Genomic DNA, 230686 nt, shown 5'->3' on the forward strand with positions numbered 1-230686 from the left:
TAAAAATTGGGGTGCAGTTCATTGGTTAACCCAAAGTCGGCTTTTTTGCGCTTTTCCTTATGCTCGTGATACGACCCTCATCTGAACTCCATTCTTAGGCCGAAGGGTAATTAATGGCATGGGAATCAAAGGTTCCTTATTCAGCATTTCCAGACGGTAACGCTGGCCGATGGTGGCCATCACCAGGGTTACTTCCATCATGCCCATATGATTCCCTATGCAGGAACGCGCTCCTCCTCCGAAAGGAAAGTAGGCAAATTGCGGGAGCTGCTGAATAAATTCCTCGGTCCAGCGCTCCGGAATAAAGTCCTCTACCAGATCAAAATATTTGGGATTCCGATGCATCAGATACTGACTCATAAAAAAGCCATCGCCTGGATCGAATTCCCATTTCCCGATTTGCACCTTATTTACGGCATCGTACCCAATGGTCCAAGCGGCAGGGAACTTGCGCATGGACTCCATAATAATTTGCCGCAAATAAGTCAAAGACGCCATATCGGACAGTTCCGGATCACGCCCCTGAAGCACCCTGTCCAATTCTTCATGAAACTTCGCTTCTACCTCAGGATGGGTAGCCAGCAAATACCAGGTCCATCCTAAGGTGCTTGCCGTTGTTCCCTGGCCTGACACAAAAATATTCATGACTTGGTTGCGCAGTTGTTCCTCCGTTACTCTCTTGCCGGTTGTATTCTGGCTTGCCTTCATCAGGATCGAGAGCAGGTCTCCATGCTGATCCTCTTCGCCTTCTGCACGCCGAGCGTCGATAATCCTGCTGTGCGAGTTGAACAGCGTGGAATGTAGGCAAAAGAAACCGTCCCCTCCGATAGTTTTCTGGTGTTATTCCATACACGCGTTTGAAAGCTCTTCCGAATACATCATGGGATTCGAAGCCGTAGTCATATGCTATCTCTGCTATTTTATCATTGCTATTCCTTAATCGTTCGGCAGCAAGATCTAGTTTGCGACCGCGTACATATGACATGACGGTGAAGCCGGTGTACGCCTCAAACACGCGCAAAAAATGTGACTTAGAGAAGCCGGCCAACGCTACAAGCGACTCACACCGAATGTCTTCCTGCACATGCGTTTCAATATAATTAAGTACGGATTGAATTCTTTGCTCATAGTCCATGGATGTGCACCTCCATGGCGTTCATTGTAGCATGGAGAAAAATAGGTTTCTCGATGTTTTTTCTCTTATCGGAGAGAATCGTTATGCGGTTGGCCTTCCCAAACCCTCCCTCTGAGCTAAGAACTAGCATCGTTAAATCAAAAAAAATCCGCGGAACCCGCGGATTTTAATGCATGATAGATTATTTATTGAAAGTGACCTTCTCTGAACTGCCCTCAAGAACGATCGACGTGTCTCGTGGCTTCGTTTCCGCGATTTTGCGGCCGCCTCTGAACGAATAAAGCACTGCGGCCTGTTTGCGTATAGCCTCATATTCGTTCTCCGCTTCAAGAACGATAAAGTTGGCAGGCTTGCCTTCTTCAATACCGTACACATCCTCGATATGCAGCGTTCTTGCGCTATTTTTCGTAATGAGATCGATCGAGTTCACGATTTGATCGTAACCTAGCAACTGCGATGCATGGATGCCCATGTGCAGCACCTGAAGCATGTTGCCCGTACCTAGCGGATACCATGGATCAAAGATGTCATCGTGACCGAAGCATACATTAAGACCGGCTTCCTGCAGCTCTTTGACTCGAGTCAGCCCTCTTCTTTTCGGATACGTGTCGAAGCGTCCCTGAAGGTGGATGTTGACCAGAGGATTGGAGACGAAATTTAAGTCAGCCATCTTCAGCAATCTAAACAATTTATACGTATATGCATCATTGTATGACCCCATCGCCGTCGTGTGGCTTGCCGTCGTGCGGGAGCCCAGTCCGCGTTCGTAGGCTTCTTTGGCCACGACTTCCACGAAACGGGATTGCTCGTCATCAATTTCGTCACAATGGATGTCGATGAGACGGTCGTATTTTTCGGCGAGGTCAAACGCAACCTTCATCGAATCAACGCCATATTCCCTCGTGAATTCGAAGTGCGGAATGCCGCCGACCACGTCAACGCCCATTTTCAGCGACTCTTCCAGCAATTCCGCTCCGTTCGGGTAGGAGTGAATGCCTTCCTGCGGGAAAGCGACAAGCTGGATGTCAATGTAGGGTGCCATTTCTTCTTTAACTTCCAGCATTGCTTTAACTGCGGTCAAGCTTGGATCGGTGACGTCTACATGCGTCCGTACATGTTGGATGCCCTGCGCCATCTGCCACTTTAATGCCGTTTTGGAGCGCGTTTTGACGTCTTCATGCGTCAAGAACGCCTTGCGTTCTGACCATCGCTGGATGCCTTCGAACAACGTTCCGCTCAAATTCCACTCCGGCTCGCCCGCCGTTAATGTTGTGTCCAGATGAATGTGAGGTTCAATGAACGGCGGCAGCACAAGCGAGCCGCCCACGTCAATGACTTCCTCATTTGTAGTTGTTTCCAATGACTGCGTGATTTGTTCAAACTTCCCGTCTTTCACGACGATATTCCATAAACCTTCTTTACCCCGCAATTTTGCGTTCTGTATAATCATTTGTTTTCCCCTTTTCTTTGGATTCTTTGGCTGGAACGACCAGCATTAACACGATGTAGGCCACTGCCGTACCGATCAGTGCGTTCAATGGCGTGATTCCCGGAGCCAGCTGGGCGAAGGCAACGCCGATGGCCCAAGCTACCATCGCTATCCAGTTTACCTTCTTGAAAGTCATGTCGGCAAACGGTTTATAGTTTCTGCGCTTCACGAAGAAGTAGTCCGCAATGATGATGGCCCCGATGGACGGGATCGCCGCGCCCAGCACATTCAGGAAACCGACGAAATTGTTGTACATCCACATGGCCAATAGGGTACCTACAATGCCGTTTACAATAACGAAAAACTTTTTCGAAATTTTCGTGATGTTGGCAAATCCCAGTCCGGAAGCGTAAAGGGCATTATCGTTGGTCGTCCAGATATTCAGCCCCAGTACGATGATCGCGGGAATGATCAAGCCTTGCAGGAACATGACCTCCGAGATATCTGCCTGCTTATATGCCATTGCGCCGACTGCGCCGAACAGGAACATAAGTGAGTTCCCCAGGAAGAACGCAATGACCGTTGCGGTAACCGCCTGCCGGGACGTACGGGAAAACCGGGCGAAATCGGGTGTCAGCGTACCGCCGCTTATGAATGACCCGATACAAATGGTCAAAGCCGCTGCCGCGGTGATTGTCTGGGTCGGAGTGTAATCGAGCAATCCTTGCAGCCCGCCCAAGGAGCCTGCCCCTTCGAACATGGAGTAACCGCCGAGAATGGTAATAGCCGGAACCGCAATATAGCCCAGAATGACGAGCGTCTTCATGCCGAAAATGGCTGATGCCGTCATGGCAAGACCAAACAGGAAGATCAACAGGTACACGTTCCAACCCATCACTTTGGCGACCGGTATGGCGAACATGGCGACGCCGACGCCGAACCAACCAACTTGCGTGAAGCCGAGCAGGAACGAAGGCAGGTACGACCCTTTCTCACCGAACGCATATTTTGCCAGCAAATGCGTGGAAAGGCCCGTTTTGGCAGCGATATGTGCCAGCGCTCCCGTATAGATGCCGAGTGCCAAATTGCCCGCAAGCACGATTCCTATGAACTCCATGAACGTCAAGCCGACTCCGAGCGTCCCCCCTGCCAGCATGCTTGCCGAAAAGAAAGTGAACCCTAACATGACGGATAACGTCTTCCAAAAATGATTTCTCTGCGTTTTCGGTACCGCTTCCCACGAAAACTCTTGATCTTGTTTGCTCATCAGAATACCTCCAGGTTAAAGTGTTCTGATACCAAAGAAGCAGAAAAAAAAGGCTACTCGTCAAGTTCTCAAACTGACAAGTAGCCTCTTTTACACATCATAACCCGCGCGAAGACGCAGAGCATCCCCTGAAGGAATACGCACTGTTCCTCGCGTGATTATAAAAATCCGCTGCCCTTGCCAGCCTCTCTGGACTGAATTAAAGGTACCAGTATTCAATTACATTCTATTATTTTGGAAAAACCTTCAGTTGTCAATGTTATAATTATCCAATGGTTCAAATCCTCTTAATCAGTTTTCCTTATGTATAGCTCCAAATAGTTTTAAAAATAATTGCTCGCCTCAACATTCGTATCTCCAATACTCTGTTATAAGAATATTTGCGGATTTGTCATAGTGATTCAGGGGCACAACCCGGAAATTCAATACGTTATTCTATCTAAAGTTATCCCTTCCTCGTCACAACCGATTTGAAGAAGCTGCTTCTCCAAAATCCATGCATCCGTATGCTCTATGAAGAAATGAATCCCTTCTATGGATTGAATCCATACAGGATCGATCGGTGTTGTATTGGCATTTAGCCCCACCGTGAAAGCATCTGAACCTCCACCTGCGTATTTAGCATAAATTCTTACGTGTTGTCCCTCTTCCAAGCCCCAGTCATGCTTAAAAGAATAGATTGCTCTATCAGATACTACCAGTGACTTCATTCATATTTCTCCTTCTCTAATCGCATTTTTTAACTTCGCCACGATAATTCGCCATTCTGAAACTAGCTCCGCATCCACAAGAAGCTTTTGCATTGGGATTATTCATGGTGAAGCCGCCTAACATCCCGCTTTCTTCATAGTCAATGACAAGACCTTCAATGAACTCAACGCTATTAGCATGCACCAGGATGCGGAACTCTCCTTGGTTCAGTATGATATCTCTATCTCCTTGCAATTCATCCACGGTAAGCGTGTAAGATAGTCCACTGCAGCCCCCTTCTTCAATGCCTACCCTGAGAAACGAATTAGGAATGTTTTCGTTTGCAATTATTTCGGCTACTTTTCTTGAAGCTGTTTCAGTGATCTGAATCAATGCATGTCCCTCCAAATGATTGTGTATATATTGAACTCGGATACTTAGTAAACATTTCCCTTTACAAAGTATACGGTACATTTCGTTTTTGACTTTGTCAACATTTTTGTTTAAAATGTGCTGGTTCGCGTAAGAACGAATTGCAATTGTTTCAACATGTTCTTGGATATGATGTTACTGTCGAACGGATTGAGTACATTCTATCAGGTGGAAGAAGCTGCATTTACAGGGTTCATAAAAGAAGAATCCCCTCCAAGTGAACTTAATGTGCTTTTACACACAGTCTACTTGAAGGGGATCTTATCCATTTGAAGATCGTTGTTCTGCGACTCTAAAAGTTCATATGGGCCTTGTACTTTTCTTCATCACCCCATTTCCAATTGTGCTTTTTAGTTATAGACTTCTGTAACTATATTTATAGCATCCTTAGCTATAATGAGCGTGTCACAATTAAGAATATCATATACATTTAGCGAGTTGGCTTCAGTGGTCTGCACATCTGGAATGTTATTTGCACTTTTATACACGATGTGATCCACCTCAGGTGTTACAATTAGCACTTTCTTATTGGCATGAAGAGCTTTAAGCATCGCGACAATACCTTTTGTCCTGTAGCTTTCAAGCTTAATATGGTCAACTACAATGAGTTCATCATTTTGTACTTTGGCGGATAAAGCTGATTTGATCGCAAGACGTTTAACCTTTTTATTGAGACGATATCCATAGTCACGAGGTTTGGGACCGAACGCGATACCTCCGTGACGCCAGTGCGGCATACGAATGGAACCCGCTCGAGATCTATTAATTTTATTTTGTTTATAGGGTTTTCTGCCTCCCCCTCTAACTTCGCCACGAGTTAAAGTCGAGTGTGTCCCGCTACGCTTGTTCGCAAGATGGTTAACAACAGCTTCATGCAGAACCGATTCGTTGGGGATAATACCGAAGATGGATTCTTCAAGTTCCATTTCACCCGTAATTTTACCTTCCATATTATAAATAGAAAAGTTTAACAAACTTAGCTACCTCCTGATTATCATCGTAAAAAAGTGGATTTCATTATAGGAACGAACAGCTCAAAAGTGAGCAGAAATCATGATAATCAGTAGTTTATTGGATTTTGAATATCAACATTTTCTTTCTACTCACTTATATTACAATCGAAGTATCCACGATAACATCCATCACTTCGACCCCCTCTTGGTGCAAATTTAAATGGTTAATACCCAATGTGCCCCTTACATTTACACGATAACAGATAGAAAATTCATGATCTATATACAAAACGATGCTGTAGTATTTTATATTTGTTAACTCAGAACTAATGCTAATTAACATGTAGTGTGTACTCAGAGTGCAGATTTCTTCTTTTCATTATAAAAATCCCTTCAAGAGTAACAGTGCTCGTGTTTAGCACTCTTGAAGGGAAAAGTAGGCATCTATTTCTGATATATTATTTTTCTGATGGCATAGGTTGATAAAAAGAATGATTCTGCGAGTTCCTCGACTGAAGCGCCAGCTAAATATGCATTCAGAATATCATTATTTCTTTTGTTAATCTCTTTTCGTGCGCCGGACAGCTCTCCCCAGACTTTATGTTCATTTTTTTTAGCGGGTATATAGAGGTATTCTCCTTGTATATAATCCTGCAGTTTTTCAACTAGTTCCTCCGGCAAGACGACAGTAGCATTAATATATCTCACGAACGACTCACTCCTTGAAATTATAGTTCAAGTAGCAAAGCCAGTTTAAATTTTGTTGGCTACTCCATGCAAATGCTGAAAACCGGCTCTGCATGGAGAATCACATGTGTTATCGATGTATTTTTATGGGACATTGTATTCCCCCTGGTCAGTTGATCGAGTTATTAAATTTTCCCGTTTGATCCATATAGTTGGCCGCATGCTGCGTTAATGTCTGATCCAAATTGGGTCCTGACGGTAACGTTAATCCCCTTTGACTTCAAGATTTTAAGGAACATATTGATGCTGTTCTGATCCGACTCTACAAAACTTTGTGATGTGGCATCAGTAGAATTGTAAGGGATTAGATTGACATGATATAAATGTTCCCATGACCCTCTGCCACGCAACAAATCTGCAACAGCTTCAGCATGTTTAGTTGAATCGTTGATACCCCTCAGCAGGATATAAGCAATGTAGACCTTTCGCTTCGTTTGTTGAATATGCTCATCCAACACGGTCATAACTTCTTCCAATGGAAAATGGTTGTTAATTGGCATTAACTCACTTCGCTGATCATTAAACGGTGAATGTAGGGAGAAGGTTAAATTAATCTGTGGAAATTCCTTCGTCAACTTTTTTACTCCAGGTAATATACCTATTGTGGAAACCGTAATTCTTCGATGTCCTAAACCGAAATGTTTAGGATCCGTCAGCATATGCAATGCATCAAATACATATGGGTTTGCGAGTGCCTCTCCCATCCCCATAAAGGACACACTGTCCAAGGGATAGTTATTCAAAGTAAAGTAAAGAAGTTGATCCGTTATTTCATCCGTTGTGAGATTCCTTTTCAAACCAAGTGTTCCCGTAGCACAAAATGTACAACCAAATCCGCAACCACACTGCGAAGAGATACAATAGGATTCCCATCCCGTTTTATAACTTAGCCTTACGGACTCAATGTATTCATCGCCAGGGATGGCAAACAGCATTTTACTAACTTGATTCGATTTCTGCTCCATTTTTGGTGTAATGCTTAACACATTGTTCCCAAGCTCTTTGATTAATTCATTTCTTAATGGTTTAGGCAAGTTGTTCATTGCTTCAAAAGTTCCAATCCTGTTCCTGAAGATTGCCTCTGTTATTTGCGAATATCTATAATTCGGTTGCTTTAGAGCCGATAAGATCTTACGAATTTTCTCATACTTCGATAAATGCTTCATATCTATCTCCCTTTAAACGGAGAAAACGCAAAAAAGCACCAGCTTACCGGTGCTTTTTTGCGTACATTAACCTAACTATACCTATACAGAAATAAGAGACTACCTATAAATAAGTCACGAACTGTATATATGCATAGAAGGATAAAGTTCCGGTATCTGATTTGTTATTTTGTGAACCTGATCAAACATCGCCTTAAATGACAGGTTCACATTTACATCTACAATTTCAGAAGCAGTCATCACTTTATCCCTCCCATTCAAATTCATCATTGTAATCACATGAAAAACTTAACACAATTTATAACTTACGGTCAAGAAGTGTTGTCATTTACGTTATATCTCTGCCTTCTTTGGTTCTGGCAATATGTAGAGACGCGATAAATGAAAGCTTCGCCTACAATTTAATCAACACTTCCGTGCCGTCCTGAGTCTGGACATCGACCAGAACCGTCCCTTTGCAACCTTGCAACTCCTTGATGAGCTGCCTGATCGCTTGCTTCGTGCTTTCGTTTTCGAGAATCGACAGCACCAGCTCAATCCCGAACCGGCTGCTGTCCGAATCGAAATCATCCTTCCGGCTCAAGTGCTCACCCGCGTGTCCATCGTGCCTGCTCAGCCAATCCTTCATTTTACGCTGGACTAAATTGGAAGTAATGATACCGCTCCCCATACGCAATACGGCATATGGGACTGGAATCGTAAAAGCGTGCTCCTTGCTCTTAACCTTCACAATCATCATGATCCATCACTCAATCACTACGGTGACGGTATCCTTTTCACCGGAGCGGATGTCAACGATTTGCCCGTCAAGCTCGTTCTCGATTGCATCGATCAGCAGGTCGATGTCGATATCTTTCACATATTTCGCGGCCTGCGGAATATTAGACGCAATGCTGTGCCCCGCTCCGAGAACAGCCTTTACCAGTTTAATCGGCAAATTGATGGTGACATTATCGTTCTCTTGGGAGGTTACCCGTATTTTCAACGTTTTGTCTAAATAACCGCCGGATGAAGGTGAGAATTTCTTCGAATAGTCGGGTTTCCCCAGCACCTGCACGGCATGTGATGGATGAGCCGTTTGCTTCTCCTTTAGCGCGTCGATCAATTCCGAAGCCTTGTCAGAATCAATTTTGCCTTCCTGCATCATGGACAGCACTTTACTGATTTCTTCTTTCATCGTTTCTTCCTCCTAAAAGTTTTTGTGAACGATGCTTCCTGAATCGGCTTCGTAAAAACTCGCTTCGGAAGCATAGGCTCATTCATCCTTCAACATTTTGACCGCTTCATCCGCGGTGATATCGCCATTCTCCAGCATGGAAATGACTTTCTTCTCATCAACTTCCGGCTTCTTCCGCGTATCATATCCGAGGGCTGCAATGATATCATTGAGCTTGCCCCGCACCGTCGGGTAAGATATACCCAGCTCTTTCTCCACTTCCTTTATATTGCCTCTGTTTACTAGAAAGGTGATCACAAAATGGAGCTGTTCGGGCGAGAGTAGAGCCAGCTTCGATAATTCAAATGTGTTCTCAATTGTCGTCCGGCAATGTCCGCATTCCAGCTTGACGGCGTGCAGCGGATGGTCGCATACAGGACACTGTGTGATGATGGGATATTTCATACTCTACTCCTTTCTTTTTTTGAATTATAAATCAATACATTTAATTTGTAAACGCATATTAAATTAATTTATTTAATTTTATTATTAATTTTATTTATTTTGTGAGTTATTATCCCAAAAAATTTAAACTGCTTTATTCAAAAAAGAAAGCCTCGACGGATCCATCAGGATGGAGCCCAGTTTCAACCGGGTTCATCCTATTGACTCGATGTGACTCTTTTCCAAAACCTCGATCACTTAAGTGGGACTCTTCCTATAACAAAAAAGCTGCGAGTTGGTGACTCCTTAAGCTACATTTTCTTATCCTCCGGTAAAAAACGGATTGGTCTGTCAGACCATCTTTGCTATGCTGTTATCAAACATTGGAAACGGGAGATGAAGCATGAATGCATAAAATACTGATCGTGGACGATGAAGCGGATCTTCGAAAGCTGCTGACCGATTACTTTGAAATCAACGGGTATTTCGTTATGACGGCCAAGGACAGCCGGCAGGCGCTGGAAAAAATAGAACAAGGACCCGATCTCGTTTTGCTCGATATCAACATGCCTGGGCAGAACGGCCTTGAAGTATGCGAAATCATCAGAGATTTCGTCTCGTGCCCAATCTTATTTTTAACCGCTCGAGTCGAAGATGCCGATAAAGTAGCCGGCTTTCGGGCAGGAGGCGATGACTATATCCTGAAACCTTTTAGTATTCGTGAGCTCGGCGCCAGGGTCGAAGCGCATTTGCGCAGGGAACAGCGAATTCAAACGAAAACCTCGGTGCGGTTTAACAATGATTTGATTCTAAACTATACGTCCCGAGAGTTCTATTTCCAGGATACACGCATTCCTATGGCTAAAAAAGAGTTTGATATTATCGAATTGCTGTCCTTGAATCCCGGCATGGTGTTTGAGAAGGAGCGCATTTACGAAAAAATTTGGGGTCTTGACGAAGAAGGCGATAGCAGCGTTATCGCGGAGCATATTCGACGAATTCGCGCCAAATTAAAGGAATACAGCTGCGATAACCGAATCGAGACGGTTTGGGGAGTAGGATACAAATGGTCGAGATCATGAATAGGCTGCTGCTAAAACGACTTTCCTTGCTGCAATCGTTTATCCTGTTATGCGTTCTCACGCTCTTTGCCGTACTGGCCATCATCACGATAGAGTTCGCCTGGGCAGAGAACCTCCGGCTGCGTTTTGGTGAGACCGCTTGGATTCTGCCCTGCCTCGTCGCGGCGGTACTGCTGACCGTGGCCTTCGGAATTGTCACCATGGCCATTCTATTTTACAGATGGAAACTAAAACGTCCGCTGGAGATATTGAAGCAAGCATCCGAGAATATTTCGGCCAACGATCTAGACTTCCGCATCTCCTATGACAGCCGAGACGAGATGGGCGAGCTGATCACCATTTTTGAAAACATGCGCTCACAATTGGAAAAAAATATAAGGGCAATCTGGCGTTCGGTTGAGGAGCGCAAGCAGCTCAATGCGATTTTCGCCCATGATCTGAGGACGCCCCTATCTGTGCTGAAAGGGTACGCGGAGTTTCTCGCCACCTATTACCCCGAGAAGAAGTTGTCAGAAGAAAAGGTGCTGGACCTGATCCATACCATGAACCTTCACATCGTGCGTCTGGAAAACTATGCGGAGGCCATGAACTCGATTCAGAAGCTGGAGGACGTCCCGCTGCATCGCCAACCGATGGATATGATCTCGTTGACGGTTTTGCTGAACGACAGTGCCGAACAAATTGCTGCACAACTCGGCAAAAGCTTCGTCTCTTCCATCGAAAACGCAAATACCGAAATAAACGTAGATGCCCATGTCATCATGCAGGTTTTCGAGAATCTGCTAGCCAATGCGGCGCGATACGCAACCAGTCAGGTGAACGCTTGTTATGTCATCCAGGATGACTCAATAAATATTACCGTCACGGACGACGGACCCGGTTTCTCGGACGAAGCCTTGGACAAGGCTGCGCTTCCTTTTTACCGCGGGGAGGTGTGGGATGCGACCGAACATCGTGGACTAGGACTTTATGTTTGCAAGGTGCTTTGCGAAATACATGATGGGAGCCTGCAGGTCGAAAATAGAACTCACGGTGGTGGGTGCGTGACGGCGAGTTTTGGAATGGAGTTGATAAATAGTTGAAAATTATCCGTTAGCATTTCCTTATCACGAATGAAGGAGTGCTATGATGCCGAAAACAAAACAAAGAATGCTGATCGCAATTACCTGCTTGCTTCTGTTATGGAACGTGTTGGCGAAGCCCGTATCCGCGTTGGAAGTCCGAGACCGTACCGAAACTTTGGGGGACATTGACGAATACATGATTCGGAGCATGAAGGCCAATCACATCGGAGGTGCGTCTGTAGCGATATCCCATAACGACGAGGTCTTCTATACAAAAGGCTACGGTACATTTGCTGATGGCCAAAGCATTACGAATGATACACCTTTTCCCATTGCTTCGCTAAGCAAGTCCATTACCGCTTTAGCCGTGCTGCAGCTGGTAGGTAAAGGTCGGATTGATCTGGATAAGGTTTATGTTTCCTATTTTCCCGAACTTTCGCCTCGGGATTCCCGTGTCCGTGACATTACGGTCCGACATTTATTGAATCAGACCAGCGGCCTTAACGACAGAACAAATCCCGATATGACGAGGACTCCGCAATTCCAATCACTGCTTGTGGCAAACCGGTTATTAAACGATGTTGAGCTCGCCCATAAACCTGGAACAACCTACAGCTACCATAATCCCAACTACGTGCTGTTGGCGAACCTCGTAGAAAGAATAAGCGGAGAACGTTTTTGGGATTACCTGGATCGTCATATTTTTAAACCTCTGGGTATGAACCATACCTTCAGTGTCAGCACTACGCAGCAAATCAATGGGAATGAAGCTATCCCACCGGGTCATTACTCGATTCTAGGTCGTTCCTTGAGTTACTCGGAGCCGCTGTGGTTTATTGACGGTCCCGCAGGTATCGTTTCAACCGCGGGAGACATGTCCAAGTGGATGATTGCCCAGTATAGCGGCAACTTTCTTCCCCCGGCGCTGATGAATCAATTTCATTCAGCCGGAGACATTGCACCGTATGGCATGGGTTGGCTCGTAGATCAAGATGAATCAGGCGGTCGAACGATCTCCCACAGCGGGATTTTCTGGACGTACAAGTCGGAAGAAACGGTTTATTTGGACGAGCAGATCGGGATCGCGGTGATGTTTAATTCAGGATTGAACGCTTTTGTGAATTACTCGGCGTTTATCGATGGGATCTCGGATATTATGAGGGGAAAGCAGCCCGAAATCTCTTTTTTTAACGACCGAAACATGGAAACCATCATGATTGTGCTGATCCTCACGACGCTTGTATGGGGAGCGTATGGCTATGTTCGTATCCGCCGGAGGAAGAAACGGCTAGGAACCATTAATTTGATTCTGATCATGGTCGGAAGGCTGATTCCTATCCTAATTCTGTTGTCCCTCTCCCCACTAGTAACGTTTATCGGCGGAGGACGCGTGCTGCCTTGGTTCGGCCTCTGGACTACCCTGTCGTCACCCATCATATGGCTTGTTGTATGGTCACTTGTCAATCTTGTGCATTTGGCTGCTTATATAACATCTATGTTCAACCACACAAAGAATGGCCAATTGAAGGCTGACAAGCGATAAAGCGACATCCAAGCCAACAACAGGTTCCCTCTCTTCACTCCACATCTTGGGTTTCACCGGCCCTTTCCACGATGGTTCCAAATCCATAGCTTCGCTTGATACGGACTCTACCGCTCTAAGTTAGGCATTGTGTTAAAATGCATCGTCAAACATACGTTCCATTTGATCTGCCTCTGTAGAAACTGCGAAAAAGACAAATGACCCCTTCGTCTTTAATACATGATGATCGACCAGAAAGTATTCATCTGGTCGATAATCCTTGAATTTTATTTTTTGTGCTTCGATTCGTTGCTCCATATTCTCTTTGACGCTTTCTGCCTGACGCTCATCCTTTAGCTTGATGACGGCCAATTCATCAGCTTTTACATTCGATGTTGACGTATAAAGGATAAAATCATCCACGCTGTCTGCATCAATCTTATACAATTTCTGCAGCTTATTCAGATCCTGCTTTTTCATTTCTTTTAGGCTCACTGCCTGTTCGATACTTTTGCCGATTTCGGTGGCCGACAGATGTTCTTGTGTCTTGTCATCCTTGCCTGAGCAACCGGACAAAACACCAATTACGACGACGAATGCAAGCATAACCGGGTAAAAACTTCCTTTCCCTGTCCATTGTTTTTTCATTTTGATCACTCCGTTAAATTTGTTATGGATGGGTCCTCAAAAAACGTATTCGCATTATAAAGCAATAGCATCTCCTGGATCCCCTGTTCGTTCACGAACGATGTCAAATCTTCCTCATAGTACCGAAGGTCTATCACATGTATTTCGCTATAATGTTTTAATAAGAAAGGAATGAGGCTGTTAGCATACGAATCTTTGACCACCAGCAGCTTTCTCCCGTTCGTATTAGACGTTTTAATTTGGATAAGCGCATGGTTACCGTTTAGAAACATCGCGTATTTATCCTTCTTTTGCAGCTGTTCCAGCGCATACAATGAATCCGTGGTCTTCCCTTCGTCTACATACGTTACGGTATATTTCTCTGGATCCTTTGGCAGATACAGCTCCATACGATCGGGTTGTACATGCCTGAAACCGCTTTTTGAATACAGCGAGCCGTAAAATTCACGGGTTACTTGCCAAATATTAAACTCTTCCTTATTCAGCTGTGTCAGTCCCATTTGCTTGCAAAGCTCCAGGTAGGCGGCATAAGCGCCTTGAGTCGTCCAATGATGATCGGTTTTATAAAAAATGGGTTGCTCCCGTTCAGCAAATAAAGCGGGAAACACATCGACAAAACGAATATTGGAATGCAGCAAGCGCCGGACCTTTTCCAGGTACGCTTCTTCATCGCCGACCATAGCATATTTCGGGAGCTTATCTTTATACAGAGCCGCTGCCGTTGGCACCAGCATCACATATTTGTGTAACGCGGGCGTGGCGTGGTCAAACGCATGAATGGCATCAACCTTCTCCTCTAAATCCTCTTCTGCCGGGGGAATAAAATTCTGAATCAGATACCCGTCTTTGCCGATATAAATTCCGTTGCTCTCCTTTTTCCCCATCATGCGGTCCGTATCGGTTTTTGCCCCGATCCAAAAGTCTCTGAAAACAAATTGGTCGGACACATATTTTTCGAAATCAAGAGTGAAAGCTCCAGACACCAATGCTTTCAGCGAGAAATGCGGCAACTGCTCCAGCATCCGGTTCTCAGATTCCGAAAATGTACGCTCCGGCGCCACAAGATTGTGAGCGGTGATGACTCCTATAAATATCAGCAGCAATAAGGCCAGCAACTTCCGGTTGATTTTGTCATATTTGTCCATAGCTGTCCCCTTTTAAAATCGAAAGTATAAAAACGGATTGTAGGTTGCATTGACCAAATACGCTGTCGACAGAACCATGAATAGAAAATAGATAACCGGAACGGTGATTATACCCGCCATTCTCCATTTTTCCTTTATGAAGGATAACATCTTTCCCGGAAGCGGAGTCGCACAGAATGCCAATACGACTAGTAATACAACATTCGCAGACAAATCGTAGAGCGCCTGCTGATCCGCAAAACCATGCCCAGCGAAGCCGAACATCACGCCGATGAAACGCCCAGCAGAAGCCAAATGGTCCATTTCGAACAAAACCCAGCCGATGATGACGACAAGAAGCGTATAGACATGGCCGACAATAGCGAATCTGCGTTCCAGCCATCGCAGAAGCAATAGTTTCTCGATCATCACAAAGAAACCGAAATACAAGCCCCATACGATAAAATTCCAGCTGGCGCCATGCCATAAACCGGTTAAAAACCATACGATCAATAGATTCCGGAGCTGCTTCATATGCCCTGACCTATTTCCGCCTAGCGGTATATAAACGTACTCCCGAAACCAGCTGCCGAGCGAAATATGCCATCTCCTCCAAAATTCGGTTACACTTTTGGAAATATAGGGATAACGAAAGTTTTCCATGAAATCAAATCCGAACATTTTGCCTAGTCCGCGGGCCATATCAGAATATCCGCTGAAATCAAAATAGATTTGCAGTGTGAATGCGGTAATGCCAAGCCAGGCGGATAGTACACTCAATTCCTCGATCGGCGTCGTTTTAACACTTGTCCACAATAATCCAATATTGTTGGCCAGCAGCACTTTTTTGGCAAGTCCTCTGATGAACAGCTCTGCACCTTCGCCAAAACGGTCCAGCGACACCTTACGGGAAACGAGCTGCCCCGCAATGTCGCCGTATTTAACAATGGGACCGGCTACAAGCTGCGGGAACATGGTCACATACGCCCCAAAAGAGATGAAATTCTTTTGCACGGGCACTTTGTCCAAGTAGACGTCAACGATATAAGACATCGTCTGAAACGTATAAAATGATATGCCTACAGGTAGTGGCAAATCGGCCACTTGGATATTTAGATGAAATAACGGGTTGATATTTTCCACCACAAAATTAGCATATTTGAAAAACCCGAGAATACCCAGACTGCCGGCCATCGAACCGATAAAAATCGATCTGGCAATCAGCTTGCGATGTCTATACTTATCGATCAGCAGCCCGTTGATATAATCGAAGACCGTGGAGAAGATCATGATGAAAATGTATAACGGCTCTCCCCATGCATAAAAAATCAGGCTGACGACAAGTAGGACTGCATTTCGAAATTTCATCGGAGATACGTAATAAATCAGAAGGGTGATCGGCAGAAAGAGGAACAGAAATATTAGGCTGCTAAAGACCAATATGTACACCCCCAAATTGGCTGATCCATTGCATGCTATTCCACTTGATCTTTGAGCAAGTCCAACATTCTTGTGTAAAACTCCGGTTTAAAATGAATGCCGTCCGAGTCATACAAATCATCTGAGTCGTTTGAGAATACGGGGGATAAATCAACAAATCCAATGTTCTCTTTCTCTGCCAGCTCTCTTATGCCTTGGTTATAATCGTTGATATTTTTGTATCTCGGTTCCAGCTCTTCCGCTTTCCGCGTTACCGGAGTTACCGATAAAAGGGTTATTTGGGCTTGTGGAAGTTTTTCCTTGATCGTACCGATCAGTTTCGCATAGTTTTTCATAGAATAGGCTTTAGGGTTATCCGTTGGCCATAAAATGTCATCCGAACCTAAGTGGATAAAGATATGTTCCGGGGCCCGCTTGGTCAATTCATCCATATCTTCAAGTGCGAATTCCGCCGTTTTTCCTGCGCCTGCCAGAACATTCTCCTCTTTCAGCACATCATGGAAAGATAAACCCTCCGTAATGGAATCCCCAAAAAATACGCTGTTCTGGAAGAGTGCTTGATACGCGGTTTCTGAGCCTTTTGATTCCGTTGCCTGTCCTTGGCTTTGAGTGGTCGGTTGCTGCGGACTCGAGCTTGTGGATTCGTTTCCGCATGCTGCTAAAGCAAGTGTAATACTCCCAAGGAGTAGTGTTGCAACTATTTTTTTCATGTAATATGTTCCTCTCTTTAATTTAAATTTAGATTCTAAAATTCCGTCCAGTATGGAGCTTGCCATCACCAGCGGAGACTAAAGGATGATGATCAGCGAGCTGCCATTCTACATACGTTCTCTCCTCCTCCTGAAAAAAGTGTAATCGCCGGAGATAAAGATAAGGTGCAGATGATATCAAACTTTCGTAGAGTATTAGGCTTAGGCTGCGGCAAACAAAAAGGAGCTGTCCCTGACAGGTCCTTAAAAGACCTTCAAGTACAGCTCCCTGTTTTAAAGGATGCTATTTCTGCATCTACAAGCGATGATCCTTTTGAAAATTCAAGTGAACATGCTCGTTATCGTCGTAAACACCAAATTGGTAGCCTTCTTCTTCGTAGAATTCGATGATCTCCGGAAGAACCTGCAGCGTTTGCGGCTTTTCGTGCATCAATACGACTTCCCAATCGACTTTTGTTGCTTGTTTGATGTTCTCGAGAATTTGATCCGGGTGATCCTTCAGTTGCCAATCATTCGATTCAATGGTCCAATCCCAAATCTTGATTCCTTCTTGGGCAATTTGGTCCCGCAGCATCTTATCGTCCAGTCCAGGCACTGAACCGTATGGCGGTCGCACCAAATTCGGCCGTTTACCTGTAATTTCATGGATGAACGCCAAGTTGTCTTTCATCTCAGATACGAATTGCCTGTCTTCATACAGTCTATTGTATTGGTGAGTCATGCTGTGCCCGCCAATATAGTGTCCCTCGTCTGCTGCACGCTTCACGACACTTTGCAGATCCTTGCGCTGCAGGTTGCTTCCTTGCATGAAAAAAGTCGCCTTTACGCCATATTGCTGCAACACGTCAAGAAACTCCCCCGTCCATTCGCTCGGACCGTCGTCAAACGTTAAATAAACCATCTTCCCTTCCGGTTTAGGCTTGTTAACATTCCCTGTAACCAGTTGGTTCACAGACTGTTCTCCATGCTGACCCGAAACGGGAGCCTGATCCCATAGCATCCATCTCATCAGACAAAAACAAAGCAAACCAATGGCTGCAATCGAAACGATTCGCCGTCTTCGTTTTTTTGTTTTAAGCTTTCTTTTCCTCAGACTCTGATCAAGGTCTGTCCCTGCTGTCATTTTCGATCCATCCCCTCTCTCAAAAAGAAATGATAATGGGGGAAGGTGCAGAAAAGGTGCAGATGAAATAAATATAAGAAAAACGTCTATCAACGAAAAGTCAATTATTTATTACCGAGTTGTTCCGCCAAACCGATTAGAAGTCCTTCAATTCCACGAATGTAGCAGAGCCGATAGGAGTCCTCGTACTGAACCACTTCGCCAACGAGCTGAGCACCATACTTTGTGAGTCTGGATACCATTTCGTCAATGTCTTCAACGGTGAACATGACGCGTAAATAACCGAGGGCATTTACAGGAGCAGTTCGGTGATCTGATATAGTAGGTGGGGTGAGAAATCGCGAAAGTTCAAGTCGGCTGTGGCCATCTGGGGTAACCATCATAGCAATCTCTACACACTGTGAACCCAGCCCGGTTACGCGACCAGCCCATTCACCTTCGACAGTAGCTCGCCCTTCGAGCTTCAAGCCAATCTCCTCGAAGAAAGAGATTGCGTCATCAAGGGATTCTACAACGATGCCAACATTGTCCATTCTTAGTAAATTGTTTTTTGCCATAATTTTATCTCCTTATGTGTACAAATGTATTACCTGATCATCTTCATATTTATTCTATCAAGAATTACTAATTCCTTCCAAACGATTAACATCTTGTCACAGTTCATGATAACAAAGATAGGTCACAGTATAGTAAAATGTGAAATTTGGTTTTCGGACATTAAATTAACTTTTATTTAACATAGCCTAAATTAAAAAAGCGTAGAACCGCGGTTCTACGCTTTTTTATTCAAATGAAAATAGAATAAGACTCCATTGGGAGTATTGGTTACACCATATGGGACACCATGCATTTCCAGAATCTTTTTGGAGATGGAAAGGCCAAGCCCGGTCCCTCCAGTCGATCGTTTTCGGGAAGGCTCGCCGCGATAAAACCGGTCCCAGATCTTCTCAAGCTGTTCGCCTTGAATGTGGGCTCCTTTATTTTCAATGCATACTTTAACGGTGTCGCCATCTTCCAAGATGCTGACGTGAATGGACTCATGCTCCGGCGTATAGCGAATCGCGTTGCTGAGGAAATTGACAACGACTTGCTCAATTCGCCGCTCATTTGCCAGCACTTCGACAGGTTTCAGTGACAGATCAAGATGTAATTGCTTTGCCTCGATGTCGGTTGCCAATTTTGCGCATACCCGCTCGATAACGGCGTCGATATAAAAAGAATCCATATCCATGGTATACGTTCCGGATTCATATTTGGCCAATTCCAGCATATCCACGATCAGCAGATCCATTCTCTTGACTTCGTCCTCCATCGCCTTGAAGTAATAATCCCTTTTATGGCTTGCCACCCCGTCCTTCATAATGGCCAGGCAGCTCTGAATGACACTTAGAGGAGTTTTCAGCTCATGGGATACGCCGGATATAAATTCTTTTCTCGTGTTCTCCAGCTGCTTTTCTTTCTCGATGTCCTGCTCAAGCCGAAGAATATGAGAGTGTAGGCGCTCGGAGAGCTCGTTAATGTTGCGTGACAAGTCCCCTATTTCATCCTTCGTTATAATTGGAATTTTTTCCGAAAAATCAAGGTCCGCCATTTGCCGTGTGGTACGGTTGATGCGCAGCAGCGGCCGAGTGATCTGACGAGAATAATAGAACGATGCCAGCACCACGAGAAGCAGAGTGGCAATAATGATGTAGACATAGTATTCCTTGATCATCCCTGCGGCTTCATTAACCGGCTGAAGTGACGTCATCGCGAACAGATATGCGGGATTCCCGTCGCGATCTTGAATGCGGTCTACAAAGATTTTGTAATTCACGTGATTTTCTTCATAATCTACGATCTGATAATCGTTCTTGCTATCCTGCCAATCGCCGTACAAAAGATCTGCTTGGAAAGCTTTAATACGTTCCAGTAACAAGTGATTGGTATAACGCGAGACTCCAGCACCTTCCGGTATCCGAACTTTCGTAATGATACCTTTGACCAAAAACGTGGGATATTGCTCATGATATTCGATCGGATTTGCATATCGAGTGACGACCTCGTACTCTTTGCTCACCATCTGCCGATTTTCCAGCCGACTTTCATCTCTTAGACTGGAATCGCCCCTCCCCATCCGCTGGATAACTGGCTGGCCATTCATAATCAAGCCTTCCATTGCGATCTCTTCCCCTTCTTGAATCCACGGAGTGAGGAACGAATTATCGCCGCTGAATTCCTCTACGTTGATCACACTATATAGAGGGATGGTCATCGTTTTATTGGAAAACATAGCGTCATCCGAATGTCTCAGCTTGATTTCCATGAAGAAATCATCGGTGTACTTTAAATTACCTCGGGTGTCCACAGTCGTGATCCAGGTGTTATGCTTTTGATAAAAGTTTTGCTCCAGCTTTGCCGTCCCCTGCGTGTCTACTGCATAATCCAGGTAGTCTTGTTCATAAGCCTGAAGCGCCGCGTTCACGTCCTTCACTTTCTGATGAACATAAAACTGTTTGAAAAATACGGTTTGCCCTATAAAAATTACGGCAAGAATGAACAAGCATAATCCCGTCGTGAATAGGAACAGCTTAAGAACAATGCCTTTTTTCATAAGTTCTCCTCGAATTTATAACCTGATCGAACGATCGTGGCAATATGCTTGGCATGCTCCCCCAACTTGGAACGCAAATTACGGATATGGCTGTTGACAGTCCGATCGTCGCCGACAAAATCATACCCCCAGATTTTTGTAATCAGCTGTTCTCTGGTTATAATAATTCCTTTGTTTTTCATCAGATAAGCCAAAATTTCAAATTCCGTATGGGTCAAACTGCAGTTTTCCCCATCCACCGTAACCGTTCGGGATGGAAAGTGGATGGAAATACCGTTGCTGGACAATGTATCGTCTTCTTGTTCCCGGGTCTGTCTGCTCTCCAAAAGCCGCTTTGCCCGTGCCAGCAAGATTGGAGGGCTGTACGGCTTGGTTACGTAATCGTCGGCTCCCAGTTCGAAACCCATCAAGGTATCATCCTCATCCGAACGGGCTGTCAGCATGATAATCGGAACGTTTGATACTTTTCGGATGCGTTTGCATACGGACCACCCGTCCAATTCAGGGAGCATGATATCCAGAATGATCAGATCCAGCTCATGTTCCTGGAATAGCGCCAGAGCTTTTTTGCCATCGTCCGCTTCAAGCACTTCATAACCTTCTTCAAGCAAATAATCTTTTATGATTTCTCGTAAAATAAACTCATCTTCTACAATCATTATTGTTTTAGACATGTGACAACCTCTCAAGTTTTAATGAGCTTAACATTAGCCCCTCAGACTCACCAGTATGTGCTTCATTTGGATAGTAACACGTTTTCAAATACTAGACAAACGTTGTTCTCGAGACACAACTCTTATCTATTTTGGGACTAAAATCGCAAAATTTCTGCTCACCTAAACCTGCGACATCCCTACTTTACGAATTCCATCAGGTAATCCAGAAGCAGCGGATAGAAATCCGGCTTGAAATGAACGCCATTGTACGCGTAGCTGATTTTGTTGGCCGCGAAGTGAGGTGACAAGTCTACGTAATCGACTTTCATTTCATCGGCCAACTGATCAAGTGCCTGGTTGAAGTCCGTAATGTTCGTGTACCGAGCCTCTTGCTTCCGGGCGTTCTCGTCGACTGGCGGGATCGACAGGATGTGAATATCAGTCTTGGGCAGCTTGATCCGAATGCTGCTGATCAGCTGGCGATAGTTCTCGATGAATGTCTGCCTGTCCGACATCCGAATGTCATTGCTGCCCAGCAGAATGAATATATGCTCCGGCGCATGGTTGGCGAGTTTCTCGACATTCATGAGGGTGAGATCGAGCGTCGCACCGCTTGGGGCGATAACATTCGTCGAATCCAGTTTGTTAAGGTAGGACAACGCGCCCAGGATGGAATCCCCCAGGAAAACGCTATTGCTGAACGCTTTTTTATAGGTTTCGTTCGGATCGATGACCAACGGACCACGCGGCTGCTGGGCCAGATCCGTCTGCTCCTTCAAATAGCCCAAGAGGATTGGGTAAAATGTGTTCTTGAAATGAGAGCCGTCTTCATCGTATTGAATCTTGTGCTGCCTGAAAATGGGGGCAAGGTCAATGAAGTCTACTCCCTTCTCCTTAGCCATCTTCTGCAGGGCCGCATTGAATGTTTCAATCTGCGGGTTCATGGTCGCACTGAACGGCGTTGCGGTATCTACCGGCGTAATCGACAGTACGTACACGCGCGCAGTCGGCAATGGTTCCCTTATATGATCAACTAGTTGGGTGTAACGCTGTATGAACGTCTTCTTCGCTTCCTCCGTTGGTTCCCCCAGATCGTTCTGCCCCATTGACAGGAACACATGCGTCGGCTTGCGGCTCGTGATTTCTTCGACGTTGTCCAACGTAGATTGGACTGTTGCGCCCAGTCCCCCCATAACGTTTGCTCCAGGCAGCAGGTCCTCATTCGTCAGTCCTCCGATAATAGAGTCGCCTACGAACAAACTGCTGCCGAACATTTCCTGGACGCCGTTCACAGGCTCCTGCGTCGTAGCGAGCTGAGACTGACCCGTGTCGTCAGCCGCACTGCAGGCGACGAGAGTCGATAGTATCGCTGTTGACAGAAAAATGCTTACCCATCGTTGTATCATTTTCATACACCATAACTCCTTTCTTGCAAGTATCCATATCATAGGATAGAGATATCAATTTCAGGTGCAGAAAAGATCAATTCGTCTTATTTTTTTGATTTTATACTGTCGAACACAATAGAGCTCCAATGACAAAATAGATAAGGCACCCAACCTTAGTTCGGTTCTCAACCGGACTAGGATTGTGTGCCTTCAACCCAGAAATATCAATAATCTAATAGACGACCATTATCGTTCCATTGACCGTACATTTTATTTTCTCTCGTGTTGGTTATGAATTTGTCTAATCTGCTCTTAAATAATTCTGGCTGATTCTTATTGCTTTGTATCGTGTCGATCCGAACTCTTTTATAAAGATCTGGAAATGCCATGAAATTCTCATAAACTAGCTTTTCCTCTTTTAGCCTTTGTTCTATGACCACATCTATTCTGAAAGAACCGTGATCCATGTCAGGAAGAACCCTCCTGCCTTCGTCACTCATGAACCCCAACTTTTCGAGACGGCGGACACGTTCTTTATTTAATTCAGTCCATGAGCTTTTTTTACTTCTAGGAGAAAGTCTCTGAGCCAGCTCGGTTTCGGACATTTTCTTTTTGACTCCATCAATCCATCCAAAGCATAAGGCTTCCTCAACGACGTCCAAATATAACAACTTATTAGGGGTTGGCGTCATACTAACCAGGACCCAGCAAGACTTCTCAGTCTTGCCATGGTTCTGCAGCCAAATCCTTAAATCCTCTCTCGATTTTGCTGGAATTACATGCTCAATTTCCATAGATAAAATACAATACCTTTCTAAAAGGAATCGTAAAAATGGCCTTTAAATGCAAGGCCATTTTTAAATATGTTACTGTTTGTTTGAAATGACTTTATCAAGAAATTTATCTGCGTCGCTATTAAATTTCCAGGCAACTCCGAACTGATCAACCAGCATTCCAAAGCACGAAGACCAAGGTGTATTGGATAACGGCATCACAACATGGCCGCCAACAGACAAATGATTAAAGTATTCTTCCAATGTTTGTTTATCATCCATGACTATACTAATAATTACGTTGTTTCCTTTCACTAACTCACCGGTTACCGCCTTCATGGAAGGCAAAATATCCGACATCATCATTTTCCCGCCTGCAAATTCTACCGAAGACTCCATGATCATATCGAGTTCATTTTCTGGCAACGGATAGTTTGGATCCTGCGGAAAATCCCTAAATTTCACTTTTTTTACCTCGTTCGCATTTAGAGCCTCCGAATAAAATTCAATTGCTCTTTCTGCGATTCCATCAAAGTTTAAATATACAATAGCTGACATAAAGTTGTACCTCCTTCTTTTGATAAATGAAGTATAATTTATTAGTGGTGACAGACGCATGTCACCATTTTAAAATTTGTACCAAAAGAGGGGCAGCTATGGAGAAGGTTGAGAGATTAATATCTATTATCATGATATTGCTGAAAAAAGATATCGTTTCAACAAAAGAATTTGCACAATTATTTAACGTTTCCAAAAGAACGATTCTTCGCGATATGGAAACACTGAGCTTATCCAACATTCCCATCTATTCAGTTCATGGAGTTCATGGCGGGTACGGTATTATGGATGAATACAAGGTGGATAAACGTCTTTTAAGCAGCTCCGACTTAGAAAATATATTGACTGCGCTCGGCGGATTGGAACAAATTCTAATTAGCGAGGAAGTTGAAATCACGATTAGAAAAATGGAAGCCATGGTTCACCCCATGTCACTGAAAAGTTCAGTCCGACTATCATTTTATGATTGGGTGGGTCGGTCTGAGATTCTTCAAACCTTGAAGACGTGCCAGGAATCGATATCAGGGAAAAAGTTAATTTCATTTGATTATATAGATAAAAATGGCATGATAACGAATCGAATTGTTGAGCCGTATCAGCTTCATTTTAGCGAAACGAGTTGGTATTTGAAGGGATTCTGCTTACATCGTCAGAGATATAGAACATTTAAATTATCCAGGATCGACAATCTCAATATGGATGAACAAACATTTATTCCTAGAGATTATAAATTAGAACAAGATGAAGCAGGTTATCAACCCCAACTTGTTGCTATCAAGGCGTTGATTGCGCCTAGTATCAAAGATCAATTCATTGAAAGATACGGTCGCAAGAGTATTGAAAACTATAATTCCGAATATTTCTTAGCCACTATCCATGTTCCTCAGAACAGTATTGGATTTCAATTTTTAGCAAGTTTCGGTACGAATCTAAAAATCGTAGAACCTCAATCCTATGTTGAAGAATTCCGTAATTATTTGCTTGAAATGGTCAATATATATTCCTGAAAGCTTTAAAAATGCCACAGATCTGCACAAATCCGATGTGGATATTCTGGTAGGGACAGATGTATCCCCCGTGTCTGTTCCAATCTTGGTGATCCAACAACGAAGATCTCGGATTCCTTGGATGGTAATCAAATCCGCGTGGTTCAATGGTGTGCTTCAGTTAGGTTAATATGGTTAATGCAAATGTTGGGTGAACCATCGTCCCTATTGAAGCTTACGTCCCCCCCGATGTTTGAGGACTGTAGTTCCGCTATTTGTTTATTTTCTGCTCATTAGCGAATGTATGAGGACATGAGATCCGCTATTGTAGGTTATTGCGGGCTAAATTTGTGGTTATGGTTAGATTAACGGAACGTGTGTCCGGATAGACTCCCAAATGAACCGATTTTCGGAAAATAGCGGATCGTGTGTCCGCATGGGCCGAATAACAGCGCGTTTTTTGCAGTAAACAGTGAATCCTAGATCCGCATGGGACCCAAAATCATTCGCTAAAGTAGCTAACTAATATAGCTAAACGGTTTTATTCTCTTCCTCTTTACCGATAACTTCCCTTGCTGCTTCTATGAAAGATAATATGATGGGTGAGAGCCACTTGTCTTTATGCCATAACATCTGTGTATATACGTGCAAGTCCGGAATTTGCCATGGAAGAGCAACAAGTTCGCCCCGTTTCATTTCGGCTTCCGCTACGATTTCAGGAAGAAAGGCAATACCGATTCCCGAAATTGCACATTGTTTAATGGCTTCGGCACTTTGAAACTCTAAATAAGTAATGGTATCAATGCCCTCTTTCTCAAATTGCCGGTCAAACATGGTTCGATAGGGGCATCCCTTTTCATTTGTAAGAAACACTTGTCCATGAAAGTCTTCCAGCTGCAGTACCGTTTGTTTCACAAGTGGATGGTCAGGAGCAGCGAATAAGCGGAAAGTTTCTTCCACCATCGGCTCCACGGCAAGTCCGCTCGAGCGAATGGGTTCGTCCAACATAAAGACGACATCCGCGGTCCCCTCAAAGAGTGTTTGCTTGAGCTCTTGATTTGGAACGGAGCGAAAGATCAGACGAATTCCCGGATACTGCGAACGAAACCGTTGAAAGACAGCTGGAAGCCGATAGGCGCAAATAACCTCATTGGCACTTATCGTTAGGGTGCCTCTTAAATTTTCATTGTCATGAACGACGCTGCGAGCTTCGTCCAATTTGTTTAGAACGTCTTGGATATGAGTTAAAAAGCGTTTACCCTCCGTTGTGAGAACGAGCTGCTTGCCCAAACGATCAAAGAGACGAACACCAAGCTCATCCTCCAATGCTTTCATTTGCATCGTGACGTTGGAGGGGACGTAGTTCAGCACTTCCGCAGCCCGACTGAAATTTAATGTTGATGCAACCGTGCGGAACGTGTTCAGTTGGCGCAATTCCATATACGATGCTCCCTTTCACTTTCAATTTTATTGAATACTACTTTGAATTCTATTCACTTTTATTGAGAGTACCATGACCCTATACTGAGTACAAGAAATACATTCTAAATGTATGGTTTCATTTTGAAAGGAGCAAACAATACGATGGATTATGAGATTTTTGATTTGGGTGACGTAACCTTGCAATCAGGAGTGACGTTACCGAAAGCTTTTCTTGCTTATAAGACTTATGGAAGATTGAATGAGAAAAAAGATAATGTCATCGTCTATCCAACGGCTTTTGGCGACCAGCATGCTCAGAATGAATGGTTGATTGGAAACGGCATGGCACTGGATCCGCAAAAATATTTCATTATCGTTCCAAATCTACTGGGCAACGGATTATCTTCGTCTCCCACGAATACGCCTCCCCCATTTGACCGGGCCAATTTTCCCCAGGTAACCATCTATGACAACGTTAAATTCCAGCATCGGCTGGTGACCGAAAAATTCGGCATTCAAAAGATCGCTCTTGTCGTTGGATGGTCCATGGGAGGCATTCAAGCATACCAATGGGGTGCAAGTTATCCAGAGATGGTGGAACGAATTGCACCTTTCGCGGGAATTGCCAAGCCTTGGCCCCATACATTTGTGGTCCTGGACAGTATGAGAGCAGCGCTGCTGGCTGCAGTTGGCTTCGATTCAACTAAACTAAACCAGTTGACTTCTGCAGACATGCGCGCCGTTGGCCGGGTCTATGCCGGATGGGGATTATCGCATGCGTTTTATAGAGAGGAGCTTTATCGCGAGCTGGGATTTGACTCCTTGGAAGATTTTGTGGCTGGCGTCTGGGAAGATAGCTTTATGAATATGGATCCGCATAATGTCCTGGCCATGCTATGGACAGGCCAACATGCAGATATTAGTGCAAACCCATCCTATAACGGAGATTTCGATAAGGCGCTTAAGAGCATTAAAGCACTTGCCTGCATCATGCCGGGGAGCACGGACCTCTTCTGCTCGGCGGATGATAACGAATACGAGGCTAAGCTTATGCCTAATGCTGTTTTTAATCCGATCAAGTCAATCTGGGGCCATTTTGCCGGTCGCGGAATCAACAGTGCCGATAATAAATTTATTGATGATAACCTAAAACGCTTGTTGGCGCTTAGTACAGATGGATAGACCATCAATAGCATTAGAGTGTCTTGTCAGGCATAGCAAGTAAAGTCATTGTCTTGATGTAAATACACCGTTACTGCCCGATCGTATTATGAGGTCACCAGAGCTTACTGGTCGACCTTCTTTTTGTGCGGTTGTGCTTGCTGAGCGATTCTGCCCGTTAGCATAATTCCATCGCCAGTCTAATGTAGTGTAGTGCTTAGAAAATGTAAATGAGCCCATCACCGTAATCTTGGATGCTTCTTATTTCCAATTTTACATGGCAATGGGCTATTTATGTTCAGTCTAAGACAGTGTAAGATGCTGGCGTTTATAAGACATCGTCATCTGCTAACACATCCGCTTGGCGTTCGTAATCTTCTAAATTAGCTGGGATCTTTAATCTTACTTTATCACCGGATAAACTGTGTAATCCCTTGGCTATCCGAGTTAAACTTCATTGTTTTACTGCGTTTCCATTCCTTCTCACTGCGGAACTTTTCAAATGGAATGCAAGCAGCAACATGGAAATCCGAGCCAATATCTACTCCAACATAGAAGGGATAAAAAGCTCTTGAGTTGTCTCGGTCTTCAATAATGCTCGTATCCGTAAGCATAAAATTATTCAACTTATGATCACCTGTTCGATTCATTTGCACCAGATTAACCAAGTTTTCTTAAGAGCTCCACAATGGGCCCAATGTAGCATGTCAGGTTTTAGATTCGGTGCATTACCCATAATAAACTGAGAGGTCGAGAATCCGCCTCAATAACTTTAAAGGGCTTCTGTTAAGTTCTTTGTCTATCTATGCAAAAAAACCTGTCATTTCGACAGGTTGAATAATCATCAAATGTGCAGTGCCAAAAACTTGGAACGCCTCATTTCTGTTAATGTAGTCCAGGAGGATGTCCTGCCGGCTCCAAACCTATTCTGGGCGGTTGTTCCCTGAGAGGTCACTGCACAATAATATATACTCCATAATAGGGGCTAATTCCTTCTAAATACCGTACCAGTTACCACAAATACTTTATAGAAGTCTTTCTAAGCTCCACATTAGACTCAGAGGTTAACTGGCACTAATGTATTTTAGCATGTTGCTCAAAAGTGGTAAAAGCTTATTTATTGAACTAACGTTCGCCGTTAGCTCAATAGTCTTATGTTTTAATTAGAGTCGCTGCTTATAGTTGTGAGGCTTGCCGAACACCTAATGCAGTGACGTCCCGACGGGCTTAGGGGGCTGGATGTGGACTCGCTTCTCAGAGTGACCCGATGCGTCAATATGGTGTTAGTCGAAGGAAGTTCTGGAAGCAGCCATTGCATTTAACGCGTTCTCAAAATAGCTATATACTTCATCTGCAATTCCCAGAAACTCTTCAACAAGTACATTATCACTATCCAAGTAACAAGCATACAGATAATCAACTAAAGCGGAGTCAATCTCACAATAGTTTAATATGGCATTCTTCATCATAATAATGTCATCTTGCCATACACCTGTATCTTCTAAAACCAAAGAGTATAATGCACGAATTAATCTCTTAGAGTAACCTTTAATATATCTATTCTTCATTGTGTTATCACTAGCATTAGAAAGTAAACTATGTCTACGATCTACTTCCTTCTTGGTCTCTGTATTTAAGTCTAAAATGAACTCTGGAGAAATAATTATCGGTGGTACTTCTTCACCAACGTCATGACCATATATGCAAACACAAATGATCTTTACCCAAAAACCCCAATCATTTGGTTTACTTAATACATCGTCAATCGAGCAAATTGTCGTATCAATCTTAGTTAATACTGGATATTCTCCCAAAAGCCTGTCTTTAATATTTGACAATCTTTCGTAATCAATATCTTTGGGATTTACACATACAATAGTAAAGTCTGCATCTGACTTAAAAGGTTTTGCAGTTCCTTTTGGAATCGAGCCACACATATAAATGCTATGAATCTTACCTTTAAATTCGGTAAGTATATTATCTATATACTTATCAACAAAATCCTTATATTCACTTTGTATTACAATTCTTTTTATAACTTTTTCTAATATCATATAGACTCCTCCCAAAATAAAAAACGCCCCAAAGCAAATGCTCTGGGACGATATTAATCGCGGTACCACCCAGGTTGCTGTATTTTCACACAGCCACCTTAATTGACTATAACGGGTCAAACCGATGGGTATTAGCCATACTCTGGAACTGGCATTTTCAATCAGTACTCTAGGGTTTTCTCAGTCATGAAACCCTTTCCTGTGAAGAGTTTAATGATTTACTTTTGTTCCATCATTGATTTACGGATATTGGTTAAATATTACTCTTTCCCGTCACCTTAGTCAAGAACTTGCTCAAGATAACTGCCCGTTAGTTCAATAAAAAGAACGCTCCCGCGCCTTCGCTTGGGCTACGTCCTCCTCATTATATTCCATTTCCAATCACCTATTAAAGAACTTACTCGGGTAGCATGTAATGCTTAAACAGGGGACTTATCTTAACTTAAGCACTAAGAAAATACTTTATTTTCCTTGGCTAATACTAGGATTTCTTTTGACAACAGTGATTTCCGTCTCTTCTGGAATAATCGGTGCAAAAACCTCATTCATTTTGAATCGCTTTGAACCGTAGATAATGAAACGAGCACCGGACCGGCAAAATCCGAAGCTTCCTCGCCTTTTGGATTATGAAGGCGGAACAAGAAACTGTCGCCTGTTTCAGACTGCCACACGATATAGTCGTTAATCCCTTCACCACTCGAGGTTTGTAGGTAGAGCTCGGCGGAACCCAGCGGATGCTCGATAAGCTCTCCACTAAAATCGGATACTTCGCCGAACTCTTCCAATTCCTTTTTCCCTGCAGCTTTAAGCTGCATTAGATCATAATTTGCAGGCAGTGACTCAATATCAACATAGTATTCTGGATTGCTGCTGAGAAACAGACGTCCTTCGGCAGCGTCGAAAGCAAACTTTTCGAATACGTATAAGGAAAAGCCTTCGCCTTGATGCAAGGTGGCTGTATATGACTGGTTACCCTCACCCGTCATCAAATCAAAGTTTTCGCTCTGAGGACGCGTCACTTCGGAAGCTTGCTCGTTCTCGGTTTCAGGAGTCGTGACCTCTTCATTGGCAGGTGTTGATACATCAGGACTGGCGGGAGGCTCAGCTGCTCCAGAGCATGCCGTAAGCGTTAGAACCATGATGAAAATTGAAATTCTCATAAATGCAGAGCGTCTTGGATACACGTTGGATCACGCCTTTCTGTATTTAGTTCATCCACGCTTCATAACTGCACTGGATGATCAGACAGCCACTGATTTTACGATATTGCAATCGGGTAGAGTTTTTGAGTACTGTTGAGGCAACATCGTTTTGTGTTTCATCACATTTATATGATCAATTATGAGTTATTACCCAAGTAAGGGTTTAGAAACGCAAAAAGTTATGTCCTGCTAAGCGCTCCTCCTAGAAACCTACACGACCACTCCATTCTTCTGTACGAGCAATCAAGGCTATCTTCTCTCTCACTAACTCCTCGTCTGCCTTATGCCCTGCTGGGACCACCAGCCTGGAAATAGGCTTCCTAACAAGAATCCAACAAGGCTCAAGCTCAAACGGAACAAGTTGTAACCTGCGGACGAATACGCCTTCAATACCGAACACCTCAAAGCTTGTTGCCAATCGCTTCGCAACGATTCGTGCCCTAAAAATTCATTTCAGTCCAGATTTGCAGGTGTTTTCAAGCATCACACTGCCGAACGAACTTATCGTCGATTAAATCCATTGAAGTGCCTGAGCATTTGGATAAAAACATTAAGCTCCGCATCTTTCCAGTCAGAGAGTCGTTCATAATAAACAGACTCTTTTTCCTTAAGTGCTTCTATTGTTTTTGCTTGTCCAAACTCGGTAAGAGACAACACAATTCCTCGTCCATCATTAGGAGACACTTCCCTGTTCACATATCCCAAAGACTGGAGTTGTTTGACAAGGCGACTGACCGAACTTCGGTCCATCGCAGTTGATTCAGCTAATGTGGCGGCATTAGTGGGGCCATAGGAATACAGCCAACGAACAATATGGAAGGCGGCAGGCTGCAAGGAGGAATCGAATTTCGCTGCAGCTCTGACATTCAGGGCATGTGCAGCACTGATGAGAGCGTTAAGCTGCTCGCCCAATTCAATCTCCAGTTTCCCCCTCGATTCATTTTTGATTTCACTATCCTTCATCCTCAATCACCTCTCTCTAGATCAAAAAATAACTAATTGACATATATCAATCAAATCATTATAATTTGCATATGTCAACTAAATAAATATTCTACATTACCTGTTGTTTGCAATGATAACTTCAAAAAAATGTATCACATGAAGGAGAAATGACGATGTCTAAAAAAGAAACAATTGTCATTACAGGTGCTACCAGTGGTCTTGGACAGCTTGTGGCGTTCGAATTAGGAAGACGCGGATTTGATCTTATCTTGACTGCCAGGAGTAAAGAACGCGCTGAGGCGACGAGAAAAAAGATTCAGGAGATTGCACCATCAACTAAAGTTGATTTTTTTTATGGAGATTTTTCGCTATTGAAGGACGTTAAACGGGTTGGCAGCGAAATAACTGTCGCTTATCCTAAAATTGATGTGTTGTTAAACAATGTGGGGATCCATGCTTTTGTGCCCCGTATCACTTCTGAGGGGCTTCCTGAAATGATTGCTGTCAATTATTTAGCGCCGTGGCTTTTGACACATATGTTAAAACCGTCCCTGCAAAATGCTCGGGAAGCAAGAGTTGTCAATGTTGCCTCTGAAGCTTCACAACGTCATGGTTTTTTGAAGCTGCCCGATGATTTGACTGATACAACTCCCTTTACCTCTCGCGGATCATCCCCCATCTATGGGAAGACCAAATTGTTAAATATCATGTTCACCGCTGAAGTAGCACGACGGTGGTCAGGTACGGGAATCAGCGTAAATGCACTAAATCCGGGATTTAATGTTACTGGCCTCGGACGAGAACTTTGGTTCGCTTCCGTATTAGAACGATTGCTAAAAGCACTTCGGATTGGAGATCCGCGAAAAGGAGCAGATATTATCACCCGATTAATAGTTGAGCCCGAATGTCAAAAAATGACAGGCGGATATTTTAATGTTGGAACCGGAAAATCAATTGAACCTGTTTCGCCTGGGAGGGATGTGATAATGCAGAACAAGCTGTGGGAGGCCACCGAAAATTTGCTGGTGGAAAAGGGGTTTATATCCAAGAGCGATGCCACATATCAGTAAATATGAATGTAGCGGTATGTAGATAAGAAAAGCAAAAAAAGGTCTACCCAATTATGGGCGGCCTTTCTTTACTTGTAGACGTTAATTATTTGCTGATAGGTTGACCTGCAAAAGCTTGAACATGTAACGGGGCTGTCAAGTATTTTGGAGCTTTAGCTACAAACGCCTGAAAATGGGTGCTCGCATTGTGAGCTTCTACTGCTTCTTGGTCTTTCCACTGTTCGACCATGAGATATGTGTCATCCTTATCTGTATCCTTCAGGAGGTTATACGACACATTCCCTGCTTCCACACGGGATGCCTCAATAAGTTCTTTTACGGCTTCCAAAAATTCTGCCTCTAATTCACTGTTTACTTTCATTTCTGCATGGATAATAATCATCGCTGTTACCTCACTTCCATTCCGCAATACGATCTATAGGGAGACGAGTCGTCAAGCGTGCTTCTTTGGCAGCTTTACCTACAGAGATGAGCATTACCGGTACATAACGGTCTTTCTCCATACCAAATGCTTCAGCAATTCGGGATTTATCGTATCCGCCGATTGGGTTTGTGTCATATCCACGGGCACGAGCAGAAAGCATAAGCTGCATGGAAACCAATCCGCTATCGATAAGGATCATTTCACGGAAAGTCTGTGCCGGAATACGTCCGAACAGATCGGTATAATTTGCCATCATCTGATCCTTAACCTCTTGTGGCATATATCCGCGTTCCACAGCATTACCCATAATTTCATCTGCATAGTCGAATGCGTTCATATCTCCAAATACGGCAATTACTGCGGAAGAAGTAGAAACTTGTGTTTTGTTGCCTGGTGCCAGCTCTTCAAGCGTTGCTTTTCCCTCTGGGCTATCAACGACGAGAAACCTCCAAGGCTGAAGATTAACGGATGATGGAGCCAAAGTCGCTTCTTCCAAAATTTCAGTCATTTCTTCATGGCTGATTTTGACCAATGGGTCATATACCCGCACAGAGCGACGGGAAGTAATAATTTCTTTATAATTATTGTTTAGGGAAGTTACAGACATGATATTCTCTCCTTTTATCTCTATAAGTTAATTGGTCTTACTAGATTCTTTCATCTGTTGAATCTGGCTGTTCATCTTCTGTAGCACTTGAACAAACGCAAGTCGCTCTGATTCTGTAAGGTCTGCCTGAAGTTCCTCCATAAATCGATCTTTCTCCGCTCTAAACTTTGCTACTTTACTTTTGCCCACTTCGGTTAGCTGAACCAACGTAATCCGATTGTCATTCTCACATCTGGTTCGCAGAAGCATTCCTTCCGCTTCCAACTGCTGAACATGACGGGTCACCGCAGCTGGATCAATAGATACTGCTTTCTGCAGATCCGACTGGCTAATTTCGCCTCCCGTCAGTTTGTAGAGAAGTTCCAACCGATTGGGACTTACTCCAGCGCATCGCTCAAACCGAGTCGCAATATGCTTATTCAGATGCATTAGCAAGTACAGCAGGTCTTCTGTATGACATGTAGAGATGATATAGCCCCCCCTTCAATTCATTGACCCATCAATAATTGATGGGTCAATCATATACCTTTGTTTTCTGGAAATCAAGTCTTTTGAATAAAATATAAAGCCCTTCATCCTGTATAAGGACGAAAGGCTGGGTTCCGTGTTACGGGATTTCCCCGAGAATGCCCTATTTTGCTCATAATGAGCTAATAAATCCCCTTGATTTTTGTCAGGTCCCCGCTGCATAGTGTTTCAAGATTATCAAATATCTTACGAACAGGCCAATCCCACCATTTAATGAGAAGGAGATAATCGATGAGTTCATCGTCAAATCTTTTCTTAATAACTTTGCAAGGATTCCCGCCTGCAATATGGTAAGGAGGAATATCTTTTACAACTACAGAATTGGCTGCAATAATTGCTCCATCGCCAATATGTACACCGGGCATTACGGTCACATTTTGACCGATCCATACATCGTTTCCAATTACAGTATCACCTTTTAGGGGTAAGTCTGCCAGTGTTGGAGTCGCTTTCTCCCAACCATGGCCCATAATATTAAACGGATAGGTAGTGACACTGGACATTCTATGGTTTGCACCATTCATTACAAATTCAATACCCTTTGCAATTGCGCAAAATTTTCCGATAATCAGCTTATCTCCAATAAATTCATAGTGATGTGTGACACGCTCTTCAAACTTTTCAGCACCGTTGATGTCGTCATAATATGAGTAGTCACCGACAATAATATTTGAGCGTGTTACAACGTTTTTAATAAAGCATATACTTTTAATTGCCTCATTTGGGTAGATTGCATTAGGATCAGGTCCATATTGCATATAAAAATCCCTCCTTCGTGTTTTATAAATAAAGAGACTACAGCGCTCTACTAGATTATCTATTATACCTCGAATCTGCATCAAAATATCTCGATGAGGGCCGATACCAGAGACAAACTTTTTTCGCCAAGATCTATTTATATTGCCGAATGGTTCATCAAACAAGTCATCATGTTTGTTGGGTCATTTATTCTATAATCATCGTAATGACCACGATGATAAGTAACCATAAATAAACTCTAAAAAACAAAGTATCTGGAATTTTCTGAGCCCACCTTCTCCCGATTGGTACTCCTATCAGCCCCCCAAGCGAAAATCCAATCAATGCAGGTATATGAATAAATCCAATGGTCGAATCTGGCATGCCAGCTACCCGTAATCCTGAAGCAAGATAAGTGGATGCACCGACAATAGCGACAGGCAGACCTAGTGGTGTAGCTAGAGCGACCGCATGCAGCATCCGCATCCCATATTTTCTAAGGTATGGGATCGTCATAACGCTACCGCCAATCCCTAGCAACGTTGAAATAATGCCAATGAACGATCCAATAACGAAACGGGACATGCGTCCTGGCAGAGGAGAGATCGAGAATTCATCGTTACTATTCGCTGTTTTCTTGTACGAATTAGATATAATGACATAACAAAGTAGCATAATAAATGCACATTTGAGCAATCCACCATCGATATAGGGGGCCAACAGACCACCGATCAGAGCGCCTAATGCGATAAAACCAGCTAATTGTTTAAATACCATCCAATTGATATTACCTTGCTTCGAATGATTATAGGTGGAATTCGTTGAATTTATAATCATGACAGCCAGTGATGTCCCCACAGCTGTATGCATAACATAATCTGCAGGAACAACGTGGGGAAGGAAAACATATAGAATTGGGACAACAACGAAGCCGCCACCTAGACCAAAAAGGCTGGATAATACGCCGATAAACACCCCGATGAAAGTAAACACAATCCATGCTATGATACTACTTCCTCCTTTAAGTCAGCCCGCACTCATCGCTGAATGACAACTTACAGTTATGACTCCTATTTGGATTAGCTTACAAACTTAATGATAATGAAATAAGGCATATTATAATAATTGATATTTGTTATACTCGATATAAATAAAGATAATGGTGCAATTAGCCCTCACACCGGGTGAAACGGATTGGGTTAGAACCTGTTAATGATGAAACATATAACTCGCTATAAAAAGAATGCATCGAACCCATTGGTTCGATGCATTCTTCTTTTACATCATTTGGCTCTTGAACGATGGTTTTCGGGAAATCTTGATAAGAATGATAAACCCACCTCTTCGACGTGTTACTCTTTAGGAAATATTAGTTATTTTATTTTCTCAGCCAATTCCAAAATAGTACCTTCTGGCCCACGAACGGTTGACCAGTTCTATATTCGCTTCTCCGTCTGGTGTTCACAGCATTACGACTTCCTCTTTAACGTCTTGAAGCCCTATGATCCGCTCCACCCACTCGCCTTCCACCGAGTTTACAACCGGACCAACAAAGCAACCTTGGTAATACTCACAAGCTATAGATAAGAGCAATTCAACTTCTAAAGATTAGGCCGTCGAGAAGACCTCGACAGCCTTGTTATATAGTATTAATAAAAGACCCTCAAAGAGAGCCGCCCCCAATAAAAGTTGGTTCCGCTAATACCCCTATTCTACAATCATTGTAGCGTCTCACTTTATTATTCTTCAAACAATTTCTCGCCGCGATGGAGCCGCCATGCAATTTTAGCTGTATGCGGTGTCTCACGGGAAGTCGGAGCATGCGACGCCAAATAACGGGTAACCGCAAGGATCAAAGTTTCGCGGGCCTTCTCGGCGAACGGACCAGACTCGGAAGCCCAGCGGTCATATTCCGCCACGGCCGCTTCGTACATCTGGAAGGTGTGGAATTCCGCATCCTCTCGAAGCAGCGCATGACCCAATACGTTGAATAAAGGCTCCGGCTTTCCGCCGCTGCGGAGATAGCGAATCACCCACGTCGCAGCCGGCGCCACTTGCTGTTGCTTGTCGAGAATCTCAAGCAACTCAGCGGGCTGCGGTACTTCCTCAGTCGCTCCTATTGCATCCGGTCTCGGGGCAGCGGGGATGTTCAAAAACCGATCGAGGTAAATCGCAGCTGCAGTATGGAAAATACCGCGAACCAGCCATGAATCGGCGGAACGGATCAAACCTTCGTGAACGGCGTGAGCATGCGTAAACGTGTGTAGCACTGAAATCCAGTCTCCGAAATCGTTATGCGTGTGGAAGCGGACGATCCGTTCTGCCGCAGCCAATGCGGCAATTTTCGAGATGCGCACTGGAGAGGCGCCCCCGAGTAAAGCATCCTTCAACATGTGCACTGTCCGAAGCGGATCGTCGCCAAGCAGCGCTTGGAGCAGCGCCTCGTCATCGATGCCAGATCCCCCGCTTCCTGATGAAACGCCATTTTTGGTCAGCTCCTCAAACGCTTCCTTTATCGGCTGAACCAAATTGACCGGGGACTGCCAGCTATGAAGCTCTTCACTGCGCGATGCGTTCCCGAACATCGGAATGAGCGAAGCGAGGACATATTTGTGCTGCTCGTGCCCGACGTACTTCAAGCTCTCGAACGCCTTATTATGGAAATCTAGCGTATGACCTCCATTCATATAAAAATGGTCCGTCGCCGTCATGCTCATCATAGAGAATAATCGCTTCTTATCCGCCCCCGCCTGCACGGCGGTCAGCAGCACCCGTTCCGCACCGCGCGTATCCCGAACTTCGATGCAATCACGGTACCATTCCGTCAAACGTTCTTCGGAGACGCCTGTATTCGGAAGTGGATCTAGCAAGAATCGCGTTCCGCTACCGGCTGATTCGCGCGCCGTGTGCAGTAATCCTTGAAACAACGCAAGGATCCGGCCTTGTTTATCAAGCTTTGGCAGGACGTTGGCCATCGCGGTCAGAATTGTTAACCCGGAGCCCCACCCTTGCCTGCGCTGTTTGACCCCAAATTCGATCCCAATCGCCGCGATTTCCGTCTCTGGAACACCTGCCTCCATTAATCCAACTATGGCCTTGGCTATGACAAGACCGATATTTTGCTCAAGGCCGCTCAGAAGCCGATCTTTATACAGCTGTACTTGATTGCTGTTCCGGGATTTGGGGTTGACCCAAATCAACCCGTCATGAACGGTTATATCATGTACCGGTACATCGTCCGCCCAAGGGTCGAGCGTTCCGCCACTGCATACGTCAAACCTTGCATGATGCCAATGGCATGTCAAAATTCCGTTGCATAAACTTCCCATGTGCAGCGGAAAACCGAGGTGCGGGCACCGGTTATCAAGCGCGTGCACGTCATCCTCGTGATAAAATACTACGATGCCCCCCTTGATCAGCTTCGGTCCTTGCTCCCGAAGCTCTTCTACCGTACCTGCCTGAATCCAACCATCCATGTAAACGCCTCCATTTTACAGTATTATACGAATACCTTGCTTATAGAATATCTTATTCCGAATACTTTTTAAACAGTTATGTTTATAAAGTCGGTTTTTTCTGCGCTTCCCAGGCTTCATCAATCTGGTCGGCTGAGATGGCCTCGATCTCCGGACCGATGTGATGTTCGGCGCAAAAGTCAAGCATTTCCTGCGTTTCGCGAATTCCGCCAATCATGGATCCGGCGAACGACCGACGATGACCGATCAGTGAGAATACGTTAACTGATAGGGGCTCCGCCGCATTGGATATTACTACAAAATATAAACGGTGGAAGGGAAACTGGCGCTTGGATTTCATTATTATATGTATTATAAATATTGAAATCTAATTGCTGGGTAGTTGGATGTTAGCCCAACTGCTTACATCGCATTGGCCATATTCATTATCACCTACAGCAATCACCGTGCCGTCCGATTTAAGGCCGATGGTATGAGCGCAACCCGCCGCAACTGCTACAATATCGCACCAGTCTCTTACATTGCATTGACCATACTCATTCCAGCCCACAGCTGCCACCGTACCGTCCGATTTAAGCCCGATGGTATGATGACTACCCACCGCTATCGCCACAATACCACTCCAGTCGCTCACATCGCATTGGCCTACCTTATTTTGACCCACAGCAATCGCCGTGCCATCCGATTTAAGACCAACGGTATGAAGATAACCCGCCCCAACCGCCACGATGCCGCACCAGTCGCTTACATTGCATTGGCGATACCTATTATTGCCCACAGCCGTCACCGTGCCGTCCAATTTAAGACCGATGGTATGCCAGTCACCCGCCGCGACCGCCACCATATCACGCCAGCCACTTACATTGCATTGGCCTTCATTATTTCGACCCACAGCCACCACTGCGCCATCCGTTTTAAGCCCAACGGTATGACGCCAACCCGCCGTAACCGCCACCATATCACGCCAGCTGCTAACATCGCATTGGTCATACTTATTCCAACCCACAGCCGCCACCGTGCCATCCGATTTAAGCCCGATGGTATGAGCATTACCCGTGTTCGTCGCCATATGAACATTACCAGCCGCAACCGCAGCTATATCGCACCAGCCACTCACATCACATTGGCCATATTTATTATCACCCACAGCCGTGACCGTGCCGTCTGATTTAAGACCAACCGTATGACGACGACCTGCCGCTATGGTGTCTTTGGGAGTTGCCCGTATCTTGCTGAATCCAAGATTCCCTTTTTCCATGAAGTTCTCCCCCTTGTTTTTTCATTCCAACTTCGATCATACAACATTCATGCAAGTGCTAAGTTTAAGCCTGCACACCTTTGATTTTTCGCAATCTCAAAACTAGAAAGCTTAGCTTGCGCATAGAGTAGACTGAAATCTTTGGCAAAACGTAATCTCCCCACCTTGGCCCCATCGATCACGTCCAGATTTTATCGTTACCATCCCATTTCCTTTTAAAAGGCTATGTACCTTTTCAGCACCCTCATCACGATTAGCCGCATAAAGCACTCCATCTTCGCCATATTGTGTGGTTGCCTTAATGTAAATAGAAGGAGTGTTGATTTTGGACAAGGTTTCCTTCTGATTAAAACCTTTAAACCAAGTACCTGTATAAAAAGTCTCTGCAAAATCGAGCTCAAAATCATCTAAATAAAGGGTACTATGTGCTCTCCAGGATGTGTTTCCATGCGGGTCCTCCCTGTACTCTACATTTTCTTTTAGTTTTTGTCCTGCTCCTCTTATTTCACTATGTATCACTCTCTCCACCTAGTTCACACCCTCTGAGATAATAAACATACGCATTATAATATTCTCACTCGGATAATCTACCAATCACCATTAACATGAGTTGTTAGTTCGAGTTACCATACCTGGATAAATAACAAAAAAAGAACCCTTTTCGGGTTTATTAAAACGAACAATCACTGACAACTACGTCAGTGATGTTTCCAGGGTGTATAAAAACCGACTATGATCCTTCAATCTATACTCTCATCATTGAGAAATCGAGTCTTTTAAAAAATCCGTAAAATTCACTGGGGATCTGCCAATCAGGTTTTCCAAAGCGGGATTGGTTTGCGAGAAATCTCCCTGTCGACTTGCCTGAAACATACCCGTAAGCATGCCGGCCATCGCTTCCGGCAGTCCTCGGGACGTCAAGTGGTTCCGATATTCATCATCCGACACGACAATTCGCCGAATCGGTCGATCCAAGAGCTTGGAAGCAATTGATGCGATGCGATCCATGTCAATCGCTTCGGAAGCCGTAAGGTGAGGAGTTATACCGTCATATCTCTGCTCTGTCAGGATGACCGCTGTGGCTTCAGCAAGGTCGGAATGGCTGGTCCAGGCAACAGGACCATCTTCCGGAGCAATCAATTCCCCTGTATTCAAGGCATCACCCATCCACATGATCGCTGATGCTGCATAAAAGCCGTTTCGCAGCGACGTGAAAGCCATTCCTGAAGATTTTAGCATCTCTTCTGTAGCAGCATGAACGTTCATGGGAGGAAAATGCGACGTTGCTGTTGAAAACATTTGGCTAGTGTACAGCAGTCGACGAACACCAGCTTTCTTTGCCGAGTCGATTGCGGTTTGATGCTGACGAACAGCAACTTCTCCCAAGGAGTGGGACGAGATCATGAGAACTTGAGACGCTTCCTCAAAGGCGTGAAGAAGACTTTCGGAATCATCGAAATTTCCTTGCCGAACACGAACTCCGCGTTCTTTTAGATCCTGCGCCGTGTTCACATCACGGACACTCACACCAATATCCCCAGCAGGAACACGCTTGAGAAGTTCCTCTACGACCTTCCGACCTAATTTCCCATTCGCGCCTGTAACAACAATCATTTCTACACTCATCCTTTCGTTTGCAAATCAGATAAAGAGTTTGCCATACGATTTTGTTTGTGCAATCATAATCGTATAAGTACGTGTTACCAAAGTCACTGAATCAGACACAAACAGATCAATGGATTTTCAGTGACTTTTTGAACAACCTCTTAAGTAAACGATAAAAGGATTGAGTTATGCGAACAACCTGCAAAAGGCTGTTTTTGTTGTGTTCCCAACATTCTTGCCCTTTTGTCTGTTATTTGAGTTCAAGAGAAAGAGGGTGGGGAAATGTCGGTAAATCCCGAGGATCCGCGTGTTAAAAGAACCCGTCAATTGTTCGTGCAGGCTTTTAACGATTTGGTTGGGAAAAAGAGAAACCTCTATTCCATTTCGGTGCACGATATCACGAATCAAGCAACCGTAAATCGAACAACATTTTATGCGCATTTTCAGGATAAATATGACTTTCTTGAATATTGGATGACGGAAAAGTTCCAAAGCACTATAAGAAATAGACTGCCGGAACAAACAAGATGCAATGCGGACAATTTGCGCATCCTAATTCAAACCATATTCGATTTTCTTTTACGGTTTCAACAATGTATTACGCCGGGAGACAAGCAGTTTGAAGCGATGTTTGAAAATGCCATGCGTCAGGATCTTCATCGACTTCTGCTTAAACGGGTAAATGAAGTGGACATACAGGGCTTTTCGCAAGAAAAATTGGAAGCTGCGGCACTCGTTATCAGTTGGGGCATATTCGGATCGGCTTTGCAGTGGAGCCGGAACCCTCAAGATCGCTCAGTGGAAACGATGTTTGAAGAAGTCATTGAGGTTATATCGGTCAATTTAGCCCCTTTTTGGGAGCAAACAACCAGCTAAAGACACGCTATCGTTCAATAAAAAAGGCCGCGATTTACGCGGCATCATTACCATATCTCCGGAGCGGTCTATCCTGACCTTAAAACCGTAACCTTAGATAAGCTCGTCCTTATTGACGGTACGAAAAAACGCAACTTTCCGGCTGCGTTTCATCTTTATTATGCTAGGGCCTTACAGTATGACGATTAAATAGAAGAGCGCGGCTAAGACAAAACGATACAGAGCAAACCATTCCAATCGAAGTCGCTTAATCAGTTTGATGAATGTCACTACTGCAATCATGGCCACAATAAAGGATGTCGTAAAGCCAATTAACATTAGAAAGAGATCGTCAGCATTCAGCAAATCGCGACTATCGTATAAATCTAACAAGCTTGCGCCAAACATGACAGGCACGGAAATAAGGAATGTGAAATCTGCGGCGGCTTTTTGACTTGTACCAAGCAAAAGGCCACCGGAAATCGTGGACCCCGATCTTGAAAATCCCGGCCACAAAGCCAAACATTGAAACAGGCCAATCCCGAAAGCTTGTTTGTAATTAATCCCATCCATCGTATCAGCGGTTTCAGTTCTCCTGCTCCTTGCTGCGACGATCATCAATAAACCACCGGCAACTAAACCGATCAAGACAGGGGTTGGTCCGAATAATTGACTTTTTATTGTATCTTTGAAGAGAAGATACAGGATTAATGCTGGTAACATAGCCAAAATCATATGAATAACATTTAATCCTTTACTTTGGGAAAAATCCATTCTAATCAGATTAGCCCCAATCTGCAAATACCTTTTCCAATAAAGAATTAGAACGGCTATGACTGCACCCAACTGGATCACAATTTTAAAAGTTATTGCAGCGTCTCCCTCAAAGCTAAGTAGATGGCCTGCTAAAATCAGATGTCCAGTAGACGATACCGGTAAAAATTCAGTTAAGCCCTCTATTATCCCAAGTATTATTGCTTTAATTACATCTGTCATCAATGGATGTCCTCCTTCGGAAAAAACTCGTTCAAGCCTTTTCCAGTATAAGGTAGACGTCTATATATTCCCATCGATTAACCTAACAATATTCCATTCCGTATGACATTCTTGTCACATTGCTCAAAAGGACAGAAGAACGAACAGAAAGAAGCCGATATACCACTGCTTACGGCTCCTTGTCCAAGTCTAACTATGAACAATTACATTATCCAGTCACACGATTCACAATTTTTAGAACCGTATCCCGCGTTAATTTGCTTCCGCCCGCAGAAATGAGTTTGACGGTAGCATGAGCTAACGCTAATGGAATTTTGCAAAATTTTAACGCTGGACCATCCTTCAGGTCTGCGACATAAGAATCGGCGATTTGTAAATTACGGCATGTGTACTGGTGCATCTCATTAAATCCCCAACCATCAGGAAAGAAGTCAACACCACGTTTAAGATCCTCATCTCTATTTCGGAGTATATTTACTGCTTGTAGTCCTCTTCCGAAGGCAATCGCCTTCGTTAGATCAGATTGCGTCCCATCATGCCATAACCAAAGTTCTGATAACATTTCTCCAACCATACCAGCCACGCTATAGGTATATCTGTCCAGATCCTCTTCTGTATGAATGTTCCACCCGTTCTGAACCCATTCAGACATATGTAACGACATCTTTGCGATGTAATGATTTACAATGGCGACTCCGGAAGACGGACAAAGAAGCACCCATTTATCTAGCTGCATCGTAACTTCCGGTAATACCGCCCGATAAGGTGATAGTAATCTTCGTGTTGCTTCCATAACTTCCTTAACATCCTGGGACTTAAATATTTCAGAAATCCCAAAAAGTAATTCAACTTTCAATTCGTCAGTGAGCTCATGATGATCTTCGATTTCATCTATTGCTCGCATACATAGATAGGCAGATGCAACAGCTTCCCTTATTCCTAATTCCAAATAACTTATGGGTATATAAAATGTACGGCTCGTCTTCTTTAACATGGACATTGCTTCATTCAGGTCGACGTTATTAATGAGTACTACCTCCAAGTATTTGTTCAGTTTTAAAATTACTCATTGCTTTACTATGATAACATACGTTGATATAGTCAATCCAAATACAAAAAGTAATAACTTCAAATATAAGAAAAAAGCCGCATTTTATGTGACTTTCAAAGTCTATTTAAAATCTACATACTCTACTTTAACTCCTCTTTTTTCTAACTCATCTCCAATACATTTAAATGCATGTTCTGTAAAATTGGCGTGCAGGCAATCGCCGATTCGATGGGAAGAATGATTCAATCTGTTATTCCTCAAGATCCGTTTATCTCAAATATTAAACACAATGGGGATGTAGGTCTCATCATAATTGACTTTGAACACCAAATTCGGATTCGAGTTAACGGGAATGCCAAGTTTGCAGATGGAAATGTTCTAAGAGTAGTTGTCGAACAAGTCTATGGGAACTGTCCGAAGCATATTCAAATGAGAAGCCTGACACCGATTGATCGTGGACGCGGACCAATACAAACATCCGGAAAACTATGCAAACTGACCTCGGAACAAATCCGATGGATTAGAGATGCGGATACGTTTTTTATTGCAAGCAGCGGTCCCGAAGGGAAAACGGATGCTTCGTATCGCGGGGGTAATCCCGGCTTTATACAAATGTTGGGTGATGACACGTTGGTTTTTCCCGACTACAGAGGGAACATGTTGTTCAATACGCTTGGCAATATTCAGATCAATCCCAATACAGGAATCTTGTTTCTCGATTCTATCCCTATTATTTCACCGCTTGCACAAGTCCACCGGAATATATATCGTTAGAAACAAAAAGCCGCAGTGATGCGGCTTTTAAGCGTATATGTTCTTGTCGTCTTAAGTCCTAAAAAAGTAAATAAGCTGCGTGACGTCGCGTCCCCCTACGGAATCGCAAAGTGAGCGTCGGCGGTATGGATCAGAATTGCACGGGTCTGTCATTCTTCTCCTCGAGGGAGCCGTTGAGGATGTCGATGAGCCCTAATGGTGCACGGTCGTCGAAGCAGAAGAGTTCGTGGTTTTGGTGCGCCTCTGCGGCGGCTGCCTCGCTGCGAGGGAACAACGCCATTTCGTAGGCGCTGAGCGCCGCTTCGATGTTGTCGGGACGCGCAGCGATCGCCTTTCCGAGCTCGGCCCCGTCAAACATTGCAAGGTTCGCGCCCTCGCCAGCGAATGGCGACATCAGGTGCGCGGCATCACCAAGGAGCGTCACCCCGGGCACGCGGTCCCATAGGTGTCCGATCGGGAGTGCGTAGATCGGACGCAAGACCGGTGCGGTATCGCAGTCTGTGATCAGCGCCGTAAGCTCCGGTGCCCACCCGTCGAACTCGGCCGCGATTCGAGCCGTCGTGGCAGTGGCGTCGGTGGAGTCGATACTGGCGATCCACTCGGCAGTGCGGTTCAGCGCGATATACGTGTGAATGATATCCCCCGCCTCGCGGTGCGCGAGGATCCCCTTCCCCTGGACGAACGCATAACACGAGCCGCCGCCGACCGTTTTGGCCGCCGTGGGATGACGCTCTTCGGTGTCGTACAGGTAGGTCTCAATGTACGTCGTGCCGACATATTCAGGCTTCGCGCCGGAAACCAATGGGCGGATCTTCGACCAAGCGCCGTCCGCACCCACGAGGAGTTCCGTGCACACGGTGGAGCCGTCCGAGAAAGTCAGTTTATGCCGGCCGTCGCCGAGGGCGGCGACGGCGACGAGTTTTTTCCCCCACTGGATCGTTTCGGGCGGTAACGAGTCGAGGAGAAGGCGTCGCAAGTCGCCGCGAAGCACCTCGGGGCGTCCGCCGTTACCGTCGTCGGACTTGTCAAGGAGCACCTTCCCGTGCGTGTCAAGTACCCGCGTCGCTTGGCCGCCTTGGTGGATCAGGCCGAGGAACTCGTCGAACAACCCTGCTGCCTTGAGTGCGAGTTGTCCGTTGTATTCGTGGATATCGAGCTGCCCTCCCTGCGCACGGGCTTCCACTGAGGACTCCGCCTCGTAGATCGTTGCGGGGATGCCGTGGACGTGGAGGACGCGCGCAAGGGTAAGGCCGCCGAGGCCCGCACCGACGATCGTAACGGGTGTCGTCATTTTTCCTGATATCATTTTATTAGTCATACTTCCCCTCCTCTTTCTAATTCCCTTCGAAGGTTTATGTTTTAATTGAAAATTTTGAAAAAAGTGATCATGTCATCTTATATAAGTGCTATCTTTTGCCGTTAGTTAATACACTGCCTGTCGCAATTTAATTGCTGCTTAAGGCGACCTTCCCCTTTCGGCTTTTTAATAAAGAAGAACCTACTAAGCCGACAATCGCAAATATAATCACTCCAATGAAAGCATAATTAATTCCATAAACCTGGGATTGGGCAACTTCGTTAAATCGTCCAGATTCGACAGCATGACTTGATACTTCCGTATAGATGGTAATCAATAACGCAGTTCCGATCGAACCCCCAATTTGACGGAACGTATTAATCATTGCCGTTCCATGATTGATTAAATGATCCGGCAATGCATTTAACCCTTCCGTAGTCATTGGCATCATGATCATAGAAATACCGACAATCATGAGCGCATAGAACAATACGATCATCCAAAGCGCTGTTTGTGCATTCATGAAAATAAAGGGAATGACGGAGACGGCAATCAGAATATAACCGATTACACCCAAGTATTTACCGCCGATCCGATCGTAGATTTTACCGGCAACCATAGAAACAATGCCGTTTACAATCGCACCGGGCAAAAGCATGAGTCCAGATTCAAGTGCCGTCATCCCCCGAATGTTTTGAATATAAATGGGCAGCATCGTTTGTGGACCCATTAAGCAAATAAATGAGATTACCACAGCAATGGTTGATAAAACAAAGGCATAAGACTTGAACACCCTAAACTCAAGCATGGGTTTTTCCGACCTTAATCCCTTCAAGATGAGCAAAGTTAACCCTACCGCTCCAACAATGCACCACAGCGTTGCGCTTAGAGCACTAGCGGAGCCAGCAATGCTAATACCATACAATAAAGCGCCGAAACCAACCGTGGATAAAAGTACGGAAGGAATATCCATTTTCTGCTGCTTGTTCACCTCGGTGACATTCTTCATGTAGATAATGGTAAGAATCAACACCATAATGGCGACAGGAAGCACCATGAAAAAGATATATCTCCACGAGAATTGGTTCATAATCAAGCCGGAAAGCGTTGGACCGATCGCCGGAGCAAAAGCCACAACTAATCCAACCAACCCCATCGCAGCCCCCCGCTTCTCTCTCGGGAAGATGATAAAAAATACCGTTTGCATCAGCAGCATGGTTATGCTTGCTCCGCAGGCTTGGATGATACGTGCAATCAAAAGCAAAGTGAAGTTAGGCGACACGGCCGCAAGTGCTGTTCCAATAATAAACAAAGACATGGCCACGATCATCAATTGACGAGTCGTATATTTGCTTATGAAGAATGCCGTCACCGGGAGAAGAATCCCATTAGCCATCAAGTATGCCGTGGTTAGCCATTGTCCCGTACCTGCGCTAATTCCTAAATCGACCATGATCTCGGGTAAGGCTGTAAATAGGACTGTTTGATTCAAGATGGTTACAAACGTCCCGATCAAAAAAATAACCGCAATTAAAGTTCTATTATAGGTAAGTCTGCCTTTCACACTCATAACCCACTTCTCCTTTAAGTTCATTCCTGCTCATTGCTGTCACCAATTCAGGATGGAAGAAAATCGCCGAAAACCATGTTTTCTCGTTCCTCCTTGGCTTATACTCATATCGATATGGTTTGACTCTCATCGAAATTTGGATTAAAATTAACGATAGTGAGTCGTGTAATAGTGAGGTGCCTCACTAATATAGAGTAAGCCTACTGCTGAATTTATTTTTTGTCAAGGGAGAATCATTATGGATCTTTCAAAAGAAAACGGTGCTTTAGCGGTTGAAGTGCTGGATCTGATGTTTCGTGCTACGCGCCATATCCAACATGAATATGAAATGAAACTAGAGTCGCTTTCATTACCGTTCCAGCTTTCCGGTCCTAGATTACGCCTATTGCTTATGGTTTGGCGTGCAGAACAAATTAGGATGAATGAATTGGCGAGCAAATTGGGCGTGAAGCCTAGAACCGTGACTGAATTGGTTGATGCATTGGAACGGGAGGGTGTACTCCATCGAATCCCTGACCCCAATGATCGCCGGGCAACACTGCTGCATTTAACCGAGGACGCGCTGAATCAGATCACTCGCGTTCGGGCGGTGCAAATGCAAATTTCGGATGAAATTCTGCGTAATTTTTCCACGGAACAGCGCACCGAATTACATGCATTATTAAGCAAGTTTTTTGAAGGAATAGAATTTGATGTTGTCTATTAACCGAAGATAGAGACCATCATAACAAAAGAAGGAACCAGCGATCGGATATACAATCGATGATTCCTTCTTTTTCATATCGAAAAACGCCGCTACTTGCCCGAGGTTTCCCCCGAAATCTCAAAAATAAGCTTAAAGGAACTACCTCCCCCCATCACGGAGATACAGGTAGTTCCCGGAAAACCGTAGGTGATAATAGGCGCGGAGATAGCTCCATGCTCATCCAGCACCCTTTTGCCGATACGGCCGAGCTCTGCCGTTGTTACTCCCGCACGGACAGAGGACAGCATCTCTTCACGGGCCATTGCGACGATACGGCCGATCCTCTGCAGAGCGATAATCAACTCCATGACAAGTTGCATTTAATGCCGTCCATTATGACTGAGGCTCTTACTTGACGTATTCAGCCATTACAATATTTCGATATAACCTTCTGTTCCATGCACGCGAATTCGTTGCCCATCTTTTATCAGCTTAGTGGCATTTTCCACGCCGACGACGGCGGGTAAGCCATATTCACGCGCGATAACGGCTCCATGGGTCATCAGACCACCCACTTCGGTGACCAGGCCTTTTATGGATACAAACAAAGGCGTCCAACTGGGGTCCGTAAAGGAGGTGACTAATATATCTCCATCATCCAGATCCGCATCTTCCATGTTTAAGATGACACGTGCTCGCCCCTCTATAACTCCGGAAGAAACAGCTAGACCTACAATCGCTTCGGCTGGAAGATTTTCTCGTTTGTACTTACCTGTAATGATTTCACCATCCGACGTGATAACACGTGGAGCAGTTAGTTTTTCATACAATTTATACTCGTCTTTTCGTTTGCTGATAATCCGGTAATCCAGTTTATTGGTGCGTACGACTTCGTGAAGTTTTTCAAACGTGAGATAATATATATCTTCTCTTTCATGAATAACGCCCACTTGTACGAGTTGCTCGGCTTCTTTCAATAAAGCCTGCTTATAAACGAAGTAGCGATTTACCATGCCGTATTTTGGATATTCCCGATAGCCTATGAAATTCCGGATAAGGTCGATCATTCGTTTGGTTTCTGTGGCTTTTTGTTCACCATCTGGCAATTGCTTCAATCGCTCTAATAGCTCTTTTTCTTTTTTTAAAGCCTCCTGTTGCCCCTGCTCAAATTTCCGACCGCTTTCATTAGGTTCAAAGTTTTTGATGTTACCCAGGATCAACGGGACAAGCGTAATGGGTTTTTCGCTCCAACGAGTTCTGGTGATATCGATTTCTCCGGCACAGCGCATGCCGTATTTGCTGAGATAAGTATAGATCGCGTCTTGGGCTTCCTTCCCGCCTTCCAACTTAACCAGTTGATCCAAAAAGTTGTCGTCTTTGACATGTTGTAAATAATCAATGACTTCCGGGTAAGGACGGATTGCATCTGCGACATCGAGTAGCGCCAAACCCATTTCCGAAGTAATATTATTGGGTACAGATTGAGAAAGCGTGTCTGCTGCGTTTTTTTCACCTAGCCACTCGTTCATTTTTTCATTGATCCATGATGAAGCATTCATGGCAGCCATAAACACAGCCGTACTTTGTGGGTCAAATAAGATCTTCTTTAATTGCTGAATATCTTCCAGGATAAAATCAAACAAATCCGATCCAGACTTCGTTCGGATGTTTTGTTTTAACTCTTCGATCGATGTTTGACTACGCCTAATCAAATCAGAAACGATTGTCGGGTCGTTTTCGAATTGTGGTTGAGCACCAGCAGGCGGTATAGCTTTATTACTCTTACTGGGACTCGATTCTTTTTTATCGTTTGGTAATGGTTTTATGAAATCTCGATCTATTATGGTCATAATCGCGTCTTTTAAGAGCGGATCGTGTTGTCCCATGCCATGTATAAAAGCCCCTCTGCTCTCAGGTGATGCCAGATGATGTGTGACATCAACAAACAATCTTCCGCCAGCTTTGCGCATGGGCGCAGAAGTTGTCATCAGAAAAAAAGACAATCCCAATGGTTTTATGGGATCCGTCATCATTTGTTGATGACCAACAGAGATATAGACGTGATTTTCTTGATCATTCGCTTCAGGGATCGGATATAAAGTCGTGATGGGCCGACTCTGAACAATATAAAAGGTATCATGGGCCAAACACCATTCGATATCTTGGGGCTGGCCGAAATAAGCTTCGATTTGTCTTCCAATGCGTGCCAGTTGTAAAATTTGTTCATCTGTAAGTGTCTGAGTCTTTTGCTGATCGGGATCGATCTGCCGTGTCTCTGTTCCGCCTTCTTTCCGTCCATAGATCGCCAATGTTTTGGTTGCTATCCTCTTATCGACGATCTCTCCTTCCTGTACTTGATAACAATAAGCAGATACCAAACCAGAGACCAGTGCTTCTCCAAGTCCAAAACTGGCATCGATGGATAGCAGCTTTCGGCTCGAGGTCATCGGATCAGCGGTAAATAAAATCCCTGAAGCCTGTGGGAAAACCATCCTTTGAACGACAACGGATAAATAAACTTGACGGTGATCAAATCCATTTTGCATCCGGTAGATCACCGCGCGATCCGTGAATAGGGAAGCCCAGCATTTGCTGATATGCTGCAAGATGGCATCGACGCCAACGATGTTCAAATAGGTGTCTTGTTGACCGGCAAAAGAGGCGTGTGGCAAATCTTCAGCAGTCGCACTAGAACGCACGGCATAAGCATGTTCCTCACCAAACTGGGAGAGATAGTGAGTAACTGCGGTCACAACATCGGATGGAATTTCTGCTTCCATAATGGTTTGACGAATCTTCCTGCTGATTTCACCAATTTGATCTCGATCTTCTGTTTTTAGCATGGTTAGTTGACCCAGCAAATCATGATACGTTTCATTTTGTTCGATGGCTCTTTGATATCCTACGGTTGTAACACAAAATCCTTCGGGAACCTGTATCCCTTCGATTTTTGATAATCCCCCTAAATGTAACCCTTTTCCGCCAACGAGCCAAAGCTGCGTTTTTTCCATTTCCTGAAAACCGAGAACCAACGGAGTCATTCAACATCTCTCCTAACCATTAATTTGAGAAAAAAAATTTGACAAGGTTTTTTCGACATGGTACAATTAAATTGTAAGATAAGATATTTAGGTTTAAATCTCACTTGTCAGACGTGATCTGATTATAGCATCGTGTCTGTTTATATGCAATATCAAAGAACCTGGGTAATTACGCCTTTGGTTTTTTTATTTACGCGCAACTTCCAAGCATAAACTTCATGAACAGCTAAAAGACCGCCGGGATGGCGGTCTTTTTGTGATCAAGGGTAAAATTGATGTGCTCCAGAATGCCGATATCGAGCATCGAAGCCGTTAATGTGCCATCATTTCATGGGCAATGCTATGGCCATCCATTGCGGACGGGTAATAGGTAGGCCAATTCGTAACCTCTTGAAGTAAAGCCTCACGGTCATCTCCCCAATATAAATGGAAATGATCAGACTTGCTTGGCGTGATGCGATGGTCGCTAAATTGAATGTATCGTGGTAGTTCCTCGATATCTTCAACCGACTTAAATATGTAACGGACCCCGCGGTTACCTGCTTCGTAAGTCAGTATTTCGTATCCATCGGCTTGATATTCGACCGACTGCTCCTGACCGTTCATGATAAACGTGACGGTGTCACCTTCGATGACAATACGTTCCGTATCGGTCTTGTAGCCGACTTCATAATATTCCTTGTACGCTGCCGCTGTCATTTTTCCGGTATCCTCCGCTTTGTGCGCAAACACCTCATCCAGTGTTCCATCCAGCAAGTACGGATAAACCGATTGCCAGTCTCCTTCCCAATCTGACAGTGTCCGATGCTGGATTTGGCTGTCATCAAAGACCCCCTTGTAGATTGCTTCTGCTTCCTCATCATGATCATGATTGTGGTCATGGTTGTGGTCGTGGCCGTCCTCATTATCATGAGTATGATTGTTGCTGCTCTCATGAGTACCGCTGTCTGCCTTAGTCTCATGACTAGGACGATTCTCATTAGGCTCAGCGCTCTGACACCCTGCAAGCAATAACCCCAATGCTACTAAAATGACTCCGATCCCAAGTTTGACTTTCATACATAATCCCTCCATTTAATAGTAATCATTACGATTAAGGATTATACGGTGGGTATTTACCTTTGTCAAGTAAATCGTAATAATTACGAAATAAACACATCCACAAAAAGGACCATCCCACACAGGATGGTCCTTCTGGTCATAAACAATGATCAGGGTCTTGTTGCTTATTTACCTCCCCTACGATTGTTACACGATCTGAATCCGTACAATAGCTGCTTTGCTGCTCTGTTTCTTTATGCCGGTGGAATGCTCTGCGGATTGTTAAATACTCGTTGATGTAAGATAAGAACTTTTGGGTTATAAAAAACAAAAAAAAGCCGCGGATTCCGCGACTTCTTATGCCTGTTACTTTTGCACAATCTGAATAAGGTTGCCACATGTATCGTCGAAGACAGCTATGGTGAGTTCGCCCATTTTTGTCGGCTCCATCGTAAACTTCACGCCTTTTTCCAATAAGCGTGCATACTCTTGATGAATATCTGCAACACCAAACATTGTTGCTGGGATGCCATCGGCAAATATTTTCTTTTGATATTCCTTGGCTGCAGGATGGTCATTCGGTTCGAGTAAAAGCTCGGTACCGTCTTGCTCATCGGTAGAAACAAGCGTTATCCACCTAAATTCTCCGACAGGAACGTCCTCCTTTTTTAGAAACCCCAGCTTTTCTGTATAAAAGTCCAGTGCCTTGTCTTGATCTTTTACGAATATACTGGTAACAATGATTTTCATTATTATATCCATCCTTTCAGCAAATTTTTAAGTGGTTCGTTGTTGAATATAACTACTCGATATTTTCCCTTTCGTTTTGATTTTACGAGTCCTGCATCTTTTAATGTAGAAAGATGTTTGGCTATCGCTTGTCGCGAAATGGACAGGTCGTGCTTCATAATGAGACGTACCGTTAGTTCATACAACGTAAGCTCGTTGCGTTCGGACAGTTCGTCTAAAATAAGCCGCCGAGTCGAGTCTCCTAGTGCTTTGAATATAGCGTCTTTGTCCCAATTCATAAATCCATTATATGCAACTGTAGGATTGCTTAATCAGCCAATGCGGTCGGACTATGCACGTCATGAGCGATTGGATGAAATGCTGCAAAAAGCAAAAAACACGCCGCAAGGCGTGTTTACTTTTCGAGCTACTACTGGTAAAGACTTTAATATTCTCCTTTAATTACAAAGAACGAACCTCGAATTGTTCCAGCTAACTTAGACTTCTGCCTGGCAAACTTAAACTTTTCTTCTAACTCCTTTGGTACCTCCATCCCCTCAGAAAGCTTAAAGCCAACGGCCCGCTTCTTCGGGTCATCCACCGTATACATAACATTGAGCCCAAGACCATCCTCATAAAAGACGTAGGAGAATTGGATATTCTCAACTTGAAAACGTGAGGTCTCTAAAGGTTTGGCCGCAAACTCAATATCACGTTCTTCTTTCAAAATACGGTTCACATAATCGAGGGTCTCCTGGCTTTCACTTGCCGGTACAACCGTAAATTCATGCTTATATTTGTTCATAAAGTAACGGGCTTCATTCGCTCGCAAACCAGCAAGCGCGTCTGCTACGGGGGAGGATTCTAACCCAACCGTAGACACATTTTTAAAATCAACGATATAGGACATTTTTATCCCTCCTAAAAGTTTTGTGAGTGTTTCTTCTTAGAACCTACTTCGAGCAAAGCTTGCATCGGAAGTGTTCACTTATTTCCTAACAACGGGAATCCATACTTCACCAAATACTAACCCGTTTCGCTGCCCCATCTCAACCGTTGCATTCGGCCCACCAACATAGGCAAAATTCTGTGCTTCCGGCAAGACTTGTCCAAAGGCAATGCCAGTAAGTGTATTACTCAACTCTTCAGCCGTCTTCCCTTCCCCTTTCACAACAAGGTATTCCCCCTTAGGAAACTGAATAACCCTGGTTGCTTCGGGTAAAGTTGTCTCTGTCATAACGCCAGCATAATACATCATCTTGTTATTCACCGCTTCGTTCACGGCAAAAATGTAGTCATTTGCGGCGATGTTCTTGAGCGTGTCAAGCGTACCATCTTGTTTCACAGCCTCCCAAAAGTCTGCTTTCTCTTGGTTTATGCCAGCATAGTCTGTGTAGTCGCTCTGCAGCTCAGTTCCAATTCCTAAAACGATAAAGCTGTCTTTTTCCTCAAGCGTATAATTTGTCATATTCAAAACCTTCCTCTTTTTTAAATTTATCAAATGATTTGTCTTTTCACTTGATGGGTTTATAATAACCTTAAATCATGTCAAAAAATGATACTGTTTAGGGGAGGCCCTATGAAAAAAGTTGAACGGATTAATATCATTATGCGCTATATCAATAATCGTGCCCACTTTACTATATCTGAAATCATGCAGGAATTTAACATCTCTCGCTCGACAGCGATTCGAGATATCAGAGAAATTGAGGCGATGGGGATGCCACTTGTTGCTGAAGTTGGGAGGGATGGGGGTTATTTTGTCATGAACAACTCGGTCCTGCCCACAGTCCGCTTTACCGATAATGAAATTAAAGCTCTGTTTATTGCCTTTATGGCGACAAGAAATCAACAACTCCCTTATCTAAAGAGTCGTCAGTCTTTAGCTGAAAAATTACTTGGACTCATCTCCGAAAACCAGCAAGATGACCTTGTTCTTTTAAATCAAATCCTGCTGTTTGAAGGGACCAACCCCTATAATCCCGACTTGCTCGATCTGTCAGACTTGCCCCATCCGATGCTAGATAAACTCATTCAGGTCCTGCTTCTGGACAGATGTTTATGGCTTTCCATCAAAGAAGGGCAGGTAATAAAGTCTTATCCCATGTATCTCTTGCATCTTTATCGTGAAAAAAGCTTATGGCTAATTGAAGGTTTTGACTTGGAGGAAGAAAAGAGGCGGATTGTACCTGTCGACAATCTCACCCATGTAGAACCATACCCTACGAAAAAAAGAGTAAGTAAGAAAAAGATTTTAGAACAACTAAGTAAGCAGGAAGAGGAAATCAACCTTGTCCTAGATCTCGGTCCAAAAGCGATTGCCCAGTTCAAAAAATACCATCCTTTAAAGTTTTCAGTTTCATATACGAATCCTTACCAAACCACAGCCACCTTAAAGACTTTTATCAATGTTCATCATTCAGAAGAATTAACCGAAATAACCAATTGGCTGCTTTTCCTAGGTGGAGATATCAAGGTCAGGGAGATACCAGAAGAAGTCGCAAAAGGTTTACAAGAGCGTTTAAGCTTATACTGCCCATAAGCAGCAGCTGTTCAACACGCCAGTGAATAATCTAGCGGCATTTCCGAAGTCTTGCGAAACTGGACTTTAGTCGAGGTACACTACCTTCCGCAGCCTGTTCCGAATCATGGAGATATTCGTTACAATATAGCCAAGACTTTTGGAGGAGCGATTGATCATGGATTACAAATATAAATTACAGAGAGAAATTGCCGACTGGGAACATAAAATGTTCAAACCGCCGGGATGGCTGGAAAAAACATCGAAAACCATTGGCAGTCGAATAAATCATTTGATTCCCCCGAAGGTGCACAGTATCATTACCACTACAATAAGATCGATTGTGCGCACCGCATTGTTCGGTGCGGAATATACGCCTAGCCGCACGGTGGAGCATACACTGGAACTGGAGGCTGCCGATCAAGAAGCGAAAGAGTTGTTTGCCCTGTACCAAAAAATCGCGGTTGCCGAAGGTGCTGGAACAGGAGCTGGCGGCATTATGCTTAGCATGGTGGACTTCCCGGCTTTAATTGCGATCAAAATGAAATTTTTGTTCGAGCTGGCGCATGTTTACGGTTATGATACTAAACACTTCTCCGAGCGGGTATTCATTCTAAAGGTATTTCAAATGACGTTTTCCGGGCCGGAAAACCGTGCGAAGTTACTCCATTCCATCAAGCATTGGCATATGGAAAAGGAACAATGGCTCTCTGACGCCGATTACGCCCAGAATATGGACTGGGAGACATTTCAGATCGAGTATCGCGACGCCATGGATTTCCGAAAAATGCTGCAGATGGTGCCTGGGATCGGCGCTATCGCAGGCGCATGGGCCAATTATACGATTCTTGATGAGCTGCACGAATTCGCCATGAACGCTTACCGCCTCCGCAGATTGCACGATGATTTCGTGGTTATCGATTGATCCTCTCCTCTGTTGTCATATACACCCCAGAAACATGGTGACTTGGAAAACAACAAAGGCAGCTAATCCGTACGATTAGCTGTCTTTAAGTTTGCCCTCAAGTGTCATTGCATCGCATTAACTACTCCCTGCCTAGTAAACCCGAAATTACGAACCCTATCCCGAAATTCCAACACTACTATATTCTGGAAAATCAAATTATAATCATTTTTGTAAACGCATTAATTCTAAGTCAGAGAGCCATATTCTGCCGCCAAACAAAGGAGGGATGCCGTTTCAACCCAATTGCGAAGTTGATGTTATCCCCATTCTAAAGGAGGAACTCTGATGATGCGAAAGGGAACGCCTTACCTGGTGATTCTGTCATTGCTGCTGACCTGTTGTGCCATCTTCGGCACGAAAGTAGAAGCTGCAGATTATACGCAGGGTGTCGATTTATCCGGAAACACAGCTACCGTATGGTTCAAATCCACCGTCAATACGAATTGGGTCGATGTGCATTATAAAGTGAACGGCGGCGAACAGCAAAACTTCAGAATGGCTTACAACGCTAGCCAATCCCGATATGAACAGGCCATCTCAGGCATGGCCGCCGGCCATGTGATTACGTATTCTTTCACTTACAATAACGGAACCCCTGCCTACGACACCGGTGTCTTTACTTACACCGCCGGTTCCACCCCACCTCCCTCTTCTTCCGGCTCCATTTATGACATTCATCCATCCTCAATTCCCATGCCGCCAAACGGTGCCGTCTCTGTGAAAATCATGAATGGAACCAATGGTGCTTATACCGACCAGCAAATATACTGGGGCGTTCTCGGAATCAATCCCGTCAACAATCAGTGGAGCTATCTGGACCTGAGTGGCAATCTGATTCCCATCTCCAGCGCCTTGAACGATGCGCCGGGACATCTAACCAAGAACGGTATCAACTATGCCAACATTTATCATAAGGTCAGTGATGCTTCCTGGGTCACCTTGCCCCGGATTACGTCGGGACGCATGTTCCTTAGCGTCGGCACTCCACTGTACCTGAAGACCTATAACGATGGATTCGCCGGCCCCGATCTGAACAACCCAACCGATCCAAACCGCGATATCTATTTCGATTTCGTCGAATTCACGATTGACGCGGCTGGCTATCACGGCAATACGACACGTGTCGACGGATTCGGTTTTCCAATCCAGCATCGATTGATCAACAAATCCGGTTCCTTCGATCAGACCGTGGGTGAGTTCGAATCCGAAACCCGAAACGGAATCTTCGCCAAATTCCAGGCCGAAGTTCCTTCCGCCTTCAAATCGCTGGCCACGATTCAAGCGCCTTATCGCATCGTCGCGCCGATTCACGGTTCTTTCGCCCAAGGTGGCGCTAATGCCAACTATTTTGGCACGTATGCTCCGTACAGTACGCAGGATATTTTCCGGTGCGATGGTGCATTAACAAATGCGGCAACTTGTGCAGCCATCAATCGTCACGTATATACGTCTAATGACTGGAATAACGTGTCGAGTTACTATCAGGCTGCACCTGCTAATTATTACGCGAAATTCTGGCACGACCACAGCATTAACCGTTTGGCCTACGGGTTTCCCTATGACGATGTCAACGGCCAAGCCGCTTACCTTGAAGTGGGCGACCCAAAAGGACTAATCATCCGCATAGGCTGGTAAATCATCCACGATCACTAAAGCGATGGAACCCGCCGATAGGCAAAAAGAAACGCCGTCTTGGTATATGAAGTTTCCTGTCTAGCAGACCAATGTTGATCAACATTTAACACTTATTATTCGGCAAGTATAAAAACAAAAACGATGCCACAAAGTCATCGTTTTTGTTTTTTAATGCACTCGCCTACCTAAACCCGGGCAAGCTTATCCGGGTTTAGGTAGGCATACATTCTACAAGCTTTCCGTGCCGGAGTTGTATGCATATCGCGGTCAAAATTTCGTCCCCCACGGTTTATCCATTCCTTTTCGTCTGCAGAAGAAATCCATGAACGGATCAAACAGAGCTATGTTGAACTATGGCGTCTTCTCGAGGTTAGCATGGTTCACTTCACGCTCTTCTAAATGATAGATGAGCTGCACAACCCCAGAGGAGAACGGTTTTGTATTCACCAGCTTTAAATTCAGCCTTTGCTTGATATCCATAAACAACGGTTTTCCTTCTCCCAAAATGACAGGGTGAACCGATAATCTGAATTCATCAACCAGCCCTAACTGAATAAAGGTTGTAATAAGGCTTGCTCCCCCATATAACCAGATGTCTTTACCCGGCTTATTCTTTAATGCATGTACTTCTTCAAGAATATGATCATTGATGTAGGTTACTTTATGATCGCTCCCTGTTTGTGTCCTGGAAAACACATATTTTTCTTTACTCTGAACGTTTGACCATAATTCTTTTTCAGTCTCCGGAGAATCTATTTCTGGAGTGAATTCCCCCCATAAATCATAACTTTTTCTTCCGTACAAAATCGTATCGATTTGATTTAAGAAATCAATGAACCCCATCTCAGAGTCCATAATGCACCAATCTACTTCCCCATTTTTCCCTTCAATAAAACCATCTAATGTAACTGCTAAATCTAAAATGATTTTTCGTCTCATGATTTGTCACTCCTTTCGGGATTTACCACTCATTGTAAACCATCAATATGTCATCTTATGTCATATTAGTAAGAATGGGAAGACTGCTTTCTAACGAAAATCCTTTTATGAACGTATCCATTGAAAACAAAAAAAGCCGCCGATTGGCGACTCTTGCATGATTAATGTGTGTGAATATTGACAGCTTTGCTTTTTTTGAAATCCGGCGACCACAAAGGTTTAACTCACCAAAGCCTCCATATCGTACATCTCCATGACTTATACAGTACCATAATTACAAATTGTAGTATATTGTTGCTCGCTCTAACCCCCTCACATGTACATGATACCCGTGCTCTCTGAGAGCGTCTCCATCATGATATGAGAATATTTACTGTCGCCAGTATTAAAGTAGTTATACCACGCTTCTAACGTTTCATTTTTAAATAGATCCAGCGGCGCCTTTAACAGCTAACATATACTAATCATTTAATCCCTTTCCATTCAAAATATGCGGGATATATTTTTCAACCCTTGACTCTCGGGTCTTGGATTGCTTGGGTGTAGAAAAATGCAAAATGTAGGCTCTTTGCCGTCCCGGCGTTAATGCTTCAAAAGCCGTTTTTAAGCCTTGAATTTCAACGAATTTCCTTTCTAATTCTTCCGGTATGATGTATTCCGTATTCTTTTTAAAGTTCACTTGCAAACCGGCTTTCTCAACTTCAATGGCTTCAACAATATATGTTCTCAAGATAAGTTGCATTTCATCGATCTCTTGAACATTGGTGAACCGAATCTGACGCGCTGCCTGAACATTCGCCGTTTGCTGGATTAGGATCCCATGGGGATCTTTTAACAACGCACCTTTGTGAAATAGAAGCGCACAGTAATCCTTAAACCCATGAATCAAAACGATATTTTTATCGTCAAGCGTGTAACAAGGATGCATCCACTTAAAATCCTCGGTCAGTCCGCAGTCAAGAACGATTTCTCTCAGCAGCTTGAATTCTTCCTTCCACTTCTTAAGCTTGTTAAAATAAGGATCAATCTTTGAATTCCTTTCACCTTTTATCATTAAGGTACCCCCTTGTGCTTGTTATTTTGGGCTTCGTGCGAAAATGACAATGGTATCCCACGACGGGTTCGAATCATCTTCTCATTATGCTCTAATCGTTTGTTCAAGCGCAACATATTCTCGCTCCAGAACTTACTGTAGAAGGCCAGCCAATCTTGAATTTTAAAATCCATTTTGAACAATAAAAAAGCCCACAATTTACGCGGACTTCATTACGAACCTGCCCTTTAAGGCTATATTTTTATCATTTATTCATTTAGCTTACTACCAGCGAATTTCTGCAACGACCGGATAGTGATCCGAAGCATCGTAAGGAAAAACCTTGGCTGTGGCCAGTTCTGTCGGCATGTTTACAAAGATGTGATCAATCTCCATACCATTTTCCATGGTAGGCAGGTTGTTCTGAAGAGTGATTTTTTTCCATTGGGAACTCAACCGTTTCATGAAAGGATCGTCCATCTCCATATTAAAGTCCCCAGCCAGGACCGTCGGTTGTTCCAGTTTCTCTAGAGCACTCCAAAGAATGGGGTTCTGTTTTATCCGTTCCCTCATATGTACTCCCAAATGAGTATTCACGACTGTAACCACGTCTTCATTAATTTGCAGTTTTGCCATTAATATGCTCCTTCTCTCTTTAGACCCGCCAATATACTGAATTTCTTTTGAAATTATCGGATAGCGACTTAAAATGGCGTTTCCATATTGAACGAAAATGAGATTAATGCTAGGCGAGAAACAAGCGTTCATCCGGAGCAGTTTAGCCAGCCTTTTTAGCTGATCTCGAAAGCCGCTTCGAGGCATAAAACGGTCCACTCCTTGCAATGCAACAATATCCGGCTGGACTTTTGTGATCACTTCCGCTATGCGGCTCAAACTGGCTTTCCCATCTAAACCTTTTCCGTGTCGAATACTGTAGGACATCACTTTCAGATTGATTTTGCCATCCATAGAATTCACCTTTTCCGTATTATGTAACTTGCGTGTAGTTTACAATAGAGGTAAAAGTTAATATTCCAGAGGAAGTGATGAAATCTAATACCAAGCATAGCCCTGGAACCTTTTGTTATTTTTTCACAAAAGGACAACATTCATGAGTCTCAATTAATGGAAATCGCTATAAATATCTTGTTACAGATAAGCAATTAATCCACTTGAATTAAACTGATTAGACGATTATCTGATCATCTATGAATATAAGTTCTTGCCCATTTCGACTAGAGCTCACATCGTTAAAACAAAAAAGCCGCGATTTCAGCGACTTTGTATGTGAATATGTTCTTGTCCTACGGCTTTTGATTGTAACTGACCCATTCATTGGATCAGTCCTGTGATCAACTGTAAATCCATACCCGTTCCGCTAATTAACAATCGCTCCTTCTTGTTCCCGAGTAACTGCTGGGTCCAATCCACGAAACCGCCATCCACGATATTCACTCCATCCACATATACTTCGAAGTTCAGGCCTTTGTAATACTGGTTGGTGCTATCCACCCTGTCTTCAATAAATAAGCAGGAGGGAAACTTTACATTCAAATGATCGACCAATCTATCCAACAAACCTTCTGAATCGGTATAGCCCTTCCGCATATGAAGAAATACCTTAATCTCCTTACCTAGTTTCTCGCCGTAATAATTTAGATAGAAATCGATATGCCGGGTCAGCGAATCTTTTTCGAAGCGATAAGAACCGGTATCTTTTCCAGAACTAACCAGGGTAAATAAACCAAAATGAGGAAGGAGAGTGGCATTTTTAAACCATTGCCCTCGAGTGACTCTGCTGGCCGCGCAAAGGCTTTACAAAACGATTCGTCGTATATTTGTTGAGCAAATCGACGGGTGAACTTTGAGCCGTAATTTCTTTTGAAAGCGCGAGAAGAAGCGTCGTCATTTCCGATTGCGACAATTTCGTCGTCAGTTCCGAAATCAAACGTTCATTTCCTAATTTCGCAAGGATTGTATGTACGATTTGGGCATGTTCCATATTCCATCTTCAACCTACTCAAAAGTCACTCTTAATCCATCGTCCAACGCGAGATACTACCGCTACCGCTATGTCCTTATACGTTTCCCTAGAGACGTCGGCAATCGGTCGAGGCTGCTCAAGTTCTTTTCCTGCCAGTAACCGTGCAATCCTTCTTCCCCTTTATGCTCCGCCCACCGCTGGAGCGTATCCCTCTCCTTCTCGTACGTCATGAATGGCACCGAATAACCGCAGGACGTCTGGACTTTATGTATATCAACCGTAATGATCTGCCGGACTCCAGGCAGCGGTTCAAACATTCCGTATAACGGCTCCCACTCGCTGTCCCCCGGGAGAATGACCGTTCCAGTTCCGTAGAGGCGCAGGATGTTCGGCGGACCCTGGAATGCGCAGAACATCATCGTGATTCTGCCGTTCTCTTCGAGATGGGCGCTGGTCTCATTGCCGCTCCCGGTCAAATCCAAATACGCGACCTTACGATCGGACAAAATCCGGAATGTGTCATATCCCTTCGGCGACAGATTGACATGCCCATCCCGCGACATGGGCGCCGTTCCGACAAAGAACAAGTGCTGCTTTCGGATAAAGGCCGTATGCTCGGGGAGCATGGCCGGAAATTGTTTTCCCATTCGAATCCCCTCCGATGAACTTGTACTTGAGCTCGATTCACGCGTGAACACCGCCCCCAGGTTGCGTTCTAAAGCGTCCATGACGGATCGCTTGCTTCATTCGTGATATCGCGCTTAGCTATACGTTCATTGTATTCGAAGCCGCCACATAAATATAATATATTCCCCCGATCATTTATACATCGATATGTACCCAGATATCTTACGAGTCTTGTGTCCTGCTTCCTTTTTACTTTGACTTTACTTGATTTTTACTTCCATCTATTAAGCTACGTATGGTATCAAAATACTCACTTTATTTTGGGAGGAACTAATCATGAAGAAAATAACTTCTGTGTTAATCACCGCTATGCTTTTTGCATTACCGGTTACACCTACTTTTGCTCAAGCGAATCATGATACTGTTAAGCAAAAGGCTCAAGCATTGGCTTCGGAGATGCTGTCCAATTATGATGTAAGTGGCTTGCAGTATGCCATCATGGATCATGGATCCATTGTGTTATCCGATAGTGCTGGTGTATATGATAAAGCTACCAAGAAACCAGTAACCAAAGACACGATGTTCGGAATAGGCTCGGTCAGTAAAATGCATGTATCGGCGGCAACGATGATGCTAGCTGATTCGAATCAAATTGATATTGATAAACCCCTGATCACGTACATCAAGGAATTTAAAATGGCGGATGAACGATATAAAGAAATTACGCCACGGATGTTAATGAATCATTCTTCAGGGCTTTATGGTAGTCACTATGGAAATAGCATGTTTTTTGATGACAACGATACGAAAAATCATGATGAATTATTGATGAAATTACAATCAGAAGTATTGAAGTCAGACCCCGGCGAATATTCGGTATATTGTAACGATGGGTTTCAGCTGCTTGAATTATTAGTTGAACGAGTGAGCGGTTTAAGCTATACCGAATTCATTGAACAACATATTAGCACCCCGCTGAATTTAAACTCTACTAAAACACCTCTCGACTATTTTGATAGAGAACGGCTGGCAAAAACTTATTATCCTGGGATCGATCAGGCTTTACCCGTTGAGAATGCCAATGTCCTTGGGACAGGAGGCATCTACTCCACGGCGGAGGAAGTAAGTAAGTTCGCTGAAGTATTAATCGGGAATCGAACGGATATTTTATCTGAGAAGTCAGCAAAGGCCATGCAAAATCATGAATATCGAAATGGAATCTGGGTTGCTGAAGAGACGAACACCGTGAACTATGGTCTTGGTTGGGATGCTGTTCGCTTAGCACCTTTCAGTGATTACGGAATAACAGCATTATCCAAAGGCGGGGATACCGTTATGTATCACGCAGCTTTAACCACCCTACCCGAACATGATATTTCTATAGCTGTGCTTTCATCTGGGGGGAGTTCACTTTTCAATAGTGCTTTTGCATCCAACGTTTTACTAGAATATTTAAAGGATAAAGGCATCATTCAAGATATCCTGCCCGAAAAAACATTTGAGTCTTCCATAAAAGTGGATATGCCATCGGAATATCTCTCTTATTCTGGATTATACGGTTCCGTGGACAGAACAATAAATGTTGAAATCAAGAACGGAGAGATTGATTTACCTGCTCTACAAGGCGGACAGATACCACCACAAACATATGTATACACGGGAAATGGACAATTTAAAAACAAGGAAGGAAATGCAGCCATCAGCTTTGACCTACAAAAAAATGGAATAACCTATTTAAAGGTTAACGCTTATACAAGTCTACCAGGTTTGGGTCAAACTGTTACAGTAATGTATGAATATCAAAAACTGGATCACAATCCTCTTAATGATACAACTAAAAAGGTATGGGAGCATAGAAACGGAAAAAGTTATTATGCATTGGATGAAAAGATAACTTCTGGATTTTATCTAGCACCAAAGGTTTTAAATAAGAGTATCTCCGTTAATGTGGATCATGGGTACGCAAATGGCACTAAAATTGTGGATGAGAATCAAGCCGTAAACGCAGTTGAAATTCCTATTATGTATGGAAGAGATGCATTTGATTTGAATTTCTATACATTGAACCGTACCGAGTATTTAACGGTCAATGGACAATCCTATATCAGTGAAGATGCGATTCAACCCATTTATGCAGGGAACTCCTCGATCAGCAGCATACCATTCAATGGTCAGGCTGTTTGGTATAAGATTGATGAACAATCAGCCAATCGAGCCATGACTGTGGAGGTTCCTTCAAGTGGAGGATTTGCCGTTTATGACGGAATGGGAAATGTTGTGAACTTATCAAAGGTTAGCAACAATCACACGGTTGTACTGCCTGAAGGCGGGATGATCGTTTTTGGTGGTAATGCGGGAGATGTATTTCAAATTAATCTGAGTGCTAAGTAGGCTGGAACTTGTTTTGGGAAGCCTTGATCCGAATGGAGCCCGGCTTCCCAATTTGCACTGCAATGTTTATATGGATTAGGGGGTCTCGTAGTTTTTTAACGGCATACCTACATATTCCCGGAAGGAGCGAATCCGCTCTCCCTCGAACTCGAAGACGATGGCAAGTTCATTACGAAAAGGCCGCCCATTCAACAAACCTTCCGAGCGAAATACCACCACCCCGTTGTCCTCACTCTCAAGCTCGATGAGCGGAGTCAGCTGCATCTGAAATACGGAGCGCTCGAACCTGATCAATTCCTCAAACCGCTCTTTGCCTTGCTGCTCGTGATTCCACCCTTCTAGCGGGAGCGGAACAAAGAAATGGAAATCTTCCGTAACCTTTGTAAGAAAATCGACTGTATCCCCTGTTTCCAAAGCCTGCTTAAAAGCATCAAACACTTCATAAGTGCGGGATTGGGCTGAGTCTAGAGATTTCTTCATGAAAAGTATCCTCCTCAAAATGGTGTATTAGTCGCTCACTTTTTGGTTTTTTCATCAAGCCGTTTTGTTTAATGAGATGCCTAGAAATTAGACGCCTGCACTTCATGGGTTAACTCGACGACAGAACCTTTAGCTGGCTCGATATCGTTCCAAGGTGAATGGCTTCATGAATCAGAGCGAAGTTGAACAACTCGCCGGAGGTGTTAAATTGGAACGGGCCAAAGGCATACGGTGTTGAAAGCTTCTCACCCAGCTTCTCAGCTGTCAACTCAGATAGGCGGGAAAGCTGCCTCGTTAACATCTCGACCAACGCCTCCTTCGATGGAGGAGCAAACGTCCAGTCCAAGGGCTTTGTTCCAGAATTAAACAACGTTTCATAGGAGTCCGTTATGGCCGACGGAGAATCGAAGCTTAGTGTAGAATACTTATCCATCCAATAAATGATATGGCCGACATTCCAACGGATTGTATTGTTGAATCCTGCCGCTTGAATATCGAACAGTTCCTCAGGGATCGCCTGCACCTGCTGCAGCACCACTTGACGTAGGGTTGTTGCCGTGTTGATAACCATGTCAGACATATTGATTTCCTCCTTTGTTATAAGAACCGCTTGATATTCCCAGTTTAGGTCTCATGGAACTTTCCATCAATACAGTGGGCGTTACCGGAACGTTAAGTATAAGTTAACGATGATTCGTTGACAGAAAAAGAAGTCGGAGTAACAATAATCATTGAACATGATACAGCGATGCAATAGAAAGCAGGTGTGAGCGATGGAGTTAAAACAACTGCAATATTTCATGGCTATTTGTGAAGAGCTTCATTTCACGAGAGCAGCCGAAAAAATGGGAGTCAGCGCACCCAACATCAGCCAGCAAATAAGGAGATTGGAAGAAGAATTAGGGGTTCTGTTGTTCGATCGTGTGGGAAAAACCATTGTCCTAACAGACGCTGGAGCAATTCTTCGTGAACATGGTGCTGCCGTGTTCAGGCATCTGCAGCAAGCGGGCGACGCCATTGCTGATCTGAAGCAAATGCAAGGCGGATCTCTTTCCATCGGTGTCTTGCCCGGTGACGCGGATCTCATGTTTAATGCCTTGCTGCTGAACTTCCATCAGACCTATCCCACCATCTCGCTGTCCCTTTTGGAAACCACGAAAGTAACAGAACAAGTTCTGGACCGAAGCATTGATGTCGGCGTAACCATTGGACCTGTTATCGATGAATGTCTCACGTCAATTCCCCTGTTTCATGAGGAGTTCTCATTGGCGGTAAGCATGAATGATCCCCTTGCCGCGGAGAACTTCATCCCCTTGAACAGGCTGCAAACCTTAAAGATGGTCATGTTTCCAGCAGACCACCAATGCCGGAAGCTGATCGACCGATTTTGCATGGACAAAGGGTTTACTCTACAGCCGCATATGGTGACGACAACGTTATCCTCCCTCCTTCAGATGGTACAGAGCGGAGTTGGCGCTTGTGTTCTGCCACGACTTCTGCTGGAGAATCTTCAAAATCAAGACATCAAGGTTGTGCACCTGAGAAACCCTACGCCTTCTCAGGACATCTGTCTGATCTACCGCAGCGACAGGTATGTCGGATACGCCATGCGAACGTTTATCAAAACTTTGAGAGCCTACATTGAGACAGCTATCCAACATTCGAAGTCTTCATAGAAGGTAGTACCACCAATAAAGCTCATGTTATCTAAACGAGATTGAACATTTCGGGACGGGAGGCATATGCGATGAACACAGTGCTTTCTAACCATTATGTAAGAGCGCTTTTTGTTCATTCAAATTCTTTTTTAGTACTGCATAGCGAATTTAGACAATATATTCTAAAGACATGATCACGATGGCTTCTTCTATTCTCTGGGAAGGAAGAAAAGGATATGCCGATACGTCCGCCAATCTTGCAAAGGGGCGATACCGTTGGAATCGTTACCTTAGGTAGCCCGCTCGCTGCGAACATCATTAATGCACGAATCGAATATTTGAGAGCAATGGGGCTTAATGTTGTATTGGGTCAATATGTATATGCACAAAACGGGTTTCTTGCCGGCACAGACGAGCAGCGGGCATCCGATTTGATGATGATGTTTCGGGACGAGCAGGTGAAAATGATACTGCCCACCAGAGGCGGTACAGGAGTGGCTGGAATTCTCCCGCACCTTGATTATAATGAGATACGAAATCATCCAAAAATCGTTACGGGTTACAGCGACATCACGGTACTATTAAATGTACTGCATCAATACGCGGATTTAATAACATTCCATAGTCTGCTGCTTATTGACTTTAAGCCCGAAACGCCCGCTTATAATTTCGATCAGTTTTTTTCTGCGACATCCGTATATTCATTAACCCGCTCCATCTTGAATCCACCGGGGATGCCGCTGATAAGCCGTGTTCCGGGCAACGTTACGGGGCCACTTGTGGGTGGTAATCTGACATCATTTGTCGATACGTTAGGCACGCCTTTCGAAATCGATACACGGGGGAAGATTCTCGTTCTTGAAGAAACGCATGAACCTACCAATACCGTCTACAGGTACTTGAATGATTTAAAACTTGCCGGAAAATTTCGTGACTGCATCGGTATTATTATGGGGGAATGCTCAGGCTGCCAGGTTGCTTATGGCAAATCCTATGAAGATTTAATCAATGAATTTGTTGTGCCTCTCGGTAAGCCGCTTATAACGAACTTTGCTACAGGTCATGGTTTTTATAAAGCCGCTTTGCCGATTGGCGCAACGGTTAACCTCGATTCAGTCCATAACAGAATAACTACGGTTGAACCTACCGTCAGCGTTTAACATCAGCAAAGACGATGAGCTGTGTCATATCTAGCGACAAGTCTCACAGCCCTGAGCCGGTAAGAAAGTCCTCTGCCCTTGTACTAACGTACGGTTCAGGCTAACAAGCAACAAAAAACAGCCTTGGCCGACTAACGGCCTAGGCTGTTTATATATGAGCGAGTCGGGGCTTTGTTTGCGTAGGAGCTGAAATGATCCTTGCATTCTTCTCACTCGAGCTGTCTATGGATAATAAATGATGGTCGAGGAACAAATGGATCTGTTTTCGAAGATTGGCTGAATCTTGAGCAGCATTTTATCTCGGAAGGGAGTCATCCCCGATCCGTCAATATGTTGCTTTCTCATACAAATCAGCAGGCACTGCCTGCACGAACGGCGACCAATCGCCCGTTGTGTATACATGAAGTCGGTGCATGGCCCGTGTACATGCTGTATACAGAAGTTTGCGATCGTTTTCCCGGCTGTAAACTTGAGATGATGCCTCATAAATCAGGACTGCATCAAACTCAACACCCTTGGCGAGATATACAGGAATAACCATCGCTCCTTTTTCAAAGGTAACCGTCTCCTTCGTAATGAGCTGCAATGCATCGTTTCCTTGCACCCGCAACGACTCAAAGGCTGCTCGGCTTTCAGCCGCAGTCTTCGTAATGACGGCAATAGAGTCAAAGCCTTCTGCTTGTAGTGCCGCGATGTCTTTCAATATTCGTGCGTCACGCTTCTCCCCACCTTCTAACCTAGCGAGAAGAGGCTTCGGTCCACTCCTTTCAAAGGGGACGATTTCCGACTCATCAGAGAGCAGTACTTTCGTAAATTCCACGATCTCCCGAGTTGAACGATAACTGCGCACAAGGCGGATCAAGCTTGTTTCAGTTTCTCCATATAGCCGAAACAGCGGCGAATCGGGATCCTGCAGCTTCGTTGATTGCGTAAAGATCGCCTGCCCGAAGTCACCGAGTACCGTCATGCGGGCACGCGGAAATAGTTTTTTGAGATACTCATATTGAAACGTCGAATAATCCTGTCCCTCATCAACAAAGACATGCCGAATCTCCGTGTTCGTCCGAACGCCTTCGATCAGTTCTTTTAGATACAAATACGGAGTCGCATCCTCATAGAATAACTCAAGCCGCTCCAGCTTTTCTTTGGTTTGCTTACAAATTTCTGGCCATAGAACGGGGATCTCAGTCTCATTTGTCTTCTCTCGATAAGCAACTTCATCGTCAAACAATTGGACGTATAGGCTTTGAACATCGATAAACGATAATTTCTTCACGTGTTGTCTTAGCGGTTTGAAGCTCTCCTTCACGATCCTTTGACTGAGTAATTCTTCCTCCCGCTCGGCGAAGTCAAAGTCACCTTCATCTTCTCTGCGCTTATTGTTTATTTTCTCGTGAACGACGGCATAACGCTCGGCAATGTCAAACACCTCCCTATCCTTATGGAGCTCGCTGAAAATTTCCGCATATTGCTCGTTGTCAAGGTAATGAAGCTCCTCTTCAACCCAGGACGCCCCGCGCTCCTTGCGTTCAATTAGCGAAAGTTCCTTCAGAAGCCATTTCTGCAGGAGTTCGACACGATTGGCCAAGCTCAAGGAAGGGTCGTAGCTGTAAAATTGGGTTCTCATTTGCTCCGCCGTAATCAGATCACGATCCCGAAACCGAATGCCGTTGAAAAGCATGCCTTTCCGCCCCAGCCATTGCGCATAGTTCTGCAGGGCTCTCAAGAAAGCCTCGGAAGCCTTGTACTTCATCCCCTGAAGGCGAGCCTCATAATCGGGAGTTGAGTGAGCGGTCAGTACATATTCGATCTGATCGAAGAGATCCTCCAGACTAAAGGATGAACCCAGCCAATATTCGAGGTATTCCTGCAGAGTCGTCTGCTGCATGTTCTCCTCGCCGAGCTCAGGAAGGACGGAAGATACGTAACTGTTAAATATTTGATTTGGTGAGAATAGAACGATCTGGTCAGCCTTAAGCGAATCGCGGTTTTTGTACAGTAAATATGCCACACGTTGCAATGCCGCGGAGGTCTTCCCGCTCCCTGCCGCCCCCTGCACGATAAGAAGCCGGCTATGATCGTTTCGGATGATGGCGTTTTGCTCCTTTTGGATGGTTGATACGATACTTTTCATTTGCGAGTTCGCGCCTTTGGCCAGCATTTGCTGGAGCAGCTCGTCGCCGATCGTTACGCTTGCATCAAACAAATGACGGATTTGTCCATTGTGAATCTGATACTGTCGTTTCAATTCCATCGTACCCGTGATCTGCCCGACCGGTGTGACGTAAGAGGCCGCACCGGGGGAATGGTCGTAGTAGAGACTCGCGATAGGACTGCGCCAATCATACACCAGGAAGCTCAACCCATCTTCATCGACGAAGGAAGATACGCCAATATAAATCTGCTCACTCACATCCAGGCCGTCCTCTAGAAAATCGACGCGCCCAAAATAAGGAGAGGGCAACAGACGATGCAAGCTCCTCCATTGTTGCGTCAGAAGCCGGTGACGACGCTCCCTTTCGGATAACACTGCAGCCTGTTGTTTAATCGTATAAAATGTTTCTTCAAAGTCTTCGTCCGAGCTTGTGTTGACCGTGACCTCTTCCCAGAATCGCCTGCGAATCTCAGCAGCCTGATCTCGCATTCCGCTAACGCTTGGTTCCAACTCGTCGATCCTCGCCTTCAGCTTTTCCCTTACCTGATCCAGCCGTTCTTGTTCTAACTGCCATTCCTTCGCTTCCATGTTTTTCTGAACACACTCCTTTTCAATCTGGTCTGAAAAAAGTGCATTGACAAATCATGGCCACCGATGTACAATTAATTTAGGAAAAGTAATTATAATATCTGATTTCACATGATTTTCAATTGCGCCACTGATTATAGCATAGCGCTTTTTTGCGTTCAATTGTTTTTTTATATTCCTTGGCGTATCTGCCAAGTTTTTTTATTTTCCCGAAAAATCGAACTCGCTTGCCCCCCTACTCTACTTTTGAAGAGAAAGCTTTCTATATCCACCCTTTCGGGCAATTATAAAAAGCTTAATTTGTTTTGTATAGGTTTGTTTTAGATGGAATGTTTCTTATAGGACTTCGGTTCTTCTCGTGTTTGTCACACAAATAGCTCGACACCAAGGAAAAAGAGAAAGCCGCTGACACTTGTATAAGCACTGAGGAGGTATTGTTTGGAATCCTTCTTATAGCGTCTTTCAACAACGGATCGGAATGCATGTAGAAAAGCTATTACAAGAATAACGTCCTGATAAGCCGATAATCTCCACTCCATAACAATCCTCATGTAGAAAAGGCCGATTAGAAAAACAACTACAATGATGGACTCCCCAATTAGATGAAATCGATTAATATGCTTATACAGCAGCCCATCTGAATCGTAGGATACCTTCAGCTTTTTTTTGATCCATAAGTACCCGAACGAAACGACGATCGCATACAAAATGATACTGAGTAGGAACATTCTAAAGTCCACCTTTCCCAAAATAGAGGCCAGTATCACTCAAGACCTAACTTGCAGTTTTTTCAAATTACACTTATCTGGAAATAGAGGTTTATCATTCCTTTAAAAATACACGATTATCACATTTGAATCAATGCGTAAACCAAAAACAGCACCTACGGAAACCAAGGTGCTGTTTTTGGTCTGAGTCCAATCATTGCTCCAACAATACCTGCTACTTAACCGTCGCTTCAAAATTTTCCAGGGAATTGTTTGATAATGCCTTCCGTCAGGATATCCGCTAAATGAATCATATGGATCTCATTTTTGTCGGTTGCTGCAATATCCGCTTTCCAATCACCTTTGATACAGCTAACGACGATTTCCGTAATCAGCTGAAGGTGCGTATATAGCATATCTTGCAGCGTTTTAAACTGCCAGTTCGGATTCGCTGCGCTTAAAAATTTGGCGATATCGTCGGCGTTTCTATGCCAATCTGCCTCTAACTTGGTTACATCTGCCTGATTGCCCGCTTTGGCAGCGTCTACAATTTTCACTGCGATCAGAATATGCTCTCTTAGAAGATCAGCCAGCTTATTGCCTGCGGCTTCTCCATAATATGGCTTGATCACATTGCCTATGTCCTGCTGGTTCTGCAATAGCCGGTCCAATACGTCCTTCTGATCCGGTCGATTGGATACGGCGCTGACAATATAGCTTCTTGTCCATATTGTGTGGTCGATCCAAACTTTCTGCATATCGGTTTTTAGCTGCACCATTTTGGGACTTAGGCAATCCTTCTCCTTAGCAACCTTCGCTTGCACAGGTACTACTGGCGTCATGGTAAAAACTAGCGCCAAGGTTAACAGTAATGCCACCAATCCTTTGTTTTTCACATTCATCTGCTCCTCTGTATGTTTGGAATAAAACAATCTGTCTTATTATGGGTGAAGCATTCTATTTTATACAGAGGATGATTTACGATACAGCTGATATTTTCTAAATTTAAATAGTCACATGCTAAAGAGATGTACATCTCAGCAACTCTATAAAGTTTTCAATGCATGCAATTGCGAAATTATCCGATCGAGTCTCTCTTGGATGAGGATCGCCTCCGCATATCGGGCAGGAATACTCTCATATCCGTAGTAGATACCTGCCAAACCACCGGCAATGGCGCCGATCGTATCGGAATCTTCCCCTAGATTTGCCGCCTTCTGTACGACTCCTGCAAAATCTGACGTATGGAGCAAAATATGTAGTACCCACCGGAAGGTATGCACCACAAAACCGCTTGCCGGGCAATCCGGCTGTGCTTCAATGATGCCTTCGTATTCGCTTCCCACCACCTCGGCCATGATGGCTGCTCTTAAATTTTCACCCTGTAGAAGGCGTTGCGCCATTCGGTTGTACATCACGCAGACTTCGGCGCACCTTGGATCATAATGCGTCATCCGTGACTGTAAGATTGTCACTCGGGCAATATCCGCCGGGTCCTTATAGGCCAGAGCCACCGGCAGGCAGCGCATGAGGGAACCATTCCCACCGCTTTGCCCCATATCCATGTGCGCAACAAAGGCCGCTTCAAACCAGTCCCCCTCGTATTTCTGAAAAACATGACGGATGATATTCCCTATGTCTTTGGGACGTGATTGATACCATTCCATAAAGAAACGCCCGATCGCCTCCAGCGGCTCATCAGGATTTTCGAGTATCCCTTCTGCCACGCAAAGCGTCATCATCGTATCATCGGTCACTTCCCCCGGTTCCAGATGCCACACCCCGCCGCCGATAATCTCCGTCAAATAGCCGTGCTTCTCCTTAATCTCCCGCTTGCTCATAAACTCCGTCGTTCCACCAAGCGCGTCGCCTACAGCCACTCCGTACAGGCCGCCCTTGATGCGATCATATAATTTGTTATCCATGCAACCACCTCACATTCATGTCGAAAAAAATAAAGTAGTGCTTCTTCACAGTCATCGAAGTGAATGGACAGGTATTGTAATGTCTTGGTTTATCCGGACTGGGGCAGCTTCCCGATACATTTCAATTTTATAGGTATCCAGCTTAGGAGCGAAAACTCGTACTTCATAGTAACCGTCCTGTTCGCTTCTCACTCGTGCTTGCCCTGAATCTATCCCGATGCCTTTATCGAAACGCTCCTGCAATTCGGGATTTATACTCTCTTTGGCTTCGGGGTACATTGCAAACATAATACCCAAACGCTTGTTATGATCAGAACTTTCCTTTTTAATTTTCAATCGCAAATAGTCGTCCTTGTAACTCGCCCCGGTTATCGTTAACTCCTGGTCTTTAAAGCGGACTTTCTTTGGATATGTTTCGTCTAGTGAAAGGGTAAACGATCCGCCCGGGCTCTTTTCTGTCAGTAACACTTGATCCAAGTGCAGCGTAAGAGACTTTACCGACTCATCGAAGTAAGGGGAGCCGGTAAACATAAGCTTGTTGCCGTTCATCCGTTTCGAACCGGGAACATCCACCATGTTCTGCGGGGTGTCCGTATGCAATTGGTACTTCTTTCCCTTATCATCCGTTACATATGGGGTGGCTCCAGAATGGCCGAATAACAGATAATAATCCGCTTCATCCGCGATTTTGATATCGAGATAGGTATTGGTCGGTGTAATTTTTATATGCTCCAGCATCATTTCCCGCAAATCCGGGTCCCCTGCCACCTTGACGGTCTGATGAATCGGTATGATCCGATCCTCCAACCAGTCCGTATGATGAAAAGGAACACTCATCTTGAGTGTATCTGTTGTTTGTTTGCTGTCTTCATCAACGTAGGGTTGAATACCGATTTCAAATTGCAATTCTTTAGGGTTTTGGTTTAAAAACTTTTTGACATCCTCTGGATTTACTTCACCAATCCGGCTGATTACCAGTATCGGCTCCTTTGCATCATCGCTTGATTCGATCATAACGCCGGCGCTGCTGCCTCCATCGGCAAGTTCAGGAATATTTACGGAATAGACCGGTGCTTCCCTGTTAAGATCCAAACTGCCGTCCTGTCTTTTAAAGACATGTTGTTTCAAACGGTTGGATTTAATGAACACTTTATATGACAGCTTATCGCTCGTCAAATATACATCGCTGATGCTGACTGTCACCCCATCAAACTGTTTCACGACAGGTTCAAACGGACTGTAGCCATGGGATTGGGCATTCTCAACACCATCATGTCCGCGCAGCGTGTTCAGCCAATCCGAAACGATGGAGAAACCGGGAATCCCTTTGACCATAGCGGCAAGAGCCGGAGACTTTTGGACGGTAAAACCCAGAGATAAGGCCAACACCATGCTGGCTGCAGCTATTGTATACTTTCTTCTGCCGCTTCGCTGCCGGGGCTTCGTCACCACGATGTCCTCCTCCGGCTGCTGACAATAAAGCGGTACCTCCTTGGCAAATTGAATTAAAGAATCAGGAAGCGGAATTTCATCTAACGATTGCTGTATTTTTTTCTTCAGCTGCCCTTCATCCTGGTTTAACATTCGATCACCTGCTCCATTTTTAGTCGGGATGCCGTTTGGCTCAGCTTTAGTCTGGCGGTATGAAGCCGCGATTTAACCGTCCCGGCCTTGATGCCGAGAACGTCAGCAATCTCATCGATGGATAGCTCCTGGTAATAATACAGCGCAATGACGGACCGATGGTGGATGTCCAGTGACATGACACATTCCAGCAGCTCGGATCCCCTCTCTTTTTTCAGTACGGCTTCCAGCGGTGTTTCATGCTCGTCCGGAATCTCCAGCTCGTCGATATTTCCCGAAACATTAGCGTGCCGTGACCTCTGTCTGACTAGATCCAATGCACGGCAGGCCGCCAAATGATTGAACCAGGATTTGAAATTCCTTATTTTTTTCCCTTGAATAATGGCTTGATATGCTTCGATCAGCGTGTTCTGTACCGCATCCTCAGCCAAATGAGTGGAGCGCAAAATAGCCGCGGACGTACTGTATACTCGGCTCAGCAGAGGTTCCACCAGCTTAAAAAAAGCATCTTTATTGCCTTTCCGGCACAACTCAAACAATCGTTCTTCGCTTTCCATCCTGTCAACTCCCAAAAGTACTATACTATAAAGGCGAACAGAATGGAGGTTCGGTTCATGATTTGTGCAAAAAAAAAAGAAACGGCACTGATGGCCGTTTCTACTTTCTGCATATGGTTGGCTTTTACTGGAGCTTAATCCTCATCTCCAACTCTTTTAAAAACGTAACAGGCGTCATTCGCTTGGTCATCACCTGAAGGGCCGCATGTCGATCAACCGCCGGGAAATCAAGCTCGTAGCGGTAAACACCGTCTTTCAAGCTGATCAATTTCTTACGGGTTGAATCCAGGGCCTTTCCATTTTCCACGAGCCAAGTTCCAACGTTTTGAATGGATGCCGTCTCCCCTTCGATCGACAACGTAAGCACGGTCCGGTTCTTTTCGAATTTCACACCCGTTACGGTCATGATTCCGATCTTGCCCTGATCCAGCTTAACCGGATAGGTATCCGATAGCTTCGCCGTTATGGTGGCTTTATTCGCTAACTTTGTACTTTTATCATCATAATTGCCTCCTACATAGGGCTTGATGATAAGTTCTTTCGGTTTGCCCTTTAAAGCGCCCAGTTTCTCTTTATAATAACGGTCAAACGTGCCGTCCGGCTTTTCGCGCATTTTGTCTTCCGCCTGAATACGGTCGTAAATCCATCCGTTGCTGTCCATTACGACATAGTTCATAAGCATAATATTCCGGTCCATTTCCGGATCCATATTTTCAGGGACATTCCGTGAAATGACATATTCCATGGACTGTGGAGTAGCTGTTAAAGATTCCAGTTCAAATACGGCTCCCCCGTATTTCTTTATAATAGCCGGATTCAGCTTGAATCCGGAGCTTACTACGCTTTGCCCCGCTTCCGCTTGGGGAGCCGCATGAACGGCCTGCGACGGCAAAGTTCCCCCGATTAATAACATTGCACTTAGATATGCGATGGTTGTTTTTTTCATGATCATTTCCTCCTTTATCTAATGAAACAAAACGCATGTCCGGGCCCCGTTATCAATGACAAGGACGATGCATTGTTGTTCCTACTCTTTATAGGCGAAGGAAATAACAAGAAGGTTCAGACATGAAGAAGAACCGACTCATTTTTCATAGCCGGCTCTTTTGCATCAAACCTTATAGATATCGCGAGATTATATCTCTTGTGCGGTAAGTACGTTATCCGGCGCTTTTTGGTTCATGATCGGCACCATGACCAGTGCGCCAAGAAGAAATAGTAATCCGGCTCCGCCATATATCGTGCTCAGCGAAAAGGCATCCTTTAACGCACCAGCGAAAGACATGGAAATGACCATCATGCCTACGAACATCGGATTCAGAACCCCATTCACCCGACCGACAATGGAAGCATGTGACCATTTCAAGATCATGGTACTGATTCCGATATGAATGCAAGGGAAGACAAGCCCATTCAGAAATTGAACGGTCAGCGTGACCGTAACGCTCGTCGAATAACCGACAATGGCTGTGCAGACCGCGCCTGCCAGCATGCCTATTGCAAGAAGAACCTGCGGCGGAACCCGCTTCGCAAAGACGGCAACGATCCCCCCGCCGATCAGCATGGCTACGCCATTCACCATCAGCAGATATTGCAGGAACTCCTCGCTCTTACCCAGCCGCTCCGTTACAATAAACAGGTTGAGAGCTTGGGCTACGCCAACAGCAAGTCCTGCGAGAATGAACGCGAGTCCGAGCATACGCAGTACTTGGCTTTGCCAAACATAGCGGAAGCCTTCCGCAAAATCTTTACGGAATTGCCCTTTGACTGCGGCCGTTTGAGATTTCATATTATCCTCAGGAAGGCGAATTAGGACGAGTGCGGAAAGCAGAAAGACCACGCCCATCACAGCGATTGATGTTTCAAGGCCAAACCTGCTATAAACGAAGGTGCCAAGCATAGGGCCAAGCACCATGAAGATGGCCATTAGCGATTGGAATAAAGCCATCCCTTGCTGCAGTTGTTCTTCAGACACATGATACTTAAATAACCGCATACTTGAAGGTTGCGAGAACTGCGAAAGAATAGCCGAGATGAATGCGACAAGGTAGACGGATTGCCAAGAACCGTAATGTATGGTCAGAAGCACTACGAATACCGAAACCGCGGATAATAAATCGCACCAGATCATCGTTCGCTTTGGCCTCCAGCGGTCCGCAAATGTACCTCCGATGAACGAAAAAACAAAAATAGGTGCGAATTCTGCTACGCTGATAAGCGAAATGGCGTATGGATCGTTATTTGTTCTATCCGCAACATACAGGAGGATCGCGAAATTACGTACCCAGATGCCGATCTGCAGAAGTACACTTGATAATAAAATCGTCTGCAGGAACCGATTGCGTAGAAGGCTTGGTGCATTGGTGCTGTTGTCGTGCCTATTCAACCTTTTCAACCTCCAATTTGTCTTTAAAAGATGTCCAGCTTGATTGTGGGTATGTCTCTCCTTTCCATTCCTTATTATAAGGACCTCATCATCGTTGACCTCCGCCTGAAGACTGAAATTAGTCTCCCAAACTAACCGTTTCCTGTAGGTACTTCGGAGCACCATCCGGTTGTCAGTCATACCGACGGCTATTTTCGTGCAGTCAAGATCGATACATAAAGTTTAATTCTATATCAATTGCTGCGCTATCTCCCAGATATGTCCTGCCGGATCTGTGAAGGCGGCAGTGCGTACCCTCCATGGTCGGTCCACTGGACCATTAAGTAGAGTAACGCCTTGTTTATTCAATTCATTACATACTGCATCCACATCTTCCACCCTAATGGTAAACTGAAATCGAGATCCGGATTCTCGGCTTGCAACTGTTCCAGGATGGATCAGACCGTATGCCTCGGAAATATCCAGGAGGTTAATGCTCATATTTCCGAAATCAAATACTGCAGACACATCGTCTTCATATGTGGCGGAAAATCGAAATACGTCTTGATAGAACGCTCTCACCCTTTGCAAATCCTCCACAAACAGCGTTATAACATCTACATTCATCGACCCTAATGTCTTCATACGTACACTCCTTCAACATTCAGATTAAATCGAAATAAGCTTTTGTCTCAATAACACAAAAAAAGCCGCTAATAGCAGTTATTACACCGCGTTATAGTTTACTTCTAATAGAAGGTTGTACACTTCCTGATTTGAACCCGTGTTTACCGTTAACGTCAAGACATACTTGCCAGATGCTCTTCAAGACGATCCATGGTCTGTTCGGCACCTGGGATGGCATATGTTTTCACCTTATCGAATGTCGCCAGAAAATGGGGAAACACAGCATGTTTGAAAACGATTCGCTCGGGTCTGTGTGATCACAATCTCGCATTCACCTACTTGCGTTGCAATTTTGTTTGTTGCATTTGTTTTGGTTCATGTCCATCCCTCCAAAATGAAATTGACTTGTTGACAACTCCTTTTTTAAATCATAGCAAATTAATAATGCATGGATTTCTTACAGATTGCTCTTTTGAATAACTCAATTATTACACTCGAAAACACCCAGTTTCCATATATAATTGATTCAATAAAACTGCCCGTTATACTAGGCTGCCGAGGTCGATTGGAACTAGAATATCATCCACTCGGTTAGGATTATAATTTTCGGTCCATATCGGCAGACAAAAAAAAGCCGCGATTTCCGCGACTTCGTATGTGTGTATGTTCTTGTCTCTTACAAGTACCCTGCGTTTTGTTCACTTGCCTTCCTCATCGGCTGAGGGACCGTAGATGCCCGGCACCGGAATATCAAGCAGCCTCAAATATACCCCGAGCTGCGCCCGATGGTGAACCATATGGCTTAAACCGAAGGTGCGAAGCGCGATCGCCCGCGGTTGGCGCAGAATGATATGGTCGCCGTTCCGCAAGGTCCATTCCTCGGCGAGCGCTTTCTCGTCGCATTCGGCTAACAGCTGTTCAAGCTTGATAACGTTCGCGTCGAATTCCTCCAGCATGTCTTCGCGTCTTTCCAAAGGTTCCCGCCGAAGCGGCACGGTCGAAAGATCGAATTCCGGGTATAGAAAAATCGCGACTTGCCAGTTGAGCAGGTTGACCAGGTGCGTGGCGAGCCCGCCTAACGTCATGGATTTGACGTGCGGTTTCCATGTCATATGCTCCTCGGGTAAGCACTCCAGGGTGCGGCGCGTAAGGGCCAATTCATGTAGGGCATCTCCGACGATTAGTTGTTTCACCATAAATTCCCACTCCTCCCTAATATGCTTAGCATACTATAAATCCGATCGAGTGAAAAGGCTTGTCTCGGTCGTTTGGCATCCAATGAAGGGGCGACGTTCAAAGCAAACATACGTCCTCTGCATCTGCGGGCTCGCTTACGTCAAGTAAAAAATATTGTCAAGAAGTGAAACTTCTTCAGACTCCAATTTCTTTCCAAATGACTGCATTCTAATTGGACACCATTTAGTGACGCATCGATTATAGGAAACTAATTAGTGTCGTGTCAACTAAATAAGGGGAACATGTAAAATGGCCTTCCCTTACGGGAAGGCCATCTGTCAGTAATGATGGAAAACACGGAACTAGAGTTGATCGGTTTGTGACTGTTTATTTTTCGCAGGAGCAAACCAACCGAGAAGAGCTATCGCCACCAAGACACCATAGAAGATAATGGTCCAGACTGTGCTATGTGGGAAATCATGATTTAACACCCCAATATCTTCATGGGCCAAAGTAATCACAGCGAGCTTGACACCGACCCATGCCACGATGGCATAAGCCGTGGTCTCCAGTGCTGGCCGTTGAGCAAGCAGCTTTACAAACCATGTGGCTGCAAATTTGATCAGAACGAGCCCGGCGATTCCGCCAAGCACGACAACCAAGAATTGTCCTCCGTCCATACCGCCGAATTCCGGAAGCGGGGAATCTGGGAGACCCAGTGCCAAAGCCACTGCAGCAAGAATGGAATCAATTGCAAAGGCAAGATCTGCAATAGCAATTTTGCTTACCGTTGGCCAGAAGCCTTTACCAGCAGCATCTTTCTTTACGTCTTCGCGAATATTCTTGTTTTCCTTACCGAAACGCGCTTTGATGATGTGCTTTAACCCGAGGTATAGAAGATAAGCAGCTCCGATCGCCTGTATTTGCCAGACATTCGCAATGAACGATATTGCAAACAGAGCAGCGAAGCGAAAAACAAAAGCCATAATGATCCCATAATTAATGGCTTTCTTCTTCTGGTCCTCCGGTAAGTGCTTCGCGATCACTGCCAGAACAAGGGCATTATCCGCTGATAATAAACCTTCCAATCCAATAAGAATTAGTAATGCCCATGCATACTCCAACCAAAGTGATTCCAACAGTACTTCTCCCCTCTTAACTGAGAATGTTTATGGTTAAACCTCTGACTAAAAACATCTAAGCTCCAGTTAAAGCAGCAGAGGTTTTTTCCAGTTTTGATTGTGCCATGACTTCCTTTCGTTATTACGTTGTCAAGTAACGTCTCGTTTCATTCATTTATGGCACAATTTTTCAATCTACTGTCTGTCTACAAGGCGACTTCTCGAAGTTAAGAATCAAAAATCCCCATTTCCAAGGGGATTTCCTTATGCACTCTTATTTCCGCCAAAAAGTTGAACAGTCTCCCTTATCCATAATATTAAACTCGATCATTTTCTCAAGTAATGAGAAATCAACCGGACTTTCCCACCGGATACGTATCAACTCTTTGGTGTGATCATAGCCAGCAAACGATCTTACAGAGTCCACTATCAAAAAAATCCGCAACCATGTCACAGGGACGTTCCTACATCCCTGGAAGGTTGCGGAGGGGGGATTAAGTTCCGGTACGAATTTCTTCTCCATATTAGTGTTCCGACACATATCCAGAACTAGAGCCTCATCCATATGTGCATGTTCTGACCTTTACTTACATACCTATGAGAGAATACTCATGTTTTCAGGTGAAAGAAGGGTTATCATGAAGACAAGATCGGGCATGGCTTTGCTGTTGCTCTTTATGATCGCGGCTGTGATTCTGTATTGGCAGGTTCATGATCGTCCCAAAGTAGAAGATCATTATACCGACGGGCAGCTTCGCATGGAAATACAATCCGTTCAATCCGTTGCCGAACCCATGCAGGAAACAGCCTTTCAGGTTTTCATTACCGAGCTACCTGAGAAGCCAGTTGTTAACGCCGATATTGAACTCAACCTCACCATGCCCGATATGTTTTGTGGTGTGTTCCCCGCTGAAATTGTCGAATCCAAGCCGGGTGTATACATCGCAACTGCCGTACCTGTTATGCAAGGGCTTTGGCATGCGGAAGCGGTCCTTCGTTGGGAGGATCAATATGTCACAGTAAGGACACTGCTCAAAGTTCGCTAGTCCTGTTTACCATAACCATGGGTGAATACCCGGAATCCATCCGTTGGCGCTAAATCCCTTTAATATTGACAGTATTCCCATTAAAAAGGCTAGAATTCCGCCGAATTTGCGCATTCCTCTGCGCCACTTTTTCGTTAGACTGCCAGCAGACACCGCCGTTAGGAGCAGAATGGGAAAAGTCGAGAGTCCAAATACCAGCATGATCAAGAGGCCTTCCAGACTAGAACCGGATGCCGCTGCATTCATCTGCATCGCATAAGTCAAACCGCATGGAAGAAAACCGAGCAATAGGCCGGTTAGAAATGTCGCAAACAACTCATAGCGCTGACCAAGCCGTTCCAATTTCAGGTGAAAAAAAGAATGTCTCGGCAGATGAGCGTTATAAATCGGCAATGTGTACCGACGAAATGTCCACAGCAGAATGAGCAGTCCACCAATGATGCTGGCCGCTCCTTGGAAGCCTACAAAGCTGCCAGCCACATCCAGAAAGGAGCCGACCATCCCCATAAAGCCTCCAATGACCGTGTACGTTGTCACTCTGCCAGCGTTGTAGGCTAACACAGAAGCAAGCGGAGAGCCGCTGGTTCGAAGGGCCAGAGACGAAACGATCCCTCCGCACATAATCAGACAATGCGGCGCCCCCATCAAGCCAGTCAGTGCTACTAACAGTAATCCGCTCCCCGTCAAGGCCATGCTCTTACACCCCGCTGTACCCATAACTGGGGGCCAAGCGATTTATCGACAACCAGTAAAGAGCTGGCTGCCATTCCGATTCGAATCACTAGTTTGGACTTCAGCTCCTGTCTGATCCTTCCTCCAGCCATTTCCGATTTCCCACACATACGTAATTTCGCTCCACGAAGCATTCCATCCCCCTTCCCGGGCGCACCTTATATGCCGTTCTTCATAGGATCGTGCATCCATTCATTGTATGAAGGTGCGCGAATATTAAGAATAGCTATAAAGCTGTGTGATCATTGGATTGGAGAAATAAAAATAAGTTTTCTACTTAAATATTGATGGGTGACAAATTATGGTATATGCTATAAGAACTACAACCGAAGAGGTGCATATCCTAATGAAAAAGACTTTTGTATTACTTCTGATGCTGGCATTGTTCATTCCGTCACAGGCTTTTGCAGCATCCGTTTCTACGTCTGAGATTCATAAACTGTACTTTAAGGACTATAACGTACTGGTGAAAAAAGTGAAGGCTGCCCAAAAAGTGTACAAGCACCCTGTGTGCGTGAATGTGACCTCGCTTACCAATCAATACAAACAGCTTTCTACTGAATACAGCAGCCTTAAGAAGGCTAAAGCCAGTCCAGAAACATTGGGCCAAGCGAAGACGTCACTTGATAAGGTTAAAAAAAGTCTCAGCGAAGCAAAGAAAACTTGTACCAAGCAGACATCCGACATGAAAAAAAGAAGCAACGTTATGCTAAAGAAATTGAACAAATACAAAACCGACAGCATTCAAGAGATCAAGTCTTATACGCAAGGCAAAAGTAAAATGTCTTCGGAAGAGTTCAGCAAGTACATATCTGGAATGAATACTTACATCAATACCAGCATCGAAGAAATTTTAGTTTTCCTTGGAGCACCAGCGGCAGGATGAATCCTGTCGCTTTTTTATTGCAAACTTGTTGAGTTCAAGCCAAACGCTAGTCACAAATGGCGTACCCTTATTTGCCACACCACTCATTACATATCCATGCTTTCTACTGAATCAGGTCCGAATACCGGAGCTAATTTAGATGCAGACAATTGATCACTTAAACCAAAATATTCGCAAAAGTTCATAATCATCGGATTCCATTTCGAAGGATCGATATAATTTGATTGGGCATCTATAAGAAGATCCTCTTCGATATGAACTTTTTCAATATGCACTTCGATGGCAACAAGCGAACTTGGTTCTTCAAAAGGATGGAGCTTTACAAACCTGGCTTCCAGATGGACGGGGCATTCTTTCACGCGCGGCGCTTGAACAAGCTGGGACGGAAGTTGAGTTAACCCTGCGACACCAAATTTATTCGCCTCGAACTTATATCCCCTCTCTGCTTTCGACTCAGGGACTGGGTTCCGACCTGTTAACAGGGTCAGACGATCAACGGCGGGAATCAAGTCAATCGACGGGAGATTAAGCACACACTCACCTTCACGGATCATATTTTGAACAGTTTGAGACTTGCTGCTCATTCCAAGCATACATGATTGATTGAGCCACCAGGCAGAGGACATCGGAGCCAGGTTGGGGGTGCCGTCTTCGTTGATCGTACTTATCAACACGACCGAAGTTCCGAAATAGTGGATTTTGGGGTTGATTACTTTATGCATAACAAATTCCATCTCCTCATCATGATTTTTAAGTAATGTTTCACAAGCTCCTTATTGGAGGATAGGGATATGGAATAAGATCGCAAGATTTAAAAAGTGAGTGATGATTGAAAACAGCCGACCATTAGGTCGGCTGTTACTTGTCATTTACTTATGACTGGTTTGTTTGTTGCTTCTGCGAGCGCAGGGCCATCAATAGAGCTACAGCGATGAGCACGAACGCGGCAAATGCCAGCATCGGAATGGTCAACCAGCCGAACCAATCCAAGTAGTCATTCAAGCAGGAGACCGGCCCGCATGCAGCAATATCCGACTCTTTGGGGAGCTTTTGAATAATACTATGATATGTAGATATGCCTCCGCCAATGATAACCAGAGGCAGGATGTATGGGACGATGTGCGTCTTTTGCCGATAGGCTGCGATTCCCAAAACAATAACTAATGGATACATGAAGATCCGTTGATACCAACATAAGACGCATGGCGTAAAATGCCATACTTCACTAAGAAACAAACTTCCGCTAGTTGCTACAGCTGATACAGTCCATGCAAAAAATAACCAAACTCCTGTTTTATTCATTTTTCAAGCTACCTCCCTTCTATTCTTGTTCCAGCAGCCATACGACTCGGGATTATCACATGATTTTCTCATTTTCTCTTAATTGTCTATATATGAAAATGGCTCATTCGGGCTATATGTTGGATCATACGAAATCCTTCGATACCGATCATCCTCTTCTTAGATCATGAGTCAAAAAAAAGACTGCCGGTCATATTTACCGACAGCCTTCTTAAGATTTTCATTTTCCATCAATACAATACAATCATCTTGCTTTACTCATCTGCGCCGATGTTCACGTTGGCCCCTTGCACTCTTGGCTCCCCGTCAATGTCCTGCGTTCCGATGATCGCGTGATCCGTCGAACCAGCATCAATCGCTGGAGACGAAGACTGAAGATGAAAATCGCCTTCGGGAGCATTTACGAATTTAGGATCCATGAACAAAGAATGCGCATCGTTGCCGCTTCCCGCTTTGTATGCGGAGAAGCCAGTATAGTCTTTGTTCTTCCATGTCCAGAATGCATCTGAACTACCGCCTGGAGAAAAATATAGATTGTAATCCACGACATTTCCTGAATTTTTGGCGTATTCATTGTAGATCAGCACACCGGTGGAACTGGCCACAAAGATATTGTTCTTGATCACATTATTTCTCGTATCATACTGGACATAGAGCTGGCCGCTACCATCACCTAAAATATCGTTATTGTAGACGGTGTTGTTCACTACCTTGCAATTCACCGTTGAGCCCCGCTCCTCATCGTATCCACCCATGGCGATCCCCGTCAACCGGTTATTATGCACCATGTTGCTTCGGATCGTAATATTGCTAGTGGATTTGCCCGCATGCTCGGAGGCAATTTCAATGCCGATATCATTGTTGTAGCTGTAGTTCTGCTCAATAATGCTGTCTTTGCCGCCATCATCATAAATACCGCCAGCTGAATTACTGTTATTCGGGAGTCTTGTCCCATAAGAAGGATTGTTATTGGAAGAAATGTTATATACCCGATTACCTTTCACCAAGCCATTTCGGGCCTGGTCGTAGGCTTCTACCGGCGCTGTCCCCTCGAAACCGATAATATCGATCCCGATGTTGTCGTTATCGTGAATGAGATTGTCCGTTACCGCGAACTTATCTACATTACCATTCAGTACCAGTGTTTCACTGGAACCCAGGACAAGATTGTACAGCTCATTACCATGAATCGTAATGTCATGAAGCGATTCCGGAGCTTTGGTGCCGTATACGGCGATACCATGAGCATCTCTACCAAGCAAATCGCTGCCGCTTGGTGTGACCGTGCTCTTGATATCATGAATCTTGTTATGGGTCAGATTAATATAGCCGCCTGAACCTTGAACATAGATTCCAACAGGCACCGCGTTTCTGGAAGTCGTCGTATAATTGCGAATCTCCAAGCCCTGAACCGTAATGTAATTCACATCTTTTATCTCGATAAGCCCTTCAATCCCGCTGACTGAAAGTCCAGCACCATCAATGATGGCTTTCTCCGAACCGTAGTTCGTGAAAGTAATGGGACCTTGTGAAGCTGTACCGGAGCGTGTGATCTTGAGCTTCTGATTGTATACGCCGTCCCGAACGTAAATCATGCTCCCCGGATCAGCCTCGTCAGCCGCATGCTGCAGCGTCTTCCATGGCGCGCGGATAGTCCCCGGATTGGAGTCACTACCGTCGGTGGCGACATAATATTCAGTACCGGCTGCCGACACGACGGTAGGTTGCACATTGCCAGGATCTAAACCAATTACAGTCATGCTCAATCCCACCATTAAAGCCTTCACTAATTTCCACATCGTTCCTCATCTCCCATCTGTTCATATTTATATTACATTGGGGTATCCATGAAGTCACGACGAATTTGGAATTGGCTTTTCTCTCTATTCATAAAAGCACCTCTCGCATATTTTGCTCCCTTTAAAATCTCATTTCTATGCATGAAGGCTGTTTTCATTCTGTTCCCTTCAATTGGAGGCCGTGTGCTGCTTCAAGACATGTTTCGGCAATATGCCTGATTCTTTATACAGGAGCTTCCCATCTTTAAATATGAGAGTGGTCGGTATGCTCATAATCTGAAATTGGGAAGACGTCGCCGGGTTATCGTCTACATTAACTTTAACTACTTTTATGGAACCCTTTGCTTCCCTTTCAAATTCCTCTAGAACGGGTGCAAACATTCTGCATGGACCACACCAAGAAGCCCAAAAATTCACTACGGTTACTCCTTCGGTTTGCACCATCCCTTTAAAAGTAGAATCTGTTGCGTGTTGGATAGCCATTATCATCATCCTTTCATATTCTTGATCTGACTCAAATTTTTCTTGTGTACATGCTTTGTTCCTGCATTCGAACCAGTACTTTGCCATAACGACCACTCTGTCGGATGGTTACTTTGCCGGACGGATACGCTTGCTCCAAATAGTCTGCAACCAATTTACGATTCTGATCATCTGTAGCAAGACCGTGACTGCGAAGCCAATTCATCATTTCCAGTAATGCCGCTTCTTTTGAGACTTCCGTTGTCTTCGTTTCCCGTGTGATAAGAGACTCATAGGAATAGCCTTTAAGATACAGTAGATGAAGCAAATATCCGAATTCCATGTGTTTCGATTTGATGGGCTGATCGGTGATGAGCGGCCAGATTTCATTTACCAAACTGAGCTCCGTTGAACTTGCCGGCATACTGATATAACAATAATCCCGGGCGCAATGCAGTACCTTCTCGACGCTATCCCAATCCAGAATAATCGGACACATCGAGACAAAGACGAGATCGAAGGCATTGCTCCAGTCTCTGGCCAGCACGTCGATATCTTCAAAGGGTTCAGGTACAATCTGTACCTGGTCATCGGCGAATGTTGTGATATTTTCCTTAAGCAGTTCAATCAGTGGTTGAGAGGATTCTACGGCAGTTACACGTGCCCCACGCTCTGCAAATGGCACCGAAAATACTCCCGAAGCTGCACCAATGTCCAGTACAGAGGCGTTGTCGAATCGAACCCCTTGTCCTTCAAGCCAATTCATGATTCGTGTGGTCCGTTTTCTCCCCTCTTCATTAAAGGATTGCTCATTGAAAGTCTTCGCCTTATGATCAAAGGCCCGGGTTGGTTCAATTCCGGCCTTTTTCATCCTGATCACAACGTTATCGCCATGTTCTTTCCAAGCCCTTTCCCAAACGGCTTCATTAAAAAAATCGTTCATAACATCCCTCTCTCTTTCCGCTATAGTTTCTGTTTTTTGCATTAATGGATCTATATTATCCATAATTAAAGCGCAAAACATGTAGCCCTTCTTGTTTACAGCTATTGTTCCATTGCTTATAAGCCTTATCCGGTACGGACTGGATTATGGATATTTGATATCCATAATAAACGATTCAACTTCAATTTGCAATACCCTCTTTAGTCGCCATCTGTTTTATCCTTATGCTGACAGTGGACTCCATGAGCTGAATTGTATAAACGACTGTTAGACACGAGTAAAAACAGCCGATAGGCGTCCATTATCATGCCATTGACCGTACATTTTATTTTCTCTAGTGTTTGTTATGAATTTGTCCAATCTGCTCTTATATAAATCCGGCTGACTTTTACAGCTTCGAATCGTTTTAATTTCCATAGTTAACCTCCATTCTCCTTTTGACTTGTCATGGATTTTGATTATATTCCTAATCGTTATGGTACAAAAAGAAAGATGACAGCATACTGTCAAAATTCTTCATTTGGTTAGATACCAACGGCAAACGAACAAAAAACCGCCCTCTTCAGAGGACGGCGAGCGGTTTATTTCATTTTTTGGCGAATGAATCAACCTTAAGTATGCCTTGTTCCGGCTATTCTCCGCGAACGACACGAAAACCTTGATCGGGGCCAAAGCCATTGGGATCGAACTTGCCTCGGAAAGATATCTCGTTGTTGCTGACATCGCCCATCCAACCGCCGCCCTTCACTACTCGGTAGGAACCGCTTGGACTATCCAAGTCGCCGTGCCAGTCCCAGCACCACTCCCTTACGTTTCCAGACATATCGTAAACCCCCAACTCGTTGGGTTTCTGGGTACCGATCGATTTTGTTGTATTATGATTGCTCTCTATGATAGGCCAGTTCCAATTCCCAGATAGGTATTTGTCTCCGGCGTTTTTCCAATACCATGCGACCTCGTCGGCATTATTGCTTCCGCTGTAGATGTAACCCTTGCTATTCTGACCTCCGCCCGCAGCATATTCCCACTCGGCTTCTGTAGGCAATCGGTACCCGTTAGCCCCCTCATTGATCGTGACGATCCATTTGATATAATCGTTTTCATTCCTATTATTCGGATCTTTCTTACCCTTGTCTATGTTGTAATATGGTTTTAAGCCCTCTTGAATACTTCTTTGATTACAATAATCCACAACGTCATACCAGCTCACCATTTCCACCGGCAAATGGTCGCCTTTGAATGCAGAAGGATTACTGCCCATGACTTCCACCCACTCTTTTTGAGTGACCTCATATTTGCCAATGTAAAAGTTCGATACGGTTGCAATTTTTTCAGCGTAGTTAGACTGGTTGTTCTTATAGGTACCACCTTCCACAAAAACAAAATTATCTATCTTTTCAGACTTCTCTTGTGAACAAGCGCCGATCACAACCATTGTTGCTATTAAAAAGAACATTAATAGCTTTTTCATTAGTTTATCTCCTTTAAGCAGATAGGAAAAATAATAGACCATAACGGCCTGCAACTCCCCTCTCCGTTACGTCGAAGGCCGTTCGTCTGGCAACAAACGGCCCGCAACGTATCCGGACTTGAGGGTACACGGAAGGGAGCGGCCCATCGGACTGTCTCCAATGTTAGGGACCGCTTTTCCCTATGGTCGATTCGTTGTTACTACCATATCAGATAGCCCGAATTCCGCTTTCCTAAAGAGACGATCCCCACTGTGCTCGTTGGTTGAGTTCACTGATGGCGATTGGTTACCATACCGTTACGTTAGAGCTACCGCTACTTTGATATCCCTCTGTCGCTAACACCTGGTAAGCCCAACTGCTCCCTAAATTCATTCCCTTGCTTTTCCAAGCATTTACGTGGTTGCTGAATGTGATGGCGGAGTTGACCCCGGTCGCTCTTTTTGATTGTCGAACGCTCCAGAACTGCTCAAACGTTTGTGTTCCGTCAATGGAAGGTGCGTTGTATCGCATGGTCGTATAGATGTCATATGTGCCCCCATCACTGGTTACCGTACCTTTATGAGTCCCGGTAGGTCGATACGTACCCCAGCTGTCAACGACGTAATATTCGATGAGTGCGTTTCTGGTCCAGCCGTAGAGAGTCAAATATCCATTGCCTGACGGCGCCCACACGCCAGCATTGTAGTTAATCGTTCGGTTTGGCGATCCCGTATTCCAGCCTTTACCGACAACAAAATTCCCGGTGTTTTGCCATGTCACGCTGTAATTACCGCCGGAGCCGTTAACAGCATTAACCGTTCCGCCGCCATCGGTCCAATTTTGCCAATAGTCGGTCGCTGCACTTGAGGTCGTTGCAAACAAACCAAAACTCATGGTAGCTGCAAGAATAACCGTCATCAACTTCTTACTAAACTTAAACATAATCTACCTCCTCATATTTTGAATTGTTTTTTCCTTTTACCTCCTTTCTAAGTAAATTATAGAATGACAGCGATTACATAACACTTAGCAAATTAAATATGATATCTAGATTATTTTACAATTTTAGGTACTTGCGACCGTATGGAACAGGACGGATAAGATTAAGACAACAAAGAAGACTGCCGGTAATTTACGCCGACAGTCTTTATCATCCAAGAAGCCGTTTTTCCATCCACGGCTCATTGATGCCAGCCATTCTTCTTCTGATTTGATTTCTTTACTCCACCCGACCAGAATGTGGCGTCTGATCTCCGAACTCCTTTGGCTTCCTTCTTATGCCGATTATGATGAAGGTGACATAGATTACGATCGCAATCGAATCGATGAACGTATCCGCAAGTGCCGACACGTCTTGTAATGCCGTTATGCCAAGGATGACTATTAATCGGACAATTAGAAGCGACACGATGGTCCATGCGGCAAACCGGGTCTTCAATTGCTCGCTTTGGAATGACATGAATATGAACACGATGCCGAAGACCAGATTTTCCGCCGTGATGATGTGCCAGACATACATGAATACGGTTCGGATGTCCATCGCTATCGCACTCACATGGAGCATCGGCAGCACGGCGGATTGCCCATTCCATGCGTGTGAAAAGGCAAATAGTATCGCCAGAATGCCAGCGATCAAAAAATAAAAATTTCTAACTTTGATGCCCATCACATCCCTCCTCGGATATTCCCGGTTCCTTCTTGCGAATAGACCGGTAAAGCTCGCGAACGATTTCTGCCAGCCGTTGGTCGCTTTCATGATTAAAGTCCCTTAGCGTTTCGGCTGCTACGTCGAGCAATTGACTGACCTTTTCCAGATGGGCAATTTTCTTACGCGTTTCTGCCTTCTTGGCATCGAGGAACGAAGCAACCTCACGGCAATAAGCTGGATCTACATTCTCCATCCTGTGGAACCCAAACGTTCCCTTGATCTCGTCAAGAGTGAAGTCCGCATACTGCATGATTTGAATATTCATCAAATCGATGAGGTCGTTCTTCGAATACCTGCGGTACCGATTGTCTTCACGGGACGGCGATACGATTCCAATCCGGTCATAGTACCGAAGCGTATCCTTGGGAATTTCAAGTAACTGTGAAACCTCTTGTATAGAATAAAGTTTTTCCATGAATTCAAAATAACATTGGAGTAAGCTCCAATGTCAAGTCAATTTGTATATTCAATTTCGCGTAATCAAGCAATCTTTGAATCGTTGTAAGATCGTACCATGGACAGTCCAAACAAACGAATGATCTCGCAGCCGGGTGATAGTGCTGGATGTTTGAGTTTGTAATGGAGTGTATTCAATTGCAATTTTAATATTGTCGCAACTTTTCCATACTAACAACCCGCTTTTTAGTAAGAAAAGCGGGTTGTTTATGTTTTATGGCAGACTAGTTAGAGATAAAGCCGTGATTCTCACTTTCCGCTTGTTTTTTGATTGAATCCACAGTGAGTGTGAATGCTTCAGCTGCTTTATAAGCATCTAATGCATTTTGAAGACGTTTTACTTGCTGATTCAACTCGTTCCGATTGTCTTTAACCTTGATCATTGCACGAGCAACGTGAATGAGTTCTTCTCTTGCTGCGTTTATAGCACGATGATGAGCTTTTTCAATCATTTGTACGGCCATATGGGTGTATATTGTTACAAACTCCTTATCATCGATCTGTTGCTCACGAGCAGCCAAATCGCTCTCGCTAATTACCCAATCTCCAGAGTCACTTTTCGAAGCGGCTAAACGCCCATCATTAATCATGTTAAGAATCGTTTTGTAATGAACCCCAAGTAACGACGCTGCTTCTTTAGCATTCATTTAAAACACCTCCACTTATCCCTTGTTATCCATATATTAAGTGATAACTAGATGAAAGTAAATCGAGATATCTAATGAATTATACAAAAAAGAAGACTGCCGGTGTTTTACGCCGACAGTCTTTCTCTTCCAAGTAGTATACTTTTCATTCTATTCGCTGGACAATTCCTTGAGCGATTTGATTTTACCATGGGGATGCTGTTCTTGCTTTCGTGACTTCCAGGCAGCTTCTTTCCTTCTTTTCTGGTGAGCCATAACAGATATCCTCCTTTGGAAATTGAAATGTATACCACTTTCTTATCTTGTCATCCCGCGGCTCTATTCATTCATGACATTCTCTAATATCATGGGCGCAACTCGAAGAGCGCTAGTAAATTGGCCCAACCTGGCTTGACGTCCGATCCTGTCCCCCGTTAGTTTAAGAGGGTTTTCCAATATTCCCACACTTTTAGATATTTCTCCAAATCATGCGGATGGAGTTGTATGCAGATACCAATACGGCAATATAGTTGAAAGATCACTTCTTCAATAAGCCTTGATCTCTCCAAAGGTTCATGATTCAGCAAATTGAATGCTTCCAATAACGTTTCTAGGTTTAAATCTTCTGGAGAGGAGCAAAAAGCATACGTAAAATCATATAACAAAGGACCAATCATTGGCGAAGGGTCGATAACACCAACCAATGAGTGTTCATGAAACACAAAATTATGGACACCAGTATCTCCATGAAGTAAACGAGCGCGTTCTTGCCTGCAGGGTGTGCGCATTCAGTCATAGCGACGAAGGCTGGGACAACTTGTCCTACATCCGTTATGCAATGCATCTGGGCAATAATTACAGCGGATCGAGCTTCGGCGCGTATGTAGACATGACCGAGTTCGTCAAACTGCTGGAGCAAGGCCCTATTCAACCAACGGAAAAAGACAAGCAGGCTTTCAGCGATCTACTGCATAGCCTGGACCGGGCGGAAGCGGCCGAAACGCCGGGGAAATACGAGAAGCGACTCACCGCCGAGAAAATCATCAAAGGACACGCTGGCATACGCCGCGGCATGCTCAAGGCGCTCGCCATGGTCAGTGTGATTCCCAATCGCATCCTAGAGCTTGCCCCAGATCGCTGGACGGATATGGAGTCCATCATCAACGCCGAGTTCAATCTAGACAATACCAAGGGCCGTTCCGACATGGAGATGCCCTGGGCTGGCTGGCAGGGCAGTCTGGGCGTGGATTGGAGCAAGGCTCGCGCAATCTTCAGCACTATTAAAGCCCGCCATATAAAGGAAACTGAGAGATAATCTCACGTACACTTCCCAATATCTGATCTTTAACCGTAGAACTGTTCGGATTTTTAAAGGCAAGTCCAATCAGCTGGGCAACTTCTTTCATTTCCTTGGGGCCCAATCCTCTTGATGTCATAGCAGGGGTTCCGAAGCGAATGCCACTCGTTACTAACGGGCTTGCCGTATCATGAGGAATTGCGTTTTTATTAGCGGTAATCCCCACTTCATCGAGGATGGCTTCAGCTTCTTTGCCCGTAAGTCCAATCGTGCGCAAATCAACCAAAACGATATGATTATCTGTTCCTCCCGATACAACGGTTAACCCTTCATTCATTAGTGTTTCCGCTAGTACATTTGCATTTTCAAGAGTTTTTTCCATATACGTTTTAAAATCCGGCTGCAATGCCTCGCCTAGTGCAACCGCTTTGGCCGCGATGACATGCATAAGCGGGCCGCCTTGTGACCCAGGAAATATCGCTTTATCAATGGCTTGCGCCCATGGTTTACGGCACATGATGACTCCGCCTCTTGGTCCTCGCAACGTTTTATGCGTTGTCGTCGTAACAAAATGCGCATGCGGTACCGGGTTGGGGTGCAAGCCCGCAGCGACAATTCCCGCAATATGTGCCATATCCACAAAGAAAAGGGCCCCGACTTCGGCAGCAATTTGAGCAAATAACTCAAATTCGATCGTTCGAGGATAAGCACTGGCACCAGCAACGATCATGCGCGGATGATGCTTATGAGCAAGTTTTCGCACTTGATCAAAGTCAATGCGGCCGGTTTGTTCATCGACACCATAAGGGACAAAATTGTAAAGTCTACCGGAAAAGTTCACCGGACTCCCGTGGGTTAAATGGCCACCATGGGATAAATTCATGCCCAAAATGGTGTCACCAGGATTGACTGATGCAAAATAAACTCCCATATTTGCCTGCGCACCGGAATGAGGCTGCACATTGGCATGTTCCGCACCAAAAAGCTCTTTGACACGGGAGGTAGCAAGCTCCTCTACGATATCAACATATTCACATCCGCCATAATATCTTTTTCTTGGATACCCTTCCGCATATTTATTGGTCAGTACCGAACCTGTGGCTTCCATGACAGCCCGGCTTACAAAATTCTCCGATGCAATCAGTTCTATTGTATCCCGCTGCCGTACAAGTTCTTGCCGAATAGCATGCGCCACTGCGTTGTCTTGTTGTTCCAAATATTTCATGAACCCTCTTCCTCTCTGTATGCTCGTTTGTCTACTTAAACTGTGTTGTATAAGCAACGATTGTCATGATAGTATATCAATCAATGGAGTGTTATTTAATATCCATAAATCAGCAAATTTAGCAATCCATAATAACATCAGAGGTGTATGTATGCTAATAGTTAACCGAGATGATGAACGTCCCATCTGGCAGCAGCTTCTGGATCAAGCAATCCATAATATTACGACCGGAAAATGGCCGCCAGGCGAATTACTGCTCCCCTCCCGCGAACTCGCTCCATTGATTGGCGTTTCCCGTTCAACCATACAGATTGTTTACGAGGAATTATTCAGCCGCGGGTACACCGTCACCTCTCGTCGCGGCGGGACAAGAGTCAGCGAATGGTCATATGCCTCTCGTTCATCAGAGGATACTGTTTCCAAAGGGCCCATCCTCCCCGAATTGCCCTTATTAAACGCTTCAGTCGGTCATTTGCACAGTTGGTTCGGAGACAAAGAACATCGGAAAGTAGACATCGATTTCAGTCCCCATGAGCCTTATCTGGACGAACATTTTCAAAAGAATTGGAGAAAATCTTTTTTACATGCGTCCACAGAAACAAAGCTAGACAATTGGGCTTACGGCAACGCTTATGGCTTCCTGCCGCTACGAGAACAGATTCAACGTTATTTATCCCTTGAAAGGGGCGTTCATGTAAATATCGATCAAATCATATTAACCTCAGGCGCACAACATAGCATTGATCTAATCGCTCAAGCCCTTTTACATGAAGGAGACACGGTATCGGTTGAAGATCCCGGCTTCCCTGCTGCTTGGATGGCGTTAAAGTATCGGCGTATGCAGGTTGTATCCGTTCCGGTCGACGAGTATGGGCTGTGTATAGACCGCATTCACCCTGGGTCCAAACTTGTGTTTGTTACGCCATCCCACCAGTGTGCGGTTGGAGTTATTATGTCGGAACCTCGCAGGCAACAATTGTTACATATGGCTGCTGAACAGCGGTTTTGGATTGTTGAGGACGATTACGACAGTGAATTTCGATATCGCGGTGATCCACTTCCAACCTTGTTCAGTCAGCGTCCTCAAAACACCTTGTACATGATGAGTTTTTCCAAAATGGTTGCTCCCGGAATTCGAATATCGGCAATCATTGGTCCCAAAGAGGCTGTTCGCCGGCTTGCCCAAGTTCAAGAACTAACCTATCGTCATCTTCCAATTATGGAGCAATTAACGCTTACTCATTTTATTAAACATGGTCATTTCATGCGCCATATGAGACGAGTTCGAAATGTATATCGGCGCAGACACGAAGCCATGACGAAAGCTATCATCGCGACGGGTCTGAGTGAACACTTCACACTAAGCGGCGTAGAAACAGGGCTGCATATGCTCCTTGAGGCGGAACCATCGTTTGACGAAGAAGCCGTGACGAAGTTAGCGCTCGAAAAAGGTATCCGTGTTTATCCGCTTAGCACGTATGGTTTGGAGAGCAATCGAAAAGGATGGGTACTGGGTTTTGCTAAAGTAGATGAAGCTGCCATTGAAGAAGGTATTTATCGTCTCGCGGGGTTGCTTTTATAATACCAACAACCTCGCACTCGTCTTTTGACCCGCTCTATCCCTGTTTTCATGTTCACGCCTTCTATTGTTTTGGTTCGGCTTGCTGTACTCCACTTGACCTGTATTGCTTTTTATACATTTTCCCATGAATCAACAGATGTGCTGCCAAACCCGCAACAAGTCCCCAAAATGCGCCACCGACGCCAAGTAGAGTGACATTCGCGGCTGTCGCCAAAAACGTAATCAATGCTGTCTCCCGTCCCTTGGGATCCGTTAGAGCGTTGGCAAGACTACCACCAATGGTGCCAAGCAATGCCAATCCCGCTAAAGTCGCGATAAAGGTAGACGGCAGAATCAAAAACAGAGCAGCCAACGTCACGCCAAAAATGCCGACAACAATATAGAAAATGCCACAGGCAATGCCTGCAATATAGCGTTTTGTGGAATCCTCATGTGCATCTTTCCCTGTGCAAATCGCTGCTGTAATGGCTGCTACATTAAAAGCATGCGAGCCGAAAGGTGCTGCAAGAAGTGAACCCAGACCCGTTATGATCAAAATTGGATTTGCGCTCGTCTTAAACCCGTCATTCCGCAAAACGAGCATTCCGGGCATGTATTGTCCCGTCAATGTAATAATAAATAGAGGCAATGCAACACCTAATGTAGCATGTAGTGAAAACTCCGGAACGACAAATACCGGTGATGCAATCGCCAAGTGGATCGTGCTGAAATCCGCTATTCCCATACCAATTAAAAAAATCAGTCCGATGGCCAGTATGCCAACAATCGCATAGCGGGATGTAAACCGTCTTAGCACGATATAAGCGGCAAACAGGACAACGACAAGCAATGGGTCAACTTTCGCTCCCCCAAAAGCTGAAATACCAAACTGCAGTAAAATACCCGCTAGTAGTCCAGAAGCAATGCCTGGAGGAATGAGCCGGACAAATCGTTCGAACATGCCCGATAATCCTAAAACAATAAATCCTACGGCAGAGATTATGTAAGCTCCAATAGCTTCGGGATAAGAGGTTGCCGCCAATGCCGAAACGAGAAAAGCTACGCCTGGTGTTGACCAAGCCGTAATAATCGGTTCCCGGTAACGATAACTTAGCCAGATCCCGGTTATGCCCACTCCAATGGAGATGGACCAAACCCAGGAAGCGGTCATTTCGGGACTTAAACCCGCGACTTTTGCTGCCTGAAACACGAGAATAAAGGTGCCCCCATAGTTGACAATGACAGATATTAAAGCGGCTATGGTTGGCGATATCAAATCGCGGCCGCGCAGCGAAGGGGATGTTGTTGTATTCATGAGTGTTCTCCTGCCTTTCTCCTAATCGTCCTGTTGCGCGTGTTCGTTCCAGTAATAGCTGTCCGGCAAGTAACGTTGGCCGAATACGCTTGTCCCTACGCGGATGATGGTAGCCCCTTCCTCGATGGCCACCTTAAAATCACCGGACATGCCCATCGAGAGGATATCCATTTCGACACGCGGAAACTTTTTCTCTCTAATTAGTGTTTGAATACATTTCAATAATCGGAAGCAGTGCCGGGTCTCATCGTTTGTTGCATTCAGTTTACCAATCGTCATTAAGCCCTTCACGTGTAACGTTTCGAACTGGGACAATTGTTCCACCAACTCCACTGCCATTTCCGGAGGAGCACCAAATTTGCTTTCTTCATAGGACGTGTTGATTTGCACCAAAATATCCATGGTTTTGTTCTCTTTAACGAGCTGATGGTGAAGGGCCTGCCCCAATTTCAAACGATCCACAGAATGAATGAGCGTAACATACTTGACAACGTCCTTCACTTTATTGGTTTGCAGATGTCCGATAAAATGCCACTCCACCTGATTGTACTGCTGCATAAGTGGAAATTTGCCCCGTAGTTCTTGTGCTTTGTTTTCCCCAAATAGAGTCTCCCCCGCTTGTATAGCCATTTGCAATTTTTCAAGCGGAACGGTTTTGGTTGCCAACAACAATTTCACATCCTCTATCAGGCGACCCGAGGCTTGGCAAGCCAATTCCATCTGATGCTTCACGGTTTTGAGATTCTCTTCAACGAAATGCTCCATGTCTTATCCCCTCTTTCTGCTGCACGTACAAGTCCTTCAGACAACCTGCACGCTGATTAAAATTAAGTCCAGTTGTCATCCACTTCTTAGAGCCATTCGACTTTCCTCCTTCTCTATGTGTACGCTAGTATATCAACAGATGGATTGTGGATATATATCCAAAACTGATGTAATCGAGCAATCCATAAAAGCGCGCAATCCGTTTCAACATCTTAGAAAGAAAAAAAACGAACTTATTCCCTGATAGGAATGGTTCGTTTTTTTCTACTATCTTATGAATAGATAGGCTTAACAAGGGATTATATCTGTTCCTTTTCCTTCATCCATTCTTTGTATTCTGGTAAAGTATATTCGTCGGTTTTTACGACAGTCCAATGATTGTTCTTATGTTCTAAGAAGAGCTTAATTAAATATTCCCCTCCGGACTCATCAAAATCATCCCTCAAATAAATCATACTTGCATGAATAAGAACTTCCACTTTATTATCGTTTATCGTTTTCACTTTAATTCGTTCATAACCTTCAATATTATAATTGGCATCCAACAAATTAACATTTTGATTTAAGGATTCAACCTCATATTTCTCCATATTGACTCCTTGCTTGTGGTCAATATTTTCTTTTAGATCTGGGTAGTGTTCCCACAAAATATGAATATCCTTGTTAACCACGGCTTGTGTTCTATAATACATGTACTCTCTGACTGGCGTTATATATTTCACCCAATCCGACGGCTCTGGCTCCACAAAACCTTCTATACCTGATTCAGTTGTGAGGTTTTCTATTGAGGTCGTATTTTGCTGACACCCGATTAGAGAAACGAATAGTACAATCAATATACTTCTTAAAAGAATCATCATATTCTCCCCCTTCATTATATGACGATCTTAATTTCCATAAGTTGCAACGTTAACTTACTCTTCGCTCTCCTGGCCGTTAGTTGAATATCTATACACGTGGATGTTGCATTGGTTAAGCGAAGTGAGGAAACCGATCGCACATAAAAAGAGACAACGCTTCTTTCAAGTTTTTATTTCGGCTCATATATTCTAGTAAAATGGTTGAGGAAAGTATGGTTTTAGAATCTTCGATACGAATATTCCAGCACGTCGGTTCCTCATGGTTATTACTTTCCCTTACGATGCCATATGCTACACCTAACTTGTCGATCATCATATGAAGAATCGGATCCACTTCGCTGATCCATTGATCATTTTCAATCTCACTATTTTCCCGAGCATTTCCCTCATTGCAGTCGTCCATCAAACCTTAACCTCCTCATGTACACACCATAGATGATTCAATACTCTTAGTCGTTGAACTATCGTTTTCGTTATTAAAACAAAAAAACCTTCGATAATTACTCCCCGAATCAAGTATTCACCCCCTCTTCAATTGTTCTTGACAACAATATTACCACATATTAGGAGCAGCGATCCTTGACTGCTTCGCAAACTAAACTGCCCGTCAGTTTAAGGATTCGCTGCAGTTTCCCATCAGACATTCATCTCCTCAGCTATGAATCACAAAAAAAGCGCCAACATGGCGACTTTTCAGATCTCTGCTTATGTTCCTTGCGTATTCTCGTCACTTTTGTATTCTAAAATATCACCAGGTTGGCATTCCAGCGCTTTGCAAATGGCTTCTAAAGTTGAAAGCCTAATGGCTTTGGCCTTTCCATTTTTCAATATAGAGAGGTTAGCCATGGTTATTCCGACCCTCTCCGAAAGTTCGGTTACGCTCATTTTTCGTTTAGCCAGCATCACATCAATATTGATAATAATCGCCATAGTTATCACCTCAGACTGTCAAATCATTTTCAGATTTTATATCAATGGCCTCTTGTAGAAGCTTTTGAAGAACAGCAGCAAAAACGGCAATCACCATGGACGCAAAAATCAGGGCTATTCCGATGAGTATAATACCTGGGGCATCGTCTTTCTCCGCGATCAGATAGAAGAGCGGCATGACTACCACAAACAAGCTGCTGATTATAGCTGCACAGTATTTTATATTCTTTAGAACGCGTACGGATAATTCCGAGAAAGCTTTGTTTTTATCAATATAGCCTATAAGCTTATAAGCCTGATACAAAGCAAAATAAAAAGGTATCGCGGCTGCATACAAATCGATGAGAACGAGATATTTCAAATAAGTATGATCTGGATAGCACTTGCTACCATAAAAAAACACACCCTAAAACTAGGGTGCGGAGTGTATTTTCTATTATGCAGTTCGTTGTTCAATTAAAATTCTTTTAGAACTTTAGTTATTTAAAATGGGTATTTCTCCAAGGAGTTTCTTCAAGTTAATAGAGTCCCACGGCAAATGCTCTGTTATACCTAACCCAACGACATCTGTCGATTCAGATAATTCTTTAATCAAACTCACTAATTGAGGCATTTGCATGGTTCCCTTAGGAGATAAATTAAAGGGTTCTTCAGGGTGGGCGAATAATAAAGAACGAAATGCCTGTGGATCAAGTACGTCTAAATCAAGGTGAATAGCCAGGTGCTTAATGCCGCTTTCTTTGATCCATTCTTTTATAGATTCAGTGCTGCTCGCCAATTCTTTCGTTCCGGCAGTTCGAATACCAAGCCTTTGGATCATTTCCGTGTCTGGTTCTGTAAGAACAACACCTAGTCTTTGAAACGCTTCAGATATCACTGCAGCTTCTTCTTCTGTAGGAGCCGCTAATCCCGCAATAAAGACGTTTTCATGTTTTAGCGGGATTTTCACATGTTTTGCGAACTCCTCATCTCCTTCTCCCAAAAGATTTCCGAGAGGTAATGCGTGTCCGTTATCATAACCGACATAATTGACTAAATCAGAGTGAGCATCAATCCATATTATACCTAATTCCCCGCCGTACCGTTCGTTTAAATAGGCAAATGGAGCTTGTTCAACTAAGCAATCACCGCCAAACATGACGATGCGATCCGGCTGATGAGCTTCAATAAGATGATGAGCAGCCTCTAGCTGTTCAAGCAGCTGTTTTCTTCCATTCATACCGTCCTCGTTTTCAAGCGGAGTTCCATCATAAGCTTGAACAGGTACATGAATAAGGGGCTGATCACTGTCCGGAGCTAACCAAGCAAGCAGCTCGGCTCCAAAAGAGTAGTTCGGGTTGTTTCCCCCTTGCCATTGTGGCATTAACAGGCGTATTGTTTTTTTAGTCATTTGTTTCTCTCCTTTACATTAAAGTAAGGTTAGTATAGACTGAGCACAAATAAATAAATAGTACGCACAATTATGATAGGTACTACCCGAAAGGATAGTGTTAAGTATGAGTATGGCGGAATTTAAAGGTAAAGTTAAAAATATCCAAGATACACCTTTTGGTTACACCATTTCAATTATTGGTGGTAAATGGAAAATGGTTATTATGTACCTTTTGGCAGAAAATCAAACGGTTCGCTTTAATGATCTAAAAAGGCAAATAGGAGCAATTACTTACAAAACATTGAGCTCACAGCTCAAAGAATTGGAAGCGGACGGTCTGGTGACACGCAAAGAGTATCCTCAAGTTCCGCCAAAAGTCGAATACAGTCTTACAGATAAAGCAGAAACGCTATTACCCATCTTGGAACAGTTATGTGAGTGGGGAGCAAAAAACCAACATCATTAAAAAATGGCGATCCCAGAGAGGTCACCCCTGTACCCCCATTTCCAAAAGAGTCAAATAAGCGGCCTTACTCCTAAATTTCATTAGGGTAAGGCCGTTTAATTTATCTTGCCATTTGAATGATTATGACAACGCCAGCATGGCATTCATGTTTTCCTCGGCCGTTGTAATCAGCTTCAAGCCGAACATATCGACCAGAATGTCCAGTACACCATTGGAGATGAACTCCGGCGGTTTCGGTCCAATTCGGATATCTTGGATGCCCAGGCTGCACCTGGAAACTCCTCGAATATCCTGCGCTGATCATACCAGTCTTTGCTAATATTCCCCTTCAAATGAGGATACTTTAAAGAGTAATTTTATGAGTTTATTCTTCATATTCGTCAAATTACATCATTATAATGATATAATGTTTGGACAGCATATCGTAGTTGATGAAATCGGATTATCGCAAGACATGAAAGAATGCAATGGAGGATTCACCCAAATGACGATTCACAAGCTCAAATCATGCATCGTATCCGCTTTCCAAATAAACTGGAATCACTTTAAGTCGAAGCTGCTCTTAAGATACGCCCTGTCTTATATTCTGATCTTTCTGATTCCCCTGACGGGAGTAACCATGTTCGTTTATGATAGCGCTGTCAACGGACTTCGTTCCGAGATTGAGCTATCCAACATTAATCAATTGAACCAGGTCAAAATGAACATCGACTCCCGTATCGCAGAGCTTCGAGAGATTTCCGGCCGTATCGCTTATGACAGACGCTTAACCCCTTATATGGTTCATGATTCTTATTACAGGGTGGAAGCCATTCAAGCTTTGGCCAACTATAAGGCGAACAACAGCATCATTGAAGACATCTTCTTATACTATCATAACGACCCGGTTATCTATTCTTACCGCGGCCTGACGAATGTTAACGTTGCGTTCGATACCTTTTATCGTTATGAGAACTGGCGTCTGGAAGATATAATCGTTGCTCTGAACGAAACGAATCAGATGGTAATACGGCCTGCCGAGAATGTTACGATCAACAGCTCTAGGCAGGAGGCGATGCTGACTGTAATCGTACCGATCAAGCCCAATGCTCCCTATCCCTACGGAAGCGTCATATATATGGTGAAAGAGTCCAATCTTACTGGGGTCATGGATTCCATGCTCAGCGATTTCACCGGGAGCAGCTACATTTTTAACCAGAATGATGAAGTGCTTACAGCCAACCATCACGGCGTATCTTTGTCTCAAGAGCATCTCGGAACATTGGCTACGCTTGATGCCGGCATACACAATCTCTCCCTGAATAATGACATGTATTCCGTCGTATCCGTCAAATCCCTGGAGAATGGCTGGAACTACATGACCATCATGCCAAGCTACCAGTTCTTCAGCCGGGTCGCTCATGTACAGACGCTCATTCTGCTGGTGTTTGGCATCGCAGTCGTAACCGGAGTGATCGCCGCTTTTGTACTGGCTAGACGCCAATATCACCCGATTAAGGACCTGATGGAATTCGCCAAACTCAGAGTCAGCGATGCCCCAGAGCCAAAAACGCGAAATGAATGGGAATGGATTCGTCAGACCATTCACGATTACAGCGCAAGAATCAATATGCAGGAGCCCTTCGTGCGCAACCAATGCATGCTGCTTCTGCTCAAGCACGGCAAGCCAGATGATCCCGAAATCGAGCGAATGATCGCCGGAGCAGGACTGGAAACTCCTCAAGAACAAGTCATTTATTTCTGTGTGATTCTGTCCTGGGAAGAAGCCGATGGGGCCGAGGATTTCCAGAATGAGCGTCAACAGATACAAGAGATTCTCGGCCATGTTGAACCAACAGGACTTCATGCGAATATCTATGGCGTTGAATTCTCAGCCGATAATCAATTCGCGCTGATCGTTTCACTTCCTGACCCTGGTCAAGATTCACTGAAGATCCGGGTGGAGCAGATCATCCGTGCGGTCCAGTCATTGATCTCCGAGAATACTCGGCTCGTTCCGAGCATGGGCGTAGGTACGCCTTACCGTGACTTGGGGCAACTAAACCAATCCTTCATCGAAGCCGCAACCGCTCTGGAGCACCGCATGGTGGGCAGCAGCCGCATCACCTATTTTGACCAGTTGGCAGAGCAGAATTATCCTGTCCCCAAAGGAGTGTGGCTTCCAAGAAAGTCGCTGCTCAAGCTAGAGCAGAGCCTAAAGCAAGGCAACGAGTCGGTGACTGTGCAGATAATCGCCGAGATGATGGAGACCATCCGGAGCGAACCGCAGCAGATTCATCTGCTGCGCTGCATCTGCTTCGATCTGCTGAACGCGCTGCTTCGGACCGCTTCTGAGGTCGGAATGAACGAAGCATTCAGCAACATCTCGGACTATACGTCGTTTGAGACGCTGGAGGAATTTAAGGACAAACTGTTGTCGCTGTCGACAGAGATTTGCCAGAAGGTTGAGAGGAACCATGAGCGAGCGGCGCCTAAGCTGATCGATGATATCGTACATTATGTGAATCAGCAGTTTGCCGACTATACGCTCAGCCTGGAGCATGTTGCCCTTAAATTTTCCGTCTCTACCTCTTACTTAAGCCGCAGCTTTAAAGAGAAGACCGGGATCAGTTTCTCGCAGTATATCTGGAAGAGGCGTACGGAAGAAGTCATTCGGCTGCTTGTGACGACAAGCGCTCCCCTGAAGGAAATCATCGAACAGGTGGGCTACCTGGATGCACCCAATTTCATCCGCAAATTCAAGAAAGAAACCGGGCTAACGCCCGGTCAGTATCGCAAACAACATCGCTCGAATAGGCTGGATATATAACAAAAGGGCCCTTTAGGAGATCTTGTCTCGAAAGGGCCCGGATGCTTTTACTTCACTAACGCTTCACTCACTGCGGTTCGTTCAAGATATACTCTACCAACTCATCGATCGGCACGGTAGCCAGTGCAATTGCAGTGTCAGTAACACCGTAATAGATATAGAGCAGACCGTCTTTGACCACATTTCCTGTCGGGAACACAACATTCGGAATTTGATAACCGAATTTCTCATAGTATGTTTCTGGTTCCATAATGAAAGTCTTCGTTCTTGCTATGACCTTCTCAGGGTTGTTCAGGTCAAGAAGCATCGCCCCAACACGGTAAACGACCTGATCATCAACGCCGTGATAAAGGACCAGCCAGCCTTTACTTGTTCGCACAGGCGGCGTTGCTCCGCCGATTTTCCTGGATTCCCACGCCGGATTCTCGGCCTTGGCCAAAAGCTTCGGCTCTTCCCAGTGAACCAGATCCTCAGAGTACGTAATCCATATCGCCGCGCTGTCCGTTCCGTAAGCCGAACCCACGTACTCCTCCGGACGGCGCAGTAATACATATTTTCCGTTAATTTTCTCAGGGAACAAAATGTTGTCACGGTCGTTTATGTCGAGTGGTGTCGTATCGGCAACGAATTCCCAGTCGATCAGATTGTCCGACTTCACAATCGAAGAGCGAGTGAGCCAGTGGCCTTCCTCCTCCCCCCACCCGTCTGGATATTTCGGAATCGAACGCTCCGGTATGCCCGCTCCTGTCGGATAGTAACTCATGGCGCAAGGCCTAAGGGCATAATTTAAATAGTACGTGCCCTCAATTTTGACAATCCGCGGATCCTGGACGCTTCCATATGGAAAGCCCAGCATGTCAGGAGTCACGATCGGCTCGTCTTTTACGTGCGTAAAATTCACTCCGTCTTCACTCTCCAGCAGTCCTAAAAAATTCTTGCAAGGCGTTAGCGAGCCTGCGGTACGCTCGATCATGTAAAACTTGCCGTTGTCTATAATAACCGCAGGATTAAATACGGTGACTTTACGCCATTCGTACTTCCCCGGAACGACGATCGGATTGTTCGGATGTCTCGTAATTTTCATAGACTAAGCCTCCCCATTTGAATGATATTCAGGATTTAATCAGGCCCTCTTGAATTCATAGGTAGGCCTGAGGAGGAACCTTCACCTCCCCAGGCCACCTTTTCTTTAACAACTTTGTCATCTCGACATCTCCATCCGGCTTCCTCTCATAACAGGCAGCCGAAAGGCTGGATGAGCTGCCCGGCTTTCTCTGTGAGTTTCTGCAAGGCACAATTTTATATTTAATTCGACTTCCAGCGGTCATATGCACCTTGGTAGATTTCAACGACCCGGTCGGCACCCATTTTCTTCATCGTGTTCAGGTATTTATCCCAATTTGACAATGGTTCTGCTCCGGTAACGAATTTCGCCTCCATCTGTTGCACATACGTGCTCAGATCAGAGTTCAGACTGTTGATCTCGGTTTGCTCTTCAACGGTCAGGAACAAGGCAGGGAACGGAGGTCTGGCTCCGCGGTCAAGCAGCTTTTCCTTCGTTTCCTTTTCAACCCACAGATCAAAGTCGGTCTTCAATCCTTTATTAATATCGTCCGTGTTGATGGTAGGAGCCGGAATGCCGTAATTTGGAGTCAACGTCGCACGGTAATCCTCCATTTCCATACCGTTTGGAACAGGCAGATAGCGCTTTACACGATTAGCTTCATCCGTGTACTCCCACAGCTTGCCTTCTGGTCCTTTGTTGAAAAAGAGCGATCCTTCATAAGAGTAAAGGTAGTCCACCCAACGCATCGATGCTTCAGGGGCAGGATTGGTAATCGTGATGGCAAAAGCTCCTGTAGTTATCCCTCTATTCTTGGCGATAGCAGGCTTGTCTACCAAATCGCTTTTTACCGGAGCGAACATAGGATCTTTGGTGGACGGTTCTCCCCCTTTGGTCATGTAGGCATGCCAGTCGGAGAACAGGGCCACCTGATTGTTCTGTGCCTTGGCCTTTTTCTGTTCTGCGGTTTGCGAATAGCTTTCGTGGTCAAGCAGATCCTCTTTCCATAGACGGTTCATATAGATCAGATACTCTCTGAAGCCCTCTTCTATCGGGGTATAATGAACAACATCCTCATCATCCACATAAATTTCGTCTTCATAGACGCCGAAAGCGCCAAGAAGCCAAGTACGAATATCCCGAGCATTGGTCGTAGCTGTCGATACGGAAGAGATCGGGATTTCATCGGCGACACCATTGCCGTTCGGATCCTCTTCTTTTACTCGCTTCAGGAAGGTAAAGAGCTCCTCGGTCGTTTCCGGAAGCTTGTCGATATTCAAGGCCTCCACGAAATCACCGTTGTACCACAGCGGGTTGCGATACCAATGCTGGCTTAAATCGATCGCAGGCAAGGAGTAGATATGCCCATCAGGTGCTGTAATGGATTTACGGATCTCCGGGATTTCGTCCATCAGTGCCTTGAAGTTCGGAGCATATTCCTCGATGAGCTCCTCAAGCGGAAGCAGAATTCCCTGCTCGCCATAATTCATCTGTTCGGCCGGCGTCAAACCTGCCGCATAGAAGACATCCGGGTAATCGCCGCTGGCAAATACGAGGTTCTTCTTCGTATCAAAGCTGTCCTTCGGTGCGTTTAAGTATCGGAAGGAAATGCCCGTCATTTCCTTCATCTGCTGCAGAACGATCATATCCTGCCAGTTCTGAACACCGACATCAGGTGCCATCATCGTCAGCGTTATCGGTTCATTAACAATCGGGTAGCCTTCCTTATTCACTGCGGCTGCTTCTGTTGACTTCGATCCAGTAGTCGTATCGCTGGCCGAACTGCATCCGGCGAGCAGAGACAGAACCGTCATGCCCGTCAACACCAGCTTCCAAGGTTTACTTGTCATCTTCATCCATATTTCCTCCCTTTGAATACTCAAGCTCATAATTTATAAAACGCTTTCATCATCCTTTTACAGAGCCAATCATGACCCCTTGGACAAAGTATCGCTGTAAAAAAGGATAGAGAGCCACAATCGGCAGTGTCGATACGACGATAACCCCGTATTTGATCAGTGATGCGGTTTCGGCTTTGGAATTCATTGCCCTGGCGGCATCCCCGCTGAGTGCGGCGCCGGTCGTCTCCGCCGTCATTTCCTGAAGAACCAGAATTTGCCGTAGTACCATCTGCAGAGGGTACTTGCTCTCATCGTTGAGATAGATCAGAGCCGGAAAATAGCTGTTCCAGTGACTGACCCCGTAAAACAAAGCCATGACTGCAATAATCGGAGCGGACAGCGGCAGAATAATGCGGACGAACAGCTTCAGGTTGGTACAGCCGTCCATATATGCCGCTTCTTGCAGCTCCTTCGGGATCGTCGACTGGAAGAACGTCCGGGCAACAATTATATTCCATACCGATGCTGCTACGGGAAGAATGAGCGCCCCCATCGTGTTGATCAGCCCCAAATTCCGGACTACGAGATACGTTGGCACAAGCCCTCCGGTAAAAAACATCGTGAACAGAATAAATCCCAAGAACAGTTGACGACCGACCAAATCAGACCTGCTGAGCGCATAGGCTGCAGGCAGTGTTACGGCCAGGTTCAACAGCGTTCCTATCCCAGTATAGACTATCGTGTTCAGATATCCGTTCCAAATCTTCGGGTTTTCGAAGACCAGCTGGTATCCGGCCCAGGTAATTTCCTTGGGAAACAGCCACATCGCTCCCGAATTCACCTGCTGCGGGCTGCTGATCGATGCGCTGAGAATATAAACGAGCGGATAAAGAACAACAATCAGAGCGATGGATAAATAGATATAGACGCTGCCAAGAAAAATCTTGTCCCACTTCGATTCCTTCATAGCGGTAACCAATGTACTTTCCCCCTTTCTACCATAGGCTGTTCTCGCTGGTGCGTCTGGCAATCCGGTTGACCGTTACCAGTAGAATGACGTTGATAACGGAGTTGAACAGGCCAACGGCTGTCGAGAAGCTGTACTGCGCGTCTACCAGACCGGTCCGGTAGACATAAGTTGAAATGACATCGGAAGACTCCATATTCAGTGAGTTCTGCAGCAGCAGTATTTTTTCGAAGCCAATCGTAAGAATATTGCCCATGTTCAAAATCAACAAAATGGTGATCGTTGGGAGTATGGCCGGCAGGTTGATGTGCAACAATCGTTTGAAACGACTGGCGCCATCCACGATCGCGGCTTCATGCTGCTGGGGATCGACACCAGACAGCGCAGCTAGATAAATAATGGTCCCCCATCCGGTGCTTTGCCAGACCCCGGACAGAACGTATACGGTCTTGAACCAAGCCGGATCCGACAGAAAGTTCGGCGCATCAATGCCCATCCATTTGATGAATTGGATCAGTATGCCTGTGGATGGCGATAAGAAGGTAATAATCATACCCGCCATGACAACAACGGATATAAAATGAGGCGCATATGTAACGGTCTGGACTATTTTCTTGTAGGGACCCGTCCGGATTTCGTTGAAAGCGAGTGCCAGGATGATCGGCAACGGAAACCCGATTAACAGCTCGTAGAAGCTGAGGCTGAACGTATTCCAGAGCAGATCCCAGAAATAGTAAGAATTGAAGAAACGCTCGAAATGATCGAAGCCCACCCATGGGCTGTCCATGATGCCTTTGCTAGGGATAAAGTTCTTAAAGGCAATCTGGATACCATACATCGGGGCATAGTGAAATACAAGGAAATACAGTAAGGCCGGTACCAAGAACAGATAGAGTTCCCAGTTCACCCTAATTCTTTTACCAAGAGACGTTTGGTTTACACCTGGTTTAGGCGGCTTCATTTCGCGATGGATGGAACGTCTTTCGGATATCACAGCAAGTAGTCTTTTTCCCTTCATGTTTCCCCTCCTTTCTTACATATCGATTTATGTCAGGTTATCTGGTTCACTCACGTACATCACGTTTCAGTGATTAACAGGTAACGCTTACATTCCAAAGTGTAGTGAAGACAGCATGACATCGTAAATGTGTAAGATGTGCATTGTCATCCGTCTGTCCGGCGTAATCCCGCTGCTATCATCTTTTTTCTCATTGAAATCTCCGTGATCATTGTCATATATGATGTTGAGAATGTGTGAATTATGAACCTATTATCCAGTTTCATAAGTTACATATTGTGCTCCATCAAGTGTTGTGTGAACATGGCCTTCGAACACCGAACAACTCGCACGAGAACAAGGAAGGACCAAATAAGATACCAAGCTCGGAGGAGAATCTGATGAACCTGCCAGCCTCTATTATTGAGCATTTGAATGAAGCCGATAAGCGGCTTAGCGATCATCTCAAACTGCAGAGAAGGTACGGAGCCTTGAGTCGGGTAGCTTTCGCTCGCCCACAATTTGCTCAAGAAGGCAGCAATAGACCAAAAGCCAGAAATGGCGGTGCAGGGATTACATCCCTGGCACCGCCATTTCCTTATTATTGCTGTTTTTTTCATCAATCGATTGGTTTTCTCGAGCGAACAGATATTATGGAACATACAGATCCGCAGGCCAAGACATTTTCATTCATCGTGGTGGCCATCAGACCATGTTAGTTTGGGACAGCCTCTTCAAAGGTTGATCCATTGAAGCCGTGAATCAGAGTCGTAACACAGTTATTAACTCGTCTCCGATGCTTTCGCCGTTGTCACGGAAGCCGTAGCTTTCATAAAGCTTTTGGGCGGCTATATTATCAGCCTTATAAGAAATCCAGCAGTAATGTGCAGGTCCTGCCGGAAAGGTGCGGATAAATTCCAAGATTTTTGTCATGGCTTCCCGACCATAGCCTCTGTTCTGATATTGTTTGTCAATCATCAGCCGCAGGATGCAATAGCTGTCGTCTGCGATTGTCGGGAGTTCGTACCCGGTGATTCTATAAGTAATCATAACAAAACCGACCGGCTGTTCATCCGCGTAAATGGCAAATGGAAATGGATGCCCCTCATTGGTTGCAAGGACATAACACGAAGCCACGCTCGACAGATTAGACGCAACGAAGCGCCGTTGATCTTCTGAAACTTCCAGATTAAATATGGCACGTCGGTTTTCTAACGTGATTTTTCTGAGTGTAATCATCCAATACTTCTCCCCTCATTATCTTGGCTTCATTCGTTTTGCGCCGCGGTCGCTTATATAACATACAATTTACCCAAAAAAAGTAATAGACTTATATTGAATTTTTTTATATACTATCATGTATCTATGGCATTTTTAGGTATCAGAAATATCAGTCAACCGGCACATCCTTGTGCCGGTTTATTTGTTGTTAATATAAGCTCCCCGTTAGCATTCCTGTAGATGGCTCAGCCAGATGGATAACTTAGATGGAAGGTATCCATTATGATCGTTGCCACTTATTGATCTATTCCAGCGCTTTCTGCTAACTCGTTGGATAGACTATAACCTTCAGGCTGCCGCTAACCATGTCGATTGGGGACATAAAACTGACCGAAATGGTCCTGGAAAGGGTAAAGGTTAAGGGGATCAGCGGCGAAGGCGATAGTGCAGACGGAGAACATATAAAAGCAGAGGCTGAAGATAACATTTTAATGAAGTGACCCCCATAAAGTTGTGATATTGTTGAAAACCCATCTGGGAAACCAATCATACTTTAGGGGGGATATGAGGAAGAAGCTGATAGAACAACTCCGAGCGGACCGTGATTCCGCTATTTGTAAGAAAAAGTGCTAAAAAGAAGGTTAAGCGGACACAAGTTCCCCTATTCCCCGCATATCACCGCAAAATCAGGAAAAAGCCGAGAATAACGGATCCTGTGTCCGCGAATCCTTGAATTTGGTACATTTGTTGGGAAATAGCGGACCTCCTGTCCGCAAACATCAGTGTACACACCGCATACTTCAGTGCGAATTGCATACTTCAGTGCGAATTGCATACTTCAGTGCAAACTGCATACTTCAGTGCACACCCCATACAGCAATGCACACCGACACTTCAGTGCACACTCCCATCAATTGGCCGACGTTTACATTATTGAATCGGTATTGTCATTTCCAGCTCTTTCGGGAAAATAGGTTTTTTGTTTCGAATCGATATCGCGATCAACATGGACATGTTCCAACGGATCGCCTCTTCCGATCCGGGAAGAAGTTAAAGTTTGAGCTTTATGACTGTGCGCATAGGGCTCGTCGTCGATCATGCAGAACGAACAGAATGATCATGATCATCATTACGCCTAAGATGACACCGGCCTCAGTGGTCAGCATCCGCAGCAGCGGGTATTCTGGCGAGAACTGGGAATCGGTACGAATAGCGGAAAAGAGATTATATGAGAACAGCATGCCCGACGAAATCCATGCCGCTGCCATCGGGTACAGAAATCGCTGCGGCCCGCGGCGGGAAGTTAGCACCAGCAATCCCCACGCCCCCGCGATGGACCACGCTCCGGTACTAAACGTCAGCAGATGCCACAACACATCACGATCATCCAGTCTAACCGGGTCAAGGCCAAGGGTACCTCCAGCAGCCCAGAACACCTTAATGATACCTAACAGGATACAGCAGGCTCCAACCAGCCTGGACAATGCTTGCTGCAATCTCCAAGTATTACCCGGTAACCTGCTATAGTCAATCGAATCACCTAACGCTTCCGGCCACCGTGACTTCACATACCCTGCGAAGGCGAGAGGCAGACAAATGCCGATGCCAACGAGCGAGATCATGACGAAGAATTGTTCGTACACCCAAACATCGGCCGCCCCTGCCTCCTGATCCCGAGTCATAGCCGCCGGTCCCAGCACAGGTGCCAAGGCCAGCATGGGAACGAGCAGACCCGTACCAACCCATACGGGGAAGACAATCAGCCATGCAGGCAGACGTTCGCCCCACGACCTGGTGAACGCCATTGCCAGTAGAATTCCGATCGCCGCAAGCACTGCGGTAGCTGCGTTGATCGCACGCCAACTAACGTCACCCATGTGCGCGGTTGGTATGAAGTAACCGAGAGTCCATGCCATTTTAATCAATAAATACGGCGTCACCGCTATGGCAGCGCCATAACCACAAACTCTACGCATCTTCATCCATTGCGCTGCCTGGAGCTCAGCTGAAACTTTCCTATGTTCAATCTTCATGTTGGTTAACTTACCTCCTCCATAACCCTACCTTCACTTTACATCCCATTCTACCTCTCTAATCGAAAAACAAAGTGACCTCAAGTTTAAGTTTGGATTAAATTCGTTGATGAGAAGCCGTAGAGCTCTCTTTCCGATATAGGTATGTATGTCAACACTCAAAAAAAGAAGCTGCGCATAAGTCACTCTGAGCGACTTGAACGCAGCTTCTTCCATGGTCTTCAAAAGGAAACGAATATGAAGTTGTAATAACCTCAGCTTGATTACTATGTCACACTAACTACATTACCGTTGCCTTCAATGCTTATCTGTCCCGTTCGTTATAACACGGCAGCCGCTATCCTTCCAAATATAAAACGCACTTCCGTTTGCGTCAGATTTCATTTCCCATTGCATACCCATCTCCCTGGCCATCATCGATACAATGGACAAACCGATCCCTGCGCCTTTTTCAGGTGACTCGTTGCAGAAGCCAGGACCCTTATCGTTGATGACGAGCATCAGCTGCATCTCACGATCAATCATGTGAATGCCGATGTACCGACCTGCTCCCGCATGGCGTACCACGTTCTGAAACACATTGTCCAGGATGCGGTTAAACCACAATGGATCCACATCCCATATTAACGTCTGATCAGGAAGCTCGACATGGACATCAAATTCCTTAGTCTCGAATACCGGATACCACTGAGCCACTCGATTCCGGACTTCTTCTACGATATCAAGCGGCTGCTTGTGCAGCGGATACTTTCCAGCCGATAACAGCGTGTAGGACAAAAGGTTGTCCATCAGATTACTAATGTCATCAAGCTTATGCTCGATGACAGAAAGTGAAACCTCTCCCTGGGGAGAAGCAGGGTTCTTGCGAACGGTATGGACATGTTGCCGGATGACAGTCAACGGAGTTCGAAGATCGTGCGAAATCGTTGAAATGAATTGCTTACGCAGTTCCTCCTCCTCCCGCTCCCGTTTTTGACTTTCTTTGAGCTCCTTTACCATCCGGTTAAACGAGCCTTCAAGTTCTCCGATCTCGTCGTCCTTCATAATCGTGACTTCGTTCGGTATTTCTTTCAATCCGTTTACGGTCATCGCTGCTTGTAGCCTGATCAGCCTTTTGCGAAGCTTAATGAAGAACAGCCATGACAGCATAAAGAAGCATACACAGATCATTAAAAACAGAAAGATTAGGGGCAAGTTTCCCGAAAGCGACATTTCTGCATTAAGGATATGGGATTCCGGGACCCGCATCACCATAAAACCTTGCTTCGGATCGTTTCCGATGAGAGAGGTTAAGACCAGCATTTCTTGATTACGGTCTTGCGCTCGAATCGAAAGAATATCCTGATAAGTCCATTGCTCAGGTATATCCTCTGAGAGGTCCTCGACTGCGTTCGTCCTCCCTGATGGGTCCACCCAGAATATCTCAGCATGCGGATAGTCCTCGTTCAACTCCCACAGTCTAGTATTAATCCTATCCCTTCCTGCACCATCCAGGTTGGCTGCTTCCTGTTGCCACATGCGGGTTATCTCTTCCGGCCGATATACTGGATGATCGCTGAGCATATAACCAGGTAAATAAAACAGGGCCGGAATAATCGGCCATAGCAGTAAGGCGGTCAAAATAAAGATCAGGTATTTGCTCATTAACGAGCCGCGGATCCTCATGATCGCACCCGGTATCCTACACCGCGGATCGTCTCGATTATTTGGGGGGAGCCTGAATCCAGCTCGATCTTCTCGCGCAGATGACGGATATGCACGTTCAACGTTTTATCTCCGTTCAGATGCGGTTCGCCCCAAACGGCTTCATAAATCTGCTTCTGGGTCAATATGTGATTGAGGTGGTCCAGGAAATACATGAATATATGGAACTGCTTACCTGTAAGCACAATCTCTTCCCCAGTTTCGGAATTCCATATACGGTTTCCTTTTCGGTCGATGCTCAAATGCCGGATCTGAAACAGTTCCGGTTCCACAGCGACAGAACGCCTGAGGAGGACTTGAATCCGGGCAGCCAGCTCATCCGGATGAAACGGCTTTGTCATATAATCATCGGCAAAAGACAAACCGGTAAGCTTATCCTCGATTGCAGTTCTGGCCGTAAGCATCAGGATAGGTACGGCGGGGTTGATTCGTTTTAACCGCTGACCGACCGTGAATCCGTCCAGACCTGGAAGCATGATGTCCAAAATGACCAGATCGCAACATTCCATGGCTTCTTCCGCATCGTAGCCTGAACTCTTCCATATGACCTCATAGCCTTGACCGATTAAAAAGTCCTTGGACCAGGAACCGATTTCCTGATCGTCTTCAATGTACAAGATCGTAAATGTCTTCATCGTCTGATGGACTCCTACAAGTAATATATAGGTAGTCTAGCATACTATCACTGTCAAGAGATCGGGAAATCCATCGAAAATTTCAAGTAAATCACAAAGCATCGTCATAAGTTCACAACATGGATTTGTTAATCTTATCAGTAGCCGGGAACTGAAAGCACGTGGCATCGGCAATCATCATACTTGTTGGGGGATGAATCGGACTTTGGCTTATCGATTTCATCATCCACAACATTAGAGAGGAACTGATTGGATATGAAAACAATGGATATTGTGAAAGAAAACCTGCTTCTTATTCTCGGACTGGGCGCTTTGGCTCTTATCAGACCCATTATGAAAATGACTGGGATTATGGACCTGATCGGCCAAGCATTCGGCAGCATTCTGATGACGGTCCTGATCTCCTTGGTCTGGCTCATGATCGTTCTAATCAAAAGAACGGCTTATCCCGTTGTCATTCTTGTTTTTGCGGGTTTGAGTTATGCCTTATTTGCTATCATTATAAGCGGGATTGCCTCTCCGCTTATCGATGGAACATTGCAAGGTCCATTAACGAATCCGCTGGCATTGGTAAGTGTCTTTGCGGTAAATGCGGTTTGGGGTTTAATCGTAGGCGTTATTGCCAAGGCACTGCGTCGTAAAGGGTAAATACGTGCATTTGAGCTGCTTTGCCACAAGTTGAACCCGCTCGGTATATCAAGCGTTTATAACTGCGCCCAAATCTTAGATAGCTGTAAACAAAGAAATGGCGGCACTGGAGAATCCCCTGTACCGCCATTTCTTTATTTGTAGCATCTATTTGACCCAAACTAGCGATCACTCGTACGGGCATACCACTTCTGAGAACACCCTCAAAACCTGCTGTATTGGCCAGTCATGTGAATACGCAATCTATACCACTGCTTGTTTGGCGTGATGAAATTCCTCCAGCGCCTGACGAACCGCTTGGGGCGTATCGAGGCGAAGAATGCGCTTTGCCAGCTCGCGGCATTCCTGACGATCCAGGCTAGCGAGCCTTTCCTTCATCGGGCTGAGACCGCCGGCCTCCATGCTCCATTCGTCAAGACCTAGTCCGAGTAAGAGCGGTGCCGCCAGCGGATCGCCCGCCATACTGCCGCACATGCCGGTCCATTTACCGGCCGTGTGGGAAGCCTCAATGACCGTGCGGATTAACTGAAGCACGGCTGGATGGAAATAATCGTACAGGTGCGCGACATGTTCATTCATGCGGTCCGCCGCAACCGTGTACTGGACGAGGTCGTTCGTACCGATGCTGAAGAAATCGACTTCGCTCGCGAATAGTCCCGCCAACACGGCCGTTGAGGGAATCTCAACCATGATACCAACTTCCATCTTCTCGTCAAACTGGACGCCTTCCTGCCTCAATTCCGCCTGCACATCCGTCAGGATGGCTCTCGCCTGTCTCCATTCCTGCAGGCCCGAGATCATCGGGAACATCACCTTCACCGTACCGAAGGCGCTGGCCCGCAGCACCGCCCTAAGCTGTGTGCGAAGCAGCTCCTGGCGGACCAGGCCTACCCGTATCGCCCGATAGCCCAGAAACGGGTTCGTTTCCTTCGGCAGCTGCAGATACGGAAGCTCCTTATCTCCGCCGATGTCCATCGTGCGGATGATCACGGGGCGGCCCTCCATCATCCGGGCCGCTTCCTGATACGCACGGAACTGCTCCTCCTCGCCCGGCATAGCCGGGGCGTTCATGAACAGGAACTCCGTGCGGAACAGCCCTACGCCGTCCGCGCCCTGCCGGACGGCGTTCTCGGCTTCCGCGGCGCTGCCGATGTTCGCCGCGAGTTCCACGCGCGCGCCGTCGGCGGTCACTGCCGGACGCGCCGCGTATACCTCGAGCGACTGTCTGCGCTCGAGGTCCTGCAGCATGCGGAGCCGATACTGCTCCGCTTCTGCCTCATGCGGCCGGGCAATGCACAGCCCGGCTGAGCCGTCAAGGACGAGCGTATCGCCGTCCTCTATGCCGTCGACGCCTTCACCTGCGCCGACGATAGCGGCAATTCCGAGCGACCGTGCAAGAATAGCGGTATGCGAGGTCGCTCCTCCTGTTCGAGTGATAAAGCCGATAACCAAAGCAGGGTCCAGCTGTACCGTATCCGAAGGCGCCAAATCGTCGGCGACCAAGATAACCGGTTCGGTGATTCCCGTAAAGCTGCACGATTGCCCTGGCGACAGACAGGTAAGAAGGCGATTACCGATATCGCGAATGTCCGCGGCCCGCTCCTTCATATAATCATGGTTCATGCCTTCCAACATGGAAGCGACCTGGCTCACAATTTCGGCAACGGCTCTTGGCGCTGGCTCCAGCTTCTCTCGGACTCTTGCCTCCATCTTCGGATAGAAGGCAGGATCGTCCAGAAGCTTACGCTGTCCCGAAAGAATGCCGGCTTGCTCTTCGCCCACGGCTTCCTTCGCTTTCTCCGTCAGTTCCTCCAATTGTTCCGCGCAGCCGGCTTTGGCTTCACGGAGCTTGATAAGCTCTGCATCGATTGCGGCCGGGGTATCCGGAATAAGCTTATCTTCAAGGCTGCTATCACTGCTGGTCCCCTGCGAAGGCTTGTAAATGAATGCCTTAGCGATCCGGATTCCCCCCGATACGCCGATTCCTTGAATATGCTGCCTCTTCATCAGGCTTCACCAAACTTGCTTTCAACTAGCTGTATCAGCGCTTCGACTACCTCTTGTTCTCCATCTCCGTTAGCTTCGATGGTCACGACAGCTCCTTGCTCAACGCCGAGCGTCATCAGCTCCAGCATGCTTTTGCAATCCGCGGAGCGTCCTTCGCTAGTCTTCAGATGAACCTCTGCTCCAAACTGTCCTGCTTTTTCCGAGAAAAGCTGAGCTGGACGGACATGAAAGCCCTGCTCATTCTGTATGGTTACGGTTTGTGCAAACATGTCTTTCCTCCTCATCCTGTAACCGCCTGCCGAAGCAATTCGCTTGCAGAAATCGTAAGTTACGGCTGCTCTCTTCCGTATCCTGCGTTCGTCTGCTCAATCCTTGCCAGGCGGCTGTTTTATTTGTCATTCAAGATCCGGCTCTATGTCAAACCTCGTATATTTTCTTTACTCGCTCTGTACATACTGATCATGCCAATAAAGCGATCCGTCCTTTATAAGCCTCAACCAATGCGTTGTTGTGTTCATCGGAACCATCGATATTTCCGCTGAGAAATACAGGGGGCTTGAAGCCTTGTTCAATCATAATCTCAATAGCTTCGGCGAACAGGGAGTTCAATATGAGGGCCCCGACGACCGTCGAGCTCGGCGTGAAAGGCACCTGGAGGCCCGGATGGCTCAATACGGCATCTCCCTTGACCGAGAAATTATCGATCACCAGATCAACGGCATCGGCCAGATGTTTGCCGCTGCTGTGCCGGGATGGCATGCTTTTGGAATATTCCAGTGAGGTAATGCCTACAGTAAAGGCCCCCTTCTCCTTCGCCATCAAAGCGACATCCACAGGAACGGGATTTCGGCCCGAAGTGGACAGTACGAATACAACCTCGCCCTCGCGGATATCCTGCTCCTTCATAAATTCGACAGCAAGGTCGTTTTGTCTTTCCAGCTCTGACGAACGGACCGCGCCTTCGTGAAGCATCAGCTTCTCTACCAGGATCGGGCGAATCGGTACGAGTCCGCCTGCTCGGTAGAAGACTTCTTCGGTCAATATATGCGAATGGCCACAGCCGAATAAATGTATAATACCACCCTGCTGAATACAGGTCGCCACTTTCTCTGCCGCTTCACGGATCGACTTGGCCTGCTCGGTACGGACTTTGTCTAACAACCCGCCAATCACATCAAAATAGGTGTTCATCATCGTCTCTTTCACCTCGTTGTTCTTGTATTTACAATGTTATCTGTCCTCTTCCAGTTGATGATCCGTTGACAATGCTCTTTTAGCCCGGAGCACCATCTCGGCCATCACTTCCAGGCTCCGCTCGATAATCTTCTCCCCCTTTTCCCTCGTTGCCAGCGTTGCATCCCCGAGTACGGCAGAGGAAGTCATTTCCTCCCACGGTGTTGGCGTGCAATCCGCTTCGATCGGGATATGCGGGGCGCCATCGATCGCTTTACTCATATCCACATATTCGCCCGCGAGATAGAGCATGTAGGATGTTTCGATTTCATCGGCATGCATATAGCTCGCGTGTGCAGCCGAAGCTTCCCGTACCAATGCCGTTACTTCCTTCGTGCCAGGATAAAAGAAATAGAACACCTTAAGTTCGGGCACCCGTTCGTATAACATTCTCGCAGCTTCCTTCAACGCAACCGCATTGCCGAGATGGCCGTTGACCATGACGAAAATACGGAATCCTTGCTGGTACAAGCTTTCACCGATATCTGCAAGCAGCCGGATGAGCGCTTCGTTCGAGACGTTGATGCTCCCAGGGAAATTGCGCAGACTCCACACCTGTCCATAAGGCAGGGTCGGCAGAACGAAGCTTTCCGTCCGCTCTGCTAATCTGTCCGCGAGTCTGGTCGCGAGCAGGTTATCGGTACCCAGCGGCAGATGGGGACCATGCGCTTCGACGGCACCAATAGGAAGTATGGCAGCGTGGAGTTGGCGAATTTTATCCTTCACCTCAACCGAATTTTCGAGTTCGAATTTCATAGTGGGCGCCCCCCTTACTTTTTAAATGAAAAGCAGTTGGTCGGATTGCTTACGAAAAATTTCTCCACCAGTTTTTGTCCATCAAAGCCGCTCCGGTTCGCCTCATCCACAAAGCGCGGCACCCATTTGGAAATAATGTACTCCAGACCGAGACCCTGGTCGTAATGCTTGTAGTAGGTTTTCCGGGCGGTATCACCGCTGATGAGAATCTGATCTTCGAAGCCTTTGCGGACAAGCTCCAGAATAAGCGAGATTCGGGTGCTTTCCGGTGCATACTTGATTTTGCCGATACCGTCAAAGCTCATGTAAGCTCCCGTTGAGGCGATCTGCTCATGGTAGTACGGGTCGGGATTGCGGTCCATATGTCCCAGGCTCAAAAAAGAAAGATCCACACCTTCGCTCTTCAGGAGCTCGATTTGCTCCAAAGCCATGGTGCCAACTTCGGTGTGGGAGTGGATGGGGGCCTTCGTCTCATGATGAGCGCGCGCTACAGCACGCAGTGTCTTCTCCTCCAGAGGCGTAATGCGGTTATAGCCTGTCCCGAATTTAACCTGACCTGCTTTGAAAGACGTGCCTTCCAGCCCTTCTTCTACCTCCCGGATGACGAAATCCGCAAGCTCGTTGATGCTTTTTGCTTCAATCCACTGGGCGTAGGTTTCATAATGGCCGATCAGCGGTTTAAGCTCCTCTTTGATTTTGGCGTCCCATAGAAAGCTTTTATTGAATCCCGCCGTCCCTACAATGTGAATGCCGGTTTCAATTGCGATTTCCTGTACCGCCTGAACATCCCGCCCATAATCGATGGCTGTAGCGTCCACGATCGAGCGTCCGCCGTGTTGTTTGAAATCAAGAACGTCGCGCTTGGACTTCTCTTTATCGTCCAGCAGCAAATCGTCCTCTCCCCGTTCTTGCCAGTAGGCCGGGCGGCATACGATATGTTCGTGGGAATACGTAAAGCCCAGCTCCTCTTTGCTGATATCTCCATGTAAAGTACGGATAAAGCCCATATCGTTTCTCCTCCACTCTCTATAAAATAAGAACTTGGCCGGACTACGTGAGCAACGAAAGGCCCGCCCTTAGACCGCTTCCCGATCTCCTCATGATCAAAAGACGGCTTTTTGAACAACCTCTAAAAGAACAGCTTTGCCAGGAAGTGCAGAATCGGTCCAATGATGAACATATCGGAATCCGCTGCCCACATGGCTGTATCCGGCACCGTCGAGGCGATGAAGAAGCGAACCATCAGAAACTGTCCCCAAGCAACAACGGTGGAAGTGACGAAGCCGCCGATAACGGCCCCGCGAACACCGCCTGTCGAGTTCCCGAACACCCCTGCCGTAGCACCATGGAAAAATAAGACGATCATGGTTGGGACGAAAATGTAAGCAACGGTGTTGCCCAGTACAAGCAGCCAGATAATCGCTCCCGCGAAAGCTCCCAGGAAGCCAAGAACCACCGCATTCGGCGCGTAAGGGTATACAACTGGCGCATCGAGTGCCGGTTTGGCGCCTGGTACGAGTTTGGTAGCGATCCCGTTGAAGGCCGGAACCAGCTCGCCGACAAACATCCGGACCCCCATCAGAACGATGGCGATTCCGCCTGCGAATGTGAACGATTGGATAATAGAGTAGATAATAAAGTTCTGGTCACCCGATTGTTTCATCAGTTCCGCAGCCGCCGGTGTGCCTTTCGTTGATAGAATAATGGCCCCGATCAGGAACAAAACTCCCATACTGAGCGCAGTGATGACGTTGGAATCTCGAAGAAACTCGAAGCCTTTGGGTACTTTGATTTTCTCGGAATCGTTGTTTTTGTTGCCGAACAATTTACCGAACAAGGCAGCAAGCAGCGCAACCGAGGCCGATGTGTGACCAAGCGCAATGTTATCGTTGCCCGTAATTTTACGCAGGAACGGCTGAACCAGCGCCGGCTGGAATGTCCAGTACACACCGAGGACGACAGCGAGCATCAGAACCAGCTTCCAGATCGAAATCCCGCTGGCCGCATGAACGATCACGCCCGCAAAAACGGTCGACGTCCAGAACATCATGTGCCCGGTCAGGTAAATAAATTTAAACCGGGTGAAGCGTGCCAGCAGAACGTTGATCAGAAAACCGATAAGCATAGCAAGCGTAACGGCGCTTCCGAATTTGGAATTGAATGCCTCCTGACCCATGAAGGTACCGAGGGATCCGCTCTCCAATCCGAAGACTTCCTTCCACATCGGCTCGAATACATTCAACGCTTTCACGATGACATCAGAGCCTGCGCCGATAACGAGGAAGCCGATGATCGCTTTAAACGTGCCGCTTACAAGCTGGCTCGTTGATTTCTTCTGAAGCAGCAAGCCGACCAGAACGATAAATCCGAGCAGAATGGCGGGCGTTCCAAAAATGTTGGTGGCAATCCAAAAAAGTACGTCCATATGCCCTCTCCCTTTCTAATGGTTTACAGCACTTCTTCCAGCTTCTGTTTGATCTCGTTATTGTCAAAATAGTTGTTGACGATAACTATTTGGGCCGCATGACCTTGAAGGCTTTGTGCCAGCTCGTTGCTTGTAATGATATAGTCGGCTGCGGTTCCGGATGCCGTTGAAACGTCCGTATGCTCCACATCGGCATTTACTCCCATACCGCTCAGCACGTTCTCCACATTCATTCTCAAAATCAGACTTGTTCCTTGTCCAAGACCGCATACGCATAAAATTTTCATTGTTCGTTCCCCCTAATGAGTTGTTGGATTGTCTCTACATCAGTTGCATTCATGAATTGCTCGATGCTGCCCGGGCTGCTTAGCAAGGTGGTCAGCTTGCGCAGCATGGCGATATGCTCCGAACTTGAAGAGCCGCCGAGGGCAAATACAAGCTGTACCGGGTCGTTGGCCGCATGGCCGAATACGACCGGCTTCTTCAATTTAATCAGCGAGACGGACGCTTCATTCACCCCATCCTCTGCACGAGCATGCGGAAGTGCGATATGAGGTGCAAGAACAAAGTACGGTCCTCTTTCACGGTAAGATTTCACCATGGCGTCGGCATAACGTTCTTCCGCCGCACCCGCTTTTACCAGCAGATCTCCTGCTAAGCGGATCGCTTCTTCAGCCGTCTCGGCCTCCACATCCAAGGCAATTAGTGAGTGTTCTAAAAATTTCATTCTCATCTCTCCCAAGTCCGGTATTCTAATTGATGCTAAAGACCGGTGTGTAATTGCTGCAGTATCTCTTCTTTTGTCTTGGCCTCTTTCAGACGGATCAGGTTCTCCTTCTCCCTGAGCAGGATGGTCAGCTCCGATAGCGCTTTGAGGTGGGACTCGCCGTCAATCGCCGCCAGTACCAGAATGATCTGAACTTGATGCCTTGCTTCTTCTGAGAAGGCGACGGGTTGCTCCACCCGCAGCAGACTGATTCCCAGCCGCCGGACTCCATCCTGCGGCTTGCCATGCGCAATCGCGATGCCTGGTGCAACAACGATGTAAGGGCCGAGCGCCTCTACTTTGGAGATCATCGCATCGATATAGGCTTCATCGATGCGCCCATCCTTCAGCAGGGGTTCGGAGGCTTCGCGTATGGCGCTCCGCCAGTCGGCCGATTCTCTTTTCATTTGGATCATCTGTCCAGTGAGCAGATCTGACAATGATGGCTTGCGTGCTTCACTCAGCCATGTTTTCCCAACGGACAAGTAGTGGTTAAGCTCCTCCGTAAGTCCTGCTTCATCCCTAACCGCGGCATATTTATGGACGATGTCCAGCAGCGCTTGAACCGAGTACACCGGGGTCTTTGATTTACGACCGGCAACCATGTTGACTTGGTTCAGCAGGTGTTCCTTATCCTTATCGCTAAGAATCGGATTCACTAGGAGAACGGGCACTTTACTATCCGGCAACGGTACTGTTGAGAAAATAAAATCAACATTCTCTTCATGAAACGACTCATAATTCCGGAGCGAGAGTACCGCTGTAATATCCACTGCTGAGAAGAGGTTCTCCAGCTGCGATTTCAACATTCGCGAAGCGGAAATGCCGTTGACGCAGACGATGGCGGCCTGTCTCCGTACAGCCGGCTTCGTATTCTCTCGGCGCAGCCAGCCGCCGAAATGCATGGCGAGGTATCCGATTTCGTTATCGTCAAGATGACGTCCAACCAGTTGTTCGAACGGAGCCGCGGAGCGTCGGGTCAGCTCGAACACTTCCCTGTACTTGGACAGGATATTTTCGAGCAGCGGATTTTCAAGGCCGAGTCCGTATATGATCCGGTAATAAGCCGGCTTCAAATGGACAAGCAGATTCTCCTCCATCGCTTCCCGGTTCGGCAGGAATACACAGGCGTAACGCTGAAAATCATCTATCATCTGTCTGGTCACTTGCCGAAGCTGCTTAAGCACTTCTTCGGATCCGGTCATCTGGTCCATCCGGTTGACTCTCGCTCCCAGCAGATGCATCGTAAAGTAGCAGATTTCTTCATCCGGGATAGAGACGCCGAACATTTGGCCGAGACCTTCAGCAACCCCAGCGGCAACTTCATACTCTGGCATTCGCCGCAGCACGTTTCGTTCATCTTCGTCTATTGAGATAAACTGCTCTTCCTGAATACGTCGTACATACAACAGGAAGCGTGCCGTCAAATGAAATAACATCTCGTCCGTCAAATCTACGCCCAGCGTAATTTCGCTATCCGAGATAAGGCGATACACTCGCTTCAGGTGTCCCGACTTCATAGGGGGAAATAAGTTTTGGGCAAGATCCGGTCGCTCCGATTCCGGTTTCTGGTTAAATACCTGCTCCCAGCCTGCATCGCCGAAAACCTGACCGAAATAATAGTTCAGGGCCCTCCGCTTGTCACGTTCCTCCCCATTTACGCCATAACCCCGTTTCCGATCGTAGGTTACCTTTAGATTCGAGGCCTTCATGTCCGACCGGACCATATTCAAATCCTTGAGCACAGTCCCTCGGCTAACCTGCAAAAGATCCGTCAAGTGATGAACAAAGAGCGGACCCTCCGCCGATAACAGATAAAGCGACATCCATGCCATTCTTTCCCGTGGAGACAAATAATACGGCTGTGCATGAGGCTTCCCGGTTGACTGCGGAAGACCGGCCCTGCTCTCATCGGGCAAATAATAGCCAACTGTCCTGACATATCGGACCGGCGGAAGATGAATCGCTTTCAAGTAACCGTTTATTTTTTCCATATCATAATAAACGGTTCGTCTGGAGATACCGACCTTCTGCATCAGTTCTTCCAGCGACACATAATCGGCCGCCTCATAAAGCAGCATTAAAATCCGGGTACTTCTTTCGTCTAGAATACGGCATCAACTCCTTTGCCGTTAGTGTAGTGCCTTTTGCAATTCGATTATACCCACAGGCAATTCATGAAAGACAGTTCAATTCATGGAGACCCTTTTGTGCAAAAATGAACTCAAGTGTTTAAACTGTTAGTTTAGAAAACAGCTGTGGATATCTGACTTCCGATAGTTTCCTTTTTATTTGTCCATTGTTTTCAGTCAGTCCATCTTAAAACAAAAAAAGACGCATACAATGCGGCTTTCAAAGTCATAACTTTTCTTTTTTCGATACTTATAAATCTTCAATAGTTAAGCATGAATGCCGGACAAAAAAAAGCACAGGCTGAATGGCCCATGCAAAATGTTATTCGCTTCGAGATTGAAGTGAACCTCCATTATATTCACTTACCGAGTGTCCGGCTTATGTATCGGTAATTCCGCGACTAGTCCGTCGCTCTGGCGGATCCATGTCTCGAACTGTCGTTCGCCCGCATTTAATCGAATGACTCTTGCTCCCGTCGGAAACTTATCCTTACGCACACCATCTACATAACTAACGTAACGAGTAGACCTCCCGTAGCAAAGACGTATGCCATGCAGTGTCCCGCAATAATCGTTTGAGTGGTCATGTCCGACGAACGTGCCCATCACATCGCCCATCTCTACCATGGCGGCAAGCAAGCCTGAATTTACCTTCGGCGAGCTGATCCATTCGCTGCAATGGCCCTCACACACTCTCGTCTTCCATACCTCATCGTATTCGGGCAGCGGAATATGAAAAAAAGCCAGTGCGGGCAAAGGCGTCCCGCCATTCCGCTCGGCCAATTGCCGTGATTCGGATACATACCATTCGATTTGATCACGGCGTATCCAGTCGTATCCGCCCACCGCTTCAATCGGTGAGTAATCGCCGCTATCGAGGAAAAACAACGAGGCCGCTGGCTTCTCTGCCCGATCGTTAATCGTCAGCACATAATTTCCCGCTCCGCTAACCCCCGGAGGATCCGGTTGGGCTACGCAATATTCATGTAGGAGCTGCTCCTCATGCATTCTCTTTCGGGGCAAGCTCCCTTCCGAGTCATGATTACCAAACACAGCCGCCCACGCTACGCGGTTTTCTTCAGCGACCGCGACCGCGCTTCGGAACGATTGAAGCGGATCTTTGCTTCTAGCACTTGCCGTTAAGTCGCCTGCAAACACAACAAGATCCGGCTGCTCAATCGCGATGATTCTCTCCATCGTCGCCTTCGTCATGGAGTCGAGAAGTGGCGTCTCCGGATCCAGGTCTTCAGCGTCAATAAACTCAACATCAGAAAACTGCACGATGACAAACGTTCCATCCTCACGAAACTTCAACTTTTTCACCAAGGTATACCCGCCCCTTCATCGTATATTCCTTCCAATACCATAACCCGATCAAAATGAATACAGCAGCGCACGCCAAATACATCGATGTAATGCCATACTTCAAACCGATCACCCAATAAATCAACGTCGGACCGATCGCCGCCCCTAAATCGGTGGATACGGAATAAGCGGTCATGACGGTAATAACGGAAGTGCTCTTCGCAGCATCAGAAGCCATAGCGTCCATGATCGTACCCAGCGCAGTGCTTGTAATCATGACGAAAATAACAATAACAATCCAAATACCGATCGGCAGCTGCCACGGAAGTAATGCGTAACCGGCTGCCGCACCCGCCAACGATAGCATAAATAATGGCAGCCTTCCTCTCGGCCCATCCGTACGCTGTCCGAACCATCGAGCTAAGAACGGCTCCCAAGTACAGCGAAGCGCTGTCAATACGCCGCCTAACGCCGTACTGCCAATGATCAATCCGAACCATGGTATCCCCGTTGGATAACTCGTATCGATAAGATACGTGAGTGTCGCGCCGAACACGGCGTGCAGTAATGATATAATTAATCCGCTTAGAACGATTTTCTTCACCTGCAGCGACCACACCGTATTTATGTTACTACGAGTTAGTTCCATTTGATGTGTTCCGGATGCTTTCCCTTGATTTATGGATGCCGCTATCAACGGAAGTCCGACCAATGCCATCATGCCAAACCATATCGAGACAGACCGTAACCCGAAGAAGGGCACAAGCAACCCTCCGAACAGTACGCCTACCAAGCTGCCAAGGCGCCACAACCCGTTATACGTTCCCATTAAGCGCCCTCGATTCGTATCGTCGGAGTAGCGAATGACGGTCAAATACCCGCCCATTCGCATCAAGGACCATGCAATCCCCCACACCGCTCGCAACACTATCCAAAGAACAAACCCTTTGAAGATACCGTATCCTACTGTGGTAAGCGCCGCTAACAAAACGGAGATGAACAGACCGGTTCGAAGCGACATCCGATGATACAGCCAGCCAATAACAGGATTAAGGGGCAGCCTTACTAGTCGGTTTACAGACAACAGTACGCCTACCTGCCAAAGCGCGTCCAGTCCCGCTTCCTTCCAATACACCGGGAGGACAATGTACAGCATGGAATCGCCGAAGAGAGTTAGCGCGGTTACGATGCCGACAATCCTAATCTGGCGCTGTTCGATTGCGTTGCTGCTGCCACTCGTCATAGGTCGACGATCAAGCCATCGTATGCCACCTTAATGCCAGCAGGTTCGAAAACGCGTTCAAAATCATCATGCAGAAATCCGGAGTTATGTGTAAAATGAGTCACATATACAAGGCCGTTGCTCGCAAGCGTACCTTCTTCCCGCCACACGCGCTGAACCTCCAGCACAGTTTCAATCCCCATATGGTTTGGATTACGATCATTGTTCGTAAAGCTATGCGTGCAATCGATGATCGCCATATCGATCACTTTGCCTTGAAGCCATTTCCAAGTATCGTCATGAAACCATCCGGTGTCATTGCCGTAAAATAGCGTTTTACCCCCTTTTTCTATGTAAAACAGCAAGCATGTCTCCATTGGGTCATGATTTGCAAGCAAAGGGGTGACCTGTGTGTCGCTGAGTGAAATCGTCTCGAACGGACGCAATAAGTGGAACGCGAACCTGCCTCCAGCGTCCGGCCCAAGTGCAGCTATAGTCTGGTTAATGGCCGAATCGTTGCCGTAAATATGTAAGGGGTGATCGATACCGTGCGCAAACCCTTCAATACGATTGTACAGATCCGATGGCTGAAAATGATCGTAATGCGTATGCGTGAACAATAGATGCTCAACCGCGCCCAAGTCGATCCGATCACGGAGCGCCTGCATATGCGAATCCGCGGAATAGTCAACCTTGATAACGCCATCGATCAATACAGAGCTTCTCGTTCGAATGTTTTTTCCTGCGAGCGACCTCGCATTGCAGCAGGCGTCACAGCGGCAGAACGGGTTTGGAAATCCTTCCGCTGCAGCCGTTCCAAGAAAGTGGATTTTCATTGGTTTCTCCTCCCTTTGAGAAGCAATTGTTTATTTCCTCGACTCTTGATTAATACAGATAATACCACATATATACAATCAATCACATACAAATATTTATGATTTACAATCTGTTTTCTTTCGAAATCTGTTGATCGTACATACCTGTCCCATAAACACATAAATGCACATAAACACAACCGCTCCTAACCACAAACCGACTACAAATATAAAATAAACGATCCCTGGTTCGTGGAAACCAAAAATCGTTCAAGTGGATCTATTATTTGTATACGATTTCGACACCGCTTTGGCTAAATTGTTCAACGATATCCCGGTCGATTTTGGAATCCGTCACAAACCGTTCGACTTCGGTTACTCCGCATACTTTGATAAATGAATTTTGTCCGAACTTGCTGCTGTCTGCGAGGGCGATGCAGCGCTTCGCGTTCGCAAGCATTATTTTTTTTACCTGAATTTCGCCGACTCCGTAATCTGTAATCCCTGCTTCCAACGTAACCCCGCTCATACTCATAAAGAATAAATCCGCATGAAAGCGCGAAGTAAACTCTTCCGCCAGATCGCCGATGATGCTTTGCTCCTGATGACGAATAACGCCACCGGTCATAATCACCGTATACCCTGGCATCGAAACTAATTCGTTGACGATCGGAAGCGAGTTTGTAATCACGGTTAATCGATCGAACTTGGCTTTCAGCGCCTTCGCAATCTGGTTGTTTGTCGTACTGGGGTCAAGTGCGATGGACATCCCTTCGGTCACATAACGAACCGCAATTTGAGAAAGCTCCGTCTTCTCTTCCATATATATAGATTCGCGGATCGGCAGCGGGATTTCCCGGCTATAGTCGGGCTCCTTCAGAATCGCCCCACCGTGCACCCGCCGCAGGTAGCCTTCGCTTTCTAAATATTCGAGATCACGTCTGATCGTCTCGAACGAAACCCCGAAATGCTCCATGAGCTCCGACGCTCGGATCGATTTGTCCTGATTCAGTTTCTGAATAATAATTTGATGCCGCTGCTCAGCAAACAACTACTCCACTCCTTACTTGCCTAGACTTCTTAATTAGAAGTTTACCATAAAAGCATTCAATCCTCCTTTTCTACCGTTTTTGGTGTTATTGTGGTGTTTTTCGCGTTTATATTCTTGTTCTGCAATATCTATTTAGGTGTGCACGGATTGTGCTAATATGTTTAAGGTTAGACCGCACTTATTTTACAAATAGCTTCATCAACTGTATGTAAATCGGATTTATCATGTAGCCAGTCGGGTTAAGGGAATACCGTGTACCCGTGTCTAGCTGCCGGATTCGGTCCATTTCTTCCTCATTCAGATCGAAGTCAAAAATTTCGCTGTTTTCCTTTATCCTTTGCAAATTTGACGATTTGGGGATGATCATAACTCCCCGATTTATATGCCAGCGTAATACGACTTGTGCAACTGACTTTTGATGATTACGGGCCATCTCAACGAGAACCGGATGCTCCAGCAAGGCCTTGTTTCCTTGCCCCAGTGGGCCCCAAGCTTCATGCAGTATCCGATCACGAACCATATATTCATGCAAATCGTGTTGTTGAAACTCCGGATGCGTTTCGATTTGGTTGATCATCGGTGATATCCGAGATTGCTTTTTGAGATACTCCAAATGCTCGATTTCGAAATTTGCTACGCCGATGACTTTAATTCTCCCTTCCATGTACAAATCCTCCATCGCCGCCCACGCTTTCTCGTAATGAGGTCCAGCAAAGTGAATCAAATACATATCGAGATACGTAACATTCAGTTTCCGACAGGTCTGCTCAAACGCCTTTTTCGTTGCATCATATCCAAGATCGGTTGTCCATACCTTGGAAGTAATGAAAAACTCATCTCGTGGAAGACCGCTTTTTTGCAATTCTCGGCCTAACGCTTCTTCATTGCCGTATATCTTCGCTGTATCAAAATGGCGATATCCCGATTGAATTGCCGCTGCGATGGTTTTCTCAAAAACAGCTCCCTTCTCGATTTTGTAGACGCCAAAACCAAGCTGAGGAATTTGAACTCCGTTTGCCGCCTCGACGGTTCGATACATCTGTGACCACTCCTTCTGTGCTTACGATTTATTCACATTGCAACAACGCTCTTTCGATTACATGAACTAGATTTTTTAAAGACTGAAGCTTGCTTTTCGAATCCAGCCTATAGTAATTGATGGTCCCTTCTTTACGAACACTTACAATCTGAGCATCTTTTAAAATCTTCAAATGATGAGATACTGCCGGGCGAGATAGATGAGTATTCAACCTGATCTCTCCCACTCGCATTCCGGGATTTTGCGGTCCCTCTATCAATGCTTTAAGAATGGCTTGTCGGGTTTCATCACCGATGGCGATCAACACCTTTTGATTGTTTTTGAACTCCATAGCGATATCGGCTGCAATTTCCTGATTCACCTAATCCCCCCCATTTGTTTAACTGTTTAGTCTTTTTGACCAACCTAGAATAACACACGAGAAGATTCGAAATGCTATCGGTAAAGCAAATGGAGATCCATATTTTCCCTTGTAATGAAATGCCTACTATTTCGATTCATGTTTAAATTGTGGCTGCACAAAAATTAAAAAAGCCGCGATTTTCCGCGGCTATGTCAAAAAAACATGGACTCCGATATATTCAAGTGTTCAACTAGAGCCATTCAAAAAATCGATGCCCTCATTCCCGAAAGACTCAACCATCGTTCAACTTATATTACTGTGTACCCCTCTTTTTTCCGTAAAGAAGTACAGTAATGCCATGAACGGAAAAAGAACGCCAACCCACATCGCCGCTTTCCAGCCGCCCATGGCGTAAGCCCATCCCCCGACTGCGGAGCCTATGGCTCCACCCGCAAAAAAGATTGCCATGTACATGCCGTTCAGTCGGCTGCGCACATCAGCTCCCAAAGCGAAGATCGCTCGCTGTCCTAACACCAAATTAGCGGACACGCCCATGTCGAGCAAAATAGCAGCTATTACGAGGATTACGATAGAGAATATAGAACCTCCGGGAAACATAATCGGTAAAAGTCCCGAAACAATCACCAGTGCGATGGACAATCCCGTTGCCGAACGTATCAGGCCTTTATCTGCTAAGCGGCCAGCTATAGGCGCCGCCGCCGCGCCGGAAACCCCTGCCAAAGCGAACAGTGCTACGCCTGTTGAAGAAAAATGAAACACCGGACTTGTTAAAACGAGCGGAACCGTTGTCCAGAACAGACTAAACATGCCGAACAAAAACGCGTGATACAGTGCGCGGCGCCGCAGAATCGGCGTTGTCTTGAGCAGCTGCAGCATGGACGAGATGATTACCGGATATTTGTCCTTGGTTTGCGGCCGCCTTGCAGGAAGGACTTTTGCCAAGACAAGAGCCAGTACCAAGAGCATAACGGAGGAAATAATAAAGATGGCATGCCAGCCGAAATATTTATCCACCATACTCGAAACCGGACGGGCCAGCATAATACCCAATAACAGACCGCTCATTACGTTGCCTACATTACGTCCACGCGTCTCCTCAGGGGAAAGATGCGCCGCGTATGGAACCAGGATCTGAGCCGCAACGGCCCCGACACCTATAAACAAGGAGGCGGAAAGAAACAGAGCCGCGTTTTGGGCTGCGGCGGCGATGACTAATACAATAGACGTCAGAATCAGCAGCGTAACCACCAGTTTGCGGTTTTCAAGCAAATCTCCCAGAGGGACGATAAATAACAAGCCGATCCCGTAACCAATTTGGGTCAGCGTAACGATCAAGCCTGCGGCTTCCGAAGATAACCCTATGGCCGTGCTGATCGATTCAATTAAAGGTTGTGTATAGTAAATATTTGCAACGATCAAGCCACAGGCAACAGCAAGAACCAGTGTGATCCATCTAGAAACGGATTTCTCCGAGCGTTCCTTTGCGTTTTCAGTCATTGATAAACACTCCTTTTTTTATGAATTATTCGCAATATAGGAACGATCGTTCCGGTATGGGGATAGTTTGCCCCCTATGCTTATACACAAGGGTTAATCTTTTTCAGGAATGATCGTTCAGATTTGGTGAAAAAAATAGGTTTACAGCATTTCGAAGACCGCGTTCATCATACCGTGGACTTTATGGATATCGCTCTGGATCCTGGCCATTACGTTGATGCTATGGTTGAGATTCAGCAGCAGGTACGAGAACATTTTAATATCTTTCTCCAGAGCTATTTCTCCCGCTTCTTGCCCTTTCTTTAACGTCTCATAAAACAGGTACTCCAACTCCGTAAAGCTTTGGCGAATCGTATCCTGCAAGGGCTCATCCACGGTATCCAGACCAACGGAAGCATTCGTAATCAGACATCCATTGGGGAAAGCTTCGCCGTGCGTGGCAAAAGCATTCGCGATATGCAACTCGAAATACTGGCGAATACCAGAAATCGCAGAAGGTGCGTGTATCATTAGATCGCGTTTTTTTTGCGACATTTTTTTATAATATTGGATAGCCTCATAATACAGCGTCTGTTTATCATGAAACGTTTCGTACATACTGGATCTGCTGAGCCCCATGGATTCCAATAAATCTGGTATGCTCGCAGCCTCATATCCTTTTTCCCAAAATACGATCATTGCCTTGCGCAGTACTTGCTCCCGGTCAAATTCTTTGGTCCGTCCCATCGTTGCTTCCTCCTTTTCTATAATGAGTATAACCTAATCGGAACGAACATTCCAGTATTTATTTCAAACAGCAGAAGACGATCAAAAATGATAAGACTGAATAAGATTAGATCATCGTTAAATCGGCCTTAAGTCTCCAGATTACAGAGAAGAGAAAGGTCATCGTCCAATGACCTTCGTCCTCCTCATTCGTTCATTTAAATAGATTTTCGATAACCCCAAAATCGAAGTCGTTCACGATTTTATACTCCTTGCCATACCTTTTGTGATTGCTCGAACCATTATAGATTCGCACATGGTCAGGGCTAAAAAAATATACGGCGAAGGTCGGACCTTTCCGGCCCTGGAACCAAACTTCATATTCGTCGTCATCGTAATTCACTCTGCTGGTTTTACGCAGTTTGACTTCGGAAAAGCTGTTCATGATGCGCTCGATCTCCACGGGATCTGTAATTTGTATCTTTTGCTCGTTCGGACGGAAGCGATTTTTCCCGACGCTCATATGGCTAATGGTTTTAGGCTCAATCAACTGATCCAGTACCATCTCCTTAAACGATGTTCTGTTTTGAAACGCCGAATATATCATCGCACTCATTAGAATCAGGACGCAAATTGCCAGAAAGACATACCATGTACGCTTACTCAGCCGCCATCTCCTCCCTCCTTTCGCAGGTCTCAAATTCTGCTCTAGAATCACTCAATTACCTAAATATGGTTACATATTCACCTTGAACCAGACAGCTTCTCCTAAGAAATCAGATCTCGTCAATCCATTTTCACCTAACAAGCATCGGTAGTTTGTAATCGTTCCATCATGAGTTATTATAAAGACCCTCTTTGAACACTGCGCTTTAATCCACCGTATCAGTTTCATTCCAAGTAGCGCGAAGTCTGATTCAGACAGCGTATTAATTCCCGCGTTCCATAATTCAGGATGATCCTTGTCCAATACGATAAAATCTGGATGATCGGTTAGATCCTACCAAGCGGATAGTTGATATCACATTTCAACACAAAGGCTTTGGGGTTTGGGGGTACTGGAAACATCCGTGGTCCTACAAGTGGAGTAACGTATTTCTTCGCCGAATTCAATCCATATGTCATGATATTAGTGGTCTCGATTGTTCTTAACGTTGGGCTGGAGATAAACACATCCTCCTGATTGAATGAGAATATGAACCTCAGTTTAGCTACCTGCTCGCGGCCTTTTTCGGTCAGGCGCGGATTCTCTGTATTAAGTCTGTCAGGGATGTCTGTATTATGCACGCCTTGCCCATGGCGAATAAAAATAAGGTCCAATGTTCACACCCCTTTCAGTTATGAATTGTTTATCCAACATATAACCATACTTGTTCCATCTTTTCCTCGCTTTTAGGTTGACTGAAATTCGTCGATCAACGAAATTCCTTTCAGAATCCGCATCCTGCTATCCCTTAAAAAATCACGGGTCCAACCATCTGCTTGACTTAGATCCCAGCTTCGGTGCATACCGACAACTACGATAATTTCACGCAGTCTCAGAAAGAGCTCCAGCTGATCCTTCCAGCCGTCAGGCATTTGACGGCCATCCTCTGTATAGCCTCGCTCGAAATGTTTCATGAAAAGTTCGTACTGCACCTTGCGTTCAGCCTTCGAATCTTCCCCGAATACATACAGCAAATAATAAAGCTGGATGGCAATGTCTTCGACATACCAACTGTACTGGCATTCGTCGAAGTCGAAGAGCGTTATTTCCCCTGATTCATCAACCATGAAATTTCCTACATTGATATCTCCGTGTATCAAACCGAAATTATCAGTAGTAACACGGAGACTGGACAAAAGTTTCTTAAGTTCATCAAGCGCATCAAGAATTGGTAGATGCACTGCCGGTAAATAATTTTTGGCCTGTAATAGGTATTCATTGCATTCCCATGTGTGTCTCTTTGCCTGTTGTTTGTAACGCTTCGACAGTTCATGGAGACGGCCAGTCAGGCGTCCGCATTGCTCGTAAAGTAGTGGATTATCTAGGCATTCTGGGTATCCGATTTTACGACCAGGTGCATATCTGAATGAGGTCGCGTAGAAATCAATATGATTTCCTCGGATTCGTTCGAAGTCCTTTCTATTAATCGATGGTATCGAGTCTGAAACTGCCAAACCATTCTCTGACAGATAACGAATCCATTCTATTTCAGCTGCAAGTCCTTCATCTGTACGATGAGTGCTCGGTGTGAAGCGGAGGATATATTTCATATGATTGCGATTGTAGGAATAGATAAAACTTTGAAATCCTCCAATGAAGGTCAGCTCCTCGGGGCTAACTCCGAACCGTGCTGCACCTTCAATGGCATGTTCATCCAAGAACATTAATTTTATGTTTGGGTCCATGCGCACTCCTTTCATACGAATCCTCCGCCAGAGCCAGAACCTTATGATTCATTTGGAGTAGCTTCTCTCAACAAATAGCGTGCAGGATATCCTATGTAACAGGTCCAAGTAAGATCATACCTTTTAAAGGACCTCCCCCTTTTCCTCATACTAGCGGATCATTCTCCATTTGCCGTCTACTCTTTTCCACACTTCGAGTGAAATGGCTCGTATTATTTTAGTATCGTTTAGGTGCGTGACTTCATATGAAACTGCGGCCTGGTCCTCAGATTGGGGAAGGATTTTCAGTCCCGAAAAAATAAACTTAATGTTTTTGCCTTTGTAATAACGTGCAGCATCTTCATTTCCTTTTTTGATTTGCTCTGCATTATACATCTCCATTTTTCCGGTTGAAGGCATGTACAGGATGCCTTGAAATTCGTCTGAATATAGCGTGTTCATTTCCTCAAATTCACCGTTTCTAAAATCATTGTGTAATTCCCCAAGCCGGTATATTTGAGACGAGAGTTCTGATTCTATACTCATTATATGTTTCTCCTTTATGAATTTTAAAGATCCTTACTGGCATACTTAGTTCAGGTGAATATATACCGATACTACCGATTTCATCACTATATTAACGTTAATATATTACAAGCATAGCATAACATGGATTATACAAGTTTTTGTTCATCGATTTCTTTTTAGCACCTTTTTGCTCTCCGATTATCCGTCTCTGAAAAAGTCTTATGTTTTGCTGGGAAAACCATGTTTTTTCGAACTCCACGCAATAGTCAATGCAATGAGCAGCAGAATCAACAGCACTCCCGGAAACGACTTGACTCCAATAAACTCCAACAAAGCACCCCCGACAATCCCGCCACCGGCGATGGCCAGATTCCAGACTGTAGTATTGATTGGCATTACGATATCCACACCCTCTTCACCACTTGCATCGGCAAGCGCTGTTTGCAGCATGGTGGCGGCACCGCCGAAGGTAAATCCCCATAATGCCACGACCGCATAAACGACGAATGCCGATGTGGCACCCGTCCATAGTGCTGCGGCAGCCAGCAGGAAGCCCAACAGACTAAGCAGTACAAGCAGGCGCAGGTGTCGATCTATCAACAGACCCACAATCCAGATCGAGATAAGTGCGAATGCTCCAAATACAAGCAAGACCAGATCAACACGCCCAGCCAGTCCCAAAGGCTCAAGAAACGGCGCGATATACGTATATAAAATATTGTGTGCCAGCATCCACGTCAGTACCACCATAAGAATCGGGCGGATGCCGGGCATAACAAACACTTGACGGATCGTCATACGTTGATTCGCAGGCTGCCCGGGATAGTCCGGCACCTGCCACAGAACCCATCCAATTAATGCGAGAGTCAGAAGCGACATGAGTCCGAATACAAGTCGCCAACCGATCAGATCACCGAGCAAGGTGCCAACCGGCACGCCTAATGTAAGAGCAATCGGAGTACCAACCATCGCGACTGCCAAGGCACGGCCTCTTAAGGCTTCCGGAACCATACGCCGGGCGTATCCGGCAATCATCCCCCATGCGGCACCCGCAGATACACCAGCGAAAAATCGAGCGACCAGCGTTAATGCATAGCTGCTTGACAGTGCGGTAATCGAGTTGAAGATGAAAAAACCTACAATAATGGCTAACAGAAGCGGACGTCGCCTCATCCCACTTGTAAACATAGCAAACGGAATGGCCGCCACAATGGAACCTAAAGCATAAGAAGTTACGAGCTGTCCGGCCATTCCTGTTGTAATATTCAAGCCTCCCGAGATATGCGGTAGTAAACCGGCTGGAATGGTTTCTGTAAAGATACAAATAAAACCTGTCATCGCAAGCGCGAGCAGTGCTAACCAAGGAAGTCTGGCAGGCGTAATTGCCGTTTGTGCCGTACCCGTGGAAGATGATAAATGAGACAAAATATTTTCCCCCTTATGATAAATTTAATTATGGATCGATCATTCCATATATTAAATTCACTCTTCTCCCTTGTCAAGGACTTCTGGATCAATTAGTATATAATTAATAAAGGAGGGGCATTTATATGGCACGAACGGGACGTCCACGCGCTTTTAATCGTGACGAGGCAGTTGCTGCCGCCATGCTTCTGTTCTGGGAACACGGCTATGAATCCACTTCGCTAGCTCAGTTGCGTGCTGCTATGGGCGATATTTCTGCAGCGAGTTTCTATGCCGCTTTTGAATCAAAAGAATCGCTGTTCCGAGAAGTGATGGATCGATATATTTCTACTTATGGACAAGTCTCTGAAAGTTTCAGGGATACTAGTCTGACATCAAGAATGGCCATCGAACAAGGACTTAGTCGCTCGGCCCGAATGCAGACAGAAAGCTCCCACCCTCTCGGTTGTCTGTTGGTTTTGTCCGCCGTGAACTGTTCACCCGAGCAACAACATATCCGAGAGATGCTTGCCAAGGAACGGGCAAGGGTTCACGGTTGGCTACAAGGCTGTATCGAGCGGGCCGTAGCCAATGGAGAGTTGCCGGATTCAACGGATATCCCCATGCTGGTAACCTTATTCGAAACATTTCTGCAAGGAATCTCAACGCAAGCCCGGGACGGTATTTTATACGAAGCCATGGATGCTTCTATCACGCAACTCATGAGCCTATGGGATGCCTTATCCACTAAGTCAGGCTAACGCGGCCATCATGAAACCATAAAATAAAAAGAAACCTGCTAGCTATAGCTAGCAGGTTTTGCTCTAACAAAGCTTCACCTGTTCCTGAGTACCTGGTCTTCTTTCTTGTATGAATCGCATCCGGTTCCGGAGGTACTCACCAGTGAGTTTTTGGAGCCTTCGAGCAGCGTAATCAGTTTTTGCAGGAGAACCGGCTCTTCGTTTTGGAATTCATCGAACCGGAGCCTCAGCCGTTCAAACATTTCTTTATCTTCGCGAATTTCATGACGAATGTACTGATCTCTCAGCTTCATCGCCCTTTTGGTGATATCCTTGTAGCCGGCCACCAGCTCTTCATCATACGGGATGATCCCCTCATCCACCAAGTATCCGATCCGCTCGCTCATCATTTTTTTGTGCTCCCAGAGCACATGAAGGTGTCTTACATCGTTACGCTCACCGAGCCGGGAATCGTTGCCCTCTACGGCATCATAGTACAGTCGCAAATAGTCGTAGATCTTGATTCCGAAAGCTTCCTCGTTGTCCGAATTGTAATTGATCCGGTTTAGATGAGTTTCTCCGTTTAAATAATCGCGCAGCTGGTCAATCGCGGCCGTTTTATCAAAAGGATATGGAGAATGCGGTTCGTATTTATAAAAGTACGTATGATGATCGGCCGTGAGCTCCTCCTTTAGAAGATGCCTCATCGACTGAACGGCGTCCTGGAACTCCCGAAACGGGATCTGCAAATTGCGGTAAACTCCCGTATGGTCGAACATCGACGCATAGAAGACACTCTCGTCCCAATCGAAACCGTATAGAAAAAGATGATGAGGGAACGGCTCCTTCTGATAGGAGGCCGCAGGCGATAGTCTGGCTTCGTCCAAAAACACAACGCAATAATAGCCGTTTCGGATCTGATCCGCGAAAAATTTCGGCCAGTCGTCCAATGCCAAACTCTCCAGAATCGTATAATTGACAGAACAGGTGAGAAGAAACGGGTTGTTGAAATTCAGTTCGTTGGGCTTGCCCCGAAAAAAATCAACATAATACTGCCTGCCGTCCTCCAGAAAGTTTTTTTTGCAGAACATCTGGATAAAATTGCTGTAATACCAAGGCATCGTTTCTTCGTGGATGCTGGTGATCGAGAGTGTGTAAGCCCACCGCAAAAATCCTTTAAGCGGCGGATTCACCACCGGAAGCTGAAACGCGTTCATCTGATTCTCCCCTTTCTGACAAGTGATCCGGAATCGTGACCAGCCGTGTTCCTTCGATTGAGCCCGATGTATCTACTCTCCTTCCTCATGCAAGGATGCAAGCTCGGCATTCAGCCCACCAATCAGCTGGTTTAACTGCTCGCGCTGCTGTATCCTTTCACGGCCTGTTTCCAGAGCAGCCGTACAGCTGCGAAGAGCAGAAGCGAAGCGGCCAGCGCCAGTCCCACATGAAGCCAGTTGAGCTGCTCAAGCAGAAACATCGGTCCGAAATTGGTAATGAGGAATAGAGGAATAACAAAGGTCCCGATCCGCCGGACCCAGGCCGGGTAAATAGCCATAGGGAAATTGTTGGCGTCCCAAATGGAATGCGCGATCTCTGATACAGAGCCCGTCTGGACGAACCAGAATGAAAGCAGTGCCGGGATGATCATCAGGCAGTATGTGATGACAACAGAGACGAGCAACAGCAAGGCAAACCCCGCGAGCTGCAGGAACGTCAGCGGAATATCCATGGCATGCCAGCCGATACCGACCATGACGAACCCAACCAGAATATCGGGGATCGGCAGCGCCAAATCGACGTAACGCAAGGAAGCAATGAACTGAAGAGATACCGGCTTCGTCAGCATTAAATCAAGCGAACCGTCCTTAATATATTCTGGAATTTTCATGAAATTTGTAAAAAACAGGCCGACATAAATTCCGGTCACCACCGTATGCATGCCTATAAATAGAAGCAGCCCTTCGGGCGGTATGCCATCTACATGAAGATCGGTGCGGAACACAACGAGCACATATAACAGCTTGGCGAGCAGGTAGACGGATTCAACCAGCAGGCTCATCATAAAATTGCCCCGAAACTCCATTTGGGCGATGAGGCAATTTTTGATGAATAAACCGTACAGCCGCATGTATTTCCTCGCGTTTTTAAACATACGCAACGTCCGTTACCCCCCTACTGCCGAATATTTCTTCATGGAAACGCGCCAAGTCAGACGGGATAACCAGAAGAACAGCAGAATCCACCCACACTGGATTAGCAGCCCTTGGTACATAGCCGCCGCTTCCGCTTTGCCGCTGAGGATATTGACCGGAAAATAAATCGTATATGGGAATGGCGTGTACTGAAGTGCCTTCACAACCGACTCCCCGAAAATCTCGAGCGGAAACATGCCTCCGCTCAAAATATTGACGAGCAGACTTGTAATGACAAAAAAATACGAGATCTCATGCAGATAAAAAGCACTCGCGCAGATGCAGTAGGCGATCAGGAAATTGAGCAAAAGCGCCCCCGATAGCGTGACCGCGAACAGGATCAGGCGTATAGCCTGGAGCTCGAGCACGCCACCAGCAGATGCGAACCCAATAATCCCGATGAGTAGTAAAGCTGTAATCCCGTAGTAGATCGCCTTCTGGCCGAAAAAAGATACCAGCCGATACCCGAAATAGCTGATCGGTTTGATCAAATACTTGTTAAGACCACCGTTTTTGATATCGTCGGCAATCTGGTGCTCGAATTGGGTAGCAATCAGCTTGGAAACCAATCCCGCCAAGATCGTATACAATATAATTTGACTATACGAATACGAGAACAGCGCATCCTGACCGGAATGCCGGTACACGGCCGTCCAGATGAAATACTGGACAAGAATCGGAAATGTGGCCCCCAGAAGACCAAGAAAGAAGTGAAAACGATATTCCATCGAATGCTGGACGCCCATTGAAAAAACAGCCCTGTACAATTTGCCTCTGTTCATCCGACGGATTCCTTGCGGTAGAGCATCGAAATACTCTCCTCGATCGCCACGTCCTCTATTGTCCAGTCCACGATCGGAAACGAATCGAGCACGGCACGTGATACTTCCTTCAAGCGGTACTTAGGCAGCTCCAAAACCGCGTTGTAGTCGTCTGCACTGACGATTTTTCCGAATTTGGCCAACCGCTGCTCGGCAACAGGTTCGGAGAATTGCAGCCTTATCACTTTGTTCTCGCCAAAAAGATCGTTGATTTTATGAAGATCACCGTCATACAGAATACTGCCTTCATTAATGATGATCGTCCGCTTGCACAGATCCTCCACATCCTTCATGTAGTGGCTCGTCAGCAGAATCGTCGCGCCGAATTGTTCATTGTAATATTTCAAAAACTCCCTGACCTTCTTTTGGGAAGGGAAATCGAGGCCGATCGTCGGCTCATCGAGATAAAGCAGCTTAGGGCGGTGGATCAGAGCGGCGATGAGCTCCATCTTCATCCGCTCCCCCAGGGACAACCGACGCACCTGCACGTCCAAAAGGTCCTGCACATCGAGCATTTCCGATAGCTCGGCAAGACTCCGGCGATAGAGATCATCGTCCACGTCATAAATACATTTGTTCAAATAAATCGACTCGCTGGCGGGAAGGTCCCACCAAAGCTGATTTTTCTGGCCCATTACAATGGAGAAAAGCCGCTTGAACTCATTCTTTCGCTCCCACGGGACATAGCCGAGCACATCGGCCTCCCCGCTCGTGGGATATAGGATTCCCGATAACATCTTGAGCGTCGTAGTCTTGCCCGCTCCGTTAGGTCCCAGAAATCCAACGCACTCGCCAGGACCGATGTCGAAGGAAACGGATTTAACCGCTTCCTTCACCAGTGACTTGCGAGCAAACAAATTTTTCAATGAATTTTTGAGTCCTGCTTCTTTCCGGTAATACACAAACGATTTGTGCAGCTCCCGTACACGGATATAGTCCATCTCCGCTCCTCCCAAACGTTTGCCTGATCTGCCTGAATGAACGGCATAAAGTTAAAACGCTTAAACTCCATTGTTATAAAGCAGCACGCATTTCGAGCAAATCGGCATCAGACCGCAGGCCAGAACCTCGCGCTGTTTCCGAAGATCTTCGCCGTGAAAAATATCCGCCACGCTATCTTCATACAAATTGCCGACACTGAATTCCGGGAAAAATTTGCACGGATTCACTTTGCCGTCCGGCATCACGTCCATCCGGTTCGAGATCGAGAAGCATTTCGTCCGGTTCATGGCCGGCTTCTCGCTTCCCCGGATAAACCCTTCCACCTCTTCGGGCTCCAGCGCGGGCTGATAGCGGATACGTACATTCCATACGCGTGAATTGACGCGTTTCAGCTCTTCGATCAATGTATCAAAATGGTCCGGCGAGATATGGAACGTGAAGGAGTGCCAGCTGTTCTTGTGATCGTCCGCAAAGCGGGAAGCAAGGTGCGGGAAATGGGCATCAAAATAGGTATCCATTTTCTCCGCCGTACCGGAAGGGATGTACCAAGGGAAGCAGAAGTACACGGAATCTACGCCCATCTCTTCGAAGTATTCCATAAAGCTGTAAAGCTGGCCAACCATCTGGTCATTTACTGTCAGAGCTACAGATACTTTGCCTTTGTACAAGCCCTGCTTTTGCAGATCCAGCAGGAGCTGTATGGCGTTGATCACCTTCTTAAATGTGCCTTTGCCTCTTATCGCGTCATTCTCTTTCTCGAAGCCTTCCAGGCTGATCAGCATAACCAAATTTTCCGACATTTTTAGAATAGAATCCAGCTTCTGTTCTATGAGAATCGCATTCGTACAAATGGTCGTATATCGGTCTTCTTTGGCCAGCAGCTCCGCCAGTTCATCGAACTTGGAGTAGAACAGCGGCTCCCCGCCCCACAAGAATACACGCGATTTGCGTTCTCTTGTTTCGGCAAGCAGCTTCTCCACGACAGGAATCTCGATTTCGTCGTTCTTTACTTCTTTGGCAAAGCCGTGATGGAAGCCTTCCGGATTCCATTCGAAGCAATGCTTGCAGCGCAGATTGCACCCGTTATTGAGTTTGATCCCAATCTCATAAGGCACGGGGGCCGCATAAGTCGGGTCCTCCTTGAGCTTTCTTCCCGTTTCCGCTAGGGGTACCAGGGTTCTTTTCATATTACGGAACGTCAGTTGGTCAAACGTAACTGCTGTTTTCGGCTGCATAGGTGTTCCTCCCAAAATGGTTGATTTTTGATCGCTGCTCCAGCAAACGTCTGCAAATCTCCTCTAGCATAGGTTTCGAAAAATCTTGGGCTTTCCACTCGGTAAACCGGATACCGAAACCACAGGATTCCCAATAGGCTGAATTATGAAGCTCATGGTCGCCAAACGGTTCCAGCATGACAAAAGGGATGCCGAACGCCAACGAGTCGTTCAGGGTCGCTCCACCCGGCTTGCTGATGATTGCAACGCAATTTCGCATCAGGTCCGTGTATTCGGAGTAATCCCCGAGTGGAAACTCCCGGAGAATACCGTCTTCACGGACATAACGGACCATCGGCGGAAATGTGTGCCGCCCCTGCGCATCCCTGCTCCACGGATCCCAGAAGGCCTCCGTTCCAAAGTAACGCGTAACCCCGTCGTCCTCCTCCACCTCGGAGGGATCGTAGACGATCACATCAAGGCTGTAGCCGAACTTACGAAGTTCTGAGATCGTTCCGGCGTAAGTTCCGATCCCCCAGCCGCCGCCATGGATCAGAATGCGTCCGGTACGCTGCGAGTAAGGCAGAGGCTCCGCTTCATCCGAAGCAAGGTAACTGCCCGGCGACCGCTTTGAGGGCTCGTAGAACCAGACGTTGTCGCAGCCTAAATATAATGGCTTGTGTACCTTATAAGACGGCGTATCACTCGCATCCAACCGGATCAGCCGGATGTCCAGGGAAATGTCCGCAGCTGCTTTATAGCGCTCCAGTATCGGCAGCCAGAAGCCGGTAAAGACGGCAAAGCGGGTGACTCCGACCTGTCTCCAGCCGTCCAGCATTCTCCGAACCGCTTCCTCGTCCAGGGAAGAGTCAACGGGCTTGGCCAGCTTATGGCCCATACGGGCAACGGAGAAATCTGCATGGAATGCTTTTTTGGTAGAGCGTATCTTGTGCCGGACTTCCTCGTGATACAAGTTCTCCAGAACATGAACCTCTGTCCCGATACCTTTGCTTTGCAGGTACGTATGCAGATGCATAGCCGGAATGTATGCGCCAAGCGAATTGCCCGACGCCAGCAAGGTGACCGAAGATGAATACATGCGCAGCCTCCGAGTTCCAGATTTAGTTGTACACTTTAACGGATAAGTCGGCGAGTATCTGACGCAAACTTTTCACCAATTCGCTGCGATGTTCGTCGTCACGTCCCAGCACGGCTGCATACAGCCGCCCCTTCGGCATCCCCCGTTTGTTCTGCGTTCCCTCGGCAATACGGCGCCGTGTTAGAATCTCGTTCACCATGACGGTATTGGATGATAACGGAACGATCCCGTAATCCCCGAGTGCTGACAACAGAAGAGCGGATTCGCGCAGAGCCTGCAGGAGTTTCCCGAATGTGAAGCCTTGCGGAAGACCGAGTGAGAAGAACGTAAGCCAGCCGGTATGGCCGTATGGTTCCCACGATTTATCGAGATACGCGTTAATCAGTCCCATGGACTTGCGGGCATTAATCTCCACAATGGATACGACTTCTCCGTCCTCCAGGATCATGGAGTCGAAGCAGACAAAGCCATGGTAGCCGTCCTCGGCCAGAGCCCGGAGCGCTTTCTCTATCACGGCAAAATAGCCGGCGTTCTCTAGCATGCCGTTAAATGCTTTATCGGCTTGGATAGACCCACTGTAATTTTGCTGGTGATTCATCATCCGCTGAACGGAGATGAACTCCTTCTCACCGTTCTCCCGGATGAACCAGTGAGAACTGAAATCGGTCACTTTCGACAGCAGGGGCTCTAGCAGAAACTGAACGCGCAATCCGCTTCCCTCCTGCTTATACAGGTGCTCCGCTATCCTTCGCTGCATGGCTTCGCTGTCAATGAGCAGATTGCCCTTGCCCGAAACACCGAATAAATCTTTCAGTAAATACGGTCCCCGCTTCAAAAGCGTAGTTCCAATCGCCTCAATTTCCGCAGCGCTGTTTGCCTCCATCCCGTAGCGCTTCTCGCCGATGCTAGCCAGCAGTCTGCTCGAGTATTTCTTGGAGTTGACACGTACAACCGTCTCCAAGTCCGGGAAAGGATCAAACGGTCCAGCGGCACGACGGTAAGTTTCCGTTTCTGCTGTAATAGCGTACGGTGATAGAATGTTTGTGGCGTTGGTGAACAACGATTCATCCGGTGATTGTGTTTGGCGCAAACCGTTTGCGGCATTTAAGGAAGAGATCGATCCCGGCAATCGTGCACCCTCAGAATAACCGGCACCGGCCGTCTGCAGCACCCTGTTTGCCGGTATAGGATCTTGGGCGTGTTCGGCAGCAAGGCTGAACATGCACCGCTTAAAAACGTCTGATCCTGGTAAAGGCTTATGCTCATCGTTCAAATCATAGTGATAACGGGACTGAAAAGAAAAACCCAGCCCGTTTAGGTATTCGTGCAGCGCTGGATCGATTTTGCAACGACTGTAAAGAACATCGTTCGGTCCGCAAAATGGAAATAGCAGCTCGTCCATGCAGAGGACAATCGATTCCCGGTCCTTATCGGGCATAGCGGGCAGCCGGGCCAGAGCCGGATCCCTCCAACGTGTTTCGGGATCGAAGGTACCCATCACGATTTTCGGAATCACGCCGGCTTCATTACTTGACATCTTCGTACAAGGGCTGCTCCTGCGATTGGCAGCTTTTCAGAAAAGTGATAAATGAGTCGATCGACTGGAGATGTTCGTAATCAAACTGGTCATAGTCAATGACCACATTTAACTGATCTTCGACTTTGAGCATAAACTGGATCATTTGCAGAGAATCGAGGCCTATATCGTTGTTTAGATCCGTATCGAGGGACAGGTTTTGGCGGAGTTCCGGTTGATCTTCTTTGATAGAGCACAAAATGTCTACGATTTTATCGTACATGACTACACTCCTTTAGTGGGTTAATATACGAGGTACAACCGAATCTTTACATTTAGAAATTCCATTCGAACAAAAACTCCTAAAACACATTCCCTCCTTTTACCATAGTTACAATTATTATCTTCCTGGTGTTAAAATCTGTCAACAATAAATATATCAGGATTCGATAGAGCGAAAATTGCCGAAAACTACATTCTGGTATGTATTAAATAAGCCGCATAACCCACGACTTCCTATGTGTGTATGTTCTTGTTCTAGCAAAAAAAGGAGCTGTAGCCCTAATAGGTCATCAGCTCCTTTTTTTATTTATGCTACATTTTCGCCAACAACGAATGGTTGGGTGCAGCACGATCTCTGGGGAGTTATCCAACGGGTTACGCTAGCAGCTACATCCCTGCTTTTACTTGCTTATCTAAAATGCGGTTCACTTTCTCTGCACTCAGCCACATGAAGATAAGGAATGCTAGCACAACGGAAGGGAATAAACCGATGCTTGTCTGCGAAGCGATAAGTCCAACCATGGGAGGAAGCAGCGTGGTCCCCGTATAGGCGACAGCCATCTGATATCCCATAAGTTTCGCCGAATGTTCTTTTCCAAATCGAGCTGGCGTTTCATGAAGGAGACCAGGAAATATGGGGGCAAGGCCAAGCCCGATCAACATAAATCCCATCAAAGAAAAGGAAACAGACAGCGGTAGTAAAAGGATAATTCCACCTGATATAGTGATTATCTGACCATAACGGATCAACAGACGGTTGGTGACCCTCAGCGTTATAAAGCCGGTAACAAGCCTTCCAATCGTAATACCGCCATAGTATAAAGAGATCCATATCGCAGCCGTATCCGCTGTAATATTTCTAGCACCGACAAGGTAACTGGCTCCCCATAACCCCACCGTGGATTCGACTCCACAATAAAATAAAAATGCCATAAGGGTTGGTTTAACACCTTTAATCCGAATGATGTTAGCTTTTACGTTCTGCTCCTGTTGCTGAGTATCGGTATCGACATTTGTTCCGTTCTGTGGTTGTTGAAGCTCACGCATTGCAGCGACACGCTTCCATAAAGGGAGCGTAATAAGCAAAATGATAACGAGCGAGAATTGAATCATGGATACAGCAGTATATCCGCTCCTCCAGGAGTTATGGTCTGCAATGTAAGAGGACATAATAAGGGGCCCCATTGTTGCACCTACACCCCAAAAGCAGTGTAACCAGTTCATATGATGCGCCTTGTAGTTATCAGCAACATAATGATTCAATGCGGCATCCACGGCACCTGCCCCCAGTCCCAGCGGAATGGCCAGAACGACAAACCAGGCCATGGAGGGTGCCAAAGAGAAACCAAGCAGCGCTCCTGCAGTTAGGAAGCAGCTAAACAGGGTGATTCTCCCTGTTCCTAACCGTTGTATCATAGAGCCGCTTGCCAAACTCGAAACGATGGTACCTCCTGCAATAACCATGGACACTATTCCTGCAGAGCCGACGGAAGACCCAATGTCGGGCCATATCACGGGCCAGGCTGATCCAAGTAAAGAATCGGGTAGTCCCAAACTAATAAAAGCCAGATAAATGATAATCAAAAACCAGGTTGCCAAGAGTACACCTTCTCCCATCTCAAATAAATCTTTCTCTCGAACATTAAATAAAGAGACTTTATAAAGTACATTTACTTAATATGCAACAGCATCTTTTCTTTGTCAACATCCAAAACACAGAAACCCCCGGAATTTAATTCCGAGGGTTCCTGTCAACTGCAAGATCAAGTGCCGGCTCCAATTCTTGCAGGGTTAGCCAGCGCATGCCTGCCTCAAAGTCCTCTTGAAATGTCTGCTTCAACACGACTTCAGGGTAAGACGGCATGGGGTGATGATGCAGATAAACTTCCCATGCCTGAGTCCAAGCTTCCGCCTCAATTCTGTACTGATAAATCACGATTTTGTCAGGAGCCAGAACGGCATTAACGGTATGTATAATTTGACATATGGAATGCACAAACTTCTCCTTTGTCATCTCTCGATTCCAATCCAGACCAATAGGCAGAAATTTGATTTCTCCCGACATGCCGTTCTTTCCTTTAACAATCCTCCCGTCGAGATAAATAGCCATGCCAGGCGGATATTTCATAGGAAAATAGATGCCGAGCACACACTGGTCTTCTTCCAAATTCTCCTTCATCGAATATCCACTAATGGCTGCATTCACGTCGTTCTCGACCATAACAGGCAGTCCAAACTGAGATTCAATCTCTTCAATCATGCGAAACCCTGTTAATTCTTGATGACTGCTTACCGTAATTTCTCCATTGACAGCCTGTCCCGGAATGCCGATGCCAATCACCTTTATAGAGGGATAAAGCTCAACGTAATGCTCAATAATTTCAAAGAAGCGCTGTCGCTCAAACACTGGCATGATGTATTCTTCTTTGGCCAACAGGTCATTTTCCAAATTCACTACGGTTGCAGAGATTAGCTCGGCTCCTTGCTTCTCCTTCAAATAAACGACAAGAGCAAGGCTGAAATTATAATTGTATCTATAAGTTAGCGCGGGTCTTCCGCCATTGGACGGAACGGTATCGTCTTCAAAAAGCTCCCCGAGCTCATACAGCTCCTTGACCAAGGAATTCACCGTAACTACACTCAGTTTGGTCAGCGAGGCCAATTGAGGCTTCGTCGCCGTTTCGACACGCTTCATGACTTTGCGGACATTATTTAAATTGATTTCTTTCATCAAATTAGCGTTTGCTTTTTTCATAAGCCCCCCTGTACACATATCAATCCATAATCGAAGTCATCCTTATAATAAACTACTTTTGCTGTTATTTAAAACGACACTAGCATGCATGTATAACAAAAAAAGCCGCAGGAAAAATACGGCTTTCATGTTGCTGAGGCCCTTTAGCATTAATCCGATGTGGCTTCTTGTTCTTTTGGCAGCGGCAAACCCGCTTCAACCAATCGCTTGTTCCGAGCGAAGAACACCGTAAGTACGAGCATAAACAATCCGGTACCGATCAGCAGCCATTCGATTGTGACCACATCGGCAAGCGGTCCGAATATCAACATCCCGATGGGCATCATGGAAGTCGAGATCATCCCGAAGACACCGAATATACGTCCCAGATAATTCTCGTCCACCTTCTCCTGCAGCATAACGGTTGTCGGCGTATTAAATATGGGCATCGCTACTCCGAACACAGCCATGATGGCTAAGTAAATCCAGAATACAGGTACAATGCCGAGCGCAAAAGTAGACACGGCCATGATGAAGCTGGCTATAGCCATCGTGTACACTTTATTTTTGAACCCGCCCCATGACGCAATGATCCCTCCTCCTGCCATCATGCCAACGGAAAACGCAATTTCGATTGCCGTTAAGCGCCATACATCGTCACCGAAGCTGCGGGTAACCTGCAGCGGCGTAAGAAAGGCAGAAGGTGCCATGAGCACAAAGAAAAATGCGAAGAAGATAAAAAAGGATTTTAAAAAAGCATGCTGTTTTATATACACCAAGCCCTCCTTGAAATCGTCCAGGTAGCCTGTGCTTTGCGTGTCCGATGCCTTTTTGTGCAACGGAATTTTGAGAAAGGCAAACAAGGTAAAAATCGCGATCGCTGCCGTAACAACGTCGATAAAAAAAATCGCTTCGATCGTTGCCATGGTGAGCAAAGCCGCGCTGACGATGGGCGCCACGAACATGGTGAGTGCTTGTAGGCTGCCGTTAATTCCGTTAACTTTCGTTAACTTCTCTTGCGGCACAATTTGAGGCAATATCGCCCCGACCGCTGGTGTCTGAATGCCGGCCCCGAGTGCGCGTACGGCAGAAATGACAAACAGCTGCCAAACCGCTTGGTAGCCAAGCATAAACGTAATGGCCAAAATTAGCGTAACCATCGCGATCATTGCATCCGCAATCATAATGAGCGATTTACGGTTGAAGCGGTCCGCCCATACGCCCGCAAACGGCGACAGCAAAAACGTCGGAATGAATCCGCAAATAATATACACCGTCATCATGATGCCTGATTGCGTAGTCAGCGTAATGTACCACATGATGGCATATTGCACCAAGGCAGAGCCAAACAGTGAGAGAGTCTGACTGCTTAAGAAGAGAATGATATTCCTTTTCCAATAGATTTTCTTATCATCTTCGACTTCTGACATCATTCCAACCCTTTCGTGATAAATCTCCATCACTCAAATTACATTCAATGTACCTTACAATGAAATGCGATATTTCTTCTTAATTGCTCATTTTGCGTCCATCATAGCGGCTGCCGATCCAATGTTCTATGTTCCGATCCTTTGGTTACAATTCCTGTGTGTCTCATTTTGATTCAAAATAGATTGGGTTTGTCACTACCGCCATCGACATACCATCCGCCTGTTTGAAACTCCGCCAAACTTCTGCTCGTAAAAATCTTCTTTGTTTGGCGTTAAACGTAAGTGTAACTCCCCCGTCCGAGTCAGCAGAAGTTTCTTCCTCTAAACCGCGCTCGCTGTACAGACGAATCTGATCGCCGGCAATCAAATCATCCAACTGAACGACCACCTCGTGATCGGCTTGCTTATAAGGGACTTGATCTCCAATCCCATACTCACCGCACTGAAGGTTAGCAAAAGGTCCGTCAGGCGAATAAGTGATGACGACATGGCCTTCAGCGATACCCTTCAGCAAGCTCTCCACCGTTTTTTCATCGGTCCAGACCCATACGCAGGGCATCGCATGCTTCACATATGTATCCGGACGATGTACATCGCTTCCGCCTACGGCTACCAGGCGTCTTCCCGTGACGAGCTGCTCCTGCCACCAAGAAAGCGCACGTTTGTTGTGCTCTCTCCAAGGCCCGTTCCAAATTTCTACCCAGTCGTAATCCACCTCGAAATCCCATTCCCATGGGCAGTTATCGCAGTGCGTATGGTTGAGCACGATCTTGGCTCCCCGCTCGCGGGCGACTCGAAACTTCTCATGCACATCGGATATCTCCGATACGCGAAAATCATCCATCGGGCTCGTCACGCCGAGAAAATTACTATGACCATAATTCGTCGTAAACTCCGTTCCCGGTATCATCAGTACTGAGGTCCCGCGCGGATAAGCAAGGTTTTGGCTGTTCGTATTGTGATCGGTCATGGCTATAAAATCGCAGCCCAAACTCTCCATCATGGCCGCATTCTCTTCCAGGGTATAAGTGCCGTCGCTATGAACGCTATGCGTGTGAAGATCTCCCTTCAGCCAGCGCGATGTCTTATAGGTAAACTCGATTTCTATTGTGACCGTACAACCCTGAGCGGGCACCTTGTAAGCGTTATGGAGAATAGCCCAATCTCCTGGGGCCAACCGTCCAGGCAGATATCCTGGAGTCGCTTGATTCGGACCGATGCTAAATTCCTGGCGTGCCCCTCCGCTCCAGCCTCTTACTCTCTCGGCGTCCCGTACCCCCAGATCAATGACGGCTTTTGCGGCATCATCGCCGTGGGATTCCACCTGATAGCTCACGCGGATTTCTTCGACATGCTCCGGCATTTGGAACGGAACTTCAATGTACGTACTTTGTTCCGAATGCTCAATATATCGTTTGAAAGCCGATATGTTCATTCGCTCGATTTGTTTAGCCATACAACTGCCTCCTCAATTATGCTTATTCTTTATTTGCGCCGACAAACATTCCTTTGACAAAATACTTTTGCACATACGGATAGATGATGATGAGCGGAAGAAGAGCAATGACAATCCCTGCCATTCTGACATTGGTCGTAATAAGAAAATTGCTCGAGGTCGAATCGGTATCGACAATGAGCGATTTCAACGCGATCTGCAGCGTATATTTGGACGAGTCATTTATATACAGGACGGCTGGCGTGAATTGGTTCCAGCGGCTGACAAATTCAAACAACGTGACCGTTGCCAGACCTGCTCTCGCAAGCGGCAAGTACATCGTAAAGAAGATCCGAAAATCCCCGGCTCCGTCGATCCGCGCCGATTCCGACATTTCGTAAGGGACGCTCAAAAAGAAATTCCGCATGAGCATGACGCTGAAGCCGGAGACGAAACCCGAAAGTATCAAGGAGGACAGCGTGTTCAGGAGTCCTAAATCCTGATTCACGATATATAGCGGGATCATGATAGCCTCGCTCGGAATCATCATCGTTAACAGGATCGCGGATAACATCCACTTTTTTCCGGGAAGTCCTTTCTGTATCAGGACATAGCCCGCCATGGAACTTAGGAAGACATGACCTAAGGTACCTACAACGGTCACAATGACATTGTTCGTAAAAGGCAAATAAAGCTTCATGCGGTTCCATACGGTGGAGAATCCCTCGAGGCTGAATTCCTTAGGCCAGAGCACGATCCCAGGCTGCATGGAAGCAAAATTTGATGAGAATGCAAGCGCGAGTGTATTTATGAACGGAATAACCATAGTTAAAACGAGCAGAAGGAGGAACAGAACATTGATCGTATCAAACAAACGGCCAGGCAGGCTTATTTTATTCATTGATTTCATATACCGACTCACCCTTCATCGTAGCGGATCACCGCTCTTGTTACATACGTTAGCGTGAATGTTGCCAAAATCACCAGGAAGCCGGCCGCCGTTGCAGGTCCAACGCTAAATTCCAATATCCCTTTTTGATAGGTGTACATCATAATGACGTCAACTTTCTTGGCAATGGCGCCATTACTCATCACGAATATTTGATCAAACAAACGCAGGATACCCAATACATTTAACATGATGACCACTTTCATAGTTGAGCGAAGCATCGGAACGGTGACGTAACGGACCTTCTGCCAACGACTGGCGCCGTCCATGCTAGCAGCCTCATACAGCGAGGGATTAATGTTCACGATGGCGGCCAGGTACATAATGCAGGTATAGCCCATCTCCTTCCATCCTGAAGTCAGGATCATGACGAAGCGGGCATAACGGTCCGAAGACAGGAACCCGACCGACTGACCGCCGAAGAGCTGAATGATCTGGTTCACGATGCCTGTATCCGGAGACAACAGTAGAATCCACATCCCGCCTACGACCACCCAGGAGAATAAATGAGGTAAATAAACGATCATTTGGGTCATTTTTTTGAACCAGGCGGAAGCCACTTCATTTAAGGAGAGCGCGAGGATTAACGGCAACAAGAAGTTGATAATAAAGCTTCCGGCGCCGATCACGATTGTATTCTGAAAAACTTCCCAAAAAACCGGATCCTTCAGTACCCTCAGATAGTTATCGAAACCGATAAAGGGCCGGTCTCCGATAAGCCGGTAATCTTGAATGCTGATAACAAGTCCCCGGGCAAGCGGATAAAAGGAAAAGATGAGGAAGTAGGCCAGGATAGGAAGCATCATAAAATATAAAGTTTTGTATTTGAATATGGCTTTCAAGGAAATTCGCCCCCTTATTGAAAAAATAAAGAAGGGCGCGGCGTCATCACCGCCCCTCCTCTTCATCTTTAATCGATATGTCCGCCTGCTTTAAGCTCTTCTCGCATTTTCTTTACGGCGTCGGAAGCCGGCATCTCGCCCATGATCGCTTTGAAGGAATATTCATTGATAATCTTCTCGGCATTCGCCCAATTCGGAGGGGTTAATTCCAAAGAAGCGTATTGATCGACGAGATCCTGCGCTTCCTGGACGCCCGGCAGTTTACCGAAAGGCGGTTCGACGTTGCGGTTATACCAGAAAGGAACGCCATGGTCGGAAGCATGCTCTTTACCGGTTTGGGTCAGTTCGTATTTGCCGTTGTCAACCGTGTAATCCACATCTTTTATGCCTAAGCTGCCCAGAGTAATACCTTCCTCGGAATGCCACCATTCAATGAATTCAAAGGCTGTTTTCGGATGCTCCGCATTGACGGGAACAACCCAAACATCCGGATCGCCTCTGCGCAGCATGTGGTTGCCGTTCGCGTCGGCTGCACCAGGCAAGCCCTTCGCTTCGAATTTCGTATTCGGATCTTGTTCGTGGCGCGTATTGTTCAGCATGCCTACCCAAGCGTCCCAGTACGTAATCATGCCGACACGGTCGGTCAGGAACAGGTCGCGCATTTTACCGGTGTCATTCGTGGTAAAGTTCGGATCCAGAATGCCTTCCTCAAAAAGCTTGTTCAGCCATTCATAAACCGGGATGGCCGCATCTGTAGAATATGGAACGTCCAGCTTGCCGTCCGCCGTTTCCACATATCGTTGTTTCAAGCCCGCTGCGCTGAAGAACCCCTGCAGCTCATACATGCCGGCCGTGCTGAGTCCGTACGTGTCTTTTTTGCCGTTTCCGTCCGGATCTTGTTCGGTGAACGCTGTGAGGACGTTGTAATAATCGTCCAGCGTTGCAGGCTCCGGCAGGTTTAATTTGTCCAGCCAGTCCTTGCGAACGATCGGCATCGTTCCTCCCTGGTACTTGGTGAACACGCCGTAGATCTGGCCATCCTTCGTCTTTACTTGTTCCCACTCATTCGCGGGAATGACGTTTGGATCCGACAGCACCTTAGAGCCGTTCACTTGATCGGTCAGCGGCGTAAGAATTCCTTGTTCAACGAAGGTGGACATCTTCTCTTTGCTGATTTGCAGCAGGTCGAACTTTTCTCCGGAAGCGATCGCTGCAAGCAGCTTCTGGTCATAGTCAGCAGCCGGCTTGTTCATCGTTACCTTGATGCCGGTTAGACGTTCGATTTCTTGCTCGAACTGTTTGTTCTCCTCAGGCGTTTTGCCGCCGATGACACCTGTCATGATTTTGAGTGTGCGTTCTTCTTTTGATGCAGCTTGCGATGCGGCATTGCCGCCTTCCTGTGTACCGCTGCCTGCGTTCGGGGAACAACCCGCAAGCAGCCCTCCGAACAGAGATACAGCCATGATTGCACTCATGATCTTGTTTCGTTTTACCAAGCTAACCACTCCTTATTAGTCATTAGGAAAGAACTTTGCAGGATTCCCTCACAACCAGCTGTGCGGGGATGATGATTTGCCTGTGGACATGTTTATCGCTTATTTTCTCGATCAACAGCTTGGCTGCTTCAGCTCCAAGCGTCTCTGCCGACAACTCCACAGATGTCAGCTTTGGATTCATATCTTGAGCTAAAATCGCATCATTGCTGAGGGCGATGACCGATAGCTGTTCGGGCACCTCAATATCAAGCTCCCTGGCTGCCCTCAGCACGCCAAGGGCCACTCTGTCCGTATCGGTAATGACTGCCGTATAGTTCATGTTTCCATAAGTATTCATGATGGACATGTATCCGTATTCCGTACCGTTGGCATGCAGCCTGTGGTTATAGTACAACACGTACTCTTCGCGCATCGGCAGACCGTACTGGCTATAAGCTTCCAATAAGCCATGTTTTCGATCATAAGACACGGTCATATCGGAGGCTGCATTCAGGAAGAGGATAGATTTATGTCCTCCTTGAAGCAAATAATCTCCTACCTGATGAGCCACGTTTGTGTTGTTGTTATCCACGTAGCTGATCGAATCGTCATATGGATCCGACCGCCCCACCAGCACAAGGGGAGTTCCCATCATCAGGTATCGTTGGATTCGCAGGTCATTCTTTCGAGGGTTGAGCAGAATGACGCCATCGACAGGATCCTGCGAATACATCGTGGGATCATCCTGCTCGGGTAAAGTGTCGAGCACTAAGCGGTAGCCCTGCTTTGAGCATTCCTTGATGACACCGTTAATCAACTGAGTATCAAAGGCCGTCATCGTCCCGTCAGGCGGGAGAGGGATCTTGAGTCCGATGCTCATCGTCCTCCTGATCGCGAGGCTTCGGGCCAGATGATTCGGGAAATATCCCAGCTCTTGGGCTACCTCAAGTACCCGCTCCGTCACTTGCTGGCTGATCGGCCTTTTTTTGCTGAACACACTGGATACGGTTCCCTTGGATACTCCAGCCCTTTTGGCAACGTCATCAATGGTAGCCATCTATTGTTGTTCCTTTCTCTAGCAAATTCTGATTGCTTGCTGGATCATTAAACCGGTTTAATAACCCTACGTCATTGATTGTAAAAAAGAATAATTTAATAGAATGCAGGTTTTTGTTAATTGAAAATTAAAAATCCTTGCCCCTAAAGCCGCCACGTTCTCCCGGCTCCCCCCTTCGTAAAACGACCACAAAAAAGGCCAACCAGAAGATTCTGGCTAACCTGATAATACGAAAAGCCGCCTATTAGGCGACTTTCTATGCATGTATATTAATGGTAACCCAACCCCTATCGTGTCCGGGTTACCATATTAGGTGTTTCCTCCCGGATGAATCTCCTATGCTCGTTTGGAGCGCATCGCCTTACATTGAGCAATGCCTCTATCGTTCATGAGTTTTACGTATTCCTCTGACTCTACGGCATAAATCGCAACTTTCCCGTTAGCGTCGTGATGAATACCCCAGCCATAGCGCTTGCCCAAAGATGAGGTTCGGAGACAAGGCTGCCCTTTGGAGAAGAACTTCTCGCGAGCGGTTGCTCTATCCTGCTCCGAGATTTGATTGCGCTCGGCAAACACTTCGAATAACACATCCTCTTGCGTGTATTTGTAAGGATGGTTCGATATCATTTCATACTGAAGAACCGGTATGGTCTTAGATTCACCTTTAGCCTTCGGAACTACAGCCTCGATAGCAGGGCAGTCTTCGGCAACTTGAATAAAGGTATTGTAATAATTCATATCTTTCATATGTAAGAATGACCTCCAGTTCATTTTTAGTTCTCTCTCATCCGGCCCTTTCCATATGAACATAATATCCTCATTTTCTTTGCAGAGATAGTGGTTTTCTCAGGACAACAACTTACGTCGTAACATAAAGTTCTCCCGTCTACATTGCATACTGTTCTCCTTACTAGAGATAACTTTTGGGATTGTAATATAATTTATTGTAGCGCCATTTCTCGGGCGTATCGGTCGGTCAAAGTTACATGAATTCGACCATAGGGTACATCTCCATGGTGCGCGCCATTATATAAGACACATAGATTCACGACATGTTTCTTGTATCGTTATATATCCTTTCCTATTTATCTACTTTTGGACACATTAATATAATCTGAATATTTATCGTCAGGTACGAAAAATATTTGAAATATTGAGAAACCCATATGGGAAACCAATGATGCTTTGGGGCATTTTACGAGATAGAAGCTGTTAGACTAACTCCATGCGGACCGTGATTCCGCTATTTGTAAGCAAAGGTGCTAAATATAAGGTTAATCGGACACAGATTCCGCTATTGCCTGGCATATCACCCTGAAAACAGGAAAAAGCCGATAATAACGGATTCTGTGTCCGCGAAGTCTTGAATTTGGTACATTTTTTCGGAAATAGCAGATCTCCTGTCCGCATACATCAAATGCACACCGCATACATCAGACGCGACACTGCATACATCAGATGCAGACCGCATACATCAGGGCACACTGCATACATCAGATGCAGACCACATACATCAGGGCACACTGCATATCAATTGTCCGACGGTTGCATTTATTCAATCAGATTATCATTATTGTCATTTCCAGCTCTTTCGTAGAGTTTTTCACGCTTATCCATTCTGTTCAGGTTGAGTTTCCTCAAGCAACTCTTCGTTAGTGGCCCATATCCGTCACATTGTATTTCCCCCTTGAATGGAAAATACAATCCAAAACGACTGGAAGAAGCAACAGAGACCCGTCGATTGACGGGTCCCTTCTTCGCTGTGCATACCTATATACCAAATAATACTAAATAGTTCCAGAAAAAAGTGTGGATGAACATCCTCTATTCCCTTATACCAGGTTAAAGCCTCGTATCGAGTCCATGTTCGCTTTAAGCTAGGTTTATGTTTTGAATCCAGTCCATATTCACTTACGCCAGGTTTATGTTTTGAATCCAGTCCATATTCGCTTACGCCAGGTTTATGCTTCGTATCGAGTCCATATTCACTTTCGGTTTTCGATCGATCGTCAGCAAGCCGTTCACTTCCTGCTGCACGTCCGTAATTTGCGTATAGCAGAATCCGCTCACGTAGGGTAAATTTTTGATCGCTTGCGTAATTCCCTCGTATCGCTTCAAAAATTCCTCCTCGTTACGAACCTGATTGCCGTAGCCCCAACCCTCTTCGCTTGTAAAGGCGATGCCGCCATATTCGCTGATGATCACAGGCTGGCCTCGATAGCCATAACCCTGCGCGAATGGATAACGATGCTTGTTATGCGCGAATTCGTTGCCTAACAGCGCGTCTTTGTCCCGGTATCGCTCTTCCAGCATAGCGCCTATCTCTTCATAATCGTGGAGTGTGATGATATCCGAAACCGTATGCTCCCAGCCATCGTTCACGATGACCGGCCGCATCTGATCGAATGCCTTGGTCAAATGATAGATCGATTCGGTAAATTGCTGCTGCTTGCGGTCGGTGGCTATGTCGGTTATCCCCCAGGACTCGTTGAACGGTACCCATGCGATGATGGAAGGATGATTGTAATGCTGCCGGACGACAGCCATCCACTCATTCGTGAATCGCTCCACCGCATCGTCCCCGAATTCGTAGGTCGACGGCATTTCCGACCATACCAGCAGCCCTTTGCGGTCGCACCAATATAAGTAACGGGGATCCTCCAGCTTCTGATGCTTGCGCACGCCGTTAAAGCCGAGGGCAAGCGTTTTGTCGATGTCTTCCAGCAGCGCTTCCTCCGACGGAGGCGTCAGATGCGTATCGTTCCAATAGCCCTGGTCGAGCAGCAGTCTCTGATAGATCGGCGTATGATTCAAGATGATTTGATCGCCTAAGATCCGGATGCTCCGCATGCCGAAATATGAATAGACCGTGTCGATAGGATTACCGTTTCGTTTCAAGATCATCTCGACGTCATATAAATTCGGATGGTTCGGGTGCCATGGCTTGATCTTCCATTCGCCCACGGCCTCGTTAACAACGCTCACGTCAACTGCTACGGTGCCGCGCTCTACGCTCGTTTCCGTCGACCGGATCAGTTTACCGTCAAACCGGATGATCGTCTGAAGGGTTAGTCCATTGTAATCATGCCCGGAATTGCCGAGTTCGTAATGGAAGTTCGCCGCCCCGCGCTCAAGCTCGGGGGTTATTTTCACCCGGTTGATATGAATCGGATTCACGTACTCCATCCATACGGTCTGCCATATCCCCGTCGTCTGCACGTACCAGCAGCCGAAGTTGTCCTTCATCCATCGCTGCTTGCCGCGTGGTTGGGTACAGCTGTTGCTGTCCACGGCTCGAACGGTAATCCTGTTCTCTCGGCCAAACTCGATCGCTTCGGTAATGTCAAAGGAAAAGGCTGCGTATCCTCCCTCATGTGTACCGATTTTGTGGCCGTTGACCCACAGGGTTGCCGAGTAATCGACCGCTTGAAAATGCAGCAAGATACGTTTGCCTGCTTCCTTGGAAGGTATGGCAACCATCCGCTCATACCATACGCAAGGATGGAACGATTCATCTGCTATGCCGCTTGCTTTCGTCTCAAACGCGAAGGGGACCGTAATTTTGCGGTCGGCTTCAAGACGGTCGTACCACTTGCCGTCTTCCCCTTCCCATGCATCGTCGAACCGGAAATCCCATTCCCCGTTCAGATTTTCCCAGTTTTCACGTACCAATTGCGGTCTGGGATAGTCTTTAATATATTTGTGCGAGCTAGACATTATGTTCCACTCTCCATCTTCTGTAAGTTTAACGTTTCTATTTCGTACCTATGGATTCCACCATTAAGTCGCCGAGCTCGATCTGCTCCGCATGAACCGATCGTAGGCCAACTCTCCCCCGCATGAATGCCAGGGGATCATCATATGTCAGGACCGGCTCTTTCCCGTCCTGCACATATACGCGAATCGTGCCTCGTACCGCCTCAATTCGCAAGCTTGCGGGCTCGTTTGGTTCCAGCGAAACCTTGACGCTATGCAGCAATTCGGAATCGTAATTATGTTTGTACAGCTCAAGCTTCGTCGCGCTGACCGAAAGGAAATATCCCATCAGCGAATCACTCACTTGATCCCGGAAATCCGACTCGTTAGTCACTCGGAAGAGCACGCCCGCCTGACCGGACGGATCGTCGCCCAGCTTCACGGTCGTTCGGATGCGATAGTCGGTCCAAAGAGGGCTGCCTCCATACATCTTGGCATCGGAATTAGCAGCGCCTGCAAAACCGCCGGCAGTTTCGATCCACTGGCCGTGGACATCCTCGGAGCTTGTTTGTTCCAGAAGACGCTCCAACTTGAACGTTTGCTCGTCGACCAGCTCGAAGTCCATCGTTTTCCATTCCATCGTTTGGTCGCTGTCCAATTGAATGGCAAGGCTATGTAATCCCTTTTCAAGCTTTAGGGATCCAACCCGAATTTTAACCCAGGATTCATTACCGGAGTATTGGCTGCCGTCGACTTTATAGTTTCCGACTTTCTTATCGTCCACGAGCAGTTTGAAGGATGCCGGCACCGCTCCGGCTTTGACCGTTAGGTCCAGCGCATACATGCCGGATTCCGACACGTTCACCGCATAACGCAACCAGTCGCCTTTTTCCGTCAGCGATGCCGAGTAGCTCCCATCCTCTGCGATCTGGATCGCCGTACCGTCCAAACTACGCCAAGCGCCTGCTGCCGATGGATGGCGGACCGAGAATCCTCTGCCTTCTTTGCTTAAGTAATGCACAGCTTCGATGCTGCCTGGAAGCGGTTTGGCCGTTTCGAAGTCACTGCTGCCGGAAGCGTGATTCGAGAATGCCGTATACGAAAAGCTCGGCTCGTCGGTTTCGAATTGATAACCGATTTTGCCTGGTCCGAACGGTGACGCCGATTGATCGAGCTTTAGAGTGCCGTCCAGGTAAACCCGCAACCGATCTTCTCCGCGCTCGACGCGAATCGTGTGCAGCTTGGACCAATCCGTGTCTTCGGAAATCTCCGCCGTTGCAAGCACATCGCGTGTTCCTCCCTCCATCCTGCCCACGGATATCCGGTTTCGCTCCGGCTCGATTTCGGCGAATCCGTATTGATTCGCTTCCTGATACGCGAACAACGCGGCGACGCGAGCCTTCGATGGGACCAAGTTATATTCGGCCGTATACATTAAATCCGTGCTCTCTTTGCTCACGATTTGTGCAATTCCTCCAGAATTCGCTGCTTCCCACCGGCTTTGATCGATGGCTGCTGCATCCAGCCTGTCGGCAAAGACCGGCCCTGCCGGGACGGGCTGATCGTAATTCGTAGGCCCCAGAATCTCCATCTTGTCTCCGTTGAAGACCAGCCGGTCGATGTTCATTCGACGCACTGGCGGGCCTTCTTGCGATCTTCCCGTCAAGTTATGATATACGAGATAATAGGAATCCAGATCGGGTCCCAACACGGTCGAGCTGTGGCCGAGTCCGTAGAAGTCCGGCTTGGTGCTGATGACGAGCGGATTGTTGGCCGGAATGGTGTATGGACCGAGCGGCGAATCATGGGACACGGCATAATGAATGCGATAACCTTTGCTGAATACATGATTACCGGTATACGTCATGTAATAGGTTCCGTTTCGTTTGATAATCATGGACCCTTCCGTCCAATGTCCCAGATACGGCCCTGGAATCGTCTGACCCACTCCGAATTCAGCGGGACCGTCCATGGGAACGCCGACAATGCCCGACGAACCTGCATGAGTAAACAGCCAGGAGCCGTCATCGTTGATAAACACCGAGCCGTCGATACTCATCCCGACGTTCTCGGAGATCCGTTCGAACGGGCCTGTTGGCGATTCGCTGCGAAACACATAGTGCCCCTTTCCTGCCGGAGACGTATAGAGATAGAACCAGCCGTTCCAGTAAATCACTTCAGGTGCGTAGGCGCCGGTCGATACGGGATCCTCCGTCACCAGACCCGCATACCTCCAATCGACCAGATTGTCCGATATCCACGCCTTGATGCCCGTCCGGTGATCCTTTGTGCTGACATACAGATAATAGCGGCCGTCATGCCGCAGTATATACGGGTCCCCGTTGCCGTAATCCTCCCATTCTTCCTCTAGGGAAGGAAAAGGATTGGCGTACATCTTTTCATTGTAAATGTCCAAATCGACCGCCTCCGGTTTCGTCCTTGAATCGCATCCCGACAATGCCAATCCGGCCAGTAATCCTAACGTGCCAAGACAACAAACGATCTTTGACAAGTGCGGCTTACTTATCGGCACAGGCCTCACCCCTTGATTCCGCTGATTGCCATCGACTCGATAAAGTATCTTTGGCAGAAAAAGAACACGATGATTACCGGCACCATGGCGATGATAGCAGCGGCCATGATCATCGGGTAGTCCGACTGGCCAATGTACATGGCCTGCATCGAGGCGATCAGCACTTGAATCGTTTGCTTCTCGGGCGTATGCAAGTAAATCAGCGGACCGAGAAAATCGTTCCAGATGCCCATAAAGCCAAGTGCGGCTTGGGCGGCAAGCGCCGGCTTCATGATCGGCAGCGCGATTTTGAAGAAAATGCCCGGAAAGCTGCAGCCGTCGATCTTCGCCGCTTCAATCAATTCCGTCGGCATCGCGCTTTGCAAATATTGCCTGATAAAAAAGATCACAACGATGTTGCCAAACAGGCCGGGCACGATGAGCGGCAGCAGTGTGTCCACCCAATCCAGCCTGGAAAATCCGATATACTGCGGTATCATAACGACCGAATACGGAATCATCATCGTTCCGAGCAATCCCATGAACAGGACGCCCTTGTATGGAAACTGGAATTTACCGAATGCATAAGCCGACATCGCGGATACCAGCATGCCGATGGTCAGAACAATCACCACGATGATCAAGCTGTTCATGAATCCGTGAAGTAAGGGCGATTCCTGCCACACCTTTGTATAGTTGCTGAACGAAATCGGGTCCGGGATCCACACAGGAGGAATTTCGAATACGTTTCGCTTATCCTTTAACGAAGTCGAGATCGTCCATATGAACGGTGCGATCATAAAGATCGAACCGCAAAGCAGCAACAGCAATGACCAGAGGTCCGTCATTTTTTTTCGATTCACAGATTTCCCCCCTAGTCTTGGTAAACCCATCGATTGGATAGCTTGAATTGAACCAGCGTGACGATAAAGATAATAATGCCCAGAACCCAGGCAACCGCGCTGGCATAACCCATGTTAAAGTACTGGAACGCATGCTGGAAAATATAATAAACCACCGTGGCGCCACTGTATTCCGGTCCGCCGTCTACCGCCAGCACGTAAATTTGGCTAAACGACTGGAATGCTCCTATGAGGCCCATAACGATGACGAAGAAATGGATTGGCGTGAGCAACGGGATCGTAATTCGCGTCAGCTTGTGCCATGCCCCGGCGCCATCGATTTCCGCAGCCTCATAATACGATGAGGAGATTGATTGCAGTCCCGCGAGATACAGCACCATATTCCCGCCGATACCGCCCCACAACCCGATTAGAATGAGCGAAGGCTTCACCCACTCCGGCTTGCCCAGCCAGTTAGGCCCGGTTATTCCAAACACCTCCCAAAGGAAGTTGTTCAGCAGCCCGTAATCCTGATTCAATATCCACTGCCACAACAGGGATACCGCGATAATCGGCGAGATGACCGGAAGGTAATAGATCGTCCGCATGAACGAGATGCCCGCAAATTTGCGGTTCATCAAAATCGCCAGCAAGAGCGACAGCACCATGCCGATCGGAATGCCGATCATTAGAAACACCGTGTTGTACATCGATTTGAACACTTTTTCATCGCTAAGGAGCTCTTTATAATTAGCGAGTCCCATCCACTGCGGGTCGGATAACATATCCCATTTGTGAAAGCTGATATAGATCGAGAACAAGATCGGCACAAGGCCGAACAAAAGAAACCCGAGAACCGGCGGAGCGACGAACAGATACAACCACGCCAGTTCTCTTCTGCGATACCCGCCAAGCTTGGTACCCATATTCCATTCCACCTTCGCCTGAATTCGTTATGACAGGATGACGTACGGCGGGAGGCGCCGAAATGAATGCTGACGCCCCCTGCCACTGCGGCATTATTTATTTCCTTTGTCGTACAGCTCCTGCATCTTTGGCTGGATCTGTGCTGTAAAGTCTTTCGCTGACATCTCACCGTTCCAAACTTTGTATGCGTTTTGATTAAACGTATCGTACCATTGCGTGTCTTTTGAGAAGGCTATGACGTTCGGACGACCGTAATCTTGGATAATGTCCAGAAAGACTTGGCGCGTCTGCGGTCCTTTGTCCATTTCCTTAAATTCGCCTTCCGCCATGTTGATCAAGTTGGGAACCGCTTGACCGAGCTGGTAATTCTCGCGTTGACCTTCTTCATCCAAGGACAGGAAGGCTGCCAGATCGAATGCTTCCTGCGGGTGCTTGGATTTCGCGGAAACAGCAAATCCCATCGAGCCGAGCCAGGTTGCCGTTTGTCCCGTGTTCGGGCTTGCCGGCCACGCCGCAATGTCCCAGCCAAAAGGAAGCTCCCAGAATGCCGGTTGATCCCATGGGCCCATCGCGAACATGCCAAGCTGACCGTTAATAAAGCGGGTATATGCATTCATCGCTTGCTCGGCTTCCTGATTCGGGCTGACCTTATGCTTCTGGTTCAGGTCAGCTACAAATTGCATCGCCTCGTAAAATGCAGGCTCGTTCACTTTTACCGTTCCTGTTTCGTAGTCGATAAATTCTCCACCGTTCGCCCATACCGCAGACTCCAGGCTGTAAGCGCCTACACCATATTGATCGGGCTTACCGTCTCCGTTAGCGTCGACCGTCAGCTTTTGAGCTGCTTCCAGCATGTCGTCCCAGGTCCATTCCCCTGCCGTTGCGGAAGGGTAAGGTACACCCGCTTTGTCAAACAAATCCTTGTTATAAACAAATGACCATGGTCCTACGTCCTTGGGCAGTCCGTACATGTCTCCGGCACCGACCTTGCTGCCGTCAAAGCGGTAGCGGTCCATTGCCTGCTTCCATACGTTATCGGGATTAAACAATGAGGTCTGGTCCAGATAGGACTGAATGTTGAGGAGCGTTCCAGCTTCCGCGAAGCGGTAAAACTCGGGACCTCCAACGTAGAATACGTCCGGAACCTTGCCGGAGCTGATCAGCGTCGTCATCTTCTGGGAGTACTCGCCTGGCGGCACCGAAGTGTACTTAACGGTGACGTGCGGGTACTTCTCCTCAAAGGAAGCGATCAGCTTTTCGAAAATCTTCTTTTCGTTCGGATTGCCGTGGCCCATAAACTCAATCGTTACGGGTTCCTTCTGGTCCGACCCAGCTGGAGCTTCATTGCCTGGTGTCGAAGTGTCCGGACTACTTGGTGAAGCCCCGCCGCTTGCACCGCTGCCGCCTCCGCTGCAAGCGGATAACACAAACATCAGCACCAGTATAAGCAGACCTGCAAACTTGCCTTTTTTCGGTTTCATGCGATTCCCCTCTTCTTTAAAAGGTTTGTAAGCGCTTTACAAAATCATAATAACTTATAATATTATAAATTTATATACTATATTTAGTATAAAATAGCGCTCTCTTTTTCACGAGCGGTCTAGAGTATTATTCTTTTACAAGCATGACCGGCACCACGATTCTTCTCGCTTCAAAGCCCCCTTCGATCTGCTCGATCAGAAGCTCTACGGTCAGTCGGCACATCTCCTCCTCGTTTTGGCGGATATACGGGACATTCGGCAGATCCGGCGGATCGAACGTGATCAGCTCCAGTTCGTCCGGCACCTGTCTACGGGATGCAACTGCTGCTTTATAGACATTTCTGCACAGCTCCGTATTGGCCGTAATGATGCCGGTGATATGGGGACTGCCATCTAAAAACGCCCTGATATGTTCGATGGACTGACCTGATGCGATCTCTTCCAGCGGGAGGAGACACCATAAGCTTTTATCGATCGACAATCCGTGCTCCAGAAAAGCCTGCTCAAACCCCTGGGCCCTCTCGTCCGTCACCGTATTCGTAATTTCGGGAGAGATGAACGCGATGGACGAATGGCCTTTGTTAAGTAGATACTCCACGGCTTCCCTTGTGCCATTAACGTTATCCGAGCTTACACTGTATGTCTTGACCTCCTTCAAGAACCGATCGATCAGAACGAAGGGGAAACGGTCCAACGAGAGCCTCAGAATCGAATCGTTGTACGTCTCGTTTTCAACCGGAAAAATGATCATGCCATCCACCCCCTGCTTTAGAAAGGACGAGATGACCTTGGACTCCTCAAGCTGGGATTCGCGTGTAATTCTCAGCATCACTTCATAGCCTGCGGCAGATGCGTACTTCTCGATGTTATCCAAAAAGCGCTGGTCCACTTTCGTTTTCATCGTCGGCAGCACTAACCCGATACGCCCGCTCTTGCCCGGACCTGCTGTCCATTCTCCCAACTGATCAAGCGCCGTGGCGTTCCCCGGCCTGCTCATGACGAAGGTGCCCTTGCCTTGGATCCGGACAAGCAAGCCTTCCTCCACCAGTCCGACCAGCGCGTTTTTACTTGTAATTTGACTGACGCGGTAACGTTCGGACAATTCTCTCTCCGAAGGGACACGGTCGCCTTCCCGCAGCTTGCCGATGGCGATCAGCCGCTTGATATCTTCCTGAATTTTTTTGTACAGCGGCAGAGATTTCAATGCCCATCACAACCTTTATGATTTAAATAGTATATTTAGTATATTATTATAATATAACTTGGTGTTTGTAAATGACTAAAAACATCTATCGACATACATTCTCAGAAGACAGACCGCGTTTATAGGATGTTTTTCTTGCGATATCAAGAATGCCCACGCTCCAAAGTTTATACTTTCTGATATCTTCAATTAAAAACGGTCTGAACTAAGTTCAGACCGTTTTTGATGGGCTATTTCATTGTATTCTTAGATCGAACTTTGTGAAGTCCGATTCATTCCGGCCAAATCCAGTCAACCGGTACGACCTCACGCCTTGGTTCGTACGTCCCGGACAACTGTTCCGACAGCAAATCGACGGCACGCCGACTTACTTCATCCAATTGCTGACGTACGAAAGGAATGCCTTCGAGATCCGGATCGTCAAAGGCGGCCAGCTGTGGTTCGTTCCCTGCTCCCGTCCTCATTTCCCGAATGGCATAATGGGCATAGCGGGCCAGTTCCGCGTTAACGGCAAAGACGGCCGTGATATCGCCCCGATCACGCAGAAAACGAACGACCTCGGGATGTCCGCCCCCCTCTGCTATGGTCTCCAAATCCAGCATGCACCACAGTGTCTTGTCTATAGGCAAGCCCTGTTCCATAAAAGCAGCCTCGAAGCCTTTGGCTCTTTCGTCCGTAACTGAATTTGTAATTTCCGGTGACAGGAAGGCAATGCGCCTGTGTCCCACCGCAAGCAAACTGGATATAGCTTCGCGAACGCCTCCGTAATTGTCAGAGCTAACGCTGTACGCTTTGATCTCTTTCAAGAAACGGTCGACAAGCACCAATGGAACCCGATCGAGCGACAAGCGTAGAATTGCGTTATTGTAACTTTCCTGCTCAACCGGGAAAATAATAAACCCGTCGACACCTCGTTCTTGGAACTGCTTGATCGCTCGGTATTCTTCCTCCTGCGACTCGCGCGTAATACGGATTAACAGGTCATACTCCCGATCCGCACAATAACGTTCCAGACCATCCAGCAGCTGCTGGTCGATCTTGGTTTTCATCGTTGGCAAAATAATCGCGATCGTCTTTTTCATACCCGACTGTAGATTTGGCCCTTCCGGAATGCCCAGCTCCCGAACGAAGGTGCCCTTTCCACGATATCGCACTAACAACCCTTCCTCTACCAAACCGTTGAGCGCGTTTTTGGATGTAATCTGGCTCACACCATACTGCTGAGCCAAGTCCTTCTCCGACGGTACCAAGGCGCCGGCCTGCAGCTCGCCGTTCTGAATGCGCTGGCGTATGTCGTTTTGAATACGTTTATATAACGGATGTTCCATGTCTGACCTCGCTTTTTACGTCAGTCCCCACTGAAAATAATATATATTTAGTATATCTTAAATGATATTAATTGCGATACAATCCCTTTTAGAAAGCGCTTTCTAATTCGGGTTGGGAGGTTAATTGCATATGAAACGGAACAAAGGCTTCTGGAAGAAACCACTTGCTTTCGTCGTCATGCTTGCGCTTGCTTTAACGTCAATTCCATTGTCACCGGTTCATGCCGCTTCGTCAGGCATGGCGTGGGCTTCGCAGCAGATTGCCATCTATACGCCGCCATCGGGAGGCGTATGGTATCCTCGGCTGCTCAAGCTTACGCCGAGCGAGTGGCTCGTTTCCTTCGACACCAACGCTGGCGGAGGCAACACGCGCATCGTGGTCTCCCGAACGCAGGACGGCGGCTATACATGGAGCGCTCCGATCACAGCTGTCTCAAGTAGCGCCGGCAATGTCGGGAACGGTCAAATGTTAAGGCTGCCGAGTGGGGAAATTTGGTTAGCCTATCGGCAGGTCGTACAGAACGGCTCGACCTATGAGATCCAGCTTAACGTCAGGCGGAGCGTCGACGGCGGTTATACTTGGAGCGATTTGCCTGGCGGATTGATCGGGAGTTCAACCGCATCCAGCTTTAAAGGTTTGTGGGAGCCGCATCTGGACATGATCAACGGCACGATCGCGGTGCTTTATGCGGACGACAGTCCGGCTGCGGTTGGAACGACCGGGCTGCAAAATTTGTATATGAAGACCTGGAACGGAAGCGGCTGGGGCAGCCGCATCACGGTCAGCGACGGAGTTGCCGCCGGCTCCCGCGACGGTATGCCGGTCATCACGCGAATGAACGACGGGCGGTATATAACCGTATTCGAAGCCTCGGACGTTGCCGGTCACCCTTTTGTCATCAAGTATAAAATATCGCCGGACGGCTTCAATTGGTCGGTTCCCCGTCAAACGATGTACGTGCCCAGCGGCAATGGCAAAAAGGCGGGTGCTCCGTTCGTCGTGAAGCTCGAAGACGGCCGTCTTATGGCCGCATTCCAGACCGATGAGAGCAGCGCCAACACGGGGGATCCTTACACCTCGATGTTTACGATGATCAGCTCCGATAACGGCGCGTCATGGCAGTACAAAACCAACGTTTTTCCGGTATCCGATACGAAATCCTCCAACTGGAATGCCCTGTTGACCATTGATTCGACTCGTGTCGCAGCCGTCACCAGCGCGACTTATCCGTCAAACGGCATCTATCTGCGCTTCGGGCATGCCGTGACACCGCCGCAAACGAATGTCGTTAACAATCCCGGCTTTGAAACAGCCAATGTAGCGGGCTGGACTACGTACGGCGATGATTACCCGAAACGGATTCTTATTCATGGAGCTAATGACGGCGTTGGGCTTCCCGCTGCCGAAGGCTCTTACTTTGTCGGTCTCGCGGGCACAAGCGGACCGTCGACCGCATATGTCGGACAGACGATTAGCGGTCTCGATAACGGCACGTATACGATGCGCGCCCGCATGCGCAGCAGCGGAGGCCAGAACAGCTGTGTCATGGAAGTGAAGGACTATGGAGGCAGCATGCTTCAAACCGGGTGTCCGGTGACAACAGCGTGGACGCCAGTCACGATTTCCAATATTCAAGTGACGAGTGGCAAGGCCACGATCGGATTTTACGTATCCAATTCGTCCTCTTCCCAATGGGCGGATATCGATCAGGTCGAGTTCTTCCGGAACTAGAAGGAGTATAACCTCCGGCTAAACCAATCGTCTAAATAGATTCTCTCCTCTATAGAGGTTGGTTAGGTGCGTTAGCATTAGAATTTTATTCTGGGGCCGTCCATAAGTCATCGTAGATGACAGTGGACGGTCCCCTTTCATTTTTAGTCAGCAAAAAGATGACTACATGCCTTGGATTATGTTCGTTGTATGAATGATCATCACTTGATCGCTTTCCTCACATCTCTTCAAACATGACCTCCGACACAAGAAACGCTGTACCATCGTATTCGTACCGCAGCCGGACCGCGACCGGGAATTCGCCAGGCGAAACCTGGATCGGCACCGATGCATATAAGGTGTCTCTCTCAACGTAATACCTAACTATGTTGCCAAGCGCGGGCTGATCCAGCCAAAAACCGGCGTCTTCCTCCTTATATTCAAATGTGCGAGTTACCCCGTCCAGCATGAATTGAAAAATCCGTTTTCCCGCTTCTGCTGTCGCCTTGTAGTTTAGTCTGGACTTTACCGAAAGTACCGGATCGGCTGACATCACCTCTCTAAAACTTTCTGTTAGAAGTTTCAACTCCGATTCTCTAATGCCAGTACCGTAGCCGGTTGTCAAAATGATTGCAAGTACATCCTCCTTGTTATTTTTTGCAGGCAGCAATGCAACGTCTGGATAGTAGGTTTCGTTGCTCACATTCTTCCAATCATGAAAGGTTTGTTCCGTGTCGCCATACTGAACGTGGATGGAGCGGATCATCCCTTCTTTTTGGATCAAAGTTCCGGCCATCTTCAGGCCAATCTTCGCATCCTCCTTTAATTTCACGGTATTCCCCTGTTCGTCGCCAGCCTTGATTCCATCCAAAGGAACTCCCGTTTCGTCTATGTCGATTTGCTCAATAAGCGAGATCCTGTGTGAATCGTTACGAATGGTAACATCTATCGTTTCCTCATACGACATCGGAATCGAATCCCGAAGCAGCAGACGAAGTCGATATACGGTTTGCGCTTCTTCTGCGTTTATCTCCTTCACGTGCACTTCATATACCCAAGGGCTGGACACATCATAGCGCTCAAGCGGCCATTTCACCTCGGGCTGCTCCCAAATGTCTGGCGATGGGCCGCCCCAGATGCCAAGCTCTCGCTGTAATAGCGCTGCGGTCAATGTCACGATCGTGCGGTCGTTAGCCTGTTTGATCTCACTTCTCGCAAGGTTCCACCAGTTGAAGTCGCCTCCTGTTCCAAGCAGGAAGCTTGGTTCAAACGCTCCTCCCCCCTGTGTGTCTGGACTTGGGGCTCCCGGATGGGGATTAGATGGGACTTCCTGGCTTCCGAACCAGATACCAACCCCTAACAGAAGCAGTATCGCGGGAACGATGGCTACAGCAGCTCGTCTCCATCCACGACGGGTTCGTTTCATTTCAACCGCCGTAAGCCTTTTCTCGACATCCTCCATCATCTCAGCCTTAAATCGCCGCTCGTGAAAGGGTGGTCCAGCCAGTCTCTTATTCCACTCCGGCTTCCATTCATTCATCGTCGTTCGCTCCTTCCCATCTGGCGGCAACCTTCTTTTTAGCTCTGTAAATTCTAGACTTTACCGTCCCTGGCGAAAGACCGGTAATGCCGGATATTTCCTCTATGGATAGCTGATGATGTACACTCAGCACGAGGGGGTCTCGAAATTTACCGGGCAGCTTTAGAACATGCTGCCACAGTTCATCCACCTCTTCCCGTTTCAAATACTCCGACTCGGCAGATGGCGAAGACATCGTCCCGTTCAGCCCTTCGCCCGGTGATCGCCCGCCGATTAGCACCACTCTGCGCAAAAACGCTCGTTTCAGATAAGAAAGCGCTGTGTTTCGGGTGATTTTGAGCAGCCAGGTTTTGATGGAAGCCTCCCCGCGAAAGAAGACAGCATTTTGATAAGCTTTAATAAACACATCCTGCGCGACATCATCCGCTGTATGTGAATTTCTCGTGATCACGTAAGCATAATTCCAGACGTCCTCACCGTACGATTCCATCAGCATCCGTATGTCCGAAATATTCAGTTCCGCAGAATGCTGCATCTGCATCTCCCTCAAGCTGTTCGCCCCCCTTACCAAAACAGACTCCATAAGGTCGATGAAAGTTCCCGAAATCAAATGAATATTATCCGGCAGTTTAATAAGTCGTTACCGTCACCTTAACCAATTCTCTTCAAAGAACTAAAAAGGACACCTGTTTTTAGGTGTCCCTCTGTTTATTTTGTGCAAAGCGGGTCAGACCTGCTTATCTGCGGCGATCAATAAGAAAATGGGGCGTCTGAAAGCATCATGCCATTCTGGATCCTGAAGCTGCTCGCGTTCTGGCTTAAGCTCAGACATTTCCCTAAACTGGAATCCTGCTTTCACTAGCGCATTCATCTGTGTGGCTATATTCCGATGGTACTTGGTGACTTCATTATCAAGAAATCTAGTTTGGCGTGCTCCTTCCTCATGATAGTGATCGATAGGCCAAAACATCTTCTCCCCGTCCGGGCTGTAATGCCAATCTTGTTCGGGCACAGCAGTAAATACGGGGTGTTCAACCGAAAAGACAAACGAACCTCCAACCGTTAGACTCTGATATACCTTTTTACAGATATCCTCGAAATCACGAACGTAATGAAGTGCAAGCGAACTAATCACGAGATCAAACTCGTTAGCAGGGTAGTCAAAATCCTCTATTGCGGACTGCACATATTCTATATTCGTGTCATCGGTCATCAACCTTGCCCTCTCCAGCATGTTCTTTGAGATATCCACTCCGACCACAGACTGTGCATGCTGTTCTCTTACATACCTGCAGTGCCACCCGAATCCGCAGCCGAGATCAAGCACCTTTTTATCCCTAAGATCCGGAAACATCGATCGAAAGGCACCCCATTCTCCTGCACCTTCTAATCCTTTGATGGAACGAGGGAGTTGATTGTAATTTTCAAAAAATCCCTGATCATCATACTTGTTTTGCTTCACTACAATCTCCCCTTAACGTTATTTTATAATTCCACCCCATTATATTTGTCCTATTGTCATTCCTCAACGACAGTCTTGTTTCTGCTTTAATTGTGATCATGGATCGAGCACTCTAACTCACACCGTTTATTCCATGTGTTCTTCATCAAGACGTAAGGTGAACACAAGTGCCCACTCCGTAGTTCTTAACGAATCCGTTGAAAGATCGGCTGTATGTATTTTATTGGTACTTGTAGCATGCATGCCAAACACATGCACGGGCTGATCTATCGTAAACGAACGCGGACGCATATCCTGAATCAAACCATGTGCTGTCAACTTTTTATCCCAAGGAATAGTAAAGGTAGAAAGGCTTGATCCTGAGTGAGAAATGGTGTTGACTTTAATCTTGCTGAACTCCTGTTGACCCCCTATGGATTCCGTGTCCACGCATATGATGAGTTCTACTTCGTGGCTGCCCTTTTGCTCGTTCGAACTGTAAAACAAATCTCGGATCGCCCCTGCCGAATCTACCTTCTTCCCGTTCTTCCAAATATCGATTTCCAAGCTGGCGTTAGGTTTATTCCCCTTATACTTTAATTTAAATGCACCCGTCATCGGACCGAGGAATAGCTTAAACTTCGCGGCGTCCCCTTGGAACAAATCCACGGGTGTCAATTCGATCTTGGCAGATGTCGAATGGGTCTCTGACGAGATCTGCTCCTTAGTTCCTGAAAAGCAACCCGTTAGAATCATGAAGACGATCAATATACACGCTTTTAACCTCAATTTATTACCTCCATTAAACTAAGCTATCGTCGTTGCTACATTTGAATATCGCAGCCATCAAAAGGCAAGCCTCTTTCAATCAGCATAACAGCATGATTTATTGCATTCTGCTGGTCCTCTGTAAGGCCGCTCTCATGCCCATTCCATTCACCAAGCCACCAGAAGAAAGAACAAATATTTCTATACTCCATAAACATCGGGATTGTTTGTTTCCAGTACTCGGTGAGATGGTGTTCATTCTCGTAACCCATGAGGAATTCACGCAAGAACAGTTGGGCAAACCTGCTTTTGGTGACACAATCTTCTGCATGCACTCCCCACCAAACGGCATGAGTCGCTGCTATTGCAATGTCCAATGAAAACCAGCCATAGATACTATCGTCGAAATCAAAAACCGTTATTTCACTGTTGTCGATAAAAAAATTATACGGATGGAAGTCATTATGTATCAGTCCAAACGAATCGCAACCCCTAGGCAGTGAATCAATCGTACGCTCCATAGAGATCAATTTTTCAAGAAGTATATTGAATCTGCCTCGCTGCAGATGAGGATTGTTGATACTTCTTCTGCTCCAGCTGTCTCTCTTCACAAGGTTATCTGATGTTTCATATGATTTCGATAGCCTATGCATCCTTCCCATGGTTTCTCCCCAATTCCTAAATATCTTTGGGCCCCATAGCTGTTCATTGTGTTTATCAAAAAAGCGACCTGCAGCCTCGTGAAAAGCAGTTGCTATATACCACTTATCTTCATCGCAGAATATGGCCGTTAACTCATTATTACATGTTTGAATGGGTAATGAAGCACGTACTCCGTTCTTCACCAAGTAGCAAACCCAATCTACCTCCGCCCTTATCTTCGGTACATATTCGTGTGATTTCTGAGATAACCGCAAAATATAGGACTGATTGTTCTTCGTAAACCGATATACTTCATTGGTTGAGTTACTCAGGAAGACTAACGTTCCTACATTAAATTCGAAAGATTCTGCGGCTTTAAGCAATATCTTCGAGCTTGCCATTTAGAATGCCTCCATCTCTCTAAGAGTCATTTTACTACCGCCCAGATTTGGGGCTCCTTGGTATAACGTCATGAATTCAAAGATAGTTACACTCCATGCATCTAAATTCCAACAATTGGGGAGAAAGACTTTGCGAACGCATGCAAACAGCTGCATAAGTTCGATTCGTTTGGTGCATTGTAGTAATGCAGTGATTGTAAAGGTCTTATCACAACATGGAGGGATCGTTTTGGCGAAGAGCAAACAGCATCAAGAAGCGCATGGGATTGGACAAGTAGAACAACAGCTGAATAATCAAATGGAGGCTGCCGAAGAAATTCAAGGACAATCGAAACTGGATCGAGACATACAAAAAGCCTCTCACCGTCAGGTTGATCCATTGAAAGATCTTTCGAAATAAGGAGAATTGTCATGAACAAACAAAGAGCGATTGAAATTTCGGAATCGGCCATTATGAAAAATGTAACTTATCAGGATACCCCCATTTTTATCCAGCATGTGAATGAGGATGAAACCGCTCGGGTCTATCCGATCGGAAACTCGGAGCAGGAAATGACCGTCCCTTTATCCAGTCTCACCGAGCATCCATAAGATAGAAGATATTCACCCAACCTCAAACAAAAAATCCCATCCAATCTCATTGGTGGGATTTTTTATTGCTAAAACGAAATATGATTCAAGTAGCACAAGCTATTCTTATTTCAGTGATGCCGGTACCTTTACACCGAGGAGCTTCCCCTCTGCTTGGATGATGATCATACCGTTCGTCTTTAGGGTCGACTCGTGTAAATCTGCTCCCGTCGTTACTCTAAAAACCGGCAATGTCGTCAACATATTGATGCCGAGTAATGTGCCGTTACGCTGCGCCCGATATAACCCTTTCCCATATACGTCAATCTGCGCAACAGGTGCATCGCCTCTCCAATCGATATGTTCTCCATTCGCCGGCTTGATGCCTGCCAGTTCACGAGTCATTATGTCTTTGAAAATCAACCGTTCCTGAACCAGTCCGATCAGCTCCCAGTCGTCCCCATAAGGACGAGGAAAAGTTCGCAGAGGAACCTCACCTTTCTTATAGGTGTCAAAATTGTATTCGGCCACCTTATTGCCCTGATCCATGTATAACTTCCCTTGGTTTATAAATAAGCCGCCTCCGCCGTACTCATATGGCGGCTCCCCCGACATTTTCCAGCTATACTCTCGGCTGCTCTTCTTTACGCCGGTCTTAAGGTTATACACATTTACGATCACTTTGCGGTCCGGCAGCGACTGATAATCAGTCAGCAATGGAGAATAATAGTCAACCGAATACACGAGACCATTTTTAATTTGGAGCGCTGCTCCCTGACCAAAATGGTCCCATAACTTCTTGCCCGTCTTCTTGTCATAGGCAGTCAATTGAAGAGAAGTGAGCGCTCCTTGTATATAGAACGTCCGAAGGATTACTCCATCCGCCTCCTGAAGATAATCAGTGCCATGTCCTTCTCCTGACGGCTCGTTCGTTTTCCACCGTAACTTTCCTGTGGCTGCATCAAACGCGAAGGTACTGCTCCCTTTTATTGCATACAGCGTATCAACAGTTGGAACCAGCACTTCCGTACGAAGCCGAGTATCTATGTAGATGGATGTGTTTGACTGCCATTTCAATTTGCCTGTCTTTGCGTTTAAAGCGTATGGCATCTGATCTCCCGATAGGCCATAAATAACGCCATTATGAAATACAACGTAAGGCTTCAGGTCCTTACCGTAACTCCATAACCGCTTGCCTGTACTCGCATCGATGGCAATTAGCTTTTTCCCGGTGAATGCGAACACCTTGCCATCTTCAGCGATCGCCTGGCGACCCAGATAATTCTCGTCGTCCATATCCATATAGTTGTCCACCTTTACCGTCCAGGAAGGTTTTACTTCTGGTACTTTGAAGACTGAGGAAGGATACCAGTTGCGTACCGAAACATCGGCAGTTTCTGCATTCACTTGCGAAGGTGGTACTGCCAACACGCCCTGGACAGTAAGTATGCCTGCAGCAATACTTGCTATGAGACGCCGTCGTAATCGAGCTTTGAGGCTTATACTTGATTGTTTCTTCTTAATTCTAAGCATGAATAGCCCTCCCATTTGTTAATGGCTTCTTGCTTCACGACAAATAAAACGCTCAGAGAAGGCATAAAGTTCCACGCGAACTATAAATAATTTTTAAATTTCCTTAAGTACTTGCCTGCATAAAAAACTGTTTATCATCCCAAAACGGGAATCAACCCCAATTCGCATTGGAGTAGATTCCCGTTGTTTTAATATTTATTATTCCAAATAGCCTTCGGCAATTTTCATCAAAGTTTCTTTGCTTACTTTATTTATGTCTCCACGAATAGAATAGACGTATTTCGCCTTTTTGTCTGGGCTCTCGTATACCCATTTCAGCTCGTGCGTCTGCGAAGGAGCATATTCTATATGCAGCATTTCTACTCCCTTCACTTGAACCTTCTCCTGCTTAAATTCAACGTTCTCGTCAATATACATTCCAGCGTTGCTCTTTCCACTCACTTTAGTGATATTAACGGCGATTTCATCTTCGCCATTTTGATACTTAGCAAAGAGAAGGAAAAACTGATCTGTCATTTCAACTGGCATCATGGCATATCCCTGATTGGATGCCTCCGCCTGTTTTCTCAGTTTTTCCGCCAGCGCCTTTTGTTCTTCCGGAGAAGGTGGATTTACTTCCTGAGCATTTCTAAACATCACTTCCGCTTGTTTGAATGTATAATTTCCATTGACACTGTCTAGAATCTTAACGGATTTATCCGTAATCTTATCTCGCAATTGAGTGAGATTTTGGAATGGGGTCATCTTCGTTCCAAGATCCGTTTTATGATTCGGGTTATTGGCAACCAGATAGAACAGTCCAGCTTCACCGCTCTTTAGCACCTTCTCCTTAAGATCATAAAATTCTTCGCCATGCTTCCTATCCTCTTTCGATTCTGGTCCCATCTCTTTCGTCGATTTAGTCTCATATACGACTTCGCCATCCTTATTCGTCAAAGAATGATACTGCACGGCGGCATAACCCGTCGATGCCATTAACATCATACCTACAAACGCAGTTAAAGCTACTTTATATTTCACAAAAAACCTCTCCTTTTCTTTTGGCTGAGCATATAGTGTATTCATTACTTTTCCTGTCAGGTCGACGTCGGGAATGCGCGGGTCGTCAAACAGTTTTTTCAAATCCCGTTCCCTGTCCATATTCATACATTCCCACTCCCTTTACTTGAGCATAATACTTTCGAAATTTTGCAGATGTACGTTCGTATTTTTTACGAAGGCTTGCGCTGTTCTTGCCGAGAATCAAACCGATCTCCTGGTAGCTCTTATCCTCGACACAACGTAAGATTAACAAATTACGCTCTTCCGCCGATAATTTCGCCATGGCCTGATGTACGGATTCATCAAAATAGTTGGCCTCAATATGCATATCGACATCATTATTTTCTTTATCATCCTGGTAAAAGAAAGGTAAATATTTCACCAGCTTTCGCTTACGGATGATGTCAATACATTGATGATAGGCTATCTTGTATAACCATGCGCCAAAATCCATCTCATATTGGGTATATTTCCGCAAGCTGCGGAATGTTTTCAAAAATACTTCCTGTGCGTTATCTTCGGCTTCGGCATAATTGCCCAGCATATGATAACAGTAGAGAAAAATCGGTTTTTGATAAACCTTCATGATTTTCTCGAATTTTTCTGTCCCCCCATCCAACACATCTGCAATGATCTGACTTATCTCCGCGTCATTCAAGCCCTCTCCCCCCCTTTCACTCTATACAACGAACAACTCGACCAATAATGTGACAGCACGGAAAATCACTATAATCTAAAACGAGCTTCCCAAGGAGTTTGTCGGGATGGATCGCCATGTTCTGCACAGCTGCTGTCATCAGAGCTAGTTCTCTGACACTCTGCAAAGCAGGGCCTAATTATGGGTGGTTGCGCCATTTTAGATACTAAAAAAGCTTGGGATCCTTTTCAGATCCCAAGCTTTTTTAAGTAATATTTTCTTGTCTTACGTGTTGGCGCGTCGCTCATAAACTCGACTTATAAGCTCTTCAATGATCTCATCCGGTGACCGGTTACCCAGCCAGGTTTGACCATACATTTGTATAATTTTAATGACTGGAGCATCTTCCCAAAATCCGACGAACTCTTCATTGAGGTAAATCTTCTCAACGACATGCTGGTTCATCTCGTCCAGACATTCTTCCAATACCGATTTCGCAATCGGATCGTTAACCCAATCACTAACCAAGCTGAATTTATGAAATGATACTTCTTCCTTTCCAAAATCACAATAGAGTCGTTCCGTAATTCTTATATCACGAGAAGAGCTGCCAAGCGAAATTTGGAAATAACCACTCTCCGCTACCCAGCGGTTATATTTGGTGTTGTAATACGCAAAGTCTCTCTCTTCAAGTTCAAAAACAATCTGCTGTTTCTCCCCAGGAGCCAACTCGATTTTAGAAAATGCCTTCAATTCTTTCTCTGGACGTGTCCATGCGCATTCTTCGTCATGCACGTATAGTTGAACGACCTCTTTCCCTGTTCGGTTTCCGGTATTCTCCAGCCAGAAAGAGACTGTGATCCCTGTCTCCGTCTGAGCTGCCTTCATATCCTTGTAAGTAAATGAAGTGTAGGATAGGCCATGCCCAAATGGAAACTGTGGAGCGAGTTCCTTCCGATCGTAGTACCGATAGCCGACGAACAGCCCTTCACGATAGTACAGCTTGCCGTTTTCACCACGGATTCTCATATGTGAAGGATTATCAGAAAGTTTAACCGGAAACGTCTCGGACAGTTTACCGGATGGACTCACTTGTCCAAACAAGATCTCAGCAATCGCTTTACCCATACCTTGTCCGGAAAGCCATGAGTGAATGACAGCGGGAACATGCTGAACCCATGGACGCATCGCCAAAGCTGAACCGCTGCTGGTCACCACAATACATTTAGGCTGTACCGCTGCAATCGCTTGGATAAGCAGAATCTGCTGTTCTGGCAAATCAATGCCCTTCAAATCACGCATCTCGGATTCGGCATACTCAGGCTGGCCAACGAATATAACTGCAACATCTGATTTTGCCGCCAATGCGACACTTTCCTTGATCATTTCCATTTGAATGGAGTCATCTTCAGGGTAGCCCTCAGCATAACTCAACCCAACGGAAGCTCCAGCCAACGCCTTCATTTCTTCAAATGGAATATCAACGCGTGTCGGCGTCACTTTTGCACTGCCGGCTCCTTGAATTCTAGGTTTTTTGGCAAAACGGCCGATAACTGCAATGGAATGAGTTGACTCCGCCTGGATTGGAAGAATGCCATTCTCATTCTTTAGAAGCACAATACTTTCTGCTGCAGCTTTTCTCGCAAGATTGTGGTACTCCGAAGCGGATGCCGGAGCAGCTTCTTCCATACCGGTTACACGTTCTACGAGTTTTAGAATACGGGCAACGCTTTTATTGAGCTGCTCTTCTGCAAGAACTCCACTCTCAACGGCTTTCATAATCGCATTGGTGTTATACCCGGCAGGCCCCGGCATTTCGAGATCCAGTCCTGCTTTCAGCCCACGAATCCGATCATTCACGGCTGTCCAGTCTGAGATCACAACGCCCTCGTATCCCCATTCTTCCCTCAAAATATCATGTAATAAATGTTCGTTCTCGCTGGTATACGAGCCATTAAGCAAATTATAGGAACACATGACGGTCCAGGGATCCGATTTTTTAATAATTCGCTCAAATGCACTTAAATAAATTTCGCGCAGCGTCCGTTCGTCCACCTCTGAACTCGTCACCATTTTCTCGAATTCCTGGTTGTTGCAAGCAAAGTGTTTAAGTGATGCCCCAACTCCTTTACTCTGGAGGCCGTTGATGAAAGCAGCGCCCAGTTCGCCCGTCAGGCAAGGATCCTCGGAGTAATATTCGAAATTTCTTCCCCCCAGCGGAGTCCGCTTCATGTTGATCCCTGGACCAAGCAGCAATTCGACTCCCATCTCTTTGGATTCATTACCGAGTGCTTCCCCGACTTCTTGCAGCAGTTCCGTATTCCACGAAGAACCGATAGCTGAGCCCGTGGGATAACAAGTTGCCGGAACATTCTCAGTCGTAATCCCCATTTCATCGTCACTGTTCGTTTTGCGGATCCCATTTGTTCCGTCATACATATGAATCGGCGGAATGTTGAATCTCTCAATCCCCTTGGTCATCCACATATTTAATCCCGCACAGAGGGATGCTTTTTCAGTAAGTGTCATTTCCTTTATCCATTCGTTGATCGATGCTTTCATTTGTATCCATCCTTTCATATCAAGCTTCTTCTTGGTACTCCCGCTCTTTCTTCAATTCTTGCGCATCGTACAGTTTAAAAAACGGGAACCATACAGCGAACACAATCAGCAAGACGACGGCGAGCAGAATGAGTCCATTCAATCCGGACATGAGGTAAGTCGATAAACCGATTGGCGTATACCACAACTGGAAGATTTTACTCGGGATTTGTGCAAACCCCATATCAAGAGCTAAGTAGACGATAATGGGTGTAATTAGACCATTGATCCACATAGGCACCATCAAAAGCGGATTGAAGGCGATCGGCGCTCCGTACACAACAGGCTCGTTAATATTAAACAGGGAAGGAATTAAAGTTGCTTTACCAATGGTTTTCAGCTTTTTGGATCTGGCAAACAGGAACCAGATGACAAGTGGTAAGGTTGCACCCATCCCTCCGATTCCAAGCCACCCGGAGAAAAATGTTTCAAAGGTATTAATGTTGACGGGATCCAGTCCCTGCGCCACCAAAGCCGCATTTTCTTCAATCGCCGGAATCCATATGGCGTACCATATCGGCATCATAACCCATGGGCTAACCCCGAAGGAATACAGCACAACCCCAATAAAGTTAAACAGAATAAACCCAAACAGGCTTTGCCCCATAGCATTAATAGGTTCAAACACGCTCACAATCAGTCCAAAGATATCAAAGTGAAGCTGATATACAAGAACCCAGCCTATGCCCATGATCAAGGCAATCGGCACCAGGAAGTCAAACCAATCCATAATAAACTCGGGCATGGATGACTCTTTTTTAAAGAAAGAAAACTTAGCACAGACGTTCATGATGACGGCGATGAAGACGCCTACAATGAGTGCCGTAACCATACCGGCAGGACCAAAACGCTCAAGAATGAACTGAACGGTTCCGTCCTCGTTTACGACTGGATTAAGCAGCATGAGGAATAAGGATATGCCGGTCATTCCCGCCAGCAGCTTGATTTTGTGCTTCTCCTTTTTCTCCATCACCGTATACGGCGTTAGAAATGCAATAAACAACCCGAGAAGACCGAAGCTGAATGTCGTAATTGGTGTTAAATCCGGCATTCCCGGAATAAAGTCTTGTAAAATTGAAATCAACGTAATAATGGAACCAATAAAAATCATCGGGATGGCAACCATAATGGCTTCTTGAATCGATGCTATCCAAATGTTATTTGTAATCGCATCCAATCTAGGCGCAAAGGATTCCGTCATCCATTTCATGAAACGCTTCATCTGTTTATTCCCCCTTGTAATTCTGTTGTGGACATAGCTATAGTATAGGGTTCATTGTTAACGCTTACTCGTTGTAAATTGCCTCGTCTATGGTCGTTTTTTGTTCATTTCTCGTCTTTGGAGCCAGCCAATCGAAGCCGCCTGGAATGGACAGCAAAAAACACCCCTCTCTTATGGAGCGGTGTTGTTCTTGAAGGGTTTTGTGTTTAAAACTGTTTCTCTAATGTGAGCAATAGCACGCCATGCGGTGGAAGAATGAGTTCTTTCTGCCAACCCTGATCCACTATTATCTCTGTCCGGATAACCGGGCCGCTTCTTCCACGAAGATATGCAAGTTCCTCCTCCGTCAAGATCTCGGGTGCGCCCATGCGAACCCATTCATCAAAAACGGAGCCATGATCTCGGTCCATCTGATAAGTTGTGCATTTATAGGTTCCTGATAGATGAGGAATGTTGATTTGATACACCTTGCTGCCCTTCTCTTCGAACACGCCGTAACGGTTAAGATTGGACATCTCCGACCAGTCTCCGCTTGAAAACATATGATCCAAATGGACGTAATGATACAGTAGGAGCTGCATGCTCCCGTCTTTATTCTGGGTACCTACATAACCATCACCTTTAACAGTTATTTCTTCACCCAGCTTCTGAAGAAGCTCAAAGGCGTAATAGCTCGGCTTCTTAAGTCCATCCCGATTCATTAAACCAAAGCCTCCATAAAACGGGGAGGATGGAACCAGACATTCCTCAAACACATCCGTAAAGCACCAAAAAGCTATGGCCTGTACGTCTCCCAGTGTATGGATCGCATGATACATCACAAATGGGGCCATAAACATGGTATCGTGCAGCAGATGCCGGTCATAGAGCGAAAAGTTCCATTCGGTAATATGCAGCTCCATATCACGGAAAGAGGCAAGCTCCATTTTTTTCTGCAGTCGATGGATGCTCTCTTTATAAAAGGTTGGCGGCATCATCTTCGTCAATATGTTCTGCTCTGCTTTAAGCTGAGGATATTCCGAATAGATATGAAAGGAAAAGAAATCGATCGCAACTTGGTGCCTCTTGCAATATTCCATAAACTCCTCAGCCCAGGTATCGTTCCAAAGTGACCCATAACCTAAAGCAGGCCCCCCTGTTTTTAGTTCAGGAAGTACCGACTTGATTACTCGAACGGTAGACTCATAAAAAGAGAAGTATTCCTCTTTGCTTCCTGCCCAGCAAACGCCTGATAAATCCGGTTCGTTCCAGACTTCAAAGTACCATCGCTTTACTTCCCGAGCCCCATAGCGATTTAAGCAATGCCGAACGAACTCACGAACAAGCGCCTCCCATTTTGCCTGATCGGCTGGAGGGGAAATATTCCCTTTCCACCAGAATACCGTTTCAGTGGAACGGCTGAGCAGGGTCGGCATAAAACCAAGCTCCACAAACGGCCTGATACCCAGCCCAATAAGGAAGTCATAAAGCTTGTCAACATAGGACCAGTTATAGACCGGAGTACCGTCTTCCTCTTCGTTGTATACCATCATCTCATCATTAAAGATGCCATGGAAACGTATGTATTCAAAGGGAATTCGTCCTTTAAGCTCGGTCAGCTGCCGACGCCAGTCATCGCGCAGCCCTTCAACGGCCCTGCCCGCTGTTGTGGTAACATTCCAGTGCTTTTTGTACCCTGCTGACGACATGCCCGGCTGAATCTGAATTTGCTCATGCTCCGTAACAACCGCCATTAGAGGGTTCGCTCTCTCCTGTTCTTGATCCGACTTCACTTCCAGATATCGATATAACGACCCCATCGCATTGATCGTATCTAATTCATAATAGTCTCCACTCGAGGATTCTTCATATGTAAGCGGTTTTCGATTAGGCTTATCCTGAAGCGAGGTAGCGGCTTCACGATACGAGCTTGGTGTACAGCCGTACTTCTCTTTGAAGTATTTATTGAATAGCTTTACGTTCGCAAAACCGCAATCCATCGCAATTTCGGTGATGCTCTTTTCACTTCCCGAAAGCTCCGACTGGGCCTTCTCCAAACGGATCAGCGTTAAATATTTTTGAAAAGGAATACCGATTTTATCGGTGAAGAAGTGAGAAAAATAATGCAAACTTAAGTGCTCTTGCTCCGCCATCGTCTGCAGCGTAATCTTCTCTTTGTAATTTTGATCGATATAGGTAAGAACCCGATTCAACCTCTTATAATCATAGCTCTTGCTGCCATCTTCGGCTTCCGGGTTGATTCCTTCCGAAAAATATCGCAGTAAATGCCCACATAACGTTTGCAGCCTTCCCATAGTAAAGCTTCGATAGCCTGGAGACTTCTTGTTCATTTCCCATACCATCTTTGCAAGCTCTTGCTTGATCGTGTCAAATCGGAAGCCGCTCGGATCGGCCTCAGTCGATGAATTACAAGAAATGAAAATGTTATTATGCAGCCACTCCGGACCAAACTGAAGCGTTAATAAAATATTGTCATGGCTATTCTGTTCAAACTTATGGATCGACATGCTGTTCACCACAATGATATCGTCCTGATGCAGTGTATACTCCTTCTGGTCAAGATGCGTGATAACAGAACCTTGGAGAACATAGACAATCTCCACCTCTTTATGCCAGTGAAATGGTACCTGCTTCACGCTGTTGACAAACAGCTTAAAAGGCATATCCTCTTGATGCTCGATAAATTCATAAAGGTAACGCATAATTTGCCCTCATTTCTTATGAACTGAACGATATAACTTTATTCTACATACTGAAAGGATTATAAAGTGTCTCATAGATTACAAACATATTCTTAAATTATAGAAGCTCATCATTATAGCATGGATAGTTTAGGACTTTTACATACATTAGAATACAGGCCATCCGAAGAACAAGATCTTATTATACTAGTTTAGTTTCACTGTAAAGAAAGCTGATGCCGATTAGATAAAAACCTAATCGGCATCATGTTGTCCCGTATTCTGAAGGATGATTTTGTAGACATCTGTAATTCTATGGTTCATGTGTAATAAAGTGTAGGGCTGCCCAAATGGCAGCCCTTCTGTCTTAATCCAAAATTTCACTTGATCGCGGTCTTAATGTATTCATTAATCTCCATTAATGATAAGAACAGGATGAATGGCCGTATCCGAATGTTCCTTGGTCGCATAATCTGCGCCCATATCTTCATCTAGACCGACGATGCGGAAGCTTACGACTCCATCCGATTGACTGTTCACAAATGAAGTGACATCAAAGCTCACATAGGCACCTTTTTGACTTACCGTCACGGTCCCCAATGCAGTCCCGGCTTCTGTCGGCTGGTTAGTTGCGTTGATCGACGTTTCAGACCATACATCATCGTTGATTCCTCTGGCTTCCACTGTATAGGAACTCGTATTGCTATGAATATTGGTTACATAGATTTTAAGAATAGCAGAGCTTACGGACCCGCTTAATGAGGTCGTATCAAATTTCAAGTAACCTGCTCGATCGTAAGAGGCATTGGAGGCGCGCAGCTTTACCGTCATCGTATTCTGGGAGCCATATTGATCCCCGGCATACGTACCGCCACGAATGAAGCTGTCCTCGATCGCTGTAAGTTTGACAGGGTTCACCGTATCCCCGCTCGTGGTCGCACTGATTTCGTTGCTTGCAGCCGAAACGTTGCCGGCTGCATCTTTCGCTTTGACCGTAAACGTATACGTCGTGTTGGCGTTTAACCCGTTAACCGTCGCTATCGTGTCGGTAACGGTGGCAGCCAACGTGGCGCCCTCATAAACATCGTAACCAGTAACACCTACGTTGTCCGTTGCTGCACCCCATGAAAGCGTAACGCTGGAGGAGGTCGTGTCGGTAACCGCCAAATTCGTTGGTACCGTTGGTGTCTCCGTATCCGAGCTGCCCGTAGAATCGGTTCCGAACACTGCAAACTCATATAAGGAGTATCCGTAGGAGGTACCTCTGGCCGTGCCGTACATTCTCACGTATCTCGCATTTCGGTCCGGAATGGCAATATCATCTATGGCGCCATTCCCGGTTGTTGTGGAGAATACATCCGTCCAATTGGTAGGTGTTCCGTTATCGACAGATACTTGAATCTTGTAACTCTTCGCATAGGCTTCTTCCCAATTTAATTGGATTCGATTGATGTTCTTCACTGCCCCGAGATTGACATAAATCCATTGCGGGTCAACGCCTTCTGCGCTTGCCCATCGCGTTGCCAGGCTGCCGTCAAAAGCTTTAGCAGGCTCAAAGCCCGAGGCTTCGGTTGAGCTTGCAACGGCTGTCTTGTTCAAGGCAAGATTCGGGGACGATGTCTCGTTATTTGTTGTGGCTGTCACTGCATTGCTCGCGCCCGATATATTCCCGGCGGCATCTTTGGCTTTGACCGTAAAGGTGTAGGCCGTGTTGGCGCTCAAGCCGCTGATGGTCGCATTCGTTCCTGTAACGGAAGCCGCTGGTACTGAGCCGTTATAAATCTCATAACCCGTAACCCCTACATTATCCGTAGAAGCATTCCATGAAAGAGAGACACTGGACGAAGTCTTTCCAGTAACCGCCAAATTCGAAGGGGCCGTTGGTGCTTGCGTATCTGCTGGGTTGCCTCCCCCTCCTGGCTTCCACCAGTTACCTGAAATGAACAGCATGTTTAAGAGAGTGAAGCTGTCGCTGTAATAACCGGATTTATGACTTTTCATCCAGTCCCAGCCGCTATTGATCCAGGCCTGGTTTCCGCTGTTCGGGGTTCCTGCCGAAATAAACGGAGCGACAAAAACACCTTCCGCCCCGCTTGCCGATGGAGACACCGTTCCGTTCAATAGATACCCGTCCCTAATATTGTTGGGGTTGCCGCCTGTCTTTCCTTTGATCCAGGCAACCTGTTTATCGGTGATCGATTTGGCTCTCGTCTCACCATAATGCGCATAATCCATCACAATCCTGAGTGGTACCCGAGCGGCATTATAATTGTATTCGTCCGTTTCCGGGAACTCTTCCAAATAATCTCGCGGAGCGGGCTTCGGAGGATTGTCAACGACAAAATCCGAAATCAACCCCGTGTTCGGCGAATAGGAGGCGCTGAATGAATTATAGACGTTGTACAGGTTATTGATGACATTCAACCACGTTGAATCGCCGGTAACCTCGTAAAAGGCTCTTAAATGGCTGAGCATCCAATCCGAAGGTCTCGTGTTCAGTGCGCTTTTGCTATCCCAATCGCCGAGATTTAACCGGTTGTTAGTCGTGACATTGCTTTTCTTGATTCCATCCGTAATCATTTTTTTGGCTTCGGCCAAATAATTGATTGTACCGGAGGAACCCCATTGATCATGAGCGAGAATGAGCGAGTAAGCGATGTCCAGATCCCCGTCGGTCGCCGAGTAGAAATCTCCCTGTGCGTTTTTGGAGTCCGCTACGACCCAGCCCATCAGGTTAGAATTTCCCTTGCTTTTATAGGCTCTGGCTGTTTTGAACAGGCCGTCGTAAATGGTTTTGGCATTCGGATCATAACCAGCCATTAACACCGTAATGAGCATGCCGTATCCTTGACCTTCGGAAGAGCCCAACGCCTTATACCCGCCTGGTTCTCCTGTAATTTCGCCTCTTACATAATATCCGCCGGGCAAGGAGGACAAGTTGCTCTTCAAATAGCTGGATTTCCATGAATTATAGTAAGCGATAACGTCTGCATTCAATTGCGACTGCGAGAGATGATTGGGCTTCGTAATTCCAGCAAAGCTCGCTTGCTGGGGAAACGGCTTTTTCTCGCCTGCTGCATGGGCTTCTTGTACAAACACCGGTGAGAGAAAAGTCGACATCAAAAGGACGAGGCAAAGTGCGTGAATTGACCATTTTTTTAACATTCCTATTCCTCCTATTGGATTGGTTTCGGGCATCTTGCCTGTAACCATAGTTACTTCTAAAAGATAAGCCCTGTGTCATTGCTGATCATATCGCCGGGATTCGTATCGCTGCTTGAAGCAGCGGAACCGTACACCTCAAACTCGTACAAAGAGTACCCATAGGATGTTCCTCTTACCGTGCCATACATCCTTACATATCTGGCATCCCGTGTTGCGAATGCGATTTCGTCCGTCCCTCCGTCACCGGTTGAAGTGGAATATACCTCCGTCCAATTTACTGGCGCTGCCGTATCCGTCGACACTTGAATTTTGTAGTTTTTCCCGTAGGCGTCTTCCCATAAGTTTGACTTTATTAATGCTTTTCACAGAACCAAGGTCAACGTAAATCCATTGCGGATCAGCTCCCTCGGCACTTGCCCATCTCGTGGTCGTACTACCGTCGAAAGCCTGGGCTGGGCCTAAACTCGAAGTTTCATTTGAACTTGACTTTGCGGTTTGGTTTAGGGCCAAATTCCCGGAGGGAGGCGTCATTTCATTGGTTGTTAGGCGCTTGCGTATCTTCGGTATTGTCTGACCTGCAATCCAACACTGCCGTTCCGCTTCCCAATAATGAATTTCCGGAGAATGTCAGGCAGTCATAAACGCCTTTGTTCGGAGAAAGCCCGTAATCCACCTTTTCGTTGTCTGTCCAGGTACTGATCAGCGTGCCGGCCGGCTTCTCCAGATGCGTCCATTTGCTTCCGTCCCATCCGATTTGATAGATACGGTGAGGATCATGATAGGGTGTATAGGTCGTATAACTTCCGCCTTCCGTTTCCTGCTTGCTCATATTGTTATTAAAGAACACATTCTGCTCACCCGTTGAGCCGGACCACTTGGAAGCATGAGGGCCCGCTCCATACCAGATGGGGTACCATGTTCCACCCTCTGGTTCTGCGCCACCTTCACCCTCGCCCCAGCTGCGATGAAGATACGGAACGGCGATCGTATTGTTCTCGATCAAGTTGCGTCGCTCCCAACCGCCATGCAGGTTCATATCCACCGTCATGGTATTGCCCGAGACAACGTTGCCCGTTGCCGACCATTGAAGCGTTAAATGGCGAACACGGTCAATCGTGTTGTTGATAATTTTGCTGTCGTATAATTTAGATCCGCGGAAGTAGCCGTGCCCTCCCTTGCCTTTATTCCATGAGCCGAAAATGATATTATCCCTAAACTCCATATGTCTCGCAAATTCGGTCACAATCGGATGCGAGCCCGTCATGTACGTACGAACCCCCTTCACCCACCCGTTTTGGGCCCATTTAAAAACAATCGCATGGATCGCATATTCCGGAGCCTCGTTGGTATACTTCAGACCAACACCGTCCGGGTTACCAACCGGGTCATAATCGTTTGCGTTTTTGTGGCTGTATGGGGTGTAAGAAATATCTTGGGTAAAATAAAAATGTTCAAAGCCGACGCCTTCTACCAGCTTGATCGGCATGACCTTGCTGTAGTAGGTTGTTCCCAAGATTCCTCCTCCGTTGCTATACGGAATGTCAAATTCAAGCGGTTTGTCGATGGTCAGCGTATCCCCGCTCACACTGGTCACCTTAAACATTTGGCTGCGCATGTGCTGATTGATCCAATACGATTCGGGCGCCTCCATGAGCTGATATAAACCCGGCGTATTGGCCGCTCCGACATAGATCGTATCCCCTGCCTTGAATTTGCTTCCGCTTCCGCTCGCCAATTTCACTTGACTGCTGCCTTTCATTCCTCCGCCTGCGCCTGCTACTTTAACGCCGCTTTTCCAATGGAAATTGATGCTGCCTTCATAATCGGGTTCACTCGGGCTTTTGGTCCGATCTTCCACACGAAATGCCCCATACCCGGGCCAGAGCTTTCCATCGATGACGGGAAGGCCGTCGTCCGAAGCATACGTGCTGGCAGGCTTGAACACGATCTTCGTACCTGTGGCCGGGTCAGCGCCTGCACCTCTGAACGTAACCCAGCTGGCATCAGCTCGGATGAATTTACTCAGATTGATTTGACCGACAGGAAACTGCAAAACAGCCCGGTTTGTCTCACTGACCTTAGCACCATTCACGGTTAAAGAACCGTTGCGGATCGAGTCGATGACCGCCTGCAGCGCATCGGAATCATCCATACCGTCATTGGCAATGACACCCTTACTGACCAAATCGATAACCGTCCCACCATCCGGGAGAGACGTCCCGCCCTTATATCCCGCTTTGGACCAATCCGGAAGCGACGGGTGCACCCCGGCAGCTTCTGCTGTTGAAGACGGAGGAAACCCCCATAAAACCAGAGCAAGGATCGCGCCCAGTACCAGCGCAGAATATTTTCTCGCCTCTACCATCCAATCGACTCCTCCCTAAATATGAAGTTGTAAAGCGACTAGCGAACACTCGGTATAAGCAATCCCCCTCTCACGGAGTTGTAAAAAACCACATTCTGGGATGTATACAAATTATTGTATGGTATCTTAGTTCTAATCCCATTTCTCGAATTCGGAAAGGGACTAAATTAAGGTGTGTTGTTGTTTTTTTTAGGTTGTCATGTAATCGGTTCTGGATTTAAATATAGTAGAAGGGACACTAGTGTACCCGATTCGGTAAATACACATAAAAGCCTGTATTTCCTTGAGTAGGAAACACAGGCTTTTTTCGTTGAATAGAAACCCAGTTGAGATTATGATTGCTGTCTAAATTCCTGCGGAGAAACTCGATATACTTTTCTGAACATTTTGGAAAAATGCGAGAAGTTATGATAGCCAAAGCTTTTGGCTACTTCGGATATAGGGATGGTCGAGTTCGAGATTAAATCTTTGGCCTGCGACATCCGGGCATACAATATGTAATCTGTAATCGATTCGCCTACCTCGCGTTTGAACAGACGGGAAAGATACGCAGGATTGAGATGTACGAAGCTGGCCAGCTGTTCTCTTGTGATCGGTTCGTGCAAATGCTCCTTTATATAGGACTGTATACGTTGAATCACGGAGCAATTCGGATGGAGCTGATCATGGATAACCTGAACGGCTTGAAGCACCGAAGCTTTCAATTGTTCAAGATTACGCGGCTGAGCATACAGATGAATTCCTGCCTGATCCTGAAACAACTCTAACGCAGACAGTCCATTTTTATGAAGAATATAATGGACCATTTGCATAAATTCTTGTCGGAAGCCTTCAAGCTCACTAACCGAAAGCTCTGGATTTCGACTCAATTCCTCGATACGTCCATGAATCTCTCTCTGTATTTCTTCTAGCTGTCCATGCTCCATAAGTAGGGTCCATGTCGATATTCGCGGTATCATTGTCTTAATGGAATGGGTGCCTAATGAAGTCAGCCAATACACTTGGTTGGATTTATTCAAATTGTTGTACTCCATCTCCAGCAGCTGCCTGTACGTATCGGCAATTTCATACATATTGGAACGATTGCCGATATAACAGGAAATATTACAACCGAAGTAGGTATGACAGTCCTGAATGTATTTTTTACAGCGCAAGTTCAGTTCATGAGTGGAATCCCCCTCCGTCCCCTCCTCTCCAACAATAAGGACGACATTCACCCCCTGCTTGGTCTGAATGACCTCTCCATTGCCGGTAGGCAATAGCATTTCGGATGCACCTTTGCGGATAGCGTATTCCATGATCTCTTCATCCTTTGTGCTGAGCTCGCGCAGCCAGGATTCCACGCTCACCAGAACAGGCATGAATACAGCATCTTGCAGTCCGCTAAGCTCATGCTCTTCAAGAACATCCCTAACATTAGCCGGAGTGCAGACGATTCTTCCCGAAAACACATCATTCCAGAACTTATCCGTGATCAGGCTTTTTTTCTTCCGCCACAGCTCATAATATGGTTTGTAATGCTCGCGCATATGACGGAGTTCCCGCTCCTGTTTAATCGAATGCAGCGCTTTGGCTATGGTTGCCTGAAGCACATCAAATTCGATCGGTTTTAACAAATAATCGAAGCCATCCAGTTGAATCGCTCTCTTCATAAAGTCAAAGGCGGAGTGGGCGGTAAGAAAAATGGTCTCTGTATCGGGAGAAATATCATTCACCCGCTCGAGCAGTTCAATCCCTGTCCCTTTGGGCATTTCAATATCACAGATCATAATATCAATCGGAGTGCGTTCAAAAACCTGTAATGCATCGCGCATATTATAAGCCTCATACACTTCAGACACCTGCAGATCCTGCCAATTCACGCCGCTCTTAATTCCCATTACCGCATAGATCTCATCATCTACAATAAGTGCCTTAAACATGTGACTACCCCCATACAGATCATCAATATGAAGTAAACTGCTCTACCGTCCGGATAGGAAGTACAATTCTAATCCTGGCCCCGGAATCCGGAGCGTTATCAAACTCAAGGCGAGTCATATGCCCAAAGATATGCTTAAGACGATACTGTACATTGGTGATGCCTAAATGCTCCCCTGTCTGATTCTCCATGTAACCGCCCGATTGTAATTGCTCCAGCACTTCCTGGGAGAAGCCACTCCCGTTATCGGTGATCACAATCTCCAATTGTTCATGCCTGGTAAGGCTGATATGAATGGCAATATGAAAAGGATGTTCCATGAAATCAAATCCGTATTTAATTGCATTTTCAATAAAAGGCTGAATTAATAGCGGCGGGATTGCCGCTTGGGCTGCGCCATCCGATATATGTATTTCATAGGTGACTCGCTCCGGGAAACGGACCTGCTGTATTTTGATGTAGCTCTCCATATGCTCCATTTCTTCCGCGATCGTCACCGCAATTTGATTCGTTTTCGTTGTGAAACGGAAGTACTTGACGAGGTTCATGCACATGAGTTGGATCACGCTATAATTCTTAATTTCAGCCAAATTGTAAACGATATTGATGGAGTTCAATAAAAAATGGGGATTGATTTGGAGCTGTAAATGCTTAAGTTCGGCTTTATGCGCTTTGATCTGTTCCTCGTAAACACTGATCTTCAGCTCATGAATCTCGGAGGCCATACTGTTGAAGGTTTCGTTGATCATGTTGAATTCCTTCGCTTTAGAAGCATGAAGCCGCGTATTCCAATCTCCGTGCTTGATCCTGCGCATTCCGCGGACAAGATTGTTCATAGGCTTCAGGATAATCTCATTGAGATAAACCAAATAGATAATCAGAATGATGAAAGCCACGATGGATATGATGATAATCCCTCTCCGAAAGTGATACAGATTCTTCAGCATCTGGGACTCGGGTATAAAAGCGCTTAGTATGACATCGGTGCCCTGAATCTGATTCATGACTACGATATATTTTTGATCGTCCTTCTTCACGATTTGATACACTTCGTTGGATTCAGAAGCAAGCGAGGTATTCAGCCGGTTCGTTCCGATCGCTGACGTGTTGGTCAACAATTCACCCTGCTCATTCACAAAGCTGGCAAAGCCATATTCCAAGTGAATCAGATCCAGCGGTATCATCAGGTTCTCCAGTTCTACAAATGCCCCGAGGTAAAAATCATCTCCCGTATCCACCAGCCTGATCAACGCGTATTTATGTTGGCTGTACTCAATGGCCTTCCATTCGCGGAAATAGGCGCTGTCCGGTTGAACCTCCTTGACCAGCTGTTCAATGGTCGTTTTGATGGACAACAGCTCATCGTAGGATTGAGTCTTAATCGGTGTATTGAATAAATCCTGCTTCTGTACGGAGTAAATAAATTGAAGATCGACGCTGTTGTCAAACCGGTGATAACGCGTAAACGTATTCAAGATTCTGGCCTTGGCAAGATAGTACTCATCGGGATCATTCAGAAGCTGTGAGAGTGCCGCAATGTTCGGATCTTCAACGGCAATATTGTACAAAAAATTCGTCTCCTTGTTCAGGGCTGCCTCGATCTGGTGGGAATAGAGGATCATCGAATTTTTATTCGAGTCCGCCACCTGCTCCCTGATCGTATTGGATGCATAGTAGTTGTTGTAGAGAAGCAGGGCTACAAGAGGTACCGCGATCGTAAAGAAACCGATGATCAGCTTAAAGCGAAGCGAGTCTTTAATATTCAACATAGGCATACACTACCCCGGCTCCATGGAAAAGGTTTGCAGAATGTACTTCCGCAGTATAGCAGTCCATCTACACTCTGAGTATAGTCACATACAGGAAAAAAGGAAATCCCTTCTAGGACATACAACGATAGTCCTGGTACGGAATCCCCCTATTCCCTTATCTTCGTTATTTCTGAGTTTCTGCCCACGCCGCCAACTGCTTTTCAACCTCAGCTTTAACCTTGTCAAAGCCGGCAGATTTCCGTTTTTCTTTCCATTTAGCAATAATCTTCTCCGGATCAACGGCTCCCGATTTTAAAGTGGCCCCGAACTCTTTCTCGACATTCGCTATGGATGCCATCTCCGATTTAACCGGTTCTTGATTAAAGGCAAATCCAAGCGCAATCGAATGCTCCGCTCGTTCATTAAACTTCTTGAACTCTTCCCATTTATTCGGATCTTCATTTACCCATAAATAAGAATTGAACTGGTTCCCGAACATCCAGCCTCCCGGATTCGGATAGCCTTGCGTGTCCGCATTCACACCTTCAGGGTAATCGATCACGTTATCAGATTTCTTCACATAATGTTTACCTTCGATCCCCCAGTACAGCATATTGAGCAGTTTCGGATCACTGTACAGCAGATTAAGGAACATCATGGCTCTTGCAGGATCCTTAGAGGTACGCGAAATTCCGAGCATCGCGCCCTGCGCGTCTCCTGTCGTCGTAAACGGCTCCGCCGTCTCTACCTGCACAACTTCTACACCCGATGTTATGCTCATTTCCTTGTCTTTCCCTGGCTTTAAGGATTGGGCAACTGCAAAGGCTTTGCCCGCCTTAATCATATTCATGCCTTGATCCGCGTCTGATGTCAGGATATCCTTATCAAACCAACCGTTCTGATTCCACTGATGCATACGTTTGTAGAAATCGATGAATTTTGGATCCTCCAGGGTATCCACGGCTTTCAACTCTTTACTTCCCCGCGGAATCGAAAGATTGGCAACGATGCTATCATAATTGGCTGCATCCCAAATATTTGTGAATTTGCTTGAAACAATTGGAATCACGCCAGGTTCATTGTCTTTAATCGTTTGGAACATCGCTTCCATATCTTCCAGGGTCTTGACGCCATTAATATCGAACTTGTATTTATCCACAAGCTTCTTGTCGAGAAGGAATCCAAATCCCTGTCCGAATTCTTTCTTGGTCGGGAGCGCGTACAGCTTACCGCCAATTCTGGATCCTTTAATAAAATCCTCTCCGAGAATGCCCGGAATATCTTTGCCGTATTGGGCCATTAATTCGTCGAGGTCCAAATACTGCCCTTTGGCGACATCTTTCGCGTATGAGAACCAGCTGGCTGTGAACATCAAATCAAAAGGCTCATTCGAAATTTTCATTAAGTTGGTCTTATCATCCCAAGAAGCCCATTCAATAGGCTTGAGCTCGATGGTTGCATTGATCTTTTCCGTCAGATATTTGCTCATTTCCTCCTGAACAAGCTGCAAGTCTTTAGGAGCGGTTGCCGGATATACGAGCGTTATTTTATAGGGTTCCGTTTGGGTTTGTTTGCCGCCGGTATCCGAAGGATTTTCGGTTCCCCCCTTACTGCAGCCTGTTAATGCCAGCATTCCGCAAAGCATGATCATAAGCACCAGATGATGCGCTTTTTTCATATCCCTGAGTTCTCCTCTCAACAATTAACTTTAATATAAGGCATGAAATAGATTGCAAACCACCTGCCTGCCCCACCTCCTCTAATGAACGATCGCATGGGCTGCTAACCTTTTACGGCACCGGTTGTAATTCCGCTAATGTAATACTTCTGGAAGAACGGATAGGCGAACATCAAGGGGGCAATGCCGACGATCGCAAGTGCCATGCGGACGGTTTCCCTCGGCATCTTGGCGAGCAGGTCCCCAACTTGGGCCGAACTGTTCGACTTCATAAGAAGATACTGAATATTCGTGAGCGTCTTTGTCATCAGATACTGGATGTTATACAGCTCGGGTTTATCGATAAACAGCATGCAGTTGTACCAGTCATTCCAGTAGGATAACGTGTTAAACAGTCCAATCGTGGCCATAATCGGCAAAGAAAGCGGAACGACGATTTTAAAGAAAATCTTCAGTTCGCTTGCACCGTCAATCGTCGCGGATTCAACCACGGATTCGGGTATGGTCGAGGCGAAAAAGCTCCGCATGAGCAGCACATTGAAGGCGCTTAACAGCAAGTTGGGGATGATCATGGCAAAAATCGTATTTTTCAGATCAAACATATTCACATAAGTGATATACCAAGGTACCATTCCTCCGCCAAACAGCATGGTGAAAAAAATGTAAAAGGAAATGGTGCGGCGAAACGGCAGCTCGGGTCTGGATAACGGATAAGCAAAAAGCGCTGTTATCAAAAGGCTTACGACGGTTCCAACCAGCGTGGTCAAGATCGTAACTCCATAAGCTTTCGCTATTTCCGAAAAATCATGGAATAAAAATTGATAGGCCGCAAAGCTGATTTGACTGGGAAACAATGAGTATCCGTTCTGTAGGATGGAATCCTCACTGGATATCGACACCATAAAGACCAGAATGAACGGAATTAACGAAGCGACTGTAAATGCCCAGAAAAACAGGTGAATCGAAGATGCGCCGATCCATTTTTTAGGGCTCCATTCTTTCACCATTTCTATCTCTCCCCCCTCTGTTAAAATAAAGCGTCACGTTTATTAATGCGTCTTACTGCCGTATTTGCTACTAGGATGAGCACTAAACAAACGACGGATTGATAGAATCCAGCTGCTGTCGACATGCCGATATCCCCCGATTGAATCATGGCACGATAGACAAAGGTATCGATGGTATTCGTTGTCGGGATCAGAGCGCCTGTGTTCATAGGAACCTGATAGAATAATCCGAAATCCGACCGAAGAATGCCGCTGACCGCAAGCAGGGTCATGGTGGTGATAACAGGCAAAATGAGCGGGATGGTGATCCGGGTCATCTGTTTCCACTTGGTTGCACCATCAATCGTGGCAGCTTCATAGTATTCTTTGTCTATTCCGATTATGGAAGCGAAATAGATGATGGATAGATAACCTACGTTCTTCCATGCATTTACGATGACCAGGATGTAAGGCCAATACTTGGGTTCTCCATACCAAGACACCGCCTCCGAACCAAACCAATTGATCAATAACCTGTTCACAAGGCCACTGTCCACATTCAAAAAGCTGTAGACCAGATACGCGACCACGACCATCGAGATGATATGCGGCAGCAGGAATGTGCTTTGATAGAATCGGCTGATCGCTTTATCCTTAATTTCATTGATCAGCAGCGCTACCAGAACAGCTAAAACCAGGTTCAACACAATAAAAACGAAATTGTACAGGAAGGTATTCCGAGTAATAATGTACGCATCCTGTGAGTTGAACAAGAATTTAAAGTTATCGAAACCGGCCCACGCACTCCCCCATATGCCATCGACATAATTATAATTTTTAAATGCTAGAATTACGCCGTACATCGGGACATAGTTGTTGATGAACAAGTAGACGATCCCCGGCAATGTCATTAGCAGCAGCCACTTATACTTCTTCAGCCTCTTCCTTAAATGAGACGAACCCCTCATGTTCCAGCCCCTTCTTATCATGTCATGTAAACCCTTACACCCCCATTCTATAATCAATGATTCTGGTCAACCACTATCCATATGACTTTCTGATACCACAATGGTGACTTCTTCTCATCCGGCAACTGGCGATTGACAGCAATAGCCATGATCATTATTGAGCCAAATGCTTCTTCCCGTGTTCCCCTTGTTTGCTAGAGGCATAATCGCTGTTCTGGTTCATATAAAGATCCGGGCGGATTGTTAAATGAATAAGGGGTGTTGGCGGAAATGAGGAAATCGCTGCATTTTAAGACGAATAGCTCGTTTAAGATCGTCCAGTTTTCCGATACGGAGTTTTGTGAACCGGATGAGACACTTCGCTGTTCTTAAATGCAAAAAAAGAGCAGAGTTAAAACTCTGCTCTAATGTACACTATCTGTATATTGGAAGTTTCTTCTTTCTTTAACTTTGACTGATATGCTGGTCTGGCCATAACTTTAAGCATTAGCTTTTTATAATAAATACCCTCCCGCCCTATAAAGTTGAGGAGATACTACCCTGTTCACGAAAAGATTTCATTGAAGTAGTTACATTGTTTTGGATATATTGGAATCGGCTCGTTTGGGTGAACGAATGAATAACAGCGCTAATACCGCACCTGCAAAAGCAACAATGCCGGACCAGAAGAACGCGGCTTGAAACCCACTATTCAACGCTCCCACAGGGTCATTTCCAGCATAAGAAGCGGTTGTTGTAGCAGCAATCGCCACCATGATCGCAAGGCTGATTGCTGAACCAATCTGATAGCTCGTATTGGCCAGTCCTGACGCTAGCCCTGCTTCCTCCGGTTTTGCCCCGGACATTGCTGCCATCATGGAAGGAATATAGGCAAGAGACATTCCGAGAGCCCCTAATAACGATGCCGGCAGCACGTTCACCAGGAAGTTGCCGTCGACTGGCGTATTATTGGAGAACATAATCATCGAACCACCTAATGCAATTAATCCAATTATAATATTTGCTTTTATACCGAACTTTGCGATTAACTTGCCTGTTATCACAATCATGAAGATAGCGATCAGGAGAGTCATTGGAAGCAAAGCTATCCCTCCGGCAAAAGCTGAGAATTTAAGAATTTGCTGCATGTATAAATTAAGAAAATACCAAAGTGGTATCCACCCGCCGGATAACAGAATAAGCGCTAAATTCCCTGCAGCCAGGTTTGGAGCTTTAAAAATTTCAAGAGGTACCAGCGGTTCCTTCTTCACGGTTTGAACAATAAGGAAGAGGATAAATAACACTGCACCCGAAATCAGAGTCCACACTGTCGCTGGAGCGCCCCATCCATTATGTTCTGCAGTTACAATTCCGTAAACAATCAGAACCAATGCTGCTGTAACAAAGACAGAACCCACGATATCAATGCTGCCTTTACCTCGTGTTCCTTTTGTCAAAATTCCAGGAGATAAGATTAAGGCTAGGATTCCGACTGGAACGTTAATTAAAAATGTCCATTCCCAGCTTAGCCACTCGGTAATAACACCTCCTAGAAATACGCCAGCAGATCCTCCCGCAGCAGCCGATGCTCCCCAGAATCCAAGTGCTTTGCCTAATTCTTTAGGACTCCCACTAAACAACATCATGACAATAGTTAGAGCCGAAGGTGCTATTAATGCGGAGCCGAATCCCTGTAAAGCACGGCCGACATTTAAAGCCGTTTCATTCCATGCAAGACCTGCAAGCAGGGATGCCAAGGTAAGAATGAAAAAACCCCACATGAACATACGTCTCTGTCCAAATAGATCGGATAACCTTCCTCCGAGCAGCAACAGACCACCGAAGAAAATAACATAGGCATTAAACACCCATTGTAAGCTTTCCTGTGAATATCCAAGTGCTTCTTTGATTGCCGGAAGTGCAACACCGATAATAGATGTATCCATAATGACCATAAAATTCGCAAGGCATAATAATGCAAGAGCTATCCATCGTCTCGGATCAGGTTGTGAAAGACCTTTTGCCTGCATAGACATACTATTCAACCTCCTTCAAATTAAATCACCGGTGATGATGAAATCACTTAAAATCGCGACGGCCGTCTACATCATGCGATTAAATGAAGCCAAGATTTTCCGATGACTTGTCGAAAATATAGTATAGCCCCCTACCCTATATTGTCAAGACGTTTTTTTTCGCAATTCACATAAATTCATAACAAAACCTCCCATTAGACCTATTAAAATAGGGTTTATCTAATGAGAGGTTTTTAATCTGTTTGCATTATCATTTTCTGTTAGTTCAGTAAAATTCATTTAGCAAAATCATGCTTGATTAATATAAAACAGAACATTTTCATAGTGTCTCATAAACCTTTTATAATCCGTTGTTTCCTTCAATACAATTATGGTTGGATAAGCATTTACTTTGCGTTGTTTTAATGCAGCAAATACTTCCTTCTGTTCGATGCAATAAAATTTGCCTTCTTTATACTGAATAAGAAGCGGTGGAAGAGCAGCTGCGTCTGCTTCATCGGTACAGTCATTCCCAGGCACGATTCCATTAAGTTCGATGAGACGCAAGGGAAACTTAATGACACCGAAATACAAACACTCTTTTCTCATAAAATCATGTAAACTAGGAGCTGCATTTCGGGTGTGGAGCATATAACAATAAATCCATTCTTCGAGCATTCCGATATTCGCATACTGCACAGCAGATCGTACAGTTGGAGCATAAGTGAATTGTCGGTCATCTTTCTTCGAATAAATGATTTTCTTAATGGAATCCAAAGATAAAAAGTACTCGTCCGCCAGTTCCGAAACCGTTACCCCATTGGCATACTTGTTGCGAATCATAATGTTACGCCTCTGTAATTGATTTCGGTAACCCGACTTCTCACCCCAACCCCTTTTTTCCTCTCCAGTAGGAATATAAAGAAGTTTTCCTGCAGCGTATTTCTGAATTTCTTTCAATAACTTCTCAGGTATGATATCGCTGGCATTTTCATATTTCATAGGATCACCCTTTATAAGGCGTATATTCGATCCTTCAGTTGACCAATAGACTTCATAATAGAATTGCAAGATTCTATATCGTCGATCGATGCATGCCACCGCAAAACATCGATTCCCTTATAATAAGCCATACATAAAAATCTTTCTTTAAAATCCGGTATGACAATGTTCCTTTTTTTGCAATACTCGAATAACATTTCAGGTATGTGTAAGTAAGGCTTATTTAAGTCCATAATGGCAAAATCTAAAAAGAAATCGCATATACCGGATCTGCTCCAGTCTGGGAAACCGACCGTCGTTTTTCCATCTGTGATCATTATTTCAAAAAACGTGTTATTATTTACCAAATAACGTTTTCCTTCACAATAATCAATTCTGGCGTCCATTTCCATCAAGTATTTTTCGACAAAGTCACGATCTAAAATCGTTGTATCATAGAGTTCCTTCCAATTAAACCAATATCCTTCTTTATCTTCTGCAAATGTGTCGATTAAAAATTGCCTGCAGGTACTATACTCCGTTTTACAATCCTCATTAAACTCACCGTAACCCTCTACTCTGGCTATATCCGATGTACTAATTTCTAAAATCTTGTTAAAAAACAATTCGTAGCAATCTGCAAATTCATCCGGGCTTAATTGATCCGCAACAAATCCATTGGGTGTCATACTTACTTGATCCGAAAGCATGGACTTAATTATACTGTCTTTACTCATGTTCGTATCTCCTTTACATCAACAATTGTTATACACATCAGTTGCGCACCTGATATGGGGTAATGATAACATTGGCCATGTATCGGATATAGGCAACGAATAGGTTTAGTCAACTTTACACCAGTCGTTTGTGATTACTTCTATTTTAACAATAGAGTTTACCCTCAATCATCGTCCAGTGCACTTGATACCTTTCGTCCATCAGGACGAGATCCGCATCGTAACCTACCTCGATTTTTCCTTTGTGAGATAAACCCAGAATACGGGCCGGCGTTGTTGAAGCCATGTGCACGGCATCCTCCATTGAAATTCCGTTAGCTACGGTCAGACGTAACGCTTCATTCATAGTCACGGTACTCGATGCTAAAGTGCCATCCGCAAGCCTTGCAATCCCCTCAGATACGGTGACGTGATGACCACCAAACATATAATTACCATCCCCTAATCCCATCGCCTGAAGTGCATCCGTAATCAGCACCATGCCTTCAGGCCCTTTGAGACGGTGCATTAATCGGACAATGGCTGGATGAAGATGGACTTGATCGACTATCGCTTGCAGGCTGACATGCGGTTCTTCAAATGCGGCTACAATCAGTCCGGGGTCTCGATGGTGAATCGGTCTCATGCCGTTAAAACAATGGGTTACATGACTCGCACCGGCTGTGAAAGCCAGCTTCGCTTCCTCGTATGTGGCATCGGAATGAGCTACGGCAACCACAACATCCTGTTCTTTTAGAAAGGATATCAGTTCCAAACCACCAGGCAATTCTGGTGCGATCGTTACCATTTTAATGAGCGAACCCGCTTCTTGAAAAATTAACTTTATTTCTTCCAGATTGGGGTGGCGAAGATATTTCTCGTTTTGCATCCCTTTACGCTTCGGATTCAAATAGGGGCCCTCCAAGTGAATGCCGGCAATCTTTGCCCCTTGTTCTCGTCCGATTACAGATTTTACGCTGCGAATCATATTGAGCAGATCCTCTATCGTCGAACTCACGGAAGTCGCCAGAAACGAAGTGCATCCGGTTGCAGCACAAGCGCGTGATACCTCTTGAATGCTGTCCTCGGTTCCGTCCATCATGTCATATCCATTGGCTCCATGAATATGAACATCTATCATCCCTGGTATGAGCCACATTCCTTTGCCATCAATTAGTTCAGCATCACCTTCGATTTTTTCAAGTTCTATTTTTTCAAGTTCTTGCGTCGGTTCAATTCTCTTCAACTTTCCGTTGGAAATCCATACCGTTGCAGAAGGAAGCATTTGATGAGGCAGGTGGACTTTGACATGTTGAATAATTTGGTTGTTCATTTCGACTCAACTCCATCTTGTTGGTTTTGGGTTCGACATTCTATAAGCGTAATATTTTTACGGTCTAATATTTCTTGTATTTCAACGGGAATCGATTGATCGGTTACAACAATATCGACGTGATCAAAGTCTAACTTGAACCTTGATTTCACCGCGAATTTGGTATGGTCTGCAACGAGTATGACCTGATCCGAGCGCCGGGCCATTTCTCTCTTCACCCGGACATCTTCTTCATATGGATAATAAAGTCCGTCAGGCCGGATTGACGTCGCACCGATGAACGCTTTATCGGCACGGATTTCACTGATTTTATCGATGACGGAAGGACCGTATAATAATCGGTTCTGGGTATGCAGGTAACCGCCGAGCACATAGATGCTCAGATCTTCTCGCTTGGAGAGTATCCCTACATTATCGATGGAGTGCGTAACCGCTGTTATCTGTTTCGCTTGAATATGTTCCGCAACAAATTGCACGGTCGTAGATACGTCCAAGAATACAGTCTCATGGTCCCGAATCAGTTTAGCACCATGCTCGCCGATAACGTTCTTGCTCGTAGGCTCATCAATAAGTCGTTCCTGATAAGAAGTAAGTTCCTTTTGCAGTTCAGGCAAGGCGACCCCTCCGTGGGTTCGAATGACCACTCCTTCTTGAACTAATCTGACAATATCCCTGCGTGCGGTATCCCGCGACACTTGAAAGAACGAGCATATCTCTCCAACACTCATCGTTTGATGTTGTTTTAAGTAATCCAGGATTTTTACTAATCGTTCCTCTTGGAACATATCCTACCCCTCCTTACTTAAGGATTCATATTCTAAATATAAGTATATATAAGTATTATAAAATAAACAATAAGTATATGTAAGTTAATTTCTATTATTGTGAAAACTAAAAAAACCACGATTATCGCGGTTTTTAAAGTGGCACAACGCTAACTTTTCGACATTACCCATTCCAATAATCGTGACATAAGTTCCATATACACTCACAAACAGGATGAAGACAGACCGCTTCTTGCATAGAAGCGGCCTTCCCTTACCATCGACGCAAGAGAGCCGTTAATAAGTAAACGATTGTTTTACACTGCCAATCCGTGCGTTTAAATATTGATTTTCTTGATATCTCATATTTTCAAACGCCTGTACTGCAGCATTGGCTACATCGATATCCTGAGCGCTCGTTCCTCCACTTACACCAATGCCGCCAACAACCCTGTCTTCGTGAACGAGCGGAATTCCACCGCCAAGTATAACGACTCTTCCCTGATTCGTCGTGTTAATACCAAATGTAGCTCCGCCTGGAAGCGCAGATTGCGCTAAATTCGCCGTCGGCATTTGCATCGCTACGCTGGTCCATGCTTTGCCAATGGCAATATCGATGCCTGCTATTCTGGCATGATCCATCCGATGAAAGGCAATGAGGTTCCCCCCTTCATCGACGATCGCTACGTCTGAATTTAGACCCATTTGCCGAGCCTGGTGTTCAGCAGTTTCCAATAACTTCTTAGCCGCAGTTAAAGTGAGTTTGTACATGGTAGCTCTCCTTTACTTAAAAGAAATACTACATTATATTGCCATTGCCTATATAGGTGAATTTCCTAATACTGGTACTTCCGGAATGCATGCTAAAGAAATGTCTCGGACACCCATTCAAAAAACTTTTCCTTCTCTTCAAATTGCGGATAATGCGCAGATTGATCAAACGCAATAAACTCCTTCTGATCGGCATCAAGCTTATCGAAAAATTCTTTTGCGGCATGGGAGGACGTCATATAGTCATAGTCGCCCATGATAAAGTAGCACGGTATTTCAAGTTTCGTTACAAGCGTTGGCAGCGGATGTTCTATAACTTCCTGCAACAAAACCCTTTGAGAGAAAGATATCCCAACGTTATATCGAATGACGTCCATTAAGTTATACTCGCTGCTTAACAGCATCCCAAGGCTATTGCCGTCGGGACTGTCCATAAGTCTTGAAGCTCCGCCATATTGAATGACATAATTTCGTGGAGTGAACATTTCGCCCTTTTGGATTTTATCGGTTAGTCCTTGCAGATATAAGACGTCTTCCGCGTGGCCGGCCTGTTGAGCTTGGCTGATTAAGTAGGTCAAGCTGTCCATCTCGCTTGTTACGGTATCCCCCATCTGACCAATCCCCACGTAAGCCTCGTATTTTTCGGGTGCCTTTTGGGCCGCCTGTGCAGCAATATATGTGCCATATGAATGTCCCATGAGGATTACCTTTTCTTTGCCAAGACGTTCCGAAACGTGATCCGTAATAGCCAATAAGTCATTTACCAGCAATTCCGATGAAAGATCAGCGTAATCCTCAAAAAAATGATAGGATTTCCCGCTGGCCCTTTGGTCGTAATGAACAACCGTAAACCGGGTTTCCAGCAAGTCTTGATATGCTGCAGCATATGGAATTTCCGGGGCGCCAGGTCCTCCGTGCACAAATAAAATGACGGGATTGTTCTTGTCATTGCCGCGTATCATCAGTTCTTGCTTGCTTCCATTGATCTCTACTTGTTCTAATATGCTAATACTATTTTCGCCTTTGATGGACGATGTCCATGTAGGAAAAATCAGGGCTGTTATGAGTAGCGCTGTTAGTGTTACCCCGATAATTCTTAATGTATTTTTTTCAATTTTCTCATGGTCTTAGGACACCTTTCTGCTTAAAACTTGAAGTGAATTGCGGAAGATCCAATGTAAATTCATACATTTCATTGTACCTTAGGCTCATTTACTCCAAATCCTTCCTAAGACTGAATTGGACCTAAACCCAGACCCTAGTCGAAGATATCAGCGGCATTAGAACAAAGCTTATAACAAAAAAAGCCGCTGATCTTGATACAGATCGGCGGCGTAGAAACTACCAGGTGGATAGTTCGGTCCTTTTCCAATTGTTTTGGGCAACGCAAACATATACATATTGGTCGTCCCAAGAAATCTGTCCTTGGCTGCATGCAGCACTGGACGAAGCGGGCGTATACTTTTCGCGAAGACGTAGCATATCCCCGTTTACATCGAGCTTGGTGTCGGGTTCATTTGTGCCAATTCCGATATTGCCGTCACTGCGCTGCACGGTGAGCGGGGAATCGAGCACTTTACCGTCATCTCCATAACGGACGAACTGCAGGTTGGCTCCCGCATTGTCACCCGATTCCTCTAAACTGTCGGCACGTACGGCCCATCTCGGTGTCGTCTCATTATCCTTGCCGGCTGCACTTAACTGGATATCCCGGTTCGTCCCGCTTTCGCCGGCGACCCGCAAGATACCACTCATGACATTGAAATTGGACGAATGCGTACGGATCTCGCTTACGTCGGTGTCAAACGGAATTTCAAACCGGGTAAACAACTGGTTGGGATATTGGCCGTTCGGCGACATGGTCGTCTCGAACGAGATATGCTTATGATCGCGCTGCTCCGGATTGTTTGCCTTGTCATGGGAAATGATTGCCGTCTTGTCCTTGCCATTCTCGTCAACCCAGACGATTGCCGGCTTGGCCCTTTCCGCCGTCCATTGCAATCGAATCAGATCGGACTGATGCCCTTCTTCCTCGATCCATTTCTTGTCGGTGGATAAATGAAGCCGCTCATTGTGCGGTATGCGTATATCGTCGCCGTTTTGCTCGGATTGTCCAAGTGTCGTTTCCACTTCCTTTTCCTGATCCGCACAACCCATTCCGAGCAAGAAGATGCTTACCATTATAATCATAATCGTCCCTAATAATTTCACAGTGTTTCCCTCCATTTATCTGTATGATTTGATTTCATTCGTGTTCATGAACAAAAACACTTTGTCTGATCGTATTATATCCAACACCCAGCGTACACCCATTTCATCAAACTTCCCGAAAAAATGATTCTTTTCGTCTATAAAGTTTTGTCGGATTTCGTCCGAAAGGGGTGCTTCGGTTGGTAATACAAAACAGCCCAAACTTTCATTTTTTTGTGGGCCCAGCAAGAGGGACTTTTGGGCCGTTCGGCAGTAACTGGTTAGGGCTTAAAACATGAAGTCCTAGTCTTCCAAGATTATTCGATATCGTTAAAACAAAAAAAGCCGCGATTTCCGCGACTTTCAATGCTTGTATGTACTTATCCTCCGACAAATAATCCACATCAAGAGATTTAATTAATAAACTTCATAATTTTGTCCGGTTTGAGCTCCTTCTACGCTTTTTTTGAAAGCAAGGGCTACGCGACTAGCAGGAACTGCTTCAAAGCCTGGAAAAAATTCGCCGTATTTTCCAAGTGATTCTTGCAAGACATTCGGGCTAACACTATTTATACGGATTCCCCTAGGCATTTCAATCGAGGCTGACTTAACGAACGCTTTAACACCACCATTGGCCATGGCTGCTGATGCACCTTGAGGAATGGGATCATCCATCATGATACCCGTTGTTAAAGTAAAGCTTCCGCTGTCATTAATGTAGTCCATCCCCAAAAGGACTAAATTGATTTGCCCTTTAAGTTTACTTTCAATCCCTATTTCGTTTAGCTCTGGCGTTAATTCTGTAATAGAAGCAAAATGAGCGCCGCCCGTTGCACTAATGACTGCATCCACTTTCCCAACTTGCTCATACATGTTTTTGATGCTATCAACCGATGTAATATCAACTATTACGTCTGTTCCGTTTCTTCCAGCACGAATAATTTCATGATGTTGTCCTAGTTCTTTGGCGACTGCTTGTCCAATTGTACCGCTTGCCCCAACTATGATTATTTTCATGTTTGCTCTCCTTTCCATCTTCAAAAACCTTACACCATGATTCATTTAGAGAATTCCCCTTGGAGATAAGAATCCCATAGCTGATGAATAAATTCAATGCTTGAATGCAAATTCCCTTGTATCTAATGAGATCCCATGAAAACTGTACTTGGGCAAATAATCGTTGAATCAACAATCAACAAAAAAGGATTTATTCATATCATCTCGAACATGATATTTCGGTGCATGGATTGCTAGGTTACATTGGTTACCATCCCCTATACTCAATCTTGAAAGGATGGTCTGTATGGATTGGCTGGATCGTATGAACAACGCAATGGAATATGTAGAAACACACCTGTCTGATACGATTGATTACGATATCGTGGCCAGAATTGCCTGCTGCTCAACATACCATTTTCAACGAATGTTTCCGTTCATAACAAATGTGTCGCTTTCAGAGTATATTAGGCGCCGGCGACTGACCCTTGCCGCATTTGAACTGCAGCAGAGCGGTACAAAGGTCATCGACATCGCTTTAAAGTATGGTTACGAATCGCCTGAGGCATTTTCTAGAGCGTTTAAAAAAATGCACGGTGTGATGCCAATGTCAGCGCGCGACAAAGGTGTTACCCTGAAGGCCTATCCTCGGTTATCCTTTCATATTTCGATTCGAGGAGATGTTGAGATGAATTACAGAATGGAAGAAAAACAGGCTTTTGAGATGTTCGGTGTAACAACAGTTGTTAATAGCGATGACGATCATCCTTTTATTGATATACCTGCTTTTTGGACTACGTGTATAGCCGACGGTACCGTTGATCGAATCCGTACAGCTGCGGGTTTGGGGGAAAATGGTCAAATTCATGGGATACTTTACAACAAGCAAGGTGGGGAATTTTCCTACATGATCGGTTACTTTATGCCCCAGAGTGGCATACCAGAAGGGTTTGAAAGACTCCCGATCCCACCTCAAACCTACGCGATATTCTCAACTGGCCTCTACCCCGACGGGCAAAGCGGTATTCATGATTTATGGAAGCGCATTTGGGCAGAGTGGTTTCCAACCTGCAATTACGAACCAGCAAATGGTCCTGAGTTTGAAATGACTTACGATAGAGGCAACAGTATGTATGAAATGGAAGTTTGGATCCCTGTCGTTAAGAAGAAGGGCTCTTAGATCGAGAAGAGCAGCACGAGGGTCAATCTCTCATGCTGCTTTCTTCATTCACTTACGTTATTTAACTTGTTAATTCGAAAGCGCCCTAGAGTTTCATCGTTTGATTAAACGATGCTCAACACATTTAATAATCATCCGATCCGTTCGTCTATATACGCGCTATTCGCGGCTTTTTAACGAATATGTTAGAAATTAGATACAAGACTTACTCTCCAACCTTAGAAGCAGGCAGTTTTACAACAGCTGTAAGTCCTTCCCCTCGATCACTCTCCAGAATCAGTTCTCCCTGATGAGCCTTGGCAATCCTCTCCACCATGGGTAGTCCCAATCCATGTCCTTGTCGGTTCGGGCGTGTTCGTCCAGAAGTATAGGGAAGTAAAATCACGCCCTTTAGTTCTTCTTTCGGGATGCCTTTTCCGTTGTCCGATACCACAAAGCTATAAAACACCCCGTCTGCCGGACCCGTTTTCAATTCAATTTTACATCCCTCCGGATTATGCCTGATACTGTTCTGTACCAGGTTCGTTATCGCCCGATACAATAGACGTTCATCCCCGCTCACGATCAGACTCTCGTCCATCACATGAAGAGAAATGTCATAGCTCTCATCGAGGCCGTTGTTCAAAAAGTCGGATACGACCTGTCTGGCCAACGCAGAGAGACGGATCGACTTCAACTGTAATGGCTGCATATCGTATTCCAACATCGATACCAAATTCAGATCACTCACTAAAGATCGCAAGCGTTCCCCCTGGCGACGGATGATTGCAGCCTGCTGTTTATGCTCAGCAGACAGTTCCGGCTGGTCCTCCAACTCACTCGCATAACCCAGGATCATGGACAGCGGTGTCCGGATATCATGGGAGATGCCTGCGATCCAGTTCGATCTCGCAACGTCCCTCGCTTTGAGTGCATCATTCTTCTCTTGGAGCATCTGAGAGGTCGAATTGATGCTTTGGGACACATCATTGAATATCCCCCCGGTATCCACCTGGACCGGTTCTTCCTTGGAAAGAGCATGGATGCCATGAATCAACGGCCTTATTCCCCGGATGACCCGCGTTCCAATTAGCACGGAAACCAGCAGTGCAAGAGCTACATTGCACAACAGTAACAACAAAATTCGTACAGGTAGGGACCTTAGCCACTCGACCAAGAAGTCGATTTGATATTTTCCATAGGTGTTTTTGGGATATCCCAATACCAGCAATCCATCTTCTCGTTCCCATACATATACGGGGTATTCCATCAGATAGTAGCGGGAGAACTTGGCTACGTCCGTTACATCATAGGACCTTGGAATGTCCTCAGGCAGTCGTTCGCTCCACTGTACCTGCCCATCCCGATCCATCAACATGGCCCAAGTTTGGTGCGTATCCAGCAGCTGAATCCCCTCATGGCCAAGCACATAGTTTCCCTGTTGCAGAACCAATTCGTTGGCCAATTTCTGCACAATTGCTTCAGGTGAAGACCCTTTGTGATTTTCCTGGAAAATCAATGAACCGAGTAATACCAAATTGAACAGTAACAGAAGAAAGGAAACCAGAATCGTCGAACCGACAAACCGCCTTAATATCCGGATAACGCCATCCATTATCGGGACTCCTGTGTCATGAGTTTATACCCGAGTCCACGAACGGTTAACAAATACACCGGATTTGATGGATCTTCCTCAATTTTCTCCCGAATGCGTCGAACATGCACCATCAAAGTGTTCTCATAACCATAAATCTCATCACCCCATACGGCTTGGCATAAAGCGTCACTGGTTACGATCCGGCCCTGATTCTCATACAGCTTCATCAGTATGGAGTGCTCCTTGGCAGTCAACGAGAATTCTTTGTGCCCCCTTAGTACGACAGCGCTATCCAAATCTACCGTTAGAGCACCCAACCGAAATACAGGTAACCGTTCTACGATGTTGGAGGCATATACCCGCTTCAAAATAGCCATCAGTCGGAGAATAAGCTCTCTGGGCAAAAAGGGCTTGACCATATAATCATCAGCACCCAAGCCTAGCCCGAGCAGCCGATCTTCATCTTCACCTCGCGCAGACAGAAACAGTACAGGCATGTCCGTGAACGACCGGATGGATGAAAGCAGCGAAAAGCCGTCTCCATCCGGCAGCATGATATCCAATATGGCCGCATCTGGCTTCTCCGATCTGCATACCGACAGAGCATTCGAGAAATTTCCGGCAGTATAGATCCGGAAGAAGCCTTCCCTTCGTAGGAAACGTTCAATCATCTCCCGTATTTCAGGCTCGTCGTCAACAATCAGTATTTTTTTATTCTTTATCAAGTCCAATTCACATCACCCAATTTAGTATACATGACGAATGCATGCAGCCGATATTTTCCTAATCTATTTAAGGTAAATGTAAGGTTAACTTCAGCGGAACGCAAGGATCCTGTTCTATAGTGAGCAACAGAGACCTTTATGAAATGGAGTTGAAATCAATGTTAATTACGTCGCCCCCCATCGTTGAGACCCATAACCTGTCCAAAACTTACAGTGGTACACTCCGTGTAAACCAGGTGAATCTAACAGTGCAACCCGGACAAATCTTCGGCTTCCTGGGCCCGAATGGAGCTGGCAAAACAACCACGCTTAAGATGCTGCTCGGGCTCATTAAGCCTACCGAAGGCAAGGTCAAAGTGTTTGGCAAAGACTTGGACAATCATCGCCCGTCCATTCTGAACCAGACAGGTTCCCTGATCGAATCTCCTTCATATTACGGCCATCTGACAGGACTTGAGAATTTGAAGGTCATGCAGCGCCTCCGCAACGTCCCGAGCAAGAATATTGACGAGGTACTCCGAATTGTAAGACTCGAAAACCATAAGCATAAGAAGGCAGACCAATACTCTTTGGGTATGAAACAACGGCTAGGCATTGCCATGGCTTTGCTCGCCTTTCCCAGCCTGCTGATTCTGGATGAGCCAACGAACGGCCTTGATCCTGCGGGTATCGGCGAAATCCGTGAATTAATCAAATCCCTCCCCGGAGAATATGGGATTACCGTGGTGTTGTCGAGCCATCTATTGTCGGAGATAGAGCAGATTGCTACATCCGTAGGCATTATCAATGACGGTAAGCTGCTTTTTCAGGGGACGATGCAGAACCTCCAAACCAGCAACAAAGCCACCATTCGTTTCAAGACAACGGACCCGACAAGAGCGGAGAAGATTCTGCTAACCCAAGGCTATTCACCCAAAATCCAGGGGAAACAGCTTGTGTTTGAACATCTCCCGGACGAGGAAGTTTCACGTATAAATCGGGCGCTGGTGGAACAAGATCTTCCCGTCATCCGGATTGAGGAGCATAAAAAGAGCTTGGAAGATATTTTCCTTGATTTGACCGGAAGGGAGCGGAGCCTGTAATGAACGCTCTGTCACTGGAGTATTTCAAAATTCGCCGCAAACGGATCTGGATCATGCTTACGCTGTTTCTTGCTGCTGAGATGGTCTGGGCCTCCATGTCCATGAGTATTTCCATCTCAAGGAGCGCTGCAAATGCGAGTTGGGAAGCCTTGATCTTCAGCATCTCTTCCATGAACGGTCTGTTTCTTCCTATTATTTCAGCTATTGTGGTTTCCCGCATTTGTGATATGGAGCATAAGGGAAACACGTGGAAAATGTTAATGACAACCAATATTGGTCGGAATCATGTCTACGCTGCAAAATACATATGTGCGAACAGCCTGATCCTCTACGGTATTATGGCGCAGGTTGTTTTCATCGTGGGATTCGGCAAATCCAAAGGCATTGGCGGGAGTTTACCGCTTTCCCTGCTCGTCCAATTTACCCTCGGAACGATGTTAACGACGTTCGTCATCATCGCTCTACAGCAATGGTTGTCCCTTACGGTACGGAATCAGGCTTTCTCCTTATGTTTGGGCATGCTGGGCGGCTTTATCGGAACGACATCCGGTCTGTTTCCATCCGGTATTCGTCACCTGTTGATTTGGTCCTACTACATGGATCTAAGTCCAGTTACCTATGTGTACAGCTCCACTTCAGGTTCATATCTATCCGGCATGCTGCCTGTTGGTTTACTGATTGCTTCCCTTCTTCTGGCAGCGGTTTTCTATTTTGCAGGAAGCATTCACGCTTCAAAACAAGAGATCTAAGGAGGAACCCCATGTTCAGGAGCATTTCCGCCGAATGGCTCAAACTTCGACATTCCCGCATCGGCCTGGTACTGGCGATACTGCCCGTATTCAGCCTGCTGATCGGATGCTTTAACTTTTATTTCAACCAAGCGGCCTTGCAGAACGGGTGGTACAGCCTGTGGACACAAGTCAGTTTGTTTTATGGAGAGTTTTTTCTGCCCATTCTGATTGCCATCTGCTGTGCCTTCGTATGCCGATTGGAACACGCTAACCGTAACTGGAATATGGTTCTTGCTTCCCCGATGCCCATCTCCAGCCTGTTTGTTGCCAAATTGTTTACCGTCTGCCTGCTGATCTTCGCGGCCCAGGCCTTCTTTATGTTCATGTACTGGGCCGCTGGCCGGTTGTTCTCCATTCCGGGTCCGTTCCCGATGGAAACCGTAGTATGGAGCCTGCGCGGATGGTTCGCTTCCATTTCCATTGCGGCACTGCAGCTGGGGCTGTCCATAAGGATCAGAAGTTTCGCTACGCCTATCGGTATCAGCCTTTGCGCCGTTTTTCTGGGACTCGGTTTGTATGTACTGAAACTTGGCATGCTGTTTCCCCACTCTTTGTTAACCATAGGCATGGGTGTCCTGAGTCAAAAAGGATTGACCCCCGCGGAGAACCTCTTCTTTATGTTCATGAACAGCACCTTTATTATACTATTCGGAGCATGGTCCATCCGCCGCTTGAAATACAAAGACATCGCTTCATCCTAAATTCATAAAGAAAAAGGAGCATTGAATATGAAAAGAGCATTTGCCATCCTTGCATTTTGAATTGCACTATTTGTGATTTTTATGTCAACTGTCCCATTGACTTCAAATCACCTGACGAGTAGAAGCATCTACTATACTATCGTGGATCGCGCTTTCCACAGCATAGGGAATAATGACTCATACATTTATGTAATGGTTGGATATACCAAGGAAGGGAAAGCGAAGGAATTATCCTTTTCTACCAGCAAACCGATTCCAAACGGAGCTTATTTGAGACTGTATGTCTCAATGCTGAGGGGCGTCACCTACTGGGAAGAAGTCTCGGCAGATGCTATACCTGTACAGGCGAAGCAACTTACCTCTAAGAGCAGAAAGAAGAAGATATACAATGGCAGAAGAGCCGCTCCGTATGAGAGGGGCTCTTCTGCTATCTATATTATACCAAGGTTATCCGAACCCAGTACGGCTAACCGTCGGTTTGGACAAAGCCTCAAGGCGATCCGGCAGAGTCTCGCCGAGAAAGAAGCCGCGTGTAAAGAGCATGAGTTCAGCGCCCGTTACCATGACAACCTCCACCCCCGTAATTCGGAGGGGTTCGGCGCGTTCTGCAAGTCTTTTAGCAATCAAGCAATTCTTCTTGGTTAAGATCGTTTGTGAACGGTGAGAACCTTAGCGTTTTCAGCTGCATTCATATCTATAATAATCTTGTACATGTATTGCTTTAAATCCAACCGACTCATATAACCTCAGAGCATGGTCGTTTTTCGTTTCGACTTCTAAGTGTACCGTAAATCCGGCAGAACTTTGCTCTTTAACAACTTGGCGAAGCGCTTTTTTGCCTATTCCTCTACCCTGATATTCCGGCAAGATGGAGAAACCATAAATCCAAGCCTGCCCCTCTTCACGACTCACCCGAAGTTTTCCAACCGTTTCTTCGTTCACGTCAATCATGAGTATATCCGTATTATCCGCGAAATGGTGGCTTTCCATCTCTCTAGCGTCATCTTCATCCAATCCGAACGCCGTCACGGACAAACGAACGCTCATTTCGTAATCTTTTTCGGTTGCCAGTCTCAGAAGAACATCGTTCGTCTCCTCCAGAGGCGTTTCGCGCCACTCCATTTGATGCTCCGAGAATGCATATTCAGCACCTTGTTTATTCAAAAAGAATTTTGCCGCATCCGATACTCCAGGCGCATTCAATAAGATTTTCTTGTATCCATTTGAGTTTACTTTTTCCATTGCCAGGTGAAACAACCGCCCGAAATGCCCCTTTCGACGTTCACTTGGTTTTACCATACCGCATACCTCGACAGTAGAACCAAAAGCATACAGGCCTAAAAATGCTATAAGTTCGCCATTTTCATAATGAAAAAAATCGAGCGGATCCGTTTTGCGATCTCTTAACATTTCCCAGTTAAGCTTCAGTTGTACATGATCATGAATTTCACACTCTTTTTGCAATTGTTCAATGTCTTGTAGTTGTTGTATTGTTAACATATTTTTCTCCTTTTAACTGTCGCATCAATAAACTACAGCTATAAAAATTCGAACACCTAGCCAGAAGACGAACCTCATCCGTTGTGTTCTACTTTAGCATACTCACATGATGTTAGGGCATTGATCTCACTGCCCACAGAAAAAAGGACCTGTGGCTAAATGCCAACAAGTCCTTCCCTTATTCGTCCATGCCTTTTTATTTTGCCTCCATGGCGCGCCAAATCACGGTAATCGCTTCTGCACGGCTAGCATGTGATTTGGGTTTTAACATGTTGTTTGGATAACCCTTCATGATTCCATGATCTACTGCAATCATCATCGCTTCCCGTGCCCAAGCCGCAATCTTATCCTGATCGGTAAAGGTTTTGTTGGGAAGTACCTGGTCCAATTGGAAAGCTTGAACTACCATTTGTGCCATTTCTTCGCGCGTAATAAAATCGTTGGGGCCAAAAGTAACCGAATCGTATCCTTGAATGATTCCGTAGGAATACGCTGTTGAAATGGCTTTCCTCGCCCAATGATCCTTTGTATCGGAGAATTCCTTATTACCTGTACTCGTGAGACCCAATGCTTGAACCAGGATTGCCGCGAATTCTGCTCGACTAATCGTACGGTCAGGTCTGAAGCTTCCGTCTGTATAACCGTTTACAACGCCTTTTCCTGCAAGATTCTCAATGTTCTTTTGCGCCCAATGACCTTTTACATCGGTAAACGAAACACCGATTTCAGCCGGCACAATATTTCTTGCGAAAATCGCAAATGGAGTAAAGTGGTCGGTTGTTCCACTTATAGTCCCCTCATCCCAGTCTATGTTGATGTTATCCAGCGCTACCCATTCCTTCGCATCTTCGTTAAACTGACGGAGTTGGAGCTCATGACTGGCTTTTTGTATGGTGTTGGCGTCAAATTTCAGGCTGATGGTTACTTCTTTATCGAATTTTCCGGATACATCTTTTTTAAACTCCACGATTTTACTAGCTAATCGTTCTCCAGCGGATAGGGGAAAATGATCATCATCTGGGAGTGTTAGATTTATGGATAAATAAAATGGTCGATTCAGTGCTTTAGCAGGGATGCGTATATGTCCCCCCTCAAAAGCAATCGTTCTCCCTTCCAAGCCTACAGGAAAGGTGTTGTTCGGCAGTGAATATACATAGCTATCGTTAGTGAGACTTGAATCGCTTGCTTCATTCGCCTTCTCGGTTATCAAACGATACCGGCTGGACGTCACATTAACGGCATTACCTGTTTGGTCTTGTGCTCTTACATGTAAGTACCAATCACCGTCAACGCCACTTTTCATAAGCGTGGCCTCGTTCACAAATGGTTTCCAGCCTGTAGTTGGCATGGACGAATCGGTCGTCCATTGAAACTCCAACGAGGCTTTATCTATGCTGCTTCCAGAATCAATGACCGTTACCCTCGGCGCTGCCGAGGTTGCTTGTGTTTCACTTCCATTCGGGTAAATCGTGATCAAGGGCGGCGTATTGTCAATTTTCACCGTGATGTCTAGGAATAACGTATTGCCCGCTTGATTGGACGCCTCAAAACGAATGTTAGTTTCGCCTTCACTCGATATTTCCACGGGTGCTTTGTTCTCGTAAACTTGTGAAGGCCCCCCATTCAGGGTGTAGGTCAGATTGACGATCTCGCTGACTCCCGATTCGGCATAGACGCTCAACGTTACGCTCGACCTACTCCATTCGCCGCTCGTATATTCACTTCCGTCCGCCTTCACTAGTGTAGGCGTCAAATTTATTCCCGTTGTGCTGATGCAGACTGTGCGTCGTTCAATCGATTCATTACCCGCTGTATCGACGGCTTTGATCGAGATGCTATGAACACCTTCTTCGTGTAGGACGATAGCAGATAGATAAGGGCTCCACGACAATCCGTCGTTTAGCGAATACGTGATTGAAGTGACGCCAGACTCGTCAGATGCTTCTGCGCTTACGTTAACCGTTTGATTGCTCCACGTGCGATCAACATACTCCATTCCATCCGCCGTTGTCATCGTAATGGTGATGGATGGCGGTGTATGGTCAACGGGACGAGTCAAGTTGTCGATGATTCGATCCGTTAAACTGAGCAACGCATTGTTTGCGTGGTCGGAAATATTTCCGGATTGTTTATCGTAGGATAGGAGAACTTGTTGATCTTCTTCAAATGCTTTATCAACGTTAAAGACAAGCGTATTGGTTCCCGATCCGGTTACCCGTGTAATAGTAGAAGGCTTCCCGTCCGCTGTAATTGTAATTCCCCCGGCGTCAGTGAGGCTGACTTCTTCATCAAAGGTCACGATGACGTTGTTCGGATGCTCACGTTCGATCTTCGCACTGGAGACGGTTGGTGGTGCAGCGTCCCATTCGAGGTTAGCTGCAATTCCTTGTAAAACAGGAAACATGGCTCCCTCCTGTAACACCCATGTTCCGCTGAAGTCCCACTCGGTACCGAAGAGTGCATACTGTTTCATTTCCGAAGTCACCCGCGGTTCACCTTTGCCAGTATCGGATTGCCCAGTCGTTTCCTTATTATAGAAGCTCGCGGTAACCATGCCGAATTTCCGTCCGACCAGCCCGCCGACTTCGTTGGTGCCGGTTACACTTCCGACGGCATAAGTATTCCGGATATCACCGACATTCCTTCCCACGAGCCCACCAACATCGGAACGACCGCCAACGGAACCGATCGCGTACGAATCATTCACCTTGCCGCTCTCATTCCGCCCCACGAGGCCTCCGACAAAATCCATTCCGGTAATAGTCCCGGTGGCGAAAGACAGGTTAACTTGGCTATTCATATCATTGAGACCGACCAATCCGCCGACATTGAATTGCCCATCAACTTGACCGGTTGCGTACGCGTTATTTACCAGACCCGCATTCAAGCCGATCAATCCACCGGTGTGGCTGTTTCCGCTAACGCTCCCGATAGCATACACAGCCTCAGTAACACTCCCCATGCTGTTCCTTCCGACCAGACCGCCGACTTCGTTCATTCCATTGACCGTAGCACTCGAACTAGAACTGCCGATCGTTCCGTCGTTATTCCCGATCAGACCACCTGTCTTGTCTGCACCGGTAACATTCCCTGAAACATGGACCTTCATAATCTGACTGTTGGAGCCGTTCTGTCCCGACAGCATCCCTGTCTGAAGGCCGCCGGTGACATTCCCGTTCTTTAAATGAACGTCCTGAACCCCACCGCTAGAAATATGGCCGAACATACCGACACTCAACAAACTGCTCCTGTTGATATAAAGGCCCGTAATATCATATCCTTGGCCGTCGAGCGTACCTGTGAACGGAGTGCTGTCATTACCGATAGGTTCAAAGCCGAAACCGTTCCCTGTACTCGTCGCCCACATATCGGAGCGACTATTGTCAGTGAACGTCGTGTCGAAATCAATACCCTGCGTCAGTGTGTAATTCGCCGACAGATCCATGGCCATCAGTTGCAATTGATGCGAGTTCCCAATTGCGGCCGACCATTCGGAGCGAAGGAATGGTCGCGTCGAGTCCTCGACCATAAACCAGTCATTGTGGAAATCCCAGCCCGAATAGCTCGATTGAGTTAGTGCCTGTGCAGTAGTAAGGCTGCTCGCGGTACAGGATCCATATGTATCGTATCCGCAGGCGTTATCCAAGCCGACCGTTTCAATATCCCAGAAACTGTTGCTAAATGTTCCGCTGTTACTCCCAACCAGACCACCTACAGATTGATCGCGCCCGTTGACGCTGCCAGTGGCGTATGACTGAATGATCGATCCGTGGTCCGTGCTGCCGACAAGCCCGCCGACAGCACTTCCACCATGGACAGTTCCCGTGGCGTATGACTGACTAATGAGAGCAGAAATATTATAACCGACCAGTCCCCCGACGTGATCAGCGCTCCCGCTGACGGCACCCGTGGCGTATGACCGGAGTATTTCCCCGCCTTCATTATCCCCTACTAACCCCCCGACTATATAGTTGCCATTGATCGTACCGGCAGCATAGGAGTCACTTACCATCCCGTCATTACGCCCTGCCAAACCGCCGACATAATCGGTGCCCGAGACGGCACTTGTAGAGTAAGAGGAGGTTATTTTACCGTGAATGCCATTGTATCCCACCAACCCTCCGACAGTGGCCATCTGGCTTCTAACCGTTCCGGTAACGTAGGAGTGTTCAATAGTTCCAGTGTTACGCCCTGCAAGCCCACCTACATGGTTGTTTCCAATGATTGAACCTCCTTCGAGAGCGATATGGTCTATCACCCCGTTGGAGCCCACCATCCCGAATAGGCCGACAATGTCCATCTTGGGCTGATGAATGGTCAGATTGCGGATGACATGTCCTGCTCCATCGAAGACACCAGTGAACGGGCTATTCCCGTTTCCGTTGTCGCCGATAGGTATAAAGCCAGCCCCGTTACTCCAATTTGCTGTCTCCGAAGCATCGATATCAGCTCCGAGCTTGTAATGAGCGTTCAAATCATGACGTACGGCGTTTAATTGACTTAATGTTGTAATGACGTAAGGATTGTTCGCCGTCCCGTCACCGGACATTGCATCATTCGAATTGGCGAATGCTTGAAACGGGATGATGCCTATCACGAGAAATAATACCATCGAAATACAAAAGGTGCGTCTCATCTGATCTTTTCTTCCTTTCGTTATTCAGTTGCCACGATGAACATTATATTGGATTTTTCGATCGTTCGAATCTAACCCCGGTTATAGACCCGGTTATAGTTCACAGAATAAAAAGAGACCCGCCGATCAGCGAGCCTGCTGTTACAACCTTCCGTGTTTAACTCTGAAACTCTTTACCTCTTTTAATCGCCTCGACTCGGTTTTTCACCTGCAGTTTGCTGTAAATGCGATTGATATGTGCCTTCAAGGTCCCCATTCCGATGCCAAGCGTTTCGACGATTGCCGGATTGTCCATCCCTTCCTCCATATGACGAAATATCGTATATTCTCGCGGTGTCAGAAGCTTTTCTAATGTTGCTTTGCCTTGTAACGGAGACTCGGCTGTTCCTCCGAAAGCGGACAATATTCTCCGCACATAGGCAAGTGAAGGCGCATTTTTATCTCGAATATTCCCTTTTTGACGATGTTGGACATATTCCGCTAGCAGCTCTGCTACCAGATGGCCTTTATCAACAAACACACGGATATAATCATCGGGTTTCGCAAATATAAGCGCCTCTTCCAGCTTGAGCAGCGCTTGTTGCGGCTTATCCCTCACCTGCAGCATCATCGCCTGGAGCACTTGGATCTCCAATGCGTCCATCGGACGATGGCCTTTTACCGCGACTTGCAGCAATCTCTCTGATAACGCCCATGCCTCCTGGCTGTTGCCGGTCTCCATCAACACACTAACGAGGAAGATATAGACGAATAGCTGATATACGGATACCGGATCATCCGACGAGACCTTGTAGCGATTCTTCCATTCGACAGCTGCAGACAAGTCTCCAGATTCCATTCGCAGACGAGCCATTTCGACATCGAGCAAGAGGGGGGCTTCCTTAGCACCATCCTCAATCGCCCTTCTATAGGCTTCTTCCAACCATTTTTCTGCCTGACTGATGTCCTGCCTGGATTTGCTGATACGTGACATGAAAAGACTCGCGGGAACGTATACCTTCTCTGGTTGATAATGCGCCTGACTCGTGCCTTGTAAACCCAGCTTCAAGTAAGCCTCCGCCTGCTCCAGCTCGTTGCGTTCGTAGAGTAATTCACCATAACAAACAACGACCGAATCCTGCAGGCCCATTGGCTTCATGAACTCGATCATGCTCAAAAAGAAGGTATCCGATAGGCCCCGAGGCAAATGTTGGCCGCGCTTGCCATTATATGACCTGTATATAGAAGGAGACAGTGGCATATGAGGAGATGCAAAGATCAGATCCGTTCCTTTAGGACTATGCTGAAGTGACAGATGGATATACTCCAGTCCTTTTATCATATCCATGTCATATTGGGTCGCTTTAAAATTCCTTACATAATACAAATATCCCAAATAGCGATTATTCTCTTCCGGGCTCCAGCTTGCTGAGGAAGCAACATAATGCTTTTCTGCTAGCTGTAAATACCGTTCCGACAGCTCCAGTTCCTGGGACCACAATAACGAAAAAATGTACGAAAAATAGAGGTACGGATACTGCATAAGCAGTTCCTCGGGAATCGCCGACAACCAAACCTTCATGGTCGAGAATTCCCTGCGGACCATCAAACTTCTCATCTGTTCTAGCAGACGTATCGCTTCCGAATGATAGGCTCCGGCCAAGTAGTAATCTATCGCTTCTTCGAGCAGTCCCTCCGATTCACACCAGGCTGCAGCCGATTGGAAGAGCGCATTTGTCCTCGCAGGATCAAGGCGTCGCTGCTGCTTCAGCAGAAACTCGCCGAATGCATGGTGAAATCGGAACCAGTCCCTGTTCTCATCCAGAGGGATGAGGAACATGTTGCGTTTTTCCAGTTCCGCTAGCATCTGTGCACCATGTTCGCCAGCTACAACCTTACATAGCTGCCCGTTCATTCGCTGTAAAATCGAGACGTTCAACAGAAATTGCCTGGTTAGCTCGTCCAACGATTCAAACACTTCCTCGAATAAATATAGCTCGACGCGTTCCGGGTTGGAATGTATGTACCTGAAAGCTCCCATCCTCTCATCTTCATGAATAGACAACGAGATCAGCCTAAGTCCTGTCACCCAGCCCTCGGTCTGGAATTGGATTCGTTCAATCTGCTCTCTCTGCAGCTCCCTCTTCTCAACGTTTTGGAAGAAATTCACCGTCTCCTGCAAATTGAAACACAGCTGCCGGGTATGGATTTCCTGGATCCAGTCCCGACTAATCCATCTCGACTTCAGAAAACCATGGATGCTTCGACTTGAGAAACACAGATGCACGTGGGAAGGCAAATACTCCAGAAAATAAGAAACGGACGCCTGGATATCCGTATTATGTATGACATGCCAGTCATCCAATATCAGAATAATCGGCTCATTCAGGCTGTTCAGTTCGTTTAACAGAGCAACCATAAATGGCTCGTATTGGCCCGGGCTTAGCATTGCGTTCGAGGCACGAACGGAGTCTGGCAACCTACCGATTGCCTGTTCGATCGCTCTCATAAAATAGTTCCAAAATCGGATGAGGTCATTATCCTTGTCATCCAGCGATAACCACCCGACGGGTAGGTCCAGTTGTCTGGCCCAATCACTGACCAGCGTCGTTTTACCGTATCCGGCGGGAGCCGTCACGAATGTCGCCCTGCGGTTTAGTCCCGCATTCAATCGCTCAAGCAGCCGGGGACGCGGGACCGATTGATAAAGGGGCTGGGGCAGTTTCAATTTGGTTAGAAGCAAGAATTGGCTTTCCTCTCTCTCTTGTATCATACAGCCTCTTTTCGTTAAATTTATATAAAATGAAAGATATCATTATCACTAAAATTTAGATTATCTTAGTTTAAGAATTTTTGCACCTGTATTTTGGGAGCACCCCCGTTTTCTTAACAGAGTCGATACTTGGAAGTCACCCCAATCAAATTTGTCAATCACCAACAAACAGCCCCCATTTTGCTTAAGCAGAAATGAGGGCTGTTTTCCTTGGATTCTTATCTATTCAATTAAACCAAACGCTTCATATACCTTTCGAGAAACAACACCATTTGCAATAAGGTCATGATCCCTCTGATATTTCTTAAGTGACTCGGTTGTACTGAAGCGGAACTTCCCGTCACATTCCCCATTGTAATATCCTGCACTTTTTAATCGGGATTGAATAAGCTGCACATCTCCACCAACATCCCCTTCAGCTAAATCCCGCGGATTGTGATTTGTGTCTCCAAGTACATGACCGTATATCGTTACTTTGGTTCCAATCGGAATTAATTCGTACAGTTCAATGACATCCCTATTATGCATCCGGATACAACCATGGCTAAGGTGTTGACCAATTGAATAGGGCTTATTCGTACCGTGAATTCCAAAGTTCCCCCACGGTACATTTAATCCTATCCAACGTGGGCCAAATGAGGGTCCCCAATTAGTTCCTTTATATTCAACTCTAAAATCTCCCACTGGAGTCGGAGTTGACGGATTGCCAACTGCTACAGAGTAGGTCTTAATTACTTGCCCATGTTCTCGTACAAGTAATTTGTGACGTTCGGGGTAAATTGCAATCTCAAGATTGCTTTGATCATGTATAATCGGCAGGGCAGGAGTCGTTAAATGAAATACTCCTAGGATTGCCAACATGATTAGAATTAATTTTTGATTAGTTGGTATCATGTATTTTCACCAAGTTAAGTTATTTTCATATTGATCAAACATCTTTAATATTTAATCAATAACGTCATTTTATACACTTAACTTCTTCACCAAGAACTAACCTGCCCTTTTAGCTGTTAATGTATCGCTTTAGTTCAAGAGGATCATCCGTTGTAATCGATTTTAACAATCCCTGCTTAATTTAAGTGATGACAAAACAAAAATTATCTAAACAAAAAAAGACTGTGCATAGACAGTCTTTTTGCTGGTTCAAATCAATTATAAATGGATCCTGAATTTACTGTTGGCATCATAGCGTTATTTTGCATCATTCCTTGAGTAGTCGAGTTTCCGTGACAATTATTGTACATTTGCTCTAAATCGGAATCGCTGAGATTAGGATGCATTTCTTTCATGAATGGAATCATGTCTTTAAAGGTACTTGGAGCCACCTCCGCAGCATAGACAGCAGTTCCGATGCCAAGTGTCAAAACAGCAGCACCTACTATCGCGACGAACTTGGAGTTCATGATGTTCACCTCCTTTCCAGACCCATGCATATTAAGATCAATCTTGCGTAGGATCATCCGCTCTACATCTTCTAAGGGAACGACCAGGGTTAAAACATTCGAAATGGCTTCACAGTCCGTATCGGGTTTGGACAGCCCTTATCTGATTATGAATAAAATAACCTTCATAGCTGGCATGTTCCTACTCATATTTGGGTCAATAATGACTCTTCCTCTATCATACATAATAAATATGTTGAAGCTGTGAAGATATCGTAAACGTCACTTTCATCCCTTTCCAAATTATGGTACAGACCATCTCTCCCTCGATATGCGTCATTGTTTTGGGTTCACTGGATAGAGCACGCTTCGATATTGAATAAGAAAAAAGCCACCAAATTGGCGGCTTAAGCATGCATATGTTTTTATTTTTGACCATTGTTCATATCGTTGTGGGAAAATTCTCAGTTTCTTGTTTACGTTCATGCTAACGCATTCTCTTCACATAATTCTCCAGCGTGTTATAAAATCATGGCATGTCCATACTTCGCGAGGAACGCTTCCTTCGCTTTGTAATCCTTCATCACGCTGCCGATGAGCCGCCAGAAGGAGCGATCATGATTCATGTGAATGAGATGACAGAGCTCATGAATGACCACATAGTCAATGACCTCGAGAGGCGCCATCGCGAGACGATAATTGAAGGTGAGATGCTTAGTCGAGCTGCAGCTGCCCCACTTCGTTTGCGATTCCTCAATGTTGAAGGATTTAGGCGTGACTTTCAGCTGCTTCTGATAGATCTTTATCCGTTCCCCAATCACCTTCTTACAGCTGGTGAAGTAAAACTTCTTCAGTTCAAGCTGGAGCGCTTCTTCCGTAAGCCCATGCGTTTCGATTAACTCATCAAGCGAATAATATTTGCCAAGATGAAGGAATTTGCCACTCTCTTCGTATGCTCTGACCTTCGGAGCAGTTCGAGCCGCCTCAATCGCTTGCAGTTGTTTCAAAATCTTATCCCCATACTGCCTCACAGCGTTCACCACCACATCATCACCGGTATGATTGGGTACCTTCACCGTAACGAGCCCTGAGGGATCCATTTGGATCGAGATCTTTTTGCGTGGGCCATATTCTACATGACATTCTATATGTTGTTGTCCTAGTTCAATTTTCATATTCAACTTCGTTTCTAAAAGATTTTATCTTCATTGTAACAGAATGGAACCGAATCCACCTCTATTTGTAGTAAGATTCAACCTGTTGCGTGTTGTATGGGACTCGAATAAGCACACTCAAAAATGCGGCTATATTTTGATATGGGATAATATTGCTGATGGTTTCCGGCCAGTGATCAGCTGTTGCCCATCCGTATAGCCCTCCTCACGACCATCAAGCTCCTGTATGAGAACAGATCGCCAATATCGGATACGTTCTTGGCGTTCTTCATCCGCAATCGCATTATGCAGTTCTTGCGGGTCATCAACCAGGTCAAAGAATTGCTCTTCGCCCGTTTGGGAGAACCAGATGTACTTCTCCTTTCCATCGGTCACCCAGTGATTGGACTGCATTCCTTGTGCGTGCTCACCATGCAGATGGTGGCGCCAAGACCGAACGCTTTGCCCTTCTTCCTCTTCTGCTGAGGCAATTCTCCAGATGCTTTCTCCTTCGACTGTATCCGGTATAGGCACGCCAGCCGCTTCCAGCAGCGAAGGCATGATATCCCGCATCTCCACCACTTGATCCGACACCATCCCGCGCTGCAAGCCTAATCGGTTGCCCGGATCATTGACGATAAACGGCACATGGGTGCTTCCTTCATACGGAAGAGACTTCCGAAATAAATGATGGTCTCCAAGCAGCTCGCCGTGGTCCGAAGTAAACAGGATGACTGTGTTGTGCAGCTCGCCATATTCATTCAGCGATTGTAAGAAACGGCCAATTTGGTGATCGATATGCGTGATCAGGCCGTAGTAGGCTGCCATCACTTTACGCAACCGGCGTTTCGGTACCAGCCCTCGCCCTGTGGTAGGGGAGTACCCAGCCAGATCGGGGTCTTCCGTCTGCGCCCAATCACCCACCGGCGGCTCCGGAATATCGGCATCCTCATACAGATCCAGATATGCCTGCGGGGGGTCGAACGGCGGATGGGGCCTGACGAAAGACATCCACAGGAAGAATGGCTTCCCGGGATCTCGGCGACGTAGAAAATCAATAGACTGCGTAACCACCCAATTCGTCGGATGCAGCATTTCCGCTAAATGCCAAGGTCGGGCAACGGTCGATGCGTTGCAATCCAGACCGAGATCGATCATATCCGCACCGGGCACCCTCTCACGGAGCCATTGCAAGTAATCGTCGACTTGATCGTAATGCTCCTGCATCGGAATACTGTGGTAATTGCGGTTGTGATGCAGGTAACCGTCGTGAAGCATGACGTTGTGGAATCCCATCAGATTCCGTGCCGGATAGACATGCATTTTGCCGATACACTGTGTATGATAACCGGCATCGGCCAATTCCCCCGGCAGCGTTCTCTTATAATCCCATGGCACGCAATCTTGATAGCCGACACGGCCATGACCCCGCTGTGATTGCCCGGTGAATATGGCTGCCCTTGCAGGTACGCAAGTCGGTGTGGCAGAATACGCACGGCTAAACCGTACACCAGTCCTCGCAAGCTCGTCCAGATTGGGCGTCTCAACGACAGGATGACCCGCTATGCTGAGACAATCAAAACGCATCTGATCGACTGTAATGAGTAAAACATTTGGCCTTCCTTGGTTTTGACTCGAATTCATTACGTTCCCCCCTCCAACTACACCCCGCGGATTCTTGAAAATTTGGTCAACCCCATTTATTGGGCCGGAACCCACTGACTAATAAGTCATTGCAGTTTTCCAAAAACGAGATGTTCTATTGAAAGTATTCGTCCGAAATAATTAATATCCTTTTGTAGAAACCGTTGATGAGATCACCTGAAAAAAAGCGAAAAGGAGCGCAATTGTGCGCCCCCTATCATTTCGCTGCTAGCAAACTGCTCCTTGATCCATTGAAGCTATCGCATCCTATTCGTTCAACACTTGCCGATAAGCAATAAGTGAAATCCATAGCACAGCCGCTATCCATATTAAAATAATCATACTGCCTGCAAACCAATTTTTCGGTTTACCACGCTTCATCCGTTCCTCGGCTTGTAGTTCATGCTCTTGGACCACGGCTTTCGGTATCATCTTCAATGTGATCGCAATTCCAAGAGGGACTAATATCACGTCATCCAGATAGCCTAGTACAGGGATAAAATCTGGAATCAAATCAATTGGACTAAAGGCATAAGCGACAACACATATGGCAAATATTTTGGCGTACCAGGGAGTCCGACTATCTTTATAAGCAAAATAAAGTAAAAAGACCTTTCTTTTTAGAATCCAAGCCCATTTCTTTATGCGATCCATCATATCCGTTCTCCTACGTTGCATTTTACTTCATATTACCACGCTATCCTGTCCAGCAGCTAACTGATTTCTACTGGTTAGTTAGGCGGCTATCGTTACAAGCTCCTAGCCTTTTTGGATATAACAAAAAAGTCGCCAATATGACGACTTCGCAGGAGACCTTGCTTATTCGAGGCAACCTTGGTCAGTTCTAGATGCACCGCCATCTTTTTATGGATCAGCATGCATCGCATGACAGGCTTCCGATCAAATGCATGCATGCGGGCACTATTCTTCAGCCAGTGACTCTCGGCTTTGTCGGATCGCAGTTCGGATTCTGTACTTCACCCAGAGCAGCCAACTTGGACAAATAGTAGCACTCTTCACGATACATATGATCCGGCATCAGCGGATTAATCCGGTCCAGCACCTCTCCGCGCAGTTCAAATTCTTCGAGTTCCGCCAGAAAGTGCATGAACACCCTCATTTCCATATCTACATCAGCATGAAATTTGCGCAGGGCTGGAAAATCTTTTATATGCGTCCTTAAATAACCCGTCATTTCTACTGCCTTTAGATAAAAGCCTTCAAAATCTTTCTGAAACGCCATGCTTTTTGCAATTAACGGCTTTTCAACAAAATCCAGATCGGCCGCTAGGCTTGCTGCATGACCATATGCATCCTGCAGCCATACCATATCATAATGCAAGGGATGGAACAGAGGTACGCCCTTACCTTCTTGTAACGCCTGAAGTATCCGAAGGTATTCCTCCAATTCATTGACCATATGGTTGACAAAGGAAGGTGTCAGAAGAAAGTCAATTTTGCCTGCAAGCTGTCGTTCCAGCAAACTCAGCTTGAATTCGCGCAGTTCATAAGAAACTTTATAGGCATCATTCGTCAGTTTCTCGATGAATGTGGAGGCATCGGGTCGCCGCGACTCCCCAAGCAGCATATCAAATTTAGCCATTAAGGACTCGGCTGTGGCGATATCCCCTTTTTCCTTGGGTGAAAGCGCAGTAAAAATAAAACGACAGTGGTCGCCAAGAATCTGCAACCAGAACCGGTGTTCATACAAGGGATCACTCATTGATCTTGCCCCTCCCCATAGCGTTATTCTCAGAAAATATATGCTACTGACAGCGGAGTAGAACGCGGAAGGGATAATCGGACAATATTCGCGACCCGAGCATCATCCATAACATAACTCAGGACAAGAAATTTTCCGTTGCTTGCCACAAGCCGGTTCACGACTGCATCTCGTTTTCGATCCGTTTCATAAAGTCTTCAGCCGCGCTGTATCCGAGTTGTTTAAGATACCAATTGTTGGCCGCCGCCTCAATCAGACTGGCGACGTCACGTCCCGGCTGAAGCTGAACCTCGATATGCGGAATTTGAATGCCTAAATACTCTGTAAACTGAGGTACCGCCTCGAGCTCGTTGTTTAGGGAATTTTCCCGCCAAGGCGACAGCTCAATATCGAGCACAATTCGTGTCTCGTCCTGAAAGGCCGTGCGTCCATATTGACGAACGACATTGATCAGACCGATGCTGCGCAGCGCCAGAAACTCGCGTGTTGTCTCATTATGCGTGCCAAGAAGAGTCGACGGGCCCAGCTTTTTAAGCACCACAATATCGTCTGCTACAAACCGGTGACCACGTCTGATCAAGGTGTGGGCTGTCTCACTTTTGCCAATCCCGGATTTACCGCGAAGCAGGATACCTATGCCCGATACATTCACACATACCGCATGGATCGACATCTCCGGTGCCAGAGTCTTCACCAAATAGCTGTCCAACTTAGCGATAAACTCCGTTGTCGTCTCTGTCGTCCGCAATAATGGGATGCCTTCCTGATTACAGAATAGCGTCAGATAAGGAATCTCCTGCTGTCCTGACGTGACAATAAAGCACGGCGGATGATATTTAACGATATTCCCGATATGTAACTTGCGTTCTTCTATGCTAAGTGTCAATAAATAGTTAATTTCTTTGCGACCAAGCACCTGCACTCGCTCCATAGGGAAAAAATCGAAATACCCGACAAACTCCAGCCCCGGCCTATGCGTCTGTGGACGGGTAATCATACGATCCATGCGATTGGCTCCTGCAAGTACTTCCAAATGAAAAATTTCCGTAAGACTTTGAACGGTGATCGACTTCATGTTGTTCTCCTCCTGCGGTTGCAGTATGTATTCGGATATATTCAACGAACAACAGGTACTTTCCTGCCTATTTGTCTCCATTTAGGAGACACCCACCCTACCCGCTAATTAGATCCATGACCACCA

General features: G+C 46.1%; 209 protein-coding genes, 10 pseudogenes and 1 other annotated feature. Of the genes and pseudogenes, 32 read left to right on the plus strand and 187 right to left on the minus strand.

All coding sequences use genetic code 11. From position 1 onward, the window contains the following. Nucleotides 1-57: 57 nt before the first annotated feature. From ABEW73_RS20175 to ABEW73_RS20230, 12 genes and pseudogenes are all read right to left on the minus strand, one after another. Nucleotides 58-828 (minus strand): cytochrome P450, encoded by a 771-nt coding sequence (locus ABEW73_RS20175; RefSeq protein WP_430206397.1) that lies wholly within the window; start codon nt 826-828, stop codon nt 58-60. Between the two features lie 4 nt (nt 829-832). Continuing rightward, nucleotides 833-1135, minus strand: a pseudogene (locus tag ABEW73_RS20180) (helix-turn-helix domain-containing protein); the annotation flags it as partial. A 181-nt stretch (nt 1136-1316) separates the two neighbouring features. Then, the gene (locus tag ABEW73_RS20185) at nt 1317-2585 is read right to left on the minus strand and encodes a cytosine deaminase (protein ID WP_430168224.1); all 1269 of its coding nucleotides are present in this window, start codon (nt 2583-2585) and stop codon (nt 1317-1319) included. Beyond that, on the minus strand, nt 2554-3831 hold the full coding sequence (gene codB, locus ABEW73_RS20190) for a cytosine permease (protein WP_430168221.1): 1278 nt from the start codon (nt 3829-3831) through the stop codon (nt 2554-2556). Before codB ends, ABEW73_RS20185 begins: the two co-directional genes overlap by 32 nt. Before the next feature lie 422 nt (nt 3832-4253). After that, on the minus strand, nt 4254-4541 hold the full coding sequence (locus ABEW73_RS20195; RefSeq protein ID WP_430168219.1) for a hypothetical protein: 288 nt from the start codon (nt 4539-4541) through the stop codon (nt 4254-4256). A 16-nt stretch (nt 4542-4557) separates the two neighbouring features. After that, on the minus strand, nt 4558-4914 hold the full coding sequence (locus ABEW73_RS20200) for a HesB/IscA family protein (RefSeq protein WP_430168217.1): 357 nt from the start codon (nt 4912-4914) through the stop codon (nt 4558-4560). A gap of 389 nt (nt 4915-5303) precedes the next feature. After that, on the minus strand, nt 5304-5903 hold the full coding sequence (gene rplD, locus ABEW73_RS20205) for a 50S ribosomal protein L4 (protein WP_430168254.1): 600 nt from the start codon (nt 5901-5903) through the stop codon (nt 5304-5306). Between the two features lie 447 nt (nt 5904-6350). After that, nucleotides 6351-6614, minus strand: coding sequence for a CD3324 family protein (locus ABEW73_RS20210; RefSeq protein WP_076321494.1), 264 nt, complete (start codon nt 6612-6614; stop codon nt 6351-6353). A gap of 164 nt (nt 6615-6778) precedes the next feature. After that, on the minus strand, nt 6779-7819 hold the full coding sequence (locus ABEW73_RS20215; RefSeq protein WP_430168214.1) for a Cfr family 23S rRNA (adenine(2503)-C(8))-methyltransferase: 1041 nt from the start codon (nt 7817-7819) through the stop codon (nt 6779-6781). Nucleotides 7820-8213: 394 nt separating this feature from the next. After that, nucleotides 8214-8558 carry a hypothetical protein gene (locus tag ABEW73_RS20220; RefSeq protein ID WP_430168211.1) on the minus strand — a complete coding sequence of 115 codons (345 nt, stop codon included), beginning with the start codon at nt 8556-8558 and terminating at the stop codon, nt 8214-8216. Between the two features lie 6 nt (nt 8559-8564). Further along, the gene (locus tag ABEW73_RS20225) at nt 8565-8996 is read right to left on the minus strand and encodes an SHOCT-like domain-containing protein (protein WP_430168208.1); all 432 of its coding nucleotides are present in this window, start codon (nt 8994-8996) and stop codon (nt 8565-8567) included. A gap of 78 nt (nt 8997-9074) precedes the next feature. Next, nucleotides 9075-9440 carry a DUF2089 domain-containing protein gene (locus ABEW73_RS20230; protein ID WP_430168205.1) on the minus strand — a complete coding sequence of 122 codons (366 nt, stop codon included), beginning with the start codon at nt 9438-9440 and terminating at the stop codon, nt 9075-9077. 386 nt (nt 9441-9826) lie between these two features. Here ABEW73_RS20230 and ABEW73_RS20235 point away from each other — a divergent pair, with 386 nt between their 5' ends. The 3 genes from ABEW73_RS20235 to ABEW73_RS20245 are packed head-to-tail and all read left to right on the plus strand — an operon-like array spanning nt 9827 to nt 13108. After that, on the plus strand, nt 9827-10501 hold the full coding sequence (locus tag ABEW73_RS20235; protein WP_430168204.1) for a response regulator transcription factor: 675 nt from the start codon (nt 9827-9829) through the stop codon (nt 10499-10501). Next, nucleotides 10486-11583 carry an ATP-binding protein gene (locus ABEW73_RS20240; protein ID WP_430168201.1) on the plus strand — a complete coding sequence of 366 codons (1098 nt, stop codon included), beginning with the start codon at nt 10486-10488 and terminating at the stop codon, nt 11581-11583. The genes ABEW73_RS20235 and ABEW73_RS20240 overlap by 16 nt, the downstream gene beginning before the upstream one ends. A 46-nt stretch (nt 11584-11629) precedes the next feature. Further along, on the plus strand, nt 11630-13108 hold the full coding sequence (locus tag ABEW73_RS20245) for a serine hydrolase domain-containing protein (RefSeq protein ID WP_430168199.1): 1479 nt from the start codon (nt 11630-11632) through the stop codon (nt 13106-13108). 132 nt (nt 13109-13240) lie between these two features. Here ABEW73_RS20245 and ABEW73_RS20250 read toward each other — a convergent pair whose 3' ends face one another. The 11 genes from ABEW73_RS20250 to ABEW73_RS20300 all read right to left on the minus strand — a co-directional run bounded on the left by ABEW73_RS20250 (nt 13241) and on the right by ABEW73_RS20300 (nt 24100). Then, nucleotides 13241-13735, minus strand: coding sequence for a DUF4358 domain-containing protein (locus tag ABEW73_RS20250; RefSeq protein WP_430168196.1), 495 nt, complete (start codon nt 13733-13735; stop codon nt 13241-13243). A 5-nt stretch (nt 13736-13740) separates the two neighbouring features. Continuing rightward, the gene (locus tag ABEW73_RS20255; RefSeq protein WP_430168193.1) at nt 13741-14880 is read right to left on the minus strand and encodes a DHHW family protein; all 1140 of its coding nucleotides are present in this window, start codon (nt 14878-14880) and stop codon (nt 13741-13743) included. 12 nt (nt 14881-14892) lie between these two features. Further along, nucleotides 14893-16299 (minus strand): MBOAT family O-acyltransferase, encoded by a 1407-nt coding sequence (locus tag ABEW73_RS20260; RefSeq protein ID WP_430168190.1) that lies wholly within the window; start codon nt 16297-16299, stop codon nt 14893-14895. Between the two features lie 35 nt (nt 16300-16334). Continuing rightward, complete coding sequence (locus tag ABEW73_RS20265) at nt 16335-17009, minus strand: GDSL-type esterase/lipase family protein (RefSeq protein ID WP_430168252.1); 675 nt, start codon at nt 17007-17009, stop codon at nt 16335-16337. Between the two features lie 295 nt (nt 17010-17304). After that, nucleotides 17305-18132: a polysaccharide deacetylase family protein gene (locus tag ABEW73_RS20270; protein ID WP_430168187.1), complete on the minus strand. Its 828-nt coding sequence runs from the start codon at nt 18130-18132 to the stop codon at nt 17305-17307. Nucleotides 18133-18236: 104 nt separating this feature from the next. Then, a complete protein-coding gene (locus ABEW73_RS20275) occupies nt 18237-18689 on the minus strand; it encodes a VOC family protein (RefSeq protein WP_430168186.1) in 453 nt (150 codons plus the stop codon). A 215-nt stretch (nt 18690-18904) separates the two neighbouring features. Then, nucleotides 18905-20725 (minus strand): sensor histidine kinase, encoded by a 1821-nt coding sequence (locus ABEW73_RS20280; RefSeq protein ID WP_430168184.1) that lies wholly within the window; start codon nt 20723-20725, stop codon nt 18905-18907. Next, entirely contained in the window at nt 20722-21399 is a 678-nt protein-coding gene (locus ABEW73_RS20285) for a response regulator transcription factor (protein WP_430168182.1), read from the minus strand. The genes ABEW73_RS20280 and ABEW73_RS20285 overlap by 4 nt, the downstream gene beginning before the upstream one ends. A 179-nt stretch (nt 21400-21578) precedes the next feature. After that, a complete protein-coding gene (locus tag ABEW73_RS20290) occupies nt 21579-22793 on the minus strand; it encodes a GDSL-type esterase/lipase family protein (protein WP_430168180.1) in 1215 nt (404 codons plus the stop codon). Nucleotides 22794-22993: 200 nt separating this feature from the next. Then, the gene (locus tag ABEW73_RS20295; protein ID WP_430168177.1) at nt 22994-23563 is read right to left on the minus strand and encodes a YdeI/OmpD-associated family protein; all 570 of its coding nucleotides are present in this window, start codon (nt 23561-23563) and stop codon (nt 22994-22996) included. A 72-nt stretch (nt 23564-23635) separates the two neighbouring features. Then, nucleotides 23636-24100, minus strand: coding sequence for a VOC family protein (locus tag ABEW73_RS20300; protein WP_430168174.1), 465 nt, complete (start codon nt 24098-24100; stop codon nt 23636-23638). A gap of 98 nt (nt 24101-24198) precedes the next feature. On the opposite strand from ABEW73_RS20300, the gene ABEW73_RS20305 reads away from it, so the two are divergent. Then, complete coding sequence (locus tag ABEW73_RS20305) at nt 24199-25107, plus strand: helix-turn-helix transcriptional regulator (protein ID WP_430168171.1); 909 nt, start codon at nt 24199-24201, stop codon at nt 25105-25107. A gap of 510 nt (nt 25108-25617) precedes the next feature. On the opposite strand, the gene ABEW73_RS20310 is transcribed toward ABEW73_RS20305, so the two are convergent. Next, nucleotides 25618-26526, minus strand: coding sequence for a LysR family transcriptional regulator (locus ABEW73_RS20310; protein ID WP_430168169.1), 909 nt, complete (start codon nt 26524-26526; stop codon nt 25618-25620). 144 nt (nt 26527-26670) lie between these two features. Here ABEW73_RS20310 and ABEW73_RS20315 point away from each other — a divergent pair, with 144 nt between their 5' ends. Beyond that, nucleotides 26671-27690, plus strand: a complete 1020-nt coding sequence (locus tag ABEW73_RS20315) for an alpha/beta fold hydrolase (protein WP_430168166.1) — start codon at nt 26671-26673, stop codon at nt 27688-27690. 392 nt (nt 27691-28082) lie between these two features. On the opposite strand, the pseudogene ABEW73_RS20320 reads toward ABEW73_RS20315, so the two are convergent. The 4 genes and pseudogenes from ABEW73_RS20320 to ABEW73_RS20335 all read right to left on the minus strand — a co-directional run. Continuing rightward, nucleotides 28083-28283, minus strand: a pseudogene (locus tag ABEW73_RS20320) (hypothetical protein); the annotation flags it as partial. A 669-nt stretch (nt 28284-28952) separates the two neighbouring features. Beyond that, nucleotides 28953-29723: a nucleotidyltransferase domain-containing protein gene (locus tag ABEW73_RS20325; protein WP_430168163.1), complete on the minus strand. Its 771-nt coding sequence runs from the start codon at nt 29721-29723 to the stop codon at nt 28953-28955. Nucleotides 29724-29763: 40 nt separating this feature from the next. Next, nucleotides 29764-29968, minus strand: a binding site (T-box leader). 300 nt (nt 29969-30268) lie between these two features. After that, nucleotides 30269-30907 (minus strand): hypothetical protein, encoded by a 639-nt coding sequence (locus tag ABEW73_RS20330; RefSeq protein WP_430168161.1) that lies wholly within the window; start codon nt 30905-30907, stop codon nt 30269-30271. A 519-nt stretch (nt 30908-31426) separates the two neighbouring features. Further along, complete coding sequence (locus ABEW73_RS20335) at nt 31427-31888, minus strand: MarR family winged helix-turn-helix transcriptional regulator (protein WP_430168158.1); 462 nt, start codon at nt 31886-31888, stop codon at nt 31427-31429. A 155-nt stretch (nt 31889-32043) separates the two neighbouring features. Between ABEW73_RS20335 and ABEW73_RS20340 the strand changes: the two genes are divergently transcribed. Beyond that, nucleotides 32044-32940 carry an SDR family NAD(P)-dependent oxidoreductase gene (locus ABEW73_RS20340; protein WP_430168154.1) on the plus strand — a complete coding sequence of 299 codons (897 nt, stop codon included), beginning with the start codon at nt 32044-32046 and terminating at the stop codon, nt 32938-32940. An 85-nt stretch (nt 32941-33025) separates the two neighbouring features. Here the strand turns inward: ABEW73_RS20340 and ABEW73_RS20345 are convergent, their stop codons facing one another. From ABEW73_RS20345 to ABEW73_RS20390, 10 genes and pseudogenes are all read right to left on the minus strand, one after another. After that, the gene (locus tag ABEW73_RS20345) at nt 33026-33322 is read right to left on the minus strand and encodes a putative quinol monooxygenase (RefSeq protein ID WP_430168151.1); all 297 of its coding nucleotides are present in this window, start codon (nt 33320-33322) and stop codon (nt 33026-33028) included. A gap of 10 nt (nt 33323-33332) precedes the next feature. Next, nucleotides 33333-33971, minus strand: a complete 639-nt coding sequence (locus ABEW73_RS20350; RefSeq protein WP_430168149.1) for a nitroreductase family protein — start codon at nt 33969-33971, stop codon at nt 33333-33335. Between the two features lie 27 nt (nt 33972-33998). Beyond that, the gene (locus ABEW73_RS20355; RefSeq protein ID WP_430168250.1) at nt 33999-34400 is read right to left on the minus strand and encodes a MarR family winged helix-turn-helix transcriptional regulator; all 402 of its coding nucleotides are present in this window, start codon (nt 34398-34400) and stop codon (nt 33999-34001) included. 221 nt (nt 34401-34621) lie between these two features. Next, entirely contained in the window at nt 34622-35257 is a 636-nt protein-coding gene (locus tag ABEW73_RS20360) for a Vat family streptogramin A O-acetyltransferase (protein ID WP_430168147.1), read from the minus strand. 187 nt (nt 35258-35444) lie between these two features. Beyond that, nucleotides 35445-36230 carry a sulfite exporter TauE/SafE family protein gene (locus ABEW73_RS20365; protein WP_430168146.1) on the minus strand — a complete coding sequence of 262 codons (786 nt, stop codon included), beginning with the start codon at nt 36228-36230 and terminating at the stop codon, nt 35445-35447. A gap of 746 nt (nt 36231-36976) precedes the next feature. Next, nucleotides 36977-38713, minus strand: a complete 1737-nt coding sequence (locus ABEW73_RS20370; protein ID WP_430168144.1) for a Rieske (2Fe-2S) protein — start codon at nt 38711-38713, stop codon at nt 36977-36979. Between the two features lie 82 nt (nt 38714-38795). Beyond that, nucleotides 38796-38993 (minus strand): annotated as a pseudogene (locus ABEW73_RS20375) (hypothetical protein); the annotation flags it as partial. Between the two features lie 87 nt (nt 38994-39080). After that, a complete protein-coding gene (locus ABEW73_RS20380; protein ID WP_430168142.1) occupies nt 39081-39971 on the minus strand; it encodes an RCC1 domain-containing protein in 891 nt (296 codons plus the stop codon). A 111-nt stretch (nt 39972-40082) separates the two neighbouring features. Beyond that, complete coding sequence (locus tag ABEW73_RS20385; RefSeq protein ID WP_430168139.1) at nt 40083-40499, minus strand: hypothetical protein; 417 nt, start codon at nt 40497-40499, stop codon at nt 40083-40085. A 228-nt stretch (nt 40500-40727) separates the two neighbouring features. Beyond that, nucleotides 40728-41585, minus strand: coding sequence for an SDR family oxidoreductase (locus ABEW73_RS20390; protein WP_430168137.1), 858 nt, complete (start codon nt 41583-41585; stop codon nt 40728-40730). A 273-nt stretch (nt 41586-41858) separates the two neighbouring features. Between ABEW73_RS20390 and ABEW73_RS20395 the strand changes: the two genes are divergently transcribed. Continuing rightward, nucleotides 41859-42452 carry a TetR/AcrR family transcriptional regulator gene (locus ABEW73_RS20395; RefSeq protein ID WP_430168135.1) on the plus strand — a complete coding sequence of 198 codons (594 nt, stop codon included), beginning with the start codon at nt 41859-41861 and terminating at the stop codon, nt 42450-42452. A gap of 171 nt (nt 42453-42623) precedes the next feature. Here ABEW73_RS20395 and ABEW73_RS20400 read toward each other — a convergent pair whose 3' ends face one another. Together ABEW73_RS20400 and ABEW73_RS20405 are read right to left on the minus strand one after the other, a co-directional pair. After that, the gene (locus ABEW73_RS20400; protein WP_430168134.1) at nt 42624-43427 is read right to left on the minus strand and encodes an undecaprenyl-diphosphate phosphatase; all 804 of its coding nucleotides are present in this window, start codon (nt 43425-43427) and stop codon (nt 42624-42626) included. Nucleotides 43428-43635: 208 nt separating this feature from the next. Then, nucleotides 43636-44427 (minus strand): squalene/phytoene synthase family protein, encoded by a 792-nt coding sequence (locus ABEW73_RS20405; protein WP_430168131.1) that lies wholly within the window; start codon nt 44425-44427, stop codon nt 43636-43638. Nucleotides 44428-44706: 279 nt separating this feature from the next. On the opposite strand from ABEW73_RS20405, the gene ABEW73_RS20410 reads away from it, so the two are divergent. Then, complete coding sequence (locus ABEW73_RS20410) at nt 44707-45252, plus strand: pyridoxamine 5'-phosphate oxidase family protein (RefSeq protein WP_430168128.1); 546 nt, start codon at nt 44707-44709, stop codon at nt 45250-45252. A 130-nt stretch (nt 45253-45382) separates the two neighbouring features. On the opposite strand, the gene ABEW73_RS20415 is transcribed toward ABEW73_RS20410, so the two are convergent. Both ABEW73_RS20415 and ABEW73_RS20420 read right to left on the minus strand, forming a co-directional pair. After that, entirely contained in the window at nt 45383-46570 is a 1188-nt protein-coding gene (locus ABEW73_RS20415; protein ID WP_430168126.1) for an FAD-dependent oxidoreductase, read from the minus strand. 127 nt (nt 46571-46697) lie between these two features. Next, nucleotides 46698-48119, minus strand: a complete 1422-nt coding sequence (locus ABEW73_RS20420) for an MDR family MFS transporter (RefSeq protein WP_430168124.1) — start codon at nt 48117-48119, stop codon at nt 46698-46700. A 238-nt stretch (nt 48120-48357) separates the two neighbouring features. On the opposite strand from ABEW73_RS20420, the gene ABEW73_RS20425 reads away from it, so the two are divergent. Continuing rightward, nucleotides 48358-48825, plus strand: coding sequence for a MarR family winged helix-turn-helix transcriptional regulator (locus tag ABEW73_RS20425; protein WP_430168121.1), 468 nt, complete (start codon nt 48358-48360; stop codon nt 48823-48825). 152 nt (nt 48826-48977) lie between these two features. Here ABEW73_RS20425 and ABEW73_RS20430 read toward each other — a convergent pair. The 7 genes and pseudogenes from ABEW73_RS20430 to ABEW73_RS20460 all read right to left on the minus strand — a co-directional run. After that, nucleotides 48978-49184: pseudogene (locus ABEW73_RS20430) on the minus strand (hypothetical protein); the annotation flags it as partial. Nucleotides 49185-49232: 48 nt separating this feature from the next. Further along, nucleotides 49233-51845, minus strand: a complete 2613-nt coding sequence (ppsA, locus tag ABEW73_RS20435) for a phosphoenolpyruvate synthase (RefSeq protein WP_430168118.1) — start codon at nt 51843-51845, stop codon at nt 49233-49235. A gap of 312 nt (nt 51846-52157) precedes the next feature. Next, nucleotides 52158-52904, minus strand: a complete 747-nt coding sequence (locus ABEW73_RS20440) for a metal-binding protein ZinT (protein WP_430168115.1) — start codon at nt 52902-52904, stop codon at nt 52158-52160. A 348-nt stretch (nt 52905-53252) separates the two neighbouring features. Beyond that, complete coding sequence (locus ABEW73_RS20445; protein WP_430168113.1) at nt 53253-53636, minus strand: VOC family protein; 384 nt, start codon at nt 53634-53636, stop codon at nt 53253-53255. A gap of 2 nt (nt 53637-53638) precedes the next feature. Beyond that, nucleotides 53639-53914: an ArsR/SmtB family transcription factor gene (locus tag ABEW73_RS20450; RefSeq protein ID WP_430168110.1), complete on the minus strand. Its 276-nt coding sequence runs from the start codon at nt 53912-53914 to the stop codon at nt 53639-53641. 146 nt (nt 53915-54060) lie between these two features. Continuing rightward, entirely contained in the window at nt 54061-54525 is a 465-nt protein-coding gene (locus ABEW73_RS20455) for a phage tail protein (protein ID WP_430168108.1), read from the minus strand. A gap of 78 nt (nt 54526-54603) precedes the next feature. After that, the gene (locus tag ABEW73_RS20460; protein WP_430168105.1) at nt 54604-55083 is read right to left on the minus strand and encodes a GyrI-like domain-containing protein; all 480 of its coding nucleotides are present in this window, start codon (nt 55081-55083) and stop codon (nt 54604-54606) included. Between the two features lie 111 nt (nt 55084-55194). Here ABEW73_RS20460 and ABEW73_RS20465 point away from each other — a divergent pair, with 111 nt between their 5' ends. The 3 genes from ABEW73_RS20465 to ABEW73_RS20475 all read left to right on the plus strand — a co-directional run bounded on the left by ABEW73_RS20465 (nt 55195) and on the right by ABEW73_RS20475 (nt 58738). Further along, nucleotides 55195-56157, plus strand: coding sequence for a helix-turn-helix transcriptional regulator (locus ABEW73_RS20465; RefSeq protein ID WP_430168102.1), 963 nt, complete (start codon nt 55195-55197; stop codon nt 56155-56157). Nucleotides 56158-56314: 157 nt separating this feature from the next. Further along, nucleotides 56315-57061: an EcsC family protein gene (locus tag ABEW73_RS20470; protein ID WP_430168099.1), complete on the plus strand. Its 747-nt coding sequence runs from the start codon at nt 56315-56317 to the stop codon at nt 57059-57061. Between the two features lie 327 nt (nt 57062-57388). After that, on the plus strand, nt 57389-58738 hold the full coding sequence (locus ABEW73_RS20475; protein WP_430168096.1) for a glycoside hydrolase family 64 protein: 1350 nt from the start codon (nt 57389-57391) through the stop codon (nt 58736-58738). 351 nt (nt 58739-59089) lie between these two features. On the opposite strand, the gene ABEW73_RS20480 is transcribed toward ABEW73_RS20475, so the two are convergent. The 6 genes from ABEW73_RS20480 to ABEW73_RS20505 all read right to left on the minus strand — a co-directional run bounded on the left by ABEW73_RS20480 (nt 59090) and on the right by ABEW73_RS20505 (nt 63341). Beyond that, nucleotides 59090-59677 carry a dihydrofolate reductase family protein gene (locus tag ABEW73_RS20480; RefSeq protein ID WP_430168093.1) on the minus strand — a complete coding sequence of 196 codons (588 nt, stop codon included), beginning with the start codon at nt 59675-59677 and terminating at the stop codon, nt 59090-59092. A 460-nt stretch (nt 59678-60137) separates the two neighbouring features. Next, nucleotides 60138-60731 carry a YdeI/OmpD-associated family protein gene (locus ABEW73_RS20485; RefSeq protein WP_430168090.1) on the minus strand — a complete coding sequence of 198 codons (594 nt, stop codon included), beginning with the start codon at nt 60729-60731 and terminating at the stop codon, nt 60138-60140. A gap of 264 nt (nt 60732-60995) precedes the next feature. After that, nucleotides 60996-61679, minus strand: a complete 684-nt coding sequence (locus tag ABEW73_RS20490) for an endonuclease/exonuclease/phosphatase family protein (RefSeq protein ID WP_430168088.1) — start codon at nt 61677-61679, stop codon at nt 60996-60998. 363 nt (nt 61680-62042) lie between these two features. Next, nucleotides 62043-62285, minus strand: a complete 243-nt coding sequence (locus ABEW73_RS20495; protein ID WP_430168086.1) for a hypothetical protein — start codon at nt 62283-62285, stop codon at nt 62043-62045. A gap of 196 nt (nt 62286-62481) precedes the next feature. Further along, on the minus strand, nt 62482-62712 hold the full coding sequence (locus ABEW73_RS20500) for a hypothetical protein (RefSeq protein WP_430168083.1): 231 nt from the start codon (nt 62710-62712) through the stop codon (nt 62482-62484). A gap of 68 nt (nt 62713-62780) precedes the next feature. After that, complete coding sequence (locus tag ABEW73_RS20505) at nt 62781-63341, minus strand: pyridoxamine 5'-phosphate oxidase family protein (protein WP_430168080.1); 561 nt, start codon at nt 63339-63341, stop codon at nt 62781-62783. A gap of 316 nt (nt 63342-63657) precedes the next feature. Between ABEW73_RS20505 and ABEW73_RS20510 the strand changes: the two genes are divergently transcribed. Beyond that, nucleotides 63658-65712, plus strand: coding sequence for a serine hydrolase domain-containing protein (locus ABEW73_RS20510; protein ID WP_430168078.1), 2055 nt, complete (start codon nt 63658-63660; stop codon nt 65710-65712). Between the two features lie 75 nt (nt 65713-65787). On the opposite strand, the gene ABEW73_RS20515 is transcribed toward ABEW73_RS20510, so the two are convergent. Both ABEW73_RS20515 and ABEW73_RS20520 read right to left on the minus strand, forming a co-directional pair. Further along, on the minus strand, nt 65788-66192 hold the full coding sequence (locus ABEW73_RS20515) for a nuclear transport factor 2 family protein (RefSeq protein WP_430168075.1): 405 nt from the start codon (nt 66190-66192) through the stop codon (nt 65788-65790). A gap of 109 nt (nt 66193-66301) precedes the next feature. Continuing rightward, nucleotides 66302-66772 (minus strand): DinB family protein, encoded by a 471-nt coding sequence (locus tag ABEW73_RS20520; RefSeq protein WP_430168072.1) that lies wholly within the window; start codon nt 66770-66772, stop codon nt 66302-66304. Between the two features lie 193 nt (nt 66773-66965). Between ABEW73_RS20520 and ABEW73_RS20525 the strand changes: the two genes are divergently transcribed. Beyond that, a complete protein-coding gene (locus tag ABEW73_RS20525; RefSeq protein ID WP_430168069.1) occupies nt 66966-67868 on the plus strand; it encodes a LysR family transcriptional regulator in 903 nt (300 codons plus the stop codon). A 218-nt stretch (nt 67869-68086) separates the two neighbouring features. Continuing rightward, entirely contained in the window at nt 68087-69010 is a 924-nt protein-coding gene (locus ABEW73_RS20530) for a S66 peptidase family protein (protein WP_430168066.1), read from the plus strand. Between the two features lie 325 nt (nt 69011-69335). Here the strand turns inward: ABEW73_RS20530 and helD are convergent, their stop codons facing one another. The 12 genes and pseudogenes from helD to ABEW73_RS20590 all read right to left on the minus strand — a co-directional run bounded on the left by helD (nt 69336) and on the right by ABEW73_RS20590 (nt 81833). Next, complete coding sequence (gene helD, locus ABEW73_RS20535) at nt 69336-71753, minus strand: RNA polymerase recycling motor HelD (RefSeq protein WP_430168063.1); 2418 nt, start codon at nt 71751-71753, stop codon at nt 69336-69338. A 365-nt stretch (nt 71754-72118) separates the two neighbouring features. Beyond that, nucleotides 72119-72481 (minus strand): DUF4181 domain-containing protein, encoded by a 363-nt coding sequence (locus ABEW73_RS20540; protein ID WP_430168060.1) that lies wholly within the window; start codon nt 72479-72481, stop codon nt 72119-72121. Nucleotides 72482-72711: 230 nt separating this feature from the next. After that, a complete protein-coding gene (locus ABEW73_RS20545) occupies nt 72712-73356 on the minus strand; it encodes a glycosyltransferase (protein ID WP_430168057.1) in 645 nt (214 codons plus the stop codon). Between the two features lie 150 nt (nt 73357-73506). Continuing rightward, entirely contained in the window at nt 73507-74385 is an 879-nt protein-coding gene (locus tag ABEW73_RS20550) for an ADP-ribosylglycohydrolase family protein (protein ID WP_430168055.1), read from the minus strand. 51 nt (nt 74386-74436) lie between these two features. Then, a complete protein-coding gene (locus ABEW73_RS20555; RefSeq protein WP_430168052.1) occupies nt 74437-75969 on the minus strand; it encodes a DUF4179 domain-containing protein in 1533 nt (510 codons plus the stop codon). Then, nucleotides 75963-76526 carry an RNA polymerase sigma factor gene (locus ABEW73_RS20560; RefSeq protein WP_430168049.1) on the minus strand — a complete coding sequence of 188 codons (564 nt, stop codon included), beginning with the start codon at nt 76524-76526 and terminating at the stop codon, nt 75963-75965. The genes ABEW73_RS20555 and ABEW73_RS20560 overlap by 7 nt, the downstream gene beginning before the upstream one ends. Nucleotides 76527-76650: 124 nt before the next feature. Beyond that, complete coding sequence (locus tag ABEW73_RS20565) at nt 76651-77472, minus strand: DUF5643 domain-containing protein (protein WP_430168046.1); 822 nt, start codon at nt 77470-77472, stop codon at nt 76651-76653. A 189-nt stretch (nt 77473-77661) separates the two neighbouring features. Further along, entirely contained in the window at nt 77662-78912 is a 1251-nt protein-coding gene (locus ABEW73_RS20570; protein WP_430168043.1) for an MFS transporter, read from the minus strand. A 228-nt stretch (nt 78913-79140) separates the two neighbouring features. Next, a complete protein-coding gene (locus tag ABEW73_RS20575; RefSeq protein WP_430168041.1) occupies nt 79141-79536 on the minus strand; it encodes a VOC family protein in 396 nt (131 codons plus the stop codon). Nucleotides 79537-79691: 155 nt separating this feature from the next. Then, nucleotides 79692-79829, minus strand: a pseudogene (locus ABEW73_RS20580) (polyketide cyclase); the annotation flags it as partial. 387 nt (nt 79830-80216) lie between these two features. Then, a complete protein-coding gene (locus ABEW73_RS20585; RefSeq protein WP_430168038.1) occupies nt 80217-80714 on the minus strand; it encodes a DinB family protein in 498 nt (165 codons plus the stop codon). Nucleotides 80715-81056: 342 nt separating this feature from the next. Beyond that, on the minus strand, nt 81057-81833 hold the full coding sequence (locus ABEW73_RS20590; protein ID WP_430168035.1) for a TerC family protein: 777 nt from the start codon (nt 81831-81833) through the stop codon (nt 81057-81059). A 620-nt stretch (nt 81834-82453) separates the two neighbouring features. On the opposite strand from ABEW73_RS20590, the gene ABEW73_RS20595 reads away from it, so the two are divergent. After that, the gene (locus ABEW73_RS20595) at nt 82454-82861 is read left to right on the plus strand and encodes a FixH family protein (protein WP_430168032.1); all 408 of its coding nucleotides are present in this window, start codon (nt 82454-82456) and stop codon (nt 82859-82861) included. 6 nt (nt 82862-82867) lie between these two features. Here the strand turns inward: ABEW73_RS20595 and ABEW73_RS20600 are convergent, their stop codons facing one another. Further along, the gene (locus tag ABEW73_RS20600) at nt 82868-83554 is read right to left on the minus strand and encodes a sulfite exporter TauE/SafE family protein (protein WP_430168029.1); all 687 of its coding nucleotides are present in this window, start codon (nt 83552-83554) and stop codon (nt 82868-82870) included. A 385-nt stretch (nt 83555-83939) separates the two neighbouring features. Between ABEW73_RS20600 and ABEW73_RS20605 the strand changes: the two genes are divergently transcribed. Then, nucleotides 83940-84479, plus strand: a complete 540-nt coding sequence (locus ABEW73_RS20605) for a hypothetical protein (protein WP_430168026.1) — start codon at nt 83940-83942, stop codon at nt 84477-84479. 86 nt (nt 84480-84565) lie between these two features. On the opposite strand, the gene ABEW73_RS20610 is transcribed toward ABEW73_RS20605, so the two are convergent. The 12 genes from ABEW73_RS20610 to ABEW73_RS20665 form a co-directional block, all read right to left on the minus strand. Then, on the minus strand, nt 84566-85201 hold the full coding sequence (locus ABEW73_RS20610) for a flavin reductase family protein (RefSeq protein WP_430168023.1): 636 nt from the start codon (nt 85199-85201) through the stop codon (nt 84566-84568). A gap of 151 nt (nt 85202-85352) precedes the next feature. Next, a complete protein-coding gene (locus ABEW73_RS20615) occupies nt 85353-85781 on the minus strand; it encodes a disulfide oxidoreductase (protein ID WP_430168020.1) in 429 nt (142 codons plus the stop codon). Between the two features lie 254 nt (nt 85782-86035). Next, entirely contained in the window at nt 86036-87580 is a 1545-nt protein-coding gene (locus ABEW73_RS20620) for a right-handed parallel beta-helix repeat-containing protein (protein WP_430168018.1), read from the minus strand. Between the two features lie 168 nt (nt 87581-87748). Beyond that, nucleotides 87749-88063, minus strand: coding sequence for a thioredoxin (gene trxA, locus ABEW73_RS20625; protein ID WP_430168015.1), 315 nt, complete (start codon nt 88061-88063; stop codon nt 87749-87751). A 31-nt stretch (nt 88064-88094) separates the two neighbouring features. Beyond that, entirely contained in the window at nt 88095-88985 is an 891-nt protein-coding gene (locus ABEW73_RS20630) for a class I SAM-dependent methyltransferase (RefSeq protein ID WP_430168012.1), read from the minus strand. A 631-nt stretch (nt 88986-89616) separates the two neighbouring features. Continuing rightward, a complete protein-coding gene (locus ABEW73_RS20635) occupies nt 89617-90456 on the minus strand; it encodes a formylglycine-generating enzyme family protein (RefSeq protein WP_430168009.1) in 840 nt (279 codons plus the stop codon). Between the two features lie 286 nt (nt 90457-90742). Beyond that, nucleotides 90743-91378 (minus strand): glycoside hydrolase family 11 protein, encoded by a 636-nt coding sequence (locus tag ABEW73_RS20640; RefSeq protein ID WP_430168006.1) that lies wholly within the window; start codon nt 91376-91378, stop codon nt 90743-90745. A 277-nt stretch (nt 91379-91655) separates the two neighbouring features. After that, nucleotides 91656-92102: a hypothetical protein gene (locus ABEW73_RS20645; protein ID WP_430168003.1), complete on the minus strand. Its 447-nt coding sequence runs from the start codon at nt 92100-92102 to the stop codon at nt 91656-91658. After that, nucleotides 92086-92559, minus strand: a complete 474-nt coding sequence (locus tag ABEW73_RS20650; RefSeq protein ID WP_430168000.1) for a MerR family transcriptional regulator — start codon at nt 92557-92559, stop codon at nt 92086-92088. The genes ABEW73_RS20645 and ABEW73_RS20650 overlap by 17 nt, the downstream gene beginning before the upstream one ends. A gap of 265 nt (nt 92560-92824) precedes the next feature. Beyond that, nucleotides 92825-93247, minus strand: a complete 423-nt coding sequence (locus ABEW73_RS20655) for a helix-turn-helix domain-containing protein (RefSeq protein ID WP_430167997.1) — start codon at nt 93245-93247, stop codon at nt 92825-92827. Nucleotides 93248-93397: 150 nt separating this feature from the next. Further along, nucleotides 93398-93502 (minus strand): DUF6254 family protein, encoded by a 105-nt coding sequence (locus tag ABEW73_RS20660; RefSeq protein ID WP_015735743.1) that lies wholly within the window; start codon nt 93500-93502, stop codon nt 93398-93400. A 158-nt stretch (nt 93503-93660) separates the two neighbouring features. Beyond that, nucleotides 93661-94014 (minus strand): phosphotransferase, encoded by a 354-nt coding sequence (locus ABEW73_RS20665; protein WP_430167995.1) that lies wholly within the window; start codon nt 94012-94014, stop codon nt 93661-93663. On the opposite strand from ABEW73_RS20665, the gene ABEW73_RS20670 reads away from it, so the two are divergent. After that, the gene (locus ABEW73_RS20670; protein WP_430168261.1) at nt 93930-94541 is read left to right on the plus strand and encodes a hypothetical protein; all 612 of its coding nucleotides are present in this window, start codon (nt 93930-93932) and stop codon (nt 94539-94541) included. The two genes, ABEW73_RS20665 and ABEW73_RS20670, sit on opposite strands and share 85 nt — an antisense overlap. Here the strand turns inward: ABEW73_RS20670 and glyA are convergent. After that, nucleotides 94507-95748: a serine hydroxymethyltransferase gene (glyA, locus tag ABEW73_RS20675; RefSeq protein ID WP_430167992.1), complete on the minus strand. Its 1242-nt coding sequence runs from the start codon at nt 95746-95748 to the stop codon at nt 94507-94509. The genes ABEW73_RS20670 and glyA overlap by 35 nt on opposite strands. A 151-nt stretch (nt 95749-95899) precedes the next feature. Here glyA and ABEW73_RS20680 point away from each other — a divergent pair, with 151 nt between their 5' ends. Next, nucleotides 95900-97330, plus strand: a complete 1431-nt coding sequence (locus ABEW73_RS20680; protein WP_430167989.1) for a PLP-dependent aminotransferase family protein — start codon at nt 95900-95902, stop codon at nt 97328-97330. Between the two features lie 61 nt (nt 97331-97391). Here ABEW73_RS20680 and ABEW73_RS20685 read toward each other — a convergent pair whose 3' ends face one another. From ABEW73_RS20685 to ABEW73_RS20715, 7 genes and pseudogenes are all read right to left on the minus strand, one after another. Continuing rightward, nucleotides 97392-98624: a benzoate/H(+) symporter BenE family transporter gene (locus tag ABEW73_RS20685; protein WP_430167986.1), complete on the minus strand. Its 1233-nt coding sequence runs from the start codon at nt 98622-98624 to the stop codon at nt 97392-97394. A gap of 21 nt (nt 98625-98645) precedes the next feature. Continuing rightward, nucleotides 98646-99389 carry a YggS family pyridoxal phosphate-dependent enzyme gene (locus ABEW73_RS20690; RefSeq protein WP_430167983.1) on the minus strand — a complete coding sequence of 248 codons (744 nt, stop codon included), beginning with the start codon at nt 99387-99389 and terminating at the stop codon, nt 98646-98648. Nucleotides 99390-99688: 299 nt separating this feature from the next. Further along, nucleotides 99689-100246, minus strand: a complete 558-nt coding sequence (locus tag ABEW73_RS20695; RefSeq protein ID WP_430167980.1) for a hypothetical protein — start codon at nt 100244-100246, stop codon at nt 99689-99691. Between the two features lie 115 nt (nt 100247-100361). Beyond that, a complete protein-coding gene (locus tag ABEW73_RS20700) occupies nt 100362-100652 on the minus strand; it encodes a hypothetical protein (protein WP_430167978.1) in 291 nt (96 codons plus the stop codon). A gap of 302 nt (nt 100653-100954) precedes the next feature. After that, complete coding sequence (locus ABEW73_RS20705) at nt 100955-101179, minus strand: helix-turn-helix domain-containing protein (protein WP_430167976.1); 225 nt, start codon at nt 101177-101179, stop codon at nt 100955-100957. Nucleotides 101180-101189: 10 nt separating this feature from the next. Beyond that, a pseudogene (locus ABEW73_RS20710) lies at nt 101190-101561 on the minus strand (DUF2975 domain-containing protein); the annotation flags it as partial. Between the two features lie 93 nt (nt 101562-101654). Next, a complete protein-coding gene (locus ABEW73_RS20715; protein WP_430167974.1) occupies nt 101655-102569 on the minus strand; it encodes an arginase family protein in 915 nt (304 codons plus the stop codon). Between the two features lie 106 nt (nt 102570-102675). Between ABEW73_RS20715 and ABEW73_RS20720 the strand changes: the two genes are divergently transcribed. Then, on the plus strand, nt 102676-103017 hold the full coding sequence (locus ABEW73_RS20720) for a winged helix-turn-helix transcriptional regulator (protein ID WP_430167972.1): 342 nt from the start codon (nt 102676-102678) through the stop codon (nt 103015-103017). 120 nt (nt 103018-103137) lie between these two features. On the opposite strand, the pseudogene ABEW73_RS20725 reads toward ABEW73_RS20720, so the two are convergent. Next, nucleotides 103138-103284 (minus strand): annotated as a pseudogene (locus ABEW73_RS20725) (hydroxylamine reductase); the annotation flags it as partial. A gap of 217 nt (nt 103285-103501) precedes the next feature. Between ABEW73_RS20725 and ABEW73_RS20730 the strand changes: the two are divergent. Then, nucleotides 103502-105826, plus strand: a complete 2325-nt coding sequence (locus tag ABEW73_RS20730; RefSeq protein ID WP_430167970.1) for a helix-turn-helix domain-containing protein — start codon at nt 103502-103504, stop codon at nt 105824-105826. Between the two features lie 67 nt (nt 105827-105893). Here the strand turns inward: ABEW73_RS20730 and ABEW73_RS20735 are convergent, their stop codons facing one another. From ABEW73_RS20735 to ABEW73_RS20750, 4 genes are all read right to left on the minus strand, one after another. Next, on the minus strand, nt 105894-106910 hold the full coding sequence (locus tag ABEW73_RS20735) for a glycoside hydrolase family 130 protein (protein WP_430167967.1): 1017 nt from the start codon (nt 106908-106910) through the stop codon (nt 105894-105896). Nucleotides 106911-107131: 221 nt separating this feature from the next. After that, nucleotides 107132-108745 carry an extracellular solute-binding protein gene (locus ABEW73_RS20740; RefSeq protein ID WP_430167964.1) on the minus strand — a complete coding sequence of 538 codons (1614 nt, stop codon included), beginning with the start codon at nt 108743-108745 and terminating at the stop codon, nt 107132-107134. 52 nt (nt 108746-108797) lie between these two features. Then, complete coding sequence (locus tag ABEW73_RS20745; RefSeq protein ID WP_430167961.1) at nt 108798-109709, minus strand: carbohydrate ABC transporter permease; 912 nt, start codon at nt 109707-109709, stop codon at nt 108798-108800. Nucleotides 109710-109725: 16 nt separating this feature from the next. After that, nucleotides 109726-110658, minus strand: a complete 933-nt coding sequence (locus tag ABEW73_RS20750) for an ABC transporter permease (protein WP_430168248.1) — start codon at nt 110656-110658, stop codon at nt 109726-109728. A 437-nt stretch (nt 110659-111095) separates the two neighbouring features. On the opposite strand from ABEW73_RS20750, the gene ABEW73_RS20755 reads away from it, so the two are divergent. Next, the gene (locus tag ABEW73_RS20755) at nt 111096-111413 is read left to right on the plus strand and encodes a hypothetical protein (protein ID WP_430167958.1); all 318 of its coding nucleotides are present in this window, start codon (nt 111096-111098) and stop codon (nt 111411-111413) included. A gap of 43 nt (nt 111414-111456) precedes the next feature. On the opposite strand, the gene ABEW73_RS20760 is transcribed toward ABEW73_RS20755, so the two are convergent. The 4 genes from ABEW73_RS20760 to ABEW73_RS20775 all read right to left on the minus strand — a co-directional run bounded on the left by ABEW73_RS20760 (nt 111457) and on the right by ABEW73_RS20775 (nt 116287). After that, complete coding sequence (locus ABEW73_RS20760) at nt 111457-111933, minus strand: GNAT family N-acetyltransferase (protein ID WP_430167956.1); 477 nt, start codon at nt 111931-111933, stop codon at nt 111457-111459. A 1046-nt stretch (nt 111934-112979) separates the two neighbouring features. Next, nucleotides 112980-113948 (minus strand): hypothetical protein, encoded by a 969-nt coding sequence (locus ABEW73_RS20765; protein ID WP_430167953.1) that lies wholly within the window; start codon nt 113946-113948, stop codon nt 112980-112982. A 297-nt stretch (nt 113949-114245) separates the two neighbouring features. Then, nucleotides 114246-115613 carry a HAMP domain-containing sensor histidine kinase gene (locus ABEW73_RS20770; RefSeq protein ID WP_430167950.1) on the minus strand — a complete coding sequence of 456 codons (1368 nt, stop codon included), beginning with the start codon at nt 115611-115613 and terminating at the stop codon, nt 114246-114248. After that, entirely contained in the window at nt 115610-116287 is a 678-nt protein-coding gene (locus ABEW73_RS20775) for a response regulator transcription factor (RefSeq protein WP_430167948.1), read from the minus strand. The genes ABEW73_RS20770 and ABEW73_RS20775 overlap by 4 nt, the downstream gene beginning before the upstream one ends. A 255-nt stretch (nt 116288-116542) precedes the next feature. Here ABEW73_RS20775 and ABEW73_RS20780 point away from each other — a divergent pair, with 255 nt between their 5' ends. Beyond that, entirely contained in the window at nt 116543-116935 is a 393-nt protein-coding gene (locus ABEW73_RS20780) for a hypothetical protein (RefSeq protein ID WP_430167945.1), read from the plus strand. Between the two features lie 243 nt (nt 116936-117178). Here the strand turns inward: ABEW73_RS20780 and ptsP are convergent, their stop codons facing one another. The 22 genes from ptsP to ABEW73_RS20890 form a co-directional block, all read right to left on the minus strand. Beyond that, the gene (gene ptsP, locus ABEW73_RS20785) at nt 117179-118942 is read right to left on the minus strand and encodes a phosphoenolpyruvate--protein phosphotransferase (RefSeq protein ID WP_430167942.1); all 1764 of its coding nucleotides are present in this window, start codon (nt 118940-118942) and stop codon (nt 117179-117181) included. Next, nucleotides 118942-119211: an HPr family phosphocarrier protein gene (locus ABEW73_RS20790; RefSeq protein WP_076321605.1), complete on the minus strand. Its 270-nt coding sequence runs from the start codon at nt 119209-119211 to the stop codon at nt 118942-118944. The genes ptsP and ABEW73_RS20790 overlap by 1 nt, the downstream gene beginning before the upstream one ends. 190 nt (nt 119212-119401) lie before the next feature. Next, nucleotides 119402-120136: an SIS domain-containing protein gene (locus ABEW73_RS20795; protein ID WP_430167940.1), complete on the minus strand. Its 735-nt coding sequence runs from the start codon at nt 120134-120136 to the stop codon at nt 119402-119404. A 36-nt stretch (nt 120137-120172) separates the two neighbouring features. Then, nucleotides 120173-120931 (minus strand): creatininase family protein, encoded by a 759-nt coding sequence (locus ABEW73_RS20800; RefSeq protein ID WP_430167937.1) that lies wholly within the window; start codon nt 120929-120931, stop codon nt 120173-120175. Nucleotides 120932-120945: 14 nt separating this feature from the next. Next, nucleotides 120946-121938, minus strand: a complete 993-nt coding sequence (locus ABEW73_RS20805) for a phosphotriesterase family protein (protein WP_430167934.1) — start codon at nt 121936-121938, stop codon at nt 120946-120948. Between the two features lie 122 nt (nt 121939-122060). Beyond that, entirely contained in the window at nt 122061-123356 is a 1296-nt protein-coding gene (locus ABEW73_RS20810; protein WP_430167931.1) for a PTS ascorbate transporter subunit IIC, read from the minus strand. A gap of 23 nt (nt 123357-123379) precedes the next feature. Beyond that, nucleotides 123380-123643 carry a PTS sugar transporter subunit IIB gene (locus tag ABEW73_RS20815; RefSeq protein ID WP_430167929.1) on the minus strand — a complete coding sequence of 88 codons (264 nt, stop codon included), beginning with the start codon at nt 123641-123643 and terminating at the stop codon, nt 123380-123382. Next, nucleotides 123640-124083, minus strand: coding sequence for a PTS sugar transporter subunit IIA (locus ABEW73_RS20820; protein ID WP_430167926.1), 444 nt, complete (start codon nt 124081-124083; stop codon nt 123640-123642). The genes ABEW73_RS20815 and ABEW73_RS20820 overlap by 4 nt, the downstream gene beginning before the upstream one ends. 35 nt (nt 124084-124118) lie before the next feature. Continuing rightward, complete coding sequence (locus ABEW73_RS20825; RefSeq protein ID WP_430168247.1) at nt 124119-126233, minus strand: BglG family transcription antiterminator; 2115 nt, start codon at nt 126231-126233, stop codon at nt 124119-124121. 384 nt (nt 126234-126617) lie between these two features. Continuing rightward, nucleotides 126618-127580, minus strand: coding sequence for a metallophosphoesterase family protein (locus ABEW73_RS20830; protein WP_430167923.1), 963 nt, complete (start codon nt 127578-127580; stop codon nt 126618-126620). Beyond that, on the minus strand, nt 127555-128802 hold the full coding sequence (locus tag ABEW73_RS20835) for an MFS transporter (RefSeq protein ID WP_430167920.1): 1248 nt from the start codon (nt 128800-128802) through the stop codon (nt 127555-127557). Before ABEW73_RS20835 ends, ABEW73_RS20830 begins: the two co-directional genes overlap by 26 nt. Then, the gene (locus ABEW73_RS20840) at nt 128799-129617 is read right to left on the minus strand and encodes an MBL fold metallo-hydrolase (protein WP_430167917.1); all 819 of its coding nucleotides are present in this window, start codon (nt 129615-129617) and stop codon (nt 128799-128801) included. Before ABEW73_RS20840 ends, ABEW73_RS20835 begins: the two co-directional genes overlap by 4 nt. Nucleotides 129618-129879: 262 nt before the next feature. Continuing rightward, entirely contained in the window at nt 129880-130647 is a 768-nt protein-coding gene (locus ABEW73_RS20845) for a DeoR/GlpR family DNA-binding transcription regulator (RefSeq protein WP_430167915.1), read from the minus strand. 178 nt (nt 130648-130825) lie between these two features. Then, complete coding sequence (locus tag ABEW73_RS20850) at nt 130826-131686, minus strand: aldo/keto reductase (RefSeq protein WP_430167913.1); 861 nt, start codon at nt 131684-131686, stop codon at nt 130826-130828. 28 nt (nt 131687-131714) lie between these two features. Continuing rightward, nucleotides 131715-132017 carry an ArsR/SmtB family transcription factor gene (locus ABEW73_RS20855; protein WP_430168244.1) on the minus strand — a complete coding sequence of 101 codons (303 nt, stop codon included), beginning with the start codon at nt 132015-132017 and terminating at the stop codon, nt 131715-131717. Between the two features lie 315 nt (nt 132018-132332). Then, complete coding sequence (locus ABEW73_RS20860; RefSeq protein WP_430167910.1) at nt 132333-133547, minus strand: MFS transporter; 1215 nt, start codon at nt 133545-133547, stop codon at nt 132333-132335. A 141-nt stretch (nt 133548-133688) separates the two neighbouring features. Further along, nucleotides 133689-134273 (minus strand): TetR/AcrR family transcriptional regulator, encoded by a 585-nt coding sequence (locus ABEW73_RS20865; protein ID WP_430167907.1) that lies wholly within the window; start codon nt 134271-134273, stop codon nt 133689-133691. 193 nt (nt 134274-134466) lie between these two features. Beyond that, nucleotides 134467-134802 (minus strand): hypothetical protein, encoded by a 336-nt coding sequence (locus ABEW73_RS20870; protein WP_430167905.1) that lies wholly within the window; start codon nt 134800-134802, stop codon nt 134467-134469. A gap of 443 nt (nt 134803-135245) precedes the next feature. After that, nucleotides 135246-135572, minus strand: a complete 327-nt coding sequence (locus tag ABEW73_RS20875) for a phosphoglycerate mutase family protein (protein WP_430167902.1) — start codon at nt 135570-135572, stop codon at nt 135246-135248. Between the two features lie 72 nt (nt 135573-135644). After that, a complete protein-coding gene (locus ABEW73_RS20880) occupies nt 135645-136658 on the minus strand; it encodes a phosphotransferase enzyme family protein (RefSeq protein ID WP_430167899.1) in 1014 nt (337 codons plus the stop codon). Nucleotides 136659-136793: 135 nt separating this feature from the next. Beyond that, nucleotides 136794-137168, minus strand: coding sequence for a nuclear transport factor 2 family protein (locus ABEW73_RS20885; RefSeq protein WP_430167896.1), 375 nt, complete (start codon nt 137166-137168; stop codon nt 136794-136796). Between the two features lie 201 nt (nt 137169-137369). Continuing rightward, nucleotides 137370-138575 (minus strand): MFS transporter, encoded by a 1206-nt coding sequence (locus ABEW73_RS20890; RefSeq protein ID WP_430167893.1) that lies wholly within the window; start codon nt 138573-138575, stop codon nt 137370-137372. A 125-nt stretch (nt 138576-138700) separates the two neighbouring features. Between ABEW73_RS20890 and ABEW73_RS20895 the strand changes: the two genes are divergently transcribed. After that, complete coding sequence (locus ABEW73_RS20895) at nt 138701-139315, plus strand: TetR/AcrR family transcriptional regulator (RefSeq protein WP_430167891.1); 615 nt, start codon at nt 138701-138703, stop codon at nt 139313-139315. A gap of 74 nt (nt 139316-139389) precedes the next feature. Here the strand turns inward: ABEW73_RS20895 and ABEW73_RS20900 are convergent, their stop codons facing one another. The 24 genes from ABEW73_RS20900 to ABEW73_RS21015 form a co-directional block, all read right to left on the minus strand. Next, nucleotides 139390-140511, minus strand: coding sequence for a hypothetical protein (locus ABEW73_RS20900; protein WP_430167888.1), 1122 nt, complete (start codon nt 140509-140511; stop codon nt 139390-139392). A gap of 131 nt (nt 140512-140642) precedes the next feature. Further along, nucleotides 140643-141446 (minus strand): ABC transporter permease, encoded by an 804-nt coding sequence (locus tag ABEW73_RS20905; RefSeq protein WP_430168242.1) that lies wholly within the window; start codon nt 141444-141446, stop codon nt 140643-140645. 12 nt (nt 141447-141458) lie between these two features. Next, nucleotides 141459-142268: an ABC transporter permease gene (locus ABEW73_RS20910; RefSeq protein ID WP_430167885.1), complete on the minus strand. Its 810-nt coding sequence runs from the start codon at nt 142266-142268 to the stop codon at nt 141459-141461. Further along, nucleotides 142265-143248, minus strand: coding sequence for an ABC transporter ATP-binding protein (locus ABEW73_RS20915; RefSeq protein ID WP_076321627.1), 984 nt, complete (start codon nt 143246-143248; stop codon nt 142265-142267). The genes ABEW73_RS20910 and ABEW73_RS20915 overlap by 4 nt, the downstream gene beginning before the upstream one ends. 60 nt (nt 143249-143308) lie before the next feature. After that, entirely contained in the window at nt 143309-144484 is a 1176-nt protein-coding gene (locus ABEW73_RS20920; protein ID WP_430167883.1) for a radical SAM protein, read from the minus strand. After that, nucleotides 144456-145562: a hypothetical protein gene (locus ABEW73_RS20925; RefSeq protein WP_430167880.1), complete on the minus strand. Its 1107-nt coding sequence runs from the start codon at nt 145560-145562 to the stop codon at nt 144456-144458. Before ABEW73_RS20925 ends, ABEW73_RS20920 begins: the two co-directional genes overlap by 29 nt. Before the next feature lie 22 nt (nt 145563-145584). After that, complete coding sequence (locus ABEW73_RS20930) at nt 145585-147099, minus strand: hypothetical protein (RefSeq protein WP_430167878.1); 1515 nt, start codon at nt 147097-147099, stop codon at nt 145585-145587. Continuing rightward, nucleotides 147089-147361 carry an acyl carrier protein gene (locus ABEW73_RS20935; protein WP_430167875.1) on the minus strand — a complete coding sequence of 91 codons (273 nt, stop codon included), beginning with the start codon at nt 147359-147361 and terminating at the stop codon, nt 147089-147091. The genes ABEW73_RS20930 and ABEW73_RS20935 overlap by 11 nt, the downstream gene beginning before the upstream one ends. A gap of 386 nt (nt 147362-147747) precedes the next feature. Next, a complete protein-coding gene (locus tag ABEW73_RS20940; protein WP_430167873.1) occupies nt 147748-148959 on the minus strand; it encodes an MFS transporter in 1212 nt (403 codons plus the stop codon). Between the two features lie 133 nt (nt 148960-149092). Then, the gene (locus ABEW73_RS20945; protein WP_430167871.1) at nt 149093-150115 is read right to left on the minus strand and encodes an ROK family protein; all 1023 of its coding nucleotides are present in this window, start codon (nt 150113-150115) and stop codon (nt 149093-149095) included. A gap of 149 nt (nt 150116-150264) precedes the next feature. Beyond that, on the minus strand, nt 150265-151524 hold the full coding sequence (locus ABEW73_RS20950) for an MFS transporter (RefSeq protein ID WP_430167868.1): 1260 nt from the start codon (nt 151522-151524) through the stop codon (nt 150265-150267). Between the two features lie 163 nt (nt 151525-151687). Continuing rightward, the gene (locus ABEW73_RS20955) at nt 151688-152980 is read right to left on the minus strand and encodes a CehA/McbA family metallohydrolase (protein ID WP_430167865.1); all 1293 of its coding nucleotides are present in this window, start codon (nt 152978-152980) and stop codon (nt 151688-151690) included. A 22-nt stretch (nt 152981-153002) separates the two neighbouring features. Next, nucleotides 153003-153869 (minus strand): carbohydrate ABC transporter permease, encoded by an 867-nt coding sequence (locus ABEW73_RS20960; RefSeq protein ID WP_430167862.1) that lies wholly within the window; start codon nt 153867-153869, stop codon nt 153003-153005. Nucleotides 153870-153877: 8 nt separating this feature from the next. Then, nucleotides 153878-154750, minus strand: coding sequence for an ABC transporter permease subunit (locus ABEW73_RS20965; protein WP_430167859.1), 873 nt, complete (start codon nt 154748-154750; stop codon nt 153878-153880). A 68-nt stretch (nt 154751-154818) separates the two neighbouring features. Continuing rightward, complete coding sequence (locus ABEW73_RS20970; RefSeq protein ID WP_430206395.1) at nt 154819-156246, minus strand: extracellular solute-binding protein; 1428 nt, start codon at nt 156244-156246, stop codon at nt 154819-154821. 22 nt (nt 156247-156268) lie between these two features. Continuing rightward, the gene (locus tag ABEW73_RS20975; RefSeq protein ID WP_430167853.1) at nt 156269-157282 is read right to left on the minus strand and encodes a LacI family DNA-binding transcriptional regulator; all 1014 of its coding nucleotides are present in this window, start codon (nt 157280-157282) and stop codon (nt 156269-156271) included. Between the two features lie 336 nt (nt 157283-157618). Continuing rightward, nucleotides 157619-158029, minus strand: coding sequence for a DUF6157 family protein (locus ABEW73_RS20980; RefSeq protein WP_430167850.1), 411 nt, complete (start codon nt 158027-158029; stop codon nt 157619-157621). Between the two features lie 1203 nt (nt 158030-159232). Continuing rightward, the gene (locus ABEW73_RS20985; RefSeq protein ID WP_430167848.1) at nt 159233-160999 is read right to left on the minus strand and encodes a glycoside hydrolase family 2 protein; all 1767 of its coding nucleotides are present in this window, start codon (nt 160997-160999) and stop codon (nt 159233-159235) included. Nucleotides 161000-161036: 37 nt separating this feature from the next. After that, complete coding sequence (locus ABEW73_RS20990) at nt 161037-163394, minus strand: family 43 glycosylhydrolase (RefSeq protein ID WP_430167845.1); 2358 nt, start codon at nt 163392-163394, stop codon at nt 161037-161039. Nucleotides 163395-163516: 122 nt separating this feature from the next. Continuing rightward, on the minus strand, nt 163517-164338 hold the full coding sequence (locus tag ABEW73_RS20995) for a carbohydrate ABC transporter permease (protein ID WP_430206398.1): 822 nt from the start codon (nt 164336-164338) through the stop codon (nt 163517-163519). Nucleotides 164339-164364: 26 nt separating this feature from the next. Then, on the minus strand, nt 164365-165258 hold the full coding sequence (locus ABEW73_RS21000; protein ID WP_430167839.1) for a carbohydrate ABC transporter permease: 894 nt from the start codon (nt 165256-165258) through the stop codon (nt 164365-164367). 93 nt (nt 165259-165351) lie between these two features. Next, nucleotides 165352-166740, minus strand: a complete 1389-nt coding sequence (locus tag ABEW73_RS21005; protein WP_430167836.1) for an ABC transporter substrate-binding protein — start codon at nt 166738-166740, stop codon at nt 165352-165354. A gap of 127 nt (nt 166741-166867) precedes the next feature. Then, nucleotides 166868-167944, minus strand: a complete 1077-nt coding sequence (locus ABEW73_RS21010; protein ID WP_430167833.1) for a GntR family transcriptional regulator — start codon at nt 167942-167944, stop codon at nt 166868-166870. Between the two features lie 272 nt (nt 167945-168216). Continuing rightward, entirely contained in the window at nt 168217-169272 is a 1056-nt protein-coding gene (locus ABEW73_RS21015) for a LacI family DNA-binding transcriptional regulator (RefSeq protein ID WP_430167830.1), read from the minus strand. A gap of 130 nt (nt 169273-169402) precedes the next feature. On the opposite strand from ABEW73_RS21015, the gene ABEW73_RS21020 reads away from it, so the two are divergent. After that, nucleotides 169403-171004 carry a sialidase family protein gene (locus tag ABEW73_RS21020; protein ID WP_430167827.1) on the plus strand — a complete coding sequence of 534 codons (1602 nt, stop codon included), beginning with the start codon at nt 169403-169405 and terminating at the stop codon, nt 171002-171004. Nucleotides 171005-171221: 217 nt separating this feature from the next. Here the strand turns inward: ABEW73_RS21020 and ABEW73_RS21025 are convergent, their stop codons facing one another. The 5 genes from ABEW73_RS21025 to ABEW73_RS21045 all read right to left on the minus strand — a co-directional run bounded on the left by ABEW73_RS21025 (nt 171222) and on the right by ABEW73_RS21045 (nt 175775). After that, on the minus strand, nt 171222-172523 hold the full coding sequence (locus ABEW73_RS21025; protein ID WP_430167824.1) for a hypothetical protein: 1302 nt from the start codon (nt 172521-172523) through the stop codon (nt 171222-171224). After that, a complete protein-coding gene (locus tag ABEW73_RS21030) occupies nt 172516-173064 on the minus strand; it encodes an RNA polymerase sigma factor (protein ID WP_430168239.1) in 549 nt (182 codons plus the stop codon). The genes ABEW73_RS21025 and ABEW73_RS21030 overlap by 8 nt, the downstream gene beginning before the upstream one ends. Nucleotides 173065-173250: 186 nt before the next feature. Beyond that, nucleotides 173251-173985, minus strand: a complete 735-nt coding sequence (locus ABEW73_RS21035) for a class I SAM-dependent methyltransferase (RefSeq protein ID WP_430167821.1) — start codon at nt 173983-173985, stop codon at nt 173251-173253. A gap of 126 nt (nt 173986-174111) precedes the next feature. Next, nucleotides 174112-174753 carry a hypothetical protein gene (locus ABEW73_RS21040; protein ID WP_430167819.1) on the minus strand — a complete coding sequence of 214 codons (642 nt, stop codon included), beginning with the start codon at nt 174751-174753 and terminating at the stop codon, nt 174112-174114. A 35-nt stretch (nt 174754-174788) separates the two neighbouring features. After that, nucleotides 174789-175775, minus strand: coding sequence for a phosphotransferase enzyme family protein (locus ABEW73_RS21045; RefSeq protein WP_430167815.1), 987 nt, complete (start codon nt 175773-175775; stop codon nt 174789-174791). Nucleotides 175776-176004: 229 nt separating this feature from the next. Here ABEW73_RS21045 and ABEW73_RS21050 point away from each other — a divergent pair, with 229 nt between their 5' ends. Both ABEW73_RS21050 and ABEW73_RS21055 read left to right on the plus strand, forming a co-directional pair. Then, nucleotides 176005-176175 carry a hypothetical protein gene (locus tag ABEW73_RS21050; protein ID WP_430167812.1) on the plus strand — a complete coding sequence of 57 codons (171 nt, stop codon included), beginning with the start codon at nt 176005-176007 and terminating at the stop codon, nt 176173-176175. Between the two features lie 11 nt (nt 176176-176186). Next, the gene (locus tag ABEW73_RS21055) at nt 176187-176366 is read left to right on the plus strand and encodes an H-type small acid-soluble spore protein (protein ID WP_076321652.1); all 180 of its coding nucleotides are present in this window, start codon (nt 176187-176189) and stop codon (nt 176364-176366) included. 105 nt (nt 176367-176471) lie between these two features. On the opposite strand, the gene ABEW73_RS21060 is transcribed toward ABEW73_RS21055, so the two are convergent. The 24 genes and pseudogenes from ABEW73_RS21060 to ABEW73_RS21175 all read right to left on the minus strand — a co-directional run bounded on the left by ABEW73_RS21060 (nt 176472) and on the right by ABEW73_RS21175 (nt 208660). After that, entirely contained in the window at nt 176472-177878 is a 1407-nt protein-coding gene (locus ABEW73_RS21060; RefSeq protein ID WP_430167811.1) for a PQQ-binding-like beta-propeller repeat protein, read from the minus strand. Nucleotides 177879-178076: 198 nt separating this feature from the next. Continuing rightward, on the minus strand, nt 178077-179024 hold the full coding sequence (locus tag ABEW73_RS21065; RefSeq protein WP_430167808.1) for a hypothetical protein: 948 nt from the start codon (nt 179022-179024) through the stop codon (nt 178077-178079). After that, a complete protein-coding gene (locus tag ABEW73_RS21070; protein ID WP_430167807.1) occupies nt 178984-179577 on the minus strand; it encodes an RNA polymerase sigma factor in 594 nt (197 codons plus the stop codon). Before ABEW73_RS21070 ends, ABEW73_RS21065 begins: the two co-directional genes overlap by 41 nt. Nucleotides 179578-179841: 264 nt before the next feature. Continuing rightward, nucleotides 179842-182118 carry a beta-glucosidase gene (locus tag ABEW73_RS21075; RefSeq protein ID WP_430167805.1) on the minus strand — a complete coding sequence of 759 codons (2277 nt, stop codon included), beginning with the start codon at nt 182116-182118 and terminating at the stop codon, nt 179842-179844. A gap of 19 nt (nt 182119-182137) precedes the next feature. Beyond that, on the minus strand, nt 182138-183379 hold the full coding sequence (locus ABEW73_RS21080) for a PTS sugar transporter subunit IIC (RefSeq protein ID WP_430167802.1): 1242 nt from the start codon (nt 183377-183379) through the stop codon (nt 182138-182140). A gap of 206 nt (nt 183380-183585) precedes the next feature. Further along, nucleotides 183586-186081 carry a GH39 family glycosyl hydrolase gene (locus tag ABEW73_RS21085; RefSeq protein ID WP_430167799.1) on the minus strand — a complete coding sequence of 832 codons (2496 nt, stop codon included), beginning with the start codon at nt 186079-186081 and terminating at the stop codon, nt 183586-183588. 387 nt (nt 186082-186468) lie between these two features. After that, a complete protein-coding gene (locus ABEW73_RS21090) occupies nt 186469-187926 on the minus strand; it encodes a DUF7594 domain-containing protein (protein WP_430168236.1) in 1458 nt (485 codons plus the stop codon). 51 nt (nt 187927-187977) lie between these two features. Beyond that, nucleotides 187978-189144 (minus strand): annotated as a pseudogene (locus ABEW73_RS21095) (glycosyl hydrolase family 8); the annotation flags it as partial. 137 nt (nt 189145-189281) lie between these two features. Further along, nucleotides 189282-189756 (minus strand): annotated as a pseudogene (locus tag ABEW73_RS21100) (discoidin domain-containing protein). A gap of 1 nt (nt 189757) precedes the next feature. Further along, a complete protein-coding gene (locus ABEW73_RS21105; RefSeq protein WP_430167797.1) occupies nt 189758-191590 on the minus strand; it encodes a hypothetical protein in 1833 nt (610 codons plus the stop codon). 332 nt (nt 191591-191922) lie between these two features. Beyond that, the gene (locus ABEW73_RS21110) at nt 191923-193512 is read right to left on the minus strand and encodes a response regulator transcription factor (RefSeq protein WP_430167794.1); all 1590 of its coding nucleotides are present in this window, start codon (nt 193510-193512) and stop codon (nt 191923-191925) included. A 22-nt stretch (nt 193513-193534) separates the two neighbouring features. Then, complete coding sequence (locus ABEW73_RS21115; RefSeq protein WP_430167791.1) at nt 193535-195286, minus strand: sensor histidine kinase; 1752 nt, start codon at nt 195284-195286, stop codon at nt 193535-193537. A gap of 160 nt (nt 195287-195446) precedes the next feature. Beyond that, nucleotides 195447-196940 (minus strand): ABC transporter substrate-binding protein, encoded by a 1494-nt coding sequence (locus tag ABEW73_RS21120; RefSeq protein WP_430167788.1) that lies wholly within the window; start codon nt 196938-196940, stop codon nt 195447-195449. 104 nt (nt 196941-197044) lie between these two features. Next, the gene (locus ABEW73_RS21125; RefSeq protein WP_430167786.1) at nt 197045-197947 is read right to left on the minus strand and encodes a carbohydrate ABC transporter permease; all 903 of its coding nucleotides are present in this window, start codon (nt 197945-197947) and stop codon (nt 197045-197047) included. 20 nt (nt 197948-197967) lie between these two features. After that, a complete protein-coding gene (locus tag ABEW73_RS21130) occupies nt 197968-198894 on the minus strand; it encodes an ABC transporter permease (RefSeq protein ID WP_076321666.1) in 927 nt (308 codons plus the stop codon). Between the two features lie 569 nt (nt 198895-199463). Then, nucleotides 199464-200909, minus strand: a complete 1446-nt coding sequence (locus ABEW73_RS21135; protein WP_430167783.1) for an MFS transporter — start codon at nt 200907-200909, stop codon at nt 199464-199466. A gap of 288 nt (nt 200910-201197) precedes the next feature. Continuing rightward, the gene (locus ABEW73_RS21140; RefSeq protein ID WP_430167780.1) at nt 201198-201890 is read right to left on the minus strand and encodes a CD3324 family protein; all 693 of its coding nucleotides are present in this window, start codon (nt 201888-201890) and stop codon (nt 201198-201200) included. A gap of 11 nt (nt 201891-201901) precedes the next feature. After that, nucleotides 201902-202606, minus strand: coding sequence for a hypothetical protein (locus ABEW73_RS21145; protein ID WP_430167777.1), 705 nt, complete (start codon nt 202604-202606; stop codon nt 201902-201904). A 145-nt stretch (nt 202607-202751) separates the two neighbouring features. Continuing rightward, the gene (nagA, locus tag ABEW73_RS21150) at nt 202752-203918 is read right to left on the minus strand and encodes an N-acetylglucosamine-6-phosphate deacetylase (RefSeq protein WP_430167775.1); all 1167 of its coding nucleotides are present in this window, start codon (nt 203916-203918) and stop codon (nt 202752-202754) included. Next, complete coding sequence (locus tag ABEW73_RS21155; protein ID WP_430167772.1) at nt 203915-204703, minus strand: DeoR/GlpR family DNA-binding transcription regulator; 789 nt, start codon at nt 204701-204703, stop codon at nt 203915-203917. Before ABEW73_RS21155 ends, nagA begins: the two co-directional genes overlap by 4 nt. Before the next feature lie 276 nt (nt 204704-204979). Continuing rightward, complete coding sequence (locus tag ABEW73_RS21160; protein WP_430167770.1) at nt 204980-205453, minus strand: GlcG/HbpS family heme-binding protein; 474 nt, start codon at nt 205451-205453, stop codon at nt 204980-204982. 92 nt (nt 205454-205545) lie between these two features. After that, nucleotides 205546-206568 carry an alpha/beta fold hydrolase gene (locus tag ABEW73_RS21165; protein WP_430168234.1) on the minus strand — a complete coding sequence of 341 codons (1023 nt, stop codon included), beginning with the start codon at nt 206566-206568 and terminating at the stop codon, nt 205546-205548. Between the two features lie 226 nt (nt 206569-206794). Continuing rightward, the gene (locus ABEW73_RS21170) at nt 206795-207664 is read right to left on the minus strand and encodes a hypothetical protein (RefSeq protein ID WP_430167768.1); all 870 of its coding nucleotides are present in this window, start codon (nt 207662-207664) and stop codon (nt 206795-206797) included. A 396-nt stretch (nt 207665-208060) separates the two neighbouring features. Continuing rightward, entirely contained in the window at nt 208061-208660 is a 600-nt protein-coding gene (locus ABEW73_RS21175; RefSeq protein WP_430168231.1) for a short chain dehydrogenase, read from the minus strand. Between the two features lie 286 nt (nt 208661-208946). Between ABEW73_RS21175 and ABEW73_RS21180 the strand changes: the two genes are divergently transcribed. Beyond that, nucleotides 208947-209819 carry an AraC family transcriptional regulator gene (locus tag ABEW73_RS21180; protein ID WP_430167765.1) on the plus strand — a complete coding sequence of 291 codons (873 nt, stop codon included), beginning with the start codon at nt 208947-208949 and terminating at the stop codon, nt 209817-209819. 205 nt (nt 209820-210024) lie between these two features. On the opposite strand, the gene ABEW73_RS21185 is transcribed toward ABEW73_RS21180, so the two are convergent. Together ABEW73_RS21185 and ABEW73_RS21190 are read right to left on the minus strand one after the other, a co-directional pair. Further along, complete coding sequence (locus tag ABEW73_RS21185) at nt 210025-211413, minus strand: sensor histidine kinase (RefSeq protein ID WP_430167762.1); 1389 nt, start codon at nt 211411-211413, stop codon at nt 210025-210027. Beyond that, the gene (locus tag ABEW73_RS21190; RefSeq protein ID WP_430167759.1) at nt 211413-212126 is read right to left on the minus strand and encodes a response regulator transcription factor; all 714 of its coding nucleotides are present in this window, start codon (nt 212124-212126) and stop codon (nt 211413-211415) included. The genes ABEW73_RS21185 and ABEW73_RS21190 overlap by 1 nt, the downstream gene beginning before the upstream one ends. A gap of 152 nt (nt 212127-212278) precedes the next feature. Here ABEW73_RS21190 and ABEW73_RS21195 point away from each other — a divergent pair, with 152 nt between their 5' ends. The 4 genes and pseudogenes from ABEW73_RS21195 to ABEW73_RS21210 all read left to right on the plus strand — a co-directional run. After that, nucleotides 212279-213202: an ABC transporter ATP-binding protein gene (locus ABEW73_RS21195; protein ID WP_430167757.1), complete on the plus strand. Its 924-nt coding sequence runs from the start codon at nt 212279-212281 to the stop codon at nt 213200-213202. Next, the gene (locus ABEW73_RS21200) at nt 213202-213951 is read left to right on the plus strand and encodes an ABC transporter permease (protein WP_430167755.1); all 750 of its coding nucleotides are present in this window, start codon (nt 213202-213204) and stop codon (nt 213949-213951) included. Before ABEW73_RS21195 ends, ABEW73_RS21200 begins: the two co-directional genes overlap by 1 nt. A gap of 11 nt (nt 213952-213962) precedes the next feature. Next, nucleotides 213963-214694 (plus strand): ABC transporter permease, encoded by a 732-nt coding sequence (locus ABEW73_RS21205; protein WP_430167752.1) that lies wholly within the window; start codon nt 213963-213965, stop codon nt 214692-214694. Nucleotides 214695-214775: 81 nt separating this feature from the next. Beyond that, nucleotides 214776-215036, plus strand: a pseudogene (locus tag ABEW73_RS21210) (YxeA family protein); the annotation flags it as partial. Nucleotides 215037-215141: 105 nt separating this feature from the next. On the opposite strand, the gene ABEW73_RS21215 reads toward ABEW73_RS21210, so the two are convergent. The 11 genes from ABEW73_RS21215 to hprK form a co-directional block, all read right to left on the minus strand. Then, complete coding sequence (locus ABEW73_RS21215) at nt 215142-215321, minus strand: hypothetical protein (protein WP_430168258.1); 180 nt, start codon at nt 215319-215321, stop codon at nt 215142-215144. Between the two features lie 51 nt (nt 215322-215372). Beyond that, nucleotides 215373-216194 (minus strand): GNAT family N-acetyltransferase, encoded by an 822-nt coding sequence (locus tag ABEW73_RS21220; RefSeq protein ID WP_430167749.1) that lies wholly within the window; start codon nt 216192-216194, stop codon nt 215373-215375. 196 nt (nt 216195-216390) lie between these two features. Then, nucleotides 216391-220830 (minus strand): S-layer homology domain-containing protein, encoded by a 4440-nt coding sequence (locus ABEW73_RS21225; protein ID WP_430167746.1) that lies wholly within the window; start codon nt 220828-220830, stop codon nt 216391-216393. A gap of 157 nt (nt 220831-220987) precedes the next feature. Beyond that, a complete protein-coding gene (locus ABEW73_RS21230) occupies nt 220988-223582 on the minus strand; it encodes a LuxR C-terminal-related transcriptional regulator (RefSeq protein ID WP_430167743.1) in 2595 nt (864 codons plus the stop codon). A gap of 222 nt (nt 223583-223804) precedes the next feature. Then, complete coding sequence (locus ABEW73_RS21235; protein ID WP_430168229.1) at nt 223805-224443, minus strand: L,D-transpeptidase family protein; 639 nt, start codon at nt 224441-224443, stop codon at nt 223805-223807. A 287-nt stretch (nt 224444-224730) separates the two neighbouring features. Further along, nucleotides 224731-224985 (minus strand): CUE domain-containing protein, encoded by a 255-nt coding sequence (locus ABEW73_RS21240; protein WP_430167740.1) that lies wholly within the window; start codon nt 224983-224985, stop codon nt 224731-224733. 500 nt (nt 224986-225485) lie between these two features. Continuing rightward, nucleotides 225486-226139: a M48 family metallopeptidase gene (locus ABEW73_RS21245; RefSeq protein WP_430167737.1), complete on the minus strand. Its 654-nt coding sequence runs from the start codon at nt 226137-226139 to the stop codon at nt 225486-225488. A 129-nt stretch (nt 226140-226268) separates the two neighbouring features. Beyond that, on the minus strand, nt 226269-227762 hold the full coding sequence (locus ABEW73_RS21250; RefSeq protein WP_430167734.1) for an arylsulfatase: 1494 nt from the start codon (nt 227760-227762) through the stop codon (nt 226269-226271). A gap of 267 nt (nt 227763-228029) precedes the next feature. Next, on the minus strand, nt 228030-228419 hold the full coding sequence (locus tag ABEW73_RS21255; RefSeq protein ID WP_430167731.1) for a YkvA family protein: 390 nt from the start codon (nt 228417-228419) through the stop codon (nt 228030-228032). Nucleotides 228420-228690: 271 nt separating this feature from the next. Then, nucleotides 228691-229485, minus strand: coding sequence for a DUF2935 domain-containing protein (locus ABEW73_RS21260; RefSeq protein ID WP_430167728.1), 795 nt, complete (start codon nt 229483-229485; stop codon nt 228691-228693). 157 nt (nt 229486-229642) lie between these two features. Beyond that, a complete protein-coding gene (hprK, locus tag ABEW73_RS21265; RefSeq protein WP_076321691.1) occupies nt 229643-230560 on the minus strand; it encodes an HPr(Ser) kinase/phosphatase in 918 nt (305 codons plus the stop codon). Nucleotides 230561-230686: the final 126 nt, after the last annotated feature.

The sequence above is a fragment of the Paenibacillus lautus genome (assembly GCF_050482385.1).
Taxonomy (GTDB): Bacteria; Bacillota; Bacilli; order Paenibacillales; family Paenibacillaceae; genus Paenibacillus_AQ; species Paenibacillus_AQ lautus_B.

Coding starts and splice junctions, on each gene's coding strand:
- ABEW73_RS20620 (WP_430168018.1), bottom strand. CDS start 87,580: ATGTGGAAATTAGTGAAGGCTTTAATGGTGGGATTGAGCATGACTGTA.
- ABEW73_RS20235 (WP_430168204.1), top strand. CDS start 9,827: ATGCATAAAATACTGATCGTGGACGATGAAGCGGATCTTCGAAAGCTG.
- ABEW73_RS20715 (WP_430167974.1), bottom strand. CDS start 102,569: ATGACTAAAAAAACAATACGCCTGTTAATGCCACAATGGCAAGGGGGA.
- ABEW73_RS20655 (WP_430167997.1), bottom strand. CDS start 93,247: ATGAATGCTAAAGAAGCAGCGTCGTTACTTGGGGTTCATTACAAAACG.
- ABEW73_RS20920 (WP_430167883.1), bottom strand. CDS start 144,484: ATGCAGCCGAAAACAGCAGTTACGTTTGACCAACTGACGTTCCGTAAT.
- ABEW73_RS20635 (WP_430168009.1), bottom strand. CDS start 90,456: ATGAAAAAGCTATTAATGTTCTTTTTAATAGCAACAATGGTTGTGATC.
- ppsA (WP_430168118.1), bottom strand. CDS start 51,845: ATGACTCCGTTGGTTCTCGGTTTTCAGGAAATGGAAAAAACGCAGCTT.
- ABEW73_RS20530 (WP_430168066.1), top strand. CDS start 68,087: ATGCCGATACGTCCGCCAATCTTGCAAAGGGGCGATACCGTTGGAATC.
- helD (WP_430168063.1), bottom strand. CDS start 71,753: ATGGAAGCGAAGGAATGGCAGTTAGAACAAGAACGGCTGGATCAGGTA.
- ABEW73_RS20805 (WP_430167934.1), bottom strand. CDS start 121,938: ATGGGCTTTATCCGTACTTTACATGGAGATATCAGCAAAGAGGAGCTG.
- ABEW73_RS21015 (WP_430167830.1), bottom strand. CDS start 169,272: ATGGAACATCCGTTATATAAACGTATTCAAAACGACATACGCCAGCGC.
- ABEW73_RS20425 (WP_430168121.1), top strand. CDS start 48,358: ATGGATCTTTCAAAAGAAAACGGTGCTTTAGCGGTTGAAGTGCTGGAT.
- ABEW73_RS21080 (WP_430167802.1), bottom strand. CDS start 183,379: ATGAAGCGTTTCATGAAATGGATGACGGAATCCTTTGCGCCTAGATTG.
- ABEW73_RS20480 (WP_430168093.1), bottom strand. CDS start 59,677: ATGAGACGAAAAATCATTTTAGATTTAGCAGTTACATTAGATGGTTTT.
- ABEW73_RS20440 (WP_430168115.1), bottom strand. CDS start 52,904: ATGAAAGTCAAACTTGGGATCGGAGTCATTTTAGTAGCATTGGGGTTA.
- ABEW73_RS20790 (WP_076321605.1), bottom strand. CDS start 119,211: ATGTTTGCACAAACCGTAACCATACAGAATGAGCAGGGCTTTCATGTC.
- ABEW73_RS20895 (WP_430167891.1), top strand. CDS start 138,701: ATGGCACGAACGGGACGTCCACGCGCTTTTAATCGTGACGAGGCAGTT.
- nagA (WP_430167775.1), bottom strand. CDS start 203,918: ATGAACAACCAAATTATTCAACATGTCAAAGTCCACCTGCCTCATCAA.
- ABEW73_RS20490 (WP_430168088.1), bottom strand. CDS start 61,679: ATGGATGGCAAAATCAATCTGAAAGTGATGTCCTACAGTATTCGACAC.
- ptsP (WP_430167942.1), bottom strand. CDS start 118,942: ATGAAGAGGCAGCATATTCAAGGAATCGGCGTATCGGGGGGAATCCGG.
- ABEW73_RS21135 (WP_430167783.1), bottom strand. CDS start 200,909: ATGTCTATGCAGGCAAAAGGTCTTTCACAACCTGATCCGAGACGATGG.
- ABEW73_RS20645 (WP_430168003.1), bottom strand. CDS start 92,102: ATGGGCATCAAAGTTAGAAATTTTTATTTTTTGATCGCTGGCATTCTG.
- ABEW73_RS21180 (WP_430167765.1), top strand. CDS start 208,947: ATGGATTGGCTGGATCGTATGAACAACGCAATGGAATATGTAGAAACA.
- ABEW73_RS21125 (WP_430167786.1), bottom strand. CDS start 197,947: ATGGTGAAAGAATGGAGCCCTAAAAAATGGATCGGCGCATCTTCGATT.
- ABEW73_RS20250 (WP_430168196.1), bottom strand. CDS start 13,735: ATGAAAAAACAATGGACAGGGAAAGGAAGTTTTTACCCGGTTATGCTT.
- ABEW73_RS20335 (WP_430168158.1), bottom strand. CDS start 31,888: ATGAAGGATAGTGAAATCAAAAATGAATCGAGGGGGAAACTGGAGATT.
- ABEW73_RS20985 (WP_430167848.1), bottom strand. CDS start 160,999: ATGTCTAGCTCGCACAAATATATTAAAGACTATCCCAGACCGCAATTG.
- ABEW73_RS20995 (WP_430206398.1), bottom strand. CDS start 164,338: ATGACGGACCTCTGGTCATTGCTGTTGCTGCTTTGCGGTTCGATCTTT.
- hprK (WP_076321691.1), bottom strand. CDS start 230,560: ATGAAGTCGATCACCGTTCAAAGTCTTACGGAAATTTTTCATTTGGAA.
- ABEW73_RS20600 (WP_430168029.1), bottom strand. CDS start 83,554: ATGGCCTTGACGGGGAGCGGATTACTGTTAGTAGCACTGACTGGCTTG.
- rplD (WP_430168254.1), bottom strand. CDS start 5,903: ATGGAAGGTAAAATTACGGGTGAAATGGAACTTGAAGAATCCATCTTC.
- ABEW73_RS21255 (WP_430167731.1), bottom strand. CDS start 228,419: ATGATGGATCGCATAAAGAAATGGGCTTGGATTCTAAAAAGAAAGGTC.
- ABEW73_RS20185 (WP_430168224.1), bottom strand. CDS start 2,585: ATGATTATACAGAACGCAAAATTGCGGGGTAAAGAAGGTTTATGGAAT.
- ABEW73_RS20605 (WP_430168026.1), top strand. CDS start 83,940: ATGAAAAAGACTTTTGTATTACTTCTGATGCTGGCATTGTTCATTCCG.
- ABEW73_RS20865 (WP_430167907.1), bottom strand. CDS start 134,273: ATGGGACGGACCAAAGAATTTGACCGGGAGCAAGTACTGCGCAAGGCA.
- ABEW73_RS20915 (WP_076321627.1), bottom strand. CDS start 143,248: ATGGACTATATCCGTGTACGGGAGCTGCACAAATCGTTTGTGTATTAC.
- ABEW73_RS20955 (WP_430167865.1), bottom strand. CDS start 152,980: ATGGCTAAACAAATCGAGCGAATGAACATATCGGCTTTCAAACGATAT.
- ABEW73_RS20615 (WP_430168020.1), bottom strand. CDS start 85,781: ATGAATAAAACAGGAGTTTGGTTATTTTTTGCATGGACTGTATCAGCT.
- ABEW73_RS20315 (WP_430168166.1), top strand. CDS start 26,671: ATGGATTATGAGATTTTTGATTTGGGTGACGTAACCTTGCAATCAGGA.
- ABEW73_RS20760 (WP_430167956.1), bottom strand. CDS start 111,933: ATGATTACACTCAGAAAAATCACGTTAGAAAACCGACGTGCCATATTT.
- ABEW73_RS21110 (WP_430167794.1), bottom strand. CDS start 193,512: ATGTTTAAGGCACTTATTGTAGATGATGAGATCTATGCGGTAATGGGA.
- ABEW73_RS20765 (WP_430167953.1), bottom strand. CDS start 113,948: ATGAAGATTGAACATAGGAAAGTTTCAGCTGAGCTCCAGGCAGCGCAA.
- ABEW73_RS20775 (WP_430167948.1), bottom strand. CDS start 116,287: ATGAAGACATTTACGATCTTGTACATTGAAGACGATCAGGAAATCGGT.
- ABEW73_RS20285 (WP_430168182.1), bottom strand. CDS start 21,399: ATGTCTAAAACAATAATGATTGTAGAAGATGAGTTTATTTTACGAGAA.
- ABEW73_RS20640 (WP_430168006.1), bottom strand. CDS start 91,378: ATGTTTAAGTTTAGTAAGAAGTTGATGACGGTTATTCTTGCAGCTACC.
- ABEW73_RS20595 (WP_430168032.1), top strand. CDS start 82,454: ATGAAGACAAGATCGGGCATGGCTTTGCTGTTGCTCTTTATGATCGCG.
- ABEW73_RS20900 (WP_430167888.1), bottom strand. CDS start 140,511: ATGAACGCGTTTCAGCTTCCGGTGGTGAATCCGCCGCTTAAAGGATTT.
- ABEW73_RS20650 (WP_430168000.1), bottom strand. CDS start 92,559: ATGGAAAAACTTTATTCTATACAAGAGGTTTCACAGTTACTTGAAATT.
- ABEW73_RS20510 (WP_430168078.1), top strand. CDS start 63,658: ATGAAGAAAATAACTTCTGTGTTAATCACCGCTATGCTTTTTGCATTA.
- ABEW73_RS20525 (WP_430168069.1), top strand. CDS start 66,966: ATGGAGTTAAAACAACTGCAATATTTCATGGCTATTTGTGAAGAGCTT.
- ABEW73_RS20925 (WP_430167880.1), bottom strand. CDS start 145,562: ATGTATTCATCTTCGGTCACCTTGCTGGCGTCGGGCAATTCGCTTGGC.
- ABEW73_RS20360 (WP_430168147.1), bottom strand. CDS start 35,257: ATGCAATATGGACCTGATCCTAATGCAATCTACCCAAATGAGGCAATT.
- ABEW73_RS20815 (WP_430167929.1), bottom strand. CDS start 123,643: ATGAAAATTTTATGCGTATGCGGTCTTGGACAAGGAACAAGTCTGATT.
- ABEW73_RS21000 (WP_430167839.1), bottom strand. CDS start 165,258: ATGGGTACCAAGCTTGGCGGGTATCGCAGAAGAGAACTGGCGTGGTTG.
- ABEW73_RS20325 (WP_430168163.1), bottom strand. CDS start 29,723: ATGATATTAGAAAAAGTTATAAAAAGAATTGTAATACAAAGTGAATAT.
- ABEW73_RS20680 (WP_430167989.1), top strand. CDS start 95,900: ATGCTAATAGTTAACCGAGATGATGAACGTCCCATCTGGCAGCAGCTT.
- ABEW73_RS20300 (WP_430168174.1), bottom strand. CDS start 24,100: ATGTCAGCTATTGTATATTTAAACTTTGATGGAATCGCAGAAAGAGCA.
- ABEW73_RS20475 (WP_430168096.1), top strand. CDS start 57,389: ATGATGCGAAAGGGAACGCCTTACCTGGTGATTCTGTCATTGCTGCTG.
- ABEW73_RS21145 (WP_430167777.1), bottom strand. CDS start 202,606: ATGAGTAAAGACAGTATAATTAAGTCCATGCTTTCGGATCAAGTAAGT.
- ABEW73_RS20820 (WP_430167926.1), bottom strand. CDS start 124,083: ATGAAATTTTTAGAACACTCACTAATTGCCTTGGATGTGGAGGCCGAG.
- ABEW73_RS21055 (WP_076321652.1), top strand. CDS start 176,187: ATGAACAAACAAAGAGCGATTGAAATTTCGGAATCGGCCATTATGAAA.
- ABEW73_RS21245 (WP_430167737.1), bottom strand. CDS start 226,139: ATGAAAATTGAACTAGGACAACAACATATAGAATGTCATGTAGAATAT.
- ABEW73_RS20305 (WP_430168171.1), top strand. CDS start 24,199: ATGGAGAAGGTTGAGAGATTAATATCTATTATCATGATATTGCTGAAA.
- ABEW73_RS20950 (WP_430167868.1), bottom strand. CDS start 151,524: ATGTCAGAAGTCGAAGATGATAAGAAAATCTATTGGAAAAGGAATATC.
- ABEW73_RS20195 (WP_430168219.1), bottom strand. CDS start 4,541: ATGAAGTCACTGGTAGTATCTGATAGAGCAATCTATTCTTTTAAGCAT.
- ABEW73_RS20840 (WP_430167917.1), bottom strand. CDS start 129,617: ATGAAAATCCACTTTCTTGGAACGGCTGCAGCGGAAGGATTTCCAAAC.
- ABEW73_RS21085 (WP_430167799.1), bottom strand. CDS start 186,081: ATGCGTTACCTTTATGAATTTATCGAGCATCAAGAGGATATGCCTTTT.
- ABEW73_RS20575 (WP_430168041.1), bottom strand. CDS start 79,536: ATGAAGACATTAGGGTCGATGAATGTAGATGTTATAACGCTGTTTGTG.
- ABEW73_RS20700 (WP_430167978.1), bottom strand. CDS start 100,652: ATGGACGACTGCAATGAGGGAAATGCTCGGGAAAATAGTGAGATTGAA.
- ABEW73_RS21160 (WP_430167770.1), bottom strand. CDS start 205,453: ATGTACAAACTCACTTTAACTGCGGCTAAGAAGTTATTGGAAACTGCT.
- ABEW73_RS21250 (WP_430167734.1), bottom strand. CDS start 227,762: ATGAATTCGAGTCAAAACCAAGGAAGGCCAAATGTTTTACTCATTACA.
- ABEW73_RS20905 (WP_430168242.1), bottom strand. CDS start 141,446: ATGTTTAAAAACGCGAGGAAATACATGCGGCTGTACGGTTTATTCATC.
- ABEW73_RS20885 (WP_430167896.1), bottom strand. CDS start 137,168: ATGAGTATAGAATCAGAACTCTCGTCTCAAATATACCGGCTTGGGGAA.
- ABEW73_RS20755 (WP_430167958.1), top strand. CDS start 111,096: ATGAACCTGCCAGCCTCTATTATTGAGCATTTGAATGAAGCCGATAAG.
- ABEW73_RS20340 (WP_430168154.1), top strand. CDS start 32,044: ATGTCTAAAAAAGAAACAATTGTCATTACAGGTGCTACCAGTGGTCTT.
- ABEW73_RS20400 (WP_430168134.1), bottom strand. CDS start 43,427: ATGACAGATGTAATTAAAGCAATAATACTTGGGATAATAGAGGGCTTA.
- ABEW73_RS20540 (WP_430168060.1), bottom strand. CDS start 72,481: ATGTTCCTACTCAGTATCATTTTGTATGCGATCGTCGTTTCGTTCGGG.
- ABEW73_RS20555 (WP_430168052.1), bottom strand. CDS start 75,969: ATGTTAAACCAGGATGAAGGGCAGCTGAAGAAAAAAATACAGCAATCG.
- ABEW73_RS20355 (WP_430168250.1), bottom strand. CDS start 34,400: ATGCATCTGAATAAGCATATTGCGACTCGGTTTGAGCGATGCGCTGGA.
- ABEW73_RS21200 (WP_430167755.1), top strand. CDS start 213,202: ATGAACGCTCTGTCACTGGAGTATTTCAAAATTCGCCGCAAACGGATC.
- ABEW73_RS20255 (WP_430168193.1), bottom strand. CDS start 14,880: ATGGACAAATATGACAAAATCAACCGGAAGTTGCTGGCCTTATTGCTG.
- ABEW73_RS20740 (WP_430167964.1), bottom strand. CDS start 108,745: ATGAAGATGACAAGTAAACCTTGGAAGCTGGTGTTGACGGGCATGACG.
- ABEW73_RS20565 (WP_430168046.1), bottom strand. CDS start 77,472: ATGAAAAAAACAACCATCGCATATCTAAGTGCAATGTTATTAATCGGG.
- ABEW73_RS20930 (WP_430167878.1), bottom strand. CDS start 147,099: ATGTCAAGTAATGAAGCCGGCGTGATTCCGAAAATCGTGATGGGTACC.
- ABEW73_RS20910 (WP_430167885.1), bottom strand. CDS start 142,268: ATGAACAGAGGCAAATTGTACAGGGCTGTTTTTTCAATGGGCGTCCAG.
- ABEW73_RS20455 (WP_430168108.1), bottom strand. CDS start 54,525: ATGTCCTATATCGTTGATTTTAAAAATGTGTCTACGGTTGGGTTAGAA.
- ABEW73_RS20295 (WP_430168177.1), bottom strand. CDS start 23,563: ATGGAAATTGAGCATGTAATTCCAGCAAAATCGAGAGAGGATTTAAGG.
- ABEW73_RS20405 (WP_430168131.1), bottom strand. CDS start 44,427: ATGTCCATGTTAAAGAAGACGAGCCGTACATTTTATATACCCATAAGT.
- ABEW73_RS20415 (WP_430168126.1), bottom strand. CDS start 46,570: ATGACTAATAAAATGATATCAGGAAAAATGACGACACCCGTTACGATC.
- ABEW73_RS20275 (WP_430168186.1), bottom strand. CDS start 18,689: ATGGCAAAAAACAATTTACTAAGAATGGACAATGTTGGCATCGTTGTA.
- ABEW73_RS20880 (WP_430167899.1), bottom strand. CDS start 136,658: ATGAAAGGAGTGCGCATGGACCCAAACATAAAATTAATGTTCTTGGAT.
- ABEW73_RS20460 (WP_430168105.1), bottom strand. CDS start 55,083: ATGACAAATTATACGCTTGAGGAAAAAGACAGCTTTATCGTTTTAGGA.
- ABEW73_RS21195 (WP_430167757.1), top strand. CDS start 212,279: ATGTTAATTACGTCGCCCCCCATCGTTGAGACCCATAACCTGTCCAAA.
- glyA (WP_430167992.1), bottom strand. CDS start 95,748: ATGAAATATTTGGAACAACAAGACAACGCAGTGGCGCATGCTATTCGG.
- ABEW73_RS20310 (WP_430168169.1), bottom strand. CDS start 26,526: ATGGAATTGCGCCAACTGAACACGTTCCGCACGGTTGCATCAACATTA.
- ABEW73_RS21175 (WP_430168231.1), bottom strand. CDS start 208,660: ATGAAAATAATCATAGTTGGGGCAAGCGGTACAATTGGACAAGCAGTC.
- ABEW73_RS20780 (WP_430167945.1), top strand. CDS start 116,543: ATGAAAACAATGGATATTGTGAAAGAAAACCTGCTTCTTATTCTCGGA.
- ABEW73_RS20630 (WP_430168012.1), bottom strand. CDS start 88,985: ATGAACGATTTTTTTAATGAAGCCGTTTGGGAAAGGGCTTGGAAAGAA.
- ABEW73_RS21115 (WP_430167791.1), bottom strand. CDS start 195,286: ATGCCTATGTTGAATATTAAAGACTCGCTTCGCTTTAAGCTGATCATC.
- ABEW73_RS21140 (WP_430167780.1), bottom strand. CDS start 201,890: ATGAAATATGAAAATGCCAGCGATATCATACCTGAGAAGTTATTGAAA.
- ABEW73_RS20980 (WP_430167850.1), bottom strand. CDS start 158,029: ATGAAAGATATGAATTATTACAATACCTTTATTCAAGTTGCCGAAGAC.
- ABEW73_RS20750 (WP_430168248.1), bottom strand. CDS start 110,658: ATGAAGCCGCCTAAACCAGGTGTAAACCAAACGTCTCTTGGTAAAAGA.
- ABEW73_RS20695 (WP_430167980.1), bottom strand. CDS start 100,246: ATGATTCTTTTAAGAAGTATATTGATTGTACTATTCGTTTCTCTAATC.
- ABEW73_RS20690 (WP_430167983.1), bottom strand. CDS start 99,389: ATGGAGCATTTCGTTGAAGAGAATCTCAAAACCGTGAAGCATCAGATG.
- ABEW73_RS21075 (WP_430167805.1), bottom strand. CDS start 182,118: ATGAAAGCATCGATCAACGAATGGATAAAGGAAATGACACTTACTGAA.
- ABEW73_RS20685 (WP_430167986.1), bottom strand. CDS start 98,624: ATGAATACAACAACATCCCCTTCGCTGCGCGGCCGCGATTTGATATCG.
- ABEW73_RS20450 (WP_430168110.1), bottom strand. CDS start 53,914: ATGAATTGGGACAAAGACGCTATATTCAAAGCACTAGGAGACTCGACT.
- ABEW73_RS21005 (WP_430167836.1), bottom strand. CDS start 166,740: ATGAAACCGAAAAAAGGCAAGTTTGCAGGTCTGCTTATACTGGTGCTG.
- ABEW73_RS20370 (WP_430168144.1), bottom strand. CDS start 38,713: ATGGATGGTTGGATTCAGGCAGGTACGGTAGAAGAGCTTCGGGAGCAA.
- ABEW73_RS20240 (WP_430168201.1), top strand. CDS start 10,486: ATGGTCGAGATCATGAATAGGCTGCTGCTAAAACGACTTTCCTTGCTG.
- ABEW73_RS20420 (WP_430168124.1), bottom strand. CDS start 48,119: ATGAGTGTGAAAGGCAGACTTACCTATAATAGAACTTTAATTGCGGTT.
- ABEW73_RS20720 (WP_430167972.1), top strand. CDS start 102,676: ATGAGTATGGCGGAATTTAAAGGTAAAGTTAAAAATATCCAAGATACA.
- ABEW73_RS20500 (WP_430168083.1), bottom strand. CDS start 62,712: ATGGAACATGCCCAAATCGTACATACAATCCTTGCGAAATTAGGAAAT.
- ABEW73_RS21230 (WP_430167743.1), bottom strand. CDS start 223,582: ATGATACAAGAGAGAGAGGAAAGCCAATTCTTGCTTCTAACCAAATTG.
- ABEW73_RS21155 (WP_430167772.1), bottom strand. CDS start 204,703: ATGTTCCAAGAGGAACGATTAGTAAAAATCCTGGATTACTTAAAACAA.
- ABEW73_RS20585 (WP_430168038.1), bottom strand. CDS start 80,714: ATGGTGAAACAACTAATCGTCGGAGATGCCCTACATGAATTGGCCCTT.
- ABEW73_RS20445 (WP_430168113.1), bottom strand. CDS start 53,636: ATGAAAATCATTGTTACCAGTATATTCGTAAAAGATCAAGACAAGGCA.
- ABEW73_RS21045 (WP_430167815.1), bottom strand. CDS start 175,775: ATGGCAAGCTCGAAGATATTGCTTAAAGCCGCAGAATCTTTCGAATTT.
- ABEW73_RS20470 (WP_430168099.1), top strand. CDS start 56,315: ATGGATTACAAATATAAATTACAGAGAGAAATTGCCGACTGGGAACAT.
- ABEW73_RS21235 (WP_430168229.1), bottom strand. CDS start 224,443: ATGTTGGCAATCCTAGGAGTATTTCATTTAACGACTCCTGCCCTGCCG.
- ABEW73_RS20795 (WP_430167940.1), bottom strand. CDS start 120,136: ATGATGAACACCTATTTTGATGTGATTGGCGGGTTGTTAGACAAAGTC.
- ABEW73_RS20670 (WP_430168261.1), top strand. CDS start 93,930: ATGAGTGTTCATGAAACACAAAATTATGGACACCAGTATCTCCATGAA.
- ABEW73_RS20770 (WP_430167950.1), bottom strand. CDS start 115,613: ATGAGGATCCGCGGCTCGTTAATGAGCAAATACCTGATCTTTATTTTG.
- ABEW73_RS20850 (WP_430167913.1), bottom strand. CDS start 131,686: ATGTATCGAACCGTCGAGGCGGCAAACGGAGTTCAAATTCCTCAGCTT.
- ABEW73_RS20945 (WP_430167871.1), bottom strand. CDS start 150,115: ATGAAAAAAGCAAACGCTAATTTGATGAAAGAAATCAATTTAAATAAT.
- ABEW73_RS20395 (WP_430168135.1), top strand. CDS start 41,859: ATGTCGGTAAATCCCGAGGATCCGCGTGTTAAAAGAACCCGTCAATTG.
- ABEW73_RS20485 (WP_430168090.1), bottom strand. CDS start 60,731: ATGATAAAAGGTGAAAGGAATTCAAAGATTGATCCTTATTTTAACAAG.
- ABEW73_RS20515 (WP_430168075.1), bottom strand. CDS start 66,192: ATGAAGAAATCTCTAGACTCAGCCCAATCCCGCACTTATGAAGTGTTT.
- ABEW73_RS21130 (WP_076321666.1), bottom strand. CDS start 198,894: ATGAGGGGTTCGTCTCATTTAAGGAAGAGGCTGAAGAAGTATAAGTGG.
- ABEW73_RS20860 (WP_430167910.1), bottom strand. CDS start 133,547: ATGACTGAAAACGCAAAGGAACGCTCGGAGAAATCCGTTTCTAGATGG.
- ABEW73_RS20665 (WP_430167995.1), bottom strand. CDS start 94,014: ATGCGCACACCCTGCAGGCAAGAACGCGCTCGTTTACTTCATGGAGAT.
- ABEW73_RS20935 (WP_430167875.1), bottom strand. CDS start 147,361: ATGTACGATAAAATCGTAGACATTTTGTGCTCTATCAAAGAAGATCAA.
- ABEW73_RS20290 (WP_430168180.1), bottom strand. CDS start 22,793: ATGAAAATGATACAACGATGGGTAAGCATTTTTCTGTCAACAGCGATA.
- ABEW73_RS21020 (WP_430167827.1), top strand. CDS start 169,403: ATGAAACGGAACAAAGGCTTCTGGAAGAAACCACTTGCTTTCGTCGTC.
- ABEW73_RS21060 (WP_430167811.1), bottom strand. CDS start 177,878: ATGCTTAGAATTAAGAAGAAACAATCAAGTATAAGCCTCAAAGCTCGA.
- ABEW73_RS21240 (WP_430167740.1), bottom strand. CDS start 224,985: ATGAACTCCAAGTTCGTCGCGATAGTAGGTGCTGCTGTTTTGACACTT.
- ABEW73_RS21220 (WP_430167749.1), bottom strand. CDS start 216,194: ATGTTAACAATACAACAACTACAAGACATTGAACAATTGCAAAAAGAG.
- ABEW73_RS20975 (WP_430167853.1), bottom strand. CDS start 157,282: ATGGCTACCATTGATGACGTTGCCAAAAGGGCTGGAGTATCCAAGGGA.
- ABEW73_RS20270 (WP_430168187.1), bottom strand. CDS start 18,132: ATGACAGCAGGGACAGACCTTGATCAGAGTCTGAGGAAAAGAAAGCTT.
- ABEW73_RS20215 (WP_430168214.1), bottom strand. CDS start 7,819: ATGAAGCATTTATCGAAGTATGAGAAAATTCGTAAGATCTTATCGGCT.
- ABEW73_RS20810 (WP_430167931.1), bottom strand. CDS start 123,356: ATGGACGTACTTTTTTGGATTGCCACCAACATTTTTGGAACGCCCGCC.
- ABEW73_RS20230 (WP_430168205.1), bottom strand. CDS start 9,440: ATGAAATATCCCATCATCACACAGTGTCCTGTATGCGACCATCCGCTG.
- ABEW73_RS20390 (WP_430168137.1), bottom strand. CDS start 41,585: ATGATTGTTGTTACAGGCGCGAATGGGAAATTAGGTCGGAAGGTCGTA.
- ABEW73_RS20280 (WP_430168184.1), bottom strand. CDS start 20,725: ATGAAAAAAGGCATTGTTCTTAAGCTGTTCCTATTCACGACGGGATTA.
- ABEW73_RS20800 (WP_430167937.1), bottom strand. CDS start 120,931: ATGAAATTCGAACTCGAAAATTCGGTTGAGGTGAAGGATAAAATTCGC.
- ABEW73_RS20265 (WP_430168252.1), bottom strand. CDS start 17,009: ATGAAAAAAATAGTTGCAACACTACTCCTTGGGAGTATTACACTTGCT.
- ABEW73_RS21260 (WP_430167728.1), bottom strand. CDS start 229,485: ATGAGTGATCCCTTGTATGAACACCGGTTCTGGTTGCAGATTCTTGGC.
- ABEW73_RS20560 (WP_430168049.1), bottom strand. CDS start 76,526: ATGGAAAGCGAAGAACGATTGTTTGAGTTGTGCCGGAAAGGCAATAAA.
- ABEW73_RS21105 (WP_430167797.1), bottom strand. CDS start 191,590: ATGGTAGAGGCGAGAAAATATTCTGCGCTGGTACTGGGCGCGATCCTT.
- ABEW73_RS20735 (WP_430167967.1), bottom strand. CDS start 106,910: ATGAAAATTACGAGACATCCGAACAATCCGATCGTCGTTCCGGGGAAG.
- ABEW73_RS20465 (WP_430168102.1), top strand. CDS start 55,195: ATGAAAAAAGTTGAACGGATTAATATCATTATGCGCTATATCAATAAT.
- ABEW73_RS20855 (WP_430168244.1), bottom strand. CDS start 132,017: ATGGAGTTCAAAAACAATCAAAAGGTGTTGATCGCCATCGGTGATGAA.
- ABEW73_RS21225 (WP_430167746.1), bottom strand. CDS start 220,830: ATGAGACGCACCTTTTGTATTTCGATGGTATTATTTCTCGTGATAGGC.
- ABEW73_RS20245 (WP_430168199.1), top strand. CDS start 11,630: ATGCCGAAAACAAAACAAAGAATGCTGATCGCAATTACCTGCTTGCTT.
- ABEW73_RS20220 (WP_430168211.1), bottom strand. CDS start 8,558: ATGATGATTGTGAAGGTTAAGAGCAAGGAGCACGCTTTTACGATTCCA.
- ABEW73_RS21205 (WP_430167752.1), top strand. CDS start 213,963: ATGTTCAGGAGCATTTCCGCCGAATGGCTCAAACTTCGACATTCCCGC.
- ABEW73_RS21065 (WP_430167808.1), bottom strand. CDS start 179,024: ATGAATATGGACAGGGAACGGGATTTGAAAAAACTGTTTGACGACCCG.
- ABEW73_RS20345 (WP_430168151.1), bottom strand. CDS start 33,322: ATGATTATTATCCATGCAGAAATGAAAGTAAACAGTGAATTAGAGGCA.
- ABEW73_RS20505 (WP_430168080.1), bottom strand. CDS start 63,341: ATGGGAAAACAATTTCCGGCCATGCTCCCCGAGCATACGGCCTTTATC.
- ABEW73_RS20730 (WP_430167970.1), top strand. CDS start 103,502: ATGACGATTCACAAGCTCAAATCATGCATCGTATCCGCTTTCCAAATA.
- codB (WP_430168221.1), bottom strand. CDS start 3,831: ATGAGCAAACAAGATCAAGAGTTTTCGTGGGAAGCGGTACCGAAAACG.
- ABEW73_RS21030 (WP_430168239.1), bottom strand. CDS start 173,064: ATGCAGATGCAGCATTCTGCGGAACTGAATATTTCGGACATACGGATG.
- ABEW73_RS20350 (WP_430168149.1), bottom strand. CDS start 33,971: ATGTCTGTAACTTCCCTAAACAATAATTATAAAGAAATTATTACTTCC.
- ABEW73_RS20610 (WP_430168023.1), bottom strand. CDS start 85,201: ATGCATAAAGTAATCAACCCCAAAATCCACTATTTCGGAACTTCGGTC.
- ABEW73_RS21025 (WP_430167824.1), bottom strand. CDS start 172,523: ATGAATGAATGGAAGCCGGAGTGGAATAAGAGACTGGCTGGACCACCC.
- ABEW73_RS21185 (WP_430167762.1), bottom strand. CDS start 211,413: ATGGATGGCGTTATCCGGATATTAAGGCGGTTTGTCGGTTCGACGATT.
- ABEW73_RS20550 (WP_430168055.1), bottom strand. CDS start 74,385: ATGGATAACAAATTATATGATCGCATCAAGGGCGGCCTGTACGGAGTG.
- ABEW73_RS20660 (WP_015735743.1), bottom strand. CDS start 93,502: ATGGCTCACCAGAAAAGAAGGAAAGAAGCTGCCTGGAAGTCACGAAAG.
- ABEW73_RS20410 (WP_430168128.1), top strand. CDS start 44,707: ATGGGAAGAATGATTCAATCTGTTATTCCTCAAGATCCGTTTATCTCA.
- ABEW73_RS21120 (WP_430167788.1), bottom strand. CDS start 196,940: ATGAAAAAAGCGCATCATCTGGTGCTTATGATCATGCTTTGCGGAATG.
- ABEW73_RS20520 (WP_430168072.1), bottom strand. CDS start 66,772: ATGTCTGACATGGTTATCAACACGGCAACAACCCTACGTCAAGTGGTG.
- ABEW73_RS20960 (WP_430167862.1), bottom strand. CDS start 153,869: ATGAAATCAATGAATAAAATAAGCCTGCCTGGCCGTTTGTTTGATACG.
- trxA (WP_430168015.1), bottom strand. CDS start 88,063: ATGGCTATCCAACACGCAACAGATTCTACTTTTAAAGGGATGGTGCAA.
- ABEW73_RS20705 (WP_430167976.1), bottom strand. CDS start 101,179: ATGGCGATTATTATCAATATTGATGTGATGCTGGCTAAACGAAAAATG.
- ABEW73_RS20835 (WP_430167920.1), bottom strand. CDS start 128,802: ATGACGAGTGGCAGCAGCAACGCAATCGAACAGCGCCAGATTAGGATT.
- ABEW73_RS20380 (WP_430168142.1), bottom strand. CDS start 39,971: ATGGAAAAAGGGAATCTTGGATTCAGCAAGATACGGGCAACTCCCAAA.
- ABEW73_RS20225 (WP_430168208.1), bottom strand. CDS start 8,996: ATGAAAGAAGAAATCAGTAAAGTGCTGTCCATGATGCAGGAAGGCAAA.